We start from the raw sequence: 229755 nt of genomic DNA, 5'->3' as shown, positions 1-229755 counted from the left end.
GCACGGCGGGCTTGCTGTCGTGCAGCACCTTGGGGCGCTGCGCGTCGGCCAACCAGCTGGCCAGGGCGCCCTCGTCGGTCGCGTCGAGACCTGCCGGGTCGACCCAGGCCGCCGCGCCGCCGGCGGTGGCCAGCGCGAGACCGGTGATGGAGGCGGTGTGCCGGCGGTTGGGGCCGGTGTCGAGCTTGACCGCCAACCCGACCGGGGTGCCGGTCGGGACGTGCGTGGTCAGCCACCCGGCCAGCGCGCCGGGCTCGGTGAGCACCTCGCCGGTGAGGTCGAAGCCGGACTCGGCCTCCGGCTCGACAGCCTCCAGGTACTGGTAGAGACGGTCGCGCAGGATGCGGAACTCCAGGGTGTCGAAGACCTGGTGCACCGCCTCCCGGTCCCAACCCGTCCAGCGGGTCTCCTCCGGGCGCAGCGGCAGCTCCAGGTCGGAGACGAGCCGGTTGATCTCGTAGTTGCGGATCACGTCGGCGAGCCGCTCCCGCAGGCTGTCGCCGGCCTTGCCCTTGATCTCGTCGGCCCGGGCGATCACGCCGTCGACCCCGCCGTACGTGGTGATCCACTTGGCGGCGGTCTTCGGGCCGACGCCCGGAATGCCGGGCAGGTTGTCACTGGTCTCACCGACGAGCGCGGCGAGGTCCCGGTACTGCTGTGGCGGAACGCCGTACTTCGCCTCGATCGCCGCCGGGTCCATCCGGGCCAGGTCGGAGACGCCCTTGCGCGGGTAGAGGACGGTGATCTGGTCGTCGACCAACTGGAACGCGTCTCGGTCACCGCTGCTGATCAGCACCGACATGCCCTGGTCGCGGGCCTGGCAGGCGAGCGTGGCGATGACGTCGTCGGCCTCGAAGCCCTCCTTCTCCACCACCGGGATCTGCAGCGCCGCCAGGACCTCCTTGACCAGGCTGACCTGGCCCTTGAAGTCGGTCGGGGTCTCACTGCGGCCGGCCTTGTATTCCGCGTACCTGTCGGTGCGGAAGGAGTGGCGGGAGACGTCGAATGCCACGACGATGTGGGTGGGCTGCTCGTCGCGCAGCACGTTGATCAGCATCGAGGTGAAGCCGTACACCGCGTTGGTCGGCTGACCCGTCGTGGTGGAGAAGTTTTCCACAGGCAGAGCGAAGAACGCCCGGTATGCCATGGAATGTCCGTCGACGAGAAGCAGGCGCGGTGTCGTAGCTGTCACGGCAGCGACTCTAGTCCGTCGCACCGACATCCCTGGCGCTCGGCACGGGGTGCCGCGACGCCGGGCCGAACGCCGACGGCCGGCCACCCCCGCGAGGGGATGACCGGCCGCCGAACTGGGTGGCTCAGGCCACGCCGAGGTACGCCTCCTTGACCGACGGATCGTGCAGCAGGTCCTGACCGGACCCCTCCTTCACGATCCGGCCGGTCTCCAGCACGTAACCGCGGTGTGCCCGCGACAGCGCCTGCTGGGCGTTCTGCTCGACCAGCAGGATCGTGGTGCCCTGCTGGTTGATCTCGGTGATGATGTCGAAGATCTGCCGGATCACCAGAGGGGCCAGCCCCATCGACGGCTCGTCGAGCAGCAGCAGCTTCGGCCGGCTCATCAGCGCCCGACCGACAGCGAGCATCTGCTGCTCGCCGCCGGACAGGGTGCCACCGGCCTGCTTGCGCCGTTCGGCCAACCGCGGGAAGAGGGTCAGCACCCGTTCCAGGTCGGCGGCGATGCCGGCGGAGTCCCGCCGGGTGTACGCCCCCATGTCCAGGTTCTCCATGACCGTCATACCCGGGAAGATCTGGCGACCCTCGGGCGACTGACACAGCCCCCGGACCACCCGCAGGTCGGCCCGGAGCCTGCTGATGTCCTCGCCGTTGAACGTGATCTTGCCCTCGGCCAGCGACCGGGTCCCGGAGATGGCCCGCATGGTGGTGGTCTTACCGGCGCCGTTCGCGCCGATCAGGGCCACCACCTCACCCTCGTTGACGGTGAGGCTGATGCCGTGCAGCGCCTCGATCCGGCCGTACGCGACGGCGACGTTCTCCAGCTCAAGCAGCGTCATCTGCGGGCTCCCCCAGGTACGCGGCGATCACCCTCGGATCGCGGCTGACCTCCGCGGGCGCACCCTCGGCGATCTTGCGGCCGAACTCCAGCACCACGATCCGGTCGGTGACACCCATGACCAGCCGCATGTCGTGCTCGATGAGCAGCACGGTCAGCCCCATGTCACGGATGTTGCGGATCAGGGTGAGGAGTTCCTCCTTCTCCGCCGGGTTGAAGCCGGCGGCCGGCTCGTCCAGGCAGATCAGCTTCGGCTCGGTGGCCAACGCGCGGGCGATCTCCAACCGACGCTGGTAGCCGTACGGCAGGTTGCGCGCCTCGTCGTTGGCCCGGTCGGCGATCCCGACGAAGCGCAACAGCTCGAGCGCCTTGGCCTCGGCGGCCCGCTCCTCGAGGATGTGCCGGGACAACCCGAACGTCTTGGCGAACGTCCGGCGCACCTGCTGCCAGTTCCGGACGATCCCGGACGCGGCGGTGACCTGCGGCAACTCGTGCGGCTTCGGCTTGCGCCGAGGCAGCCGGAAGAGCGCCCCGGGCACGCTGGTCTTGTGCCGGGAGTCGGTGCCGACCATGACGTTCTCCAGCGCCGTCATCTCCGGGAAGAGACGGATGTTCTGGAACGTCCGGGAGATGCCCAACTGGCTGATCTGGTGCGGCTTACGGCCGGTCACCTTCTGGCCGCGGAACCGGACCGCTCCGGAGGTCGGCTTGTAGACCCCGGTCATCACGTTGAAGCTGGTGGTCTTGCCGGCACCGTTGGGACCGATGAGACCGAGGATCTCGCCCTCGTAGATCTGGAAATTGATCTTGTCGAGGGCGACCACGCCACCGAAGCGGAGCGTGACATCGTCGACTTCGAGCAGTACCGACCGGGGCCCCGGCTGGGCCGGGATCTTCGGCGCGGACGTGCTGGTGGTCTGGTCAGACATGAGCGGGCGCCTCCTCTGCCTCTGCCGCGCGGTCCTTCAACTCGCGGGCCCGCCGCCGGCTCGGGATCAGGCCCTGCGGACGCAGGATCATCACCAGCACCATGGCCAGCCCGAAGACCAGCCACCGGTAGTCGGCGAAGTCGCGGAACCGCTCCGGCAGGTACGCCAGCAGGACCGCGCCGAGCGAGACGCCGATCATGTTGCCGGACCCGCCGACCACGACCATGGCGACGAAGAGGATCGAGAGGTTCGCGTTGAACTGGGTCGGGTCGATGAACGCGTTCCGGCTGCCGAAGAGGAAGCCCGACAGGCCACCGAGCGCCGCGCCCATGGCGAACGCCCACAGCTTGAACTTGAACGGGTACACGCCCATCACCGCGGCGGCGTCCTCGTCCTCACGGACCGCGAGCCAGGCGCGACCGACCCGGCTGTGCTCCAGCCGGCGAACCAGCACCACCATCAACAGCACGAAGGTGATCGCCAGCCAGTACCAGGGCTTCGCGTCGATCAGACCGAAGACCTTGTTGTCCGCCGACGGCGGACCCTCCGGACCCGGAATGGCCGAGATACCGACCGGACCGTTGGTGACACCTGTGGCGTTGCGGGCGACGATGCGGATGATCTCACCGAAGCCGAGCGTCACGATGGCCAGGTAGTCACCGCGCAACCGAAGCGTCGGCCAACCCAGCAGCACACCGGAGATCATCGTCAGCACGATCGCGAGCAGGAGGCAGATGCCCCAGGTCACCGCCCAGGTCGGCGGCAGGTTGAACTCCTGCTGGATCCACTTCACCACCGGCGAGTTCACCGAGCCGAACAGCGCCACGCTGTACGCCCCGATGGCGAAGAAGCCGATGTAGCCCAGGTCGAGCAGGCCGGCGAGACCGACCACCACGTTCAGCCCGATGGCGACCAGCACGTAGATGGCGCAGACGAAGAGCACGCCCGCCCAGTTGTTGCCGCCCTCGATCGAGTCGGTACGCAGGTTGTTCAGACCGGGGATCATGAGACCGCCGGGCAGCTTGCCCAGGTACGGCAGGTGGTAGAGGAAGACGAGCAGAGCCACCACACCGATGGCCTTCTGCCACTTCGGCAGGGCCCGCCAACGGTCGCCGACCGAGGTCAGGATGCCGACCCGGCGGCGGTCTGCGGAGCGAATCTTGTCGATCATGCGCGGGCCCTCCCGAGCGACTCACCCAACAGGCCGGTGGGCCGGAACATCAGCACCACGATCAGCACCACGAAGGCGATGACGTCCTCCCAGTTGGACGCGAAGAGCGTGGCGCCGTAGACCTCGACGACGCCGAGGAAGAGACCACCCAGCAGAGCACCGCGCAGGTTGCCGATGCCACCCAGCACGGCGGCGGTGAACGCCTTCAGGCCGAGCACGAAGCCGATGCTGTTCTGGGTGAAGCCGAACCGCATGCTCCACAACAGCGCGGCGGCGCCGGCCATGATGCCACCGAGCACGAAGATCAGCATGATCACGCGCTCCTGGTTGACGCCCATCAGCGCGGCGGTCTCCGGGTTCTGGGCCACCGCTCGCACGCCCCGGCCGTACCGGGTGCGGTTGATGAACCAGTCCAGCAGGGCCATCATCGCCACGGCCGCCACGAAGACGATCAGCTGAATGTTCGTGATCGCGGTGTTGCCGATGGTGAACAGGGTTTCCTGCTGAATGATCGTCGGCATACCGACGATCTGCCGGGGCCGGCCGAACGCCTCCGGCAGCACCGTACCGAGCAGCTTCGGCAGCACCTGCCCGAAGAGCTCCACGAAGACCAGCGACAGGCCGATAGCGGTGATCAGGAAGATCAGCGGCGGTGCGTTCTTGCGCCGCAACGGCCGGTACGCGATGCGCTCGAGCGCCAGGGCCGTACCGCCCGAGGCGACCGCCGCGACGACCAGACCGAGCACCAGGAACAGGATCGCCTGGCCGACAGGGGGGTTATTTTGCACCCCGAGCTGGGTCCACAGGATCAGCACCGCGAAGGTACCGACCATGAACACCTCGGAGTGCGCAAAGTTGATCAGACGAAGGACGCCGTAAACGAGGGTGTAACCAAGGGCGATCAGGGCGTAGATGGCGCCCTTGGACAGGCCATCGACCGTGTGCTGGCCGAGATGGCCGATCAGTTCATCGAAATGCACCGGGGGTCTCCTTGAATCGAGAGCGGCCGGGGTGAAACACCCCGGCCGCACTCCATTTCGTGGGCGTCAGCTGAGCTTGAGCTCCTGCAGCGCCTCGATAGCGTTGCCCTTGATCTGGTAGGCCCAGATGACAACCTTCGTCGGGTCGACGTCACCCTTGGCATCGAACTTGATGTACTTCGACACACCCTGCTTGTCGTACGACTTCACGAACGCCAGGATGTCCGCCCGGGTCTTCTTGCCAGCCTTGAAGGCGTCCAGGTAGATCGTGGCGCCGTCGAAGCCTTCCGCACCGTAGGAGCCCGGCGGGATGCCGAACTTCTTCTGGTAGTCGGCGGAGAAGGTGCCGCCAGCCTTGTCGGCCGGGAGGCACGGGCAGGTGATGATCGCGCCCTCGGCGCCACCGGAGGCACCCGACGGGAACGCGGTGTCGTAGAGACCGTCCGGGCCGACGAACTTGGCGTTGACGCCAGCGGCACGCATCTGCTTCACCAGCGGAGCAGCCTCACGGGTGTAGCCGCCGTAGAAGACGAAGTCGGCCTGCGACGACTTGATCTTGGAGACGGTGGCGTCGAACTGCGTCTGCCGCTCCTGGATCTTGTCCTTGTTCACGACCAGCGGGCCGAGCTGCTTGCCCAGCTCATCGGTGATGCCCGCGCCGTACGCGCTGGCGTCATCGACCATGAAGACCTTCTGCGCGTTCTGGGTCTTCAGGTAGCTGGCCACGGCACCGGCCTGCGTGCCGTCGTTACCGACCACCCGGTAGAAGGACGTGTTGCCCTTCTGGGTCAGGTCCGTGCGGGTCGCCGACGGGCTGACCATCGCCAGGCCGGCAGCCTGGTAGATCGGCATCGTCGCGTCCGACTCACCGGAGAAGTGACCACCGATGACACCGAGGAACGAGTTGTCCCCCGCGATCTGGTTCGCGAACGGGGTCGCCACCGCAGGGTCACCCTGGGTGTCGAACTGCTGCATGGTGACCTTGCAGTTCGGGTTCGCCGCGTTGAACTGCTCCACGGCGAGGTTCGCGCCGTTCAGCGACGGGATCACCAGACCCGCGTTGTCACCCGTGAACGCACCGAAGATCGCAATCTTGCCACCGCAGTCACCCGACGCGGTCCCACCTTCGCCGCCACCGGAATCCTGGCAACCAGCCGCAACCACCAGGGTCGCGGCGAGCGCCACGGTACCCAGCGCCCGTACATAGCTTCGCCTCACGGCTTCCTGACCTCCTCGAGATGCGGACGCGACTGACCCGAAGCGACGGCGACAGCAGCAAACCCGCAATTCCACCCACCTCGCAGGGACTCCCCCTGCGTTACGGCTCGTGATGGCGGAGCGTACCGACACGACATACCGTCCCGGAAGGCCTGAAGGCTGGGTCTGCGAAACCGTTACGAAGACGTGGGCAATCATGTCGATGTCCGTAACAGGTGAACCCGCCAGACGGTCCTTAAACCCACGCCCGGTCGCACTCCACCCGCAGCAACCCGGACCGCGCGCACCTGACAAAAAGTCGACTGACCTGCGGAAACGTCCGCACAGATCGCGCATCGGATGGAAGCGTCACCGCACCATCGACGATCAGGTGCCCGCGCCGGCCGCCCACCACAACCCGGCGCGGGTGCCGTCGTCCGCCGCCAACCACCACCGGTCACCCACCGCCACCAGCGTCACATCCCGGTCAACGCCCGCCGGCACATCGAGTGGCATCGTCGCCTCCCGCCACGAACCACCCCGGTCGGTCGACACCCACACCGAATTCCGAGCCCCATCCGTCACCGCGGCGAACAGACTGCCACCGGACGACACCAGCGACCCCACCCCCGGCACCCCGGCCCCAGCCCGCCGCCCGAACGTCCCGACGGCCACCCAACCCGCCGCCTCCTGGCGCCACGCGCCGAACGTCCCCCCGCGCAGCCCGACCGCCACCGGCACGCCGTCGGCCAACACCACCCGCTGCATCTCCTCGTACTCCGACCCACCCGGCAACACCGTGCGCCGCCACGACCGCCCGTCCGGCGACGACCACACCGCCGGATCGCGGTCGATCCGGCCAGCCGGCAACAAACCACCCACCGCCAGCCACCCCGACGACGTCGCCACCGCGTCGAACGCCCAGGTCACCCCCACCGCGTCACTGGCCAGCTCCGGCGCGCCCTCGACCAGCGCGAACTCCGCCGCCGCCGGCGACGCCACCCAGGACGCGGCACCCGCCGACCGGTTACCGACGATCAACCAACCCTGCGGGCCGGCCGCCAACCGGGACACGTTCACCGCCGTCGGCCCGCCGTACGTCTCGAACGACGCCTGCACCTCGATCAGCGCGCCATCGGCCACCTGCCGCCACGTGCTCACCCGCGGATAACCGTGCGCACCGCCGACCTTCGCGCCGATCAACGCCACCTGACCATCGCGGCAGGCCGCCGACAGGAACACGTTCTGCCGCCCGTAAAAGGAATCCGGACGCACCGGCAGCACCGTCCACGTCGTACCGTCCACGCTGGTCCAGCCGGCCGGACGCGTGCCACCGTCGGCGGCCAGGACACCACCGACCACGAACCACCGACCCGCGCACGACGTCGCGTCCCGCAGCAGGGGACGGCCCGGGCCACCCGGCGGCGCCGGAAGCGTCAACGGCTGCCAACCCGGCCGCAGCGCCGGCGCGGCGGCCGTCGTCGAACCCGCCCCGCTCGGCGCGGCCGACCCGTCGCACCCCGCGAGCAGCAGCGCGAAGAGGCCGAACACCGCGATCACCCGTCGGACGGACACCCGTCGATGCTAACCACCAGACCCCGCGCACGGTGGCCCGGCGCAGCCCGTTGTCACCAGGAGCGCTCAGACGGTCGGCTGCTGCGACACCTCGCCGCCGGCGGTCTCCGCGAGGATCCGCTCGGCGACCTCTTTCATGGTCATCCGGTGGTCCATCGCCGTGCGCTGGATCCACTTGAACGCCTGCGGCTCGGTCATCCCGTACGTGGTCATCAGCGCGCCCTTGGCGCGCTCCACCGACTTACGGATCTCCAGGCGGTCGGTCAGGCTCGCGACCTCCGCCTCCAGCGCCGCGACCTCCGAGTAACGCGACAGCGCAATCTCCACCGCCGGGACCAGGTCGCTCTTCTGGAAGGGCTTCACCAGGTACGCCATAGCGCCCGCCGCCCGCGCCCGCTCCACCAGGTCACGCTGGCTGAACGCGGTCAGAATGATCACCGGGGCGATCCGGGCACCGGCGATGCGCTCGGCGGCGGCCAGCCCATCCATGATCGGCATCTTGATGTCGAGGATGACGAGGTCGGGCTTCAACTCCTCGGCGAGGCGGACGGCTGTCTCGCCGTCACCGGCCTCCCCCACCACCTCGTAACCCTCTTCGACCAGCATCTCGGCGAGGTCCAGCCGGATCAGCGCCTCGTCCTCGGCGATCAGTACGCGCCTACGCTCGGCATCCGTCGGCGTCTCAGCCACCAGCCCTACCCCCACCAGTCGGAACCCGACACCCGCCCAGCCGGGTGTCACCGCCTTCAGCGTAGTGGGTATCCTGTCAGGGCTGAATCAGGGAAGCGCCCTCGTAGCCCAACTGGCAGCAGGCAATGGCTTCAAACTCCATACAGTGTGGGTTCGAATCCCACCGAGGGCACAAATTAATGTCGTACGGATGTTCGAGGATGACCTCGTGCATCCACCTGAGATCCGTGCCCGTGCACGACAGTTCTTCCTCGCGGGAGGTTCTGTCGCCGACACCGCTCGGGCTGTCGGTCTGCCCTATCGGACGGTCTGGCACTGGTGCAACGACCGGCCGGAGGCGAAGCTCCAGGGCACGCAGCTGCGGTGTTTCCGCTGCCGCGAAGGTGTCGAGAATCCGACCGACCCCGCCGCCTACGCCTACCTGCTCGGTCTCTACCTGGGCGACGGTCATCTCGCCGTCTCACCGAAGGTGCCGGTGCTTCGGGTCGCTTGCACGGAGAGCTATCCGGATCTCATCGACGCGTGTGAGGAAGCCATGCTCGCAGTGCTCGCCGCGCGTGTGCAGAGGATCCCCAAGCAAGGCTGCGTCTCGGTCGAGAGCAGTGGGACGCACTGGCCGTGCCTGTTCCCGCAGCATGGGCCCGGCAAGAAGCACGAGCGACCAATCGTCCTGGCCGACTGGCAGCGCGATCTCGTTGCCGCCCACCCGGGCGACTTCCTGCGCGGCTTGTTCCACTCCGACGGCTGTCGGTTCGCCAACCGGGTGACAGTGAGGGGCAAGGCGTACGTCTACCCGCGCTACATGTTCGTCAATGAGTCGGCGGACATCATGGGGCTCTGCCAGTGGAGCCTCGACCTGCTCGGCGTCGCTTGGCGGATGAACCGACGCAACTCGCTGTCGGTGGCGCGGCGCGACGCTGTCGCCACGCTGGACCGGCACGTCGGCCCCAAGTCCTGAGCTGGCGCTCAGGCGCGGGCCATGGCTGGCGCGCCGATGAAGTCCATGATCGCCTTGTTGACCTCGTCGGCGTGCGTCCACGGGATGCCGTGCGGGGCGCCCTTGAGGGTGACGAGCTTGCCGTTGGGCAGCATCGGGGCGAGCCGCTGGCCGGTGACCGGGTAGGGCAGCACCGCGTCCTGGTCGCCCTGGACGATGAGGATCGGCACGTCGATGCGGGGCACGTCGGCTCGGAAGTCGGTGGAGATGGCGTCGATGCACTGGTACGTGGCATTGGCGGAGGCGAGCCGCCCGATGGCCCAGTGCGCCTGGAAGGCTTCCTCGCTGACCTGCTTGCCCTTGGTCTGGTCGTAGTTGAAGAAGCTGGTGCAGAAGGCGGTGAGGTAGGCGAAGCGGTCTGCCGCGATGGCCTGCTTGAAGCCGTCGAAGACGCTTCCGTCGACCCCCTCGGGGTTGTCCGAGGTCTTGCGCAGGAACGGTGCCAGTGGGCTGAGCAGCACGCCTCGGCTGACCCGCTCGGAGCCATACCTGCTGAGGTAGCGGGTCACCTCACCGGTGCCCATGGAGTGACCGGCGAGGATGGTGTCGCGCAGGTCCAACTCCGTCATCAGGGTGTCGAGGTCGGCGGACAAGGTGTCGTAGTCGTACCCGGTGTCGGCTTGGCTGGAGGCGCCGAATCCCCGGCGATCGTAGGTGATCACCCGGTAGCCGGCGTTCAGCAGTGGGTTGGCCAGCTTCTCCATGGTGGCGCCGTTGAACGGGAAGCCGTGGATGAGCACGACCGGCTGGCCGGAGCCGTGGTCCTCGTAGTAGATGTCGATGGCGGTGTCGTTCTCGGTGCCAACGGTGATGAACGGCATGTTCGTCCTCCCCTGCCGGCTTGGTGGTGTCGGTCGGCGGGGCTTTCCCCAGCCGTCGGCGGTCATGCCGTCGTGGGAGCCTGCGAGGACGCGAGTGGCGAGGTTGACGACAGGGGTGGGTCTGATATGCGGGTGGTTGTCTTCGGTGCGACCGGGATGGTCGGTCAGGGCGTGTTGCGCGAGTGCCTGCTCGCCGATGACGTGCGGGAGGTGCTGACTGTCGGTCGGCGGCCGACCGGTGCGCAGGATCCGAAGCTGCGGGAGCTGACGGTCGCGGACGTGGGCGAGCTGGACGCGGTGCGGGCCGAGTTGACAGGTGTCGACGCGTGTTTCTACTGCCTGGGGGTGTCCTCGTTGGGCCTGGACGAGGCGGCGTACACGCGGGTCAGCTTCGACTACCCGATGGCGGCCGCGCGGTTGTTCGCGGAGGTGAGCCCGCAGGTCACGTTCGTCTACGTCTCGGGTCAGGGGACCGATTCGTCGGGTCGGGGTCGGGTGATGTGGGCGCGGGTCAAGGGGCGTGCCGAGAACGCGATCATGGATCTGCTGCCCAACGGTTACGCGGCGCGGCCGGGGTTCATCCAGCCGACGTACGGGGCGGTGTCGAAGACGCGGTGGTACCGGTTCGGGTACGCGGTCACCCGTCCGCTGTTTCCGCTGCTGCGTCGGTTGCTGCCGAACCAGGTCACCACGACCGACGGGATCGGTCGGGCGATGCTGCGGGTGGCTCGGCAGGGTTCGCCTGTGCGGGTGTTGGGCAACAGCGAGCTGCGCTGAGGGTCAGGCGATCGTGTCGAGGGCGTGGGCGAGGTCGGCGCGCAGGTCTTCGGGGTCTTCGAGGCCGACGGAGAGGCGCAGCAGGGCGGCGGCGGGTTTGGCGTCGCCTTCGACCGGTCGGTGGGTGAGTGAGGCGGGGTGCTGGATGAGGGTGTCCACGCCGCCGAGGGACACCGCGTGGGTGATGAGGCGGCAGGCGCTGGCGACGGCGGCCGCGGCGGGTGCGCCGCCGCGTACCTCGAAGGCGAGCAGGCTGCCGGGTCCGGACATCTGCCGCCCGACCAGTGCCGCCGGGTCGTCCACCGAGGGGTGGTGCACCCGGTGTACGGCGGGGTGGTCGGCGAGCCAGCCGGCGAGTTTCTCGGCGGTGGCCTGTTGGGCGCGGACCCGCAGCGGCAGGGTTTGCAGGCCGCGGTGCAGCAGGTAGCCGCCGAGGGGGTGCAGGATCGCGCCGGTGACCGCGCGGACCTGGCGTAGGCGTACGGCCCAGGTGTCGTCGCAGGCGACGACGCCGGCGAGGACGTCGCCGTGTCCGCCGATGCTCTTGGTGGCGCTGTGCAGGACGAGGGTGGCGCCGTGGCGGGCGGGTTGTTGCAGGACGGGGGTGGCGACGGTGTTGTCGACAAGGAGTGGGATGTCGCCGGCCGCGGCGGCGAGGGCGGCGATGTCGACCAAATCGAGGCTGGGGTTGGCGGGTGTCTCGACGATGACCAGTGCGGTGTCGGGGCGGATGGCGGCGGCGACCTCGTCGGGACGTGTCCAGGTGACTGTGGTGCCGAGCAGGCCGGTGGCGAGGATGTGGTCGGTGCCGCCGTAGAGGGGTCGGACGGCGACGACGTGTCGGCGGTCGTCGCGGGCGGCGGCGAGCAGCGTGGCGGTGAGGGCGGCCATTCCGCTGGCGAAGGCGACGGCCTGGGCGGTGCCTTCCAGTTCGGCGAGGGCGGTTTCGAAGCGGGCGACGGTGGGGTTCCAGAGCCGTTGGTAGACGGCGCCGCCTTGCGGGGGGAGGGTGCCGCCGGTGGCGAGCTGTTCGTACGCGGCGCCGCCGTCGTCGACGGAGGGCAGTGGGTTGGTGGTCGACAGGTCGATGGGTGGTACGTGCACGCCGAGGGTGCGGAGGTCGTCGCGGCCGGCGTGTACGGCCCGGGTGTCCATCGTTGTCATGGCTGAAGCGTCGAACATTTGGCGGCTGTTGGGCAACAGTTCGGCAGATCATTCTGCGATCTGGGTTGGTTTCGGTGTTGGGTTCGGGTGAGGATGGCGGAATGCCCTCTGAGCCGAATGATGTGCGGCCGTATCCGGCCCTGGATGAGGTGGATCGCGCGATCCTGACCGAGTTGGCGGCGGACGGTCGACTGCCGAACAACGCCCTCGCCGAGCGGGTGGGCGTGGCGCCGTCGACGTGTCTGACGCGTACCCGGGCGCTGCGCGAGCGCGGTGCGATCCGTGGTTTCCACGCCGAGGTTGATCCGGCGGCGCTCGGTCTGCCGTTGCAGGCGTTGGTGTCGGTGCGGTTGACGGCGCACGAGCGGGCGGCGGTGGACGCGTTCCGGGCCCGGTCGGTGCGGCTGCCGGGGGTGGTGTCGGTGTTCCACGTGGCCGGCGCGGAGGACTACGTGCTGCATGTGCGGGCGGCGTCGGGCGACGCGTTGCGGGACTTCGTGCTGGACCACCTGGCGGTGGACCCGGTGGTGCAGCACACGCAGACCAGTCTGATCTTCGAGCAGGCGCGCGGGATGGGCTGAGCGGCGGGTGAGGTGGCCGACGAAAACCCGTATGCCGGAACAAAGCCGGCCGGTGACGGGTTGGCTGACCGTGTGATCACCGTACCGTTGTCTGTTCTTGATCTTGCCCCGGTCGCCAAGGGCACCACCGCTGGCCAGGCGTTGCAGGCCACCACCGAGTTGGCCCGCCGCACCGAGGAGTTGGGCTACCACCGGTTCTGGGTGGCCGAGCACCACAACATGCCGGCGATCGCCAGTTCCGCCCCCGCGGTGCTGCTGGCGCACCTGGCGGCGAACACCTCGACGATCCGGCTGGGGTCGGGCGGGGTGATGCTGCCCAACCACGCGCCGCTGGTGGTGGCGGAGCAGTTCGGCACCCTGGAGGCGCTGCACCCCGGTCGGATCGACCTGGGCATCGGGCGGGCGCCGGGCACCGACCAGGTGACCGCGCTGGCGTTGCGGCGCACCATGGAGGGCCTGTCGGCGGAGGGTTTCCCGCGCGAGCTGACGGACCTGATGAACTACTTCAGCGGGGAGAAGCCGGGGCAGATCATCGCCACGCCGGGCCGCGGTGAGCAGCCGGCCGTGTGGCTGTTGGGCTCCAGCGGTTTCAGCGCTCAGCTCGCCGGTCTGCTCGGTCTGCCGTTCTCCTTCGCGCACCACTTCAGCTCGCAGAACACCCTGCCGGCGTTGGCCCTTTACCGGCAGAACTTCCGGCCGTCGCAGTGGCTGGACAAGCCGTACGCGATGGTGGCGGTCAACGCGGTGTGCGCGGAGACCGACGAGCGGGCCGAATGGTTGGCCGGGCCGAGCGCGCTGTCGTTTTTGAAGTTGCGCTCCGGGCGGCCGGAGCCACTGTCGACGCCGGACGAGGCGGCGGCGTACCCGTACTCGGAGATCGAGCGGGAGTTCGTCGTGGCGCGCCGTGACGGTCAGGCGATGGGCTCGCCGGAGACGGTGCGTCGACAGCTGAGCGAGCTGCTGGAGCGCACCGGCGCGGACGAGCTGATGCTGACCACGCTGGTGTACGACGTGCAGGACCGGGTGCGGTCGTACGAATTGATCGCCGAGCAGGTGGTGGGCGGTCTGCGCCGGAGCGCGTGAAACACGATCTTCACGTCAGCGTCACCCTGCCGACCCGGACGGTGCCTAATGTTGGTGCCGGTGGTGGTACGGCATTCCCGGTCGGGACGGGTTGGGAATGCCGCGGTGTGGCGCACCGGGCCGGAGCTGAGCGGATTCCGCGGCTGCGGCCCGGTGCCTGCCACCCTAGGCGACCCCGCTCGGGACCGCCAGGGTTTGCATCAACGTAGGTGGATGTCCGGCGTGGGTGGGGTGCCCATTCCACTGCCGATGAAGAACCCCGGGTGCGGCGGTTGGTTGTAGGCGGTGTTCTGCCACGCGATCGCCACCCGATACTGCGGGTCGTGCATCAGGGTGTAGATCCGGGTGCTGGTCGGCGTGGGTGTGCTGTAGATGCGCAACGCCCGGCTGTCGGTGGTCCGCCAGATCACCTCCTCGCGCCAGTCGCCCAGGATGTCGCCGGAGAGCGCCGGCGTGGACTTGGTGCCGTTGTTGGATCCCACCCCGCTGCCGTCGAGCAGCCGGGTCTCACCGCCGGTGCCGTACTTGTCGATCTTCGTCCCGTCCAGCAGTTCCCGCACCGGGTCGCCGTCCCACCAGGCGAGGAAGTTGGCCGAGGACGGCTTGCGGCCGACGTTCTGCCCCCTGGTGTTGGCCAGTCCGGCGACCGCTGACGACCACGACTCCGCGCCGGGGCTGCCCGCCCAGATGTCCGCGGAGACACCCCGGCCGTTGTCGCCGGACGCCGGCGTGGACCAGAGGACCTGACCGGTACGGGCGTCGGCGAAGTACGAGCTGGGCTTGCTGGCGTCCTCGTCGACCTTGAACACCTCCAGGCCGGCGCGGCCCGGGTCCAGGTCCCCCACGTGCATGGCGTCGCCGTGGCCGTTGCCCGTCGAGTGGAGCAGCCGGCCGTTGTCGTCAATGGTGGCGGCCCCGTACACGATCTCCTGGCGACCGTCGGCGTCGACGTCGGCCACGGAGAGCTGGTGGTTGCCCTGACCGGCGGCGGCGCCGTTGCCGGAGGAGTTCGAGTCGAACGTCCAGCGCTTGGTCAGCGTGCCGTTGCGGAAGTCCCAGGCGGCGATCACCGCGCGGGTGTAGTAACCCCGGGCCATGATCAGCGAGGGGCGCTGCCCGTCCAGGTACGCGGTGCCGGCGAGGAACCGGTCCACCCGGTTGCCGTACGAGTCACCCCAGGACGACACGGTGCCGCGCGGCGGGTCGTAGTTGACGGTGGAGGCGATCGCGCCGGTCTGCCCGTTGAACATGGTCAGGTACTCCGGGCCGGACAAGACGTAACCGCTGGAGTTGCGGTGGTCCGCCGACGAGGAACCGATGAGCTGACCGGTGCCGGAGCGGGTGCCGTCGGCGGTCTTCATGGCCACCTCGGCGCGGCCGTCGCCGTCGTAGTCGTACACCTGGAACTGGGTGTAGTGGGCCCCGGCCCGGATGTTGCGGCCCAGGTCGATCCGCCACAACCGGGTGCCGGTGAGTGTGTACGCGTCGACGTAGACGTTGCCGGTGTAGCCGGACTGGGAGTTGTCCTTGGCGTTCGACGGGTCCCACCTGAGCACGATCTCGTAGCTGCCGTCGCCGTTGAGGTCACCGACGGAGGCGTCGCTGGCGCTGTACGAGTAGCTCTCGCCGCTGGGGGTGGTGCCCCCGGCCGGGACCTGCAACGGCACGTCCAGGTAGCCCGCGCCGAACTGCAACGCCGGCGCCGACGCCGCCTGCTCGGCGCCACCCACCACGGCCCGCACCGTGTACGCCGAGCCGGCCGCCGCGCCGCTGTCGAGGTAGTTGGCGGCGCCGGTGATCGGGCTGGCGTTGACCCTTGTGGATCCTCGGTAGAGGTTGAACGCCACCCCGGAGGTCTCGGTGCCGAGCAGCCGCCAGGACACCAGGTTGCCGCTGCCGGAGCGGACGCTGATCAGCCCTCGGTCCAGGTCCTCCATCTGCACCACCCCGGCCGACGTCGGAGGCGGAGTGGTGGGTGGCGGAGTGGTGGGTGGCGGGGTGGTCGGCTCGTCGGTGGGTGGGGCGCCAGTGCAGGTGGTGCCGTTGAGCGCGAAGCTGCCCGGCACCGGGTTGCTGCCGGTCCACGAACCGTTGAAGCCGAACGAGGCGCTGCCGTTCGTGGCGATGGCGATGTTGTGGTCGACGTTTCGCGCGGTCACCTGGGCGCCGGACTGGGCGACGACGGCGTTCCACGCCTGGGTGACCTGCTGGCCCCCGGCGTACGACCAGGTGAGCGCCCACCCGTTGACCGGGTCGCCGAGGTTGGTGACCGTGACGTTGGCGCCGAAACCGCCCTGCCACTGGTTGGTGATCTGATAGTCGACCCGGCAGCCGACGGCGGCGGCCGAGGCGACGACCGTGCCGAGGGTGCCGGCCACGACGGTGGCCGCCGTCATGGCGGCGAGCAGGGTCAGCCGATGTCTGGACGGGTGCATGAACTGCCTCCGGGGATCCGGTGATGATCGCTACGACCCACCGGCCCTGCCCGGGAAGCACAGTGGACCGACCCCACCGCGACGGCGGCGGACGGCGATCTGATCGGGTGAAACGCCCTGGAACTCACGGATCCGACTCACCGCGCATCGTATGGCAAGCGCTTTCCACCACGCAACATCGACCATCATCGCTTGGTTGCGGATCCCGCTCTTGCCTCCGTGATCGATGCCTGATCAACTCGTCCGGGTGAGCGCTCACCACATGGACCCCGCCGAATTCCGTCGCGCCGGCCACGCCGTCGTCGACTGGATCGCCGACTACTGGGCGACAGTGGAACAACGACCCGTCGCCCCGGCCGACCCCCCGGGCACCGTGGCCGCCGCCCTGCCCACCGAACCGCCCACCACCGGCGGCGAACCGGTCGAGGCGATCCTCGCCGACCTGGACTCGATCGTCGTACCGGGGCTGACCCACTGGCAGCACCCGGGCTTCTTCGGCTACTTCCCCGGCAACACCTCCGGCCCGAGCGTGCTCGGCGACCTGGTCAGCTCCGGGCTCGGCGTCCAGGGCATGCTCTGGGCCTCCAGCCCGGCCTGCACCGAGCTGGAGACGGTCATGATGGACTGGCTGGCCCACCTGCTGGACCTGCCACAGCGGTTCCGCTCCACCAGCGCCGGCGGTGGGGTCATCCAGGACTCGGCGTCCTCGGCGACGCTGGTGGCCACCCTGACCGCACTGCACCGGGCCAGCGGCGGCCGCTGGCGGCACACCGGCATCGACCGGCGCTACCGCGCCTACACCTCCGTCCACGGGCACTCGTCCATCGAGAAGGCGGTGCGGATCGCCGGGCTGGGCGGCGACGGAATCCGGTCGATCGACGTGGACCCGGACACCCAGGCGATGCTGCCGGACGCGCTGCGCGCCGCCATCGAGGCCGACCTGGCCGCCGGTGACGTACCGGCCATCGTGGTGGCGACCGTCGGCACCACCTCCACCACCGCCGTCGACCCGCTGCCGGAGATCGGGGCCATCTGCGCCGAGTACGGGATCTGGCTGCACGTGGACGCCGCGTACGCGGGCGCCGCCGCCGTCTGCCCCGAGCTGCGGTGGACGCACGCCGGCCTGGAGTACGCCGACTCCTACTGCTTCGACCCGCACAAGTGGCTGCTCACCGGCTTCGACTGCGACGCGTTCTGGGTGGCCGACCGGGCCGAACTGATCGAGGCGCTGACCGTTCTGCCGGAGTTCCTCCGCAACGCGGCCTCCGAATCCGGCGCGGTGATCGACTACCGGGACTGGCAGGTGCCGCTGGGCCGGCGGTTCCGGTCCCTCAAGCTGTGGTTCGTGCTGCGCTGGTACGGCGCCGAAGGGCTGCGGGCGCACATCCGCTCCGGGGTGGCGCTGGCCGAACGGTTCGCCGAGCGGGTCCGCACCGACGACCGGTTCGAGGTGGCGGCGGCGCACCCGTTCTCACTGGTGTGCTTCCGACTTCGCGCCGACGACGACACCAACGCGGCGCTGCTGGCCTCGGCGAACGCCACCGGACGGGTGCACCTCACACACACCCGGGTCGCCGGCCGCTACACGCTGCGACTGGCGGTCGGCTCACCCCAGACCACCGAAGCGCACATCGACGAAGCCTGGGCCCTGCTCTCCAAAGCAGCCAACGCCCTGCTCACCCCCTGACCCGCCGTCGCCCCGCACCCCGACCTCTCCCCCACGCCGTCGCCCCCGCGCCCCGCAACACCGCGCGCCCGCGCCACCGCGCCACCGCGCCAAGATCTGCGCAACTTCCGGGATGTTGCTGCCTCCGGCGCGCGAGAGACGGCAACATCCCTGATATTGCGCGGATCTTGGCGACGACCACCGTGCCGACCGACCGGAAGTGGGATTCGGGTGTAACCGCCGTCAAGGTCACGCTCGAACCAGGATGTAGTGGCCACGAAACGCCGGGAAGCCACTACATCCAGGATGTTGCGCGATCTTGGGGTTTCAACCTCGGTGATGACGACGTTGACCGGGCATCGGCGGGCGGGACGGGCGGGCGGCGGGACGGGCGGCGGGATTCAGCGCGGGGTGGGCGTACCCGTTGTGGCCAGATCGGCAGGGACCTCGCCGGCGGATGCGACGTCGGATGCCTCGGCGGGCATACCGGCAGCGGCGGCGGGCGTAGCGGTCGCGGAGTCGGCGCGGGCGCGGCGGGCACGGCGTAGGGCACGCACGGCAAACACCAGGGCGGCCAGCCAGCCTGCGGCGAGCAGGGCGTACAGGGCGGGGCGGGCCGAGCCGTCCAGTTCTGCGGAACGCATCAGGGTGCGGGCGTTGGTCAGCACGATCACGCCGCCGACTGCCGCGCCGAGCAGTTGGGCGGGCACGATTCGCACCAGCCAGGCGGCCAGCGGGGCGGCGATGAGCCCGCCGATGAGCAGTGCGGCGACGGTGGGGAGCAGGAATCCCTCGGTGCCCAGCCCGATCAGGAAGCCGATGCTGGCCGCGCCGGCCACGACGAACTCGGCGGTGTCCACGGAGCCGATCACCTTGCGGGGCTCCATGCGGCCGGAGACCAGCAGCGCGGGGGTGGCCACCGGGCCCCATCCACCGCCGCCGGTCGCGTCGACGAAGCCGGCGACCAGGCCCAGGGGGCCGAGGAAACGACCGCGGAGACGTCCCCCGACCCGGTCGGTGCGCAGTGGCCGGGCGAAGCGGATCAGGAGGTACGCGCCGAGCGTGAAGAGAATGCCGGCCATCCACGGTGCGGCGGCCTCTGTGGAGATCGAGCTGAGCACTGTGGCGCCGGCGAAGGCGCCGATCGCGCCGGGCAGGGCGATACGGGTCACCACCCGCCAGTCGACGTTGCCGAACCGCCAGTGCGCGACCCCGGCTGCGAGGGTGGTGCCGATCTCGGCCAGGTGCACCGAGGCCGAGGCGGCGGCCGGGGCGACCCCGGCGACCAGCAGCAGAGTGGACGAGGTCAAGCCGTACGCCATGCCGAGCGAACCATCGATCAGTTGCGCGACGAGCCCGACCAGAGCGAGGACCAACAGCTTGCGCACGAGCGCCCCCAGACTTTTCGGCATCTCCTATCGACTTGGTCGACAATGCGGGATGGGGCAGCCAGGGTCAAGCCCCCGATCGGTGGATGGGACGCGCCCGGGCGGCACGCCGGGTCAACGACCCTGTGACAGGAAGCTGGAGGCGAGCCGGCGCTCAGATCCAGGCGCGTGGGTCGGCGGCCAGCTCGGTGACCCGTGCGGGCAGGGTGCCGGCGGCCACGTCGGCGACGCTGACCAGTTCCAGGATCTCCCGCTCGCTTGCCCGTAGCGCGATCCAGACCTCCTGGAGAGCGTGCGCCGGGCCGTGGTAGCCGAGCTGCTCGGGGCGTTGCCCGCGTACGTGGGCGAGGGGCCCGTCGATCACCCGGATGACCTCGGCGAGGGAGATCTCCTCGGCGGGGCGGGCCAGCCAGTAGCCGCCCTCCGGGCCGCGCTGGGCGTGCACGATGCCGCCGCGGCGCAGCTGGAGAAGGATGCTCTCCAGGAACTTCGGCGGGATCTCCTGGGCGCGGGCGATCTGGTCGGCCGTGACCGGCCGGCCGCGCCCGGGGCCGCTGGCCGTCGCGGCAAGCTCGACGGCCGCGCGGAGGGCATAGTCGACCCGGGCGGAGAGGCGCATGTCGGCAAGGTTAGTCGCCGGTCAACCGGGCGGGCGGGCGACCCTCGGCCGATCGGTCACGCATCGATGGAAAGTGGCGCCGCTGGCGCGCGCCCGGGCGGCCGGCCGGGACCGGGAAACGGCCGCCGGTAGGGACCGGTGAAGTACGCCATGATCCACCGTACGGTGGCGGCGGAAATGCCGGTCCGGAGCGTCCCTATGCTGGGCGGGGAGTACGAATGTCTGGCCGTTTACCCGGCCGCCAGCAACATATTGATAAACACCCGGGTGTGCTCGGGGGGAAGGCAACACGATGACCGATATCGCCACACGCACCTGGGACGGCATGACCATCCCGGTGGCCGGCACCTATCTTCTCGATCAGGCGCACAAGCGGATCGGTTTCCTGTCCCGGCACATGATGGTGAGCCCGGTGCGCGGCGAGTTCGCCGAGGCGACGGCGCAGATCTTCGTGGCGGAGGACCCGCTGCTCTCCTCGGTGACGGCCACCATCATGTCGGCCAGCATCACCACCGGGAGTGCCGATCGGGACACGCATCTGAAGAGTGCCGACTTCCTCGACGTGGAGCGTTTTCCCACCCTCGAATATCGAAGCACCGGCATTAAATGGCAGGGCAACGAGGACCCCATATTCCAGTGGGCGCGTCTGCGCAACCACCGGTTGGGCGGACGAGGCCGGAGTCACATTGTTCCGCCGCAGTCCGACGGCATTCCCGGACGATTCGTCCTCACCGGTGAGTTGACAGTGAAGGGGATCACCCGGGCCGTCGACCTTGAGGTGAATTTCGGTGGGGCTCGTCAGGATCCGTACGGGCAGAACATCTTCGGATTCAGCGCGACGGCCGAGATGAACCGTGAGGACTACGGCCTGCTGTGGAATGTCGTCCTGGAGAGCGGCGGGGTGCTGGTCGGCAAGACGGTGCAGATCGAGATCGCCGGCGAAGCCATCTACCAGGCCTGAACCACGTCATCCCCGCCAGTTGCCTGGCGGGGATGAGCGACAACAACTCGGCGGAATGAGCGACAGCGTCAGGCGCCGACGCGGCGCAGCAGACCCTCCTGGACGGCGCTGGCGATCTGCCGGCCGTCAGTGGTGAACATCCGGCCGGTAGCCAGCCCTCGCGCGCCGGACGCCGACGGGCTCAGGCAGTCGTAGAGGAACCACTCGTCGGCCCGGAACGGCCTGTGGAACCACAGCGCGTGGTCCAGGCTCGCGCCGACCAACCCGCCCGGCCCCCACACCTCGCCGTGCGCAGAGAGCACCGAGTCCAGCAGGGTGAGGTCCGAGGCGTAGGTGAGCGCGCAGGCGTGCAGCAGGGGGTCGTCGGGCAGTTTGCCGTCGATGCGCATCCAGACGCGCTGGTGCGGGTCGGCGGGCCGGTCGCCGGGGCGGACCCAGCCGGGCTCGCCCACGTAGCGCACGTCGATCGGTCGTGGGATCTGACCCCAGATGCCCAGCCGCTCCGGGTAGCGGGAGAGTCGGTCGGTCATCGTCGGCACGTCCTGCGGCGGGGGCACGTCCAGCGGGGCCGTGACCTGGTGGTCCAGCCCCTCCTCGGCCCGCTGGAACGACGCCGACATGAAGAAGATCGGCTTGCCGTGCTGGAGGGCGACCGCGCGGCGGACCGAGAAGGACCGGCCGTCGCGGATGTTCTCCACCTCGTACGCGATCGGCTCGACCGGGTCACCGGGGCGGACGAAGTAGCCGTGCAGCGAGTGCACGAACCGTTCCGGGTCGACGGTGCGGCCGGCGGCGACCAGGGCCTGACCGGCGACCTGGCCGCCGTACACCCGTTGTGGGCCGACCGGGGGGCTCATCCCCCGGAAGGTCATCTCCCCGGTCGGGTCGAGGTCGAGCACCTCCAGCAGCTGGTCCACCGCCGCCTGGCCGACCGCGACCCGACCGTCGCTCACTGCAGGGCCCGCGCCGACGCGGCGTCGACCAGCGAGCCGAGCTGGTGTACGCGCAGCGTGTTGGTCGAGCCGGGGGTGCCGGGCGGGCTACCGGCCACGATCACCACGTAGTCACCGGGGTTGGCCCGGTCGAGGCCGAGCAGCGCCTGGTCGACCTGGCGGAACATGTCGTCGGTGTGCTGCACGAACGGCATCAGGAAGGTCTCCACGCCCCAGGTGAGGGCGAGCTGGTCGCGCACCTCGGGGACGGGCGTGAAGGCCAGCAGCGGCAGGTCGCAGTGCAGGCGGGACAGCCGTCGCACGGTGTCGCCGGTCTGCGAGAACGCGACGAGCGCCTTGGCGTTGATGGCCCGGGCGATCGACGAGGCGGCGACGGTGAGCGCGCCACCGTGGGTACGCGGGTCGTGCTGCAACCGCGGCACCCCGATGGAACCGGCCTCGGTGGTCGTCACGATCTTGGCCATGGTGCTGACGGTGAGCACCGGATACTTGCCGACGCTGGTCTCGCCGGAGAGCATCACCGCGTCCGCGCCGTCGAGCACCGCGTTGGCGACGTCGGAGGCTTCCGCCCGGGTGGGGCGGGAATTCTCGATCATGGAGTCGAGCATCTGGGTGGCCACGATGACGGGCTTGGCGTTCTCCCGGCACAGCTGCACGGCGCGCTTCTGCACCAGCGGGACCTCGTCCAGCGGCATCTCGACACCGAGGTCACCGCGGGCGACCATGACGCCGTCGAAGGCCAGCACGATGGCCTCCAGGTGCTCCACCGCCTCCGGCTTCTCGACCTTGGCGAGCACCGGGCGGAACACGCCCTCCTCGGCCATGATGTTGTGGACGAGCTTGATGTCCTCGGCCGAGCGGACGAACGAGAGCGCCACCAGGTCGACACCGAGCCCCAGGGAGAAGCGCAGGTCCTCGGCGTCCTTGTCCGACATCGCGGGCACGCTGACCGCCACGTTGGGCAGCGACACGCCCTTGTTGTTGGAGACCGGGCCCCCCTCGGTGACGAGGCAGCGGATGTCGTTGCCGGTGACATCGGTGACCTCGACGGCGACTCGACCGTCGTCGATCAGCAGCCGGTCGCCGGGCTTCACCTCGTGGGGCAGCTTCGTGTAGGTGCAGGAGACCCGCTCCTTGGTGCCGATGACGTCGTCGCCGGTGATGACGACCGAGTCACCGGTGCGCCACTCGTGGGGGCCGTCGGCGAACCGACCGAGCCGGATCTTGGGACCTTGCAGGTCGGCGAGGACGGCGACCGGCTTACCCGTTGCCTCCGACGCCTCCCGGACCAGTCGGTAGACCGCCTCGTGGTCGGCGTGGCTGCCGTGGCTGAAGTTGAGCCTCGCCACGTTCATGCCGGCCTCGACAAGACCCCGGATGCGCTCCGGGGACGAGGTGGCGGGACCCAGAGTGCAGACGATCTTTACGCGGCGTGTCACGCCCATCAGGCTAGTCTCTCCTTCAGGTCGGACTCGGGGCCGACCCCTTGCAGGCAGCGGAACAGGTGTCCAACGACGCGCGGTGCACGTCGGGCCGGCGGGCGGAACCACACCGGGAACGTTGTGGCGACGGGCATCAGCGACCGCGCGCCGGGAATCGTACGCCTCTGGTGGCGTGCGCTGTCGGGGTGCTCCCGGCGGCGGCTCACAGCGGGTGCTCCGAGGGCGGCAGGCGGCGGCTCATTCCGTGTGCTCCGGGGGGCCGCCGGCGGCCTGTCATTCCGGGTGCCCGGAGGGCGGCAGGGTGGGCACCGCGTGCAGCAGGTCGCGGGGGTCGTAGCGGCGCTTGGCGTGGCGCAGCCGCGCCCAGTTCGCGCCGTAGGCGAGCCGGACCCGGTCGGTCTCCTCCGGGGCGAGCAGGTTGGGGTAACCACCGGGCAGGGCGTGCGGGGCGAGTGCCGCGGAGGTCCGCTCGGCCCACTCGCGGTGCGGGCCGGCCTGGTCACCGGGCGCCCACACCGCGATGATCTCGGCCATCAGGTGGTCGGTGCGCAGCCCGAACGCCGTGTCCACGGAGCGGACCCGGGTGGCCGCGCCGTGGAAGTGGTGCACGGCCAGCGCCGAGAACGGCGAGGTGACCTGCCGGGCGGCGTCGACGAGCGTGTCCACAGCACCGTCGGTGAGCGCTGGCAACCACCGGGTCCGCAGCAGGTAGTGGTTGCCGTCGACCATCCCGCCGTCGAACATCCGCAGCGCGTCCGCGTACGGCATCGGGCCGATCTGGTCGACCAGCGGGGTGCCCAGCGCGCGCAGCCGGTCCAGCCACGGTGCCCCGGCGGCCAGGTCCGGGCCGCTGTAGAACGGGCAGACGAAGATCACCGGCTCGCCGGCCGGGCCGGGCAGGAAACCGGCCATCACGGTCAGCTCGTCCGGGGCCTCGGCGACCAGCGCGCCGTAGCCGCGCAGCACGGCCGGCGCCTCGGAGAGCGCGAACATGATCATGCCGGCGAGGACGCCGGGAAGCCGGTGCGCGCGGAAGCGCAGCTCGGTGACGATGCCGAGGTTCCCACCGCCGCCGCGCAGCGCCCAGTACAGCTCGGCGTCGTGCCGGGGATCGGCGGTGACCCGGCGGCCGTCGGCGAGAACCACCTCAGCGCCGAGCAGGCTGTCCAGGGCCAGACCGAACCGGCCGCACAGCGGGCCGTACCCGCCGGCGAGGGTGAGCCCGGCCATTCCCACGGCGTCGACAACGCCGGTGGGGACCACCAGGTCGTACGGGCGGGCGGCGGCGAGCAGCTCGGCCGCCGTGGCGCCGCCGCCGATGGTCACCGTGGCCGCCTCCGGGTCGACCCGCACGACCCGCAGCCCGGTCAGGTCGAGCACCAGAGCGCCGTCGCGCAGCGCCCGGCCGGCCCAGTCGTGACCTCCGGAGCGGACCGACAGGGGCAGGTGGCACCGGGTGGCGACGCGGACCGCCTCGGCCACCTCGTCGGCGTCCTGACAGTGGGCCACCAGCGCGGGCGTGCGCGCCACAGCGCCGTTCCAGAGCCGGGTGGTGGCGGCGTAACCGGGATCGCCCGGCTCGTGCAGCCGGTCGCCGAGCAGGGCACGCAGTCGGGCGGTGGCCGACGCGACATCGGGGGTGGCGGCGGAGATCATGGCGACTCCTCGACCGGGGCCGACCCACGACACCGGGTACGCCCCGGCGGCGGCCCGCGCTGGGCGCGACCGTAGCACCGGCAGGCGGGCGAGCGCCGTCGCCATCACGACAGCCACCGATGGACGGGGCTCAGCTGCCCGCCTTGACCAGCGGGAACTCCAGGGAACCGGCCGGGCAGAGGAAGGTCAGCACCTCCACCCGGTAGAGCCCGGCCTGCACCGCCGGGTCGGCCTCCAGCACGCTGCGGACGTCGTCGACGCTGCCGGTGCGGGCCAGCCCGAAGCCGATCGGCGGATCCGGCTCACGCGCCGGCCCGTCCACTGAGCCGGCAACCAGGACGATGCCGCGTCGCTGCAACGCCTGCATGTGTTCGGCGTGCTCGGCCTGCAACCGCTGCACGGTCTCCGGGGGCAGGGCCCGCCCGGCCGCGCCGGGATAGATCACTATGCACTCGTACGTGTCGAGCGCGAAGTTGACCTGCGGCACTCCCATGGGTGCTCCCTCCGCCGTCGCGCCGGAACGCACCGGCTCCGGCCAGCGTCGCACGGACACCCCTGTCGTACCGGGCGCTTCCCGGCAACTCGGCTCGGCGCGCTGGCGGCGTGTCCGCGCCCACACTCGGCCGACCGCCGGCATGACGGCGGGGTTCCGGGGGATGATCCATCGGTGGCGGGTGGGCTCTTCATGCCCGTGCTGTCCACGCCCGCCACGACGAGACGATTGGGGATCGGGCAATGGCGACAAATATCAGTGAGCAGCCCGCGAAGGCGTCCGGCACGTACCGGATCGGTGGCGACGTCACAGTCAACCGGCTCGGCTACGGGGCCATGCAGATCACCGGCCCGGGTGTCTGGGGTGACCCGAAGGACCCGGCCGAGGCGGTTCGTGTGCTGCGCCGCGCGGTCGAGCTGGGCGTGACGTTCATCGACACCGCCGACTCGTACGGGCCGTTCGTCTCGGAGACGCTGATCAGGGAGGCGCTGCACCCGTACGCCGATGACCTGGTGATCGCGACCAAGGCCGGGCTGAGCCGCTCGGGCCCCGGCGACTGGCGTGCGCTGGGCCGCCCGGAGTACCTGCGCCAGCAGTGTGAGCTGAGCCTGCGTCACCTCGGCCTGGACAGCATCCCGCTGTACCAGCTGCACCGGATCGACCCGAAGGTGCCGCTCGCCGACCAGCTCGGTGAGCTGGCGCTGCTGCGGGAGGAAGGCAAGATCCAGCACATCGGGCTGTCCGAGGTGAGCGTCGCGCAGATCGAGGAGTCCCGGGCGATCACCACTGTCGCGTCCGTGCAGAACCTGTACAACCTCGCCAACCGCAGCGCCGAGGACGTGCTGGAGTTCTGCGAGCGCAACGACCTCGCGTTCATCCCGTGGTTCCCGATCGCGACCGGTGAGCTGGCCCGCCCGGGCGGCCCGCTGGACGCCATCTCCACAGCGCACGGCGCGTCGCCCGCGCAGCTCGCGCTGGCCTGGCTGCTGCGCCGCTCGCCGGTGATGCTGCCGATCCCCGGCACGTCCTCGGTGGCGCACCTGGAGGAGAACGTGGGCGCGGCCGACGTGCGGCTCACCGACGACGAGTTCGAGTCGCTCGCCAAGGCGAGCTGACCCACCGGTCCGGACGCCGTCGGTTCAGTCGGCGGCGTCCGGACCGGGCTCCCGGGCGGCGCGTAGCGCCTCGGTCGCCTGGGCCAGCAGCCGAGCGGAGTCGGTCCGCCCGCTCACCTGCAACTCCACTTCGGTGTCCCCGGCCTGGATCCGGATGCTGGCCTCGGTGCGCTGCTGGTCGACCCAGGACTGCAACAGGTTGAACAACCCCGGGAGCAGCCCCTGGGCCAGCACCGCGATGATCACCGCGTCGCTGAAGCCCGGCCGGCCCCCGCCACCTCCGGATGGACGGACCACCGGCCGGTACTCGGGGCGGCGGTGGATCCAGGTCAGCAGGTCGACCGACGGTGGCTGGCGCTGCCGGGGGTTGATGGTCAGCCGGACGGGCAGCCGGGCTGCGGCGTCGCTGTCGGTCACTGTCGGTCTCCCGGTCAGTTGGTGGCGGGTCGGAAGGCGACGTCGTCCCCGTCGGCGGTGGCAACGCCCGCGACGGTGAACGCGTCCTCGTCCTTGAACGGTGAGCTGGTGCCGAAGTAGGTGGTGGTGCCGCTGACCTCGACGGTGCCCTGGGTCTGGGTCGGGGTGGAGACCTGGGCGCTGGCCGGGCCGGTGAGTTCGACGGCGATCTTCGGATACTCCAGGATCTTCCAGGTGACCTTCTGGGGCGAGCTGGAGCCGCTGTAGTAGCTGAACGGGCAGCCCGGCGGGTTGGTCGCCGTCTGCTTGGCGCACTCGTCCAACCAGGCTCGTACCCGCGCCTCGACCGCCTCGATCGCCGCAGGCTTGAGCACCGGAGCCAGTTGCAGAACAGCGGCGGTCTCCCCCGGGCCCACCAGCACTGTCGCGCTCGGTGTCTCGCTGAGGGCGCTGGACGGGCCGGTCGCTGTGTAGCCGCCGGGCAACAGCACCACTGGCGGGCCCTCGGTGGCGACCGGCAGCTCCACCCCGTTGAGCCGTACCCCGGGGTCGGCGATCGCGGCGTTGAGCGGGGTCGGCCCGCCACTCAACCGCCAGCCGTGGAACAGCCCGGCGGTGGTCTCGTCCTCGCGGCGCAGGGTGAGGGTGGTGGTCTCCCGCGCGTCACCCAGCCGGTACGCCACTGTGGCGGTGGCGCTGTCGCCCTCGCGCTCCAACGAGCTGATCTCGACGTCGGTCGGTGGTCGGTAGCCCTTGCCGCGCAGCAGTTGGGCGAGCAGCTTGGTGTCGGCGCCGCTGCCCTGGTCGGTCAGGTAGCCGAGCGCGGCGTCGCTGTCCCGGTCGGCGAGCGCGGCGAAGTAGCCGTCGATCGCCGCCTGGGGGCGGAAGAACGCCCACTGCACCACGCCGAGCCCGCTGGTGCCGAGGCAGGCGACCAGTGTGAGGGCGCCGACCAGCAGCCAGGTGCGGCGGGTGCCGACCGGGCCGGCGGAGTTGAACAGCTGGTCGACGGTGACGGGCTCGGTCGCACCGGTGGGCGCACCGGCCAGCGACGCCCGCTCCAGCGCGTCGAGCCGCAGCTCGTGCGGCGGGTGGGTGGCGCAGACCGCCTCGTCCCAGCCGCTGCGCCCGGTCTCGAAGGACAGCCGGCGTTCCAGGATGCGCCGCAGCCCGTCGACGTGCCCGGTGAGCACCGCGCCGAGGTCGGCCCGGTACTCGGCGGCCCGCACGTCGCGGGCGTGCAGCGGCAGCACCACGTACCGCATGGTGAGCAGCACCGGCCAGAAGAACACGAAGACCACGAAGTTGGTGCCCGGGTGGGGGAACGTCCGCATCAGCCAGGTCGGCAGGGCGTGCGCGAGGGTCAGCGGCAGGCCGACGCCGCGGACGAAGGCGCTGGTGATCTCGTCCCCGGTGCGCCAGTGCACCAGCTCGTGGCTGAGCAGGGCGGCGACCTCGTCGTCCGGTTCGGTCAGCACGGCGGTGGTGACGACCACGTGCCGGGCGTACGTGCGGGCGTTGCTCAGGACCGGGTCGTCCTCCATGAGCAGCCGGGGCACGCTGGGCAGGCCGAGCCGCCGGGCGCAGTCGTCGAGCACGGGGCGCAGCCGCGCGTACTCGCGGCGGCTGGGCTGGCGCGCACCCGAGACGACCAGCAGACGTGGTTCGAGCAGCACCCGGTAGAGCGTGTAGAGGACCCCGATCAGCGCCGCCGCGATGACAGTGCCGATCAGGCCGGTGAGCAGCGCGAAGGGTTCGTCGGCGACGCCCAGCCAGGGCAGCGTCAGCACGACGAGGAAGCCGACCAGGAAGCCGATGGCGAAGCCGGCCACGCCGCCGAGCAACCCGCCGGAGCGGGTCAGGAACGCCTCGATCAGCGAGCCGATCAGCGGGGCGTCGCGCAACGCCTGGGGCACCTGGTCGTCGGCGCCCGACCCGATGGCGAGGAGCCCGGCGACGCCGAACACGAGACCGCCCCAGAACGCCAGGAGCAGCGCGACCGGCAGGTAGAACCAGGTGGCGACGAACGCGCCGAGCACACCGCGCCAGTCCCGCAGGATCCCGGCGCGCAGCCAGACCAGCGCGCTGGGGTAGCCCGGTGGGCGGTCGGCGAACCCGCCGGTGGGCGGCGGGGTGTCGGCCGACGGCGGTTGGGCGGCCCGGACGTCGAGCTGCGGCACTGTCGGCGGGGTGTTCTCCGGCGGCACTGTGGGCGGCTCGGTCATGAGCGCTGCTCCTTCTCGGAGGATGGCGTCCACTGTCGGGAATGGACAGCCGGAGCAGGCTATCGAGGACATCTGATGTCTGCCATACCGATTCGCGGGATCGTCGCGCACCCGACACTCACCGTCGCGGGTCCGGTGCGGCGGTCCCCTCCGGGACCGCCGCACCGGAACGGATCAGAGCGCGAGGCAGTTGGGTCGCACCGGGCCGTCGACCAGGGCGCCACGCACGATGGTGTACGCGGTGCCGTCGAGCACCAGACCCAGGTGCCCCACCACCCGAAGCGGGCAGTACGCCTGGACCAGCACGTTCGTCGCACCGTCGTTGACGGCGGCGTTGCCGGTCGGCCGGACCAGCTCGTCCTGCAAGGTGCGGATGGTGGTGTAGCGCACCGCACCCGGGGTGTCGTCGCCGGCGTTCAGGTCGGCGAGGAACGCCGAGCCGATGGTCATCTGCTGGCAGGCCACGACGCCGGCGCAGCTGCCCAGGCCCAGGAACGCCACGATGTTGGCGACGTACGTGCCGTACTGCGGTGTGCCCAGGCTGACGTACCGGCCGACGGTGGCGGTGCCGCCGAGCCGCTTGAGGTAGTACCGGCTGACCAGGCCCCCTTCGGAGTGGGCGACGACGTCGACAGTCGCCGCGCCGGTGCTGGCGCGTACCTGGTCGACGTAGCCGGCGAACGCGCGGGCCGAGGTGGGGATGTCGCCGAGGCCCAGCCCGGGCAGCTGGTAGATGAAGGTGCGGTAGCCGTCGGCGCGCAGGCGGGCGGCGATCGGCTCGTACGCGACGGCGACGCCGCTGAGCCCGCCGACCACGATGACGGGGTTGGCCGCCGCGGCGGCGAAGGGTGTCGTGGAGGCGGGGGCGGGATCGGCGGGGGCGGCGGTCGCCGTGGCGGCGGACGCGAGCAGCGCGGCGGTGGCGAGGGCCAGGACGAGGGCGGTCTTTCGGAGCAGCATCGCTGCACCTCCGGGGGGAGGCACCCGGCGAACCGGGCAGGTGGGTGGGGGTGTCCGGTCGACCGTGCGACGATCATCCCCGCAACAATTCAGAAACGTCAATGACTTGTTACGCGCCGGTAACCCGTTGTTCCGGCGGGGGCGTAAACGGTCATACCGCCACGCTCCATATCGGACGCCGATGGTGACTGGCATGCTGTGGCCGTGGCTGTCGACGAACCCACCGAGCGCGAGCTGCGGGTGATGCCGTGGTGGCTGGTCCTGGTCGGCCTGCTGGTCGCCATCGCCCTGGGCTGGCTGGTGCTGGACCTGCTGCTCACCGAGGCCGACCGGGCCAGCCAACCGGACACCCGCGCCACGCTGCGCATCGACGCGATCCGCACCGGCCTGACAGTCGTCGCCGGCACCGGCGGAGGGCTGGCACTGCTGCTCGCCGCCCGGCGCCAGTGGATCGCCGAACGCGCGCAGCGGCACCAGGAGGGCGTCGCCGCACGGGACCAGGTGCACCGCGACCGGGTGCAGGCGCACGCCGAGGCGGTGGCCGAGGTCGTGCAGCGCCACCAGGACCGGCAGTCCGGTGCCGCCGAGCACGACGCAGCGGAGCGTCGACTGACCGAGCTCTACACCAGGGCGGTCGAGCTGCTCGGCAACGACAGCGCGGCGGTACGACTCGGCGGCCTGCACGCGCTGGAGCGCCTCGGTCAGGACAACCCGGGGCAGCGCCCGACGATCGCGGCGGTGCTGTGCGCGTACCTGCGGATGCCGGCGCCGGACGGCGAGCCGCGCGAGACGGAGGTCCGGCGCAGCGCGCAGCGCGTGCTCACCCGGCACCTACGCGCGGACGACGCGGCCCACTGGCCGGAGCTGAGGCTCGACCTGGCCGGCGCCACGCTCGTCGACTTCGACGCCGCCGGCTGCATGCTCGTCGACGCGAACTTCACCGATGCGGTGTTCACCGGCACGACCACCTTCGCGGGCGCGACAGCCCAGGGGCGGCTTCTGCTCGGGGCGGCGGCGTTCGACGACGTGGTCTTCGGGGGGCTCACAGCCGAGGGCGAGGTCATGCTGGACGGCGTACGCGTCGGCGGTGAGGCCAGCTTCGACGGCGCCGCGTTTCCCGACGGCCTGTCCTGCCGGCGAGTCAGCTTCGCCGGCCCGACCTCGTTTCGCCGGGTGACCTTCGGCCAGCCGACCAGCTTCGACGCCACCCGCTTCGAGGAATCCGCCAAGTTCCGGGAAGCGGTATTCGACGGCGCGCTGTCGATGGAGCACACCGAGTTCGGCCGGTCGGCAGCCTTCCAGTCCGTCCGTTTCACGAAAATGGCGCTGTTCCGCTGGACGGTGTTCGGCGCGGAGGCGCTGTTCGACAGGGCCCGCTTTCTCGACGCCGCGAATTTCGGCCGGGCCCGGTTCCACGGCATGGCCAGCTTCCGCGACACGGAGTTCGGTCGGCCGCCGCAGGTCGAGCAGGCCCGGGCGGTGGCCGACCCGGGCCACCGTTGGCCGGCGGGCACGACTGTGGAACGCCTCGACGACGAGTGGCTGCTGCTGGTCGACCGCTGACCGGTCGGGTGGACGTCAGCGCGGGGCGGCCGGTGGGGGCGTCAGCGTGGCGTGACTGGAGGGCGCAGGCCGTCCAGGGCCACGCCGAGCACCCGGTCGCGCTGCTCGGGTGACGGGAACTGGGCCATGGTGAGGCCGCTGATCAGCCGCACCACGTCGTCGAAGCCGATGTCGTTGCGGACCACGCCGGCGGCCTGCGCGCGACGCATCAGCGGCTCACCAGCGGAGAAGATCTCCGCCCGGCAGCTGGTGAAGATCTCGGAGTCGTGCAGCAGTTGCTCGGCGAGCGCCCGCTTGGTGGCGACGTACGCGACGAAGCGGTGCAGCCAGGCGACGAGCGCGTCCCAGGGCGGCAGCTCGGCCAGGCCCTCGGCGGAGTGGCACAGCGCCCGGACCTCCTCGACGTAGACGGCCTCGAAGAGGTGCCGCCGGGTCGGGAAGTTGCGGTAGAGCGTGCCGATGCCCACGCCGGCCCGACGGGCCACGTCCTCCAGGGACGCGGCGGCGCCGTTCTCGGCGAACGCCTCACGCGCCGCAGTGATCAGGGCGTCGTAGTTACGCCGCGCGTCGGCCCGCTTGGGCCGCTGGGCGAAGACCTCGGGCGCCTGCCCTGCGCTGGTCATGACGTGCGTCACCTCACCCTGGTTGCATCCGGAGGAAACCCTCCGCTAGCTTAGTGGAGGCACCCCTCCGGAATCCCGGAGGCCTGCCTCCGGTTACTCTACCTCGGGACCCGCCCGATCGTCGCCTGGCCACCCCGATCGCCCGGACCCCGACAGACCTCCCGTCACAGACGACGGGCGACAAGCCTTCATTCCCGTACGTAATCAGGGAGTCTTCTCTCGTGGCAGTGACCTCCCGACGCGGCTCGCGTCGGCTCACCTTCACCGTGCTCGCGGCCGGCGCCGGGTTCTTCGCGATGCTCCAGTCGCTGATCACCCCGGTGCTGCCGACCATCCAGCAGGACCTGCACACCTCCCAGAACACAGTGACCTGGGTCCTGACCGCCTACCTTCTCAGCGCGTCGATCTTCACGCCGATCCTCGGACGCGTCGGCGACATGGTCGGCAAGGAGCGGATGCTCGTCGTCTCGCTCGCCGCCCTCGCCCTCGGCTGCCTGCTGGCCGCCATCGCACCGAACATCGGCGTCCTCATCCTCGCCCGGGTCGTGCAGGGCATCGGCGGAGCGGTCTTCCCGCTGTCGTTCGGCATCATCCGCGACGAGTTCCCGGCCGCACGGGTCTCCACAGCGGTGGCCGCCATCTCGGCGATCGTCGCCGTCGGCGGTGGCCTGGGCATCGTGCTGGCCGGCCCGATCGTCAGCACGCTGGACTACCGCTGGCTGTTCTGGATCCCGATGGTCGTGGTCGGGCTGACCGCCGTGGCCGCGCACCTGTTCGTGCCCGAGTCACCGGTCCGCACCCCCGGCCGCATCGACTGGCGCGCCACACTGCTGCTCTCCGGCTGGCTGGTCGCGTTGCTGCTGCCGATCAGCCAGGGCGTCACCTGGGGCTGGACCTCCCCCCGGGTGCTCGGTCTGCTGGCGCTGGCAGTGGTGCTGCTGGTCGGCTGGCTGGTCACCGAACTGCGGTCCAGCAACCCGCTGATCGACATGCGGATGATGCGCCTGCCCGGCGTCTGGACGACCAACCTGGTCGCCCTGCTCTACGGCGCGTCGATGTTCTCCGTGTACGCGTTCCTCCCCCAGTTCCTGCAGACCCCGACCGCCGCCGGTTACGGCTTCGGGGCGAGCATCAGCCAGGCCGGTCTGCTCATGCTCCCGATGGTCAGCGCGATGTTCGTCGCCGGCGTCATCGCCGGGCGACTCCAGGCCGTCTTCAGCGCCAAGGCGCAACTCGCCACCGGCGCCACGTTCAACGTGGCCGCCTCCGCGATGCTCGCCACCGCGCACGACACCCGCTGGGAGGTCGCCATCGCCGGTGGCCTGGTCGGCCTCGGCATCGGCCTGGCCTTCGCGTCGATGGCCAACCTGATCGTCGCCAGCGTGCCCGCCAGCCAGACCGGCGTGGCGACCGGCATGAACGCCAACATCCGCACCATCGGCGGCGCGATCGGCGCCGCAGTGGTCAGCGGCGTGATCACCGCCAACCCGCAGGCCAACGGCCTGCCCCGGGAAGCCGGCTTCACGATGGGGTTTCTCGTCCTCACGGCGATCGCCCTGGCCGCCGCGCTCGCGGCCCTCGCCGTCCCGTCCGCCCGGCGGGCGTCGGCCGGTCGCCGGCCGTCCGCCGCGACGATCGTCGAGTCGGAGCTAGCCGGCGAGTTCGCCACCATGCCGGCGACCCGCTGAGGGAACGTGTCGCAGCCCGGGCGGTTCGCCGCCCGGGCTGCCCCATGCTCAGGAGTACGCTGACCGCTCCCCCACCCACCGACCGTCGTCTTTCAGGATGAGCCCATGTCCGAGTTGCTGACCGCCGACCGCATCGACGAGATCGGCGTCCTGGGCCTCAAGAGCCCCGACCCGGCCGCGTTCGTCGCCGAACTGGTGGGCGCCGTCGACGAGGGGCGGGTCGCGGACCCCGACGACACCGGTTACGCCCTGCTGGTCGCCGCGGACATCCTGGGACAGGCCGGTGACCTGGCCGACGCGCTCGCCCTGGCCACCCGAGCCATCGCCGAGCAGCCGGACGACAACGCGCACGCCCGAGCGGTGCGCGGCGGTCTGCTGCTGCGCCTCGACCGCTCGGACGAGGGCATGGCCGAGCTGACCGCCCTGCGTCCGTTGCTGGAGACCGACCCGGCGGCCACCTATCTGATCGACGAGCTGGCCGAGTCCGGCCACACCGACACGGCGTTGGAATGGCTCACCGGGGCACTGGACGCCATCCTGGAACGGACCCGCGCCCAGCAGCACGAATCCGAGGACGCCCAGGACGAGGCCGCCGCCATGATCTACGGCCTGGCCCAGCGGCGGCACGACCTGCGCGAAGAGCAGGGCCTACAGCACGACGAGTACGACAACCTCGCCGACCGGCTGCGCGCCGCGAGCACCCACGCGCTCGACGCCCTCGACGACGGCCCGGCCACGCTGCTGTTCTGGCCCGAGGCGGAGTTCACCGCGCTGCTGCTGCGCTGGCCCACCCTCATCGACAGCTACCCCGCCACCTGGGACGAGCACCGCGCCCAGATCGAACGCGCCCTCGTCGACGCTTCCGGGATGGGCGGCGCCGACCTGGGCGTGGTCGTCGGCACCGTCGCCGATCTGGCGGCCTTCGCCGAACGCACCGGCAGCGACCCCACCAGCGAGGAAACCCTCGACGAGTACGCCGACAGCCTCGACGAGTCGGGCGTGACAGCCTGGCCACCCGGCCGCAACGACACCTGCTGGTGCGGGTCCGGCGCCAAGTACAAGAAGTGCTGCCTGCCGCGCTCGCGCGCCTGACCCTCCCCCGCCGGCTCGGTCCTTGCGGCCCCGGGAGGCCATGTCCCTGGAGAGCCTGATGTCTGTGAGTCATCACGATGACTCACAGACATCACGTTCGACCACAACCGCCGGCACCCTCTTGAGCGCCGGCCACCGCATAAGCCCCGCGTATGATCGACACCCCGCTCGACCGTCCGGGCTCGACGATGGAGGCGATGGCGTGACCACACACGAGCAGCGCGAGACGGTCGAGGACAGCCCGGTCGGCTGGGTCGCCAGCCACATCCGGCGCTACGTACGGACCGACGGCGCGGACGGCGGCACCTTCCACGGCGTACCCTCGCTGCTGCTCATCACCCGCGGACGCCGATCGGGCCAACTGCGTCGCACGGCCCTGATGTACGGGCGCGACGGCGACAACTACCTGCTGGTGGCGTCCAACGGCGGCGCGGCCAAGCACCCCGCCTGGTACCTCAACCTGAGCGCCGACCCGGCGGTCGAGATCCAGGTCGGCGCGGAACGAATCACGGGTCAGGCCCGGACCGCGACCGGCGAGGAGCGCGTCCGGCTGTGGCCGGTGATGACGAAGGTCTTCCCGACGTACGCCCGCTACGCGAAGGAGACCGACCGCGAGATCCCGGTCGTCGTCATCGAGCGTGATTGATATGACCCATCGCCGGCGAGGGCTAGGGTGACAGCAGGTAAGCACCCCACTCCGGCAAGGAGGACCGTCGTGCGCCGCATTGTCACCGCCATCGCACTGCTCGGGCTGTCACTCACCGTCATGCTGGTGCCGACGCCGGCCAGCGCGGCAAGCACCGTCGAGGTCACCTCCGCGACCCTGGTCGCCCGCGGCGTCGCCGTGGACATCACCCTCACCGTGACCTGCCCAGCCGGTCTGTCCGGCGCCACTGAGCTGATCGTCCGGCAGCGGTCGGGCGACCGGGTCGCCTACGCAGGCGGCTGGGCGCCTCTCAACAGCTGCACCGGCGAGCCGCAAGCCGTGACCGGGCGGGCGTGGGTGGAGGGCGGCGGGCTGGTCCTGCACAAGGGTGTCGCTCTGATCAGCGGAGGATTCGAGCTGTGCAACCAGGACGTCTGCGACTACCCGAACTTCGAGCAGACGTTCCGCATCACCCGCTGAGCGAGCGGCCGAACGGTCGTCGTCCGCCGCCGATCACTAGCGCCGCCCCGGGTGACCGGATCAGGCGCGCCCGTCACCCGGCCGCCTCAATAGCGGCCTCCACCTTGTCCAGGTAGTTGAACCACCACTCCCCCTCGTTGGGCTGAGAGGCTGCGGCGAGGAGATTGGCGGCGACCACGAACACCGCACTCACGCCGCCTGTGGTGCTCGGGACTCGTGGCGGATTGCCCGTCGCCACGGCGGCCAGGATGGCCTGCACGTCGTCTGCGGAGACCTCGGCCCATCGTTCCTGATGAGCGATGTTAGGCGAGAGTTGGTCTATCTCGTGGGTCGAAGGCAGGCCATCGTGGACCTCGAACAGAACGGCGGCGTTCACGGCCAGCGTCAGTTCTACTGCCTTGGTCAACGTCTCCTGACTGGCACTCAAGGCGTCCAAGGCGCTGTCGAACCTGTCAGAATCACGGTGCACAGCAGCGTCCAGGACAGCTCTGACCAGAGCCTCTACCTGCTCATTGATCTTCACGGCCCCGCCCTCCGTCTCGGTGCTTCGCTCTCCACGCCTTGAAAGATCCGGCTGCGGCAGCAGCAGCCAGCAGAGTACCTGCAAGCGCCTTGACGATCGTGGGCAAGAATTCTTGAAAGCTCGCGTACGCGGCAGCCGTGGCCGAGGTCCACCACCCGATCGACTCGCTGCTGAGATGCTGACGGCGCGGTGCCGGCGGCGCTGCTTGGTTCCGGTTCGCGCTGTCGAATCGTCGAGGGACCGCAGACCTGATGACTGGCTTCACCACAGCGGGTGGTTGGTGGATTGCGCTGCCACCACCCGTGGTCAGTTTCCCAGCGCTCGAACCTTGGCGATCGTCTCCTGCACGTGCTGCTTGGCCGGGTCGCCGCCCTGGGACGCCTGCGCGAGCGCCTGACGGTACGAATCGATCATGCCGACCAGCGGGCCGGCGGCCACACCCTCCAGCGCACCAGCGACGAGTGCCCGTGCCTCGGCTGCATCCTGTGCTGCCGCTGCGGTCTTGGCCTTCGCCTCGTCCAGCTTCTGCGAAGCCGCCGCCAGCCTCGCGATGATCTGTGCTGCGCTCACGCGCACCTCCCCGTGGTCGACCATCACCTCCACCACCGCACCGGCGGAGACCACATGGGAGCGTACGAGATCCGCGCACCCAGCGCGACCGGCCGCTTGCTCCCGGGTCATCTCGTGGACAGTGATCACCCCAGCGAGCGGCTTCGACGGACTCTGTTCCCTGAACCCTGACCGGGGATGCATGACGATCGAGATCTTGGACAGTTTCCGTTAGCTCGTAACGGAAACTGTCCAAGATCTGGAGTGACGCCACGAGATTGAGGCGGTTCAGCGCTCGGCGACGAACACGCCGACGCCACCGACACCTTCCACCAAGCCCTCGATCTTGAGCGCGTTAATGGCCTGACGAACGACGATGGCCGAGACGTCGTGCTGACGGCACAGCTCAGACGTCGAGGGCAACTTGTCACCCGGCGCAAGTTCGCCGGACTTGATCTGAGCGCGGATGCCGTCGGCGATCAGCGCCCACTTCGCTTTGGCGGGCATTGGTGTCTCCCAGGTCTGCCCTGCCATTCGATCACGAGGAACTTTGTATAGCAAGCAATGTGCGGTCCATGCTTGCGCTTACATGACCTGTTATATACGCTCTGCCTAGCCGGCTCCCAGGTCTGCAACCCGGAGCTGGTTCGTTCCCACCGCGCAGGAAGCGCCCGGTCGGTCGGTCCCCCCGTTCGACCGGGCGTGCCGGGGCATGCCCGCACGCCGCCCCTACGCAAGTGCCGTGAGCAGCTAGGAGACGACCCGACGGGAGCCCCCGATGCCCGATCGACCCGACGAATTCCCCACCGAACCACCAGCCCAAGCCGAGCAACGCCATCGCCTCGTGTCCGATCAGGACGTCGAGGACGCCGATGATGTCCTCTTCGCCCATCCGCCCCGGGTGGTACGTCGCTGGCTCTGCGGGTGCGGCGTCGACTACCCCTGTACCGATGTGCGCTTCGCCCTGTTGGTCAAGTCCAGTGCCGAGGCCGGCGAATGAGCGCCAATGCCGTGGACGATCTGCGTGCCGCCTGGCTGGCCACGATCTCCGCCGCCGACCGGGCCGGTGCGCAGTTGCACGGGGCGGGGCCGCCCGGCCGGCGGCTGCCCTGGCAGGACGCGGTCACGGAGTGCTGGCGGGCGTTGAGCCTGGTCTACGCCGGCTTGGCCGCCGATCGCGAGTCACCGGGAGGCTCGGTCGGGAACCTTCTCGCCGGTCTGCGCGCCGCCCAGGTCGACGCGGACCGGGCCGCCGCGCTGGCCGCCCGGGTCCGTCGGCGGTTGAGCGCAAGCGAGGACCGGCTACGGCGTACCCGGGAGGTGGCGGACATTGTTGCGGCCCGGCACCTCGCGGCGGCGATCACCCGGTTGGACCTGGTAGTTGCCCGGCTCGCGGTCGGCGGCCGGCGGATCGAACGTTCGGTGGCGGCACTGACCGAAGAGCCGGCGGCACTGACCGACCGTTCGCTGGCGGGATCGACCGAAGAGCCGGCACCACCGCCCGTGCCGCCCCGGCCCACCAGCCATGCCGAGCACGACAGCGAAACCAAGCACGACAGCAAGACCGAGCACGACAGCAAGACCAAGCACGACAGCGAGACCAAGCACGAGAACGGCAGGGCCAGCGACGCCGACAGCGCCGAAGTGATCGCCCGCGGCTGCCAGGCGGCGAGCGCCCTGGTGACCAGGCGGCAGCGACTGACCAGGCCACGCGCACACCGGAGAGCACTCACGATGATCAGGGGGCGACGATGGTGACCGATCCGCACGCGGCGCTACGCGGATTGCTGACCGGGCGGCTGCGCGGCCACGAACGCCGGCTGGTCCGGTTCGCCGAGCAGGACTGGCGACGGTACGCGGACCTGCTCGCCGGTGCGCTGCTGGTGGCGGTACGGCGGCGGTTCGTCGCGGGGCAGGATCGCGCGCCGGTGATCCGGTTCGTGGCGTCCGCCCGGGAACGCTACGACGCGACCGGGCGCGACGTGGACCCGGTGCTGGCCGAGGCGTTGGTGTGGGCGGCGCTCGGTGAGCGTCCGCCCGTGCCCCACGATGCGGCGGCGATCGTCGCGCGGACGGTGCTGCTGCTCGGCCTGCTCGAAGACGAGGGTCTCACCGACCGCGAGCTCGACGAAGTCCTCGTGGCCGCCGCACAGGCCGCCGACGACACGGAGCACGGCGCCGATCCCCAGCAGGCAGGCGCCACAGTCGAATCCGACCGGCAGTGAGCGCAACAGGGCCGAAGATCGACACGAGATAGCTGAAGTCGGGGCATCCCGTCGGCACGGATACCCCGACTTCAATGAAACCGAGTGGATCATGCCCGGTGGCGGACCGGGCCAATGGACGGCGATGCCGAGCTCGGGGACCACGCCCGAGCGCGAAGCCTCCTAGACTCGGTCGCAGCTGGCTGAGGGAGTGACGGAGCTTGACGGTTCAGAAGACAGACACGACATCGGCCGGTCGCGGTCGCCGGGCTCGCGTCATTGGGCTGTCCGGCGGTCTCATCGGGCTGCTCGCCCTCCTGCTCGCCGTCTCCGTGGCGACCGGTGACGGGCAGAGCATCCTCAGCAGCCTCCAGTCATCGTCCTCGGCACCGGGCCCGCCCAGTCCGACGCCGGAATCTCGGGCACCTCTCGACCGGGCCTGCATCGCCAAGACCAAGGGCCAGGAGGCGGTGGCGTACTTCCAACGGGACATCCCCGAGGGCCGGTGGGGGGAAGCGCTGCGGGGCACCGCCTCGACGACCAGTGAGCCGTACGTGCTGTGGCTCTTCGACGCTCAGTGTGAACCGCACCGGGCGATCGAGGTGCCACCGCGCACCAGCCGCACGTTCAAAGCCCAGCTGGGTCAGGTCTGGTACTACGCCGAAGCGTCAGCGGGGCGGCCTGCCGAGGGCTGCGCCTGCCGCGTCTTCAGCCCTTCGAACAGCGGCGCCGAGCAGAGGTTCAGCGACGCCGGCAGCATCACCTACCACCTGGATTAGCCGGGAGGACCGACCGCGAGTCGGTCAGCCCGCCGAAGATCGACACGAGTTTCAGAAAGTCGGGGTATCCCACCGGCCCGGACACCCCGATTTCCGGAAAGCCGAGTGGATCACCGCCGGGATGAGCCTCCCGAAGCCGAGCCAGTGTCAGCGCAGGCCGCGGACCATCAGCAGATACGCGCAGTAGGCCATCGGCACCACCAGGAAGCAGATCAGGAACCCGAGCGGCAGGTAGCGCGGCGGGGTGCCGGCGACCATCGCGGGTCGCCCCCACCGGCCCAGCACCAGGTACCCGCCGAAGAACGCCACCGCCGGCAACCCCGCGCAGATCCACGCGCCGAGGGTGAACCCGTCGACCAGGCCGACCCCGGAGGCGAGCACCAGCATCAGCACGAGCACCCCAGCCGCCGCGCCGCACCCGGTGTAGACGGCGACCGCCCGGGCCAGCGGCGACCACGTCGGCAGCAGCGCCGGTCGCTGGGCCAGCAACTCCGCCTGCTGCCCGTGCCGGTCGGCCTCGTCGGCCATCCGCCGGGCCAGCTCCAACTCGACCGCCGGGTCGGCCGCCGCCGCACGCTGCGCGGGCACCCCGCCGCCCGCCGGGCTCACCGCCGTCGGCAGCGCCAGCCGCGCCTCCCCCGCCGCCAGTTGGGGGTACGCCCCGACCTCCGCCCGCCCCGGCGCGCCGGCTGCGCCGGCGGTTTCCCCGTCCCCGGTTCCGGGTGCGGTGGGGGGAGGGGGCGGGGCAGGAGCTGGTTGGTCGACGCCGATGGCGCGGCCGAGCTGGTCGAGGCGCTGCCCCTGGGCGGTCAGCCGCTGCTGGAGGTAGTCGACGGCGGCGTGCAGGTCGCGGCGGCGGGCGGACTCCGCGGCGGCGTGTTGTTCCCCCGCACGGTGCTGGGCGGAGAGTTGTCGGGCCAGCGCCGCGTACTCCTCGAAGGACACTGTCACCGCTCCCCGTCGGGGTCGTGCCCGTCGCCGACGAACGGGACGATCAGCCGGGTGCGCTGGTCGTGCCGGTCGATCAGCAGCGCCCGGTCGGGGCGGGGCGTGTAGGTCAGGTCGTGCGCTCCGAGGTGCAGGGCCAGCTCGGCCCCGGGCACGTTGAGCGCGACCAGGCAGGCGACGTCGTCGCGGTTCTGGGTGCCGCCGAGGTCGTCGGCGAGCCGGCGCAGCCCCCGCCACCAGCCGAGCAGGTGCACACCCTGCCCGGGGCCCTGGCGCAGGACGGTGCGCAGGTCGTCCAGGCCGGAGCGGAAGGTGCCGGGGTCGGTGGCCCCGAGGACGGGCGCGGCGGCGTCCATGCCGAACACCACAAGGTATTCGCGGCCGGTGGGCTCGGCTGCCAGCGTGGCGATCCGGTCGCGCAGCCCGGCCGCGTCGAGGCGCCGCACCGGGTGCCCGGCGGCCCGCAGCAGCGTTTCGGTGTCGTCGGCGACCGGGTCGGCGACGGTGACCAGGCAGGCCAGGTGGAAGCGGGCGTCGCCGGGGGTGTGCTGGCGGGCGAGGCTGAGCGTCGCGGCGCGCAGCACGTCAGCGCCGGTCGGTGCGGTGCCCACCACGGCGAGGTGCCGGCCGGGGGTGGTGTCCATCAGGAACAGTGCTGTGGTGCCGTGCACGTCGACGGTTCGGCCGACAAGTGCCATCGGGCGTCGACCACCGGGGCGCAACCCGGCGAACGTGGGATCGTCCTCGATCCGCGCGGCTTCGTACCCCTTGAAGACCGCCGGGGCCCGCGAGCCCGGCGGGCGGGCCTGCCACAGGTCGTGGCGTAACGCGGCGAGGTCCGCCGCGGCGGCGTGCGCGTCGGGGAAGCGCAGCACTGTGTCGGCGCCGACCGCGCCGGCGGCGGTGTTGACCACTGCGGAGCCGATCGGCAGGGCCGCGGCGGCGTCGTTGAGCTGGTCGAGCACCCCACCGCCGCCGGGCAGGGCCACCCGCAACGCGAACTGCCCGAAGATCGCCTCGGCCCGCCCGTAGAGGGCTTCGATGCCGGTCATGCTCTGGCTGGCGAGCACCAGGTGGATGCCGTACGAGCGGCCCTTGCGGGCCAACTCCTCCAGCAGGTCGACGGACTCGCGGGCCAGCGCGTCGTTGCCGGCGAGCAGCACGTGGAACTCGTCGATGACAGTCACGATGCGCGGCAGCGGATTGTCAGGGGGCAGGTCGGCGAGCTTGGTGACGCCGTGCCGTTTGAGTGCTGTGGCCCGGCGCTGCGCCTCCCGGCGCAGCTCGCGCAGCACGGCGAGACCGTACTCGCGGTCGGATTCGATGCCGACGGCACGGGCGTGCGGCAGCCAGGACGGGTCCCGGCCGGTGGGCACGAACTCGGTGAAGCTCACGCCCTCCTTGAAGTCGAGCAGGTAGAGCTGCAACTCGGCCGGCGAGTAGCGGGCGGCCAACCCGTAGAGGACGTCGAGGAGGAAGACGGTCTTGCCGGCACCGGTGCGCCCGCCGACCAGCCAGTGCGGGGTGGCGTCGTCGAAGGCGAGCGTCATCGCGGCACCGCTGCCGGCCCGGCCGATCACCGTCCGCAGGCCGTTGCCGGCGGACTCGGCCCACCGCCGTTCGGGCAGCAGGTCGGTGAAGGGCAGCGCGTCGGCGCGACGGGTGGCGGTGCCGAGGTGCTCGGCGAGCGCGCGTACCGAGGTGGGCGGCGGGTCGCCGTCGAGCAGGACGGGTGCGGCGAGCCCGCTGCCGTCGGCGCTGAACGCGGCGCCGGGTGGGTCGCCGACGTGCGCGTACCCCTGGTTGAGCCGCACCGCTGTGGTGCCGCCCAGAGGCGGCGCGGTCTCGCCGGGCAGGCGGGACGGGTGGCCGGCGAGCAGCACACACACGGCGGCGGCCGGGCCGGCGTGGGTGAGCGCGGCGAGCCGGGCCAGCTCGCGCGGTGGCGGCGCGGCGGTGGCGACCACCACCAGCAGGCGGCGGGCGGCGGGCTGACCGTGCTGCGCGGCGCGGGCGTGCTGCTCGGCGGCGTCCAGCAGCGCTGCCACCTCGGCCTCGCCGGTGGCCGGCGGGTCGAGCACCCCGGCGTCGAGCAGTGGTCGCAGCGGGCCGAAGGTGGCGCCGAGCGCTGCGGTGTCGATGCCGGCGACGCGGACCTTGCCGGGTGGCGCGGTGGCGACCAGCCGCAGCACCAGCGCCCGCAGCAGCCCGGCGACCTGCGGGTCCCGGGCGTCGGTGTCCAGTGCGAGGTGGTGGCCACCGCCCAGCGGCACCAGCACCGGAAAGGTGCCGTCCGCTGTGGACGCCTCGCCGATCCGCACCGCGGCCGGTTCGTCGGTCAGCGGCGTGACGCCGGGGGCGGGAGTGGCCAGGGCGCCGCCGAGGCGGGCGAGGCGGGCCACCAGATCGTCCCCGGCCGCCGGCGCGACGGGGGTCGGCGCCGCCCCGAGGACGTTGCGGGCAGTGTCCAGATGCGCCCGAGCCGCCCGGTGGGAGTTGACCGCCTGCCCGTACGCCGACGCGAGCCTGCCCACCCTCTGCCCCCAACGCCACGGCCGCCTGGTCCCAGGAACCCTAACGGACACCGACGGCACCCGGACAGTCCTGCGAGGACGTGTCACGCCGGACCGGTCAGGCGGGGCCGCACGCCGCCGGGCCGGACGCGTCGGCCGCCCCGCAGCGGAACACCTCCACCGGCGCTGTCGCCACGTCGGGCACCTGCTCCACCCGCATCAGGGCCAGTCGCTTGTCGACCGGCTCGCCCGAGTCGGGCGTGAACCGGATCAGCCCGGCCACCCCCGGGTAGCCCTGCCCGGCGTTCTGCCGGAGCACCTCCGCGTGCACGCCCACCGGGTTGACCGAATCCGGTTCCCAGCGTTGCCGGGGATCGCCGTGGTGCAGCCGGGCGGCGAGGCTCTCCACCGCCCGGACCAGCATCATCGACGCGTCGTAGGCGAGACTGACCCGCTCGCCGACCTGTTCCTCCTCGGCACCCGGCCGGCAGCGCGGCGGGTCGAGCAGGTCGTCGGCCTGGATCCAGGACAGGAAGCTGGCCCGGGCGTCGTCGTCGCGCCGGTCCTGGGCGGCCCGCAGCGCCGCGCAGGTGGCCAGGGCCGCCTTGGAGACGTACGTGACGGGCAGGTTGCCGGGCGCGGCGGCGCGCAGCCCCGGGTTGGCCATGTACCGGTTGGCCGAGTCGTCGGCGACGAGGTGTCGTGGCGGGTTGCCGCCGCACTCGCGCAGCGCCCGCAGGAAACCGTCGAACTCCGACCATCGACCGGCGTAGAAGAGCATTCCGGGGTAGCCGCACTCGTCGGTAAGCCGCTGCCCGGTGCGCCACTGGTCGAGGCGGGTGATCCGGGGGCCGAACTGTTGTCGGAGCCCGTCGACGAGGGTGCCCACGTAGAGGTCCTCGGTGAGCGTACTGCCCTCCAGTGTGGTGTAGAAGACGTGCGCCTCGTTGACCTTCAGCACCTGCTTGGCGTACGCGTCGACCAGCTTCACCTGGTCCTTGTTCGGTGCGGAGATCTGGAGGTAGAGGCGGGAGTTGACGTCCATCTTGTCGGCGGAGAGGGTGGGCGCCAGCACCGGCAGCCCGACCCGGTTCAGTTCGCGCAGCGCGCGGGCGGTGCTGGTGCGGCTCTCCACCAGCCCCACCACCCCGAGCACCGTCGGGTCGTCCCGGGCCAGCTCGGCCAGCATCGCCACGGCCCGGTCGGCGTAGATCATCTGGCGGCCGCCGTTGGCCACCACGATCCGCAGCAGCGCGGCGCCGTCGGCGCCGGCCGACTCCTTCAGCAACGCGTACTGGGCGGTGGCCATCCCTTCGAGTTCCTCGCGCTCGGAGACGTACGACTCCTCGTCCGCGCGGGTCAGGTTGCCGGTGAGGGTGCCGAGGTAGACCAGGGTGAGGAAGGGCCGTCGTCGGTCGCTGCGCTGCCAGACCTCCTCGGCGGCGCGGTTCTGCGCGAAGATGCGCTCTTGAACGGTGCGCAGCCGGTCCTGGCCGGGGTCGTTGTTGAACACCTGGGCGGCGCTGTCGCTGTAGCCGACACACTCGCCTTTGCCGACCACCTCGACCGAGACCTGGCCGGTGAGCGAGGGGTGACATCCCGGTCCCCACAGGCTGGCCACCCACAGGCCGAGCACCGCCACCAGCACCAGGCAGAGCGCCGTCGGCAGGAAGCGCCGCGACCACCACGGCGGGTCGGGCGCGGAGAAGGGGCGCACCCCGGCACGGGAGGGTGGGCCGGTGTCGGTGTCGTCGGGGCCCAGCGCCACGAGCCAGGCGGCCGGACGGCGCAGGCGGCGCATCTCCGGCAGCGCCTCGACCCACTCGTCGAATGCCTCGTCGGCCTCGGTCAACGGGTGCGGCTCGGGCAGTTCCGGCGGGGGCTGCCCACCGGACGCGATGACGAGCAGCGGGTCGTTGCGGCCGGTCTCGGTGCGGACGTCGCCGATCAGGCGCACCAGTTCCCCGCCGACGTTGCCGGGGGCGACGTGGTCGATCAGCAGCGCCGGGTACGCGGTGCGCCGCCAGTCCGACGGGCGCCACGGCCGACGCCGGTACGCCTGCCGCAGGTCTTCCAGGAACGCGTGCAGCAGCAGCTTGTTGACCTGGTCGGGTTGCTCCCCGTCGCGCCAGCCCGCGGTGAGGCGCTCGGCGAAGCCGAGGAAGGTGACCGACTGCCGGGGCGCCAGGTACTGCTGGCGCATGAACCAGTTGTAGTGCCGTCCGAGCACCGGCACCCGACCGGAGACGGCGGCCCGGAAGACCACCCCCGGCACGGCGCGACGGACCAGCCAGAGCAGCACCTGGGAGACGATGCTGACAGCGTCGCCGCCGGAGGGCACCGCCTCCGGCGTACGTGGGCCCTTGCGGTCGCGCAGCCGGCGGACCAGGGCGGCGCGGCTGTCGTCGGCGTCGATGCCCAGGTTGAGGCTCTGCTGCATCAGCCAGTCGGCGAGCGGGTAGTGCCGGAAGCGCAGTCGGGCGGCGCCGAAGGCCTCCAGGGAGAGCTGCCGGTGCAGTTCACGCAGCAGCGCCGGCACGTCCCCGGCGCCGGGCGGCGCGTCGGCGTCCAGCACGGCGTGCGGGACCCGCCGCCGGGGGCCCTGGCCGAGGAACCGGCGCAGCGGCACCATCAGATCCGCGGCGTCGGAGCGGACCAGCCACAGCAGCGGCAGCCGGCGGTCGCCGCGACGGGGTCGCCGCAGCAGCCGGGCGAGCAGCGCGAACAGCTCCAGCCCGCCGGCCGGTAGCCGTTCCCGGCCCGCTGTCGACTGCCGTTGGCCGATCAGTTCCCGCTTGGGCAACTCCGAGCGCTGCACGTGTCACCTCCGATCAACACAGTGTGACCTTGCGGTGCAAGGCACGCCAGAGGGCGACGACCGCCGATGGGTGTGGCGGGCCGGCGACGTTCACAGTTGTCGATTAGGTTGACCTGGCGAACACCCGATGGAGGGAGTCCACCCCGTGCGACGAGTCCTCACGGCGGCCACCACCGCCCTGACCCTCACCACCGCCGGCACCATGCTCGCCGGCACCCCCGGCCAGGCCGCCCCGACGGGCTGGGGCCGTCCGGTCGTCTCCGCCGCGCCGCAACCCGGCGCGCCCGGACTGGGCGACAGTTACTTCCCCGACTACGGCAACGGCGGCTACGACGTCGAGCACTACGACGTCCGGCTGCGCTACGAACCGGCCACCGACCTGCTCACCGGCACCACCACCATCCTCGCCACCGCCACCGCGGACCTCTCGACGTTCAATCTGGACTTCCTGCTCGACGTCGAGTCGGTGCGGGTCAACGGTTGGGCGGCGAGCACCAGCACCGCGGGGGCGCACGAGTTGGTCGTCACCCCGGCCCGCACTGTGACCCGGGGGCAGCAGCTCACCATCGTCGTGCGCTACTCCGGTGTCCCGTCGGAGGCCCTGGTCAACGGTTACACCGGCTGGACGCGTACCGACGACGGCGCCCTCGCCGTCAACGAGCCCGAGTCGGCGTGGTGGTGGTTCCCGAGCAACGACCACCCACTGGACAAGGCCACCTACGACATCTCGGTGTCGGTGCCCACCGGCGTCGAGGTGATCAGCAACGGCGTGCAGCCGAGGCCGCCGCTGGCCGAGGCCGGCAACCGCTCCCGGTGGATCTGGCGGACCACCTCCCCCACCGCCACCTACCTGGCCTTCATGGCCATCGGCCAGTACGACATCGTCACCGACACCACGCCGAGTGGCCAGCCGGTGATCAACGCGTACAGCACCTCACTGGGCGCCCTCGGGCCGGCCGCGCGGGCCAGCATCGAGCGGACCGCCGAGATCGTCGACTGGGAGAGCGGGATCTTCGGCCCGTACCCGTTCGAGGCGCAGGGTGGCGTGGCCGGGCCGGTCGACGGCATCAGCTTCGCCCTGGAGACGCAGACCCGACCGGTGTACGGGCCGGGCTTCTGGCGACGCGGCGCCAACACCTACGTGGTGACGCACGAGCTGGCCCACCAGTGGTTCGGCGACTCGGTCTCGGTGGCCGACTGGCGCAACATCTGGCTCAACGAGGGCTTCGCCTCGTACGCCGAGTGGCTCTGGTCGGAGGAGCAGGGCGAGGGCACCGCCCAGGAGGTCTTCGACTTCACCTACGCCAGTTACCCGGCTGACGACGAGTTCTGGCAGGTGCTGCCGGGCGACCCGGGTGCCGCTCGGGTCTTCGACAACGCCGTCTACGACCGGGGCGCGATGACCCTGCACCAGCTGCGGCTGGCCGTCGGCGATGACGCGTTCTTCGAGATCCTGCCGACCTGGACCGCCGAACGCCGCTACGGCAACGGCACCATCGAGCAGTTCCAGGCCCTTTCCGAGCGGATTTCCGGGCTGGACCTGGACGACCTCTTCACCACCTGGCTGTTCACCGCCGGCCGACCCGATGTGGCCAGCGCCGCCCGTAAGGCCGCCCCGCCGGTCGAGCCCAGGTCCTGGGCCAAGATCCGCGAGTCGCACCACCTGATGTCGCACTAGGAGTCCGGAGTGGACCGCGAGCGCCCGCACGTGGCCGCGGGCGCTCGCGGCACGCCCGCCGCCTTTTGTCGGCGTCAGGCACGGCGTCAGGCGCGGGCCGTGCTCGCTTCGACGGCGCGGATGTGCCGGTAGGCGAACCACAGCGGCGGGAACGCCCCGACCGCGAAGGACAGGTCGATGAGCGTCCAGAACCAGGGGATGTCCCGGATCGGGCCGCAGATCAGCGCCAGCGGGACGATGCCCGCGCAGGCGATCATGCCGACCTGCACCACCCAGACGTTGCGCACCGGGTCGCGCAGCGGCCCCCAGAAGGCAACCGCCAGCACCAGGTGGGCGAAGGCCAACCAGTCGGTGCCGTAGAGCAGGAACGGGTAGTCCTCACCTGCCGTCACGAGCCCGGTGTGCACCCGCTCGATCCAGGCGACCAGCGCGGGCAGTTGGCCGGCGAGCGGGTCCAGTACGCGCAGCAGCCAGCGCACCTCGATCTCCAGCGGAAAGGCGGTGACACCGCTGAGGAAGAGCCCGATCAGCACGATCCACAGCCACCGGCGGGTTCGCCGTAGCCGCTCCTCAATGTCCATGATCGCAGCGTAACGATGATCTTCGTGTCGTCCTGTCCGGAAGCGGGCCGCCGGGGGTGACAGCAGTCTCAGCGGTTCGACACCGGCCCGGCGGTGGCCAACTCCCGGAGCCGGACCCCGCCCGAGCGCACCACACCGGCGTCGGCGGGCACGATGACACAGACCGCGCCGGTGGGCCGGACGATGCGGGCGGCCCGGAACGCCGCTCGTCGTACCGGATGGCGGGGTCGCGGAATGACCAGCGTGAGGGTCGCCGCGCGGCCGCGCTGCCGGTCCAGTGCGACGCCCGCCGCCGCCGTGGCGATCGCCGCGGCGGCTCCGGCGAGGACGAGCGTCTGCCGGGGGCCGGCGTGTTCGGCGAGCCAGCCGAGCAGCGGGGCGCCGACCGCGGCGGAGACCGAGCCGGTGACCGCCAGGGCGGCGAGCACCCGGCCCCGCATCGCGCCGTCGGTGTCGAGCTGGGCGCGGGTGCCGACGGTGGTGTCGATGACCACCGCGGCCGCGGCGATCGGCAGGATCACCGCGGCGAAACTCCAGGTGCCCGGTGCGAGGCCGGCGACGATCTGCAACCCGCTGGCGAACAGGCCCGCGACGACGAGCGTCCGGTAGCCCAGGGAACTCCGGCGGGCCGCGACGAGCGCACCCACCACCGTTCCGACAGCGAACACCGTCGACAGCAGGCCGTACCCGGAGGCGCCGGCGTCCAACGGCCCGTCGCTCATCGCGGCCATTGTCACCTGGTAGTTGCGACCCAGGCTGCCGAGCACGAACGACAGGGCGAGCGCGAGGAGCAGCACCGGCTGCCCGCGCAGGTAGGCGAACCCGACGCGCACACCGCCCCGGGCCCGGCCGGCGTCCGGGACCGGGAGGCCGGGCACGGCTTTCGGGCGTACGGCGAACAACGCCACCACCACTGCGGCGAAGCTGGCCGCGTTGATGCCGAACAGCAGGGCGGGGCCGACGGCGGCGACCACCACGGCACCGAGGCTCATGCCGAGGATGCGGCCGGCGGAGTTGGTGAGCGAACCGAGCGCCAGGGCGTTGCCCAGCGTCTCCCGGTCGACGAGGCTGGCGGCCCAGCGTCCCATCACCGGGCCTTCGATCGCCGAGACGGCACCGGTGGCCAGCGAGATCACGAAGATCAGCGGCAGGCCGCCGACCCCGGTCAGGGCGACCGCCGCGAGTCCGGCGGCGAGCATCGCGTGGGCGCCCTGGGCGGCGATCAGCAACGGGCGGGCCGGCAGCCGATCGGCCAGCACACCGCCCCAGACGCTGAGCAGCAACGTGGGTGCCGCCTGGAGCAGCACGGCGAAGCCCATTGACGTCGCCGAGCCGGTTTCCTTCAGGACGTACCAGTTGACCCCGAGGACCTGCATCCACGTGCCGATGACGGAGACGAAGCCGGCGAGCGCCCAGATCCGGTAGTTGCGGTGGCGCAACGCGGCGAAGGTGGCACCTCTGGCCACGACGAACCTCCAGCGATCGGCAGCATGATCATTCACACCGATCGCGGTGCGGTTCGGCAGCCGGCAAGTCTTGCCGGCTCAAACCTTTTCGCCCACCTTTGTGAGCGGCTTCACCAGCGGGAATGTCCGGCCGGTGCGGCGGCGGACCTGCCGCACCGACCGGACGCCCGCACCTCAGCGAGCGGCGAGAGCCTGCGCGGCCGGGCCCACCGGGGCCGGCAACGCACCGACACCACCCAGATAGCCGTGGATGGCGGCGGCCACCGCCCGCCCCTCGGCGATGGCCCAGACGATCAACGAGGCGCCCCGGTGCATGTCACCGGCCACGAACACCCCGTCGGCGTCGGTCTGCCAGTCGTCGCCAGCGTCGATGGCACCCCGAGGGTTGCGGGCCACACCGAACTGGGCCAGCAGCGGCTGCTGCTCGGTGCCCTCGAAGCCGATCGCCAACAGCACCAGATCGGCCGGCAGCTCCCGCTCGGAGCCCGGCACCACCGTGACGACCCGCCGGCCGTCGCGCTTCTCCACTGTCACCTCGGCGATCCGCACCGCCCGCACCTGGCCGGTGCCGTCGTCCACGAACTCCTGCACCGCCACGGCGAAGACCCGCGCGCCACCCTCCTCGTGCGCCGGGTAGCTGCGCAACACCCACGGCCAGGTCGGCCACGGGTCCCGGGCCTCGTCGCGCTCCTGCGGCGGCTGCGGGTACAGGTCGAGCTGGTGCACGCCAGCGGCGCCCTGACGGTGCGCGACGCCGAGACAGTCGGCCGCCGTGTCACCGCCACCGATGATCACCACGTGCTTGCCGGCCGCGTCGATCGGGGTGCCGTCGGGCAACACCGCCCGCGCCAGCCGACGCTCGCCGGTGGCCACCACGCCAGCCTGGTCGATGGCCGCCGTGGCAACCGCGCGATTCGCCGCGACCAGATGCGCCATCGCCTGGTGTACGCCCCGAAGCGCCCGCCCCGGGGTCTCCGGGGTGTCCCGGCCCTGCAACGCCCCACAGGCCAGCAGCACCGCGTCGTGCTCGGCGCGCAACTGCTCGGCGGTGACGTCCACCCCGACGTTCACGCCGGTGCGAAAGCGCACCCCCTCGGCGGTGAGCTGGGCCAACCGGGCGTCGATGTGCCGCTTCTCCAACTTGAAGTCGGGGATGCCGTACCGGAGCAGGCCACCGATCGCGTCGTCGCGTTCGTACACGGTCACCGCGTGACCGGCGCGGGCCAACTGCTGCGCGGCGGCGAGGCCGGCGGGCCCGGAGCCGACGACGGCGACCGACCGGCCCGACGGCGCCGGCACCGGGCGGGGGATGAACCCGCGCGCCGCGGCGGCGTCGGCGATCTCCACCTCGACCTGCTTGATGGTCACCGGTTGACCGCCGGAGATGCCGAGCACACAGGCCGCCTCGCAGGGCGCCGGGCAGAGCCGGCCGGTGAACTCCGGGAAGTTGTTCGTGGCGTGCAGGGACTCCACAGCGGCGTCCCAGTTGCCGGTACGCACCAGGTCGTTCCAGTCCGGGATGCGATTGCCCAGCGGACAGCCGTCGTGACAGAACGGGATGCCGCAGTCCATGCATCGGGTGGCCTGCTCACGGACCAACTCCTCGCCGGCCGGCGGGTACACCTCCCGCCAGTCGCTGATCCGCACCGGCACCGGGCGGCGGGCCGGCAGTCGCCGGTCGTAGCGCAGGAAACCGTTCGGGTCAGGCACGTGCCACCTCCTGGGCAGCCACCCGCGGAGCGGGCGGCACCGGCATCGCCGGCAGAGCGGGCGCGGTCAGTTCTGTCATGACCGCGTCGTCGACGTCGCGGCCGGCTGCTTCGGCGGCCCGCATGATCTCCAGCACCCGGCGGTAGTCGCGGGGTACCACAGCGGTGAACTCGGCCACTGCCTCCGGCCACCGCTTGAGCAGCTCCTCGGCGACCGCCGACCCGGTCTCGGCCACGTGCCGTTGGACCAGCTCGTGCAGGAGCGACTGCTCCTGCTCGCCCAGCGGCAACAGGTCGACCAGCTCCGCGTTGACCCGGGCCCGGTCCAGGTGGTGCACGTACGCGGTGCCGCCGGACATGCCGGCCGCGAAGTTCCGGCCGGTCGCGCCGAGCACCACCACAGTGCCGCCGGTCATGTACTCGCAGCCATGGTCACCGACGCCCTCGACCACGGCGATCGCGCCGGAGTTGCGCACCGCGAACCGCTCCCCCACCCGGCCGCGCAGGAAGACCTCGCCCGCCGTGGCCCCGTACAGGATGGTGTTGCCGGCGATGATCTGATCCTCGGCCCGCTGCCCCGGCTCGGCGTCCGGGTCGAGGAACGGCGCGGCGGCGTCCGGACGGACGATGAGCCGGCCCCCGGAGAGGCCCTTGCCCACGTAGTCGTTGGCGTCGCCGTGCAGGCGCAGGGTCACCCCGCGCGGCAGGAACGCGCCGAACGACTGCCCAGCCGTGCCGTGCAGCACGAACTCGATGGTGTCCTCGGGGAGGCCCGCGCCGCCGAAGCGACGGGTCACCTCACCGCCGAGCATCGCGCCGACGCTGCGGTGCTCGTTACGCACCGCCACCTCGACGCGCACCGGCGCCCCGTCCGTCAGCGCCGGACGGGCCAGCGCGATCAACTCATTGTCGAGCGCCTGCTCCAGGCCGTGATCCTGCGCGCGGACCCCGCGTCGGGCCGCACCGGCGGGCAGCTCCGGCAGGTGCAGGACGGGCGTCAGATCCAACCCGTGCGCCTTCCAGTGCGTCAGCGCCGGGGCCACGTCGAGCAGCTCGGACTGCCCGATCGCCTCCTCGATCGACCGGAAACCCAGCTCGGCCAGGTACCCCCGGACCTCCTCGGCGAGGAAGAGGAAGAAGTTCTCCACGAACTCCGGCTTGCCGGTGAAGCGCTCCCGCAGCACCGGGTTCTGGGTGGCGATGCCGACCGGGCAGGTGTCCAGGTGGCAGACCCGCATCATCACGCAGCCCTCGACGATCAGCGGCGCGGTCGCGAAGCCGAACTCCTCCGCGCCGAGCAGCGCCGCTACCAGCACGTCCCGGCCGGTCTTGAGCTGGCCGTCGACCTGCACGGTCACCCGGTCGCGCAGCTTGTTGAGCAACAGCGTCTGCTGCGCCTCGGCCAGCCCCAGCTCCCACGGGGTGCCGGCGTGCTTGAGCGAGTTCATCGGGGAGGCGCCGGTACCGCCGTCGTGGCCGGAGATCAGGATGACGTCCGCCTTGAGCTTCGCCACCCCGGCGGCGACGGTGCCGACGCCGACCTCGCTGACCAGCTTGACGTGCACCCGGGCCGCCGGGTTGACGCACTTCAGGTCGTGCACCAACTGGGCGAGGTCCTCGATCGAGTAGATGTCGTGGTGCGGCGGCGGGGAGATCAGACCCACGCCGGGGGTGGCGTGCCGCGTCCGGGCGATCCACGGCCACACCTTGTTGCCGGGCAGCTGACCGCCCTCGCCCGGCTTGGCGCCCTGGGCCATCTTGATCTGGAGATCGTCGGCGTTGACCAGGTATTCGCTTGTCACACCGAAACGGCCGCTGGCGATCTGCTTGACCGCCGAACGACGGGCCGGGTCGTACAGCCGCTCGACGTCCTCGCCGCCCTCACCGGTGTTGGACTTGCCGCCGAGCCGGTTCATGGCGATGGCGAGCGTCTCGTGCGCCTCCGCCGAGATCGACCCGTACGACATGGCACCGGTGGCGAACCGCTTGACGATCTCGGTGGCCGGCTCGACCTCCTCGATCGGCACCGCCGGACGGACCCCGGTGCGCAGGGTGAACAGCCCGCGCAGCGAGCCGGCCTGCGCGGCGAGCGCGTCGACCTTGGCGGTGTACTGCCGGAAGACGTCGTACTGCCGGCTGCGGGTGGCGTGTTGCAGCAGGAAGACCGTCTCCGGGTTGAACAGGTGCAGCTCACCCTCGCGGCGCCACTGGTACTCGCCACCGACCTCCAACCGGTCGGAGGTGGCGGTGCCGGCCGGCGGCCAGGCCAGCGCGTGCCGGGCGGCCACCTCGGTGTGCACGCCGGCGAGTCCCACCCCGCCGATACGGCTGGGAGTGCCCCGGAAGTAGCGCTCGACCAGCCGCCTGTCCAGGCCGACCGCCTCGAAGACCTGCGCACCGCAGTACGAGGAGACAGTCGAGATGCCCATCTTGGACATGATCTTCAGGACGCCCTTGCCGAGCGCCTTCGCGTAGTTGCGCACCGCGGCGGCGGGCTCCACCCCGGCCAACGTGCCCGTGGCGATCATGTCCTCGACCGACTCGAAAGCCAGGTACGGGTTGACCGCCGCCGCGCCGTAGCCGATCAGCACCGCCGCGTGGTGCACCTCCCGGCAGTCCCCGGACTCCACGATCAGCGCGGCCCGCGTACGGGTCTGCTCGCGGACCAGATGCTGGTGCACGGCGGCGGTGAGCAGCAGCGACGGGATCGGCGCCAGGTCGGCGTTGGAGTCCCGGTCGGAGAGCACCAGGATGCGCACGCCGTCCTCGATCGCCTCGGAGACGTGCCGGCAGATCTCGGTCAGTCGTGCCTTGATCCCGGCGGCGCCCTCCCGGATCCGGTACAGCCCGGAGACCCGGACCGCCTTGAAGCCGGGCAGGTCGCCGTCCTCGTCGATGGAGAGGATCTTCGCCAGCTCGTCGTTGTCGATGATCGGGTGCGGGAGCACGATCTGCCGGCAGCTCGCGGCACCCGGGTCGAGCAGGTTGCCCTCCGGCCCGATGGTCGACGCCAGGCTGGTCACCAACTCCTCGCGGATGGCGTCCAGCGGCGGGTTGGTCACCTGGGCGAAGAGCTGATGGAAGTAGTCGTAGAGCAGCCGCGGCCGGGTGGACAGCGGCGCGATCGGGGTGTCAGTACCCATCGAGCCGAGCGGCTCGGCGCCGGTGCGGGCCATCGGCCCGAGCAGGATCTTCAGCTCTTCCACCGTGTAGCCGAAGGTCTGCTGCCGGCGGCGCACCGAGTCGTGCGTGTAGACGGTGTGCTCGCGGGCCGGCAGGTCGTTCAGCTCGATCAGCCCGGCGTGCAGCCACTCGCCGTACGGCTGGGCGCCGGCCAACTCGGACTTGATCTCCTCGTCGTGCACGATACGCCCGGCCACTGTGTCGACCAGGAACATCCGGCCCGGCTGGAGACGCCCCTTGGCGACCACGTGAGCCGGGTCGAGGTCGAGGACGCCCGCCTCGGAGCCGAGCACCACGAGCCCGTCGTCGGTCTGCCACCAGCGCCCCGGGCGCAGCCCGTTGCGGTCCAGCACCGCGCCGACGATCTCGCCGTCGGTGAAGGCCACCGACGCCGGGCCGTCCCACGGCTCCATCAGGCTGGCGTGGAAGCGGTAGAAGGCGCGCTTGGCCGGGTCCATCCCCGGGTCGTTCTCCCACGCCTCGGGGATCATCATGAGCACCGCGTGCGGCAGGCTCCGCCCGGCCAGGTGCAGCAGCTCCAGGACCTCGTCGAAGTTCGCCGAGTCGGAGGCGGCGGGGGTGCAGACCGGGAAGACCCGCCGGATGTTGCCCGGCACGTTCGGCGAGCGCAGGAGCGCCTCGCGGGCCTGCATCCAGTTGCGGTTGCCCCGGATCGTGTTGATCTCGCCGTTGTGGGCGATGAACCGGTACGGGTGCGCCAGCGGCCAGGACGGGAAGGTGTTCGTGGAGAAGCGGGAGTGCACCAGCGCGATCGCGCTGTCCACCCGCTCGTCGCGCAGGTCCGGGTAGAACGCCGGCAACTGGTCGGGCGTGAGCATGCCCTTGTAGACCATGGTGCGGCTGGACAGCGACGGGAAGTACGCCGGGACGCCGCGCTCGGCGGTCTCCCGCTCGGCCTGCTTGCGCAGGCAGAACGCCACCCGGTCCAGCTCGATGCCGCGCAGCGGGGAGCCGGCCGGACCGTCGGGCGCGTCGGTGAGGCGGTGCGCGGCCAGGAAGAGCTGCCGGACCCGGGGCATCGCCGCCAGCGCGGTCTCGCCCAGGTCACTCGGGTCGATCGGCACGTCCCGCCAGCCGAGCAGGTCGGCGCCCTCGACCACTGCGTACTTCTCGACCACCCGACGGGCACGCGCCTCGGCGGCATCGTCGTCGGGAAGGAAGACCAGCCCCGTGGCGTACTCGCCCGCCGGGGGAAGCGCGACGTCGGCCACCGCGCGCAGGAACGCGTCGGGCACCTGGATCATGATGCCGGCGCCGTCGCCGGTGTTCGGCTCCGCGCCACGGGCGCCCCGGTGGTCCAGCCGACAGAGCGCGCCGAGCCCGTTGGCGACGACCGAGTGTGAACGCCGGCCGTGCAGGTCTGCCACGAAGGCCACGCCGCAGGCATCGTGCTCCTGCGCTGGGTCGTAGAGGCCCTGGGCGGACGGACGGGGGTGGGGCGTCGGGGACGCCTGCGGGCTGTGCGGCTGTTCTGTGTCCGCGTACGGCTGAGCCACCGGGCCTCCTGTCGTCACTCAGGTTGGATCATGGTGGGGACGACGTCGGCCCGTGGGTCTATTGAGTCTACGTTAGGGCCGGGGCCGCACGGCCACCCGAGATTGATCACACCGTCCACTGGCTGGGACGTGTAGTCTCGCGCGGTGGATCCGCTACACAAGCACGTCTTCGACCGGTTGGAACGCTTCTACGACGCGGTGCCCCGCGACGTCGCCGGTGCGGAGGATCATGGCGGGCTGGTGCTGTTCGTCCGCGAAGGCGACGGCTGGCCGTTCTACGCCCGTCCCCGCATCGACGCCACCGAGCCGCCGTCGCTGGCCGACGTGGCCTCGGTCCGCGAGCGCCAGCGGAAGCTGGGCCTGCCGGAGGCGTTCGAGTGGGTGCACGAGACGGCCCCCGAACTGCTGGCGGTGGCCCGCTCGGCGGGGCTCAGCGTGCTGGAGGCGCCGCTGATGGTGCTCGACCCGAGCGCGCTGCCCGACCCGGCGACGCTCACCGACGCGGCGGTGCGGGTGCTGGCAGCGGACTCCCCCGGCTTCGCCGCCGATGTCGCCGCCCGGCGTGCGGTGGCAGCTGTGGCGTTCGCCGCCGCCGGCACCGCGCCCGGTGGGGCCGGCCCGGCCGAACGCGACGCCGCCGTCACCGAACTCGAACTGGCAGCGCTCGACGAGGAGCGGGCCCGGATCGCCGACGGGCGACGGATCTCCGCGCTGGCCGGCACGCCGACCGAGGGCGCACTGGCCAGCGGCATGGCGATGCGGGTCGACGACGTCGCGGAGATCGCCGGGGTGGCCACCCTGCCGTCCGCCCGACGACGCGGGCTGGGCGCCGCGCTCACCGCCACCCTGGCCCGGGAACTGCTGGCGGCCGGCACCGAGCTGGTCTTCCTCTCCGCGGGCAGCGAAGAGATCGCGCGGGTCTACCTACGGGTCGGCTTCCGCCGAATCGGAACCGCCTGCATCGCCGAACCCGCCGCGCTCATCCCCTGACCGGCCCCCGCTGACCTGCCCCTCGGCCGAGGTCAGGTCGGTGGGCGCCACTGGGCGGCGGAGGCGACGGCGCTGGAGATCAGTCGGGAGTTGATGGTGCCCAGCGCGGCGTCCCGCGCGCGCAGCGCGAGCCGACCCCGGGTCTGGAGCACCGCCGACATCCGCCGGGTCTGCCGGACCACTGTCGCGGCCCGGGGGCGGCGCACCCTGTCGTACGCCTGGACGGCGTCGGGCAGTCGGGCCTCCCGCAGCAGCGACGCGAGCGTGGCGGCGTCCTCGAACGCGAGGCAGGCGCCCTGCCCGAGGTGCGGCGGCATGGCGTGCGCCGCGTCGCCGAGCAGCACCACCCCACCGGGCCCGACCGGAAAGCCGTACGCCCGGGGCAGCGGGCGCAGCTCGCGAACCTCCTGTTGGACCAGGTCGGCCGGCTCGGTGGCGTCCAGCAGCGCGCCGACCGGCTCGGGCCAGCCCGCGTACCAGCGGCGCAGCAGGGCGAGCTGGGTCTCCGGTGGTTCCGGGCGGGGCGCGCCGGCGGCCGTGGCCACCCAGTAGATGCCGCCCCGGCTGGACCCGCCCGAGGAGCCGCGCTCGCCCAGCGACGCGGCCACGAACCGGTAACCCGCGCCGAGAATCTCACCGGCCAACGGCTGATCGTCGGGGAGCCGAGGTGCCTGGTACCAGGGGATGACGGCCCGCCAGGCGGCGCACCCGGAGCTGACCACCCGGGACTCGGGCGCGAGTTGGCGGCGGATGCCGCTGTCCGTGCCGTCAGCGGCCACCACCAGGTCGGCCTCGATGGTCTGCCGCCCGTCGCTGACTCCCGGCCGCTCGCCCGGCTCGACCCGGACGTGGCGCACTGTCACCCCGGTCCGCAACTCGACCCGCTCGCCGAGGCCGGCGATCAGCGCGTCGTGCAGATCCTCCCGGTGCACCACCACCGGCATCCGGTCGGCCGGGATGGGCCGGGGCTGCACGAGCCAGTGCCCGTCCGGGCGACGGACGCCGCCGTCGGGCAACGGGGTGGCGATGGCGGCCAGGCCGGCGCCGAGGCCGAGGGCCTGGAGCGCGCGGACACCGTTGGGCCAGAGCACCACTGCGGTCGGCTCGGGGCGGACCCGTTCGGCGCGTTCCAACACTGTGACCTGCCAGCCGGAACGGGCCAGCGCGCCGGCCACGGCGAGGCCACCGACCCCTGCGCCGACCACCACCGCGCTTCGCATCGGTGCCGCTCAGCTGTCCCGGTCGGCGGGACGCGCGCCAGTGGCGTCGGCCCGGTCGGTGCGAGCGGCGGACGGATCGTCCGCCGGCTCGTCGTCGCTCGACGCGAGGTCGGCGGCTGCCGTGTCGTCGGACGGCTCGCTGTCATCCGGCCGGGAGTCGTCGTCGTTCGCCGGCGGTACGACGCCGGTGTCCTGCCAGGCGGCGTACTGCTCCTCGCTCACCACCCGGTAGCCCTCCGGCGCGGCGGCCCGCGTGGGGGTCTCCCGCTCGGAGAGGTCGACCTGGGACAGGTCCGACGTGGGGGGCGGGGTCGTCGTCGCCGCCGGGCCGAGCGGAATCAGGTAGTCCCGAGGGCCACGCACGCGTACGAAGTAGATGAGGGCGCCGAGGAAGACCAGGGCGGCGGTCCAGACGTTGAGCCGGACACCGAGGATCTGGTTGGCCTCGTCGGTGCGCATCAGCTCGATCCAGAACCGGCCGACGGTGTAACCCATCACGTAGAGCGCGAACGCCCGGCCCCGGCCCAGCTTCAGCCGGCGGTCGAGGATGAGGACCAGAGCCACGACGCCGAGGTTCCACAACGCCTCGTAGAGGAAGGTCGGCTGGTAGAGACCCGGTTCGAGGATCGGCTGGCCGGCATCGTCGCGCAGCGCGTGCCCGGGGTTGTCCGGGTCCATCCGGTGGATCTGCAGACCCCACGGCAGTGTGGTCCGGCCACCGAAGAGCTCGTTGTTGAACCAGTTGCCGATCCGGCCGACGGCCTGGGCCAGCGGCAGCCCGGGGGCCAGCGCGTCGGCCACCACACCGAACGGAATGCCGAGCTGTCGGGCCGCGATCCAGGCACCGACCGCCCCACCGGCGACGGCGCCCCAGATGCCGAGGCCGCCCTCCCAGATGGCGAACGCCTTCATCGGGTCCCCGCCGGCGCCGAAGTACTTCTCCGGTGAGGTGACCACGTGGTAGATCCGGGCGCCGATGATGCCTGCGGGCACCGCCCAGACGGCGATGTCGAGCACCGCGCCGGGCGCGACGCCGCGCTGCCGCAGCCGGCGCTCCGTCACCCAGCAGGCCAGCACGATGCCGGCGATGATGCAGAGCGCGTAGGCCCGGATCGGCACCGGCCCGAGCTGCCAGACCGCGGTGCTGGGGCTGGGCAGGGCCGCCTGGGGGGAGAGCGAGGCGAGGGTCACGGGTGCACACGCTACCGCTGCACACCCCCGCAGCGGCACCCCGGGCCGCCGGAGGGCGCATCCCGGTGACTTCTGGTTTGCGTCGCCGTAGGCTCTTTGTCCATGAGCGCGCTCACCTGGGCGGTCGCCGCGGTCGTCACCGACGACACCGGTCGGGTGCTGCTCTGCCAGCAGGGTCGGGGTGCCCGCCGCTACGCGTTGCCCGGCGGACGGCTGCGCCCGGCCGAGGGCCCGGTTCGGGCGGCGCTACGGGACATCCGCGCGGAGACCGGCTGGGACATCGAGCTGGTCGACCTGGTCGGGGTCTACCACCTGAGCGTCCCCTCGGGCGATGCCGCCGCCGGACGCGCCGGGCCGCTGCCGGACGTTCTCGTGCACGTGTTCCGGGCCCGCGCGGCCGGGGTCCGACCCGCCAGCGACCCACCGCCGGGCTGCCGGTTGTCGTGGCACTCCCCCGACGCGCTGCCCGAGGTGGTCACCCCGCTCACCCGGGCCGCCGTCACCGACGCGACGGCCGGCCGCTCCGGCGTGCTCCGCGACGTCCCCTGCGTGCCCGGCACCGTGCAGCCACCGGAGCAACGCGGCGAGGCAGCGACGGGCCCGCCGCCGTCCTGGAGCCGAGGGCCCGGTGGCCGTCACGCGATCGAGTCTGATGTCGGTGAGTCATCGTGATGACTCACCGACATCACGCTCACCAGGGAAGAGCTACCCGACCCGACGACGCGACAGCGATCAGCGGGTGGGGTTACGGACACCCTCGGCGAGTTCGGCGCTGAGCGTGCGCAGGGCGGCAAGCCCTTCGGCCTCGGTGGGCGCGTCGAGCACACACCGGACCAACGCGCTGCCCACGATCACCCCGTCGGCGTAACCGGCGACGGTGCCGGCCTGCGCGCCGGTGCCCACCCCCAGGCCGACACCGATCGGCAGGTCGGTGACCGCGCGGGCCCGGGAGACCAGCGTCGGGGCGGCGTCGGAGGTACGCGCCCGGGCGCCGGTCACGCCCATCACGGCGGTCGCGTAGACGAACCCGCGGCAGTGCTGCACAGTCATCGCCAGCCGGGCGTCGGTGGACGACGGCGAGACCAGGAACGTGCGGTCCAGCCCGTGCGCGTCCGAGGCGGCCAGCCACTCGTCGGCCTCGTCGGGGATGAGGTCCGGGGTGATCAGGCCGGTGCCGCCGGCGGAGGCGAGGTCACGGGCGAAGACGTCCACGCCGTACCGCTCGACCGGATTCCAGTAGGTCATGGTGACCACCGGGGCGCCGGTGGCCGCCACCGCCTCGATGATGCGCATCGTGTCCGCGGTGCGTACGCCCCCGGCCAGCGCGATGTCACTGGCCCGCTGGATCACCGGCCCGTCCATCACCGGGTCGGAGTAGGGGATCTCCACCTCGATCACGTCGACGCCGGCCTCGACCATGGCGGTCATCGCGGCGATGCTGCCCTCGACGGTGGGGAAACCGGCCGGCATGCAGCCGACCAGCAGTGCCCGTCCGTCGGCGCGGGCCTTGTCGAAGGCCACCCCGATCCGGCTCATCTCACCGCTCCTTGTCGAGGATGCCGAAGTAGTCGCCGGCGGTGTGCACGTCCTTGTCGCCCCGCCCGGAGAGGTTGACCACGATGGTGGGCTCCCGGCCCAGCTCCACGGCGAGCTTCGGGGCCAGCGCGACGGTGCCGGCGAGCGCGTGTGCGCTCTCGATCGCCGGGATGATGCCCTCGGTGCGGCAGAGCAGCTCGAACGCGGCCATCGCCTCGTCGTCGGTGACCGGCAGGTAGTTCGCCCGGCCGGTGTCGTGCAGCCACGCGTGCTCGGGCCCGACGCCCGGATAGTCCAGGCCGGCGGAGATCGAGTGCGACTCCAGGGTCTGCCCGTCGGCGTCCTGGAGCACGAACGTGCGGGTGCCGTGCAGCACCCCTGCGGATCCTCCGGTGATGCTCGCCGCGTGCCGGCCGGTGGCCACCCCGTCGCCGCCGGCTTCGAAGCCGTACAGCCGCACCGCCTCGTCGCCCACGAAGGCGTGGAAGATGCCGAGCGCGTTGGAGCCGCCGCCGACGCAGGCGGTGACGGCGTCCGGCAACCCGCCGGTGAGGTCCAGGCACTGCTGACGGGCCTCGTCACCGATGCCCCGCACGAAGTCGCGCACCATCGCCGGGAACGGGTGCGGGCCCGCGGCGGTGCCGATCAGGTAGTGCGTCTCGTCGACGTTGGCCACCCAGTCGCGCATCGCCTCGTTCATCGCGTCCTTGAGGGTGCGCGAACCGTTGGTGACCGGGACGACAGTGGCGCCGAGCATCCGCATCCGGGCCACGTTGAGGGCCTGCCGCTCGGTGTCGACCTGGCCCATGTAGACCACGCACTCCAGGTCGAACAGGGCGGCGGCGGTCGCGGTGGCGACACCATGCTGGCCGGCGCCGGTCTCCGCGATCACCCGGGTCTTGCCCATCCGCTTGGTGAGCAGCGCCTGGCCGAGCACGTTGCGCACCTTGTGCGCACCCGTGTGGTTGAGGTCCTCGCGCTTGAGCAGCACCCGCGCGCCGACCTTCGCGGAGAACCGCCGGGCCTCATAGAGCAGCGAGGGCGTGCCGGCGTAGTCGCGCAGCAGCGCGCCGAACTCGGCCCGGAAGGACTCGTCCGTCATCGCCGTACGCCACGCCCCGTCGAGCTCGTCCAGCGCGGCCACCAGGGCCTCGGGAACGAACCGACCGCCGAAGCGGCCGAAGTGGCCGGCGGAGTCGGGCTGCGGGCCGGCCACCGGGGCCAGCGCGTCGGCGCTCATCGGAAATCCTCTCGGTGGGACGTCAGACCGGCGCGGGGTCAGCGCACCGGCCGGGGCGTTGCCGGGTGGTTGCCGGCGTTGACCAACTCGGCGACCGCCTCGCGGGGGCTCTTCTGGGTGACCAGGCCCTCGCCCACGAGGACCGCGTCGGCGCCCGCGGAGGCGTACCGGATCAGGTCGTGCGGACCACGAACGCCGGACTCGGCGATCTTGACGACGCTGCTGGGCAGGCCCGGCGCGATCCGCTCGAACACCGACCGGTCGACCTCCAGGGTACGCAGGTCACGGGCGTTGACCCCGATCACCTGCGCGCCGGCCTCCAGCGCGCGGTCGGCCTCTTCCTCGTCGTGCACCTCGACCAGAGCGGTCATGCCCAGCGACTCGATGCGCTCCAGCAGGCCCATCAGGACGTTCTGCTCGAGTGCGGCGACGATCAGCAGGACCAGGTCGGCGCCGTGCGCGCGGGCCTCGTGGATCTGATAGCTGGAGACCACGAAGTCCTTACGCAGCACCGGCACTGTGACCGCGGCACGGACGGCCGCCAGGTCGTCCAGCGAACCGCCGAACCAGCGGCCCTCGGTCAGCACGCTGATCGCCCGCGCCCCACCGGCCGCGTAGTCGACAGCGAGGTCGGCCGGATCGGCGATCTCGGCCAGCCGGCCCTTGGACGGCGACGAGCGCTTCACCTCGGCGATCACGGCCACGCCGGGCTTGCGCAGCGCCGCGTACGCGTCCATGGGCGGCGGCGCCGCCGCTGCCAGTTCACGGATCCGCTCCAGCGGAACCTGCTCCTGGCGCCGGGCGACGTCTTCACGCACGCCAGCCAGAATCTCGTCGAGCACGCTTACGGACGCTGCCTGGCCGGCCTCGTCCCCCTCCGCGTGCGCATGCTCAGCAGTCACGAACGGACTCCCCTCTCCGGGCGTCATGGGCCGATGCTAGGGCCAGCCGACCGACACGGAATGCCGGGGGTATGGCGCTGCTCACGAAAAGGGCTGCGGCATAATGGCCGACTTGCCGTGAAGGGGTTGTCACGCAGCGCCACCTCCGGTATCGACCACCGTCACGCGGTATGGAGCCTGGCGGCCGCGGTCAGACCGGGCCGATCCATCGATCATGCCACCAGTTCCCCCTCCGCGCCCGACCACAGCGACATCGATCGATGCTGTGAGCAAGCTCAAGGCCGAACGGACGGTGCCTGCTCACGGCCGAGGCGAGACAGTTGACCGGGCGGTCACCGCGGCGAAACGTCGACCGGCGAGCATCGTCCTCGGGCAGACTCGATGGCGCGCCTGCCCCGACCGCAGCAACTCCTCGTGCGAGGTGACCATGAGCATTTCCGAGCCGCAACCGACCATCGGACTGACCACCATCTCGCGGACGGTGGCGTCGCTCGCCGTCGGAGTGGTGCACACCGTGGAACGCGCCGTGGTGGGCGAGGGACGGATGCGGACGGCCCGGGGCAACGCCTGGGAGGCGGTCTGCGCCGACCGGGCCCGCGCCGACCAACGCGCCGAGCTGAACCGCCTGGTCGCCGAGCTGACCGCCGCCCGCGCCGTCAGTAGCCGCACCCAGTGGGAGCGCCAGCCGGTCGGCTGACCGCCCGCCGGCCGCTGCGGCAACACGTCACTCGGCCACCGGCGTCAGTCGGCAGTGGGGTCCTCGCCCCGGTCCAGCGCGTCCCACGCCTCGGTGGTCCGCCGCCCCGCCAACGGCGTCGGCGGCCCGGCCGGGTCGCTCTGCGCCGACGCGGCCTCCGGAGCGGTCCGCGCCGGACGTTCGTACCGGGCACCCATCGCCGGCCACTCGCCACCACGCATCGCCGTCCACCAGCCGCCCACGGCGGCCAACAGGCCGCCGAGCAGGCAGAGCGCCGGCCACTGCCGGCTCACCGCGCCGCCCACGTCGGCCACCAGCCCGTACCCGCCGCCGGCCGCCACGGCCAGCCCGAGCAGGCCGAGCAGCACCCCGAGCACCCGACGCAGGCGGCCCCGGGTGGCCAGCACCGCGCCACCCCCGGCCAACGTCACCAGGGCCAACGCCGGCAACCAGGGCAGCATGCTCGCACCGCTGCGGGTGTCACGCACCGGCGGCAGCGGCGCCGGACGTACCGTCAGCTCGACCGACCAGCTGCGCGTCGCGGCCCACAGCGCCAGGCCGGCGCCGGCCAGGCAGAGCAGCACGGCGTACGTCAACGCGCGCCGGCCGTTCACCGTGCCGGCCGGAGGGTTTCGGCGGCCGCGATCGCTGCCAGCACGGCCGCGGCCTTGTTGCGCGTCTCCTGGTCCTCGGCGGCCGGGTCCGAGTCGGCGACGACCCCCGCCCCGGCCTGGACGTAGGCGCGGCCGTCGCGGATGAGCGCGGTCCGGATGGCGATCGCCATGTCCAGGTCGCCGCCGAAGCCGAAGTAGCCGACGGTGCCGCCGTAGAGGCCACGCCGGACCGGCTCCAACTCCTCGATGATCTCCATGGCGCGCACCTTGGGCGCCCCGGAGAGCGTGCCGGCCGGGAAGGTCGCCGCCAGCGCGTCGAAGGCGCTCTGGTCGTCACGCAGCGTGCCGGTGACTGTGGAGACGATGTGCATGACGTGGCTGTACCGCTCGATCGTGGCGAACTCGGGCACCTCCACGCTGCCGGGCTGACAGACCCGACCCAGGTCGTTGCGGCCGAGGTCGACAAGCATCACGTGCTCGGCCCGTTCCTTCGGGTCGGCGAGCAGCTCGGCGGCGAGCGCGGCGTCGGCGGCGGGGGTGCCGCCCCGCGGCCGGGTGCCGGCGATCGGGTGCAACAACGCCCGGCGCCGCCCGTCCGCGGCCCCGGTGACCTTCAGGTGCGCCTCCGGGGACGAGCCGACGATGTCGAACCCGTCGAAGCGCAGCAGGTACATGTACGGGCTGGGGTTGCTGGTACGCAGCACCCGGTAGACGTCCAGCGGGTCGGCATGGGTCGTCCGCTCGAAACGTTGGGAGAGCACGATCTGGAAGCACTCACCGGCCCGGATCGCCTCCTTGGCCGCCTCCACCGCCTTCGGGTAGCCACCGTCGGGCGTACGGCACTGCACCTCGCCGGCTGGCGGACGCTCGACCGTGGAGATCATCGGCGGGATGGGCCGGGACAGCGCCGAGGTCATCGCGTCCAACCGGCCCACCGCGTGGTGGTAGGCGGCGGCGACCTGCGGGGCGCGGTCCGGGGCGTCCAACGGCGGCAGCACCGCGTTGGCGACCAGGATCGCCGAGCCGTCGTAGTGGTCGAGCACCACCAGGTCGGTGGCGAGCATCATGCCCAGCTCCGGGACGCCGAGGTCGTCCTCGGTCAGCTCGGGCAACCGCTCGAAGCGCCGGATCAGGTCGTAGCCAAGGTAGCCGACCATGCCCCCGGTCAGCGGCGGCAGACCGTCGGACGGGTCCCCGACCGGGCCGGCCAGCGCGGCCACCGTCTCGCGCAGCATCCGCACCGGGTCGCCCTCGGTGCTCAGCCCGGCCGGCGGCTGACCCAGCCAGGTCGCCACCCCGTCGCGCTCGATCAGTGTCGCGCTGCTGCGGACGCCGATGAACGAGTAGCGCGACCAGGCCATGCCGGCCGAGCCGACGCCCTGCTCGGCCGATTCCAACAGGAACGTGCCCGGTCCACCGGCCAGCTTCCGGTAGACGCCGACCGGGGTCTCCGCGTCGGCCAGCAGTCGCCGGGTGACCGGCACCACCCGCCAGTCGGCGGCCAGCGCGGTGAAGGTGGCCAGGTCGGGGCTGAGGGTGCCGTCGGTCATTGGTGTGCCTCCGTCCCGGTGACGGGCAGCTCGGTGAAGAAGCACGTCCGGTGCCCGGTGTGGCAGGCCGCTCCGACCTGGTCAACGCTCACCAGCAGCGCGTCCCCGTCGCAGTCCAGGGCGACCGACCGCACGTACTGGTGGTGCCCGGAGGTGGCGCCCTTGACCCAGTATTCGCGGCGGCTGCGCGACCAGTAGGTGGCCCGGCCGGTGGTGAGGGTGCGGTGCAGCGCCTCGTCGTCCATCCAGGCGACCATCAGCACCTCACCGGAGTCGTGCGCGCGCACCACCGCGGCGACCAGACCGTCGGCGGTGCGGCGCAGCTGGGCCGCGATGGCCGGGTCGAGCCGGGACGGGCGCGCCGGCGCGGGCGCGGCCAGCTCGTTCGGATCGCTGGGTACGCCGGTCACCGGCGGGTCAGGTACGGGCACAGTCACCAATTCTCCCGCACGCGGCGCGGGCACCGCCGACCGCTCCCGCCGGGGCTGCGGCGGGGGCCCCGACAGCGGCGGAGGTCCGGACTGCGGCGGGGGCCCGGACTGCGGCGGAGGCCCGGCCGGCCGGGCCAGCTGGGCGACGTAGCGGTCCAGCCGGCCGTCGACCAGGGCGGCGGCCAGGTCCGCGCCGGCCGCATCGGCGATCTCTTCGGCGTACGGCCGGATCAGCGGCAGCGTGCCGGCGACCAGCCGTACGGCGGCGGCCCAGAGCTGCCCGGTGGCGCCCGGGCGCAGCCCGAGGCAGAGCAGCATGTCCGTCCGGTAGCCGGGTGGGGCCACCGGCAGTTCCAGGGCCGCCGCGAAGGCCGCCCGGCGGGAGTGGACCCGCACGGAGGGGTTGGCCGGCCGCAGCACCGAGGGACAGAGTCGCGCCAGGTCGGCGACGGCGAGCCGCACCCCGAGGCGGTCGCTGGCGGCGCGGGCGGCGGCGGCCTTACCCAGCGTGGCGATCATCTCTTCCAGTCGCGGTGGCTCGGCGGGCTGGCAGAGCACCGGCAGGTCGATCCGGGGCCGCCAGTGCGGGTCGGCCCAGAGCAGCCGCGCCGGCGCGGTGACCGGCAGCCCGAAGGCCCAGTCGGCCGGTTCGCCGAGTCGGTGCACCCAGGACCGGACGTCCCGGGCGGCCACCGAAACGTGAGTGACCTGGCCCGCGGACTCGGCCAGGTAGGCCCGGCGGGCAGCGTACGGGGCGCCGCCGACCAACACGTCGAGGTCGACGTCGCTGTGCGCGGTGGCGGCGCGGCGGGCGTGGCTGCCGCGCAACAGGATGCCGACGACCGGCCGCTCGGCGGCCTGCCGCAACCGCGCGGCCCAATCCTCAAGAAAACCGCTATCCGGTAACGGAGCGTGACCCACCGCGCCATCGTGCCGTACGTCCGATCGGCGCGCAATGCCCGTTGGCGGACTTCGTGTCCGGTCCGGAGCCTACTGCCCGTTCTCGCGCTCCGCGCGACGGTCGGCAGCCGGACACCGGTTCGGGCGTTGCGCCCGGCCCGGTATTTCATCTAGCGTTGAGTTCAACAGGTGATGAGTTTCTGTGGAGGTGCGTGATGGACGATGCGATAGCCGTCCGAGACCTGGTCGTGGACCGGGGTGGGCGGCGGGTGCTGGACGGCATCAGCTGCCGGGTCCCGCGCGGCGCGGTCACCGGGCTGCTCGGCCCCAGCGGCAGTGGCAAGACCACTTTCATGCGGGCGGTGGTCGGGGTGCAGCTGGTCAGTGGCGGGACGGTCACCGTGCTCGGTCAACCGGCGGGCACTCCCGCGCTGCGGCACCGGGTGGGCTACCTGACCCAGGCGCCGAGCGTCTACGCCGACCTGACCGTCCGGGAGAACGCCCGCTACTTCGCGGCCCTGTACGGGCGTGGGCGCGTCGAGGCCGACCGGGCGATCAGCGACGTCGGGCTGGCCGAGGCCGCCGGTCAACTGGTCGGCACCCTCTCCGGCGGTCAACGCAGCCGAGCCTCGCTGGCGTGTGCCCTGGTCGGGGAGCCGGAGCTGGTCATCCTCGACGAGCCGACAGTCGGCCAGGACCCGGTGCTGCGGGCCGACCTGTGGGCCCGGTTCCACGCGATGGCCGCCGCCGGCACCACCCTGCTGGTCTCCAGCCACGTGATGGACGAGGCGGCGCGCTGTGACCAACTGCTGCTGATCCGCCAGGGTCGGTTGATCGCCGACGACAGCCCGGCCGCGATCCGCGCCGCCGCCGGCGTGGATGACCTCGACGAGGCGTTCCTGCGGCTCATCCGGGCCGGCGAGACCGCCGCCACCAGCACCGACGCGACAGCTGCACGGGAGACAGCATGAACCCGCGAATCCTCGCCGCCACCACCGGCCGCATCCTGCGTCAACTCCGGCACGACCGGCGCACCATCGCGCTGCTCGTGGTGGTGCCGGCCGTCCTGCTCACCCTTGTCTACTTCATGTACGCCGACCAGCCGACCCCGCCCGGCCAGCCGACCACCTTCGACCGGATCGCGCTGGTGATGCTCGGCATCTTCCCCTTCGTGATCATGTTTCTGGTGACCAGCATCGCCATGCTGCGGGAACGCACCTCGGGCACGCTGGAACGGCTGCTCACCACACCGCTGGGCAAGCTCGATCTGCTCTTCGGGTACGGCATCGCGTTCGGGCTGGCCGCCGCCGTGCAGGCCGCCGTCGCCGCCGCGGTGGCGTACTGGATCTTCGATCTGGAGACCGCCGGCAGCATCGGGCTGGTGCTCGGGATCGCCGTGCTCGACGCCGTGCTCGGCGTCGCCCTCGGGCTGCTGTGCAGTGCCTTCGCGCGCACCGAGTTCCAGGCAGTACAGTTCCTGCCAGTCGTGGTGGTCCCCCAACTGCTGCTCTGCGGGCTGTTCGTGGCCCGCGACCAGATGGCCGGCTGGCTCCAGGCGCTCAGTGACGCCTTCCCCCTGTCGTACGCCATCGAGGCGTTGCAGGAGGTCGGCGCCCATGCCGAACCGACCGGCCGGATGTGGCGCGACGTCGCTGTGGTGTTCGGCGCGGTGGTGCTGGCGCTGGTGCTCGCGGCGGCCACCCTGCGCCGACGCAGCGGCTGACCGCCAGCGCCGGGGGCGGCGGCCAGCGCGGCAGCCGACCCCGGTGCGGGCCGGGCCGGCCCACGACGGGCCGAGGCGGACGAACGAAGGGCGGCGATGACGCGGCGGACCGGCCGGCGACCCGGCAACCCGGGCACCCGGGAGGCGATTCTCGACGCGGCGCGGACGGCGTTCGCCGAACGTGGCTACGACGCCGCCTCCATCCGGGGCATCGCCGGCACGGCGCAGGTCGACCCGGCGCTGGTGCACCACTACTTCGGCAGCAAGGACCAGCTCTTCCTGGCCGCCATGAACTTTCCGGTCGACCCCGGCCAGCTGGTGCCGAAGGTGCTCGCCGGCGACCGGGACGCCGTCGGTGAGCGGATGGTGCGCATCTTCCTCGGCGTCTGGGACTCTCCGACCGGCAGCGCCGCGCAGGCACTGCTGCGCTCGGCGGTGAGCAACGAGTGGACCGCTCGACTGCTGCGTGAGTTCGTCACCACCCAGGTGCTGCGCCGGGTGTTGGAGAACCTCGACGTCGATCCGGTCGAGCTACCGCTGCGGGGCTCATTGGTGGCCACCCAGATGATCGGCCTGGCCATGATGCGGCACGTGGTGCGCCTTGAGCCGGTCGCCTCGGCGGATCCGGAAACCCTGGTGGCCGCGATCGGCCCCACGATCCAGCGCTACCTCACCGGCCCCCTGCCGAGCTGACTCGGCGTTGAAGCCCGGTCAGCGTGGGGGCCGGGCGTCGGCAGTGAGTCGGAGCGGCGATAGTAGCCGGGGCAGCTCGGCCGGGTCGGCCACCGGGCCCGGGAAGGCCAGCCGGACCCGACGCCGGGCACCGGGTTGGCCGAGGGCCACCACCAGTCCGTAGCGGTCGATGCGCACCACCCGGGGCGGCCCGTCCGGCGTCTGCTCGGTCAAACCGAGCTGCCGGCGCAGATACTCCGTCACCTGGGCGCCGTGGCACTCGGCCAGGTCGGCGAGCAGGCGGGCCTCGACCGGGTGCACCGGGTCCGGCTCGGCCTCGGCGTACTCCACCGGGTCGATCCGCTGCACGACGCCGGCCCGCTCCCAGCGGACCTCGACCACCTCGAAGCGGAACAGCCGGAACCGGGTGCCCAGGTCGAGCAGGTCGCCGGTCGGCTCCACAGCGGCGAAGTCGACCGCCGCCTGGCGGGCCTCGTCGCCGCGCAGCTCGGCCGCCCAGCCGGACACCCAGGCGCGACCCAGGCCGGGCGCGCCGGCGGCGGGCGGCAGGTCGAGCACGTCGAGCACCACCGCCACGTCGCTGCCCCCGGCGGCCGGTTGCAGGGCGGCGGCCAGGTGGCTGGCCACCGGCACCAGCAGCAGCACCCGCCCGTCCGAGTCGGTGACATGCCGGGCGTGGTGCGGGCCCGGCCGGTGGGCCAGGTGCACGAGGCCGGGCAGGCGGCCGGCGACGAGGGTACGGACGATCTCGGCGGAGTTGGGCCGCATGGGCGCGACCTCCTTCAGAGGTTAGGCTTACCTAACCCGGAGCCTAGAGCACCCGCCCGTCGGCGTCCACCACACCGCGCACCTCACCGGGTCTGCTCCAACCAGGAGGCGTAGAGCAGGCCGTACACCGAGTCGGCGTCGCGGACCAGCTCGTCGTGCGGGCCGCGCTGCACCACCCGACCCCGGTCCACAACGATCACCTCGTCGGCGGCCTGCGCCGTGGAGAGCCGGTGTGCGATGGCCAGGGTGGTCCGACCACGGGTGACCGCGTCCAGCGTGCGTTGCAACCGCACCTCCGTCGCCGGGTCCACGGCGCTGGTCGCCTCGTCGAGCACCAGCAGGTCCGGATCGGCCACGTACGCGCGGGCCAACGCGACAAGCTGGCGCTCCCCGACGCTGAGCGCCTCGCCGCGCTCCCCGACCGGGGTGTTCAGGCCCGCCGGCAGGCCCTCCAGCCAGTCCGACAGGCCCAGCTCGGTGAAGGCGGCGCTCAACTGCTCGTCGGTCAGCTCCGGCCGGGCGAACCGGACGTTGTCCCCCACCGTCGCGTCGAAGAGGAACCCGTCCTGCGGCACCATCACCACGCGGGAGCGCAGCGAGTCGAACCGGACGTCGGTCAGCGGCACCCCGGACAGCAGCACCGCCCCGGCCGACGGGTCCATCAGCCGGGTCAGCAACTTGGCGAACGTGGTCTTGCCGCTGCCGGTCTCACCGACCACCGCCACCCGGCTCTTCGCCGGGATCTCCAGGTCGATGTCGTGCAGCACCGGCGGACCACCCGGATAGGCGAACCGCACACCGGAGAACCGGATGTCCAGTGGCCCGCCCGGCAGCTCCCGCCCCTGCTCCCCCGGGTCGGCCACGTCCGGGGCGACGTCCAGCACGTCCAGCACCCGACGCCAGCCGGCGATCGCGTTCTGCGCCTCGTTGAGCACCTCGGTGGCGATCTGCACCGGCTGGATGAAGAGCGTCACCAGGAACAGGAACGCGGTCAGCTGGCCGATCGACAGCGTGCCGTCGACCCCCAACAGCACGCCGAGCACCACCACGCCGGCCAGCGCCAACCCCGCCGCCAACTCCCCGACGGAGCTGCCCACGATGCTGATCCGGATCGCCCGCTGCTGCGCCAGCCGCTGCCGGTCGATCGCCTCGTCCAGCCGCCGCTCGGTGCGCCCGGCGATCCCGTACGCCCGGATCACCGGCGCGCCCACCACGCTCTCACCGATCGCGCCGAGCAACGTCCCGGTGCGTTGGCGCACCGTCGCGTACGCCGTGCCGAGGCGGCGTTGCAACTGCCGGATGACGAACACCGCCGGTGCGAACGCGGCCAACACCACAAGTGTCAACTGCCAGGAGTACGCCAGCATGACGGCGGTGGTGACCACCAGCTGACCGAGGTTGACCAGCAGGATCACCCCGCCCCACTGGAGGAACTGCGTGATCTGGTCGACGTCGCTGGTGACCCGCGAGACCAGCGAACCCCGCCGCTCCGACTGCTGGTGCAACATCGACAGGTCGTGCACGTGGCGGAACGCGCGCGTCCGCACGTTGGCCAGCGCCGTCTCGCTGACAGTGAACAGCCGGCGCATCATCAGGTAGCCGCAGATCGTGGTGACCGTCAGGATCGCCGCGGTGATCGCCACCACCGTCCAGACCACGTTCAGATTCAGACCACCGACGAGGCCCCGGTCGATGCCCTGCTGCACGGCGACCGGCACGGCGACCCGACCGACCATGTAGACCAACGCCAGGGCCAACGTGCCGGCCAGACCGATCCGCAGTTCCGGCGAGAGCGCCAGGCCCCGACGCAGGGTCTGCCAGGTCGTCTCCTGCCGGACCTCCTGCTCGTCACTAGTTTCGGTAGTCGCGCTCACCGGTCCACCTCGATTTCCAGGCCCGACGGCAGCGGCGCCACGTCGTCGCCGTACGAACTTTCCTGCGCCCGCTCCACCTCGGCCTGCTCGTAGGCGGTGACCAGGTCGACATAGCCGGGCACGGTGGCCAACAACTCGCTGTGGGTGCCCCGGGCGATCACCCGTCCCTGCTCCACGTAGATGACCTCGTCGGCGAGCGCGATGGTGGCCCGGCGGTACGCCACCACCAGGATCGACGCGGCCGGCACTCCCGCCTCCGTGGTCGACGACCGCAGCCCCGCCAGGATGGCCGCCTCCACTCGAGGATCGACAGCGCTGGTCGCGTCGTCGAGCACCAGCAGGCGCGGTCGACCGGCCAGCGCGCGGGCCAGGGTGAGCCGCTGACGCTGACCGCCGGAGAGCGAGGTGCCCCGCTCGCCGACCATGGTGTCCAGACCGTCGGGCAGCGCGGCGACGAAACCGTCCGCCTCGGCCAACCGCAGCGCCGCCCAGACCACCTCGTCGTCGACACCGGGCCGGTCGAGGGCGATGTTGGCGCGGACCGTGTCGTCGAAGATGAAGGGCACCTGGGCGACCAGGGCCACGGTGCCGGCCAACGACGCGGAGGTCAGCTCGCGCACGTCCACGCCGTCCAGGCTCACAGTGCCGGAGTCCGGGTCGACGAGGCGCACCGCCAGCGAGGTGATGGTGGACTTGCCGGCGCCGGTCGGCCCCACGAGGGCCACCGTCCGACCGGACGGCACGGTGAAGCCGACCTCGCCGAGGACCTGCGCGCCGGGCGGGTGCGCTTCGGCCGGCGGGTAGGAGTAGTGCACGTCGTTGAAGGTGAGGGTGGCCGGGCCGGCGCCGGCCGGGTCGAGCACCCGCTGCCCGTACGGCATCTCGCCGGTGGCGTCGAGCACCCGGCGCACCCGGTCCCAGCCGGCGACGCTGCGCGGCAGCTCGGCCAGCACCCAACCGATGGCCCGCACCGGGAACGCCAGCACTGTGAAGAGGAAGGCCACGCTGACCAGCTCGGTCACGCTGATCGCGCCCTGGCGCAGCCGAAACGCCCCGACCACCAGTACGGCGAGGGTGCCGAGGCTGGGCAGCGTCTCCAGCAGCGGGTCGAAGATGCCACGCAGCCGGCCGACAGCGATCAGCGAGTCGCGCAGCTCACCGGCGCGGCCCGCGAACCGGGCGGTCTCCTGGGCCTCGCGGCCCATCGTCTTGACCACCAGGGCCCCGTCGAAGCTCTCGTGGGCGATCCCGCTGACCTCGGCGCGAAGGCGCTGCGCCCGGGCCTGCCGGGGGGCCATCCGGCGGGAGTAGACGACGTTGAGCGCGAACAGCGCGGGGAAGACCGCGAGCCCGACCAGGGCGAGCGCCCAGTCGGTGGCGAAGAGCGACACGATCGCGCCGACCAGCATCACCAACGTTCCGACGGCGAACGGCAGCGGCGCGATCGGGTACCAGGCCGCCTCCACGTCGGAGTTGGCGTTGGACAGCAGGGTGCCGGTGGAGTTGCGGTGGTGCCAGGACAGCGGCAGCTCCAGGTACCGACGGGTCACCCGGCGGCGGTAGGAGGCCTGGAGGCGGTACTGCATGTAGCCGGCGCCGAGCCGGCGGCCGAAGATGCCCGCCACCCGCAGCACGCTGATCCCGAACAACGCTGCCGCGGCCAGCGCCAGGGTGCCGGCGCCCACCTCGCCGCGTTCGATGGCCGGGAGCGCCACCTCGCCGATGACCGACCCGACGACCCGTGCGCTGACAATGATCATCCCGCCGAAGAGCACGCTGCCGACGACCGCCACCGAGAAGATCCTCGGTTGCTCACGGATCGCCTGCCGCAGGACTCCCAGCCCTCGACTGAGAACGTCCCGACTTGTCTTGCTCGCCACGCTCTCCCCCGCCGTAAGCCGCAATTATCTCCCTCATCCTTACCGGTCGGGGCCAGTGCCGCCGACCCTGACTGGATATGTCGACCATCACGTACCGGACGGCGGCGTGCCGCAGGCGCCGACCCGCGTCCGCCGTCGCGCGCCGACGGGCCACCGGGCCTACGATCGGGCCATGCCGCGGTACGCCCGAGCCGAGCGCGAGGCGCTGGCCGATCTTCTACTGGCCCTCGGGCCGGACGCTCCGACCATCAACGAGGGCTGGGCGACCCGTGACCTCGCCGCGCATCTGGTGCTGCGGGAGCGCCGTCCGGACGCGGCGGGTGGGATCGTGTTGCCGCCGCTGCGCGGCTACGCCGAGCGGGTCCGTCTGCGACTCGCCGCACGGCCCTACCCCGAACTGGTGACACAGGTGCGCCGACCGCCGCTGTGGAGCCCGGTCAGCAACCCGCTGACCGACGAGTTGGCCAACACGATGGAGTTCTTCATCCATCACGAGGACGTCCGGCGGGCCGGCTCCGGGTGGCAGCCGCGCGATCTGTCCACCGGCCTGCAGAGCGCCCTCTGGAAACGGGCGGCCCCGATGGCCCGGCTGGCACTGCGTCGCTTTCCGGCGGACCTCTACGTGCAGGCGCCCGGTCACGGTGAGATCTCCCTCGGTCGCGGTGGTGAGCCACTGCGCCTGGTCGGCGCCCCGGCCGAGCTGGTGTTGTTCTTCTCCGGCCGGCAACGGGTGGCCCGGGTCCAACTGAACGGCTCGGCGGAGGCGGCTCGGCGGCTACGGGCCGCCAACCTCGGCATGTGACTATGTGTGCGTAAACGGTCACCGGATAGGTGTGGAATTTCCCACACCCAGCGAAACACGCTGATACCTCCTCCCGTACGCTTCACCGCGCCGCTCCGCGCCGGGCGGCACGGAGTGGGGGCACACTGTGCGGGACTTCGCGATTTCGGCGCTGCGGGAACCCCCGTTTCCCACGGGACGCCACGGGGCCACTGACCAGGTGGCGGGCGAGAGCATCGAGTGGGCGCGCACGTTCGGGCTGGTCGATTCCAGCCAACGAGTGCACCGCCTGGAACGGGCCGACGCCGCCGGACTGGCCGGCCGCGCCTGCCCGGACGGCTCGGTGGAGGGCCTGCGGCTGCTCACCGACCTGATCAGCTGGCTTTTCGTGATGGACGACGCCTGCGACGAGGACGGCCTCGGCGCCGATCCGGTCCGACTGGGCCCGGCGATCAGCACCCTGCTCGACGTGCTGGACCGCTGTGGTGACCCGTACGTCGTACCGCCCGCCGTCGGACCACTGGGCGACGCGTTGCACGACCTCTGCCGCCGGACCCGGCTGCACGATCACGCCGGACTGCTGCTGCGGTTCGTCAGCCAGATGCGCGAGTACCTGTTGGCGCTGCTCTGGGAGGCGGGCAACCGGGAACGTCGGCGCGTACCCGAGGTGGCGGAGTACGTGCAGCTGCGCCGGCACATCGGCGGCGTGCACCCCTGCCTCACACTGACCGACCTGGCGTCGACCCGGCCCTCCGGGCCAGCCCAGCGCGCCCACCCGGGGCTGGTCGCCCTGGACCTGCTGGCGGTGGACCTGGTCTGCTGGTGCAACGACCTCTTCTCCTACGGCAAGGAGAGCCAGGCCGACCCGGACGCGCACAACCTGGTCACTGTGATCGCCCAGGACAGCGACGCGGACGAGGTGACAGCGCTCCGGAGTGCGGCACACCGGTTCAACCAGGGGTTGGCGACGTACGTGGACGCGGAGGAGGCGCTGCGCGCCGCCGGCGACGACGCGATCCGCGACGCCCTGGCCGCCCGGCGCAACTGGGTCCGGGCCACCTACGACTGGTCAGTGGTGGCCGCCCGGTACGCCTGATCGGCCGTACCGGTTGGTGGGATGGGCCGGCCGGACGATCACCAGCACTAGCCGATGCACGGCGACAGGCAATACTCTTCGGTAACCATCATGACGTGACGACCGTCACGCCACCACCCCCGAAGGCGGCTACAGCGATGGCTCTCGATGTACCGTACCGCTCCATCCCGGACATGTTCCTCAAGCGCGTGGCGGCCACCCCCGACCGGTTCGCGTTCGCGTCCCCGAACCCCGACGACTCGGGGCCCGTCTGGCTGACCTGGGCGCAGGTCGGTCAGCGCGCCAAGGCGGTCGCCGCCGGCCTGCACGGTCTGGGCGTCGGCCAGGAGGACCCGGTCGCGATCCTCGCCAACACCCGGCTGGAATGGGTGATCGCCGACCTCGGCATCATGTGCGCCGGTGGCGCGACCACCACCGTCTACCCGACCACCGAGCCGGCCGACGCGACGTACATCATCGCTGACTCCGGGTCGAAGGTGCTGTTCGCGGAGAACCCGGCCCAGGCGGCGAAGATCGCCGGGGCGACACTGCCCGCGCTCACCCACGTGGTGCTCCTCGACGGCGCCGTCGATCCGAACGCGCCGATCGCGCAGTTGACGCTCGCCGACCTGGAGGAGCGCGGCACCCAGGCGCTGGCCGCCGAGCCGGAGCTGATCGACATGCTGGTGGCCGGCATCGGTCCGGACCACCTGGCCACCCTGATCTACACCTCCGGCACCACCGGCCAACCCAAGGGCGTCGAGCTGTTGCACGGCGGCTGGTGCTGGGAGGCCGTGGCGCAGGCGGAGGTCGGGCTGCTGCGCGACGACGACCTTCAGTACCTGTGGCTGCCGCTGGCCCACTCGTTCGGCAAGACCCTGCTCTGCGGCGCCATCCACGTCGGCCTGCCCACCTACGTCGACGGGCGGGTGGACAAGCTGGTCGACCTTCTCTCGGTCATCCGTCCGACGCTGATGTGCGGCGCTCCCCGGGTGTTCGAGAAGGTCTACAACAAGGCCGTCACCACCGCGCAGGGCGCTGGCGGTGCGAAGGCGAAGATCTTCGGCTGGGCCGTCGGCGTCGGCAAGGAGAAGGTCACCCTGGAGCAGGCCGGCAAGCCGGTGCCGGCCGGGCTGAAGCTGCGCTACGGGCTGGCCGAGAAGCTGGTGTTCAGCAAGCTCCAGGCCCGACTGGGCGGCCGGATGCGGGTGCTGGTGTCCGGTGCCGCGCCGCTCAGCCCGGAGATCGCCACCTTCTTCGCCGCCGCGAACCTGCCGATCTCCGAGGGCTACGGCCTGACCGAGACCAGCGCGGGCAACTTCGTCAACCCCCCGGCCGGGCTGCGGATCGGCACCGTGGGCCGGGCGATGGGCGACCTGGAGTGCAAGATCGACACCGACGGGGAGATCCTGGTGCGGGGTCGGCCGGTGATGCGCGGTTACCACAACCTGCCGGAGGAGACCGCCGCCTCGTTCACCGAGGACGGCTTCTTCCGTACCGGTGACATCGGCACCCTCGACGAGCAGGGCTACCTCCGCATCACCGACCGCAAGAAGGACCTGGTCAAGACCTCGGGCGGCAAGTACATCGCGCCGTCGCACATCGAGGGCATGTTCAAGGCCATCTGCCCGTACACCTCGCAGGCGGTCGTCGTCGGTCAGGCCCGCAACTTCTGCACGATGCTTGTCACCCTCGACCCGGACGCGATCCGGGGCTGGGTCGCCGGCGGTCCCCTCGAGGGGCGCAGCTACACCGAGATCGTCGCGTCGGCTGAGGCCCAGACGATGGTCGAGGAGTACGTCGCCCAGCTCAACGCCAAGCTCAACCGCTGGGAGACGATCAAGAAGGTGGCCATCCTGCCGCGCGACCTGACGATCGAGGACGGTGAGATCACCCCGTCGTTGAAGATCAAGCGGCGTGGGGTGGAGAGCAACTTCGCCGCCGAGATCGACAAGATGTACGCGGGCACCCTCGCCGAGCTCTGACGCGTCGCCGGTGGCCCCGCACCCGCTCGGGTGCGGGGCCACCGGCGTTCCTGGCAGCGGGGGCGCTCAGGCGATGACAGCCGGCTCGCTCCACCGCTGGCGGCCGGCGCGGTCCAGGTCGTAGCGGATCGCCGCGATCCGGCCGACGGCCTCCACGAGGTCCGCCGCGGGCAGGGTGAAGGGCAGCCGCAGGAAGCGCTCCAGGGTGCCGTCCAGACCGAACCGGGGGCCGGGGGCCAGCCGTACGCCGACCTCCTCGGCGGCCCGGGCCAGCGCGCTCGAGACCGGGCCGTCCAACTCGGCCCAGAGCGTCACGCCACCCCGTGGCACTGAGACCCGCCACTCCGGCAGTTGGTGCGCCAGCGCGCCGAGCAGGGCGTCCCGCTGGACGGCCAACTGGACGCGGCGGTCGGCGACGATGGCCTCGGCGTCGGCGAGCAGGTGCACAGCTACCAGTTGGTCCAGCACCGGGCTGGCCATGTCGACCCCGACCCGCACGGCGGCCAGCCGCTGCACCTGCGGCGCGGACGCGCGTATCCAGCCGATCCGCAGGCCACCCCAGTAGGGCTTGCTCATCCCGCCGATGCTGACCACCCGGCTGTGCCGGTCGTAGGTGGCGACCGGGGGTGGCACCTCGGTGCCGTCCATCGACAGGTCCACGAAGGACTCGTCGATGATCAGGTCGGTGCCGACCGCGTGCGCGGCGGCCACCACGCGCTCGCGCAGCGAGGCGGGCATCAGGTGCCCCGTCGGGTTCTGGAACTCCGGAATCAGGTAGGCCAGCATGGGCCGGGTCTGTCGGAGGCTGCCCAGCAGGAGGTCGGGCTCCCAGCCGCCGTCGGCGGCCAGACCGTGGGTGGTGATCCGGGCCCGCCGGCCGGCCAGCGCGGCGAGGGCGTTGGGGTAGGTCGGGGACTCGACCAGCACGGTGCCACCCGGGGCCAGGGCGAGCCGCAGCACCAGATCCAGTGCGTGCTGGGTGCCGCTGGTGACCATGATCTGGTCGGCCGAGGTGGGCAGACCCCGGGCGGTGTACGCGTCGGCCACCGCCTCGCGCAGCTCGATGATGCCGGTCGGGTGGTAACCGGCCCCGCTCAGGTAGCGGGGCAGGTCCTCGGTGGCGGCCCGCGCCGCCGACAGGAGTTGCGGCGGTGCGGCCAGCGCGGCGACGCCGAGGTCGAGCATCTCCCGGTCGTCCAGCGGGGTCCACAGGCCGGTGCTGGCCACCCGGTGGTTGCCGGGCAGCATCGTCCAGCTGCCGGCGCCCCGCCGGCTGGCCAGGTGCCCGGTCTCGCGCAGCTGCCGGTAGGCGGCGGTGACAGTGGTCCGGCTGATCCGCAGCGCCTCGGCCAGCTCCCGCTCCGCCGGGAGGCGGACGCCCAGCGGCAGTCGGCCGTCGGCGAGCAGCCCGCGCACCGAGCCGGCCAGCGCGGCGTAGTCGGGGCTGCGGCGGCGGCCCGGCAGGGCATGCCACTGCCCGAGCAGACGGGCCAATTGGACGCCGCGCACCTGCCCGGTCATAGCCACTCCTCGGATATTGGCTTCTTCCTCGATGAGGATTGGCACCTAGGGTGGCATGCATGGCACTGCTTGGCAATCTGCGGCACCGGCCGGTTCGACGGTTGGTCCAGCTCTACCTCGGGCTCACGGTCTACGGCGTCAGCATGGCCCTGATGATCCGCTCTGACCTGGGCCTCGACCCGTGGGACGTGTTCCACCAGGGGCTCTCCGAGCTGACCAAGCTCTCCTTCGGCACCGTCACCATCGGCGTGGGGGCGCTGGTCCTGCTGCTCTGGATCCCGCTGCGACAGCGGCCCGGCCTCGGCACCGTCAGCAACGTCGTGGTGATCGGCCTGGTCGTGGACGCCACACTGGCCCTGCTGCCCGCGGGTGGCCCGCTCAGCGTCCGGATCGCGATGCTGGTCACCGGGATCGTCGCCAACGGCGCCGCCACCGCTCTCTACCTCGGCGCCCGGTTGGGGCCCGGCCCCCGCGACGGTCTGATGACCGGGTACGTGGCCCGCCGGCCCGGCCGCTCGGTCCGGCTGGTGCGCACAGTCATCGAGGTCACAGTGCTGGCCCTGGGCGCGCTGCTCGGCGGCACTGTCGGCGTGGGCACCGTCGCGTACGCGCTGACCATCGGTCCGTTGGCCCAGTTCTTCATCCCGCTGTTCGCCGTGCCGGAGAGCACCGCGCCGGACAGCGCCGCACCCCCGCCGGGTAGCGCCGCACCGGCCACCCCCGTCGGCTGAACCCTCACCGACCGTCCGCGAACCGGTACGTGGCGGTGGTGCCACGTACCGGTTGGAGGGTGGGTGTTCCCTTCCGCGACGCGCGCCGTCATCATCTCTGCATGGGGGAGAACGGTTGGCGCTGGAACGACGCCTGGATCTTCGTGTCGCTCGTCATCGCGAGCGGGGCCGGACGGCACCGTCGGTCGGCGACAAGCCGCCGGCCGGAGGGCGTCCGCCTGACCGACGTGCTCTCCACCGCCGACCACCTCAACCACGCGATTCCGCAGCGACACGAGGTGGAGGCCGCGGTCCAGCGGCTGGTCGGCGCCGGGCTGGTCAGCGTCGCCGACGGCTGGTTCCGGATCACCCCCGAGGGTGAGCAGCTGTGGCGTACCCGCCCGCGCGCGGGTGTGGCGACAATGGTGGACACCGTTCAGGGTGTGTTGACCCGCCGACACGCGCCCGGCAGCGCGGACTGGATCCTGGACGAGGCCGACCACGCGGCTGCCGTCCAGGAGTACGCGGTCCGTTCGATCCCCAGCCCGCGCCGGTCACCCGAGGGGCACTCCGGCGAGCGCTGAACGGCTCAGCGCACCGGATGACCGCCGAGGCGCAACGCGTCCTTGACCTCGGCGACGGTCAGCTCGCCGAAGTGGAAGACGCTGGCGGCGAGCACCGCGTCCGCGCCGGCGCCGATCGCGGGCGGGAAGTGGGCCACCTCGCCGGCGCCCCCGCTGGCCACCACCGGCACGTCGACGACAGCGCGCACCGCGGCGATCAGCTCCAGGTCGAAGCCGGCCTTGGTGCCGTCGGCGTCCATCGAGTTGAGCAGGATCTCCCCCGCGCCCAACTCGGCGCCCCGGTGCGCCCACCACACGGCGTCGATGCCGGTGCCGCGCCGACCGCCGTGCGTGGTGACCTCGAAGCCGCTGGGCGTGCCGCCGTTGGGCGAGCGCCGCACGTCGAGGGAGAGCACGAGCACCTGCCGGCCGAACCGGTCGGCGATCTCGGCGATCAGCTCCGGACGGGCGATGGCGGCGGTGTTCACGCCGACCTTGTCCGCCCCGGCGCGCAGCAGTGTGTCCACGTCGGCGACCTGCCGGACCCCACCGCCGACGGTCAGCGGGATGAACACCGACTCGGCGGTGCGGCGCACCACGTCGAGCATGGTGCCCCGGTCGCTGGAGGACGCCGTGACGTCGAGAAAGGTCAACTCGTCCGCGCCGGCCCGGTCGTACGCGGCGGCCAGCTCCACCGGGTCGCCGGCGTCACGCAGGTCGAGGAAGTTGACCCCCTTGACCACCCGCCCGGCGTCCACGTCCAGACAGGGGATCACCCGTACCGCCACCGTCATGCCGCGAGCCTATCCTCCGCACGCGGCACGGCGGTCGACCCGATCGGTCGACCGCCGCGAGAGAGCTCTGCGTCACACCTTGACGAGCATCTTGCCGAGGTTGTCGCCGCGCAGCACGCCGATGAACGCCTCCGGAGCGTTCTCGATGCCGTCCACGATCGTCTCGTCGTAGGACAGCGTGCCGTCGCGCAGCCAGCCCGAGACGTCGCGCACGAACGCCGCCCGCACGTTGTTGTGGTCGTTGACCAGGAAGCCGCGCAGGGTGAGTCGCTTGCCGATGACCAGCGCCAGGTTGCGCGGGGCGGCCGGCGGCTCGGTGGCGTTGTACTGCGCGATCATGCCGCAGATGGCGGCCCGACCGTGCAGGTTCATGGCCGAGATCGCGGCCTCCAGGTGGTCACCGCCGACGTTGTCGAAGTAGACGTCGATGCCGTCCGGGGCGGCCGCCCGCAGCGACTCGCGGACCCCGTCGTGGTAGTCGAAGGCGGCGTCGAAGCCCAGCGCCCGCAGCCGCTCGACCTTGGCCGGCGAGCCGGCGCTGCCGATCACCCGGCCGGCGCCCTTGAGCTTGGCGATCTGGCCGACCAGGCTGCCCACCGCGCCGGCCGCGGCGGAGACGAAGACCGTCTCGCCGGGCTTCATCGCGGCCACCTCCAGCAGCCCGGCGTACGCCGTCAACCCGGTCATGCCGAGCACGCTCAGGTACGCGCTGACCGGGGCGATGCTCGGGTCGACCGGACGGGCCGCTGCGGCGTCGAGCAGCGCGTACTCCCGCCAGCCCAGCCCGTGCAGGACTGTGGTCCCGACGGCGATGTCCACCGCCTCGCTGGCCACCACCTCACCGATCGCGGCGCCGTCGAGCGGCGCGTCGAGCGCGAACGGCGCCACGTACGACTTGACGTCGTTCATCCGTCCGCGCATGTACGGGTCGACGGACATGTACTGGTTGCGGACCACGATCTGGCCCGGTCCGGGCGTCGGGACCTCGGTCTCGACGAGCCGGAAGGTGTCTTCGGTGGGCCAGCCCTGGGGGCGGCTGGCCAGGTGGATCTCGCGGTTGCTGGTCACTGGGTGGTAGTCCTCTCGTCCGCGGATGGGGGCCTGGGGCCGCGAGGTCACGCGGACAGGGTCTCGCGGACGGTCAGCGTGACGTCGACGTTGCCACGGGTGGCGTTGGAGTACGGGCAGACCTGGTGGGCCTGCTCGACGATCTGCTCGGCGACCTCGCGGGGCGCGGCGGGCAGGTCGACGACGAGCTGCACGGTGAGCCCGAAGCCGCCGCTGCCGTTCGGGCCGATGCCCACCTCGGCGCCGACCACGGAACCGGTCACGTCAGCCTTGGCCCGGCGGGCCACCAGGCGCAGCGCGCTGTGGAAGCAGGCCGCGTAACCGGCGGCGAAGAGCTGCTCGGGGTTGGCCGCCCCACCGGCGCCGCCCATCTCCTTCGGCACTGCCAGGTCGAGCGCGAACGTGCCGTCGGAGGTCTCGACGTGGCCGTCCCGGCCGTCGCCGGAGGCGGTCGCGGACGCGGTGTAGATAACCTGCATGAGAGTCACTGCTCCTTCTGTCGATGGATGGTGTCGGTGACCCGGGTGAGGGTGTCGCGCAGCGCGACGAGCTCGTCGAAGCCCAGCCCGGTGGCCAGCGCGATCCGCAGCGGGACGTCGCAGACCCGCTCGCGCAGCGCCCGGCCCTGCTCGGTGAGACCGACCTCGACCCGCCGCTCGTCGCGGGCCGACCGCCGCCGCACCACCAGGCCCGCCCCCTCCAGCCGCTTGAGCAGCGGGGAGAGCGTGCCGGAGTCCAGTCGCAGCTCGGCGCCCAACTCGGACACCGTGGGGGCGTCGTCGGGACGCTCCCAGAGCACCAGCAGCACCAGGTACTGCGGGTAGGTCAGCCCGACCTCGTCGAGGATCGGCCGGTAGACGTCGGTGAGGGCGCGCGACGCGGCGTAGAGCGCGAAACACACCTGCCGGCGCAGCACCAGGTCATCGGTCACCGCTGAACCGTAGCCCACAATTAAGTTGTGCACAACCTAATGGGCCGCAGGACGACCAGCAGGCCGTTCGGGCGGGTCACCTCAGCGATCGCCGAGGTACGCCTCCAACTCCACCTCGACCAGGTGCTCCGGGTTCAGCAGACCGGCCACCACCACCAGGGTGGCCGCCGGCCGGACCGCGCCGAAGACCGCGTTGTGCGCCCGGCCCACCTCGTCGGCGTGCAGCCGATCCGTCACGTACATCCTGGTCCGGACCACGTCGCCCGGCTCCGCACCCACCTCGGCGAGCGCGGCCAGCCCGATGTGCAGCGCCTGCGCGGTCTGCGCGGCCGCGTCACCGACGTGCACCACCCGGCCGTCCACAGTCGCCGTGCAACCGGCCGTCCAGGCCCGCTCACCGGCCCGGACCACCCGGGAGTACCCGTAACGCTGCTCCCACGGGCCACCCGACCCCAGCCGGGTCGTCGTCACGCCTCGGCCAGCGTCCGCAGCGCCTCGGCCACCGTGAAGGCACCCGCGTAGAGCGCCTTGCCGGCGATCACACCTTCCACCCCGGCCGACTCCAGAGTCGCCAACGCCCGCAGGTCGTCCAGCGTGGACACCCCACCCGAGGCGATCACCGGCCGGTCCGTACGGGCACACACCTCGCCCAGCAGATCCAGGTTCGGCCCGCGCATCGTGCCGTCCTTGGTGATGTCCGTGACCACGTACCGGCTCGCGCCCGCCTTGTCCAGCCGCTCCAGCACCTCGTACAGGTCACCACCGTCGCGGGTCCAACCCCGCGCCGACAGGGTGTGACCCCGCACGTCCAGCCCGATGGCCACCCGGTCGCCGTACTCCGCGACCACCCGGTCACACCAGACCGGGTCCTCCAGGGCGGCGGTCCCGATGTTCACCCGGGCCGCACCGGTGCCCAGCGCCGCGCGCAGTGACTCGTCATCCCGGATGCCCCCGGAGAGTTCCACCTTCACGTCCAACTGGCGCACCACCTCGGCGAGCAGGTGCGCGTTGGTGCCCCTACCGAACGCCGCGTCCAGGTCGACCAGGTGGATCCACTCCGCGCCGTCCTGCTGCCAGGCCAGCGCCGCGTCCAACGGGTCGCCGTAGATGCTCTCGCTACCGACGGCGCCCTGCACGAGCCGGACGGCCCGGCCGTCGGCGACATCCACGGCGGGTAACAGGGTGAGGCTCACGGTCTTCTCCTCGATCAGGTACGACGGTCCAGGGCGATCACGACGATCGCCGGCAGTACGAGCAGCAAGAGCACGATCAGCGCGATACGCAACGCCAGGTTGTCGACGAACGTCCAGATCAGGAGCAACGCCGCGCCGGTGAGCAGAACGATCGCGGCCCGCTCACCCCGAGTGTGCCGGGCCAGCCGCCCGGAGCGACCCCGCCGCAGCCGCGGCGTCAAACCGCGGACCACCGAGCGGCGGCGCTGCCGGCGGGCGACCTGGCGCTGCCGTACCACCCGCTCCCGGGCCTGCTCCGCCTCCCGCTCCGCGCGCCGGCGGGCGCGTTCCCGGCTCACCGCGACGCCCGCCGCTCGGGCACCGCGCGACGGCGCTCAGTCACCGCTGGGCAACGTGGCGAGCCAGTTGCGCAGCAGCGCGGCACCGGTGTCGGCGGACTTCTCCGGGTGGAACTGGGCCGCCGACAACGAGCCCCGCTCCACCGCCGCGACGAAATCCGTGTCGTGGTGGGCGGTGGTCACAGTGGCACCGGCAGCGGCCAGCGCCGCCGGGTCGCCCATCGCGTACGAGTGGACGAAGTAGAAGCGGCTCCGCTCCGTCAAGCCGGCGAACAGCACCGACTCCCGGGGTGCCCGGACCGTGTTCCAGCCCATGTGCGGCAACCGGGTGGCGGCCAGCCGGGTCACCCCGCCGGGCAGCAGCCCCAACCCCTTGGTCACCACGCCGTGCTCGTCGCCGTGCTCGAACAGCACCTGCATGCCCACGCAGATGCCGAGCACCGGCCGACCAGCAGCCACCCGTTCGGCGATCACCGGGCCGGCGCCCAGCGCTTCGATCCCGGCCATGCACGCCGCGTACGCGCCCACACCCGGCACCACCAGACCATCGGCGGCAGCCGCCGCGGCCAGGTCGTCGGTCACCCGGACGTCCGCTCCGGCGGCGGCCAGCGCCCGTTCCGCCGAGCGCAGGTTGCCCGAGCCGTAGTCGAGCACCACCACGCCACTCATGTCGTCACCCCGATCACCCGTTCTCCGGCAGCAGCCGCAGCACCCCGGCGACCGTGGCGAGCACCGCGAGCGCCGCGGTGATCAGCACGGCGGCCTTCGGCGCGCCCTGCCGGTAGAGCGACCAGGTGCCACCCACCAGCACCCCGGCCAGGATCAGCAGCAACGTCGGCAACGCGGCACCCATTAGAGAGCGCCCTTCGTGCTCGGGATCGACCCGGCCGAACGCGGGTCGATCGAGGTGGCCTCGCGCAACGCGCGGGAGACCGCCTTGAACTGCGCCTCCACCACGTGGTGCGCGTCCGGGTGACCACCCGGCCGGGCCGCCCGCAGCACGTCGACGTGCAGCGTGACCCGGGCCGCCTGGCCGAAGGACTCCCAGATGTGCCGGGTCATGCTGGTCGCGTACACCGGCCCGATGTAGGGGGCGAGCACCGGCTCGTCGTGCACCACGTACGGCCGACCGGAGAGGTCCACAGCGGCCCGGACCAGCACCTCGTCCATCGGCACCGTCGCCAAGCCGTACCGCCGGATGCCGGCCTTGTCGCCCAGCGCCTGGTCGAACGCCGCACCCAGGGCGAGCGCGGTGTCCTCGATCGTGTGGTGCGCGTCGATCTCCAGGTCACCCACTGTGCGCACGGTCAGGTCGAAACCGCCGTGCCGGGCGATCTGGTGCAGCATGTGGTCGTAGAAGCCGACGCCGGTGCTGATCTCGGCGGCGCCGGTGCCGTCGAGATCGATCTCGACGAGGACCTTGGTCTCCTTGGTGATGCGTTCCACCCGGGCGGTCCGACTCATTGCGAAGTCTCCATTGCAGAAAGGAAGGCGTCGGTCTCGGCGGCGGTGCCGGCGGTCACCCGCAGCCAGCCGGGCAGGCCGACGTCACGGACCAGCACCCCCTGCGCCAGCAGGGCGTTCCAGACGATGGTCTGGTCGCCGCCCACCTCGAAGAGCACGAAGTTGGCGTCGCTGTCGGCGACCCGCAACCCCCGCTCGCGCAACGTCGCCACGATCCGGTCCCGCTGCGCCATGATCGCGCTCACCGTACCGAGAAGGGCATCGCGGTGGGCCACCGCCGCGCGTGCGGCGGCCTGGGTGAGCGCGGAGAGATGGTACGGCAAACGGACGAGCTGCACCGCCCGCACCACCGCCGGGTCGGCGGCCAGGTAACCCAGCCGGCCGCCGGCGAAGCCGAACGCCTTGCTCATCGTCCGGGTGACCACCAGCCGCGGGTGGCCGGGCAGCACCGCGAGGGCGCTCACCGTCCCGGGCCGGGCGAACTCGGCGTACGCCTCGTCGACGACCACCATGCCGGGCGCGACGTCGAGCACCGCGGCGATCACCGCCGGGTCCAGTGCCGTGCCGGTGGGGTTGTTCGGCGAGCAGAGGAAGACCACGTCCGGGCTGTGCTCGCGGACCTGGGCGACCGCCTCCTCGGCGGTCAGCCCGAAGTCGACACCGCGCGCGGCGGGCACCCACCGGGTGCTGGTGCCGAGGGCCAGCAGCGGGTGCATCGAGTACGCCGGAACGAAGCCGAGCGCGGTGCGCCCCGGCCCGCCGAACGCCTGAAGCAGCTGCTGCTGGATCTCATTGGAGCCGTTTGCCGCCCACACCTGCTCGACGGTGAGCCCGTGCCCGAGGTATTCGGCCAGGTCGGCGCGGAGCGCCACCGCGTCCCGGTCCGGGTAGCGGTTCAACTCACGAAGCTCGGCAGCGAGCGCCTTGCCGATCGCCTCGACCACCGGCTCCGGCACCGGATGGGAGTTCTCGTTGGTGTTGAGCCGCACCGGCACATCCAGTTGCGGCGCCCCGTACGGCGACAACCCCCGCAGGTCGGCCCGGATCGGCAGGTCGTCCAGGTCGGTGCGCTCGCTCACGCCGATCCTCCCGGAAAACGGGCCTGGACCGCCTGGCCGTGCGCGGGCAGGTCCTCCACGTTGGCCAGGGTGACCACGTGCGGGGCCACCTCGCGCAGCGCGGCCTCGGTGTATTCGATCAGGTGCACGCCGCGCAGGAAGGACTGCACGGACAGGCCGGAGGAGTGCCGGGCGCAGCCGCCGGTGGGCAGCACGTGGTTGGAGCCGGCGCAGTAGTCGCCGAGCGACACCGGCGACCAGGCGCCCACGAAGATCGCCCCCGCGTTGCGGACCCGCAGCGCCCACTCCCGGGCGTCGACAGTCTGGATCTCCAGGTGCTCGGCCGCGTACGCGTCGACCACCCGCAGCCCCGCCTCAAGGTCGTCGACCAGGACCACGCCACTCTGCTCACCGGTCAGCGCCGTGGTGACCCGCTCGGTGTGCTTGGTCGCCGGCACCTGCCGGGCCAACTCCGCCTCGACCGCCTCGACCAGCGCCACCGACGGGGTGACCAGCACGCTCGCGGCCAGCGGGTCGTGCTCGGCCTGACTGATCAGGTCGGCGGCCACGTGCGCCGGGTCGGCCGTGTCGTCGGCCAGGATGGCGATCTCGGTCGGCCCGGCCTCGGCGTCGATGCCGACCACGCCGCGCAGCAGCCGCTTGGCGGCGGTCACCCAGATGTTGCCCGGGCCGGTGATCAGGTCGACGGGGTCGCACCGCAGCTCACCTGCCGGGTCCACCGCCGCGCCGTACGCCAGCATCGCCACCGCGTGGGCCCCGCCCACTGCGTACACCTCGTCGACGCCGAGCAGCGCGCACGCGGCGAGCACCCGGGGGTCGGGCAGGCCGCCGTTGTCCTTCTGCGGCGGGCTGACCACCACCAGCGAGCGCACCCCGGCCGCCTGGGCGGGCACCACGTTCATCACCACTGTCGACGGGTACATCGCCAGGCCACCGGGCACGTAGAGGCCGACCCGGTCGACCGGCAGCCACCGCTCGGTGACAGTGCCGCCGGGCACCACCTTCGTGGTGTGGTCGGTGCGCCGCTGGTCGGCGTGCACCCGACGGGCCCGGGCGATGGACTCCAGCAACGCGGCACGCACCGCCGGGTCGAGCACGCCCTCCGCCTCGGTGATCGCCTCGACCGGCACCCGCAGCACCTCCGGGCAGATGCCGTCGAAACGTTCGCTTGCCTCCCGGATCGCTGGGTACCCATGCTCGCGGACCGCCTCCACCAGTGGCCGGATGCGCTCGACGGCGACGGACACGTCGAGCTGGGCACGGGGCAGCAGGCGGCGCGGGTCACCGAGACCGTCGCGCAGGTCGATCCGATTCAGCACCCTTGCGAGTCTAGGCGGCCGGCCCGACGTCCACCCGAGCCGCCCGTCCGCCGGGACGGTGAGCCGGGCCACGCCTCCGGGGGCGAGATTGGTTAGGCTCGACCATGTGACCGCACGGCTGCCGGTTTTCCCGCTCGCAACGGTGCTCTTTCCCGGGTTGGTGCTGCCGCTGCACATCTTCGAGGAGCGCTACCGGGCGCTGGTCCGACACCTGGTCGACCTGCCCGAGGGTGCCCCGCGCGAGTTCGGTGTGGTGGCCATCCAGGCCGGCTGGGAGGTCGCGCCCGCCGGTCCCATCGGCGCGCCGGCCTCATCGAGCGTCGGCGACGTGACGCTGCACGAGGTGGGCTGCACCGCCGAGCTGCGTCAGGTGACCGAGCTGGCCGACGGTGGCTTCGACATCGTCACTGTCGGCCGCCGCCGGTTCCGGATCGCCGAGGTCGACGACAGCGCCGAGCCCTACCTGACCGCCGACGTCGAGTGGCTGCCCGACCCGGGCGGCCCGGACGAGGTGGCCGATCTGCTGGCCGCCCGGGTGATCGCGGTGTTCCGGCAGTACCTCGGCCTGATCCGCTCCGACCCGGAGGAGATCTCCGAGCAGTTGCCGGAGGACCCGACGGTGCTCTCGCACCTGGTGGCGGCGACCGCGGCGCTCACCGTCGACGACCGGCAACGGCTGCTCGCGATCGACGACACCGCCTCCCGGCTCCGCGCCGAGCTGCGGTTGCTCAACCGCGAGGCGGCTCTGCTGCGTCAGGTGCGGGCGGTTCCGGTGCCGCTGGCGGAGCTGGCGTCCCCGCCGACACCCAACTGAACTCCCCCGGCTCGGGCTCCGGGCGTAACCCCGGCCATCGCGACCAGCCGGCCAGCAGGGTGTACATGACCGCGGCCCCGAACGCCGGCAGCAGCAGGTTGCCGTGCGGCACCGGCAGCACGCCGAGCAGCCAGTCCACCCCACCGGCCCGCAGGTCGGCGGGTTTGCTGAAGGCCTGCCCGGCCGGGGCGGTCGCCAGCAGCCGGTCGAAGGTGGCCAGGCCGATCCGCCGCCCCACCTGCCAGGCCACCGGCGCGGCGACCAGCGCGCCGAGCACCGCGGCGAGCAACCCGACCGGGCCGCGCCGCCGACGCAGCACGAACCACAGGGCGAGCGCCACGAGCAGCCCGAAGGCGAGCCCGAGCAGGCTGAACCAGCCGTCGGCGGCGATCGGCTGCTCCGGTTGCGGCTCGGCGTAGATCGCCCCCTCGGCGGTCTTGAGCACCGGGGTGTCCGGCGCGAGCGCGGCCCACAGCAGCCCGAGCGGAACGCCCAGCGCGGCCAGCGCGAGCACGGCGCCCAGCACCGTCGCCAGGACACGCAGCGGACGACGCGGCTCGTCGTACCGCAGCTCCAGCGAGCTCTGGTACGCCGCCGAGGCCGGAAGGTGGCCCGGGCCGAACTCGCCCGGCGCCGTCGGGGTCGACGGGTCGACCTCCGGCGGTTTCGCGTCCGGCGTACGGGGTGGCGCGGGTTGGTCGGGCTCGTCGACGGGCCGCTCGCGGTCGGGGTTGTCCGGGCTCACCCGATGATCCTCTCAGGCCCGGCGTGCGGCCGGGGCTCCGGTGGCGGCAGACCAGCTCACCGGGCGAACGGCTCCACCATCATCGCCGCGGCCCGCAACCACGCCTGCCGGGTCTCCGGCTGGAGCTGGTGGTACTCGATCGACGACCCGGTCTCCAGAGCCGGGTCGTACGGCACGACGGCCACGCCCCGGGTACGGGTGGCGAAGTGCCGCTCCAGGTCGTCCTGGAGCGTCGAGCGGCCCGGGGTCGGGCAGGAGATGAGGGTGATGGCGTTGTCCGCCAACTCGCCCATGCCCTCCTCGTGCAGCAGGTCGAGCATCCAGTCCGCGCTGAACGCCGCGTCCTCCCGGGGAACTGTGGTCACCACCAGCTGGTCGGCGGCCTGCATCACAGTGCGCCAATTGGGGCTCTCCACGTTGTTGCCGGTGTCCACGCAGACCACGTCGTGGGTACGCCGCAGCAGCTCCAGCACCCGCCGGACGGTGAACTGGTCCAGTCGCTGGGCGAAGCGCGGGCTCTCCTCGCCGGCCAGCACGTCGTACGAGCCGTCGGAGGCGTGCCGCAGGTAGTCGTCCAGCCGGTCCAGGAGGGTCGCGTCCTCCAGGATCTCGATCTGGGCCAGGTCGCTGATCAGGTGCCGGATCGTCCGGGCGTGCCGGGCGCTGCCGGCGCGCAGGCCGAGGGTGCCGCGCAGCTCGTTGTCGTCCCAGGCCAGCACGCCCTTGCCGCGGACGCTGCCGACCGTCGCCGCGGCGAGCACCGTGGCGGTCGTCTTGTGCACCCCGCCCTTGGGGTTGGCGAAGGCGAACACCCGGGGCGTGCCCAGGTCCCGTTGGAGCACCCCGTTGGCGCGCTCCTGCTCCTGGTCGACGGCCGGTGGGCGCCATTCGATCCGGGCCGGGTAGGCACGTTCGGCGACCGCCGAGCCGACCGCCGGGGCGGGCGGCGGCGGGACTGGCGCGGCGACCGGCGGCGTGGGCGGCGGGGCGACCGGTGGGGGCGGTGGCGCGACGGCCGGGTAGCCGGTCTCCGGCTGGTAGCCGGTCTCCAGCAGGGCGTAGCGCGACTCCACCGGCGCGTCGCCCGGTCGGTAGCCGTTGTCCAGCAACGCGTAGCGCGACGGGACCGGATCGGGGCCGCGCGCCGGCGGCTCCGGCTCGGCCCGGTACGTCGGCTCGGCGCGGTAGTCCGGCTCGGCGCGGTAGCCGGGCGTGGCGCGGTAGTCAGGCTCGGCGCGGTAGTCCGGCTCGGCACGGTAGCCGGGCGTGGCACGGTAGTCAGGCTCGGCGCGGTAGTCCGGCTCGGCGCCGTAGCCGGGTTCGGCGCGGTAGTCAGGCTGCTCGGTCCGGTACGCCGGCTCCGCTCGATAGTCCGGCTCGGCCCGGTAACCAGGCTCCGTCCGGTACGCCGGCTCGGCCCGGTAGTCCGGCTCGGCCCGGTACGCGGGCTCGGCCCGGTAGGCGGGGTCGACCCGGTAGGTCGCCTCGGCCCGGTAAGCGGGCTCCGCGCCGTACGACAGGTCGGCCGGATGCCCGATGGCGGGTGCCCGCCCGGCGTAGCCGTTGGGGGCCGCACGCCGTGGCAGCGGGTCCGGCGGCGGCTCCTCGCCGTGCCGCTCAGGCTCGGTCTGCTCCGCGCCGCGACCGCCCAGCCGGGCACGGTCCAACAACGCGCGCCACCGCGGCGCTGGTTCGGCCGGCCGGCCCCAGCCGGTCTCACTGCCCTCCACGGCCCGCCCTCCCAGCGCCATCGATCTCTGTCTGACAGGCTACGAACCCAACCCTATTCGGACCACACCTCAGAGCGCACACCAGCCGGCGCAGATCACGACGGCGGCGACGACGGCGACGGCTCGGCGAGGGTGGCGTCCGGCGAGGTGGTGGCGCTCGGCGGCGCCGACTCGGTGGGCTCCGGCTCCGACGGTTCCGGTGACGGAATCGTCACGACTGGTGCGGGTTCCGACGATTCGCCCACGGGGGTCGAGGGGGCCGGTGCGCTGATCACCGGCGCTGGCCGCTCGGACTGGGTCGGTGTGGGGCTCGGCCCGGTGTCGGCCGGCGGGCGCACCACGTCGCGCTGCTCGGGCAGGGGCGGCGTGAAGACCGTCCGGTCCAGCCGGTACACCTCGGGGGCGGGGTCGACAGCCCGTACATCCGGGCGGGCCGCGACACCGCGCAACGCCACCGGGGTCGCGCGAACCACCGCCGCGTAGACGCAGGCGCAGCCCGTGCGGTACGCGGCCGCCTCGGCGGCGGCCACCTCGGCGCCGCCGGCGTACTGCTCCCGCAACTCCCGCTCGCCCACCCCGTCGCCGTCGACCGCGGCGGCCCTGGCCCGGTAGTCGGCGGCCTCGGTCTCCTTGCGGGCCGCCACCTGCTCCATCCCGGCGACCACGTCGTCAGGCACCCGCAGCGCGGGAATCTTGACGATCTCGGTCTGCCGGCCGGGCAGCGGAACCCGCCCGAAGACGGTCGAGACCCCGACGTCGCCGAGCACCGTCGCCAGCCGCTGCGGAGGCAGGTACGCGTCGAGGGTGACCAGCGCGTAGGTCCCACCCTCGGCGGCCTCGGCGGACGCGGGCAGCGCGGCCAGGTCGGCCGCGGCGGACCGCAGGTAGCCGGGGACGGAGTCGCCGTCGGCAACGCCGACCCGGGTCACCTCGCCCACCGTCCGGTCGCCGACCGGAGTGTCGTCGACGGCCCAGACGGCGGTGCCCAGCACCGCCGCCGCGGAGAGCACGGCGGCCCAACTGAGCACACCGGACCGCGACGACCGGTCGCCCAGCCGGGCCACGGCCCGGGTCAGCGGCGGCAGCAACCGCTGGTCCAGCTGCCGCAGCAGGTTGCCGGCGCGCACGGGCGGGATCCCCTCTGTGGAACGGTGTCGGGCGGTCGCCGCTCAGTCACGCAGGATCTGAAGCGCACGGTCCAGGTCGTCAGGGTAGTCGCTGACGAACCGGACCTCGTCCCCCGTTCGGGGGTGCAAGAAGCTCAGTTCGCGGGCGTGCAGCCACTGCCGGGCCAGGCCGAGACGGGCCGAGAGGGTGGGATCGGCGCCGTAGGTGAGGTCACCCACACAGGGGTGCCGCAGGGTGGAGAAGTGCACCCGGATCTGGTGGGTCCGGCCGGTCTCCAGCCGGACGTCGACCAGACTCGCCGCCGGGAACGCCTCCAGGGTGTCGTAGTGGGTGATGCTCGGCTTGCCGCCGGAGACCACCGCCCACCGGTAGTCGTGGGTGGGGTGCCTGTCGATCGGCGCGTCGACGGTGCCGCGCAGCGGGTCGAGGTGACCCTGCACCACCGCGTGGTAGCCCTTGTCGACCTCGCGGTACTTGAAGGCCCGCTTCAACGCCGTGTACGCCTGCTCGCTCTTGGCCACCACCATGATCCCGGTGGTGCCCACGTCGAGCCGGTGCACCACGCCCTGGCGCTCGGCGGCGCCGCTGGTGGAGATGCGGTGCCCGATCGCGGCGAGCGCGCCGATCACCGTCGGACCGGTCCACCCGGGGCTCGGGTGCGCGGCCACCCCGACCGGCTTGTCGACCACCACGATGTCGTCGTCGGCGTAGACGACCCGCAGGCCCGGCACCGCCTGCGGCACCACTGTCGGCGGCGCGACCGGGGCGGGCAGCGTGACGTCCAGCCAGGAGCCGGCCTTGACCTTGTGCGAGTTGGGCCGGGCGGAGCCGTCCACCAGCGCGTCTCCGGCATCGACAAGGGTCGCGGCGGCGGTGCGGGAGAGCCCGAACAGGCGCGACACGGCCTGGTCCAGGCGCATGCCGTCGAGGCCGTCGGGAACCGGAAGGGAACGGTGGTCGCCGCCAGCGGCGAACGCGGAGGTCATGCCCGCTCCCGCTGCTCGGCGCCCGACGCGGTGTCAGTCGTGGCCGGGTCGCCGTCGCGCCCCGCCCGCCGGCCGTCGCGCTGGCGGCCGGTCAGCTCCAACAGGACGGCCAGCAGCACGCCGCAGACCAACGAGCTGTCAGCCAGGTTGAACACCGGCCACACCTGACCGTACGGGTCGAAGAGGCTGATCATGTCGACCACGTGCCCGTGGAACGGGGAAGGCGCCCGGAAGATCCGGTCGACGAGGTTGCCCAACGCGCCACCGAGCACCAGGCCGAGCGAGACCGCCCAGGGCAACGAGCGCAGCCGCAGCGCCATCCAGACGATCCAGACGACCACACCGATGGTTATCAGCGGGAAGATCCAGGTGTGGTCCGCGCCGATGCTCCAGGCAGCGCCGCTGTTGCGGGTCAGGCTCAGGTAGACGAACCCGCCGAGCAGCCGGACGGGCTCCCGGTCGGTCAGCGCGGCCAGCGCCAGGTGCTTGGTGACCAGGTCGGCCAGCAGGGCCACCAGGGCGACCCCGGCGAGAATCGCGACGGCCCGGGGCCGGCGGGTGCCGCCGCCCGGGTCGGTGCGGCCGGGTTCGGCGGACGGTACTGCGGTCATGCGCTCCCCATCGACAGTCTTGGCGGTGATCGCTCACCGTCTCATCGCCGCCGGGGAACGGACCTCAGCGCCGCTCCTCCAGCTGCTTGCACGTCACACACAGGGTGGCCGACGGGAAGGCGGCGAGGCGCTCGACCGGGATCGGGTTGCCGCACCGCTCGCACCAGCCGTAACCACCCTCGTCGAGGCGCTCCAGAGCGCGCTCCACCTGCGTGATCCGTTCCAGAATGCTGTTGGCGAGAGAGATCTCCTGCTCCCGCTCGAGCGTCTTCGTGCCCGTGTCGGCCTGGTCGTCCCCGGCCGAGTCGGTCAGCCGATCGCGCTGCAGCTCGGTGATCTCACTCAGCGTCTGATCGTACTCGGCACGAAGCTCGTCCCGCCGCGCCGCCAGCGCCGCCCGGATCTTCTCGGTCTCCGCGGTGCTGCGGGTGGCCTTCGCCGCCGGCTTGCGCCCGGCGGTCCTGGTGTCGGATGGCTTCGCCATGGGTCGCTCCTCGGCCGGGGGGAACCGCGCGGTCCGCGGCGCCTGGTCAGGGGGCGCCGACCAGGGCGTCCCCTATGTACGAAAAGGGGCGCACGGCGACGATGGCCGCGCACTCCGGAGGTTGGCAAGAATACGGAACGTACAGGCGTCCGACAACGTGCCGCACCGTCGCACCGTTTAACAGCCCCTAGCCCTGCCTAACTGGGGCAAAGGGAACGCTAGCAGATCAATTGGGCACCTCATCCCCGTACTCACCAAACCATCGGGCCAGACGACCCCGCCGACTGACCGCCCGCAATCGCCGTTCCGCCGCGTCCCGTACCCCTGCGGTCGCCACGATCAGCAGACTGTCGCCGGTCTTCAACCGGGTGTCCGGTGCGGGCACGAAGCCGACGCCGTCGCGCAGCACCAGGGTCACCGACGCGCCCAGCGGAAGACGCAGCTCGTCGACGTGCACACCGGCCAGGCGCGAACCCGGTGGCACCTCCACCTGGAGCAGATCCGCTCGCATCCGCTCCAACGGCGCGGTCTCCACATGGATCTCGGCGGCCTCGGCCGGCGCGGTCACCCGCAACCGGCGGGCGAACGGCCCCAGCGTCCCGGTCTGCACCAGCGTGAAGATCACCACCAGTACGAAGACCACGTCGAAGAGCCGCTCCGCGCCCGGCACCCGCTCGGACAGCGGAATGGTGGCCAGCACGATCGGCACCGCCCCGCGCAGCCCGGCCCAGGACAGGAACGCCTGTTCTCGGAGGCCGACCCGGAACGGCAACGCCGACACGGCCACCGACAGCGGCCGGGCCAACAGCACCAGCGCCAGCCCGGCGACCACCGCGGGCAGCACCGCCGCGTCCAGCCGGCCCGGCGAGGCCAGCAACCCGAGTAGCACGAACAAGCCGATCTGGGCGAGCCAGGCCAGCCCGTCCGCGAAACCGAGAATCGCCTGCCGGTGCGACAGTCGGGCATTGCCCAGCAACACCCCTGCCACGTAGACGGCGAGGAAGCCCGAGGCGTGCAGAACCGCCCCCGCGGCGTACGCCAGCACTGTGATGCCCACCGCGGCGATCGGGTAGAGCCCGGCCGAGGGCAGCGCCGCCCGGCGCAGCGCCCAGGTGCCGGCGACGCCAGCGGCCACGCCCACCGCCGCGCCGACGCCCAGCTCGTAACAGACCAGCGCGACCTCGTACCACCACGGGTGCGCGAAGCCCCGGTGGGACAGCAGCACCACCAGCAGCACCACCGGGGCGTCGTTCATCCCCGACTCGGCCTCCAGTGTCGCCACCAGCCGGGGCGGCAGGCGCAGTCGGCGCAGGGTGGCGAAGACGGCCGCCGCGTCGGTGGACGAGAGCACCGCGCCGTAGAGCAGCGCCAACCGCCAGTCCAGCCCCAACAGCAGGTGCACTGCCACGCCGACCACCACGATGCTGACGATCACGCCGACAGTGGAGAGCGCGGAAGCCAGCCCGAGCACCGGGCGCAGTGTCGTCCACCGGGCGGTGAGGCCGCCCTCCGCGATGATCACGATCAGCGCGCAGAAGCCGAGGGTCCGGGTCAGCTCCACGTCGTCGAAACGGATGCCCAACCCGCTCTCGCCGATCGCCACGCCCAGAGCCAGGTAGACCAGGAGGCTGGGCACGCCGAGCCGGGTGGAGAGTCGCACCGCGCCGACAGCGACCAGCAGCACCGCCGCACCGAGCAGCAGCGCGATATCCAACCCGGGCGTCACGGCTGCCTTGCCTGGGCTGTCCTCACTCGGCGGATCCGTCGCGCAGGCGGCGCAGCACCTCGGGCAACCCCGGGCCGGGCCGATCGACGAGGAAGAGCTTGTCCCGGCTGGCCGCGCCGGCTCGCAGGGACACGGTGGCCGGTCGGACGCCCAACGCGCCAGCCAACGCCCGGCGGGCGGCCTCGGTGGCCCGACCGTCGACGGCCGGGTCGTGGACCGCGATCACGAGGGCGGGCCCGTGCGGGCCGTCGAAGCGGCCACCCACCCGGTCCCGGGAGGCGCCGGGCTTCACCCGTACCGCCACTGTGAGCGTGTCCTGAGCGGGCACCGGCGCCGCTTCAGATCGGCCGGGCGTCGGCGAGGAGAGCGGTCGCTGGCGCACAGTGCGCGCACGGAGTGAAGCCGAGTTCCACGGCCTCGGCGACCGGCACCGTCTCGGGCTGCCAGCCGATCAGGTGGGGGCAGCCGTCGAGGTGGTAACGGGGGCGGCCATCGACGACCTCGACGGCGTCCAGCAGACGGGCCACCCGGGCCGCCTCGGCGGCAGTGATCTGCTGGGCGGCCGGCTCGTCGACCGCCGCGACCGCGGGGTCGAACACATCGTCGCTCGATGCCGCGAACGGCGACGCCGGGCTGACCGGCCGGGCCCGCGAGGGGACGTCGTCCGCCGTACCCACGAACGGCGACGCGTCATCGACGTGCGGCGGGTCGACCGGCGACGGCTCATCGACCGGCGGCGTGTGGTCGACCGGCGGCGCGGGTGGTTGCCGCCACCCGGTGCCGCCGGTACCAAACGTCGTGGGCACGTGCTGGACCGGCACTTCCGGCTCGACCAGCGGTGGCCCGTACGCGACACCCGGTGTGGCCTGGCTGGCCGTGCGGGGCGTGTCGGCGTGCCGCCGGTCGGTCCGGCCGGGATCCGCCATGGCGCGGTTGGCGGCTGCCTGGCGGGCGCCCACCACCAACGCCACGGCGGCCAGCAGACTGGCCGCGATGGAGATGACCAACAAGAAGCTGGAACCACCGGCCAGGCCGAGCACCAGTAGCACCACCGCGACGAGGATGAGCACAAGACTTGCGACTATCACGGCTCACCCCCGCCGCGTCGAACCGTCCAGGCCGGGCCGGCGACCGTCACCATTGGCGGACAGCGATCGCCGGCCGGTGCTCAGCGTCCGGCTTCGAGGGCGCCGGAGCGCCCGCCGCCGCCGCCGTACGAACCAGCGAGACCCGCTGCGGCCAGCCCGTTGCCGCCAGCGACCCGGCCGGCTTCGGAGCGGGTCATCTCGGCCTCGAGGCCCTGGCCACGACCGTCGAGGTCACGCAGCTGGCTCTCCAGGTAGGCCTTGAGCCGGGTGCGGTACTCGCGCTCGAACTGCTTGAGCTCCTCGATGTGCTTCTGCAGCGCCGTGCGCTTGGCGTCCAGGCCGCCCATGGCCTCCTGGTGCCGCTGGCGGGCGTCCCGCTCAAGGGCGTCAGCCTTGGCGCGCGCCTCCCGGGTCACCTCCTCGGCCTTGCTGCGAGCCTCGGACAGCAGCTGGTCGGCCTCGCGGCGAGCGTCGGACACGTGGTCGTCGGCGGTGCGCTGGGCCATCATCAGCACGCGCAGGGCCTGCTGCTCACCGTCACCGGTGACGCCGCCGGCCGGACCGCCGGTCGAGCGGACCTGCTCCAGCTCGGCCTGCATCGCGCGGGCAGCCTGCTCGGCCGCCGACTTGTCGCGCTGCACCCGGTCCAGTTGGGCCTTGACATCGTTGAGCTCCGCCGCCAGTCGGGCGTCGCCGCCGGGGCCGGCGGGGGCACCGCCACGGCCGCCGCGCTCCACCTGGGCGCGCAGCTCGTTGTTCTCCTCGATGAGACGGGCGAGCTCGCGCTCGACCTCGTCAAGGAAGGCGTCGACCTCCTCCTCGTCATACCCCCGTTTGCCGATCGGCGGCTTTTTGAAGGCGACGTTGTGGACGTCGGCCGGGGTCAGCGGCATCGAAACTCCTCGGGTCAGTTGCGGCCGCGAAAGCGCGTCGGTCATCAGGCAGATGCCCTGATCGACGGCCCTAACACGAACTCCATCAGCACGAACAGGATAACCAGGAGCACAAGGGAGGCCAGGTCGATGCTCACGGTACCAATTCGCAGCGGAGGGATCACACGCCTCAACGCGTTGAGAGGGGGATCAGTGACGCTCCACACGGATTCCAATCCTGCCGATGCTCCACGCCCCGGTTGCCAGCGTCGACCGTACTGAAGGACGGCGCTCAACACGAACCGGGACAGAAGAAGGAGCAGGAAGACATAAAGGATCAGGTACAACACTTGCAGTAAGATCGACAACACGGTCAGCGACGTCCCTCGGGTCGGGCGGGGTCAACTCAGACTGAAAAAGCCGCCCTCAGCGATCTTGGCTTTGTCCTCTGCGGTGACCTGGACGTTAGCCGGTGAGAGCAGGAACACCCGATTGGTCACGCGCTCGATCGTACCGCGCAGGCCGAACGCCAGTCCGGCGGCGAAGTCCACCAGACGGCGGGCATCGGCCTCATCCATCTCGGTGAGATTGATGATCACCGGGACGCCGTCGCGGAAGTGCTCACCGATGGTGCGCGCCTCCCGGTAGGTGGTGGGGTGCAGCGTGGTGATCTGGTAACGCTGCTCCTCCTCGGGCAGGGCCCGCTCACGCGACGTGACCTGCGGCGCGAGGGCCAGGTTGTCCCGAGTGTGGTAGGTCAACGCACCGGAGGTCTCACCCGCCGACGACCGCGTGATCGACCGGACGCTGGACCGCTCGACCCGCTCCGGCCGCTCACCGTCACCGCGCTCGGACTCGCTCAACCGCCCGCTCGACCGCTCGGAGAGTCGACCCCGCCCAGTGTCGCGCGGCCGGGGAGCCGGTGGCTCCTCGGCGTCGTCCTCGTCGTCGTCGGCGAACTCCTCGGCGTACCGGCTCTGCCGGTAACGCGAGTCGCGGTAGCCACCCTTGTCATAGCCACCGTCGTCGTAGGCCCGCTCGTCGTCTTCTTCGACCAGACCGAGCCAGACCCCCGCCTTGCGCAGTGCACCCATCCCGCGCCCTTCCGTCCGCCGTGCGGCACGCGCCCCCGTGCCATGTCGCCCGTCGCGAGTGGACAACCATGCCCATCGGACCGGAACGGCAATCCCCCAGCGCGCGATTCGCGTCGCGCGCCACGACCCCCGACTAGGAGACGCCCGCCCCTGAAACAACACTGATGTAATTTGCTTGTCTCGCGGTCAGGCTACCGCAGCGTGGGACGCATTCCGAGCAACGCGCTACCGACGCGGACATGTGTCGCGCCGTAACGGATCGCGATTTCGAAATCTCCGCTCATACCGGCGGACAACGCGGTGGCTCCCGGATGGACAGCCCGAAACGCGTCGGCAACCTCCGCGAGCCGGGCGAAGGCACGCTCCGGCTCCCACCCCAGTGGAGCGACAGCCATGAGGCCGACCAGACGCATCCCCGTCGCGTCGGCCACCGCCTCGGCCACCGGCTCCAGACCGGCTGCCGGATCCGCCGAGCCGGGCAGGGCTCCGCCCCGGGCCGCGTCGCCGTCGATGCTCACCTGAACCAAAGCGTCGAGCGGCTCCTGCCGGTCGACGGTCGCGGTGGCCAACGCCCGGGCCAGCCGGACACTGTCGACGGAGTGCACCACGTCGGCGTAGCGAACCACCGAGCGGGCCTTGTTGCGCTGCAACTGGCCGATGAAGTGCCAGCGGGGACTCACCCCGGCGGCAGCCACCTCGGCGGCCTTACCGGCCGCCTCCTGGTCGCGGTTCTCCCCCATGTCGGTCACCCCGAGCCCGGCCAGCGCCAACACGTCGCTGGCCGGGTAGGTCTTCGTCACCGCGATCATCGTGACCTCGGCGCGGTCCCGGCCGGCCTGCGCGCAGGCGTCATCGACCCGGGACCGAACCTGGGCCAGACCGGCCGCGAGTTCGGCCTGCCGATCTGGTCGTACAGTGGCTGAGCTGTCGGTCATCGGCGGTGCTCAGGACCCGTTCTTGAGGAAGTCGGGAACGTCCACATCGTCGAAGAGCACGCGACGCGGCGACTGGGCCGGAGCCGGGTTGGTGGCCGGCGCCGGCGTCGGAGTGCTCTGCGGTGCCGGCTGGTTGGTGTTGGTCTTGCGGGTCGGCTCGGCCGCCTTGTACGCGGGCGTGCCGCCGTCGAAGCCCGCAGCAATGACCGTCACCCGCACCTCGTCACCGAGCGCGTCGTCGATGACCGCGCCGAAGATGATGTTGGCGTCCGGGTGGGCCGCGTCGGTGACCAGCTGGGCGGCATCGTTGATCTCGAACAGGCCCAGGTCGGAGCCGCCGGCGATGGAGAGCAGCACGCCCCGCGCGCCGTCCATGCTCTGCTCCAGCAGCGGGCTGGAGATGGCCGCCTCGGCAGCCTCGACCGCGCGGTTCTCGCCGCGGGCGCTGCCGATGCCCATCAACGCGCTGCCGGCGCCGCTCATCACGCTCTTGACGTCGGCGAAGTCCAGGTTGATCAGACCCGGGGTGGTGATCAGGTCGGTGATGCCCTGCACACCCGAGAGCAGCACCTGGTCGGCAGTGCGGAACGCGTCCATCATGCTGATGTTGCGGTCGCCCAGGGCCAGCAGCCGGTCGTTCGGGATGACGATGAGCGTGTCGCACTGGTTGCGGAGCTCGTCTATCCCCGTCTCGGCCTGCACCTGGCGGCGCTTGCCCTCGAAGGAGAACGGCCGGGTCACCACACCGATGGTCAGCGCACCGAGCTTGCGGGCGATGTTGGCCACCACCGGCGCGCCGCCGGTGCCGGTGCCGCCGCCCTCGCCGCAGGTCACGAAGACCATGTCGGCGCCCTTGAGCACCTCTTCGATCTCGTCGCGGTGGTCCTCGGCGGCGTTCTTCCCGACGTCCGGGTTGGCCCCGGCCCCCAGGCCACGGGTCAGTTCCCGGCCGACGTCGAGCTTGACGTCGGCGTCGCTCATCAGCAGCGCCTGCGCATCGGTGTTGATCGCGATGAACTCGACGCCCTTGAGCCCAACCTCGATCATCCGGTTGACGGCGTTGACGCCGCCACCCCCGATGCCGACGACCTTGATGACCGCCAGGTAGTTGTGCGGAGGTGTCATCTCCGGTCCTTTCCTTCGAGATTGGCTTCGGCCGACCGGTTACGGCGTGGCCAGACCAGCGGCCGACGACAGCTGTCACCAACGAGGATCAGGGGTGAACCCTAACCCTCTACTAGAGGCTTACAGTTATGTCAACCACTGAAGCTCTTCGAGGCAACGTAAGCGCCACCGCGCGATGAGCCAAGGACCCGGGCGGCGTGTCGCCGCGCGGAGCGCCACGGGTCACGTCCGCGCACGCTCACTGGTCAACGAAAGGTCACCACATCCGGCGCGCTCACGTCGATCCGGTCGGTGTCCTCGTCGAGCAGCGCGGTGGCCACCCGAGCCTTGTCCGTACCCCGGGTCGCGTCGCCCCAGACCACCGTCCGGTCCCCCCGTAGCCGCAGGCTGATCCGGGCCAGCCCCGCCACGTTCACGTCCACCAACTCCGCGCGCAGCTGCGGCGTCAGCGCGACGAGCACCTCCAGCGCGGCCCGGGTGCCCGGGTCGTCGGCGGCCGGCCGGGCCACAGTCACCTGTGGCAGGTCGGCGGGGCGTCGCTCCACCGTCCGGAACGCCACTCCGCTCCGGTCGATCAGGGCGAACGCCTCGCCCTGCGGCACCACCGCCACCGCGCTCCGCTCGGTCACCCGCACCACCAGCGCGCCGGGCCAGTCCCGGGAGACCGTGGCCCGCTCCACCGCCGGCAGCGCGCCGACCCGACGGGCGGCGGCGGCCAGGTCCACCCGGGCCAGCGGCACACCGTCCGGCACCCCGACCGCGTCGTGCACCTGCACCGGAGTGACCAGGTCGGCACCCTCCACGCGGACCTCGCGCACACCGAACAGCCCGGTGCCGAGCACCGTCCACGCGATCAGCCCGGCCAGGGCGAGCACCCCGGCGGCCACCGCCCACGGCAGCGCCGCACGCATGCGACGCTGCCGGGCACGGGCCATGAACCGGCGGGTCGAGGGCGGTACCGCGTCGCGGCCCGCCCGGACGAGCTGCCACCGCCGGGCCGGACCGCGGCGAGGGGCGCCACCGTCGGCGGCGCTGGTCCGCCCTCGGGCCGGGCCGGGACTCATCCGGCCGTGGGCGCCGAGCCGCCGGGCACGGCGGTGCCACCGAGAGCAGCGCCGTCGCCACCGGAGGTGGCGCCACCCGGCACCGGGTCACCGATCGCCGGTGTGGTGGCCACCGGGTCGACGGTCGCGCCCGGTGCCGAGCCGGCCGCACGCTCACCAAGGGCGGCCAGCAGCTCGTCGCCCATCAGCGAGATGGGCGGGGCGCCCATGGTCACCACCACGTCCCCCGCGCGGGCGCGACGGGCCACCTCGACCGGGGCCTGCTCCCACGACTCCACGAAGACCTTGCGGTCGGCGGGCAGATCCACCGCCGCGATCAGCGCCGCCGAGCCCTCGCCGGGCTGACGCAACTCACCGGGCCCGAAGACCTCCAGGAGCACCACCTCGTCGGCGATGGCCAGCGCCTCGGCGATCTCGGCCTGGTTGTCGCGGGTGCGGTACAGCCGGTACGGCTGGAAGACGACGATCAGCCGACCGTCCCCGGCGACCTCGCGCAACGTCTGGTTGGCGAGGGTCATCGAGGTCGGGTGGTAGGCGTACTCGTCGTAGACCAGCACGCCGTCCGCGACACCCTTGCGCTCGAAGCGCCGTCGCACCCCGGGAAAGACCGCCAGCGCGGCCTCCGCCGCCTCCAGCGGCAGTTCCAGCAGGTACGCGGCCAGCACCGCGGCGGCGCTGTTCAGCCCCATGTGCCGTCCCGGCACCGGCAGCCGGAACTCGCCCAGCGACCGGCCGTCGATCGCGGCCAGGTAGCGCACCCCCCGTGCGGAGGAGACCATCTCGGTCAACCGCAGGTCGGCGTCGGCGGCCTCGCCGTAGGTGAACACCCGTCGTCCCGCGGAGCGCAGGCTCTCGGCCAACCGCCGACCGCCCGGATCATCGGCGCAGGTGATGATGAACCCGTCCGGGTCGGTGAGGCGGGCGAACTCCACGAACGCCGCCTCCAGCGTCGCGTAGTCGCCGTAGGTGTTCAGGTGGTCCGCCTCGACGTTCGTGATGATCGAGACGTACGGGCGGTAGATGAGGAACGAGCGGTCGCTCTCGTCCGCCTCGACCACGAAGTGCTCGCCGGTGCCGTGGTGGGCACCCGAGCCGACCTCGGAGATCTCCCCGCCGATCACGAAGGACGGGTCCACACCGGCCTGCTGGAGCACCATCGTCACCATCGAGGTGGTGGTGGTCTTGCCGTGTGTGCCGGCGACGGCCACCGCCCGACGGCCGGTCATCGCCGCGGCGAGCGCCTCCGAGCGGTGCAGCACCCGCAGGCCGCGCCGACGCGCCTCGACCAGCTCCAGGTGGTCCTGGGGAATGGCCGAGGAGTAGACGACGGTGTCGACGCCGTCGAGGTTGGTCACCTCGTGGCTGAGGTGGATGGTGCCGCCGAGCGCCCGCAGGCCGGCCAGCGAAGGCCACTCCCGCAGGTCGCTGCCGGAGACCCGGATGCCCCGGGTGAGCAGCAGCCGGGCCACGCCGAGCATGCCCACCCCACCCACTCCGATCAGGTGCACGGCGCCCAGGTCCTCGGCGGTGAGCGTGCCGGCCGGGGTGAACTGCGCGGTCATCGGGCCACCGCCGCCAGCACGAAGGAACGCAGCGCCTCGTCACCGTCGCGCCGGCCGTACGACCCGGCGGCGGCACCCATGTTGTAGAGCCGCTGCGGGTCCCGGATGAGCGGGATCACGGTGCGCTCCAGCCAGTCCGGGGTGAGTTCCCCGTCGTCGACCAGCAGCCCACCGCCGGCCTCCACAACGGGCAGGGCGTTGCGCCGCTGCTCCTGGTTGCTGTGCGGGTACGGCACGTAGATCGTGGGCAGCCCGATAGCGGCCACCTCGGCGACGGTCATCGCCCCGCCCCGGGCCAGCATCAGGTCGGCGGCGGCGTAGCCCAGCTCCATCTCGGACAGGTACGGCAACGTCACGTACGGCACCGGCAGGTCGGTGGGGATCGGCACCGGCTCGTTGCGGGCGCCCATCACGTGCAGCACCTGCACGCCGTTGCGGGCCAGCTCCTTGGCCGCTCCGGAGACCGCCAGGTTGATCGAGCGGGCGCCGGACGAGCCGCCGGACACGAAGAGCACCGGCAGGTCCGGACGGAGCCCGAAGTGGGCGCGGGCGGCATTGCGCAGCGCGTACCGGTCCAGACCCGCGATGGCGCGGCGCAGCGGCACACCGACGACTGTGGCGTCCCGCAGCGACTCGGCCTGGCTCGGCTGGTTCGGAAAGCCGACGGCCACGTTCTTTGTGAACTTCATGCCCAGCTTGTTGGCCACGCCCGGTGGCACGTTCACCTCGTGGATCACCATGGGCAGCTCGCGGCGCCACGCGGCCAGGTAGGCCGGCACCGAGACGTACCCGCCGAAACCGACGACCACCTCGGCGCGCACCTCGTCGATCACCTTGCCCGCGGCGCGCGCCGCGGTCCACATCCGGCCCGGGGTACGGACCAGGTTCATGTTGACCGACCGGGGCAGCTGGTACGCCGGGATCTGCCGCAGGTCGTAGCCCTGGGGCGGGATCAGGTCGTTCTCCATGCCGCGGGGTGTGCCGAGGCAGGTGATCCGGACGCCAGGGTCGTGTCGGCGCAGGCAGTCGGCGAAGGCGAGCAGCGGGTAGACGTGCCCCCCGGTGCCACCTCCCGCGAGCACCACCGAACGCAGCGGACCCATCAGCGTCTCCTCTCGCTCGCCGTACCCTTGCGGCTGCGGTCCTGTCGGACCCCGCGCGGCGCGGCCTGATCGTCATGGCGCCGCTCGCGGGACCGGGGCACGGACCCTCGGCCAGCGGGCGGCGTCGCCGGTCGGCGACGCCGGCCGGGAAGCGGCGGCAACGGGGCCCAGAGTAGTCGGACCCACCGGGCCGGCGGACGGGCATGCAGTGCTCTGGCCGCATCGGGTTCGGCGCGGGCGAAGGACGCCAGCATGCCGATGCCGGCCAACGTCACCACCAGGGCACTTCCGCCGTCGGAGATGAACGGCAGCGGCAGACCGGTGATCGGCAACAGTCCCACCACACCACCGATGTTGATCACGGCTTGACTGACCAGCCAGGTCGTCACGGCGGTGGCGGCGAGCCGGCGGAACGGGTCGTCGACCCGCCGGGCGATCCGGAAACCGGTGTACGCGATGACCGCGAACAGGGTGAGCACCACGACGCACCCGATCACGCCCAGCTCCTCGGCGATGATCGCGAAGATGAAGTCGTTGTGTGCCTCGGGCAGCCAGTCCCACTTCAGGCTGCCCTTGCCCAGCCCGACGCCGAACCAGCCACCGTGCTCGATGGCCAGCCGACCCTGGTAGAACTGAAGGCAGTCGCCGAGTTTGCAGGTCTCCGGGTCCGGCGGATTGAAGAACATGGCCAGCCGGGCGAAGCGGTAGTTGTCCTCGCCACGCTCGCCGGAGCCGGCGCCCAGTGAGGCCACCGCGACGAGCAGCCCGATCCCGACCAGGCCGGCCGCCGCCAGGGCGCCGAAGACCCGCATCCGCACGCCGGCGGCCCAGAGCAGGCCCACGACCAGGGCCAGCAGACAGAGCATGGTGCCGGTGTCGTTGTAGCCGACCAGGACGAAGAGCAGGCCGACCACCGGGAAGAGCGGGGTGGCCAGCTCGCGCCACCAGCCCAACGCGGCGCCCTTGCGGGCGACCAGGTGGGCACCCCAGAGCACCATCGCGAACTTGGCCAACTCGGATGGCTGTAGCTGGATCCCGCCGACGAACAGCCAGTTCAGTCGCGCCTCGATCGGGCCGATCCGCCCTGAATCCTGGTCGGTCAGCCGGGCGTAGGCGAGCAGCAGGTTGAGCAGGAGCAGCAACCCGATCGAGGTGAACAGCAACGGCCGGCCCAGCGACCGGTAGGTGCTGGCCGGCAGACGCTGGCAGACCCAGAACGCGCCGATGCCGATCATCGCGAAGATGGCCTGCTTGGTCACCGAGGCCGAGGCGTTGCCGTCCTCGGCGTAGTCCTTCACGCTGGTCGCCGAGAAGACCATGGTCAGCCCGATCAGCAAGAGCAGGCCGGCGCAGGACAGCAGCAGGTAGTACGAGGTCAGTGGCCGGTCCAGCAGGCCGCGCAGCGCGGCGAGCCCGCCGGCCGCGTCGATGCCCCGCGGCGGGGTCGTCGCCACGGCCTCCGGCTCGCGTCCCGCCGGCCCGGGCTCCCGCGCCCCCGGCCCGGATTCGCGGGCCGCCGCGCCAGGCTCCGGGCCGCGCGCCCCGGTGGCCGACGGTGTACGCCCCGACGCGCCCGGCGACCGACGCGCCCGCCCGCCTGCCCTGCCCTCAGTGCCGATGTCCTCCCCCACCCCGACATCATCACCGCTGAACACGCCCCACCGCCCCACAACGCGCCACCGGGCGTGTCGAAGCCGCCCCCACGCCGCCCTCCCGGGTCGATCTTGCACTTTCTGTGCTGGCAAAACACCCACGAAAGGACGTTCCGCCCTCCGAAAGTGCAAGATCGACGGATGAGGGTGGGGCGCGGGACGCGGCCCGGCGGATCAGGTCATGTTGGCGAGGAACTCGCTGTAGAACAGGCCCAGGGCGATGGCCACGCCGATGCCGGCGATGATCCAGAAACGCACCACGATGTTGACCTCGCTCCAGCCGGCCAGCTCGAAGTGGTGCTGGAGCGGAGACATTCGGAACACCCGTTTACCTGTGGTCTTGAAGGAGATGATCTGGATCACCACGGACATCGTGATGATCACGAAGAGCCCGCCGATGATCGGCAGCAGCAGGATGGTGCGGGTGGACATCGCCATGCCGGCGATCAGACCGCCCAGCCCCAGCGCCCCGGTGTCGCCCATGAAGATCCGCGCCGGGGAGGTGTTCCACCAGAGGAAGCCCACACAGGCCCCGGCGGCGGCCCCGGCGATCAACGCGATCTCCAACGGGTCGCGGACCTCGTAGCAGTACGGCTGGGTGTAGTTCGGGTCGGCGCACCAGTGCCGGTACTGCCAGAACGCGATGAGCGCGTACGCGGCGAGGACCATGACCGACGCGCCGGTGGCCAGACCGTCCAGGCCGTCGGTGAGGTTGACGCCGTTCGTCGCGGCCATCACCACGAAGATGAAGATGATCACCGCGCCGACCTTGCTGACCTCCAGGAAGTCGATGTCCCGGATGAAGCTCAGCGTGGTGCTGCCCACCGTCTCGGTGTTGGTCGCCAGCCCCGAGCCGTTCGTCATCGTGCTCGGGAACCACAGCGCGATCACCCCGAAGACCGCACCGACCAGGATCTGGCCGAGCAACTTGCCGCGCTTGTTCAGCCCGGCGCTGTTGCGCTTGCGCACCTTGAGGAAGTCGTCGAGGAAGCCCACAGCGCCGGAGAAGACCATCAGCCCCAGCAGCACCAGCGCGGTGATGGTCGGCTCCACCTGGGCGATCTGCTGGTCCGGCAGCGTGGTCAGGGCGAGGTGCCCGGCCACGTACGCGATCACCGTGGCCAGGATGAAGACCACGCCACCCATCGTGGGCGTGCCCTTCTTGCCCTGGTGCATGGCGGGGCCATCGGACCGGATCGGCTGACCGGCCTTGAGCCGGGTGAACACCTTGATCGCGATCGGGGTGCAGAAGAGCGAGACGAGGAACGCCACCCCGATGGCGACGATGACCGCCCTCATCGGGTCGACTCCCCACCGGCGTCGGCGCGCAGGGCGTCGGCCACCTCCCAGGTGCGGTACCGGGAGCCCTTGACCAGGACGACGTCACCCGGTCGTAGCTCGCTCCGCAGCACCTCGACGGCCGCCGCCTGATCGGTGAGCAGCACCGACTCTCCTCCCCAGTTCGCTACAGCTGTCGCGCCTTCGTGGATCGGCGCGGCCGGCTCACCCACCACGAGCAGCCGGTCGACACCCAGCTCGGCCGCGAGTTGGCCGACCTCGGCGTGGCCGTCGTACTCGAACGGGCCCAGCTCGGCCATGTAACCAAGCACCGCGACGGTACGCCGCCCCTGGCCCATGCTGGCGAGCGCCCGCACCGCTACCGACATCGAGGCCGGGTTGGCGTTGTACGAGTCGTCGATCACGGTCACCCCGTCGGGGCGGTCGAAGACGTCCATCCGTCGGGTCGAGACCAGCCCCAGCTCGCCGAGGGCCGTGGCCAGCTCGGTCAGCGGCATGCCCAGTTCCCGGGCGACCGCCGCCGCCGCGAGGGTGTTGCCGACCTGGTGGCGGCCGGCCAGCCGGAGCCGCACCGGCGCGCGTCCCTCCGGGGTGACCAACGTGTACGACGGGTGCCCCCGCTCGTCGAGCGTGACGTCCTCGGCGCGCACGTCGGCGTCGGACGCCTCCCCGTAGCGGACCACCCGGGCCTGCGTGCGGCTCGCCATCGCGTCCACCCGGGGGTCGTCGGCGTTCAGCACCGCCAGCCCGTCCGGTGGCAGCGCCTCCACCAGCTCGCCCTTGGCCAGGGCGATGGCGTCCTGCGAGCCGAACTCGCCGATGTGCGAGGTGCCGACGTTGAGCACCACGGAGATCCGGGGCGGCACCAGCTCGCACAGGTACCGCACGTGCCCGACTCCGCGCGCGCCCTTCTCCATCACCAGGTAGCGGGTGTCCGGGTCGGCCTGCAGCGCGGTGTACGGGTGCCCCAGCTCGTTGTTGAACGAGCCGGGTGGCGCCACTGTGGCCCCGAGTCGGGTGGTGAGCTGCCCGATCAGGTCCTTCGTGGTGGTCTTGCCCGACGAGCCGGTCACGCCGATCACTGTCAGCCCGGGCAGCCGGTCCACAGCGGCGCGGGCCAGCCGGCCCATCGCGGTCAGCGCGTCGTCGACCAGCACCATCGGCACCCCGGGCACCTCGCGGCTGCCGAGCACCGCCACCGCGCCGGCCTGGATCGCCGTCGCCGCGTAGTCGTGCCCGTCGACCTTCTCGCCCGGGAAGGCCACGAAGAGTGAACCGGGCCCCACCTTGCGCGAGTCGAACTCCACCGATCCGGTGACGGTGGCGGCCGGGTCGGCGGCCACCAGCCGCCCGTCGACCGCCGCGGCCACCTCGGCCAGGCTCAGCGTGATCACCGCTGACCCGCCAGGTCCCCGAAGCGGGCCCGCAGCGCCTCGGCCAACTCGATGCTGTCGTCGAACGGAAGCACCTGGCCCGCCACCTCCTGGCCGCGCTCGTGGCCCTTGCCGAGCAGCGCGATCACGTCGCCCGGCTCGGCCAGCCGCACCGCCTCGTCGATCGCGGCGCGGCGGCCCGCCACCTCGATGATCCGAGCGGCAGTGCCGGCCCGGTACGCCCCGGCGAGCACCTCGGCGCGGATCTCCCCCGGCTCCTCGGTGCGCGGGTTGTCGTCGGTCACCAGCACCACGTCGGCTCCCTCCGCCGCGGCGGCGCCCATCACCGGCCGCTTGCCCCGGTCCCGGTCCCCACCGGCGCCGATCACACAGATCAGCCGGCCGGCGCTCAACTCGCGCAGCGCAGCCAGCGCGGCCACTATCGCGTCCGACTTGTGCGCGTAGTCGACCACCCCGCGCACCGGCGCGGCCACGTCGACCAGCTCCAGCCGGCCCGGAACACCCCCGCAGGCGGCCACACCGGTCGCCGCGGTCACCGGGTCCACCCCGGCGCCCACCAGTGCGGCGATGGCCAGCAGCGCGTTGGCCACGTTGTGCCGGCCGGGCAGCGCGACACCGGCGGACACTGCCACACCGTCCGGGCCGTGCGCGGTGAACCGCTGCGCGTACCCCTCACCGTCAACACCGTCGGCCCACCAGGTCGCGCCCTGCTCACCGGCCGCCGAGTAGGTGACAGTGGTCGGCTTGAGCAGCGGCTTCAACGCCGGGTCGTCGTGGTTGAGCACCTCGACAGCACAGCGCCCGTCGAAGAGCTGGGCCTTCGCGGCGAAGTAGTCGTCGCTGTCGGCGTGGAAGTCCAGGTGGTCGGAGCCGAAGTTGGTGTAACCGCCGACGGCGAACCGCACACCGCCCACCCGGCCCATGGCCAGCGCGTGGCTGGAGACCTCCATGACCACGGCGGTGACCCCACGCTCGCGGGCGGTGGCCAACATGGCGTGCAGGTCGGTCGCCTCGGGGGTGGTGCGGACACTGTCGATCACCAGATCACCGAGCCGGGTCTCCACCGTCCCGACCAGCCCGGTGGTGTGCCCGGCGGCCCGCAGCCCCGACTCGATCAGGTACGCGGTGGACGTCTTGCCCGCGGTGCCGGTCACCCCGATCACTGTGAGGTCGCCGGTCGGGTCGCCGTACACGGCCGAGGCCAGCTCGCCGAGCACGGCGCGCGGGTCGGGCACCACCAGGGCGGGCAGACCCGTTCCCGCCGCCAACTCCGCACCGGCACTGTCGGTCAGCAACGCCACGGCACCCGCCTCGACGGCACCGGCGGCGAACTCCGCACCGTGCCGACGGGCACCGGGCAGCGCCGCGTACAGGTCGCCGGGGCGAACCTCCTGGCTGGCGTGGGTGACCCCGGAGACGACCACCGCGGCGGCGTCCGCCGGAAGGTCGACGGCGAGCCGGACGGCGAGATCACCGAGCCGGACTCCGGTCACGGTACGTGGACGTGGATTGCCGGGCACGGCGTCAGACCCTACCCGGTCGTCCGGTTCCGGCCGCACAGCCGCCCCGGTGGTTCGTCGGCACTCACCGATGATGTCCCGCCGTTGCTGCTCAGCGCGGATAGACCACGAACTTGGGCGCGGATCCGCCGGTGGAGGGCGGCACCCGGTAGTGACGCAGAGTGAACTGCATCATGTCGCGGAACGCCGGATTGGCGATCGCCGCGCCCCCACCGTTGGGCGCGTAGACGAAGACGGCGATCACGTATCGGGGGTTCTCGGCGGGGGCCATCCCGATGAACGAGGACACCTCACCGGGCTGCTTCTTGCCGTTCACCAACCGCCACCCGGTGCCGGTCTTGCCGGCGACCCGGTATCCGGGAACCGCGGCGGTGGTGCCGGTGGCATGGTCGACGGTGGTGACCGCCTCCAGCATGGTGCGCAGCGCCGCGGCGTTCTGCGGGCTGAGCACCGACCGGGTCGCCGGGGCCGGCGCGGGGGTGCGCTTGCCGTCCGAGCCGATCACCTCCTTGACCAGGTGCGGCTGCACGTACGTGCCGTTGTTGGCGATGGCGGCGTACGCGGCGGCCATCTGCAACGGGGTGGCGTCGACGCTGTGCCCGATCGGCACCGACCCGTGCGACGACCCGCTCCACTCGTCGGCCGGCAGCAGTCGGCCGCTGGCCTCCCCGGGCATCCCCTCGCCGGTGGGCTTACCCAGCCCGAACCGCTTCTGGTAGTCGATCAGCCGGTCCCGGCCGAGCCGCTCGGCGATGGTGATGGTGCCGACGTTCGACGAGTAGGCGAGCATCCCGGGCACGCTCATCCGCTTGCCGTCGGCCGGGTGCGTGTCGGAGAACCAGGTGTCGCCCATCTTGATGCTGTTGGCGATGGGCAGCGTGGTGTCCGGCGTGATCACCCCCTCCTGCAACGCCGCGCCGTAGGTGATCGCCTTGTGCACGGAGCCGGGGTCGACCACGAAGCTGGTCGCGGCGTCCTCCCGGGCGACCGGGTCGCTGGGCGTCGGCTTCGCCGCGCTGTAGGTGGGGTTGCTGGCCTGGGCCAGCACCGCGCCGGAGGGAATCTCGATGATCACGGCCGCGCCGGTGCCGCCCGGCGCCTGGGCCATGCCCGCGCTGAGGATCTGCTGCGTCCGGAACTGCAGGTCGCGATTGAGGGTGAGGGCGAGCGAGCTGCCCGGTTTGGCGAGCGTGGTGCGGCTGTAGCCGCCCGGGATCGGTGCGCCGAGGTCGCCGAGGCCGGCCTCGTACACCCGCTTGCCGTCCTGACCGGCGAGCACGTCGTCGTAGCGGGCCTCCAGCCCCTCCAACCCGACCATGTCCTGGCTGGTGAAGCCGATCAGGTTGGCCGCCAGGTCACCGCCGGGCACCTCACGGCGCTCGTCGCGGTGCACCCCGATGCCGAGGAGGTCCAGCGCCTGCACCCGCTTGGCGGTGGAGATCTCGACCCCCCGCGCCAGGTACACGAACCGGGACGTCTTGCCGTCCTCCAGCTTGCGGGGCTTCATCAGCTCGACGAGCTTCGACACCGGGATGCCGAGCAGCGGGGAGAGCGCCTTGGCGACGGCGGCTGAGTCCTTCACCTCGGTCGGGTCGGCGTACACGTACCGCGCCTCGACACTGCGGGCCAGCGGCGCGCCGGTGCTGTCGTAGATCGCGCCCCGCGGCGCCGGCAGCTCGACAGTGCGGAGGCGGTCGCTGATGCCACCCCCGGCGTACGCCGGAGCGTCGACCGTCTGGAGGAAGATCAGCCGGATCCCGATGGTGGCGAAGAGCGTCAGGGCGAGAACGGTGCCCAGCCGCAGCCGCAGCCGCGAGTCGGCCAGCTTCGGCGGGCGTCGTGGCTTGCGGGACGGCCGGCGGGCCGCCGGTCGGTCGGTGCGCCGCGGCGCGCGTGGCGTGGTCCGGCGACGCGGCGGCGGCTCGTCCCCACCCGGGCCACGGGGGGTACGCGGCGCGACGGTGCGCACCACACCACCGCGGCCGGCGGCCGGAGCGTCGCGCCGGCCGGCCCGGGCGGCGGCCCGGCCGCCGTCGAGCACCTGCAACGCCGGCCGGAACGGGTCACCGGACCGGGTGCTGCGCGGAGTACGTCGCTGCTCGGCGCCCTGACCGCGCGCCGGCGTGCCACGCTCCTCGCGCACGGTCCGACCCCTCGGGGTGTACGCCCGGGCGCCGGAGATGCCCCCGATACCCGGCTCGCCGGTGCGCGGCTCGCCATCGGCTGGCCCGGCATCACGTGCAGAACCGCGCCGGGACCCCGTAGGGTCCCGGCGCGGCTCGTCCGACCTTGGTGGCACCGGTCAGCCTCCCGCACCCTGGCTGGTCACCGACGGCTGGCCGTTCGCCGGCTGCGGCACACCGATGGTCTTGCCGTCCGGCAGTCGGATGTAGCCCGGCTCGCCGGCGTCGACCAGGCCCAGCCGCCGCGCCTCGGCGGTCAGGTTGCCCGGCGCCTCGGCGTCGGCGATCTGCTTGTCCAGTTGCTGCTTCTCCAGGTCCAGTCGAGCCTGCTGCTGCTGCAACCGCTCCAGCCGGAACGCGTTCTCATTGATCTTGGTATTGACCGCCAGGATGCCCAGCACCCCACCGACCACCAGCACCACGATCAGCGCCGCGAAAGGCGCACGCGGCACCGAGATCGGCGGCGGCGGCGCCACCCGCAGTCGCGGTGGCCGGGCGCTGGTGGCGCTGGCGGCCTTCTCGACCGGCCGCAGCGCGGCGGTGCCCTGAGTCGGGAACTCGCGCGCCCCCCGGGCGCGAGTGTCCCCCTGCCGATTCGTTCGATCGATGCGTGGCGTACCGTTTCCGAGGCGCGGAGCCCGCTCCGCCGCGATCCGGCCCCCCGACCGCGGTGCGCGCTGCCCGCCGCCGGTGACGTCCCGGCGGTCGCGCTTGTCAATGCTCATGTCCCTCCCCCTCAACATCCGTCCCTCTAGCCGTCCCGGTGCCCCTGACCCCCCACGGATCAGGCGGACCCCGTGCCCGGTTGGTGCATTCCCTTCACCCGTCGGCGAGACCGTTCGCGGTCGGTCCGCCCCTGCTCTGTCGCGTTCGGGTCGAGTCGCTCCGCGGCCCGCAGCCGCACCGAGGCAGCCCGCGGGTTCGCGGCGACCTCCGCCTCCCCGGGCAGTTCGGCGCCCCGGCTGAGCAGCCGGAACGTCGGACCGGACCCGGGAAGCTCGACCGGGAGGTCAATCGGGCCCTTACTGCGGACCCGGTCCGTGAGGGCCGCCTTGGTGAGCCTGTCCTCCAGCGAGTGGTAGGACAGGACCACCATGCGACCGCCCACGGTCAGTGCGTCGAGTGCGAATGGCAACGCTGTCTCCAGCGCTGCCAGCTCTTTGTTTACCTCGATCCGTAAAGCCTGAAACGTTCTCTTTGCCGGGTGCCCGCCCGTTCGTCGGGCTGGTGCCGGAATGGAGTCCCGAACCAGCTCCGCCAGCAGCGCGGACGAGGTGATCCGGGCCCGTTCCCGCTGCCGGATGATCGCCGAGGCGATCCGACCGGCGAACTTCTCCTCGCCGTAGACCCGCAGCACCCGGGCCAGGTCCGGATGCGCGTACGTGTTGACCACCTCTTCGGCGGTCACCCCCCGGGTCTGGTCCATCCGCATGTCCAACGGCGCGTCCTGGGCGTACGCGAACCCCCGGTCGGGCGCGTCCAGCTGCAACGACGAGACACCCAGGTCGAACAGGACGCCGTCGATGGCCGGATAGCCCAGCCGGTCCAGTACGTCCGGCAACTCGTCGTAGACGGCGTGCTCCAGGTGCAGCCGATCGGCGAACCGGGCCAGCCGGACCCGCGCGTGAGCGAGCGCCTCGGTGTCCCGGTCGAGCCCGATCAGGACCGTCTCCGGATGTGCCTCGAGCACTGCCTCCGCATGCCCGGCCAGACCGAGCGTCGCGTCGACGTAGACCGTCCGGCCGCCTCGACCCAGCGCGGGGGCCAGCAGCTCGAGACACCGCTCGAGCAGCACCGGCACGTGCGTGCCGCGCAACTCCCCCATGATGACCCCCACTGGTTGAAACGTCCGTTCTTCTCGTGCGCCTGTCGTCGGACGGCGCTGCCGTCGTACCGCCAGATCCCCATCCGCTCCCGCCTGACACCGGACCGTCGCCCAATGTCTGGATCGTGCGCCTGGCACCGGGGAAGTGATGCCAGGAACTCGAAAGCGGCTGGAGATCTCGCAGTACGTCGGGCGCCGTTACCGCCCTACAGACCGCCGGGCAGCACCCCCTCCTCGATGTCGGCGAAGTCGTCTTCGCTCTCGGCGAGGTAGGTCTCCCAGGCGACCTTGTCCCAGATCTCCACCCGCGTGCTCGCGCCGATGACCACCAACTCGCGGTCCAGCGCGGCATAGGCCCGCAGGTGAGCCGGGATGGTCACCCGACCCTGCTTGTCCGGAACCTCGTCGTGCGCGCTGGCGAAGAAGACCCGGCTGTAGGCCCGGGCCGCCTTGTGGGTCATCGGCTGCGCGCGCAACTGCTCCGCGATCCGCTGGAACTCAGGGGTCGGGAAGACGTAGAGGCAGCGCTCCTGCCCTTTGGTGACCACGACACCCCCCGCCAGCTCATCCCGGAACTTGGCCGGAAGGATCAACCGGCCCTTTTCGTCCAGGCGCGGAGTGTGGGTGCCGAGAAACATCGGCCCAACCCCCTCGCCCTTGAGCGGCGTTCGCGGCGCCGCTGACCCCCCGGGCCGGTGAGCCCTCCCGGCCTCACCATTGGTCCCCACTCTACTCCACTTCCCTCCACCCGCAACCAAATTCGCCCGCGTGGCGCGGCCAACCCGGAGGCAAAACCGCACGTCACAAGGGGTGGAGCGCAGTGGAGGGCTCCGGCCGCCCCTCGGCGTGGTCCGCTTTCCGACATAGATCGACTCCGTCCGGGGGACGCCGACCCGGCCGCCCGCGCAGCCACCACGGCCGAACGGTTCACCGTCGGCGGCGATCTGGTGGGGCCGGCGGTCCGGTAACCTCGCTCGCGTGACGGACGCGAAAATGCCCCTACGGGCCAAGGTGGCCAGCTCCGTGTCACGGACCGCCGCGGCGCTCTCCCGGGCGGCCGGCCGTGGCGACGGTTCAGTGATCGGCGGGTGGATCGGCCTGAAGATCGACCCGGACCTGCTGGCTCACCTGTCGGCCGGGCGCGCCATCGCGCTCGTCTCCGGCACCAACGGCAAGACCACCACCACCCGGTTGACCTCCGCCGCGGTCGGCGTGCTCGGCCGGGTGGCCACCAACTCGTTCGGCGCCAACATGCCCAGCGGGCACACCTCCGCGCTGGCCAAGGCCGGCAGCACCCCGTACGCGGTGCTGGAGGTCGACGAGCACTACCTGGCGCAGGTCCTGGAGGCGACCGAGCCGCACGTGGTCGCGCTGCTCAACCTCTCCCGCGACCAGCTCGACCGCGCCAAGGAGGTCGCCATGATGGCGCAGCTCTGGCGCGCGGCGCTGGTCCGGCACACCGACGTACGGGTGGTGGCCAACGCCGACGACCCGCTGGTGGTGTGGGCCGCCACCCCACCGGGCGACCCCGCCCGGGGCATCAAGCCGCCGCACGTGACGTGGTTCAGTGCCGGCCAACGCTGGCACGACGACTCCTGGGTCTGCCCGGAGTGCGGCTCCACCATCCAGCGTTCCGGCGAGCAGTGGTGGTGCACCGGCTGCCCGCTGCGCCGACCGGAGCCGCACTGGGTCGTCGAGGACGAGGGCGTGCTCGACCCCACCGGCGCCTGGCACAAGGTCTCGCTCCAACTACCCGGCAAGGTCAACCTCGGCAACGCGGCGACCGCGCTGGCGGTGGCCGCCGAGTTCGGCGTCCGCCCGGTCGACGCGGTGTCCCGCCTCGGCATCGTCACCTCGGTGGCCGGCCGCTACGCGCAGGTCGACAAGGACGGGCGCAACATCCGGCTGCTGCTGGCCAAGAACCCGGCCAGCTGGCTGGAGGCGTTCGACATGGCCGACGACGCGCCGACCCTGCTCTCCATCAACGCGCGCGACCCCGACGGTCTGGACACCTCCTGGCTCTACGACGTCGACTTCGCCCCGCTCCGCGGCCGGCAGGTGTTGATCACTGGCGACCGGGCATACGACCTGGCGGTTCGACTCGACGTCAACGACGTGCCGTTCCAGCACGTCCGCACGTTCGACGACGCACTCCGGTCGGTCCCGCCCGGGCGGCTGGAGGTCATCGCGAACTACACCGCGTTCCAGGACATCCGAGCGGAGTTGGACCGTGTCATCTGAGAGTCTGCGCATCGTCTGGATCTACCCCGACCTGCTCTCCACCTACGGAGACCGGGGCAACGCCCTGATCCTCGCCCGGCGGGCCCGTCAGCGCGGGATGCCGGTCGAGGTGTTGGAGGTCCGCTCCGACCAGCGGCTGCCCGCGACCGCCGACATCTACCTGGTCGGTGGCGGCGAGGACGGCCCGCAGGCGCTCGGCGCCCAGCGGCTGCTCGCCGACGGCGGCCTGCACCGCGCCGTCGCGCAGGGCTCGGTCGTGTTCGGCGTCTGCGCCGGCTACCAACTGCTCGGCACCTCGTTCTTCGCCAAGGGTGTGCAGTGCCGCGGGCTGGAGCTGCTCGACCTGCAGTCCGACCGGGGCGAGAGCCGGGCCGTGGGCGAGCTGGCCGGTGAGATCGACCCCCGGCTGGGCCTGCCGCCGCTGACCGGTTTCGAGAACCACGGCGGCCGCACCCACCTCGGTCCGGAGGTCTCCCCGCTGGCCCGGGTCACCGCCGGGGTGGGCAACGACGGCGCCACCGAGGGCGCCTGGCGCGGCAAGCTGCTGGGCACCTACTCACACGGGCCGGCGCTGGCGCGCAACCCGGCCCTGGCCGACCTGCTGCTGCGCTGGGCCACCGGGGCACACCAGCTCCCGCCGTTGGACGACACCTGGTCGGACCGGCTCCGCAACGAGCGCCGCTCCGCGGTGGCCGCCGCCCGGGCATGATCCGTGCCGTCCGGCGGCTGCTCCGGCAGCCGTCGGCCGCCCGATTCGCCCTGCTCGTCCTGCTGATCGGCGCGTGCGGGTTACTGCTGCTGCTGGTGCCCCGGCCGGATCCGGCGCAGTTGCCGCTGATCGCCGACCGGCTGGGCGACCTCGCCCCGGTGGCGGCGATCCTCGGTGGTGCGCTGCTGCTGGTCGCGCTGGTGCCCCGGACCTTCATCACACTCGCCGCCGGGGCGATCTTCGGCCCGCTGGAGGGCGCCGCGTACGCCCTGGGCGCCGCGCTGGTGGCCGCGGCGATCGGGTTCACTGTCGGCCGGTTGCTCGGTCGGGAGTTCGTAGCCGAACGGGTTCGCGGTCGCCTGGCCCGCCTCGACGGTTGGTTCGCCCGGCAGAGCGTGCTCGGTGTGGTCACCGTCCGGCTGCTGCCGATCGCCGGCTTCGGCCTGGTCAGCTACGGCTACGGCACGACCGGCGCCCGAGTGCTGCCGTTCCTGGCCGGAAGCGTGATCGCGTCCGCGCCCACCGCCTTCGGCTACGCGGCGATCGGCGCGGCGGTCAGCTCCCCCGGCCACGTCAACTGGTACGCCGCCGCCCCGGCCAGCCTCGGCCTGATCGCCAGCCTGGTCCTCGTCCACCAGTGGTGGCGCGCCGAACGCCGCCGCCGCACCATGCCCGTCTGACCCGCGGCGGAAAGCCGAGCAGACCGGCCTGCTCGTGACCGCCGGAGCGCAACCGCCCGGCGGCTGGTCGAGCCGGTTGCGCGGTGACCGGCGGGGGATGCCCCGGAGAGCGTGATGACTCAGAGGCATATTGATGCCTCTGAGTCATCACGCTCAACGCGGTGCCCGCCTCCGTGGACGTCACGGTGCCCTGATCGACTGCGGGTCAGGCGACTACCGAGACCATTCGGCCCTTGACCACGATGACCTTGCGGGGCTCCTTGCCGGCCAGGGTCGCGGCCACCGCGTCCAGGGCCGCCGCGCGGACGGTCTCCTCGGCGGCGTCTGCGGGGACCTCGATGCGGCCACGGACCTTGCCGTTGACCTGCACCGGGTAGGTCACCGTGTCGGCCACCAGCAGCGCCGGGTCCGCGGTCGGAAAGTCCGCGTACGTCAGCGAGGTGTCGTGGCCCAGCTTGCGCCACAGCTCCTCGGCCAGGTGCGGGGCGAACGGCGCCACCATCAGCACCAGCGGCTCGGCCACCTCGCGGGGCGTGGCCGACAGTCGGGTCAGCCCGTTGGTCAGCTCGATCAGCTTGGCGATCGCCGTGTTGAACCGGATGTCGTCCATGTCGCCACGAACCCCGTCGATCACCTTGTGCAGCAACCGGCGGGTCGCCTCGTCGGCCGGGTCCTCGGTGACCCGCAGGGCGCCGGTCTGCTCGTCGACGACAGCCCGCCACACCCGCTGCAGGAACCGGTACGAGCCGACCACCGCCCGGGTCTCCCAGGGGCGGGAGACCTCCAGCGGGCCCATCGACATCTCGTACACCCGGAAGGTGTCCGCGCCGTAGGCGGCGCACATGTCGTCGGGGGTCACCACGTTCTTCAGCGACTTGCCCATCTTGCCGTACTCGCGGTTGACCGTCAGGTCGCCCAGGTAGTAGGCGCCGTCGCGCTCCATGACCTCCTCGGCCTGCACGTAGCTGCCGCGCGAGTCGGTGTACGCGTACGCCTGGATCATGCCCTGGTTGAACAGCTTGCGGAACGGCTCGAACGACGACACGTGCCCCAGGTCGAACAGCACCTTGTGCCAGAACCGCGCGTACAGCAGGTGCAGCACGGCGTGCTCGGCGCCACCGACGTACAGGTCGGTGCCCCCGCAGTCGCCGTCGGCGCGCGGGCCCATCCAGTACTGCTCGTTCTCCGCGTCGACGAACCGCTCGCTGTTGGTCGGGTCCAGGTAGCGCAGCTCGTACCAGCAGGAGCCGGCCCACTGCGGCATCACGTTGGTTTCCCGGGTGTAGCGCTTCGGCCCGTCACCCAGGTCCAGTTCGACCTCGACCCAGTCGCGCCGCCGCGACAGCGGGGTCTCCGGGTTGCTGTTGGCGTCGTCGGCGTCGAACGTCTTCGGGGAGAAGTCGTCGACCTCCGGCAGCTCGACCGGCAGCATCTCCTCCGGCAGGGCGATCGCCGCGCCGGTCTCGTCGTAGACGATCGGGAACGGTTCGCCCCAGTACCGCTGCCGGGAGAACAGCCAGTCGCGCAGCCGGTAGGTCACCGCGCCGGTGCCGTGCCCGTTCGCCTCCAGCCAGGCGATGGTCGCCGCCTTGGCGTCGGCGACCCCCAGGCCGTTCAGGTCCAGGCCGCGCTCGGGCGCGGCGCTGTTGATGGCCGGGCCGTCACCGGTGTACGCCTTGCCGTCGAAGCCCTCCGCCGGCTGCACGGTACGGACGATGGGCAGCTCGAAGACCTCGGCGAACGCCCAGTCCCGCTCGTCCTGCGCCGGCACCGCCATGATCGCGCCGGTGCCGTAGCCGGCCAGCACGTAGTCGGCGATGAAGATCGGGATCTGCCCGCCGGTGACCGGGTTGGTGGCGTACGCGCCGATGAAGACGCCGGTCTTCTCCTTGGTGTCGGACTGCCGCTCGACGTCGGTCTTGGCGGCCGCCGCCTTGCGGTACGCCTCGACGGCCTCCCGGGGGCTGGCGTGCCCGCCGGTCCAGGCGTCCCTCGTGCCGTCCGGCCAGTTGGCCGGCGCCAGCGTGTCGACCAGCTCGTGCTCGGGCGCCAGCACCATGTAGGTGGCGCCGAAGACGGTGTCCGGGCGGGTCGTGAACACCCGCACCGGCGCCGCGCTGGTCGGGAAGTCGATGTGGGCACCGGTGGAGCGGCCGATCCAGTTGCGCTGCATCAGCTTGATCGGCTCGGGCCAGTCCAGGCTGTCCAGGTCGTCCAGCAGCCGGTCACCGTAGGCGGTGATGCGCATCTTCCACTGCTTCAGGTTGCGCTTGAAGACCGGGAAGTTGCCCCGGTCGGAGCGGCCGTCGGCGGTGACCTCCTCGTTGGCCAGCACGGTGCCCAGCCCCGGGCACCAGTTCACCGGCGCCTGCGAGACGTACGCCAGACGGTGGTCGTCGACGACCTGGCGGCGCTCGGCGACGCTCAGCTCGGCCCAGGCGCGGCCGTCCGGTGTGGACCGGTTACCGCCCTCGAACTCGGCGATCAGCTCGGCGATCGGACGGGCCCGGTTGGCGTCGCGGTCGTACCAGGAGTTGAAGATCTGCAGGAAGATCCACTGGGTCCAGCGGTAGAAGTCGGTGTCGATGGTGGCCACCGAGCGGCGCTCGTCGTGCGCCAGCCCCAGCCGGCGCAGCTGCGCCTTGTACCGCTCGATGTTCGCGACGGTGGTGGTCCGGGGGTGGGTGCCGGTCTGCACCGCGTACTGCTCGGCGGGCAGTCCGAACGCGTCGAAGCCCATCGCGTGCAGCACGTTGCGGCCGGCCATCCGCTGGTAGCGGGCGTAGCAGTCGGTGCCGATGTAGCCCAGTGGGTGGCCGACGTGCAGGCCCGCTCCGGAGGGGTACGGGAACATGTCCAGCACGTACAGCTTCTCCGCGCCCGCGCGCGGGTGGGTCGGGTCGGCCAGCGGGCCGGTCGGGTTCGGTGCGTGGAAGGTGCCCTCGCGCGCCCAGGTGTCCTGCCAACGAATCTCGATCTCGTCGGCCAGGGCCGCGGTGTACCGGAACGGGGGAATGTCGCCCGCCGGTGCGGCTGCCTCACTCATCGTCTCTCCTCGCTTCGCTTCGCTTCGTCTCGGCGCCACCGGGCCGGGCCGGCGGCGGGCACAAAAAAGCCCCTCGCGCAGGAGGGGCCGCCGTGCTGTCGCTGGGTTCAGCGCATCAGCACGGCCCGGTAAGAAGCAGGAAGACTCCGGCCATGTCCCGCAGTGTACCTCTTCCGCGGTTCGCCCTGCCGGCCCCCGGGCCTGTCGAACCCCGTTCCCCCGAGCTGGCGAATATCGGTGCGTAACCGACGGACTACCTGCGGGGGTCGGCGATAACGACAAACATGGTTAGCCTGAGAGACTAGTGAGATTCCTGCGGCAAACGAGGCTCGACGTCGCGAACCCAACGGCGGGTCCAGGTGCTCTCTAGAGAGCTGCCGTGACGGCGACGAGGAGGAGGCCCGTGACACAACAGACCTGGGACGAGGTGGGCGGCTTGTTGCCGCACGACGAGTTCCGCGCCGCCAGCGAGGCCATCGTGGCCAACATCGAGCAGGTCATCGAGGGTAAGACCGCCACCGTGCGGCTCGCCCTGGCCGTCCTGCTCGCCGAGGGTCACCTCCTGATCGAAGACGTCCCGGGTGTCGGCAAGACCAAGCTTGCCAAGGCCCTCGCGCGGTCCATCGACTGCACCGTGCGGCGCATCCAGTTCACCCCCGACCTGCTGCCCAGCGACGTCACCGGGGTCAGCGTCTACAACCAGGAGACGCACGACTTCGAGTTCCGTCCCGGTGCCGTGTTCGCCAACCTGGTGGTCGGCGACGAGATCAACCGGGCCTCGCCGAAGACCCAGTCGGCGTTGCTGGAGTGCATGGAGGAGCGCCAGGTCACCGTCGACGGCGTGACGTACCAGCTCCAGACCCCGTTCATGGTGATCGCCACCCAGAACCCGATCGAGATGGAGGGGACCTATCCGCTGCCGGAGGCGCAGCGCGACCGGTTCACCGCCCGCATCGCGATGGGTTACCCGGACTCCAACGCCGAGCTGGCCATGCTCGACGGGCACGGCGCCACCGACCCGCTGCACGAGCTGCGCGCGGTCTCCGACGCGGCCATCGTCCGGCAGCTGATCGCCACCGTCCGGCAGGTGCACGTCGCCGACGCGGTCAAGCAGTACGCGATCGACCTGGTCACCGCCACCCGCGAGGCCCCCGACCTGCGGCTCGGCGCGTCCCCCCGGGCAACCCTGCAACTGTTGCGCACCGCCCGGGCGGTCGCCGCCCTGGAGGGCCGCGACTACGTCCTTCCCGACGACCTTCAGGCCCTGGCGGTGCCGGTGCTCGCCCACCGGATCATCCCGACCGCCGACGCGCAGCTCGCCCGGCGCACCACCGACGCGATCGTCTCCGAGCTGGTGCACCGCCTGCCGCTGCCACACGACCGGCAGCGCAACCCGTACGACACCCGACCCCCCGCCACCGGCAACGGTCGCGCACCCTACGAGCCGCGGAGGCCATGACGTGCGTGCCGGGCTACGCGGGCTGACCACCCGCGGGCGGTCCTTCCTCGCCGCCGCTGTCGCGGCGGCGATCTCGGCCGGCATCCTCGGCGAGAAGGACCTGCTCCGGGTGGCTGTGCTGTTGGCCATCCTGCCGTTGCTGGCCGCCGCCTACGTCGGGCGGAGCCGCTACAAGCTGGCCTGCAACCGTTCGCTGGACCCGCACCGGGTTCCGGTCGGCGCCAACTCCCGGGTGGTGCTGCGCCTACAGAACCTGTCCCGGCTGCCGACCGGCACCCTGCTCCTGGAGGACCGGCTGCCCTACGCGTTGGGCAGCCGGCCCCGGGTGGTGTTGGAGCGCCTCGGCGCGCACCAGGCCAGCTCCGTGGCGTACACGGTGCGGGCCGACGTGCGGGGTCGCTACGACGTGGGCCCGCTGGTCGTCCGGATGACCGACCCGTTCGGCCTGTGCGAGCTCACCCGCTCCTTCCCCAGCACCGACCACCTGACGGTCATCCCGCAGGTCACCCCACTGCCGTCGGTCCGGCTCCCCGGGGAGTACGCGGGCAGCGGGGACAGTCGGGCCCGCTCGGTGGCGGTGCACGGCGAGGACGACGCGGCGACCCGGGAGTACCGGCGCGGCGACGACCTGCGCCGGGTGCACTGGAAGTCCACAGCGCGCACCGGTGAGCTGATGGTGCGCCGCGAGGAGCAGCCGTGGGAGAGCCGGGCCACAGTCGTCCTGGACACCCGGGCGTACGGCCACCGGGGCGAGGGGCCGACGGCCAGTTTCGAGTGGTCCGTCTCGGCCGCCGCCAGCATCGCCGTCCACCTGCGGCAGGCCGGTTACAAGTTGCGCCTGGTCACCGGCTCGGGGGCAGATGTGGACGCCTCTGAGGCCGGCGGGGACGGCGCGCTGCTCGACCACCTCGCGGAGGTCCGACTGGATCAGCGCGCCGAGGTCACCGGTCTCGTGCAGCGGGTCCGCCAGCGCGCCGACGGCGGTCTGATCATCGGCCTGTTCGGCACTGTGAGCGTCGCCGAGGCGGAGCTGCTGGCCGGGCTGCGGGGCAACGGCGCCACCTGTGTCGGCTTCCTGCTGAACAGCTCCACCTGGCTCAGCCTGCCGGAGAAGGCGCGGGCCGAGGCGGAGCACGCCCACGCCGCCGCCGTCCTCGCCATGGTGCGGAGTGGCTGGCGGGTGGTCGGCGTCGACCACGGCGGCCGGCTGCCGGCGCTGTGGCCGCAGGTCGGTCGGGGCGCCCAGGGGTTCGCCCTGCGGGCCGCGCTGGCCGAGACGGTCGCCGGCGGTGTGCGATGAACGGAAGGCTCCCCTCATGATCAGCAGTCGGAACATCGGCATGGTGGCCGCCGCTGCCACGCTGCTGGCCGCCGCGCCGCTGTCGGCCATCTTCCAGGGCTGGACGTGGTTGATCGAGTCCATCATCGCGGTCGCCGTGGTGGCCGGGGTGGCCGCGCTGACCCGCCTAGCCCGGGCACCACTGTGGGGTCAGGTGCTGGGCATGCTGGCCGGCCTGATGCTCGCCCTGACCTGGTTGTTCCCCAGCGGCCAGGAGTTGCTCGCGATCCTGCCCACCCCGGGCACGTTCGCGTACTTCGGTGACCTGCTCGCCGGCTCCATGCAGGACATGCGCTCGTACGGGGTCGAGGTCCCGGACACTGACCCGCTGCTGTTCATCGCCGTGCTCGGCGTCGGCGGGGTCGCCGTGCTGGTCGACGTACTGGCCGTGGGGCTGCGCCGGCCCGCACTGGCCGGGCTGCCGATGCTCGCCATCTACTCGGTGCCGGTCGCCGTCTACGTGGACAGCGTTCCCGCGGTGCCGTTCGTGGTGGGCGCCGCCGGTTACCTCTGGCTGCTGGTCACCGACAACGTCGACCGGGTGCGCCGCTTCGGGCGCCGGTTCACCGGTGATGGCCGCGACGTCGACGTGTGGGAGGCCTCTCCGTTGGCGTCCGCCGGCCGCCGGCTCGCGGCGGTCGGGGTGGCCCTGGCGGTGGTGCTGCCGCTGGCGGTGCCCGGCATGACCGGCGGGCTGCTCGACTCGCTCAGCCGGGGGCCGGGCAACGGATCCGGCAACGGGTCCGGCTCGGGCGGCACGTCCGGTCGGATCGACCTGTTCGCCTCGCTCGCCGGTCAGCTCAACCAGTCCCAGGTGGCCGATCTGGTCAAGGTGAAGACGTCCGAGCAGAGCCCGTTCTACCTGCGCTACGCGGTCGCCGACGAGCTTCGCCCCGCTGGTTTCCAGGCGCGCAACCCCAGCGGCCGAACGGTCAACGGGGACCTGCCGAACCCGGCCGACCGGGCCGGTCCAGGCGTGCAGCAGACCACCTACCAGGCGACCGTCGAGGTCACCAAGAGCCTGAGCATGTCGCTGATGCCGGTGTACGCCGAGCCGACCAGCGCCGACGACCTCAGCGACAACTGGCTCTACGACGCCAACCAGCAGGTCGTCTTCTCCAACCGGGAGAACTCCCGCGGTCGGAAGTACTCCTTCGACTACGTCCGCTCGACCTTCACGCCCGACGCGTTGCGGACCACGAAGCCACTGCCGACCGAACACCCCATACGCCGACAGATGACCGCCACCCCCGGGCCGGTGCCCGAGGTGGAGGAGCTGGTCCAGGGGCTGATCGAGGGCAAGCGCACGGAGTACGACAGGGTGCTGTCGATCTACCGGCACTTCTCGGCGGACAACGGATTCAAGTACCAGCTGAGCACCGAGAGCGGCAGCAGCGGTCAGGACATCGTCAACTTTCTGACCAACAAGGTCGGCTACTGCCAGCAGTACGCCGCCGCGATGGCCTGGCTGGTCCGCGCGGCCGGCATCCCGGCCCGGGTGGCGTTCGGGTTCACCAACGGCAGCAAGCGCGACGGCGACACCATCACGCTGACCAACCTCAACCTGCACGCCTGGACCGAGGTCTACTTCGACAAGGCCGGTTGGGTGCCGTTCGACGCCACCCCGGCGTACGGGGTGCCTGGCTCCACGCGGTCGGCCTGGGCACCGGACATCGACGCGCCGGAGGCGACCAGCCCGAGCAGCGAAGCCCCGGGCGCGCCGACGGAGCCGGGAGCCTCGGCCGGGCCGTCCGACGTCGACAACGCCGACCGGGACACCGACGACGGGCTCGCTCTCGGCGGGACGACGCCGAACGAGCAACCGCCGGTCTGGCCCTGGTGGGCAGCGGGTGTGGTGGCCCTGCTGCTGCTGCTCGCGGTGCCCGCGCTGCGCCGCATGGCCCTGCGCCGCCGACGCGGTGGCAGCGCGGTGAGCCCGGCGATGGCTTCCGCCATTGTCGACGGCGACAGCGAGCCAGGGGCACGTCCGGTGGTGGTCAGCGTGGACGCCAACCGGGCCCGCGCCGACGCGCACGCCGCCTGGGCGGAGCTGCTCGACACGCTGGTGGACTTCCGGGTCCCGGTCGATCCGACCGAGACGCCCAGGGCGACAGCGGACCGGCTCGTCCGGGAGGCCCTCGACGATGAGGACGCGATCGGTTCGGCGCGGCTGCTCGGCCGGGCGGAGGAGCGGGCTCGCTACGCGCGGGATCCGCTGACCGGTGAGCTGTTGGTGCCGGCGCTACGCGCGGTCCGTGGGGCGCTCGCCACGCGGGCGGACCGACGGACCCGCCTGCTCGCCGCCGTGCTGCCGCCGTCGGTGCTGCTGCGTTGGCGCACCGCCATGGCCGACAGGTCCGGCCGAATGGTGGCGCTCACCGGGCAGGCCCGGTACCGACTGCTGCGGTGGAACCCTCGACGGCTGCTGGCCGACCGGGCCGCTCGCTGACCGACCAGTTCCAGGTCCGGGGCGGCGGCCACCACCGCCGCCCCACCCCGCCTCAGCCGCCGCCTTCCCAAGGTCGTGCTCGGTCCAGGAAAGAGAGGCCCCTCCCCTCGCGCACGAGGTCACTACTCCCAGGATCGAGCACGATCATGGGGGAGAGGGCGCAGCGGAGAAGGCGCGCATGGCAGAGGGCGCGCGGATACGACGGAGGTCGCCGGGGGCCTGGTGCCCGGCGACCGCTCGTCGCGGCGTACGGCCCGCCTCAGCGGCGGGACCGGCTCAGCGGTGCCCCTCCGGGCGCTGCCGCCACCTGTCCTCCATGCGGTCCAGGATTGACGACCGGCGACCGGATCGGCCACCGCGGGGACGACGACGACTCGTCGTGCCGCCCACCACGTGCAGGTCGGGTGACTGCGCCCGTCGGTGCGACTGCACCGCGAACGCGGCCGACGCCAGCATGACGACGAAGCCCGCCACCGCCAGTGGTGGAGTCTTGATCACCGCGCCATAGACCAGTAGAGCCAAGCCAGCGATGATGACGCCGGCGGCGACGAGCAGGCGACGCCGCGCATGGAAGCGCGGATCGCTGGCGCGCACGGCCGAGGCGAATTTGGGGTCCTCGGCAAGCGACCGCTCGATCTGCTCGAACAGCCGCTGCTCGTGCTCCGAGAGCGGCACGGCACTCCTCCCCGGTCACGTTGGTCGGGCCCACTCGGGCCGACAGACCGTGGCAGCCAACCGGCTGCTTACCCGCAAGTCTACGAGGGGGGTCGCGCGTCGGAAAGCGGGACGACCTATGGGCGGGGTGGATTTTCGTTTCGACGGGGATCACGGTCGCCCATCAGACTGGCCGGACCTATGACGGACCGCCCGAAACGGGCAGCGGCGGCGTCCGCGGCAGCTTCCGCTTCGCGCCAGCCACGCTCGGGCGCGCCGAGGGTGAGTTGCCGGGGAGCGCCCTGCGCCGGGGCGAGCCCTTCCACCCGGACACCGACGAGTCGGATCCGCTCGGCCGGGTCCAACGCGGTGTAGAGCGCCCAGACGGTGTCGAACATCTCGCGGGCGGTGTCGGTGGGAACGTCGAGGGTGCGAGATCGGCTGACGGTGCGGAAGTCGGCCAGCCGGACCTTGAGTGAGACGGTGCGCCCGACCTGGCCGGAGCCGCGCAACCGGACACCGACCTTCGCGCTGAGCGCGAGCAACGCACGGCGGATCTCCAACGGGTCGGCCACGTCGACGTCGAAGGTCACCTCGGCGCCGATCGACTTGTCGACGTGCTCGGGGCTGACCCCGCGCGGGTCGCGCCCCCAGGCCAACTCGTGCAGGTGCGACGCCGAGGCGGCACCGACGGCCCGGCGGAGCATGCCCACCGGAGCCTCGGCGAGGTCGCCGACGGTGGTGAGGCCGAGCCGGCGTAGCGCCTCGGCGGCGCGCTCCCCCACCCCCCACAGGGCGTCCACCGGCAGCGGGTGCAGGAAGTCGAGCACCTGCCCCGGGGGGACGACCAGCATGCCGTCCGGCTTGGCCCGGGTGGAACCCAGCTTGGCCACGAACTTGGTCGGTGCCACCCCGACCGAGCAGGTCAGCGCCTGCTCGTCGGCGACCCGGCGACGGATCAGCCGGGCGATGGTGGCCGGGGAGCCGAAGAGCCGACGGGCGCCGGTCACGTCGAGGAACGCCTCGTCGAGGGAGAGCGGCTCGACCAGCGGCGTGACGTCCCGGAAGATCTGCATGACGGCCCGGGAGGCGGCCGTGTAGGCGGAGAAATCCGGTGGCAGGTAGACCGCGTGGGGGCAGCGGGCCCGGGCCTGACTGGTCGGCATCGCGCTGCGGACGCCGTACCGGCGGGCCTCGTAGCTGGCCGAGCTGACCACCCCGCGCGGGCCGACGCCGCCGACGACCACCGGCCGGCCGCGCAGCTCGGGGCGACGGCGCACCTCGACGGCGGCGAAGAAGGCGTCCATGTCGACGTGCAGGATCGGGCTGGCGGAGTCGTCGGCGTCCGGCCCGAAGCGCGGATCGTCGCCCCGGGGCAACGATTGGCTGCGGCCCATCCCGGCAGGTTAACCCGGGGGTGCGACACCACCATCGGCCAGCGGGCCGAACCGTCCCCGGGTCAGCCCCGCACGACCAGCAGCGGCACTGTCAGCTCCGCGGCGGTGTCCGACCCGTGGTAGGCCACCAACTTCGACGCCATCGGCCGCTCGGTGCGGCTGGCCATGACCGCGTACGTGTCGTTGCAGATCACCACCACGTCGCCGATCCGGCCCAGGTGCTCCTCGGGCACCGGCCCGAACCAGCCGGAGGCCACCACCTCGTCGCGGGTTCGTACCCGGGCGGTGGCGCCCAGCACCTCCGACCAGGCGGCCCGCACGTCGTCGACAGCGCCCGGCTCGACGTGCAGGTAGCGCACCCGGGCCTCGCCGGCCACCAGCCGCACGCCGGTCCGCAGCCGCGGATCGGTGTCCAGGTCGAAGCGGTGCGCGGCAGGGATGTCGAGCTGCCCGTGGTCGGCGGTCACCAGCAGCGCCGCGTCCGGCGGCAGCCCGTCGACCAGTCGGGCGACCAGGGCGTCCACCTCGGCGGCGGCGGCCCGCCAGGGCGCCGAGTCGACGCCGCTGAGGTGGCCGTGCCGGTCCAGGTCGGCGTGGTAGCCGGAGACCAGTGTGGGCCCGGCCCCGGCGGCCAGCGCGGTCAGCATGGCGGTGGCCACAGCGTCCCCGCCGGCGGCGCCCCGGAAGTCGCCACCCCGGTTGGCGGCCACTGTCAACCCACTGCCGCCGAACTCCGGCCGGCTCACCACGCTCGTCGTCACCCCGGCGGCGCGGGCCCGCTCCAACTGGGTGGGCACCGGCTGCCAGCGCAACGGCGACGGATCGGCGGCCCAGTCGGTGTGGGTGAGCACCCGATCGGTGCCGGGCACCCGCACGGTGAAGCCGAGCACCCCGTGGGCGCCCGGCGCGACACCGGTGCCCAGTGACACCAGGCTGGTCGGGGTGGTGGACGGGAAACCGGCGATGAGCGGCCGGGCCACCGTCGCGGCGAGCCCGGCGACAGTCGGCGCGTACGGCGCCGCGGTCGGTAGCTGGTACCAGCCGAGCCCGTCGACGAGCAGCACGGCGATCCGGCGTACCCCGGTCAGCTCGGGCCGGAGCCCGAGCGGGTCGGTCGAGCCGGGCACCCCCAGCACGGCCAGCGCGCTGGGCAGCACATCGGCGAGACGCCCACCGCCGTGGTCCGGCCCGAGGATCTCCAGCGGCGCCGGCCGGCCACCGGGGCCGGCGATCATGCCGGCCGGCGGGCGAACAGGTGCAGTTGGGCGGCCAGGTCCCGGTACGGCGGTTGGGCGGCCAGCGCACGTTCCAGTTCGACCACGGCGGCGGACTGCCCGTCAGCGACCGCGGCCGGCAGCAGGTCGGCCAGCACGCGTACCCCGTGGATCTCCTCGACCACCAGCCCGGCGGCGCCGAGCAGCGCGGCGGCGCCGGGGGCGTCGTAGCGTCGGCGCAGCGTGTCACGCGGGCCGGCGGTGCCGGCCGGATCGGCGGCCAGGGTGGTCGCGACGTCCAGGTGCCCGTTCATCGCGCGGCCCAGCACGGCGGCGGCCCGGCCGGCCACCAGCACACTGGCCGCGCCGCCCGGGCGCAGCGCGGTGGCCAGCGCGGCCACCACCGGCGCCGGGTCGTCCACCACCTCCAGGACGGCGTGGCAGAGCACCAGGTCGACGCCGGCCGGCTCGACCAGCCCGGCGAGGGCGTCACCGTCGCCCTGCACGGCGGCGATCCGGTCGGCCACCCCGGCCTCGGCGGCACGGCGGGTGAGCGCGGCGAGCGCGTCGGGGCTGGCGTCGACGACTGTGACCCGATGCCCGGCACGGGCCAGCGGAACGGCGAAACCGCCGGTGCCGCCGCCCACGTCCAGCACTGTGAGCTCGGCGTCGCCGCGCCGGTCCAGCTCGGCGCGGAGCACCGACCAGATCACGGCGGTGCGGGGTGTCAGCGGCGGCTCGGCGAACCGGCCTCGGGTCTGCTCCACCCGGCCGAGCCTAGTCACCCGGCCCGGTGGTGGTGCGGGCGTGTGGTGGGCGCGCCCACCACACGCCCGATCGGTGCGTGGGGCGGCGGTCGGTCAGGCCTCGGCGCCCTCGGTCTCGTCCTCCGCCCGGGACCGGCGCTCGTTGGCCACCGGACCGTTCGTCACCTCGTACTCGCGGGGGTCGGCGAGGTGCGACGGCACCCAGCCCGTGCCCAGTCGGGTCCGCCGGGCGTTGGCGATTCCACCGGTGTACGCGTGATTTCCCGTCACTGTTGTTCCCCCTCACGGATCACGGGCCGCTCTGCCCGCTCGGGACGAGTCTCCCGCTCGACGGCTCGGGAAACCGTAATGTGGATCACTGAATCAGCGGAAGTCACGGGAGGCCGGACTCACTGGTGGCTCGATGGCGTCCAGCCGGTCGGCGACCAGGTTGGTCACCCCCTCGTGCCGCTGCAACCGACCCCGGACCACCAGCGCGGCGCTGGTCCGCGCCACCCGCCGGTAGCGCTGCCACAGCCCCGGCGAACAGGTGACGTTGAGCATCCCCGTCTCGTCCTCCAGGTTGAGGAAGGTGACCCCGCCCGCGGTCGCCGGGCGTTGCCGGTGGGTGACGATGCCACCGACCCGGATCCGTTGCCCCGGCTCCACCCGGCCGAGCCGGGCGATCGGCACCGCGCCGAGCACGTCGAGCTGCCCCCGGATGAACCGGGCGGGATGGCTCTCCGGCGACAACCCGGTGGCCCACACGTCGGCGACCAGCCGGTCCACCGCCTCCATCCCGGGCAGCGTGGGCGCCGCCGCGCCGGTCACCGTGCCGGGCAGCCGACCCGGTCGGTCCTGGGCCGCCGCACCGGCGGCCCACAGCGCCTGCCGCCGGCTCAGCCCGAAACAGGCGAAGGCGTCCGCGGTGGCCAACGCCTCCAGCTGCGCGGCGGTGACACCGAGCCGCCGGGCCACATCCGGCATGTCCCGGTACGGCCCACCGGCGACCCGTTCGGCCTCGATCCGTTCGGCCACGTCGGCGCCGAGGGTCCGCACACTGGACAGGCCGAGCCGGACGGCGGGGCCGCCCAGCCCCCAGGCGTGCGGCGGCTCCCCCGGCCCGCTGCCCCACCGGGTCTCCGGGGTGGACTCCAGCACCGCCAGAGCCCCGCTGGCGTTGATGTCCGGACGACGGACCTCCACCCCGTGCCGGCGGGCGTCGTCGACCAGGGTCTGCGGCGAGTAGAAACCCATCGGCTGGGCGTTGAGCAGCGCGGCCAGGAACGGCGCCGGGTGGTAACGCTTGAGCCAGGAGCTGGCGTAGACCAGGTAGGCGAAGCTCATCGCGTGGCTCTCCGGGAAGCCGTAGCTGGCGAACGCGGTGAGCTTGCGGTAGACGTCGTCGGCCAGCTCACCGGTGATGCCCCGCTCGGCCATCCCGGCGTAGAGCCGGTCGGCGATCCGGGTCATCCGCTCGACCGACCGTTTCGCGCCCATCGCCCGGCGCAACTGGTCGGCCTCGGCCGCGTCGAAGCCGGCCAGGTCGATGGCGAGCTGCATCAGCTGCTCCTGGAACAACGGCACGCCCAGGGTCTTCTCCAGGGCGTTGCGCATCAGTGGGTGCGCGAAGGTCACCGGCTCCTGGCCGTTCTTGCGGCGGATGAACGGGTGCACCGAACCACCCTGGATCGGGCCGGGGCGGATCAGCGCCACCTCGACCACCAGGTCGTAGAACTCGCGGGGCTTGAGCCGGGGCAGGGTGGCCATCTGGGCCCGGCTCTCCACCTGGAACACCCCGACCGAGTCGGCCCGGCAGAGCATGTCGTAGACCTCCGGGTCGTCCAGGGTCATGTCGCCCAGGTCCAGCCGGGACCCGATCATGTCGTAGCCGTAGTGCAGGGCGGAGAGCATGCCCAGGCCGAGCAGGTCGAACTTGACCAGGCCCACCGCGGCGCAGTCGTCCTTGTCCCATTGCAGGACGCTGCGCCCGGGCATCCGCCCCCACTCCACCGGGCAGACCTCGATCACCGGTCGGTCGCAGATCACCATGCCACCGGAGTGGATGCCCAGGTGCCGCGGGAACGTCTGCAACTCGTTGGCGTACTCCACCACCTGCTCGGGGATGTTCTCGACATCGACAGTGGCGACCGACCCCCACCTGTCGATCTGCTTGCTCCAGGCGTCCTGCTGCCCCGGCGAGTAGCCGAACGCCTTGGCCACGTCCCGCACGGCCGACCGGGGCCGGTAGGAGATGACGTTGGCGACCTGGGCGGCGTGCTCCCGGCCGTAGCGGGTGTAGACGTGCTGGATCACCTCCTCCCGACGGTCGGACTCGATGTCCACGTCGATGTCGGGTGGGCCGTCCCGTTCCGGAGCGAGGAACCGCTCGAAGAGCAGTTGGTGCCGGACCGCGTCCACATTGGTGATCCGCAACGCGTAACAGACCGCCGAGTTGGCCGCCGAACCCCGACCCTGGCAGTAGATGTCCTGGTCACGGCAGAACGTGACGATGTCGTAGACCACCAGGAAGTAGCCGGGGAAACCCAGCTCCTCGATCATGTTCAGTTCGTGGTCGAGTTGCGCGTACGCCGTCGGGTGCGCCTGCGGCGGCCCGTAGCGCTCGTGCGCCCCGTCAGCTGTCAGCTTCCGCAGCCAGCTCATCTCGGTGTGCCCCGGCGGCACCGGGTACGCCGGTAGCTGCGGCGCGACGAGCTGGAGGTCGAAGGCCAACTCGGCGCCGAACTCGGCGGCCCGCGCCACCGCACCCGGGTACGCGGCGAACCGGGCCGCCATCTCCGCGCCACTGCGCAGGTGGGCGGTGGCCGCCGCGGGCAACCAGCCGTCGATCTCGTCCAGGCTGCGTCGGGCCCGGACCGCGGCGACGGTGGTGGCCAGCCGACGCCGGCCGGGGCTGGCGTAGTGCACGTTGTTGCTGGCCACCGTCGGCAACCCGGCCGCGGCGGCCAGCTCGGCGAGCGCGTCGTTACGGTCGGCGTCGATGGGGTGACCGTGGTCGGTCAGCTCCACTGCCACCGTCTCCGCGCCGAAGAGCGCGGTCAGCCGGTCCAGCTCGCGGGCCGCCGCGTCCACCCCCTCGGTGAGCAGCGCCCCCGGCACGTGCCCCTTGCGGCAGCCGGTCAGCACCAGCACATGGTCACGCAACTCGGCGGCGACCTCCTCCAGGTCCCCGTAGTCAGGGCGGCCCTTCTCCCCGCCGCGTAGCTGGGCGCGGGCGATGGTGGTGGCCAGCCGGGCGTACCCCTCGTGGCCGTGCGCGAGCACCAGCAGGTGCGCGCCGTGCGGGTCGGGCTCGCCGTTCTGCGGGCCGGGCAGGCCGAGGGACAGCTCCGCGCCGAAAATGGTCGGCAGGCCCAACGTACGAGCCGCCTCGGCGAAGCGGACCACCCCGTAGAAACCGTCGTGGTCGGTGACGGCGAGCGCGGTGAGCCCCAGCCGGGCCGCCTCCTCGGCCAGCTCCTCCGGGTGGCTGGCGCCGTCGAGGAAGCTGAAGTTGGTGTGCGCGTGCAACTCCGCGTAGGGCACCACGCCGTCGGGGCGGGTCAGCTCCGGCGGCTGGTACTGCTCGCGGCGGCGACTCCAGGCCGGGGAGTCGCCGCCATCGGCGTCCACGGCGAGCGGGTCGACCACGTGCAGGTGCCGCTCCTCGCGCGACCGCCCGCCGCCCGACCGGCCGGAGCTTCCGCTGGCCCGCCCGGAGAGCACCCGTTCCAGCTCCGACCAGGGCATCTTCGGGTTGTGGAAGCTCATCGAGCATCCGCCTCCGACCTGGGGAACACCGGCTCAGTCATAGATCGCCTCCACCAGCCACTGCCCGGCCTCGACGGCCAGCAGCAGGGCGGCACCGTCGGCCAGGCTGACCTGGAACCGGGCCCGGCGGCGGGCCTCGACCGGCGCCCACCACCGCTCGTCCACCGGCCACGGGCCGGCCCAGCCCACGATCTCCGCCGGCTGGCCGGTGCCGACCACCAGCCGAGCCGGTGGGGCGCTCACCGCCAACCGCGCGCTGATCACCACCGGCTCGCCGGCGGCGTCGTGCACCGTCGCCGCGAGCGGGCTGGGCAGCACCACCGCCGGCGCGGGGGCCGGCAGCCGGCCCGGCCACGGCGGAGCCCCGCCTGCACCCCGGCCGGTGGCCGGGTCGGCGCCGGCATCGGCCGGCGGGCCAGGGCGGGCGGGGACGCGTTCGTCGCCCCACGGCACCAGTCGTACCTGGTCGGCCGGGGAGCGCCCACCACCGAGCACCGCGGTGACCACCGCTTCCGGGCCGAGGATGCCCTGCACCCGGCTCAACGCCCGGTGCGCGCGTTCCCGCTCCTCGCCGGTCTCCCCCCAGAGGCCGGCCTGGAGACCGGCCTGGGCGATCACCCCGTCCGGGATCAGTCGCAGCCGGATGATGCCGGCCGTCGGTCGGGCCGGTCGGGCACCGGCGCGGCCGTTGCTGCCGGAGAGCCACCCGTCGAGCTGCCAGCGCACCCGGTCGGCGATGGCCGCGGCGGTGAGCAGGCCATCGTGCCGCCACACCCGGTGCAGCTCCTGCCCGTGCTCGGTGACCGCCTCGATGCCGAGCCGGGTGCAGGCCAGCCCGTGCCCGGCCAGCCGTTCGTGCAGCCGCTCGGCCAACGCCCGGGCCACGAACGCCGCCGCGTCGACCCGGTCGATCGGCTCGTCGTGCTCGGCGGTCACCGTCAGGTCGGCCGGCGGCTGTCGGACGGCGAGTGGGCGGTGGTCCCGCCCGGCGGCCAGCCGGTGGGCCAGCGCACCGTCGAACCCGAACCGGGCCAGCACGTCGCCGGCCGGAAGAGCGGCGAAGTCGCCGAGGGTGCGCACCCCCAGCCGGCGCAGCAGGTCGGCCAGCGCCGACCGGCCGAGCGCCTCGACCGGCAACCCGGCCAGGAACTCCGGTGTCCCGCCCGGTGCCACCACCCGGCCGGCGCGAGCGGCCAACCCGGCCGCGAACACCCCGTCGGCGATGCCGACCTGGCTCTCCACCAGGCACGACTGGGCCACGTGCTCGATGATCCGCTCGGCGGCCGCCTCCTCGCCGCCGAGGTAACGGCCCGGCCCCCGGGCGGCCACCGCGCAGGCACCCGGACGGACCACCTCGACGCCGGCGACCAACTCCTCCACAGCGGCGACCACCGGCTCGAACGCCCGGGCGTCCCGGCCGGGGTCGTACTCCACGACGGTGAGCTGCGGGCAGCGCCCCTGCGCCTCCCGCTTGCGCAGCCCTCGACGCACCCCCTCGGCGCGGGCCCGCTCGGAGCAGGCGACCACCCGGTTGGCGTGCAGCACGGCGACCGGGCCGGTCGCCGGCACCCCGTCGACGATCTCGGCGGCGAGCACCGGCCAGTCCGGGCACCACAGCAGCAGCGTGCGCGCCGGCGCGCCGGTCACCCCCTACCGACCAGGGCGAGTGGCGCGGCGGATCGACCCACTGGCGACGGCAGCGTACGAGGGATCACCCGGGTCAGCTCGTCACCCGGGAGCCAGACCTTGATCTCCTTGGGCCGGGCGGCCGCCCCGCGCCCGCGCGCCGAGACGGTGATCTCCCGGCGGCGCAACCGCCCCCGGCCCAGTCCGAGCCCCTCCCAGACTCCCCGGACCACCTGCAACGTCACGTCCGCGCCGTCCCACCGGCCGTACGGGACGAGCACGCTGCCGCGCTGCCGGGCCCGGGCTGCCAACCGGGTGGCGACCGAGGCGGAGACCGAGGCCGGCACTGTGGTGACCACGACGTCCACCCCGTCGATCAGCGCGGCGACCACTGTGGCCCACTCGGGGCCGGGGTTCGGCACCAGGGCCAGCCGGTCCAGGGCGATGCCCAGCTCAGCGGCCGCGCCCGCGCCGAACGTCGGCACCCCGACCACGGCGCACCACGAGCCGGCCCGGGACGCCTCGGCGAGCAGGGCCAGCATCAGCGAGGTGCCACCGCTGCGGCGGGGCTGGCCGGCGGCGACAGCGATGGTGCTGCCCCGGCGCAGGCCCCGGTTGGGCAGCAGACCGGTCAGCTCGGGCACCACCGGCAGCACCCGGTGCCCACCGACCGGGTCGGGTGCGCTCGCCGGGCGCACCAGATCGGCCAGTGCGGCGGAACCGACCACCATGCGGCCCGCCATTGGACCAACTCCCCCGTCGTTGCTGTGGATCAGATCAGGACCGGCACGCCGTGCCACCGGCCGCCCGGCTCCCCCCACGGGGCGGCCGGTGGCACGGCGGGATCAGGCGGCGAGGCCGTCCAGGGCCGGTTGGTGGGCCACGCCGAGCGCGGTTTCCACCACAGTGACGAACTGTTCGGCAGCGCGGAGCAGGTCGTCGGCCTCCCGGGCGCTGACCACCCGGGGGATGCCGGCCTCGGCGGCGGCGCGCTTGCTGGCCCCCGCGGCGAAGAACCGGGACCACTCGTCGAGCTCCGGGGCGACGGCGCAGAGGAGGACCCAGACGCTGGTGATCCGGTTGCGTCGACTCGGCGCGGGTCGGGCGCGGGCGGCGAGAAGGGCCGCCGCCGCGCGCAGGGCGGCCAGGTGGGCAGCCGCGTAGCGCAGACCGTCAGGTCGGGTCTGGCCGGCCTCGACCAGCCCACGGCGGGCCAACGTGAGGAGTTGGGCGGGGGTGCGGTGCGGCAGCACGTGCGCCGGCACCGTCGGTGCCTGAGCCGGGTTGGTCGGCATGGATGTCTCTCCTCCACGTGGCCGAGACGTCACTGCGGCGGCTGATGCCGCCGACGAGACGCCGAGGTCGGGTGGTGCGGAGGAAGACGCACCGGGTATGGCCGGCCGGGTGTGGATGCTTCCCCACACCACACCCGGCCGGCGGACCGGCGGGTGCGTCGCCCGCCGCCCGGGGGTCGTGGGCGGCGGGCAACGCTCCTGCCTGTTGGGACCAGGCTCGCGACTGCCCGGAAACCCAGGTGCGGCCCGCGGAGCCGCACCGCCCGGAGGTGGCGCCGCGAAACGCCGCGCTCCGGCTGGTTGGAACGGGCGTTCGAGGCAATCGAACACTCGTTCTAACTGCTGCTGACAGTACACCTCCCCTCCGACGAAAATGCAACGTGTGACGCGCCGAGCGTGCCGGCCGACTGAACCGGCCACCAACGGACCGGGAAGAATGGCGGAATGCAGCCACACCCGAACGTACGGGCGGTGCAGGAAGCGCTCACCGCCGCCGGCACGCTCGACGGCGCCGGTGAGCCCAGCATGGTCCGTCTGCTGCCCGACGCGGTGCACACCGCCTCGGCGGCCGCCGAGGCGCTCGACGTCGAGGTCGGCCAGATCGCCAACTCGCTGATCTTCGACGCGGACGACACACCGCTGCTCGTCCTCACCTCCGGCGCGCACCGGGTCGACACCGCCGGCCTGGCGGCATCGATCGGCGTCACCCGACTGCGTCGGGCCACCCCGGAGTTCGTCCGGGCCCACACCGGGCAGCCGATCGGCGGGGTCGCCCCACTCGGGCACCCGCACCCGCTGCGCACCCTGGTGGACACGGCGCTGGCGGCGTACCCGGAGATCTGGGCCGCGGGTGGCGTCCCTCAGGCGGTCTTCCCGACCACCTACCCCGAGCTGCTACGGGTCACCGCCGGCACCCCGGCCGAGGTGGCGTGAGCGAGCGGAGCGAGCGAACCAACGGCGAGGCGAGTGCGGCTCCGGAGCTGGTCACGCTGCACGTGTGGCGGACCTCCCACGGCGCGCTGCCCCGGGCGCTGACCCGGATGGCGGTGGACCCCCGCCGGTTGCGGGCCCTCCCCGGCGTCCGGTTCGGCAAGCTGCTGGGCACCGGGACCGGCACCGACTTCGGACCACGGGACGCCGACCTGACCCGGTGGGCGGCGCTGACCGTCTGGGACTCCCCTGCCGCGGCGGCCGGCTTCGACGACTCGTCGGTCGGGCGGGCCTGGGCGCGCATCGCCCACGCCCGGGCGCGGATCGACCTCCGCCCACTGACCAGCCGGGGCGAGTGGTCCGGCCGGCGGCCGTTCGGCGACCCGTCGGGCGGTCGGGTCACCGGCCCGGTGCTGGCGCTGACCCGGGCCCGGTTGCGGGCCCGCCGGGCGGCCACGTTCTGGCGGGCGATCCCGCCGGTGGCCGCCGCCCTGCGCGACGCGCCCGGGCTGCTGGCCCGGTTCGGGGTCGGAGAGGCCCCGTTGGGGTGGCAGGGCACTGTGAGCGTGTGGCGCGACCCGACGGACCTGGTGGCGTTCGCGTACCGTCACCCGGAGCATCGGGCGGCGATCATGCGAACCCCCACCGCGGGCTGGTACGCCGAGGAGCTGTTCGCCCGGTTCGAGGTACGCGACGTGGTCGGCGACCGGTCAGTGCTCGGGTGGGTCGCCGACGGCGGCCCGGAAACGGTGAAGGGTGGACGGGCATGAGGTTGGTGCGCTGGACGCCGGACGATCTCGTCCGGCGGCTGGACGACGTGGTGGCCGTCTACGGCGAGGCGATGGGATACCGCACCGACCTGCTGGAGGCCCGGCGCGGTTACATCGCCACCCACGTCCGCCGGCCGGGTTTCCGGGCGGTCGCCAGCCTGACCAGCGAGGGCCACCTCGCCGGCTTCGGCTACGGCTACCTGGGCGCCTCCGGTCAGTGGTGGCACGACCAGGTGCACCGCGCGCTGGACGCCCCGACTCGCACGCGCTGGCTCACCCACTGCTTCGAGGTGGTCGAACTGCACGTCCGGCCACCGGCGCAGGGGCACGGCCTGGGGACCGGTCAGCTGCGCGCGCTGCTCGGCATGGCGGAGGGCGACACCACGCTGCTGTCCACCCCGGAGGCCGACGAGCAGACCTCGCGGGCCTGGCGGTTGTACCGACGGTTCGGCTTCGTCGACGTACTGCGCGACTTCCACTTCCCCGGCGACGAGCGACCGTTCGGCGTCCTCGGTCGGAATCTGCCGCTCGAGCCACCGGCGTCATGACCCGGCGGATCTCCTGGACGCTGTTGGCCGTCCTGGTGCTCGCCCAGATCTGCTACCCGCTGACCACCGGCGCCACCCGGGCCGGGCTCACAGTGGCCACCGTCGTCCTCGGTTGGCTGCTCTCGGTCGGCCACGCGCTGCTCAGCCGGGGTCCACGGGTGGCGGCGGCGCTGGTAGCGGTGGCCACCGGCGGCGGGTTCGCGATCGAGGCGATCGGGGTGGCCACCGGCGTGCCGTTCGGCAGCTACGACTACTCCGGAGAGTTGGGCCCCAAGCTGGCCGGCGTGCCACTGATCATTCCGCTGGCCTGGACGTGGATGGCCTGGCCGGCCTGGCTGGCAGCGGTCCGACTGACCGGCGGCACTGCCGCACCGGCCAACGGCGGCGGGCCGACAGCCGGCGGCAGTGGGCCGACGGTGGGTCGATGGGTGGGGCGGATCGCGCTGGCCACTGTGGGGCTGGCCGCCTGGGACCTCTTCCTCGACCCGCAGATGGTGGCCGAGGGCTACTGGGTCTGGCGCGACGCCACCCCGGCCCTGCCCGGCCTGGCCGGCATCCCGGTCAGCAACTACCTGGGCTGGCTGCTCTTCGCGGTGCTGATGATGAGCGCGCTGCGCCCGCTGGCCGGGCCGGCCGCCGAGCACACCGACCGGCGGGACCACCCGATGGTCGCGCTCTACCTGTGGACGTACTTCTCCAGCATCCTGGCCCACGCCGTCTTCCTCGACCTGCCCGCCTCCGCGCTCTGGGGCGCCGCCGGCATGTCGGTGACCGCCGTACCCCTGGCCGTGACCCTCCTGCGTGCCCGCCGGGGCGGTGACCCCGGCCGGGAGGCCCACCAGCCACACCGCCCCGGCGTCGACGCGACCCGATGACCGTCCTGCTCGTCCTGCTGATCGCCGTCGCCGCGTTGACCGGGCACACCTGGCTCAACGCCACCCGGTGGCTGCGCCGACCCACCGACCGGCCCGACGACGTCGACGAGCCGGTCACCGTGCTGCTGCCGCTGCGCGACGAGGCCACCCGGGTCACGCCCTGCCTGCGCGCCCTGCTGGCCCAGCGCGGCGTACGCGGGCTGCGCGTCGTGGTCCTCGACGACGGGTCCACCGACGGCACCGCCGACGTGGTCCGCGCGGTGGCCGGCGACGATCCCCGGGTCACGCTGCTCACCGGGGTCGCCCCGCCGCCGGGCTGGCTGGGCAAGCCGCACGCCTGCTGGCAACTGGCCACCCGGGCCGACCCGGACGCCACCGCGCTGGTCTTCGTCGACGCCGACGTGGTGCTCGCCCCGCACGCCGTGGCCGCCGCCGTCACCGAGTTGCGCGCCGCCCGGGTGACGCTGCTGTCGCCGTACCCCCGGATCGTGGTGGCGACGGCCGGCGACCGGTTGGTGCAGCCGCTGTTGCAGTGGCTCTGGCTGACCTTCCTGCCGCTGCGTGCGATGGAGCGCTCGCCGCGGCCGTCGCTGGCCGCGGCGGGCGGGCAGTTCCTGGTGGTGGACCGGGCCGGCTACACCGCCGCCGGCGGGCACGCCGCGGTCGCCGACAAGATCCTGGAGGACGTCGAGCTGGCCCGGGCGGTCAAGCGGGCCGGCGGGCGGATCGCCCTGGCCGACGGCTCCCGACTGGCCACCTGCCGGATGTACGACGACTGGCCGCAACTGCGCGACGGGTACTCGAAGTCGCTCTGGGCGTCGTTCGGGCACCCGGGCGCGGCGGCAGCCGTAGTGGCGGCGCTGCTGCTGCTCTACACCGCACCACCGCTGATCGCGCTGGCTGGTGCCGCGGCCGGCGCACCCGGGGTGGCCGCCGTCGGCCTGGCCGGCTACCTGCTCGGGGTGGCCGGACGGGTGCTCACCGCCCGCGCGACCGGTGGCCGGTGGTGGCCCGACGCGCTCGCACACCCCGTGTCGGTCGTGGTCCTCGGTTGGCTGACCCTGCGGTCGTACCATCTGCGAAAGCGACGCCGCCTGACCTGGCGGGGCCGCCCGGTCAGCTAGGGAGGACGCGGCATGGCGCGGATCGTGGTCGTCGGCGCCGGGGTGGGTGGCCTCGCCACCGCCGCCCGGCTGGCCGCTACCGGGCACCAGGTGACAGTCTTCGAGCGGGCCGACACGGTCGGCGGCAAGCTCGGCCGGTACGCGCACGACACCCCGGCCGGGTCGTTCCACTTCGACACCGGGCCGAGCCTGCTCACCCTGCCCGAGGTCTTCCACGACCTGTTCGAGGCGACCGGGGCGAAGCTCGACGAATACCTGGACCTGGTCCCGCTGGACCCGATCGTCCGGCACGTCTTCGCCGACGGTGGCCCGACACTGGACTCGTGCGCCGACCCGGTGGAGTTCACCGCCCGGATCGGGGCCGCGTTCGGTGACCGGGCGGCAGCCGACTGGCAGCGGCTGTGGCGCCGGGCGGCGCGGGTGTGGCAGGCCTCCTCGCGGGACATCCTGCGCCGTACCGTCGACTCTCCCCGCGACCTCGCGTCGCTGGCCTGGCGCGTCGGCGACCTGGCCGCCATCGCCCCGGGTCGCAGTCTGCGCGGCCTGGGTCGCCGGCACCTGTCCGACAGGCGGCTGCGGATGATGCTGGACCGGTACGCCACCTACACCGGCGCCGACCCACGTCGGGCGCCTGCGGCGCTGGTCGCGGTCCCCTACGCCGAGCTGGCCTTCGGCGGCTGGTACCTGCGCGGCGGGCTGGGCACGCTCGCCGACGCGCTGCTGACCCGCTGCCTGGACCTCGGCGTTGTCGTGCAGACCGACGCCACTGTCACACGGATCGACGCCACCGGCGGCCGGGTGCACGGGGTACGCCTCGCCGGCGTCGCCACCCCGGTGCCCGCCGACGTGGTGGTGGCCAACGTGGACGCGCTCACCGTCTACCGTGACCTGCTCCCGCACCCGCGTCGGCTGGCCGGGCTGACCGACCGCAGCCTCGCCGGCTTCGTGCTGCTGCTCGGCGTCTCCGGCAGCACCGGGCTGGCCCACCACAACGTCTTCTTCCCGGACGACTACGACGCCGAGTTCGACGCGGTCTTCGGTGACCCCGGGCGCGGCGTACGGGCCCGGCCGGCGGCCGACCCGGCGGTGTTCGTCACAGTGGCCGACGACCCGATGGTCCGCCCAGCCGGGCACGAGGCGTGGTTCGTCCTGGTCAACGCCGCTCGGCAGGGCACCGCGGCGGGCGCTGTCGACTGGCGACGCCCGGGGCTGGCCGACGCGTACGCCGACCGGATCCTGGACGTGCTGGCGCGGCGCGGCGTGGACGTGCGCGACCGGCTGCTGTTCCGCGAGATCCGCACCCCCGCCGACCTGGACGTGGCGACCGGCGCGCCAGGTGGCTCGATCTACGGCACCGCCGGTGGGCTGCTCCGCCCCGCGAACCGGGGCCCGGCGCACGGGCTGTGGCTGGTGGGCGGCTCCACCCACCCGGGCGGCGGGTTGCCGATGGTGACCCTCTCCGCGCAGATCGTCGCCGACGAGATCGGCCCCGCCTGGTAGGCCCGGCCTGCTCCAGCCGGTGTCTGTTCCGGTCGGCGCCGATTTCTATTTCGGTCGGCGTCGGGTTGGCCCGCTCAGTCGGCGTCGAGCAGGGCGCGTCGGATGCTGGAGAGCAGTTGCCCCAGGCCGAACCCGGCCAGCAGCACCCAGACCGCTGTCGCCATGGTGATGGTGCCGGCGGCCAGGTCCGGCTCGATCAGCCCGGCCAGCCCGGCGACCAGCAGACCGGCCAGCGCCACCGAGACCCGGGTGGGGCGTTCGCCCACTGTCACCGCGCCGATCTCCCGCATGCCGGCGGCGACCGCCCGCGCCCGGACGTACTCGTGCAACCAGGACAGCGCGCCACCCGCGACGACCAGCCCACCCGGCGCGCCCACCAGCCAGAACGCCAGCAGCCACGCCACCTCACCGAGCCGGTCGGCGACCGAGTCGTAGACGTAGCCGAGCCGGGTGGTGCGGCCGGTGGCAACCGCCACCGCACCGTCCACGCTGTCCGCCACGGCGGCGAGCAGCACGAACAGCGCGCCGAGGAACGGCCCGTCCCCCGGCCGGCCCACCAGCAACGGTACGCAGAAGCAGAGCAGCACCCCGGCCACTGTGACAGCGGTGGGGCTGACCCGCAGCCGACCCAGCACATATCCGACGTGGTACGCGAATCGCAGCCAGGCACGCACCACCGGCGCCGCGACCCGAGGGTCGAACCCGCCGTGCAACCGCGCCCACGCCGTGGCGTACTGATCCCAGTTCAGCTGTGTGCCCACCACGGATCAACCGTCGTGCCGGGCAACAGGTGTCGCAGGCGCAGCGTTCACACGCGGGCGCCGGCCTTCAGGTTCTGCCAGACCTCGCGGGTCGCTGTGGACCGGTTGAGGGTGATGAAGTGGATTCCGGGCACGCCCTCGTCCAGCAACCGGCGGCACATCTCGCTGGCCTGCTCGATGCCGAGCCGGCGGACGGCGTCCGGGTCGTCGGCGATGCGTTCGAAGCGGGCCGCCAACGCCGGTGGGAACGGCGCACCGGACAGCTGCGCGGACCGCTCGATGGTGCTGAACTGGGTCACCGGCATCACGCCGGCCAGGATCGGGGTGTCACAGCCGGCAGCGGCCACCCGGTCCCGTAGCCGCAGGTAGTCGTCGGCGTCGAAGAACATCTGCGTGACCGCGAACTCCGCGCCGGCCCGACACTTGCGGACGAACTGGGCGGTGTCGCTGGCCACGTCGGGCGAGCGGGGGTGCTTGTACGGGAACGCGGCCACGCCGACGCTGAAGTCGCCGGCGTCGCGCACCAGCCGGACCAGGTCCTCGGCGTAGTCCACGCCCTCGGGGTGGCGGATCCACTCACCGCCCGGGTTGCCCGGGGGGTCGCCGCGAACGGCCAGCACGTTGCGCACCCCCACCCCGGCGAGCCGGCCGACCACGTGCCGCAGCTCGGCGACGGAGTGGTTGACCGCGGTGAGGTGGGCCATCGGCAGCAGGGTGGTCTCGGTGGCGATCCGCTCGGTCACCGCCACCGTGGTGTCCCGGGTCGAGCCGCCGGCGCCATACGTGATCGACACGAACGACGGGCGCAGCGACTCCAACTCGCGAATGGCCTGCCAGAGCAGCTGCTCCCCCGCCTCGGTCTTGGGCGGGAAGAACTCGAACGAGAAGGTCGGCTGGTGCTCACGGATGAGCTCCCCGATCGCCGGCTGCGGATTGGGGAGTGTCGAGGGAAGACCGAGCGCCACGACCCGACTCTAGCGGTCGATGGCACCAGGACCCAGGCCCTTCCCACCCAGCGGCCGGTGCCGCCCGGTCTGCCCGACCCGGTGGGCGGTGTCACACCGCGCCCGCCGTGCGCCGGTGGGCGGTGTCGGTGCGCGCCCCTGGGCGGTGTCGCGGCGCGCGCACCGACCCGACGGGCGGAAAGGCGTCGTACCTCCGAGGTAGGAAGGGACGGTGCGGGAGGGGCGGCGGGGGTGGCCCGGGTCCCGCGCGGGGGTCAGCAACCGAGCGGTGACGCCGGTCCCGTCCGGTCGGGCGGGTGGGTCGTCACCGCACCGACGCCCGCCAGGAGGACACATGATCCCGCCCGCATCGCCGCGCCCCGCGCAGCTCGGGCCGCTGCTGGCCCGGTGCCGACTGGCCCGCGGCTGGAGCCAGCAGCGAGCCGCCGCCGAGTTGTGTGCCGCCGCCGGGGTGCCGACGTTGAGTCGGCACGAGGTTTCCCGGTGGGAACGACAGCGTCGCGTGCCCGGCGGGTTCTGGCTCGGCTGGCTCGCCGTCGTCCTGGACGTGCCGCTGGTGGTGCTCGCCGAGGCCGCCGCGGCCACCCGTCGGGCCGGCTCGACGCGGGCCACCGGGCCGGGTCGCGTCGCGGCGGCCGGCGCGCGACCGGCCGGGCGGACGGGCCCCGGCCGCACCGGCGGGACTACGCGTGGCGGTGGAGCACGGGCACTGGCGACCGGCTAGCGTCGGTGCGTGACCCACGCTGCTCCCGTGTCCCCCGTCGACCGCGCCGGCCTGCGGCAGCGGGTCGACAAGGCTCTCACCGAGTTCCTGGCCGGCCAACGGGTCCGGCTCGCCGCCGTGGACGACGCGCTGGGGCCGGTGGCCGAGGCGATCGAGGCGTTCGTGCTCGGCGGCGGCAAGCGGCTGCGTCCCGCATTCGCGTACTGGGGGTTCCGGGGGGCCGGCGGGCTGGACGCCGACCACGTGGTGACCGCCCTGGCCGCGTTGGAGTTCGTCCAGGCCAGCGCCCTGATCCACGACGACCTGATGGACCGTTCCGACACCCGTCGCGGCGAGCCCGCGGTACACCGACGGTTCGCCACCCGGCACCGGGATGCCGGCTGGGGCGGCGACCCGGACGGTTTCGGCGACGCCGCGGCCATCCTGCTCGGTGACCTGTGCCTGGTCTGGTCCGACGAGCTGCTGCACTCCGCCGGCCTGGACCTGTGGTCGTTGGCCCGGGCCCGGCCGGTCTTCGACGAGATGCGCACCGAGGTCACCGTCGGGCAGTACCTCGACGTGCTGACACAGGTCACCGGGGACACCTCGGTGGAACGGGCCAGCAAGGTCGCCCGGTACAAGTCCGCGAAGTACACCGTCGAACGTCCGATGCTGCTCGGCGCCGCGCTGGCCGACGCGCCGGAGGAGGTACGGACGACCTACTCGGCGTACGGGCTGCCGCTGGGCGAGGCGTTCCAGCTCCGCGACGACGTGCTGGGGGTCTTCGGCGACCCGGCGCTGACCGGCAAGCCGGCCGGGGACGACCTGCGCGAGGGCAAGCGCACCTATCTGGTGGCGGCAGCCGTGGAGGCCACCGACGACGCGGGCCGCGAGCTGCTGCTCGGCCGGCTCGGCGACCCGGAGTTGGACGAGCAGGGGGTGGCCCGGCTCCGCGAGGTGATCTCGGGGAGCGGGGCGCTGGCCCGTACCGAACAGCGGATCGTCGCACTCACCGACGCCGCCCTGGCCGCCCTGACCACCGTCGACCTAGAGACCGAGGCCCGCCAGGCCCTGGTAGACCTGGCCATAGCCGCAACCCGCCGATCCGACTAACCCCCACCCCCGGGGTTGATCATGAGGTTAGCGACCTTCGCCTCGGCGTGTCGCGCCGCCAACCTCATGATCAACGCGGGAAAGCGGGGGGGCGGGGGGCGGGGGCCGGGGCGGGGTTAGAAGCCTTGGGCTTGGGCTCGGCGTTTGACCTCGCGGGCCTGGTCGCCGGAGAGGGCGGCGGCTGGGGTGGCGCCGGGGAGGGTGTCGTCCGGCTCGTAGAGCCAGCGCAGGACAGCCTCGTCGTCGTAGCCGTTGTCGGCGAGCAGATTGAGCACGCCGGGTAGGTGCTTGAGCACCGTCTGGTTGGCAACCAGATCCACTGGGATCCGGCGGATGCCGTCGCGGCGGACCGCCAACAGCTCCCGGTCACGGATCATCTGGTGCACCTTGCTGATCGACACGTCGAGGCGTTCGGCGACGTCGGGCAGGGTCAACCAGCCGGCCGGGTCGGTGGGGCCGGCGAGCTCCAGGCCGGGCGCGGCCTGGTCGGGTACGGGTTCGGTCACCCGACCACCCTGCCACGCCGCCGCCGCGACGAACCACCGGCACCCCGGACGACCAATCGGTGCCCACTCTGTTGATCGCCGCTGACCAGCGAATAAGGGGCCGGGAGCGCGGCGGGACGGACCGGTTCGGCGTACCGCTGTAGCATCCTGTTCATCCTTCACCCCCTGGACACATAGACTGCCTGCCGATGGACACTCAGGTCGCCGACACGTTGCTGGGCTCGCTGATCGACGGGCGCTACCGCATTCGCGGTCGCGTGGCCCGTGGTGGCATGGCGACCGTGTACACCGCCACCGACGAACGCCTCGAGCGCACCGTCGCTGTCAAGATCATTCACCCGACCCAGGCGAGCGAGGCACGGGCCCGGATCGCCAACTTCGTGGCCCGGTTCACCGACGAGGCGAAGACCATCGCCCGGCTGACCCACCCGAACGTGGTGGCGGTCTACGACCAGGGCACGCACGCCGGCCTGCCGTACCTGGTGATGGAGTACGTCCGGGGCCGCACACTGCGTGACGTGCTGGCCGAGCGACGCCGGCTCAACCCGGACGAGGCACTGGCCATCGCCGAGCAGATGCTCGCCGCGATCGCCGCCGCGCACCGCGCCGGCCTCGTGCACCGCGACGTCAAACCGGAGAACGTGCTGGTCGCGGAAGCGCCTACCGGTGGCGTCGCCAACCTGGTCGACAGCGTGGTGAAGGTGGCCGACTTCGGGCTGGCCCGGGCGGTCGAGGCGAGCGCCGACGAGGAGCAGGGCAACCAGCTGATGGCCACCGTGGCGTACGTCGCCCCGGAGCTGGTCACCGAGGGCCGCGCCGATCCGCGTACCGACGTCTACTCGGCCGGCATCGTGCTGTTCGAGATGCTCACCGGCCGGGTGCCGTACGACGGGGACCGCCCGGTGGACGTCGCCTGGCAGCACGTCGACCGGGACGTACCGACGCCCTCGACGCTGGTGCCGGGCCTGCCGTCGGTCCTCGACGACCTGGTGCAGCGGGCCACCCGGCGTGATCCGGGCGCGCGGCCGGCGGACGCCGGCGCGTTGTTGGCCGAGGTGCAGGTGGCCCGGGACCGTCTGGGCGACGCCAACAGCCACACCGCCGTACTCCGCCCGATCAGTGACGCACCGTCGCTCTCCCAGCCGACCATGATGGTCGCGACGGTCCAGCCGCCCAACCGCCCGTCGTGGGCACGACTGCCCGAGGGGGCCAGCAGCCAGGGCCCGGGGCGACGTCGGGCCGCCCCGGAGCCGGCGGAGGGCCTGGGTGCCCGGCTCACCGCGCTGCGCAGCGCGGCGCTGAGCAACCCCCGTGGCCGGCTGGCCGTCGCTGCCGTGGTGGTGACGCTGGGCCTGGTGGCAGCGATCGGGGGTTGGTGGTTCGGCGTCGGTCGCTACACGGACGCTCCGCAGCTGGTGAGCCTGAGCAAGGCCGAGGCGCAGGCGCGGGCCGACCGCTCCGGGCTTCTCCTCACGTACGCTGAGCCGCGCTTCGACGAGAAGGCCCCGAAGGACAGCGTGCTGGAGCAGAGCCCGGCTTCCGCTGCCAAGATCGTCAAGGGTGGCACCGTCACCCTGACCCTCTCCCTCGGCCCGGAGCGTTTCCCCGTACCGGATGTGATCGGCAAGGAGTTCGAGCTCGCCGAGGCGGACCTGGTCAACGTGAAGCTGGTGGTGGCCAGGGGCACCGCCCGTTACGACGACAGCCTGCCGGCCGGGGTCGTGGTGGACACCTCCCCCAAGGTGGGCACCGAGGTCAAACCCGGTGCGAAGGTCACCCTCATTCTGAGCCGGGGCAGGGCGCCGGTGACGGTGCCGAACCTGGTCGGCAAGAGCCTCACCGACGCCCGCACGGCCCTGGCCCAGCTCAACCTGGTGCTGAAGGAGACCTACAAGGACTCCGACAAGCCGAGGGACGAGATCCTCGGCCAGAGCCCGGCCGATGGCGCCGGCGTGGAGAAGGGCACCGAGGTCAAGCTGGACGTCAGCAAGGGGCCACCGCTGGTCGCCATGCCGCGGGTGATCGACCTGCCCTGCCAGCAGGCCAAGCAGGCGTTGGAGGGCCAGGGCTTCCCGGTGACGCTGGCGATCAACCCGAACGCCGTGGTCCGGATCCAGATCCCGGGCGAGAATTCGCAGGTGGCGCCCGGCACCCCGGTCACCCTGACGTGCTTCTGATGCCGACGATCTCCGCGCGGCCGGTGGGCACGCACACTCCGACCTCGGGTGGGCTGGCGAAGGCTGCCCTGCCGTACGCCGACGCTACCGGTGCGCAGGTGGTGCAGGTCTACGTCTCCAACTCGCGAGGCTGGGCACTGCCCGCCGGCGACCCGGTGCAGGACGCGCTGTTCCGCGACGGTTGCGCCGAGCGGGGCATTCCCGCGTTCATCCACGCCGCGCTGCTGGTCAACCTGGGCTCGCCCACCCCGGCCACTGTCGAGAAGTCGGCCGAGACGCTGGCGCACGCGCTGCGCCGGGGCGTGGCGATCGGCGCACGCGGGGTGGTGTTCCACGCGGGCAGTTCGGTGGACGAGGGGCACGCCGAAGCGGCGATGCGACAGGTCCGCGAGGTGTTGTTGCCGCTGCTCGACTGGGCTGCCGACGCCGGCGGGCCGATGTTGCTGGTCGAGCCGAGCGCCGGCGGTGGCCGGTCACTGGCCTCCCGAGTGGAGCAGCTCGGGCCCTACCTGGACGCGGTGGACGGGCACCCCATGCTCGGGGTCTGCTTCGACACCTGCCACGCCTGGGCGGCCGGCCACGACCTGGCGGCCGAGGGCGGCATGACGGCGACCCTGGACACCCTGGTGGCCACCGTCGGTGCGGACCGGCTGCGGCTGGTTCACGCCAACGACTCGAAGGACCTGTGCGGCTCCACCCGGGATCGGCACGAGAACATCGGCAAGGGCAGCATCGGCGAGCCCGCCTTCGCCGAGCTGATGGCCCACCCGGCGACCGCCGGCGTCCCGGTCGTCGTGGAAACCCCGAGCGAGAAGCACGTGGGCCACGCCGCCGACATCACCACCCTCACCCGCCTGTCGCACCCCTGACCCCAACCTTGTTGATCAAGAGGTTTGCGTCACCCGGCGACCGGGATCTGACGCGAACCTCTTGATCACCGCGGCGAACGGGGGGTGGGGGTGGGGGTTTTAGGGGGCGGCGAGGATTCTCGGTAGGGCTGTCAGAGCGCGGTCGATGTCCGCGTCGCTGACGCCCAGGTGGGTGACCAGGCGGGCGGTACGGGGACCGAGCACCGAGATCAGTACACCCTCGGCCCGCGCCGCGGCGGCCAGGGCCCGCGCGTCCAGGGTGTGCTTGGTGAGATCCAGCGCGACCAGATTCGTACGGACCGTGGTGGCCAGCACACCGAACGGTGCGACCGCCTCGGCGAGTCGGGCCGCCTTCGCGTGGTCGTCGGCCAGCCGGTCGATGTGCTGCGCGAGCGCGTACCGACCGGCGGCGGCGAGAATGCCGGCCTGGCGCATGCCACCGCCCATCCGCTTGCGGATCAGCCGGGCACGTTCGATCTTCTCCGCGCTGCCCACCACCAGCGAACCGACCGGCGCGCCGAGACCCTTGGAGAGGCACACCGACAGCGTGTCGAAGAGCCGGCCGTACTCGATCAGCGGCACCCGGTCGGCGACGTGCGCGTGCCAGATCCGGGCACCGTCACAGTGCAGCGCGATACCCGCCTCGTCGGCGACCCCGCGTAGATCCCGCAGGGTCGCCAGCGGAATCACCCCGCCACCGCCGCGGTTGTGGGTCTGCTCGACGGCGATCGCGCGGGTGGGGACGGCGAAGTAGCCGTCCGGCCGGATCATCCCGGCCACCACCTCCGGGTCGATGTCCGCGCCCACCGCGGGCCAGGTCCGCGAGGAGATCCCGCCGTACGCGGCCGCGGCACCGATCTCGTACGTGACCACGTGCGCGTCGGCGTCGCAGAGCAGCTCGTCGCCGGGCGACACCAGCAGTTGCAGGGCGATCTGGTTCGCCATCGACCCACTCGGGGCGAACAGTGCCGCCTCGTGCCCGAACAACGCGGCGACCTCGGCCTCCAGCGCGTTGACGCTCGGGTCCTCGCCGTAGACGTCGTCGCCGACCTCGGCGGTGGCCATCGCCTCCCGCATCCCGGCGGTGGGTCGGGTCACCGTGTCGGACCGCAGGTCCACGAACAGATCAGGCACTGTCATCCTCTCGGCTGGCGACTGCGGGGCTCGCAAGCTCAGCCACGCAGCATCTCCGCTACGAGGAACGCCAACTCCAGCGACTGCTGAGTGTTCAGTCGCGGGTCGCAGGCGGTCTCGTACCGGTCGGGCAGGTCGAGGTCCTCGATCCCCTGGGCGCCGCCGAGGCACTCGGTGACGTCCTCGCCGGTCAACTCGACGTGCAGACCACCGGGGTGGGTGTCCAGCCCCCGGTGCACCTCGAAGTAGCCGAGCACCTCGTCGACGATGCGGTCGAAGTGCCGGGTCTTGTAGCCGTTTGACGACTCGTGCGTGTTGCCGTGCATCGGGTCGCACTGCCAGACCACCTTGGCGCCGGCGGCGGTGACCTTGGCGACGATCGGCGGCAGCGCGTCGCGTACCCGGTGGTTGCCCATCCGGCTGATCAGGGTGAGCCGGCCGGGGATGTTGTCCGGGTTGAGCTTCTCGCACAACTCGATCGCCTCGTCCGGGGAGGTGGTCGGGCCGAGCTTGACCCCGATCGGGTTGGCGATCCGGGAGATGAAGTCGATGTGCGCCCCGCTGATCTGCCGGGTGCGCTCGCCGATCCAGAGGAAGTGCCCGGAGAGCCCGTACGCCCGACGGTCGGAGACCCGGGTGAGCGCCCGGTCGTACTCCAGGGCGAGGGCCTCGTGGGAGCAGTAGAGCGTGACGGTGCGCAGCGCCTCGTCGTCGGTCATGCCGCAGGCCCGGATGAAGGCCAGCGCCCGGTCGATCTCCCGGGCGATCGCCTCGTACCGCTCCCCCGCCGGGGAGTTCTTCACGAAGCCCTTGTTCCAGTCGTGCACGGCGTGCAGGTCGGCGAGTCCGCCGGCGAGGTACGCCCGGAGCATGTTCATCGCCGCCGCCGAGTTGGCGTACGCGCGGATCATGCGCTGCGGGTCGGCGACCCGGGCGGCCGGGTCGGCCTCCAGCGAGTTGATCATGTCGCCGCGGTACGCGGGCAGGCCGCGGGCGTCGGTCGGCAGCGAGCGGGGCTTCGTGTACTGCCCGGCGACCCGGGCGACCTTGACCACCGGCAGCGACGCGCCGTAGGTGAGCACGATCGCCATCTGGAGCAGGGTGCGGGCGTTGGCCAAGAGGTGGCTCTCGGTGTTGTCCACGAACGTCTCGGCGCAGTCACCGCCCTGCAACAGGAACGCCTTGCCCTCGCAGACCAGGGCGAGCTTCTGCCGGAGCTGGTCCACCTCGTAGGGCGCGACGACCGACGGCACGGTGTCGAGGACCTTGCAGACCGCTGCCACGGCAGCCGGGTCGGACCACGGCGGGACCTGCTCGCGGGGCAGCTCCCGCCAACGGTCCAGACCGAGTGCGGCGTCCTCGGCGGAGTCGACGGTCGGTCGGCTGGTCTGTAGGCCCGGGCTGCCCACCGCGGGATGGCTCAGCTGATGCCACTCATGGCGCATGACAGAAAGCGTACGGCGACGGTCGGGGTGGCCGGGCGGCGAGGGGGACGGTTCCGGCAGATGGGAGATCAATCTGCCGGGCGCTGGTCAGGACGCGCGGGTGGGGGCGACGCCGGTCGGCGTCGGGGCGACCGGCGCGCCCGGCGCTTCGGCGGCGATGCACCAGTCGCCGCCGTCCCGGGTGACGGTGAAGACCAGCGGTCGGATGACGGTCCGCTTGCCGACAGTGACCGAGACCGAGACGCGGACCTCCTGCCCGAGCGGACCGGACCGGACGTCGGTGATGGCCGCCTCCGGCACCTGGAAGTGGTCGGCGAAGTCGCCGTTGGGGCCGGTGGCACCCAGGTCGAAGCCGTCGTGCAGCAGCGCGCAGAGCTGGCTGCGGCCGGCGGCGACGTCCTTGGCCGCCATCGCGTCGAGGTACGCCTGCACGCGCTCACGGGAGCGGGTGGCGGCCTCCTCGGCGGGGGCTCGGGCCGGCTTGGGGGCGGACTTCTCCTCGTCCTTGTCGCCGATTCCGCAGCCGACCAGGGCAACCGGCAGCAGCACCAGCCCGGCGGCGGTCGCCGCCAGCCTGCGGTGGGTCGGGCGCATGATCACCTCCGTCGGCGGTGAGATCGAGACGTGCCGAGCCGCGAGTCTGCCACATCCAACTGACCGAGCCCAACGGCGGCGGCCCGGCCGACGCTGGGCGTCGACCGGGCCGCTGTGTCACGGGCGGGAAGGGACGGTGCGGGCCCCTTCCCGCCGTGTGGGTGGTGCGTCGGCCCTCGGCTCAGCCGAGACCGCCCTTGATGGCGCCGATGAGCTCGCCGTTGCTCGTGTCACCGGAGAGCTCCCAGAAGAACGCGCCACCGAGGCCCTGGTTGTTCGCGTACGTCATCTTGCCGTTGATGGTCGACGGGGTGTCGTAGCTCCACCAGTTGCTGCCGCACTTGGCGTACGCGGTACCGGCGATCGTGCCGGTGGCCGGGCAGGTGTTCTTGAGGACCTTGTAGTCCTCGATGCCGGCCTCGTAGGTGCCCGGCGCCGCGCCGGTGGCGCTGCCACCCGGAGCGGCCTGGGTGACACCGGTCCAGCCCCGACCGTAGAAGCCGATGCCGAGCAGCAGCTTGTTGGCCGGGACGCCCTTGCTCTTGAGCTTCTGGATCGCCGCGTCGGAGTTGAAGCCCTGCTGCGGGATGCCGGTGTACGAGGTCAGCGGTGAGTGCGGTGCCGTCGGACCCTGGGCGGCGAAGGCGCCGAAGTAGTCGTAGGTCATCGGCATCAACCAGTTGAGGTTGCCGATCGCACCGGCGTAGTCGGTGGCGTCGATCTTGCCGCCGTTGCTGCCGTCCGCGGTGATGGCGGCGGTGACCAGGGCGCTGGACCCGAACTTCGACCGCAGCGCGCTGATCACGTTCTTGAACGCGTTCGGGCCGCTGGTGTCACAGCTCAGACCGCAGGCGTTGGGGTACTCCCAGTCGACGTCGATGCCGTCGAAGACGTCCGCCCAGCGCGGGTCCTCGACCAGGTTGTAGCAGCTCTCGGCGAACGCGGCCGGGTTCTGCGCGGCCTGCGTGAAGCCGCCGGACCAGGTCCAGCCACCGAACGACCAGATCACCTTGAGGTGCGGGTTCAGCTGCTTGAGCTTGCGCAGCTGGTTGAAGCTGCCGCGCAGCGGCTGGTCCCACGTGTCGGCGACGCCGTCCACGCTCTCCGCAGCGGTGTAGGCCTTCTCGTAGTCGGCGTAGCTGTCACCGATGGCGCAACGACCGCCGGTGGTGTTGCCGAAGGCGTACAGGATGTGGGTCAGCTTGGCGGCCGAGCCGCTGGTCTGGATGTTCTTGACGTGGTAGTTGCGCCCGTAGACGCCCCACTCGGCGAAGTAGCCGACGATCTTCTTCCCACCCGGGTTCGGCGGGTTGGTGGTCGGCGGTGGCGTGGTGGGCGGAGGGGTGGTGGGCGGCGTCGTCGTCGGTGGGGTGGTGGTCGGCGGAGTGGTGGTCGGCGGGGTCGTTCCGCCGCCGCACGCGGCGCCGTTGATGGTGCAGTTCAGCGGTGCCTTGTAGGCGCCACTGCCGTTGTAGCCCCAGCTGAACGAGGCGCCGGGGGCGATGCCGCCGGCCCAGCTCTTCTTGACCGCGACGTAGTGGTTGCCGCTGCTGGTGACGTCGGCGTCCCACGCGCTGCTGATGGTGGTGCCCGACGGCAGGTCGAACTCGATGCGCCAGGTGGTGACAGTGGCGCTGGAACCGTTGGTGACGGTCACCCTCGTCTCGTGACCGGTCCCCCAGTCCTGCGCCTTGGTGAAGGTGGTGGTGACGGTGCCGGCGCCGAACGCGGTGGTCACCGGCACCGCTGCGACGGTCACGGCGACCACGGCACCGGCCCAGAGGGCCCGGCGGAGCGATCTTTTCATGAGGCGTCTCCCGAACTGTTAGGAAACTTTCCAAAAGAGATGGTGAGACGGTACTCACGGCGTCATCAGTTCGTCAAGATGCGCATGTTTCGATTTCTTCTGGTGCACGGAGTGCTCACGCTGCGCCCACCCCGGATGGAAGCCCGGCCGGCGCGTAGCCTCGGCCCATGACCGTCTTCGACATCCCGATCGACGCCCTCAACGGCGGCCCCGCCGACCTGGCCCGCTACCGCGGCAAGGCGCTGCTGGTCGTCAACGTGGCCTCGCGCTGTGGCCTCACCCCGCAGTACGCCGGCCTCCAGACGCTCGCCGACTCCTACGCCGACCGAGGCCTGGTGGTGCTCGGGGTGCCGTGCAACCAGTTCGCCGGGCAGGAGCCGGGCAGCGCCGCCGAGATCAGCGACTTCTGCCAGGTCAACTACGGCGTCACCTTCCCGCTGACCGAGAAGGTCGACGTCAACGGCCCCGACCGGCACCCGCTCTACGCCGCGCTCGTGGGCACCCCCGACGCCGACGGGCACACCGGAGACGTGCGCTGGAACTTCGAGAAGTTCCTGGTGGCCCCGGACGGCTCGGTCGCCGCCCGCTTCGCCCCCACTGTCGAGCCCGACTCCGACGACCTGCGCGTAGCAGTCGAGAAGGCCCTCCCCACCTCCTGACGCCCCGGGCGCCGCACCGCACCGCCTTGATCACGCTCGAACATGGATGTAGTGGCCTGCCAACTCTCGGATGCCACTACATCCCGGATCAAGCGCGATCTTGCCGGGCCGGCGCCGCAGGAGGACCGGCGGTCCACCGCGACCACCCGCCCGAACCGCTCGTCACCGGAGAGTGGCAGGTCCCCGGAGAGCCGGTCGGTGACCGGCGTGAGCAGTACGTTGTGCAGGGCGGCTCGCGCGCGTCCAGGCGCCCGCCGCGAGCAGCCTGCGCAGCTGCCGGCAGCGAGCAATCGAAATAACCCACCAGTCTGGTCGGGAATGCGTCGTGGGTGGACGGAGTTGGGAACGAGCATGACAACTGTGGGACTGATCGGCAGTGGCAACATCGGCGGCACCGTGGCCCGGCTGGCCGTCGACGCCGGCTACGACGTGGTGCTGAGCAACTCGCGGGGCCCGGAGACCCTCACCGACCTGGTCGAGACCCTGGGCGCGCACGCCAGCGCCGGCACGACGCAGGACGCGGCGCAGGTCGGCGACCTGGTGGTGGTCAGTGTGCCGCTGAAGGCGTACCGCGCGGTGCCCGTGGAACCGCTGGCCGGCAAGGTCGTCATCGACACCAACAACTACTACCCGCAGCGCGACGGCACCTTCCCGGAGCTGGACTCCGGCGAGACCACCAGCAGCGAGCTGCTCCAGCGGCACCTGCCGGACTCGCGGGTGGTCAAGGTCTTCAACAACATCTACTTCAAGGGCCTGGCCGCGCTCCCCCGGCCGTCCGGCGCGGCCGACCGCAGCGCCCTCGCGATCGCCGGTGACGACGCCGCCGCGAAGGCTGAGGTGACCGCCTTCCTGGACCGGATCGGCTACGACGCGGTGGACGCCGGCCAGTTGGCCGAGGGGTGGCGCTACCAGCCGGACACCCCGGCGTACGGCACGCTCTACTCCGCCAGCCCGACCGACTGGGAGCACCCGGCCCCGGGCGACGCCGCGAAGCTACGCGCCGCCCTAGCCGCCGCCACCCGCTGAGCTAGGCCCGCCACCCTCCCCACGATCGCCTAGCGGGTGGTCGTGCGGAGGGCGGCGGGGCGACGGGTCGTCGGCGACGCGGGACATCCGGTGCGCCAGTTCGGCCCGTAGTCGGTGGACGTTCGGCGTGGTGGCGACAAGCGACACGTGGATCTCCTGCGGGCTCCGCCCGCGGGCCCTGCTCCACAGGCCCACCCGGCCCCATTCCCAGCGGTCCAGCACCGGCCGGGAGCGGGCCCGATCGGCGATGTCGACGACCAGGGTCGGGCTGAACCCGCCCCGCACCTCGGCTCGGGTCAGGTCGGGCCAGTCGACCTGTACCGTCCCACCGCCAGGCACTGTCAGTTCGAGGAAGTCGCGGGTCAGCCGGAGCGGCAGCCCGCCCTGACGCCGTAGGTGTATCGGGAAGCGGATCGCCGCCAGCAGAAGTATCGGCCCGTGCGGAAGCGGGTTGTACCAGGCATTGCCGAACGCGACGCCGAGCAAGGCGAAGGCCGGCAGGACCACCAGCGCTGCGCAGGCCACCCGGCCCAGCACCCGCCTGCGGGACCGCCGGAACCGAATCTCCCCCGCATCGACCTCCGTCACCATTGCTGTCCAGTAGCCACTCGTGGGCGAACCCAAACAGCTCGTCCCCCTGCGTCGAATCGGTAGCGACAGCCGACAAAAACATCGCTGTGGCAACTTGCGCCACAGTCCTGTTCACGGGACCCTGTTCTCTGGGTTGCCGCCCGCTCACCGAACGTGCCCCCGGAGGCGACATGCACACGCTCCGTACCGTGCCCCGCCGGCTGCTGGCCGGCTCCGGCGCGCTCCTGCTCGGCACCGCCCTCGCCACCGCCGCCATTCCGATTCCGGCCAACGCCGCGACCGGCGCGGACACCGTCGGATACGTCCGGCTCGCGCACCTCTCCCCGGACACCCCGGCGGTGGACGTCTACCTGGCCGCGCCGGGCGCGGCGAAGCCGCAGGTCTTTCCCGGGGTCGGTTACGGCGTGGTATCCGACTACCTCGAACTCGCGCCGGGCCGCTACGCGGTGGCGATGCGCGAGGCCGGTGCCCCCGCCACCGACCCCCCGGTGCTGACCACCGAGGTCGCGGTGACCAGCGGCGACGCCTTCACTGTGGCCGGTGTCGGCCGGCACGCCGACCTCGGCCTGCGGGTGCTCAACGACGATCTCAGCGCCCCCACCGACGGCCGCGCGAAGGTGCGGGTCGTGCAGGCGTCGGTGCGGACCCCGGTGCTCGACGTGGCCGCCGCCGACGGCCCGATGATCGCCGACGGGGTGCAGTTCGCCACCACTACCGACTACCAGCAGGTCGAGCCGGGCAGTTGGCGGCTGAAGCTGACGGGTGCCGGCGGGCCGAGCACCGACGCCGAGGTGCGGCTCACCGGCGGCGCGGTCTACTCGCTGCTGGTGCTCGACGCGAAACAGGGCGGGCTCACCGCCGAGCTGCGCCGCGACGCCGAGGGCGGCACCGTCGTCCCGGCCGGCGGGGTGGACACCGGCGCCGGTGGCACCGCCGGGGCCGGGTTCGACGCGTACCCAGTGGTGGCCGGCGGTCTGGCCGCGGCGGCCGGCGCGGTGGCCCTGCTGCTCTGGCGTCGGCGGCGGCGCACCACCTGGTGAGCGCCGAGCCGGACCCGTCGATCCGGCGGCACCGTGACCGCCGGATCCCGCTGGCCGCGCTGGTCGCGGCCGGCGCGGCGGTCTGCCTGGCCGTTGGCACCGGGGTCGGGCTGGCCACCACCGGCTCGCCGCCGCCGGTGGCGAGCTGGCACCCCGGCTGCGGCGACGACTGCCCGTCGGTGGCCGCCGCGCCCACGCCACACGGTCCACCCACGCGGGTACGCGTACCGCGCATCGACGTCGACTCACCGCTCACCGTGCTGGGTCTGGACCGCGCCGGCGCGCTGATTCCGCCGACCGACTTCCACGCCGCCGGCTGGTACGGCGGCGGCCCGGCCCCGGGCGACACCGGTCCGGCCGTACTCGCCGGGCACCTGGACTCACGACGCGGCCCGGCGGTCTTCGCCCGGCTCGGCGAGCTACGGCCCGGCGACCTCGTGGAGGTGTGGCGCGGCGGGCAGCGGTTGTCGTTCCGGGTGACCGGGTCGCTGCGTACCCGCAAGGACCAGTTTCCGACGGCAGTGGTCTACGGTCCGACGCCCGGGGCGGAGCTGCGCCTGGTCACCTGCGGGGGCGACTTCGACCGGCGGCGGGGTCACTACGTCGACAACGTGGTGGTGTTCGCGGTGACCGAGGCCCCCGACCCGGTCCTGCCGACGTCCGCGGCAGGCTGAGTCGTACGCCCTTGATCCACTCGGGTTCCCGGAAGTCGGGGCGTCCGCCGCGCTCCAATACCGCGATTTCCATGAACCCGAGTGGATCAAGCGGATGGGAGCTGGAGGGCGCGGAGGCGCGAGGCGCGAGGGGGTCAGAGGGGGCGGCGGCCGGCGAAGCCGCACTCGGCGCGGTGGTACCAGCGCACGTCGGAGTCGCCCTCCAGCCAGCACCAGAGCACGGCGCGGCCGGCCCGCTCGCCGGGGAAGTCGAGCAGCACCGGGGCGATGCCCTTGACCTGGATGTCGTGCTGGTGCAGCTCGTCGACGACGGCGTGCAGCCGCGCCTCCAGCGCCTTGACCTCGGCCAGCCCGCCGAGCGCGCTCATGCCGTGGTCGGCCAGGTCCGCGCGCAACTCGGCCAGGTCGGCCCGGACCCGGATCAACTCGTCGACGCGCGGTTGCAGGGTGGCCACCAGGTGCCGGGCCTGGGCAAGTGTGAACACCGGGCCAGTATGCGGCACGCACGGCCCCGCGACGCGCCCCGACCGCTCAGTCGGCCTGTGCCGCCAGTTCGCGGGCCCGATCCCGGGCGGCCTCCAGCGCGGCGAGCAGCGCCGCGCGTACGCCGTGCTTCTCCAGCTCACGAATCGCGGAGATGGTGGTACCGGCCGGCGAGGTGACCGCCTCGCGCAGCTTGACCGGGTGCTCGCCGGAGTCGCGCAGCATCACTGCCGACCCGATCGCGGTCTGCACGATCAGCTCGTGCGCCACCTGGCGGGGCAGCCCGAGCAGGATCCCCGCGTCGATCATGGCCTCGACCAGCAGGTAGAAGTAGGCCGGGCCGGAGCCGGAGAGCGCGGTGACAGCGTCCTGCTGCGACTCGGGCACGCGGATCGTCTGGCCGAGCGGCTTGAACATCTCCTCGGCCAACGTCAGGTGCGCCCCGGTGGCGTGCGCGCCGGCGGAGATCGCTGTCATCGCCTCGTCGACCAGCGCCGGGGTGTTGGTCATGACCCGCACCACAGGGGTGCCGTCGGGTAACCGGCGGCTGAAGAAGCTGGTGGGCAGACCGGCGCAGAGCGAGATGACGAGCTTGTCGGCCGGCACCTTGGGGCCGATCTCGTCGAGGAGCGCGGCGGCGTCCTGCGGCTTCACCGAGACCGCGAGCACCGCCGCCTCGTCCACAGCTGTCAGGTTGTCGACCACCCGTACGCCGTACCGGGCGGTCAGCTCCTCGGCGCGAGCGGGCCGGCGGGCGGTGGCCAACAGCCGGTCCACCGGCCATCCCGAGCGCAGCAGCCCGGAGAGCATCAGCTCACCGATCTTGCCCGCGCCGATCACCGCGACCGTGTGCACTCCGGCTGACATGTCGGCCCGTACCCCCTCGCATTGGGTCGCGGCGCGGCGGACCCGTGGGCCCGCCGCGCCGCCGACGATCGATCAGCTGCCGAAGAAGACCTCGGCCTCGGCGTACCGCTCCAGCGGCACCGTCTTCAGCTCGCGGGTGGCCTCGGCGAGGGGCACCCGGACGATGTCGGTGCTCTGCATCGCGACCATCTTGCCCCAGTCGCCGTCGTTGACGGCGTCGATGGCCTGCAGGCCGAGGCGGGTGGCGAGCACCCGGTCGAAGGCGGTCGGGGTGCCACCGCGCTGGATGTGGCCCAGCACCACGGTGCGGGCCTCCTTGCCGGTCTTGGCCTCCAGCTGCTCGGCGAGCCACTGGCCGATGCCGCCGAGGCGGACGTGGCCGAACGAGTCGAGCTCCTGGTTGGCGAGGACCATCTGGCCGTCGAGCGGCTGGGCGCCCTCGGCGACCACGACGATCGGGGCGTACTGGTGCTGGAAGCGCTTCTCGACGTAGCCGGCCACCTGCTCGACGTCGAACTGGCGCTCGGGCAGCAGGATCACGTTGGCGCCGCCGGCCAGGCCGGCGTGCAGGGCGATCCAGCCGGCGTGCCGGCCCATCACCTCGACGACCAGGGTGCGGTGGTGGCTCTCCGCGGTGGTGTGCAGCCGGTCGATGGCCTCCATCGCGATGTTGACAGCGGTGTCGAAGCCGAAGGTGTAGTCGGTGGCGCCGAGGTCGTTGTCGATCGTCTTCGGCACGCCGACGACGTGCACGCCCAGCTCGTAGAGCTTGGTGGCCACGCCGAGGGTGTCCTCGCCGCCGATCGCGATCAGCGCGTCCACGCCCTGGGCGGCGAGGTTGTCCTTGATCCGCTCGACGCCGTTCTCGATCTTGAACGGGTTGGTCCGGGACGAGCCGAGGATGGTGCCGCCGCGGGGCAGGATGCCGCGAACGTCGGCGATACCCAGGGGGCGGGACAGACCCTCCAGCGGGCCCTTCCAGCCGTCCCGGAAGCCCACGAACTCGTGACCGTAAGTGGCGACGCCCTTGCGGACCACCGCCCGGATGACCGCGTTGAGACCGGGGCAGTCGCCGCCGCCGGTGAGCACGCCGATACGCATGATCCGCTCATCCTCCTGGAGCATCAGGTAAAGCCCGATATGCCCCAGGGTATGTGTCAGGTCAGACCATCGGCGCCGTTGCCGGCCCGGGGCGGGCCGTCACTGCGAACTGTAGTCGGCCCGCCAGTACGACGACAGCGCGCCCCGGGCACCAGCCACCGGTCAATAGGTCACCTCGTGGTTCTCGCCGGCCTTCGGTGGCTGGCCGGTGACCGCGGCCTTCGCGTAGTCGAGCAGGTTTACCACTGTGCTGTTCGGCGAGTCCCAGTACTCGGCGGAGCTGGCGTGCACCTTGATCAACGTGAGGCCGGAGGTGTCCAGCCCGTCGGGAAACCACGCCTTGAGCAGCGGGTTCCACAGCCGCTCGGCCCGGGGCCGGTCGAACCCCTCGGTGGCGGTGCCGGAGATCGACACCCACGCGTTGTGCTTCTGGTCGGAGAAGGCGACGTTGACCTCCGGGTTCACCCGGATCTGGCGGACCTTGGGCGAGTCGGCGTAGGCGAAGAACCACAACTCGCCGTCGAACTCGGCCTCCTGGAGCCCCATCGGTCGACTCACCTGCCGCCCGTCCAGAGCAGTAGTGGTGAGCATGCAGATCCGCGCGGCCCGGGCCAGGCCGGTGACCCGGGCGCGTGCCTCCGCGGCGCTGCTCGGCTGGTCGCTCATGGCAATCTCCCTCGGCTCGGCTGGTCGAACCGTTGCCCGGGACAGAACCGGTCAAACCTAGGGCGGCGCGGCCACCATTCAGCGGGCGGTCATCGCCCGCCAGCGGGCCAGATTGTGTCGGGCATCGACCAGTGCGTCGTGCCGGGCCGCGTCCGCGTCCGGCAGGGGCGGCCGACCCCGGTCGTCCCAGAGCTGCCGCAGCTCCTTGGTGTAGCGGGGAATTTCCCGGGGCAGCGCCGGCATCGCACCCCAGAGCTGGGCGAGCACCACGTGGTCGTACGCGGCGAACCAGGCCCACAGCTCCAGCTGCTCCCCCGGCCGGTCTCGGATCGGCTCGACCAGGAAGTCGAACAGGTCGTCGCGGATGCGCTCACGCGAGCGCCAGGCCCGGTCCGCCGGGGAGGGCAGCTTGTCCAGCACGTTGCGTCGGACCCAGGGCACGGCGCGGGAGTCGTCGAACTCGGTGGAGACCGCGTAGAACTCGCGGCCGTACTCGTCGACGACACCGATCGAGACGAGGTCGACGGTCGTGCCGTCCTCGATGAACTCGCAGTCGTAGAAGTAGCGGTAGACCATTCCGGGCATCCTCGCCCACCGCCGCACGTCCGCGCCAGGCGGGGGCCGCCCCGAGGTCGACCGAGGCACGGCGACACCTCGTGAACGGCACGTCGCAGCTCGTGACGGTCACGGAAGTGCTTCGAGGGGTGTACAGCAAGCGACCGGACCGTCATGATCTGATGTGTACCGCTACCGGACGCCGAATCGGTGTCAGTTCACCTTGTCGGGGCCCATCAGGTTCGCCCGGTGAGCGAGTTGTGGTCCATGACCGGGGGAGGGGTTGGGCCGTGGAGGTTCGCCTGCCGGAGCCGGGTGACGCGCTCACGGGTGTCGAGATGTTCGCCGGGCTGGAGCCCGAGGTGCGGCAGCGTGTCATCGCCGCCGCCGTTCCGCGGACCTACCGCAAGGGCCAACTGCTCTTCGTGGAGAACGACCCAGGTGAGTCGCTGATCGTGCTGCGCCGCGGCGCGGTGGCGGTCTTTCGCACCGCACCCACCGGCGAGCGGGCCGTGCTGTCGGTTATCCGTCCACCGGACGTGCTCGGTGAGGTTTCCCTGCTCGACGCGTCCACCCGGTCCGCATCGGCCGAGGCCATCGAGGACTGCGCGGCGCTCGCGCTCTCGCGGGGCGCGTTCATGGAGTTGGTGCACTCCAACCCACGCATCCTGGACGCGGTGATGCGCTCACTGGGAGGGCTGATCCGCCGGCTCACCGAGCAGAACGCCGACCACGTCTTCCTCGACCTGCCCGGTCGGGTGGCGAAGACGCTGGTCCGGTTGGCCGGCGAGAGCCAGGCTCCGATGATCACGATCGAGCTCAACCAGAGCCAACTGGCCGAGATGGCCGGTGGTTCCCGGCAGAGCGTCAACCAGGCGATCGGTTCGTTCGCCAGCCGAGGCTGGCTGCGTACCGAGGGCCGCCGGATCGTGGTGACCGACGTGGCCGCGCTGCGCCGCCGCGCCGGCATGGCCGACCGCTGACCGACCGGCCCGCCCGGTTCGTCGTCGGTCGGGTATCCGATCTGGACGCGCGCCTTCCCTCGCTGCCCACTTCCCCATCCGTACGCACGGCTGCGCCGGCTGCCAGTGGCAGCCGGCGTCACCGTTCTCGCGGTTCAGCGGAGCGGGCTCAGCGGGTCGCGCCCGGCCAACGGGTCGCGGCCGACTGGTAGCCGGGGCCCGCCCAGAAGCCCGGTCCAGCCCAGAAGCCCGGTCCGGCCCAGATACCCGGTCCGGCCCAGCCACTCGCGGTCGTGGTGGTCGTCGTCGTGGTCGCCATGTCGTCCCCCTGGTCGATGTGTGGTGCCTGTCGTGCCTGTCTTGCCAAGGAACGCTATGGCGTAGAGCGTTGGGACGAAATAGGACAAATCGACATGAATCACTGGCTGAAGAGCGGTTGTTGGCCCCCACACCGCGCTGACAAGGTTGCCGCGCCCGCCCCTGTTCCAGGGCCCGTGCCGACATACCCGCAGCAGTGAGGAGCCACCGGTCATGTCATTACTCCGCGGCAATGTCGCATTTCGTCGGTACTGGTCGGCGCGCCTGGTGTCGTACACCGGTGACCAGCTGGCCCGGACGGCGCTGCTGATCGCCGTCTACGACCGACACGGTGGCGGCGCGGTCGCCCTGCTGCTGCTGGCGTCGACGGTGCCCCGCCTGCTCGGACCGTTGCTCGGTGCCCTGGCCGACCGGTTCGACCAGCGCCGGCTGATGATCGGTTGCGACACCGCCCAGGCGTTGACGTACCTCGCCGTCGCGCTGCTCGCGCCGCCGCTGCCCGTCCTGCTGGCGCTGATCACCGCTGCTACCACGGCCGCCACCGCGTTCACTCCCGCCGGACGCAGCCTGCTCCCCCGCCTTGTCGAACGCGAGCAACTGCCGGCGGCGAACGCGCAACTCGCGACCGGTGTCAACATCGGGCTCGCTGCCGGGCCAGCCGTCGGTGGCCTCCTGCTGGCGACCCTCGGGCTGACCGCAACGCTGCTGGTGGACGCGGCGACCTTCGTCCTCTCCGCGTTGCTGATCGGCGGAGTCCGGACACTCTCGACGACCGGCGCGACCCGCCGGTCCGAGCCACTGCACACGGTGCTGCGCGAAGGGCTGCGGGTGGTCCGAGGGCACAGCGTCGTCCGTGCGGTCTCGGTCGGCTTCCTGGTGATGGTGATGTTCGCCGCGCTGGACAACCTCGCCATCGTCCCCCTCGGACGCGCCGAACTGGGCGCCACCGAGGTCACTATCGGTTTGCTGGGCACCGCCTACGGCGTCGGCATGGTGCTCGGTCCGATGTGCCTGGCGAGAACCGGTGTACGCATCCGGATGGACCTGGTCCTCTACGGCGCGCTGCTCGCGCTCGGCGCCGGAACGCTGGTCACCGGTCTCAGCCCGGTGATCGCGCTCGCCATCGCCGGTCAGGCGGTCGCCGGTGTCGGAGCGGGCTGGCACAACGTCGCCGCCGACACCCTCATCCAGCAGAACGTGCCGGCCGAACGGCTCGGCGTGGTGTTCGGCACCGTCTACATGTTCCCGTACGCGGCGGAGGCACTGGCCTACGCCGTCGGCGCACCGCTGTTGGCGGTGGTCGGGCCACGATGGGTGCTGGTCATCTCGGGGCTGGGTGTGCTGGCCACCCTGGGGCTGATCGCTCCCCTGCTCACCCGGGCCCTGGGGCTACGGCTGCCGACAGCGGGCAGGTTCGCGGCGGCCAACGGGTGAGGCTCGACGACGGGTGCGGCCGGCGGACCGATGGCCCGCCGACCGCACCCGGACGATCAGTTCTCCTTGCCGTCGGCCGGCGGCGCACCCGGCCCCGGACCGATCTTCTTCGGATCGGTCGGCTTACCAGCCGTGGACGTGCTCGACGAGGTGGTCGTGGTCTCCCCCGACCCGCCCGACTGACCCTCAGGCTCTTCCACCATGCCCTGCTCCTCCAGTTCGGCGAGAGTGACCGCATCGACGTCGATCGTGTCGCCCGGCGCCCACTGCGTGCCACCCGGATCGGTCCACGAGGCGGACAGTCGTACCTGCACGGCACTCTCCCTGACATGAAACTTCCTGGTACGGAACACTAACCCCGACCGATCGACGCCGTTGCCCGTCCGCACGTCGGGTACCCGACTTGGCCGCCCGGCCGCGATACTGACCTCTTTCGCCCACGGAGCTGAACATCGACCTCAAGTGTGGACACTGCGCACGCGCGGCCGGGCCGGACGACCGCTTCTGCGGCGGGTGTGGCCAGCCGCTCGGGGTCAACTGTGCGCACTGCGGGCACGCCAACAGCACCGAGGTCAACTTCTGCACCAGCTGCGGCCAACCGCTGCGGGACCACGTCGTCACCGTGCAGGAGGACCGGCGTCAGGTCAGCGTGCTCTTCGTCGACATCGTGGACTTCACCAGCTACGCGGAGCGGGCCGACCCGGAGCAGGCCCGCGGTCTGCAACAGACCTACTTCGCCACCGTGCGCCGGATCGTGCACCAGTACGGCGGGGTGGTCGAGAAGTACATCGGCGACGCGGCGATGGCGCTGTTCGGCGCACCGGTGGCCACCGACAACGACGCGTTGCGGTGCGTCCGCGCCGGCCTGGAGCTGCAACGGAACCTGGCCCGCCAGCCCGCCGGCCCGCAGCCGCCGCTGGGCTTCCGGGTCGGCATCGCGACCGGAGAGGCCCTGGTCGACCTCTCCGCCACCCGCGACGGTGGGCAGGCCTTCGTGACCGGAGACGTCGTCAACACGGCCTCCCGCCTCCAGGGGTTCGCCCCGCCGGGCGGTGTCGTCGTCGACGAGAGCACCTGGTCGGCCACCCGACACGAGATGGAGTACGCCGACCAACCACCGGTCACCCTGCGCGGCCGGTCCGCTGTGAGCCGGATCTGGCTGGCCGTCCAGGTGCGACCACACCGGGACCCGCGCGGCGCCGAGCTGACCCCGATGGTGGACCGGGAACACGAGCGCGGTCTGCTGGTCAACGCGCTGCACCGGATGGTGACCGAGCGGACCTCCCAGTTGGTGACGGTGTTCGGCCCGGCCGGGGTGGGCAAGAGCCGGCTGCTGCGCGAACTGGCCCGGCACGCCGGCAGCCTGCCCGGCCCGCCGATCACCTGGCTCGTCGGGCAGTGCCCGCCGTTCGGCGAGAACGTCACCTGGGCCGCCCTGTCGGACATCGTGAAGACCTGGGTGGGAATGCCGGAGGTCGACGACCCGGTCGCGCTGCGCGAACGGCTGCGGTCCCGGCTGGGGCAACTCGCCGACCCGCACGCGACCCGGCTGGCCGAGGCGCTCGGGCCGCTGATCGGCGTACCCGGCGAACGACTCACCCCCGGCGAGACCGAGGCCGCGTGGCGGCGGTTCCTGCTCGCCCTGGCGACCACCGGCCCGACAGTGCTGGTCTTCGAGGACATGCACTGGGCCGACCAGGCGATGCTCGCCTTCGTCGAGCAGCTGGGCGCGTCGGCGCGCGGCGTACCGCTGCTGGTCGTCGCGACCGCCCGGCCGGAGCTGCGGGAACGGAACCCGGCCTGGACCGGCACGATCAGCGGCGCGATGTCCATCTCGGTGCCGCCGATGCACGACACCGACATCGACGCGCTCTACTCGCTGCTCCTCGGGCAGGCGACGCTGCCCTCCAGCTCGCGTACCCCGTTGATCGAGTTCGCCGACGGCAACCCGCTCTACGCCCAGGAGTACGCCCGGATGCTGCTGGACGGCGGCCTGCTCGACGCTGTCGGTCCGACCCCCCGCCTCGACCTCGACGGTGGCGCGGAGATGCCCCGCACCGTGCAGGCGGTCATCGCCAACCGGCTCGACCTGCTGGACCCTGCCGACCGGGCGGTGCTCCAGGCCGCCGCCGTGGTCGGCGTGGTGTTCTGGGCCCCGCCGGTGGCGATGGCGTTGGGGCGGCCGGTGGAGTGGGTGGAGCGTGCGCTGGACCGCCTGCAACGTCGCGACCTGGTGTACGAGCAGAGCACGTCGACGATGCCCGGCCAGCCCGAGTACCGGTTCCGGCACATCCTGGTGCGCGACGTCTGCTACCAGCGGCTGCCCAGGGCCGAGCGGGTGGTGCGTCACCAACGCACCGCCGACTGGATGGCGCAGCTCACCGACGGCCGGCAGTACGACCTGGCCGAGGTGCTGGCCAACCATCGCTGGGCGGCGCACGAGATCGCCCGGACGGTCGGGCTGGACACCGCCCCCTACGCCCCGTCGGCGCGGGCCGCGCTGCACCGGGCGGCCCGCCGGGCGTACGAGCTGCACGCGCTGGACACCGCCGCCGCGCTGGTCGGCCGGGCGCTGGCCCTGGACGTCGGGCCGGACCCGGCGCTGGAGCTGTTCGACGCCGAGCTGGCGTTCTATCGGGACGGGGACGCCTTCCTGGTGGCGGGGGGCACTGACACTCTCACCCGGCTGGCCGAGCGGCTCACCACGAGCGGCGACCGGACGGGAGCGGCGCGCGCCTGGACGCTGCTCGCCACCGCCGCCTGGAGTCGGGCCGACCGGTCGGCGACCCTGCACTGCCTGGACCAGGCGATCGGCATCTACGGCGACCTACCGGACACTCAGGAGAAGGCGGGCGCCCTGCTGGAGCTGGCCCGGGTGCACATGCTCAACGCGGAGACCGAGCCGGCGTGCACCGCCGCACGGGCGGCAGCGTCCCTCGCCGAGCGGCTCCAGCTGCGCGAGGTCCAGGCCAACGCGCGGATCACCCTGGCCGTGGCGCGCTACCTGGCCGGCTCCGCCTCGGCGTTCCCGGAGCTGGCGGAGGTGACCGAGCACTGCCGGGTGGAGCGGCTGACCAGTCGACGCCGGGCCGTGCAGAACCTGGCCTGGGCGTTGCAGGAGGAGGGCGACCTGGCCGGCTCGGCCCGGTTGGTCGACGAGCAGCTCACCCTCGACCTGGGCGGCGAGCACAGTCTGGCCACCAGCTTCGCCGACGAGTGGGCGCGGTCGTACTACGCGGGTGACTGGACGGCGGCACTGGCGATGGCGGCGGAGTCGACCCGACGGCCGACCGCGGAGTGGGATCTGCACATCGTGGCGGTCTCGGGTTGGATGCGCGGGCTGGCCGGAGCCGAGCTGGTCGGGCCCGACGAAGCCGCGGGGCCGGACGGGCCGGGTGGGGATCTGGTCGAGCAGGCGCTGGTCGCGGCTCGGCGCACCGGTTTCCACAGGGTGCTGCGTTCCACCCTGGCGCACGCCGCCCTCTGCCGGGCGGTGCAGGGCCGCCGCGACGAGGCGATGGCGCTGCTCACCGAGCTGGACGAGGACTGGCAACGGACCCGGATGATTCCGTTCGCGGAGTGGGTGCCGGCCGTCGGGCACGTCGCCGGGGTGCTCGGCGCGGACGCGGCCCGGCTGGTCCGGCAGCTGCTCGACCGGGCGCCCCGGATGACACCGTGGGCTGACGCCGCCGGTCAGGTCGCCGACGCCACGCTGGCCCGGCACGCCGGGGACGCCTCGACAGCGGCGAACCTGCTGCGCTCGGCGGCGGCGAGCTACGCCCGGATGACCGACGTGACCGACGAGGTCATCACGCTGGCGCTGGCCATCGGCCCGCTCGCCGAGACCGACCCACCCGCCGCCGTGGCGACCCGCGCCCGCCTGCACGACTTCGCCACCCGTCACCAAGCCCCCGCCCTGCTCCACCTGCCCTGACCGCAGGGCGGGCCGGCAGGGCGGTGGCTCAGGCGGCCAGCGGCGCCGGGACGGGCTCCTTGAGCTTCTGGGCGTAGACGTCGACGTACTCCCGACCGGAGAGCTCCATCAACTCGTACATGATCTCGTCGGTGACCGCGCGCTCGACGAACCGGTCGCCGGCCAGCCCGGCGTAGCGGGAGAAGTCCAGCGGCGCCCCGAACCGGATCTTCACCCGATCGATCTTGGGGATGAGCTTGCCCGGCGGCTGGATCTCGTCGGCGTTGAGCATCGCCACCGGCACCACCACCGCGCCGCTCTCCAGGGCCAGCCGGGCCACCCCGGTCTTGCCCCGGTAGAGCCGCCCGTCCGGAGAGCGGGTGCCCTCGGGGTAGATGCCGGCCACTCCCCCGGCGCGCAGCACCTGCAACTGGGTGTCCAGGGCGGCACGCGCGGCCCGGCCGCCGGAACGGTCCACCGGAATCGTGCCGGTGCCGACGAAGAACATCTTGGTCAGCCAGCCCTTGATCCCCTTGCCGGTGAAGTACTCGGCCTTGGCGACGAAGGTGACCTTCCGGGCGGTGATCAACGGAGTGAAGATCGAGTCGGAGAAGGAGAGGTGGTTGCTCGCCAGGATCACCGGGCCGGTCGCCGGCACGTTACGCAGGCCCTCCACCTGCGGGCGGAAGATCAGCTTGAGCAGCGGACCGAGGATGACGTACTTCAGCAGCCAGTAGAGCACCGGCGTCCTTTCCCGTGGTGTGCCCGCGACAGCGCCAGCCGTCGTCGCCGCCGAGCCTACGAAGCGAGCGCTCTCACCACAACGGACGAGAACAGGGCCGAGGCATCGAGCCGCCAGCGATCACCGAGATCGCACTTGTCGCGCAAGAACGGACAAAGAAGCCCCGCCGCGACCTGCGGGAGCAGCCGTGACTTTGGAAGACGCGACACAACGCACTCCCGGAACCATGCCCTGACGTGTCACGATTCAGAGCACGGCGTGCGCACGGGCGCCGAAGGGCAGCGGTGGCCGCGCCGGAAGGCGCGTTAAGGGGGATGTCCGGGTGTCAGCGGGTGGGGCCCGCCGGGGACGGCGGGACAACGGGCTCGACGCGAACGAGTACGCCGTCGTCGGCGACGTCGATCCGCGCGTCGGTGAGCACCTGCTCGACGTGCTGGCCGCCGGTGGGATCGCCGCCTACCTCCAGCCCTCCGCCGACCTCAACCCGGTCACCCGCACCACCACGGTGCCGGCCCGGCCGGTCGACCGGCTCTACGTCGACCGCTCGCACCTGACCACCGCACGGGACTACCTGACCCAGCTCGCCGACGAGACCGCTCCGGAGCAGCCACCGGCCCGCGACGAACCGGACATCGACGCCGAGTGGGCACGGATCGTGGCAGGCTTCCACACCACCTCCACGCCCGGTGACCACCCGTGGCCGGCTTCGGAGGACGTGGACGAACGGGACACCCGTGACGAGTCGACCTCCGGGCCGCTGACCCGCTCCGGCACCGACGAACCCGGTCCGACCGCCACCGACGTTCGCCGGCTACCGTCCGCGACGGACATCTCCGGGATCTCCGTGGGGCGCGGCACCCGACCGGACGAGCCGTCGCTGCTCGACGGGTTGGACACCTTCGGCGCCGACCTGCCCGACGACGAGGACGACGAGGGTTACCACCCGCCGCCACCGCCGCCGCTGCCGCGGGTCAGCAAGTACGCGGTGATCGGCGTGCTCGGGGTGGTCGTCGGGTTCGTGCTGTTCCTCTTCCCGTGGCTGCTCCCGATCGACCGCTCGGCGGTCACCCTGTTCGGGTTCACCGGCATCCTGGCCGGTTTCGTCACGCTGATCTGGCGGTTGCGCCCCGGCGACGAGGACGAGGACGACCCGGACAACGGCGCCGTCGTCTGAGGTCGGCCCGCATCCCGGGACGGCAGCGCCCCGCCGGGCGCGTAACAGTGGTGTAACTTACTGTCAGTAGGAATACCGCTGTACGTCACTTCCCCCGCTGACTGACCGGTTTTTCCTTGCTCGCGGCGGTCAGTCCTCTGCTGATCGGAATGCCCGAGATGCGACAGAGTTCTCTCGTGGTGGTCGCCAACCGCCTCCCCATCGACGACAATCAGGCCCCCGACGGGGCCTGCGAGTGGCGGCGCAGCCCGGGTGGGTTGGTCAGCGCGCTGCACCCGCTCCTGCGGCACACCCCGGCGACCTGGGTCGGCTGGGCCGGTGGCACCGGGCCGGCCCCCGCCCTGCCGGACGTGGACGGCGTGCGGATGCACACCGTCGCGCTCAGCCCGGAAGACCTGCGCGATCACTACGAGGGGTTCGCCAACGCCACCCTCTGGCCCCTCTACCACGACTCCGTGGAGCAGCCGCAGCACCACCGCCGCTGGTGGGAGGCGTACCAGCGGGTCAACCAGCGCTTCGCCGAGGCGACAGCGGAGGTGGCCGAGCCGGGCGGGGTGGTCTGGGTGCAGGATTACCACCTGCAACTGGTCCCCGGTCTGCTGCGCGCGCTCCGGCCGGACCTGCGCATCGGGTTCTTCCTGCACGTGCCGTTCCCACCGCCGGAGCTGTTCATGCAACTGCCCCGCCGGGCCGAACTGCTGCGCGGCATGCTCGGAGCCGACCTGGTCGGCTTCCAGCGGGTGCAGGCGGCACACAACTTCGCCCAGTTGGTGACCCGGGTGCTGGAGCTGCCGGCCACCGACCGGCGGATCGGCATCGACGACCGGGTCGTCCGCATCGGCGCATTCCCGGTCTCCATCGACACCGCCGAGATGGCAGCGCTCGCCGACCGCCCGGACGTGGCCGCCCGGGCCCACCGACTCCGCCAGGACCTCGGCGATCCCCGGCAGGTCATCCTCAGCGTGGACCGGATGGACTACACCAAGGGCATCGAGCAGCGCCTCAAGGCGTACAGCGAGTTGCTCGCCAGCGGCGACGTCAAGGTCCGCGACACGGTGCTGGTGCAGGTCGCCATGCCGAGCCGGGAACGCGTCGGCCAGTACCAGATCCTGCGCGAGCGCATCGAGCGCGAGGTCGGCCGGATCAACGGCGAGTTCGGCCGGGTCGGCGAGCCGGCGATCCACTACCTCACCCAGCCCTTCGACCGGGCCGAACTGGCCGCGCTCTACCGGGTCGCCGACGTGATGGCGGTGACCCCGTTGCGCGACGGAATGAACCTGGTCGCCAAGGAGTACGTTGCCGCGCGGGTCGACGACACTGGCGCACTGCTGCTCAGCGAGTTCGCCGGCACCGCCGCCGAACTGTCCCAGGCGTACCTGGTCAACCCGCACGACCTGGAAGGACTCAAGCAGGGCCTGCGCGCGGCGCTGCGGGCCGACCCGGCCGACAGCACCCAGCGGATGCTTGCCATGCGCGCCCACCTGCACCAGCACGACATCCGGGCCTGGGCCCGCTCCTACCTGCACGCCCTGGACGAGGGCGGCGCCCTGGTCAGTCGCCTGACCAGCACCGACGCCGGTTCCGACGGCACCGCTCGGGTGCCCCGACCAACCACCCCGACCGGCAGCCCGGCCGTCCACCAGGCCGGCGGCTGACCGGCGGCGGCCCGGCTGCTCAGTGCGCCGCCGGCTCCTTCTCCAGCCAGTCCAGGATCGCGTCGATCGGCTCCGCCCACCGCGCGTCCAGCATCAGGTCGTGGCCCATCCCGGGGAAGAGCAACGGGGCCGACCCGTAGCGGCGGGCCACCCGGGTCAACGTCGACGCCGGCACCACCCGGTCGTCCGGGCTGCCCAGCACCAACACCGGAGGCGCGCCCACGGCCGGCTCGGCCACCGGCTCACCCAGCAGCGCCCACTGCGCCCGCCGACCCGCCCGACCGAGGCGTCCGACGTACCGCCGGGCCTCCTCGTCGGGCAACTCACGGCTGAACAACTGCCCCCGGTTGAGCCGCAACGGCCCGCCGAACACCGCCGGCAACGTGCCCGCCGGGTTGCGGCGCAACGCCGCGCCCAGCACTCCCCAGCCGCCGAAGACCGGCGCCACCAGCACCGCGCCCCGCGCCGGGTAGCGGGCCAACGCGTGCGCCACCACCAGGGCCCCGGCGCCGTGCCCCACCAGCACCGCCTGCCGCGGCAGGCTCGCGGCCACCTGGACCACATCGTGGGCGTACGCCCGCAGCGTCGCCTCCGGCGCCGGCTCGCTGCCACCGTGCCCGCGCAGGCTCACCGCGTACGCCGAGAACCCCCGCGACGCCGCGTGACCCAACCAGTGCTCGGCGAACGCCCACGCGCCGTGCCCGAACCCGGGTACGAAGAGCAGCGGCGGGCGCCCCTCCTCCAGCTCGGGGACCGCGCTGAGCACCTCCCGCCGGGCCGGCCGGACCGGCCGGGACCACTCCCGACCCCGCATGATCCGCAGTTCACTGTTCGCGCTCACCGTGCCAGCCTTTCGTTCGCGACTGCGGGGCTCGCAAGCTCACTCCTCGCGCTCACTTGCCCTCCAGCTCGCTTAGGGCGCTTTGGATGGCGCGCAGGTAGTCGGCGTGCCCGACCTCGAACCAGTGCCGGCTGCTGTCCTTGACCGGCCCGGAGTACCGCTCCCCGGCCCGGTCCCGCACCCGCTGGGCGAACGCCGTGGCCCGTTCCGGCCGGTCCCGGCGGGCCTGTAGCAGCCGGGCGAAGAGCACCGTCTGCCAGTGCGACAGGGTGAACAGCCCGGAGTCCGGTTGCAGCAGGCCGGCGACGGCCAACGTCGGGTGCCCCGGGGTGAACGCGTTGAGCCACAGCGTGGGCCGGCCCGCTCCCGCGCTGTCACCGAACACCGACGCGTCGAGGAACTCGAAGCGCGGCAGGTAACCGGTGGCGAAGACGACCACCTCGGGGTCGATCTCGCGACCGTCGGCCAACTCCACGGCGTACGGGTGGAACCGGGCGACGTCCGGCACCGGGCCGATCCCGCCGTGACCCACGTAGTAGACGAGCTGACTGTTCGCGATCGGGTGCGTCTCGTACACCCGGTGGTCGGGCTTGGGCAGGCCGAAGCGGGTCAGGTCGCCGACGGTCAGCCGCAGCGTCCAGTGGTAGAGCCACTGCCGCACCCGCAGCGGCACCCGCAGCGCCAACAGGCTGTCGTTGACCTGGTCGGCGGGGCGACCGAGCACGTACTTCGGCGCGTACCAGTAGCCGCGCCGGGTGGAGTGCCAGCAGCGCGACGCCTGCTGGGCGGCCTCGACGGCGATGTCGCAGCCGGTGTTGCCGGCACCGACCACCAGCACGCGCTTGCCGCGCAGCTGCGCCGGGTCCTTGTAGGACGAGGCGTGCATGATCTCGCCGCGGAACTGTTCGAGGCCCTCGTAGCGGGGCAGCTTCGGCGACCAGTTGTGGCCGTTGGCGATCACCACGGCGGCGTACCGGGCGGTGCGCTCCGGGCCGTACCCGCCGGTGGAGCGGGTGGTCACGTCCCACCGATCGCCCTCGACGGGCTCGACGCGGATCACCTCGGTGCCGAACCAGATGTGCGAGCGCAGGTCGAAGTGGTCGGCGTACCGCTCGAAGTAGGACAGCAGCTGACCGTGGTGCGGGTAGTCCGGCCAGGAGTCCGGCATCGGGAAGTCGGGAAACTGGGTGAACGGCTTCGACGAGATCAGGTGGGTGCTGGCGTACACCGGGCTGCGGTCGTGCCGCCAGTTCCAGGCGCCACCGACGCCCGTCTCCCGCTCGTAGCAGTCCACGCCGAACCCGTGTTCGCGCAGGTTCTTGATGGCCGTCAGGCCGCTGGCCCCGGCCCCGATGACGCAGACCGTGTCGCCCCGGTCGGAGACCGGGCGGCCGTCGCTGTTCGACGCGGGCGAGGTCGCCTCCGGGTCGGGCCGGCCGTGGTCGGTGGAGGTGGACACCGGGGACATCTCCTTTTGGTACGGCAGGCGTGCCGGTCGCCGCGAAATCCTCTCCACAACCGGGCCGGATGTCCAGTCCTGAGCCGGACCCGCCGACTTGTCGAGCCGGGGTCGGGGGTCAGCCGGTGGTGGGCAGCAGCAGGTCGACCAGGACCGGGAAGTGGTCGCTGGCCCGGCGGGTCTGCGGGGTGTCCACCACGTCGTAGTCGACCACTGTGATCCGCGGGTCGACGAAGAGCGCGTCGATGCGCCGGCGCGGGTCGGCGCAGGAGTAGGTGAGCCGCTCGGCCCGGTCGGCCGCCACCGCCGCGTCGGTCAACCCGCGCGACACGGTGGCCCAGGCGGGCCCGTCCGGACCCTCGTTGAGGTCCGCCCCGGCCAACACCGGGCTGGTCGCCGCGTCCAGGCCACGCTTGAACTCGGTGGCCTGGGAGGGCCGCTCGGCCGGGTCGGTGGACAGGTGCGAGCCGGCGAGGGTGAACCGGGCGTCACCGACCCGGCAGTCGGCGTACGCGGCGCCGCGCAGGTGCCGGCCGGGGGTCAGCGGAAAGCGCTGGCAGCGGGTGTCCAGCACCTGGACCCGCAGGCTGGTCAGGAGCAGGTTGCCCAGGGCGGGCAGCCCGCCGGCGGCCACCACCAGACCGAACGACTCGGCCAACGTGGCGGACTTCTGCCGCCACCGGAACCGGCGCGGCCCCTCCTGCACGATCACCACGTCCGGCGTCGCGGCCCGGACCACCGCCGCCAGGGCGGCGGTGTCGTCGCGCTGGCTGTGGATGTTGTACGACACCACGCGCAGCGGCACGCCCATCCCGGACCGCCTCAGATCCGGCGGGCCAGGTCAGCGGCGCCGATCACCCCGGCGCTGTTGCCCAGCTCCGCCGGGAGCACCTCGGCCACCGGCAGGCGACCCCGCTGGGCGAGCGCGTCGAGGTACGAGCGACGGGTGGGGCCGAGCAGCAGGTCACCGGCGTCGATCACCCCACCGCCGACCACCAGGGTCTGCGGGTCGAGGATCTGCGCCATGTCGGCGAGGCTGGTGCCCAGCCACCGGCCGATCTGGGCGAACGCCTCGGCGGAGACCGGGTCGCCGCCCTGCGCGGCGGCGGTCACCATCGGGCCGGTGATCGCCTCGGCCTCGCCGCCGGCCAGCTTCAGCAGGGCGGCGGCCCGGTTGGGCTCCTGCCGGGCGCCGGCCCGGGCGAACCGGACCAGGGCGCTGCCGCTGGCGTACTGCTCGATGCAGCCCAGCCGGCCGCAACCGCACTGGTGCCCGTCCGGCACGGCCAGCATGTGGCCCAACTCCGCGGCGATGCCGTGCGCGCCACGCATCAGGTCGCCACCGAGGACGATGCCGCCGCCCACACCGGTGCCGATGGTGAACATGATCATCGAGTCGTCGGCGTCGCGGGCCGCGCCGTAGCGGAACTCGGCCCACGCGGCGACGTTCCCGTCGTTCTCCACGATCACGGGCAGCCCGACGGCCTCGCTGACGTACTCGCGCAGCGGTTCGTCACGCCAGGCCAGGTTGGGAGCGAAGAGCACCGTCGAACGGCTGGCGTCGATCCAACCGGCCGCGCCGATGCCGACGGCCTCGATGGTCCGCCCGGCAGCCAGCTCGCCGACCAACTCGATGATGACGTCGCGGGTCTTGGCCACGTCATCGGCGGGAGTGTCCCGTCGGGTCTGCACGAGGACCGCGCCGGTGTCGTCCACGACACCGCCGGCCACCTTCGTGCCACCGACGTCGACTCCGATGGTCAGCGTCACCGCTACCGCCCCCCTCTGCTGTGCTGTCCGGCCCGGTCCCGGCCCAGTGCCGGTCGGGGTCGGAAGGTCCCGCGTTCAGGCGCCGTCGCCCGATGCTTCCGCGTCGGCGTCATCGGGCACCCGCGAGGCGGGCACCACGGGACGGGTGGTCGGTGCCGGTACGGTCGCCGTCCCGGCCTCGTCGACGGGTGGTACGGCGGCCGGGGCGAGTGGGTCCGCCGTCCGGGTGGCGACCGACCAGACATCCCGCTCCGGCGCCGGCTGAGAATCATGCCCGGTACGGGTGGCATCGCGCCACACGTGGTCGTCGACCGTCGCGGTGGGCGGGGCGCCCGGTGCCGGCGCGGGGAACACGTCGTCGGTGCTCGCGGTGGGTGCCGGCGAGGCCGGGGCGGTCGGCTCCGCGGCCGGCTCGGCGGAGCTCGGCGCGGACGGTTCCGCCGGGGAGAACGCGCGGAGCAGGCTGGCGACGCCCGCGGCGAGGTCACCGGCGCCGGTCGCGAGCCGTTCGGCGAATTCCGGACTCGGGTCCCGCAACGCGGCGATGCCCCGACAGACCGGGCAGACGCAACATTCGGCCGAACCGGTGGCGAAAGCACCACCGGTGCCAGGGCTGGCGTCCGGGCCCGCGCTGTGACCGAGGACACCGGACAACATCCCGCCCAACGAACCGAACGCGCCGCCCGCCGAGCCCGCGGAGGCCAGTCGTGCCCCCGCCAGCAGTGTGGCGACCAGTCGCTCCGCCTCTTCCCGGGCCGAACCCGGATCCGTTCCGCCCACCGTCGGCTCCTCTACCGTGCCACCGGACACGTCACTGCGCCGCACCGGTTGCTTCTACCCGGCGCTTGAGCTGCTTCAACGCGGTGTCCATGATCATCTTCTCGGCTTTGCGCCGAAACATTCCGAGCATGCCGACCGACAGGTCGACCTCCAGCGTGTAGGTCACAGTGGTGCTGCCGTCCGGGTTACCCACCAGGTCGTACGAACCACGCTGGGCCTTCTGCATCTTCGAGGGGGCGACCAGGTGCCACTCGATCCGGGACAGATCCTCGGCGTACTCGTAGGCGAGCACGTACTCGTCGGCCATCACCCCGGCGTCGATGGTGAAACGCACCTGACTGGCGTAACCGTCCTCGTACTCCTCGATCACCTCGGCACGACGCACCGCGTCGGTCCACTCCGGGTAGCGCGCGAAGTCGCAGATGACCGCCGTCACCCGATCCGGTGCGGCGCCGATGATGATCGACTGGGTGGAGGAGTCCGCCATGGGGGGAGGCTACCCGCCTCCTGGATGTCTCACCCCGACCGCCCGCCGGGTAGGTTTCGTCACATGCCGACGCCACGGCGGCGGCCGGCCCAGCCAGTGCGAGCACGAAGGAGTGCAGGTGCGCGAGTTCTCCGTCCCGCCGATCGTCACAGTTGGCGACGCGGCCAACCTCACCGATCCGGTCTGGGACAACGCCGAAGTCGCGCCCGACACCGTCCAGTTCGCCCGACCCACCGCGAGCGCCGACGGCGCCGTCACCGCCTGGGCCGAGGTGACCTGCCTCCAGTTCCGCGACGAGGTGGCCGCCGTGGCCCGCGGGCTGATCGCCGCCGGCATCGAGCCCGGTGTCCGGGTCGGGCTGATGAGCCGCACCCGCTACGAGTGGACACTGCTGGACTACGCCATCTGGGCCGTCGGCGCGGTGACCGTGCCGATCTACGAGACGTCCAGCGCCGAGCAGGCCGCGTGGATCCTCGAGGACTCCAACGCGGTCGCCGTCGTGGTGGAGAGCGAGGCGCACGCCGCCCTGATCGCCGGTGTCCGGCACCGGCTGCCCGAGCTGGGCCAGGTCTGGCAGATCGACAGCGGCGGGGTCGACGAGCTGGTCACCACCGGCGCCACTGTCGAGCTGGCCGAGGTCGAGCGGCGGCGCAAGGCCGTCCGCGCCGGCGACCTGGCCACGATCATCTACACCAGCGGCACCACCGGCCGGCCCAAGGGCTGCGTGCTCACCCACCGCAACATGTACGCCGACATCGCCAACGCGGTGCCGGTGCTGCCGAACCTGTTCAACGCCGGCGCGACCACCCTGCTCTTCCTCCCGCTGGCGCACGCCTTCGCCCGACTCATCCAGATCGGCGTCGTGCAGGCGCGAGCCACCATGGCGCACTGCGCCGACACCAAGAACCTGGTCGCCGAGCTGCAGGCGTTCCGGCCGACCTTCGTGCTCTCCGTACCCCGGGTGTTCGAGAAGGTCTACAACGCCGCCAAGCAGAAGGCCGAGGCGGACGGCAAGGGCGGCATCTTCGCCCGCGCCGAGCAGGTCGCCATCGCGTACAGCGAGGCGCTGGAGACCCCCGGCGGACCGGGCCTGGCGCTGCGCGCCCAGCACGCGGTCTTCGACCGGCTGGTCTACCGCAAGCTGCGCGCCGCGCTCGGCGGACGGTGCCGGGACGCGATCTCCGGCGGCGCGCCACTCGGCGCCCGGCTGGGCCACTTCTTCCGGGGCATCGGCGTGACGGTCCTGGAGGGCTACGGCCTCACCGAGACCTCGCCCGCCGCCGCCGCGAACCTGCCCAGCGGCACCCGGATGGGCACGGTCGGCCGTCCGCTGCCCGGCGTGACAGTGCGGATCGAGGACGACGGCGAGATCCTGATCTCCGGCGAGCTGGTCTTCCAGGGCTACTGGCGCAACGAGACCGCAACCGCCGAGACGATCAGCGACGACGGCTGGTTCCGCACCGGCGACCTGGGCCAGCTCGACTCCGACGGCTACCTGAGCATCACCGGCCGCAAGAAGGAGCTGATCGTCACCGCCGGCGGCAAGAACGTCGCCCCGGCGGTGCTGGAGGACCTGGTCCGGGCGCACCCGCTGATCAGCCAGTGTGTCGTGGTCGGTGACCGGAAGCCGTTCATCGCGGCGCTGGTCACCGTCGACGAGGAGGCGCTGCCGACCTGGCTGGAGAACGCCGGGATGCCCCTCGACACCACCCTCGAGCAGCTGCGCGAGCACGAGGGCCTCCGCAAGGAGATCCAGACCGCGATCGACACCGCGAACCAGGCCGTGTCGAAGGCCGAAGCGATCAAGGTGTTCCGGGTCCTGCCCCACGACTTCACCGAGGCGACCGGCGAGCTGACCCCGTCGCTCAAGGTCAAGCGTCAGGTTGTCCACAAGACGTACGCGGCGGAGATCGCCGATATCTACCGAGGCTGACTACCATCCGTCACGTGCCCGCATCCACAGCCACCGCACCGCACCCTCATCCCCTCGCCGCGGCCGCCCGCCTGGTGATGCTGGCGCTGGTCGCCGTCCTGACCCTGTTCGCCACCCGCGACGTCACCCAGCTGTGGTGGATCGCGCTGCTGGCGGTGGCCGGGCTGCCGTCGCTGCTCGCACCGCAGCACCGGCTGGTCGGCTCGCTGGGCCGGGTGGCCGAGGTGGTGGTACTGGGGCTGGCCGCGAGCCACGTCGCCGCGGTGGCGTCCATCGGCGGCACTGTCGACGGCCTGGGCGCGTCGGCGGTGCTGCCCTACCTGGCGGTGCCGGTGACCGTCACCGCGCTGCGCCGCCGCTTCCCGGAGGGCGCCGCGCTGCTCGTGGCCACCGCCGCCACCCTGCTGCTCAGCGGCGCGCTGACCCGGGTCGACGGTGAGCCCCAGCTCGGTCAGCTGGGTTACCTCGCGGTCTGCGCGCAGTGGCTGATCCTGGCCGCGCTGGGGCTCTACGCCGCCGGCACGCTGCACCGGGTGATGGCGGTCCGCGGTGAGGGCAAACCCCAGCCGTACGCCGAGGCCACCCGGCTGCTGACCCAGCTGCGCACTGTGGCCCGGCAACTGCCCGGGGCGACCCTGGACCCGGGCGGCATCTCCGAGCACCTGATCGAGGAGCTGCGCACAGTGGCCCGCGCGGACCGGGGCGCGGTGCTGTCGGCCAGCGGCGGAGGTCGGCTCGTGGTGCTCGCCCAGGCCGGCGTCGACCGGGTGGACTGGGAGACGACGCTGGACGCGGACTCGGCGATCGCCGACGCCTGGGCCACCCAGCAGGCCACCACTGCCGCCCGGTCACAGTCCCGTTCGCACCGCGGCGGCGACGTGTCCGCGCTGATCATTCCGCTGGTCGCCGGGGTGCGCACCGTGGGCCTGGTGGTGCTGGAGGCCGACGTCGCGCAGGCGTACCCGCCACCGGTGGTGTCCCGGGTGACAGCGCTGACCCGCCCGGCCGCGCTGCGGCTGGAGGCGGCGCTGCTCTTCGACGAGGTGCGCTCGCTGGCCACCAACGAGGAGCGGCAGCGGCTGGCCCGGGAGATCCACGACGGGGTGGCCCAGGAGCTGGTGATGGTCGGCTACGGCATCGACAACGCCCTGGCCACCGTCTTCGACGACGCCGACGAGACCGCTGAGGCCCTGCGTACGCTGCGCGCCGAGGTGACCCGGGTGATCCAGGAGCTGCGGCTGAGCCTCTTCGAGCTGCGCAGCGAGGTGGACCGGCAGGGTGGGTTGGCCGCGGCGATCGCCGAGTACGCCCGCACAGTGGGCGCGTCCGGCGGGCTGCGGGTGCACCTCTCGCTGGACGAGTCCACCGCCCGGCTGCCGGCCGCCACCGAGGCCGAGTTGCTGCGCATCGCGCAGGAGGCGGTGACCAACGCGCGCAAGCACGCCGGGGCGTCGAATTTGTGGGTCACGTGTGAGATCGACCCCCCGTACGCGCAAATAGAAGTGTCGGATGACGGTCAGGGGATGGCTGACCAGCGCCCGGACGGGCGGTACGGTCTTGCGATCATGGCCGAGAGGGCGGAACGTATCCGGGGCCGGTTGGAGATCAGGCCGCGGCAACCCAGCGGCACGACTGTGGCGGTGGTTCTCGGCACCTCGGCCCGGCGCGATAACGTGCGCGGCAGCGCAGCACCAGAAGGGGAGTAACCCGAGGATGACCACAAGTCCGATACCGGCCACCCGTACCAAGGTCCTCCTTGTCGACGATCATGACCTGATTCGCAAGGGTTTGCGGCACGCCTTCGAGCGCGACCGCCAGTTCGAGGTCGTCGGTGAGGCGGCCACGGCGGCGGAGGGGGTACGCCAGGCCGGCGCCTTGCAGCCGGACGTGGTGATCATGGATCTGCGGCTGCCCGACGGCAGCGGCCTGGAGGCCACCCGCGCACTGCGCAAGTCCAGCGCGTCGATGGGCATCGTGGTGCTGACCATGTACGCCGGTGACGACCAGCTCTTCGGGGCCCTGGAGGCCGGCGCCAGCGCCTTCGTGCCGAAGACCGCCCCGGCCGACGAGGTGGTGGCCGCCGCACGGCACGCCGCCTCCTCCCCCAGCGCGTTCACCGCCGCTGACCTGGCCGAGGCGATGAAGCGTCGGCTCGCCCCGTCCGGTCCGCAGTTGTCCCCCCGGGAGGGGCAGGTGCTGCGGCTGCTCGCCGACGGCATGAGCGTGGCGGGCATCGCCAAGCAGCTGTTCGTCAGCGAGTCCACGGCGAAGACGCACATCTCGAAGCTCTACGAGAAGCTCGGCGCGGCCAACCGGGCTCAGGCCCTGATGACCGCACTCCGGCTCGGCCTGCTCGAGGCACCGGACGCGCCGAAGTTCTGACAGGTCTCCCGCTCGTCGAGCGGGACGATGCGACCGACGTCGGCGGGCAACCTTCGGCGCGCTATGGTCTGGCGTGCGTGGCGGGTGCACAATACCCGCGCGGGCGACGATGCTCGCATCGCGGATTCGAGGGGTGAAACGCATGCAGCGGCCGGACTGGGCACCCGACACCATCGACATCGAGCGCCCGAGCGTCGCGCGGATGTACGACTACTACCTCGGCGGCTCGCACAACTTCGCGGCCGACCGGGCAGCGGCGCAGGCGATGGTCGCCGCAGTGCCCGAGGCGCCGTTGATGGCCCAGGCCAACAGGGCTTTCCTGCGCCGGGCCGTGCACCACCTCGCCGACGCCGGGATCCGGCAGTTCCTGGACATCGGTTCGGGCATCCCCACCGTCGGCAACGTGCACGAGATCGCCCAGCAGCTCGACCCGCAGTCGCGAGTGGTCTATGTAGACGTCGACCCGGTGGCGGTGGCGCACAGCCGCGAGATCCTCGCCGGCAACGAGCAGGCCGTGGTCGTGCAGGAGGACCTGCGCAACCCGGAGGCGATCCTGGCCCATCCGGACGTCCGCAAGCTGCTCGACCTGAGCCAACCGGTGGCCGTGATGGTGGTGGCTGTCCTGCACTTCGTCTCCGACGACGACCGGCCGGCGGAGCTGCTGCGGACCCTGCGGGACGCGTTGGCGCCCGGCAGCTTCCTGGTGCTGTCGCAGGCCAGCGACGACGGTCGCAGCGAGGACGAACGCGCCGAGGCGGAGCGGGTCTACCGGCGCACCGACAACCCGCTGTCAGTGCGCAGCCGCGCCGAGCTGACCGCGCTCTTCGACGGCTTCGAGCTGCTCGACCCCGGCGTGGTCTGGGTACCTCAGTGGCGGCCCGACACCCCGGAGAGCGCGGAGGACGCCGAGCGCGCGGTCTTCATGGGCGGCGTCGGGCGCCTCGGTGGCTGAGTCGCCCGGGGCGACCCCCTACCCGGGGACGTTCGCCCGGGCCTGGGCGAAGGCGGTCTCCGGCACCAGCTACCTACCGATGACCCAGGCCCAGTTGGAGTCCCTGCTGGACCGGCTCACCGGGCAACTGGCCGGGGCCTTGCTCACCGAGCCGTTCGACCTGCGGGCCGGGCACCGGGTCGGCGCCGAACTGGTCGCCGCGCACATCGCGTCCGCCGAGGGGCTGGGTCGTACCGTCGAGGTCATCCAGCTCCGCCTGGTGCGCGACCTGGGGTTGGTGGCCGAGGACGTCGAGGACCGGATGGCCCGGCTGCTGGCGGCCGTGGCGACCGGTTACGCCCGGGCGTTGCGCGACCGGACGCTCGACGAGCAGGAATCGATCCGCCGCGCCGCCATGCGCGCCCGCACCCAGGCCGAGCGGGCGCTGCGGGCCAGCGAGGCCCGGTTCCGGCATCAGGCCACCCACGACCCGCTCACCGGCCTACCCAACCGGACGCTGTTCACCGAACGCCTCGCCGCCGCGCTCAACGAGCCGGGCCGGGGCGCGCAGCGGGTCGGGGTGTGTTTCCTGGACCTGGACCGCTTCAAGGTGGTCAATGACACACTGGGGCACCAGATCGGTGACCTGCTGCTGGCCATTGTGGCCGAACGGCTGCGCAAGGCCATGGGCGAGCACCTGGTGGCCCGGCTCGGCGGCGACGAGTTCGTCATCCTGGTGGAACGCACCGGGGGCACCGACGACATGGTGGCGGTGGCCGAGACCGCGCTCGCCGCGGTACGCACGCCGGCACTGGTCGACGGGCACGAGCTGCAGATCTCGGCGAGCATCGGCATCGTCGAGCGCCAGGTGGCCGGGGCCAACCCCACTGACCTGATGCGGGCCGCCGACAGCACCCTGCACTGGGCGAAGTCCGCCGGTGGGGCGCGCTGGGCGCTCTACGACGCCGAGCGCAACCAACGTGAACTGGCCCGCTACGCGCTCTCCGCGGCCATTCCGGCGGCGTTGGAGCGGGGCGAGTTCTACCTCGACTACCAGCCGCTGACCTCACTGCGCGACGGCAGCCTGGTCGGCGTGGAGGCGCTGGTCCGTTGGCGGCATCCCGAGTTGGGGGTGCTGCGCCCGGACAGCTTCATCGGGTTGGCCGAGGAGACCGGCCTGATCGTCCAGTTGGGCGGTTGGGTGCTGGCCGAGGCGTGCCGCGAGGCCGAGGCGTGGTCGGCAGGGGGTGCCGCCGCGCCGTTCGTCAGCGTCAACCTGGCCGTACGACAGGTGCACCGGCCCGGGTTGGTGCAGGAGGTCCGCGCGCTGCTGCGGCAGACCGGCCTGCCACCGGAACGGCTCCAACTGGAGATCACCGAGAGCACGATGATGAGCACCGCCGAGGAGCCGGTCCGCGCCCTGCGGGTCCTAGCCGACCTCGGGGTACGCATCGCCATCGACGACTTCGGCACCGGCTACAGCAACCTGGCGTACCTGCGGGACCTGCCGGTGACCGAACTGAAGGTGGCCGGGGAGTTCGTGGCCGGGCTGCGGTCGCCCTCCGTCGGCCGCACCGACGAGCGGATCCTCGCCTCGCTGGTCTCGCTGGCGCACGCGCTGGACCTGACAGTCACCGCCGAAGGGGTGGAGACCGCCGGGCAGGCCGAGCGGCTACGCGCGATCGGCTGCGACGCAGCCCAGGGCTGGCACTTCGGCCGCCCGGCCCCCGCCGATCGCATCCTGGCCCGCATCCGCTGAACCGCCCAGGCCCACTTCACGGCACCTCCCCCGGTTACCCCCGGCGCCACCTCGGCTCGGCGGGTTGCGGGTCGAGCGGGCTGATCGAAGACATCCGGCGGCGCGGGGTGGGTTCGGGTCGGTCCCTCCGTTGAGCGTGATGCCTGTGAGTCATCACGATGCCGTACAGGCATCACGCTGATCACGGCGTGCCCGGCAAACCGCGACAGGATGGTCGGCGGTTGAGCCGGTAGACACCGTCTACGGGCGTCTGGTAGACACTGTCTATGGACGCGGACGAGACCGGGCTGCGGGCGCGGCTGGTGGCCACCGGGGTGGACCTGGTGCTGCGCGAGGGCCAGTCCGCGGTGTCGCTGCGGGAGATCGCCCGTCGTGCCGGGGTCTCGCACGGCGCGCCGCGCCGCTACTTCCCCACCCACGTCGACCTGCTCTCCGCCATCGCCCGGGAGGGCTTCGCCGACCTCACCACACAGGTCGAGCGGACGTTGCGTGACGTCGATCCGGACCCGCGTACCCGATTGACCGCGCTGGCCCGGACGTACCTGGACTTCGCGGCGGCCCACCGCGGCATGTTCGAGCTGATGTTCCGCCACGACCTGCTGGACAGCGGCCGGCTGCGGCTGCGCGAGACGAGCCTGCCGCTGTTCGCCGTCGTGGCCGACCTGGTGGCGCAGGCACGCCGGCCCACCGACGCGCCGGCGGCGGTGCTGGCCGGCGCGCTCTGGGCGAACCTGCACGGCATCGCCCAACTCTGGGCCTGGGGCAGCCTGCCGCTGGCCACCGGCGCCACCGACGACGACGCCCTGCTGCGCGCCGCGTTGGAGGCCCACCTCGGCCCCGCGCCCGCCTGAAACTCGACCCCGGAGGACACGTGCCCCTGCTGTACGACGTCACCAAGCTGACCGTCCGCACCGCGCTGCGGTTTGGCTGGCGACCCCGGGTGGAAGGGCTGGAGCATCTGCCCCGACACGGCGGCGCGATCCTCGCCGGCAATCACCTGTCCGTCGCCGACGAGTTGTTCCTCGTCGCCTCGACGCCCCGACACGTCACCTTCTGGGCGAAGGTCGAGTACTTCAACGGGCGGGGTCCGGGCGGCTGGCTCAACCGGCGGATCGTCGCCGGCATGGGCGCCATCCCGGTCGACCGCGCCGACGGCCGGGCCGCCCTGCGCGCCCTCGACGCCGCCATACCGGTGCTGCGCGCCGGCGGCCTGGTCGCCGTCTACCCGGAGGGCACCCGCTCCCCGGACGGGCGGCTCTACCGGGGCCGGGTCGGGATGACCCGGCTGGCCCGCGACGCCGAGGTGCCGATCATCCCGGTCGGCGTGCTCGGCACCGCCGAGGTGCTGCCGGTCGACGCGCGGCTGCCCCGTCGACACCCGGTCACCCTGCGGTTCGGCCCGCCGATCCCGGTCGCCGACCGGATCGACGGGCCGCGTGATATCCGGACGGTCACCGACGAGGTGATGGCGGCGATCCAGCAGCTCACGGGCCAGGAGTACGTGCCGCGTTACGCGCCCGCCCGGGAGAGCTGAACGCGGGCGGCGATCAGCCGGCGAGCAGTGCCGCCATGCGTTCCGCCTGCGCCTCCCAGCGCCACTCCCGTTCCACCCACGCCCGGCCGGCAGCGCCCAGCTGACGGGCCAGGTCCCGGTCGGCGAGCAGCTGGGCGACCCGGTCGGCGAGTTGGGCGACGTCCCGGCCGCGCACGACGTAGCCGGTCTCCCCCTCCCGGACCGCGTCCGGTGCGCCCCCGGAGTCACCGGCCACCACCGGCAGGCCGGTCGCGGATGCCTCCAGGTAGACGATGCCCAGCCCTTCGACGTCGAGGCCACGGTTGCGGGTGCGGCACGGCATCGCGTAGACGTCGCCCGCCGCGTAGTGCGCCGGCAACTCGACCGACGGCACCGTACCGGTGAACACCACGTCCCGTTCCACGCCGGTCTGGCGGGCCAGCTTTTCCAGGGTCGCCCGGTACGGCCCGCCACCGACGATCAGCAGCGCCGCGTCGGGCACCCGGCGACGGATCTCCGGCAGGGCCCGGATCAGGGTGTCCTGGCCCTTACGCGGCACCAGCCGGGACACACAGACGACCACCGGACGGTCGGTCAACCCGAGCCGGGCCCGGACCTGTTCACCGTCCACGCTCGGGTGGTAGGTGTCCACGTCGACCCCGGGCGCGAGACGACGTAGATCGGTCACGCCGTCCAGCACTCGGGCCAACCGGGTACGGGTGTACTCGCCGAGATAGGTGGTCACGTCGACACCCCGACCGATGCGCCGCAGCGCCGGCCGGGCGGCCGGCACCGCCGCCCAACCGACCTCGTGGCCGTGGGTCTGCGCCACCACCCGACGAATGCCGGCCCGACGTCGCAGACCGGCCGCGAGCAGACCCAACGGGGCCGCCGCGCCGAACCACACGGTGTCGCAGTCGTACGCGCGCGCCAACCGGGCCGCCCTGCGGGCGATCAACGGGGTGGGCAACAGCACCCGGGTGCGCTCCCGGATCACCTCGAACGGCTGGTCGGCGTCGAACTTCGCGGCCCCCCGCCAGCTCGACGCGTAGACGACAACCGAGCCGGCCGGTTGACGGACCGCGAGGTTGTGCACGAACGACTGGATGCCACCCGGGCGGGGCGGAAAGTCATTGGTGATCAGCAGGGTACGGCTCATCGGCCGACCTCCCGGGCGTACGCGCGGGCGGCGGCCATCCGCTCCACTGTGGACGGGTGTGAGGCCGAATAGAGGTATTCCCAGCGGGGCGGGTCGGGGTCGCCGAGGTTGACCGAGCCGAGCCGACGCTGCATCGACTCGAAGGACTCCGGGTCGTTGGTGAGCGCGAGCGCGTGCGCGTCGGCCCGCGCCTCCACCCGTCGGGACATCAACGCCTGCACCGGCGCGGCAACAAGCCCTGCCACAGTGACCAGGGCGACCAGCAGCGGGAACGCGCGCGGTTGGGCCACCGAGTCGACACCGGCCAGCCGCAGCAGAGGCCCCCACGAGCCGAGCAGGTAGAGCGCCACCACCGCCGCCGCGGCGCCCAGCGCCCCGGTCAGCGTGCCGGCCGCCACGTCGGAGTCCTTCGCGTGCCCCAACTCGTGCGCCACGACGGCTGTCACCTCGGCCGGGGTCGCCTCGCTCAGCAGCGTGTCGTAGACGACCACCCGTCGGGTCGGCCCGAGACCCGAGACGTACGCGTTGACCGCCCTGGTGCGCCGGGAGGCGTCGGCGACCAGCACGTCACGCACCGGCACCCCGTCACGGGCGGCCATGCTCATCAGCTCGGTGCGCAACGGGCCCTGCTCCATCGGGGTGAACCGGTTGAACACCGGCTCCACCAGCACCGGCAGCACGAACGACAGCAGCACCACCAGCACCGCGGCGCCGGCTGCGCCGAACGCCCACCACCAGCGCGGCGCGAGCCGGATGACCGCGTAGAAGCCGAACAGCGCCACCGCGCCGATCACCGCACTGACCGCGTACGACTTGAGCAGGTCGACCGCCCAGCCGCTCCAACCGTTGGTGCTCAACCCGTAGCGGGTGAGCACGCTCTGCCGCCAGGCGGCGAACGGGAGCGTCACCAGGTCGGCGACGAGCACCACCGCCAGCCCGCCGAGCACCGCCTGCGCGGCCCAGTGCCCACCGAACGGCCTGCCCACCAGCTCGACCAGGCGACTGCCCAGCGGGGTCAACCCGAGCGCGAGGGCGATCAGCAGCCCCACGGCGAGCGCGGAGTAGCTGCCGGGGCGCAGCGCGGCCCGGAACTCCCGACCCTTTGCCACCTGCTCGGCCGGCAGGTCACCCAGCGCGGCGAGCTGGTCGGCCCGGGGTGCCGGCGGGCGGTGCCACGGGATCAGCAGCGCGGCCAGCAGGACCAACGCGATGGTCAGCCCGGCCAGGGTCAGCAGCGCCCAGCCGCGCGGGGTCACCGCGTCACCACCCGTTGGTCCCCGTTCATCGCGCCGCTCCTCCCGCCGTGACCGCTCATCCTATGGCCCGCGAGAAGCCCGCTTCCGGGCACGGTGTCGCGCTCAGGCGACGCGGCGGGTGGCACGAGGGCGAGCCGCCTCCGGGCGGGTGGGCGCGGCCAGAACCTCCACGTCGAAGCCGGCCCGGGCGAACACCTCGATGGCCTCGACCTCGGCGCCGACCAACCCGGCCGCCGGGGACGTCTCGTCGAACAGGGCGGTCAGCGGGCAGCCGGGACAGCCGTCGGCCCGCCTCGCGCACCCGTCGCAGTCGATGAGCATCACACCTCCTGATCGGCTCGCGGTGCCCGGGGCGACTCTTGCCGTCGCCGACCGGGCACCGTCGGTGACATCGACACTAACCACCGGGTACGACAGGAACCCCGTCCGACCGCCCGTTTCAGGGCTAGATCCACTCCAGGTCAGCGAAATCGGGGTATCCCACCCGGCCGGAACCCCGACATCAAGGAACTCGTGTCGACCAAGCGAGGGAGAGGCGTCGTTTGGTCGATCGGTCACCCGGGCACTGAGCGACGATGGCCGATCTCGGTGCGTCGTCCGTCATGGACTTCCGGTACTCCCCGCGCCGACACCGCCGCGCCATGGTCCTCGCTGTGCTGGGCGCCGCGGCTCTCCTGGCCTTCTACACAACGGTGTTCGACGAGGTGTGGTGGCAGGTGCTGCTGCGATTCGGCATGATCGGCGCCATCGTCGCGCTGACCACCAACTGGCAGCTGCGCCGTCAGCCTCGTCTGCCGCTGCGGTTGACCGACGAGACGCTGCACCTGAGCGGACCGAACGGGACCGGACTCAGCATCGACTGGGTCAACATTGCCAGCGCCCAGGTGCGAGGCCGCCTGGACCCACGGCTGGTGGTCAGGCCACTCGACCCGGAGCAGACCCGGCCCCCCATGCGACCCGGGCAGTGGTCGACTCCCGGACGCGGCCCCCACGAGTTGGTCGTCCGGCTCACCTGGATGACGCCGGGCCCCGACGCACTGCGTCGTGAGCTGGCCCGGCGACTACCGAGCACCTGACCGACCACGGCCCGAGCGGCCGTCGGGGGCGAGATCTCAGCCCTGTGCGTCGAGGTCACGCACGGCGAAGCGGAGGTGCTGCCACTCCTCGTCGAAGATCACGTGAAGGCAGTGCAGGACGGACACCTGCTTCTCGGGCCACCATGCGGCCGGCCGTGTCTCGGCGAGCAGGGCCGGCGTGACTGCTGCGAGAAAGTCGCGCACCATCGCCTGCCGCTCGGCCCGCAGCTCCAGGGTCGCGGCGAACGTCGGCTGCTCGACGGCGAAGATCGACATGTCGAAGCCCTCCGTCTCGTACTCGGCGTGTGGTTGCCCGAGCGGATGGAAGGGTTGCGGCAGGCGCAGGATCGCCTTGCCCAGCCAGGTGTCGGCGGCGAACGCGAGGTGGCGCAGTGTCTGCGCGAACGACCACTCCCCGTCGATCGAGACGTCGACAGCACCCTCGGGCATGGACACAGCCCGCTCGACCGCCGCCGCCCAGGCCCGTTCGAGTGCCGCCCACGCCACGCGGAGGTCGTCCGGATCCTTGGCCTGTCGGAGATCGCGCCCCGGAAATCGTCTGTTGAGCTCGGCCTCGACCAGCGGCACGACATCGACGCCGTTGATCAGGAACGTGCCCTCGGCCAGCCACGGCGCGTCGATGTCCAGAGCATCCACATCGACGCCGCGCATCACCGCACCAGCCAGCGTCGACCTGTTGAACCGGGCACCCCGCAGGTCCCGGTCGACGAAGACCTTGACGTCGTCCTGTGCCATGGCGACTCCCTCCCGACAGCGACAGCGACAGCGACAGCGACAGCGACGACGCTAGCGCTCGGGTACGACAGCCGGACAGACCAGGTCGGCTCAGGATCGGGCGAGCCGCCGTAGCAGCGAGTCCGCGCCCAGCGGGTACGCCCCGTGCCGGCGTACCCCGTCGGCGACCTCGCGGTCCGACGAGACCACCACCACCGGCCGGCCCCCCGGCTCGGCGCGCACCAGTCGCCGGATCAGCTCGTCGGCGGTCTCACCCTTGCGGGAGAAGAGCACCCGTACGCCGCGCGGCGCTGGCGGCAGCCCGTGCATCCGCTCGGCGCCGTCGAAGACCACAGTGACCTCGTCGCCGGTCTGCGCGGCGATCCCGCCCAGCCCGGTGATCAGGCGTTTGCGCTGTTGCTCCAGGGACATCTCGCCGAAGCCACGCTTGGTGACGTTGTAGCCGTCCACCACGAGGTGCGCCCGGGGCAGGGCGAGCAGTTGGTCGAGCCGGGCCGGGTCGTCGGTGTCCCGGGCGCGGGCGGCGGGGCCGGCCGGGGCGGTGCCCGGCTGCTCGGCGAAGGCGTCGGCGACGAAGTCGGCGGGGAGCTTGTCCACCGGGTCGAGCGCCAGCTCCCGGCGCAGCCCGACGGCGGCCTGGCCGATGGTCTCCAGGAGCAGCCAGAGCCGGGCGTCGTCGACCGAGCGCGCCTCCTTGGCGCTGGCCCGGGCAACCCCGGCGGTGGCCTCGGCCTCGGCCAGCCGGGCCCGGGCGCGGCGGAGTTCGGCGTCCACGTCGGCGCTGGCGCGGGCGGCCCGGCCGCGCTCGGTGGCCAGCAGCTCGGTGGCCTTCCGCTCGCGGGCCTGGGTCTCCCGCAGGGTGCGGGCCACCTGTCGGGACTCCTCGCGCAGCTGGCCCAGCTCCTCGCGGACGCGGGCCAGCTCGTCGCGGAGCTTCTCGGCCTCGACCCGGGCCACCGCCCGGTCGTGCTCGGCCCGGGTGGCCCGCTGCTCGGCCTCGCGGACCAACTCGGCGACGACGGCGCTGTCCGCTTCGGCGCGCACTGCCGCGCCGCTGGCGTCGATCAGCTCCCGCCAACCACGGGGCCGGGCCAGGTAGGCCAGCGCGGCCACCTCGACCGGGTCGGCGGCGGCCGGCGCGGTGCCCTCGACCACTGCCGCGCCGAGGTCACCGGCGTCGGTCAGGACCCGCGCGGTGACCCGCTGCCGGAACAGCGGGTCGGCGGTGAGCTGAGCGGCGATGACGGGCGCGCCGAGCCGGGCGCGCCGGTTGGGGGCGAACTTGGCCACCCGGCGCAACGGCACCGGGACCTCGTCGGTGGGGAGGGTGGGCAGCACCGCGGCGGTCAGCGTCACGATCCGCTGCCGAACCGGCTCGGGCAGGGTCGGCTCCGGCTCGGCGGCGGGGCCGTCGCCCGTCGGGCCCGATGCGCCAGATGTGTCGTTGACTACGTTGTCGTCCGGGTTGCCCAGGGCCCCGTCGAGCGCGACCGGATCCTCCTGCGGGAGGTGGTCGTCGTACGGCTCGGTGAGGGGCATGTGGCAAGTCTCCCACCGCGACCGGGCCCACCGCCCTGTGAGTGAGCCGATCTCTCATCCTAGCCCCATGGTGACGGATGGGACCGCTGCGACGGGAGTGTCGGACCGTGGCGCTAGCGTGCCGCCGATGGCACAGGCGGAGTACGTCCAGGAGTCACTGGCCGGTCTCGACCCGGCGGTGGGTGGGGTGGACCCGGCGCTGCCGCTCTACGCGACCACCTTCGTGGTGGTCGACCTGGAGACCACCGGCGGCGCGCCGGACGGCGGCGGCATCACCGAGATCGGCGCGGTCAAGGTTCGCGGCGGCGAGCAGTTGGGGGTGCTCGCGACACTGGTCAACCCGGGCCAGCCGATTCCGCCGTTCATCACAGTGCTGACCGGCATCACCCAGGCCATGCTGGTGCCGGCGCCACCGATCGAGCAGGTGCTGCCGAGCTTCCTGGAATTCATCGACGACGCGGTGCTGGTGGCCCACAACGCCCCGTACGACGTGGGCTTCCTCAAGGCCGCCTGCGCCAAGCACGGCTACCGCTGGCCCAACCCCCGGGTGCTGGACACTGCGGCGCTCGCCCGCCGGGTGCTGACCCGCGACGAGGTGCCCAACCGCAAGCTGGGCACCCTGGCCGCCTACTTCCGCACGGCCACCCAGCCGACCCACCGGGCGTTGGACGACGCGAAGGCCACCGTCGACGTGCTGCACGGGCTGATCGGCCGCCTGGGCGGGCACCGGGTGGACACGATCGGCGACGCCATCGAGTTCGCCCGCGCGGTCACCCCGACCCAGCGCCGCAAACGGCACCTGGCCGAGGGGTTGCCCAAGGTCCCGGGGGTCTACATCTTCCGGGCCGCCGACGACCGGCCGCTCTACGTGGGCACCTCCGTCGACATCGCCACCCGGGTGCGCAGCTACTTCACCGCGGGCGAGAAGCGTGCCCGGATCTCCGAGATGCTGGGCGCGGCCGAGCGGGTCGAGGCGGTGGAGTGCGCCCACTCGTTGGAGGCGGAGGTCCGTGAGCTGCGGTTGATCGCCGCGCACGCCCCGCCGTACAACCGCCGGTCCAAATACCCGGAACGCATGGTCTGGCTCAAGCTGACCGACGGTCCGTACCCTCGGCTGTCGATCGTCCGCGACCTCTCCCCCACCGACACCGCGTACCTCGGGCCGTTCACCTCCCGGCGGGCCGCCGAGCTGGCCGCCGCCGGTTTCCACGACGCGGTGCCGCTGCGCCAGTGCACGCACCGGCTCTCGCTGCGTACCGTCACGCCGGCCTGCGCGCTGGCCGAGTTGGGTCGCTGCCCGGCGCCCTGCGAACACAAGATCACCCCCGAGGAGTACGACGACAGCGCCGCCGCGCCGTTCCGCACCGCGACGGCCAGCGACCCCCAGCCGGTGGTGGACGCGCTGCTCGCGCGGATCGACGTGCTCTCCCGTGACCAGCGCTACGAGGAGGCCGCAGTGGTGCGGTCCCGGCTGGCCGCCGTGCTGCGGGCCACAGTGCGGATGCAGCGGCTGGCCGCGCTGACCGGGATCGTCGAGTTGGCAGCGGCCCGGCCGGCCGCCCGGGGCGGCTGGGAGTTGGCGCTGGTCCGGCACGGCCGGCTGGCCGGCGCGGGGGTGTCCCCGCCGGGCGTGCACCCGCGACCCACCTTGACCACGATCCGGGCCACCGCCGAGACGGTGTCGGGCGGGCACGGCCCGGTGCCGGCCGCCACCGCCGAGGAGTCCGAGCGGATCCTGTCCTGGTTGGAGCGACCGGAGACCCGACTCGTCGAGATGTCCTCCGGTTGGTCCTCTCCGGCGAGTGGCGCGGCGCGGTTCCGTGACCTGCTGGCGAAGGCCGAGGGCGGCGCGTCCCACCAACTCTCGACCGAACGCTCATGACCAACTGACCGATCGGACTACGTCGACTCGCTTAGGCTGTTAGAGAAGTGCAGTCCTGCCCGATTCGTGGGCCTGCTCCCCCGCCGGGGTCCGGCGATGCGGAGCCGGGGTGAGGAGGTGTCCCTCGTGGACGTCGACGCCGGACACGGCGCCGCCCTGGGGGGCGCCCTGCCGACACAGCCGGGTGAGCTGCCGCTCGCCCGCCGGCTGCGGTCGCTGCTCAGCTGGCCAACCACCGACTCGGACCCGGTCACCCAACTGGTCCGCACCCACCGGGGCATCCACGCCGGCACCGACCCCGCTGTGCTGCGCCGTGCCTACACGATCGCGGAGAACATGCACCGCGGGCAGTTCCGCAAGAGCGGGGAACCGTACATCACCCATCCCCTCGCGGTGGCGCAGATCTGTGCCGAGCTGGGGATGGACACCACCACCCTGGTCGCGGCGCTGCTGCACGACACCGTGGAGGACACCCGCTACACCCTCCAGGCGCTCTCCGAGGACTTCGGCGGCGAGGTGGCCCACCTGGTCGACGGGGTGACCAAGTTCGACAAGGCGTTCTACGGCAAGGCCGCCGAGGCGGAGACGGTCCGCAAGATGATCGTCGCGGCCGCCAAGGACGTCCGGGTGCTGATCATCAAGCTGGCCGACCGGCTGCACAACATGCGCACGCTCGGGGTGCGCTCGGCGTCGTCGCGGGAACGGATCGCCCGCAAGACGCAGGAGGTGCTGGTCCCGCTCTGTGACCGGCTGGGCATCCAGACCCTCAAACGCGAGCTGGACGACGTTGTGCTGCTGCACCTTGAGCCCGACGAGCACGCCCGGCTGGCCCGGCACGTGCACGATCGGCCGGGCTGGGATTCGTACCTCGACTCGGTGGTCACCCGGACGAGGGTGGCGCTGCGCCGCAGCCGGGTCGACGCCGAGGTGAGCCCCCGTCCCCGGCACCTCTACTCGATCTGGAAGGACACCATCGCCGGCGGCCACACCGCCCCGTACGACCTGCCCCGCATCGTGGTGGTGGTCGACGGCCCGGCCACCGACTGTTACGCCGCGCTGGGCGCCATCCACGGCACCTGGCGACCGGTGGCCGGCCGTTTCAAGGACTTCATCGCCTCACCGAAGAACAACCTCTACCGTTCGCTGCACACCAGCGTCTGCGGCCCCCAGGACCGCACTGTGGAGGTGCTGATCCGCACCGAGGAGATGCACCGCTCGGCCGAGTACGGCATCGCCGCCGACTTCCGTTTCCCCCAATCGGGGCGTGGCAGCGCGGCGGCCCGTGCCGAGCAGTTGGACTGGCTGCGCCGGGTGCTCGACTGGGAGCCGGACGCCGCCGACCCGGCACAGTTCTACGAGTCGCTGCGCTGCGACCTGGCCGAGGGGCAGATCCAGGTCTTCGCCGACGGACGGCAGGTGGTGCTGCCGGCCGGTGCCACGCCCGTCGACCTCGCGTACGAGCTGGGCAACGACCGGGGCGACCACTGCCTCGCCACACGCATCAACGGTCGGCTCGCCCCGCTCAGTTCGGAGCTGGACGAGGGCGACGTGGTGGAGATCTTCACCGAGAACGACGGCGACAACGGCTTCGAGGCCGGTGTGGCGCCGCGCGGCCCCCGGCGGGAGTGGCTGACCTTCGTCAAGTCACCGCACGCGCAGATGCAGATCAACCGGTGGTTCGCCGAGCACACCGAACCGGGCATCACGATCAGTGACAAGGTGCGCCTCGGTCGGGCCACCATCGGGCTCGCCCTGCGCCAGCACAACCGGGGCCTCGCCAGTGACCTGCCGCTGCTGCGCCTCTCCGAGGAGTTGGGCTATCCCGACCTGGAGACCCTCCTGGTCGCGGTCTTCGACCGGGTGATCGAACCGGACACCGTGGTTCGCCAGCTCATCGACCTGGTCGACCATCGACAGTGACCCGGCGGGCCCCAGCGCGTCCGAAGGACATTCGTGACCACTAGCCTGGAGTCATGATCCCCCGCTCCCGCGCCACCGGTCGGGCCCTCTTCTACCAGGCCTTCTACCGGCTGCCGCTGCCGGTGCGTCGGCGTCTGGTCCGGCTGGTCGTGCCCAAGTACATCGTCGGCGCGGTGACCCTGGTCCGGGACAGCGAGGCGACGGGCGCGGGTCGGTTGCTCATGCTGCGCCAGCCTCCCGGCAAGGGTTGGTCACTCCCCGCCGGCCTGCTCAACCGGGGCGAGGCCCCGGTGGTGGGCGCGGCCCGTGAGCTGTTCGAGGAGTCCGGCGTCCGGCTCCCACCGTCCCGACTCCGCCCGGCGATGCCGAACGCGATCGTGCACGCCAAGGGCTGGGTGGACATGGTCTTCGAGGCCGAGGTGCCGGCGTCCAGCACCGAGCTGACCGTCGACGGCGGGGAGGTCTTCGAGGCGGCCTGGCATCCCCTGGACGATTTGCCCAAGCTGACCTGGCCGACGGCCCGGCTGCTCGCCTACTACGACATCGGGCCGCTGGCCGGGCAGTTCCCGCCGCCGGTGCCCGACGACACTCCGTGACCGTCGCGGCCGGTGTGCCGGCGGAGCTGTGCGCTGTGGTGCTGGCCGCCGGCGAGGGCACGCGGCTGCGCCCGCTCACCGAACGGGTGCCCAAGGCGCTCTGCCCGGTGGGCAACGTACCCCTGCTGGACCGGGCGTTGGCGCGGCTGGCCGGCCTGGGCCTGACCGGTCCCGACCGGGTCGCGGTGAACGCCTGCTACCTCGGCGACCAGGTGGTGGCGCACGTCGGCGACAGCGCCCACCTGTCGGTGGAGCCGGGCGACCCACTGGGTACCGCAGGCGGGGTGGCCAACCTGCGGGACTGGATCGACGGGCGGCCGGTTCTGGTCGGCAACGCCGACGCGTACCTCGCCGATCCGGCCGCTCCCCCGGGCCCGGACGTCGCCGCCCTGCTCGACGGCTGGGACGGGCGCACCGTTCGCCTGCTCGGCCAGCCCGCCGCGGACCCGGCGGCGCCGGGCACCTTCGCCGGGCACTGCTTCACCGGTTTCTCGCTGCTGCCCTGGCGGCTGGTCCGGGACCTGCCGGTCGTCTTCTCCGACCTGGTCCGCGCCGTCTGGCGTCCGGCCGAGGCGGAGGGCGCCCTGGCCGTGGTGCCCTACCCGGGCATCTTCTTCGACACCGGCACCCCGGCCGACTACCTGGCGGCCAACCTGCACGCCGCGGCCGGCGGCGTTCTCGTCGAGGAGTCCGCGACGGTGACCGGCCGCTGCGTGGAGTCGGTCGTCGGCGCGGGCGCCCGGGTGGACGGCGACGTGTCCCGCACCGTGGTGTGGCCGGGCGCGACGGTACGGGCCGACGAGCGGCTGCGGAACGTGATCCGGGCCGGGAGCGACCTGACAGTGCCGTGCCCCGCCCAGGGCTGAGCCCCGACGGCTCCCGCCTCCGGTCCCGGGCCGGAACATCTAGCATGGGCGACGACGCCGACGAACGGAGAAATGCCCCGTGATCACCGCGATCGTGCTGATCGACTGCGCCACCGATGCGATCCCCGAGGTGGCGGAGAACCTGGCCAACCTTCCCGGTGTCAGCGAGGTCTACTCGGTGGCCGGGCACGTCGACCTCATCGCCATCGTCCGGGTCCGCGAGTTCGACCAGATCGCCCAGGTCATCGCGGGCAGCATCTCCAAGGTCGAAGGCGTGCTCAACACCGAGTCGCACATCGCCTTCCGGGCGTACTCCCAGCACGACCTGGAGGAGGCGTTCGCGATCGGTCTGGCCAGCGCCGACTGACCCCCTCGCCGTTCCGGGCCCGCGTCGGCCGCACGGCGGCGCGTAGCGCGCACAGGGCGGCCGGCCCACCCCGTTGGGTGGACCGGCCGTCTGCTGTGGCTACGTCAGCTCTCGCTGGGAGCCGGTACCTCGGTGCTGCCGCCGCCCGGAGCCGGCGACTCGGTGCCGGTGCCGCCCGGAGCCGGCGACTCGGTGACAGTGCCGCCCGGAGCCGGCGACTCAGTGCCGGTGCCGCCCGGGCTGGGCGTACCGCTGGCGCTGGTCTGCGGAACCGGGATGCCGAGCTTGTTGGCGAGCGCCACCAACTCGTCGTAGTGCGTCTGCAGCGTCGGAAGCGCCGTCTGCGCCAACTGGACCACCGACTGCTCGGAGCCCTGCGAGATCTCCGTCTGGGTGGCCTGGATGGCCTGGACGTGGCCGGCCAGCTCACTGGTCACCCAGAGCCGGTCGAACTCCGCACCGCTGGCGTTGTTCAGCTTGTCGATGACCGCCTGCTGATCGGCGCTGGGCTCGTTCGGCAGTTCCACCCCGAGCTGCGACGCGGTCTGCTGCACCGTCTGGTCCAGCTGGGTGTGGTCGGTCTTCAGCATTGCGCCCAGGTCCTTGACCCCCTGGTCCTGACCCTTCTGCTGAGCCAGGTCACCAGCGGTGATCTCGAACAGGTTGACCTGGTGTACCGCCTGCAGGTACTGGGTGTCCTGCGTTGACGGCTGTGCCGCGGCCTGCGCGGCCGCAGCCGGCGCGACACCGACCAGTACCAGCGCGGCCAACAGGCCGAGGCGTTTGATACCCAACATGCTTCCCCCCCTTGAGACGTTGGACCGCACGGATACCCGGCTCACCGGGGTTATTCCTGCGATCGCCTGTCGCGCGGGGTCGACCGGTCCCATCAGGGCCGTCCGACTCCTGGTCGGATGGGTCGTCGGGTGTGAATACGACGGGGCGCCCACCGGAATCCGGCGGGCGCCCCGTAACTGTGCGATTGGGCGGTCAGCGGCGGCTCTCGCCGCTGCCGATCTCCTCGCGCTCGGGTCGGGCCTCGACCGGCGGGTGCCCCGGCGAGACCGGCGCCTCGACCGGCTTCTCGATCGGGTAGAAGAAACCCCGGATGGCCGGGCCGAGGGCCCCCAGCCGGTTCATCTTCTTGGGCACCACCCAGCCGACGTAGTCGAGCTGACCGTGACCGTCCGCGTGCCCGTTGGACGCGCTGAGCGGCTGGTGCACCTCGACGAACCGGCCGTCGGGCAGGCGCCGGATGATGCCGGTCTCCACGCCGTGCGCGAGCACCTCCCGGTCGTGCTGCTGCAGACCCAGGCAGAGCCGGTACGTGACGTAGTACGCCAGCGGCGGGACCACCAGCAGGCCGATCCGGCCCGCCCAGGTCATCGCGTTCAAGCTGATCTGGAACTTGTCAGCGATCACGTCGTTGGCGCCGGAGAGCGTCAGCACGATGTAGAACGAGACGGCCATGGCGCCGACGGCGGTCCGGGCCGGGGCGTCCCGCGGACGCTCGAGCAGGTTGTGGCTCTTGCGGTCCTTGAGGTGCCGGGCTTCCAGGAACGGGTACATCGTCGACAGGCCCACCAGGATGCCGGGCAGCACGACCGTCGGCCAGAACAGCGGCGGGATGACGTACCCGTCGCCGAGCGGGATGTTGATTTCCCAGGCCGGCATGAGTCGGGTCGACCCGTCGAGGAACATGACGTACCAGTCGGGCTGGCTGGCGGCCGAGACCACCCACGCCTCGTACGGGCCGAACAACCAGATCGGGTTGATCTGGAACAGACCGCCCATCAGCGCGATGACGCCGAAGACGACCATGAAGAAGCCGCCCTGCTTCAGCGCGTACCGCGGGAACATCCGCTCGCCGACCACGTTGTTGTTGGTCCGGCCGGGGCCGGGCCACTGGGTGTGCTTCTGCTTGAAGACCAGACCCAGGTGGACGCTGATCAGCGCGACCAGCAGACCCGGGATGAGCAGCACGTGGGCGATGAAGAACCGGCTGATGATGATCGTGCCCGGGAACTCGCCGCCGAAGATCGACGAGGTGACCCAGGAGCCGATCACCGGGATGGACAACATGATCGCCGAGGCGATCCGCAGGCCGGTGCCGGACAGGCCGTCGTCCGGCAGCGAGTAGCCGGTGAAGCCGGCCAGGAAGCCGACCCAGAACAGCAGCGAGCCGATGATCCAGTTGGTCTCGCGCGGCTTGCGGAAGGCGCCGGTGAAGAAGACGCGCAGCATGTGCACGACGATCGCGGCCATGAACAGCAGCGCCGCCCAGTGGTGCATCTGCCGCATCACCAGACCGCCGCGGACGTCGAACGAGATGTCCAGGCTGGAGGCGTACGCGGCGGACATCGGGGTGCCCTGCAACGGCGCGAAGCTGCCGTCGTAGACCACCTCGGTCATCGCCGGCTCGTAGAAGAAGGTGAGGAACACACCTGTCAACAGCAGCACGACGAACGAGAACAGCGCGATCTCGCCGAGCAGGAAGGACCAGTGGTCCGGGAAGACCTTGTTCAGCAGCTTGCGCAGCGGGGTGGCCACCTGGAAGCGGTCGTCCACTCCCACCGCGGCCTTGCCCGGCGTCGCCGCAAGGTCAAACTTTCGACGCTTCATGGCCGCTCCCAGAAATCAGGCCCGACGGTCTCGGTGTAGTCGGACTTCGCCACGAAGAAGCCCTCGGAGTCCACCTCGATCGGCAGCTGCGGCAGCCGCCGGCTGGCGGGGCCGAAGACTGGCCGGGCGTTGTCGGTGATCAGGAACTGGGACTGGTGGCACGGGCAGAGCAGCCGGTTGGTCTGCTGCTCGTACAGGCTGGCCGGGCATCCCGCGTGCGTGCAGATCTTGGAGAACGCCGCGTAGTTGCCCCACATGTAGTCGCCGTGGCCGATCTTCTCGTTGGCTCGGCGCGATTCCTGCGCGTCCGAGTCACGGAGGTGGATCAGCAGCGTCGGCGAGTCGGCGTGCTTGTTGCTCACACCGTGGTCGATGCCGGGGAACACGGTGAGCTGGCCACCGGTGCTGATGTCCGCCGGGCGGACCGGACGGCCGTCCTCGCGGACCAGGCGGATCCGCTCGCCGCCCTCGGCCGTGGCGAACCCGGTGGTGAACATCTGGTTGTTCTTGTGCGGCTGCGAGATCAGGCCGCCGACCAGCGGGGCCGCGGCGACCGCGGCGACCGGCGCGAGACCGGCCAGCAGCGAGATGCCGAGCAGGGGGCGACGCTTCACGCCCAGCTCGTCAGCCATGTAGAGCATGGTCTGGCCGGTGATGGTGCGGCCTTCGGAGTCGACCTGGCCCTCGTGCCGGTCCTGGATCGAGACCTCCTTGGGCAGCAACTTCTTGCCCCAGGTCAGGATGCCGAAGCCGACGGCGAGCAGCGCCACGCCGAGGGTGAAGCCGAGCAGCGGGGTGTAGAACTTGTCGCCGCCCCGGCCCGCCTCGTACTTCCACGGCCACGCGATGTAGATGACCATGAAGGCGGTCGCGGCCAGGCCGGTGAGCAGGAAGAAGCCGGCGACCACCCGGGTCAGCCGACGCTCCGCCTTGGTGCCCGGCAGCACCTGCGGCTCGTAGTGGACGATCTCGATGTCGTCGCGGCGTGCGCCCTCACGAACGATGTCGAACCGGGTCAGCTTGGGGTCGTTCACGTCGAGCGGCTCCCGGCCCTCCGGGGCCTGGTGCTCGGGGTGGGTGCTCATGCCGTCACCTCGCTACGGGTGGCGCCGAGCGGCACCACAGCACTGAATCGGATGGCCTGCTCGATCACGACTTACCCGCAATCCACAGGCTAGCGAAGACGAGCGCCACGATGCCAACCAGGAAGATCGCCAGGCCCTCGGTGGACGGGCCGTACCGCCCGAGGTTGAACCCACCCGGGTCCTGGTCGTGCTTCAGCGTCTCCTGGATGTAGGCGATGATGTCGGCCTTCTGCTCCGGCCGGAGCTGGTTGTCGCCGAACACCGGCATGTTCTGCGGGCCGCTCAACATCGCCGCGTAGATCTGGCGGTCGGTGGCGGGGTGCAGGCTCGGGGCGAACTTGCCCGACGAGAGCGCACCGCCGCCGCCACCGAAGGCGTGGCACTGCGAGCAGTTGATCCGGAACAGCTCACCGCCGGAGGCGATGTTGCCGTCCTCGCGGAGGTCGTCGCCCTCGGGCACGACCGGGCCGCCGCCAAGCTCCTGGATGTACTGGGCCAGCTGACGGGTCTGCTCGTCGGTGAAGACCGGGGGCTTGCGGTGCGCCTGGGCCTCCTGGCGGGCCAGCGGCATCCGCCCGGAGCTGACCTGGAACTCGACAGATGCCGCGCCGACGCCGATCAGGCTCGGCCCGCGGCCCTCGACGCCCTGGGCGTTGCGGCCGTGGCAGGTCACGCAGCTCACGTCGAACAGCGCCTTGCCCTCGGCGGCGGCGCCGGTCAGCTGCGGGTTGTCCTGCGCCTGCGCGCCCGGGGCGAAGACGGTGTATGCGCCGCCGGCGAGCATCAGCGCGGCGATCAGCCGGACCGCGGCGCCCAGCCGGCGGCGGCCCCTGCTGCGCGCGGCGGGCCGCTCACGCAACCGCGCGAGCAGACCGCGTCGGCGGTCGTTGTCAGAAGTCATGAGCGGTGTCCTTAACCGGTTGGACCTGTCTCAGGGGACGGAGCAGCAGCGCGGAATGTGACGCGCAAGATCACTGGAGCCAGTAGATCATGGCGTACAGCCCGATCCACACGACGTCGACGAAGTGCCAGTAGTACGACACGACGATCGCCGACGTCGCCTGCGCCGGAGTGAACCGGCCCATGGTCGTGCGGACCATGAAGATGATGAAGGCGATCAGACCACCGGTCACGTGCAGGCCGTGGAAGCCGGTGGTCAGGTAGAACACCGACCCGTACCCGTCTTCGTTGATCTTGATGCCGTCGGCGACCAGGTGCCGGTACTCGTTCAGCTGGCCGAGGACGAAGATCAGGCCCATCACGAAGGTGACGGTGAACCAGCGCCGCAGCGCGTGCACGTCACCCTTCTCCGCCGCGAAGACGCCGAGCTGGCACGTCACCGAGGACAGCACCAGGATCACCGTGAAGGTGGTCGCGTACGGGATATTCAGCGCCTCGGTGTGCTTCTCCCACTGCTCCGGCGCAGCCGCGCGGATGGAGAAGTACATCGCGAACAGCGCCGCGAAGAACATGAGTTCGCTGGAGAGCCACACGATCGTCCCGACGCTGACCATGTTCGGTCGGGTCAGAGAGTGGATCCGGCTCTTGTCAATGGCTGGGGCCGCAGTCACGCCGTCATTATTGCCCCTGACCGGGGCCGCCGATCAGCGGGGTGGCAAACCTGCGCCTTCCGTGGCCCGAGCGTCAGGGTCCGGTTCGCCTGGCCTAGCCTGAAAAGCGTGCTGCACGTCGATCCGATCTTCGCCGCCACCTCGGCCCCGCCGCCGTTCACCGTCGGCGCGGTGCTGACCGAGACCCGGCTGGACAGCTGGCTGGCCCTCGGCCTGGTGCTCGCCGCCGGCCTGTACCTCTACGGGGTGTACCGGCTGCGCCTGCGGGGCGACCGCTGGTCGATCGCCCGCACCGTGTTCTTCCTCGGCCCTGGCCTGGGCGGCATCGCGCTCGTCACGGTCAGCGGGTTGCACGCGTACGACACCGCGCTGCTGTCCGTACACATGATCCAGCACATGGTGCTCTCCATGGTGGCGCCGATCTTCCTGGCGCTCGGCGCGCCGATGACCCTGGCCCTGCGGACCCTGCCGGTCGGGCCGCGCAAGCGCCTGCTCGCGATCGTGCACAGCCGCGTCGCCCGGGTCTACAGCTTCCCGCTGGTGGCGTTCGCCATCTTCGTGGTCAACCCGTTCGCGCTGTACTTCAGTGACCTGTACCGCTTCACCCTCGAACACGCCTGGGCGCACGAGCTGGTGCACGCGCACTTCATCATGACCGGCTGCGTGTTCTTCTGGCCGCTGCTCGGCCTCGACCCGCTGCCCGGCCGCTGGCCGTACCCGGCGCGCGCGCTGCTGATGCTGCTCTCCGTGCCGTTCCACACAGTGCTCGGCCTCACCATCATGCAGAGCAGCACACTCTTCGGCGGCGACTGGTACCCGTCGCTCAATCTGAGCTGGTCCGACCCCTGGAATGACCAGGTGGTCGCCGGTGGCATCCTCTGGGCCGGTGGCGAGTTCGTCAGTGTGACCATGCTCGCGGTGCTGGTGGTGCAGTGGGTCAAACAGTCCGAGCGGGAGGCCCGCCGGGTGGACCGCGAACTGGACCGCCAGGAGGCCCGCGACCGCGCCGCCGACGCCGCGCCCGCCTGAGCTGCCCGGACGGTACGCCCCGACGCGCGACGCCGGGCGGGATGTCGGCTACGTCACGCCGACCGGTACGATCTGCGGGCAGCTACGAGGTGGGAGTCAGGCCAGCCATGAGCGATCGTCTTTGCACCGTCTTGCTCTACAGCGACGACCCGCAGGTCCGTGACCGGATGCGGATGGCCGTCGGCACCCGGCCCGCTCCCGGTCTGCAGATCGAGTTCGTCGAGGCGTCGACCTACGCGGAGACGATCCGGCTGGTCGACGACTACGAGATCGACCTGCTGCTGCTCGACGGTGAGGCGAGCCCGGGCGGCGGCATCGGCATCGCGCGGCAGGTCAAGGACGACCGGGACGACTCTCCCCCGACCTGCCTGGTGATCGCCCGCGCCGCCGACCGATGGCTCGCCGCGTACGCCGAGGTCGACGCGACGCTGGTGCACCCGCTCGACCCGGTGACCACCGGCGGCACGGTGGCCGAGCTGCTGCGGACGCACGCACCCGCCTGACGTCCCACGCTCCTCCGGCACCCTCACGGCGCCGGATCTCACTCGGCGCCGGTTCCAGCCCACCCGCACTTCGCATGCTCGGGAGGCCCGCCATGGGCGATCGGACCTGGCCGCACCTGCTCAACGCGCTGCTGCGCGGTGACGAGCTTTCCACCGCCGACACCGCCTGGGCGATGGACGAGATCATGACCGGCTCGGCGAGCGCGGCGCAGATCGCCGCCTTCGCCGTGGCGCTGCGGGCCAAGGGGGAGACCCCCGCGGAGCTGGCCGGCCTGGTCGAGGCGATGCTGGGTCGGGCGGTCCCGGTGACGCTCCCCGAGGAACTGCGCCGTACCGCGCTCGACGTGGTCGGCACCGGCGGAGACCTCGCCCACACTGTCAACATCTCCACGATGACGGCGCTGGTGGTCGCCGGCGCGGGCGTCCGCGTCGTCAAGCACGGCAACCGGGCCGCCTCCTCGCTGTGCGGCACCGCCGACCTGCTGGAGTTCCTCGGCATCCCGCTGGATCTCGGCCCGGAGCAGGTCGCCCGCTGTGTGGAGGAGGCCGGCATCGGGTTCTGCTTCGCGGCCCGCTTCCACCCCGGGATGCGGCACGCCGGCCCGGTCCGTCGCGAGGTGGGCGTGCCCACCTTCTTCAACTTCCTCGGCCCGCTGACCAACCCGGCCCGGCCCCGGGCCGGTGCGGTCGGCTGCTTCGACCTGCGGATGGCCCCGGTGATGGCCAGCGTGTTCGCGGGCCGTGGCGACTCGGCGATCGTGATGCGCGGCGAGGACGGGCTGGACGAGTTCACCACCGCCGCGCCGACCCGGATCTGGGCGGCGCAGGGCGGCACCGTACGTGAGGCTGTGCTGGACGCGACGGACCTGGGGGTACCCCGGGCCACCCTCGCGGACCTGCGGGGCGGTGACGCCGCGTACAACGCGGGCGTGGCCCGTCGCCTGCTGGCCGGCGAGACGGGCCCGGTCCGGGACGCGGTGCTGGTCAACGCGGCGGCGGCGCTGGCCACCCAGGGTCCACTGGACGGCGACCTGACCGAGGCGCTGCGCGCCGGCCTGGCCCGCGCGGCCGAGTCGATCGACTCCGGCGCGGCTGCCGCGACCCTGGACCGCTGGATCGAGACCGCCACCGCCGCCTGACCTCACCACCACCCGACCCGCCGGTGCCGTCCGCGGGCGGTGTCCCGGCGGGTGATCAACTCGGGTTCCTTGAATCCGCGGTGTCTGGGCAGCTCGGATGCCCCGACTTCAATGAAGTCGAGTGGATCACGCGCGGATGCCGAGCGGCGGGTGACGTGCGCGGAGATTTGTCGGACCCGTCTGGGAAACTACAGCTGAGTAGTTCTCTGCTGCCGTCGGTGCGTCGTTGTCGCATCCGAGGGCGGTCCGCCTGGTATCCGAGAGGAGACGCCCGTGTCGCACCGCGAGCTCTACTGCGACGTCTGCGAGGGCGTGGCGCTGTTCGAGGCGCCGCCCTGCGTCGACAGCCACGGCACCGACTGTCCGGAGCTGATCTGCACCGACTGCGGCGCCGCTGTGGTGGTCGGCACGTTCGCCTTCCCGGTCACCCGGCTGCCCGCCCGCCGACGCCAGCCCGCCCGCCGCGCCGCCTGACCGCAACGCCGCCTGACCGCAACGCCACCCGAGGCGGGTGGCGCATGACCGAAGGCCCGCTCCCCCACTCGGGGAACGGGCCTTCGTCGTGCCGGGTCGGTCGCGACGGCGACCGGGTGGGTCAGTGCTCGGCGGTACGCCGGGTGCCGCTGTAGTACTCGAACAGGAGCCCGCAGGCGGAGAAGACGACGGCCAGCAGGCCGGCGCCGATCAGCCAGTACTGCCAGAACACCATGCCGAGCGCGGCGATCGCGGCGGCCAGCGCCAGACCGAACGGCCAGTAGCTGCCCGGGCTGAAGAAGCCGACCTCACCAGCGCCGTCGGCGATCTCAGCGTCCGGGCGGTCCTCCGGGCGCAGGTCGATGCGGCGGGAGACGAACCAGAAGAAGCCACCGCACATCGAGCACAGCAGGAACGACAGCAGCAGGGCGACGGTGCCGACCCACTCGACGCCGCCCGACTCCCCGTGCGTCCAGGCGCCGTAGAGGATGGTGGCACCGAAGAGGAACCCGGCGATGATCAGGAAGATACGCCACTCGGTCTTCATGCGGCTGCCTCAGCTTCCCGTGCGGGCCGGAACGTCGTCCGGGTTGAAGTTGTCCTGCGTCCGCCGCGTGTCGAACGGCTGCGTGGTCGTCGCGTACGGCTGCTCACCGATCGCGGACAGCGCATCCTGGGTGGACTTGCCGCTCTGCTTGGCCGCGAGGAACTGGTCGTACTTCTCCGGCGAGACCACCCGCAGCTCGAAGTTCATGAACGCGTGGTAGCTGCCGCACAGTTCGGCACAACGCCCGACGTAGGCACCCTCGGCGTCCAGGCTCGAGACCTCGAACACGTTGCGGATCTTGCCCGGCATGACGTCGCGCTTGAAGAGCAGCTCCGGCACCCAGAACGAGTGGATGACGTCGCGGCTGGTCTCCTCGAACCGGATGGACCGGTTGGTCGGCAGCACCAGCACCGGGATGACCTCACTGGTGCCGAGCGTCGACGCGGTGGTGCTGGCTTCCGTGCCCTGGCCGTCCCGGTAGTTGAACTGCCAGTTCCACTTGAACGCGACGACCTCGACGGTGACGTCCGGGTTCTTCGACAGCTTGTCGACGTCGGTCTGCACGATCGCCGTGTAGTAGAAGAGCACGGAGACGATCAGGATCGGCGCGATGGTGTAGAGGAACTCCATCGGCATGTTGTAGCGGGTCTGCACCGGCAGCGCGTTGCCACGCTTGCGGTAGCGCACGACGCACCAGAAGATCAGGCCCCACACGAAGACGCCGACCGCGAGCGCGGCGATGCAGGAGGCGATCCACAGGTCGTACATCCGCTTGGACTCCGGCGAGATGCCGCCCTGCGGCCAGCCGAAGCCGTGGAACGTCTGACCCACGTCACAGCCCGTGAGCAGAACGAGCAACGCCACGCCACCGAGACCGAGCCCGGCCAGGCGACCAGCACCACGCCCCCGGCGTCCACCAACCCCTGGGGAAGCGCTGTGCCGTACGGCCGACGGCCGTACCTCCGAACTCCTTGCGACCACCTGGTCCTGCCTCCCTAGCGCGCCGCGGTGCGTCTTTCCTCAGCACCCGCGGCAAAGGCGTCACCGACGGTCGCAGATTACTCGACCATGACGGACTCGGCCGTGGTGGGGTCACTGTCCGACCCCCATCGGGGGGATCCTAGGCATACCGCCGCGATACCGTAATGATCTGTGAGCGCGAGGAGTGAGCCGGGGTTGCGAGCCCCGCAGTCGCGAACGAAGGCGGGTCTGTGAGCGCATCCCCGGTCTACCTGGACGCGGCGACCGCCGCGCCGATGCATCCGGTCGCGCGGCAGGCGCTGCTGGCCGCGCTGGACGACGGCTGGGCCGACCCGGGCAAGCTGTACACGCAGGCCCGCCGGGCCCGGCAACTGCTCGACGCCGCCCGCGAGGCCACCGCGCTGACGCTCGGCGTCCGCGCCGATGAGGTCTCCTTCACACCCAGTGGTACGACAGCAGCCCACGGCGCGGTGCTCGGCGGCCTGGCGGGGCGACGTCGGGTCGGGTCGACGCTGGTGCACTCGGCGATCGAGCACTCGGCGGTGCTGCACGCGGCGGAGCGGCACGTCGACGCGGGCGGGATTGCCACCGCGGTGCCTGTCGACCGGTTGGGCCGGCTGGACCTGACGGCGTGGTCGACAGCCGTTCGGGCGCCGGGGGTCGCGCTGGCCGCGTTGATTACCGCCAGTCACGAGGTGGGGACGGTGCAGCCGGTCGCCGAGGCGGCGGCGGCGTGCGCCGACGTGGGTGTGCCGCTGTACGTGGACGCGGCGCAGTCGGTGGGCCGGGTGCCCCTGCCGGCCGGCTGGTCGGTGCTCACGGCGAGCGCCCACAAGTGGGGTGGGCCACCGGGCGTGGGGGTTCTGGCGGTCCGGAAGGGCGTTCGCTGGGAGTCACCCTGGCCGGCCGACGAGCGGGAGAGCGGACGTACCCCCGGGGTGGTGAACCTGCCCGCGGTCGTGGCGGCGGCGGCGAGTCTGCGCGCGGCGGCGGCCGACGCGGCGGCCGAGGCGACCCGGCTGGCCGCCCTGGTGGATCGGGTCCGGGAGCGGGTCGCTGCGGAGGTGCCCGACGTGGAGGTGGTCGGCGACCCGGTGCTCCGGCTACCCCACCTGGTCACCTTCTCCTGCCTGTACGTCGACGGGGAGGCGCTGTTGCACGCACTGGACCGGCGGGGCTTCGCCGTGTCGTCCGGCTCGTCCTGCACCTCGTCCACGTTGCGCCCGTCGCACGTGCTGGAGGCGATGGGGGTGCTCTCGCACGGCAACGTGCGGGTCAGCCTGCACCGGGAGACGACCGAGGCGGACGTGGAGCGGTTCCTGACCGAGCTGCCGGGGATCGTCACCGGGCTGCGCGCCGAGGCCGGGGTGGTGGGGCTGTGACGATGCCGGACGAGGTGATTGACTGCCGGGGGCAACGCTGCCCGCTGCCGGTGATCGCGGCGGCGCGACGGATGCCCGAGGTGTCGGTCGGCACTGTGGTCCGGGTGCTGGCCGACGACCCGGCGGCGGCTGTCGACATTCCCGCCTGGTGCCGGATGCGCGGCCAGGAGTTCCTCGGGTCCGTCAACGGCCCCGAAGGCCCCGCCTACGACGTCCGCCGCACCCACTGACCAACCCGACATCGCCCCACCCGGCGTCGATCATGGAGTTGTGGTGGGGGACAAAGGCCGCAAACGGCTGCCATTCGGCCACCACAACTCCATGATCAACCCGACTGGAGGGGTTACGGGAGGAGGTGGGGGCGGACTTCTTCCGCCGCGGTGTCGCCGTAGGACTCGGCGAGCCGCTTGACGAACAGGTCGCGGCGAACGTCGTACTCCTGGGTGCCGACGGTCTCCAGGACCAGCGTGGCCAGCAGCGAGCCGACCTGGGCGGCGCGCTCCAGGCCGAGGCCCCAGGAGAGCGCGGTGAAGAAGCCGGCCCGGAAGCCGTCGCCGACGCCGGTCGGGTCGACCGCCCGGATCTCCCGCGCGATCGGTACGTGGATCGGGTCGATGTGGCGCCCGGCGATCTCCACACCGTGCTTGCCCAACGTGGTGACCCGCACCTTGACCAGGTCCAGCAGTTGGTCGTCGCTGAGCTGCGCCTTGCTCTGCAGCAGCGACTTCTCGTAGTCGTTGGTCATCAGGTACTCGGCGCCTTCGATCAGCGCCACCACGTCCTCGCCGGGCATCCGGGCGAGCTGCTGGGACGGGTCGGCGGCGAAGGCGTACCCGCGGGTGCGGCACTCGGCCGAGTGGCGCAGCATCGCCTCGGGGTCGTTCGCGCCGACCAGCACCAGGTCCAGACCGCCGAGGCGGTCGGCGACCGGGGCCAGCTCGATGTTGCGGGCCTCGCTCATCGCACCGGCGTAGAACGACGCGATCTGGCACATGTCGGTGTCGGTGGTGCAGACGAAGCGGGCGGTGTGCGCCACCTCGCTGATGTGCACCGAGTCGCAGTCCACACCGTGGCGCTCCAGCCAGGAGCGGTAGTCGGCGAAGTCGGCGCCGACCGCGCCGAGCAGCACCGGGCGCAGCCCGAGCTGACCCATCCCGAAGGAGATGTTCGCCGCCACTCCGCCGCGGCGGAGCACCAGGTCGTCCACCAGGAAGGAGAGGGACACCTTGTGCAGTTGATCGGCGATGAGCTGGTCGGCGAAGCGACCGGGGAAGCTCATCAGGTGATCCGTGGCGATCGAGCCGGTGACGGCGATCTTCATGTCAACCCTCGGGGTCGGGAGCAGGGCGCGGTCAGCCTACCGGGACGGCAACCCGGTGGTCACCGCTCGGTCGGACAACGGCAACCAGCCCGCCACGGCCCCCTTCGGGATCGCTCCCAGACCGGCGCGACCGCCGACCGGCACGACGATGGGGCCGTCCCGAAGAACGGCCCCATCGTCGCTGGTGCGGGGTGTGACTCAGTTGAACGAGTCACCGCAGGCGCAGGAGCTGCCCGCGTTGGGGTTGTCGATGGTGAAGCCCTGGGCGTCGATCCGGTCGGCGAAGTCGATCGTCGCGCCGGAAAGGTACGGGGCGCTCATCCGGTCGACGACGACCTCGACGCCACCGAAGTCGGTCACGACGTCACCGTCGAGCGAACGCTCGTCGAAGAAGAGCTGGTACCGCAGGCCGGAGCAGCCGCCCGGCTGCACGGCGACGCGGAGCCGCAGGTCGTCGCGGCCCTCCTGCTCGATCAGGGCCTTGACCTTCTGCGCCGCGACGTCGGTGAGGACGACGGAAGTAGGGGCCTTGGCCTCGGTCGACTCGGTCTGCGCTGGCGTGGTCACGTGGAAGTCTCCCTGCGCGGTTTGGGTCCGGACGCACTGGCCAACGTCGCGCGCCGTCCAGTGATTCCCGGTTGTGGTCCTCAACCGATCGTACGCCGCCTTGGCCGGGCTCACCCGCGTGGCGTGACCCCCGCCGCAGGTCGGCCCTCGGTCGGGGCGGGCGCACGGGCGGTCGGGACGCTCAGCGGCTCCACTGCCGGGCCAGCCGGGCGCCCAACTCGCGCAGCCCCTCGGCGGGCCGGCTGAGCGCCGCGTCGAGCCCGCCGCCCTCCTCGCCGCCGAAGTGCTCCACCAGGCTGTACGCGTCGGTCACCCCGGCCGAGGCGGCCTCCCGCCGGCCGGTGCTCACCTGCCCGGCCACCACCACGCAGGGAACTCCCCGGTCGCGGGCGGCGCCGGCCACCCCGGCGACGACCTTCCCGCGCAGCGACTGGTGGTCGAACGACCCCTCACCGGTGATCACCAGGTCGGCGGTGTCCAGCGCGGCGTCGAGTCGGGTGGCCCCGGTGACCAGGCCGATTCCCGACTCGCAGTCGCCGCCCAGGGCGAGGAGGGCCGCGCCGATGCCACCGGCGGCCCCGCCCCCGGGCAGCACGCCGAGCCCCGCCGGGCAGCCGGCCAGGTCCCGTTCCAGCACCGCCGCGAAACGCTCCAGGGCCGCGTCGAGCAGCAGCACGTCGGCGCGGTCGGCGCCCTTCTGCGGGCCGAAAACGTTGCTCGCGCCGTGCAGGCCGAGCAGGGGGTTGTCCACGTCGGTGGCAGCGACCAGCCGGACGCCGCGCAGCCGGGGCGCGCCGTCCAGCGCGTCGACCGCGGCGAGCGCCGCCCCGCCGTACGGCAGCGCGGCGCCGCCCTGGTCGAGGGCTGTCACGCCCAGCGCGGCGAGCATTCCGGCGCCGCCGTCGTTGGTGCCGGAACCGCCCAGCCCGATCACCACGGTGCGGGCACCACTCTCCACAGCGGCGGCCACCAACAGACCCAACCCGTACGAGGTGGTGGTCTTCGGGTCGCGCTCGGCTGCGGAGAGCAGGTGCAGGCCGCACGCCTGCGCGCTCTCCAGGTAGGCGGTCGCGCCGTCGGCGGTGAGCAGGATCTCACCGGCCGCCGGCCGACCCAGCGGGTCGACCGTCGACACCGGCACCCGCCGGCCACCGAGGGCTTCGGCGAGCACCTCCACGAAGCCCGGCCCCCCGTCGGCGAGGGGCCGGATCAGCAGGTCGTCTCCGTCGGTGACGGTGCGCCAACCGGCGGCGACGGCGGTGGCCACCTCCGGTGCGGACAGGGTGCCGGCGAACTTGTCCGGGCAGAGCAGCACGCGCATGCCGAGCAGTGTGGCAGCCCACACCGAGCGGAGCTGCGTCGCGCTCGCGCTGTGGGACCATGGGCTACGTGACTTCGACCTGGGTGGAACCCTCCAACACGGCGACGGCTCTGCTGCTGCTCGGCCGGGGCAGCGACCCCGACACCGAGCGCGGCGTCGAGTGTCCGGGCGACCTGCCGGCGCCCAGCGATCCGGATCTGGTGGCCCGCGCCACCGCCGCCAAGGCGAAGCTGGGCAGCAAGGTCTTCGTGCTGGGGCACCACTACCAGCGCGACGAGGTGATCCAGTTCGCCGACGTGACGGGCGACTCGTTCAAGCTGGCCCGGGAGGCCGCGGCCCGCCCGGACGCGGAGTACATCCTCTTCTGCGGCGTGCACTTCATGGCCGAGAGCGCCGACATCCTCACCACCGACACCCAGCGGGTGATCCTGCCCGACCTCGCGGCGGGTTGCTCGATGGCGGACATGGCGGTGCTGGGCCAGGTCGAGACGGCCTGGGACACCCTGACCGAGCTGGGCATCGCCGGCGACACGGTGCCGGTGACGTACATGAACTCCTCGGCCGACATCAAGGGCTTCGTGGGCCGCAACGGCGGCGTGGTCTGCACCTCGTCCAACGCCAAGCGCGCCCTGGACTGGGCCTTCGAGCAGGGGTCGAAGGTGTTCTTCCTGCCGGATCAGCACCTGGGCCGCAACACCGCGGTGTTGGAGATGGGCCTGTCGCTGGACGACTGCGTGCTCTACGACCCGCACAAGCCCGGTGGCGGGCTCACAGCGCAGCAGCTGCGCGACGCCAAGATGATTCTGTGGCGGGGGCACTGCTCGGTGCACGGCCGGTTCACGCTGGACAGCGTCAACGACGTACGGGAGCGGGTGCCCGGGGTCAACGTCCTGGTCCACCCGGAGTGCCGGCACGAGGTGGTCACGGCCTCCGACTACGTCGGGTCCACCGAATACATCATCAAGACGATCGAGGCGGCTCCGGCCGGCTCGGCGTGGGCGCTCGGCACCGAGCTGAACCTGGTCCGCCGGCTCGCGCTGGCCCACCCGGACAAGCAGATCATGTTCCTGGACAAGGCCGTCTGCTACTGCTCGACGATGAACCGGATCGATCTGCCGCACCTGGTCTGGGCCCTGGAGGAGCTGGTCGCGGGCCGGGTCGTCAACCAGATCACGGTGGACGCCGACACCGCGCACCACGCCCGGGTGGCGCTGGATCAGATGCTCGCGCTGCCCGGCGCGGACACTCCGCCGCCGGCGGTGTCCTGATCACGATCCGTAGCGCTCTTGGTACGCAAAAGTGCCGGATCACCGATTAATGCCACACACGCCGATGTGACGGAGTCCTTTTTCGTCACCGAGGGCTATGCTGCCCAAGCGACGACACACGCGGGCCGTTTCGACATGGCCGCATCCGGGGTAGCGATGACGTTCAGGCGCCCCACCATCAACACGGCAGCACCGACGCGCTGGAGGTTGCGTTGACCGACGACGTCCTGGTTGTGCACGGAGGTACTCCGCTCGAAGGGCGGATCCGCGTGCGCGGCGCGAAGAACCTGGTATCGAAGGCGATGGTCGCCGCGCTGCTCGGCGACAGCCCGAGCCGACTGTTCGACGTGCCCAAGATCCGCGATGTCGAGGTGGTGCGAGGTCTGCTCGGCCTGCACGGCGTCAAGGTCACCGACGGCACCGAGGACGGCGAGCTCGTCTTCGACCCGGCGAACGTGGAGAGCGCCAGCACCGACCAGATCAACGTGCACGCCGGTTCCAGCCGGATCCCGATCCTGTTCTGCGGCCCGCTGCTGCACCGCCTCGGGCACGCGTTCATCCCGGATCTGGGCGGCTGCCACATCGGCCCGCGCCCGATCGACTTCCACCTCCAGGCACTGCGCGAGTTCGGCGCCACCGTCGACAAGCGGCCCGAGGGTCTGCACCTGTCCGCGCCGAACGGGCTGCACGGCACCAAGTTCGCCCTGCCGTACCCGAGCGTCGGCGCCACCGAGCAGGTGCTGCTGACCGCCGTGATGGCCGAGGGCGTCACCGAGCTGCGCAACGCCGCGGTGGAGCCGGAGATCATCGACCTGATCTGCATCCTGCAGAAGATGGGCGCGATCATCAAGGTCCACACCGACCGGGTGATCGAGATTCAGGGTGTGCCCAAGCTGCACGGCTACACCCACCGGCCGATCCCGGACCGGATCGAGGCGGCGAGCTGGGCGGCCGCCGCCCTGGCGACCCGTGGTCACGTCGAGGTGCTGGGCGCGCAGCAGGCCGACATGATGACCTTCCTGAACATCTTCCGCTCGGTCGGCGGCGAGTACGAGGTCACCGACGCCCGTGCCCCGAAGCTGGGCGACCCCGGCCAGGAGGGCGGCATCCGCTTCTGGCACCCGGGTGGCGAGCTGAACGCGGTCGCGTTGGAGACCGACGTGCACCCCGGCTTCATGACCGACTGGCAGCAGCCGCTGGTCGTGGCGCTGACCCAGGCCCGCGGCCTGTCGATCGTGCACGAGACGGTCTACGAGCAGCGGCTGGGCTACACCGAGGCCCTCAACTCGATGGGCGCCAACATCCAGGTCTACCGGGACTGCCTCGGCGGCACCCCGTGCCGCTTCGGCCGGCGTAACTTCAAGCACTCCGCGGTGATCGCCGGGCCGAGCAAGCTGCACGCCGCCGACCTGGTCATCCCGGACCTGCGGGCCGGGTTCAGCCACCTGATCGCGGCGCTCGCGGCCGAGGGCACCTCCCGGGTGTACGGCGTGGACCTGATCAACCGGGGCTACGAGGACTTCGAGGCGAAGCTCGCCGACCTGGGCGCGCACGCCGAGCGTCCGTAACCTCGGTCACCAATCGTTCGGCTACGACGGCTCCAGGTCGCACTGCGACCTGGAGCCGTCGGCCGCCGTACCGCGATGTGCACCGGTCGCGGACCGTTGGCTACCCTTGCCGCGTGCCGTCGCTCTTTCGCCGCAAGTCCACCGACCTCGTCGACGAGGCCGTCTCCTCGGTGACCCCCGAGGAGACCGCTGAGCGTCCCCGGGGTTACACCCCGACCAAGGGTCGGGAGACGCCCAAGCGGCCGACCGCCGGCCGTCGCCCGGCCGGCCCCACTCGCCCCCTCACCAAGGAGGAGGAGCGGGAGCGCCGCCGTCAACTGCGTGCCGAGGCGGCGTCGGAGTTCCGCCGCGAGGGTGGCCCCCGCGACCGTGGCCCGGAGCGGCTGCTGGCCCGCAATGTGGTCGACTCCCGGCGTACCGTCGGCACCTGGTTCTTCGGCGGCGCGCTGATCGTGCTGGTCGGGTCGAACGCGGCCATGCCGCCGCTGGTCCGGCTGATCTCCAACGTGCTCTGGGGCGCGCTGGCGCTGGGTGTGGTCGTCGACTCGGTGCTGATCTGCCGCAAGATCAGCAAGCTGGTCCGGGAGCGCTTCCCGAAGACCGGCCAGCGGATGGGCTCGCTCTTCCTCTACGCGGTCATGCGGTCGATCACCTTCCGGCGGATGCGCGCCCCGGCGCCCCAGGTCAAGCTGGGCGACAAGGTCTGACCCTCGGGCTCCCACACCTCCATGATCCGCGCGACATCCGCGAAACTGCTGCCTCAGAGATCTCCGAGGCAGCAGTTTCGCCGTAACTGCGCGGATCTTGTCGTGCGTTCATCATGCTGAACGGGTTGCCGTTGTTCGCCAGACCGAACGTTCGACCCAATGGAGCGAAGGCATGCCTTCGGAACCGGCTGCCCCGCTGGCCACCATCGCCGCCGCCCTGCGCCGGGAGCGGGAACGGGTCGGCATCTCGCTGACCGAGCTGGCCCGCCGGGCGGGGGTGGCCAAGTCCACCCTCTCCCAACTGGAGTCGGGCACCGGCAACCCGAGTGTGGAGACGCTCTGGGCGCTGGGCGTCGCACTCGGTGTGCCGTTCAGCCGGTTGGTGGAGCCCGTCGACGACGGCGTACGGGTCATCCGGGCCGGGCACGGGCCGCAGGTCCGCTCCGAGCAGGCCGACTTCAGCGGAACGCTGCTCAGCGCCGGCGCCGCGCACCTGCGCCGGGACGTCTACCTGATCAGGCTGGAACCCGGCGCGGTCCGGGCCGGGCACGGACACACCCCGCGCAGCATCGAACACGTGGTGGTCGCGGCCGGCCGGCTGCGGGTGGGGCCCGAGGCGGCGCCGGTCGAACTCGACCCCGGCGACTACGCCACGTTCCCCGGTGACGCACCGCACCGTTACGAGGCGCTCGCTCCCGGTACGTTCGCCGTCCTCATCATGGAGCATCCCTGAACGAGGACGGCGATCCCGCCGCAGCCGGGGGGTTCTCGCGTGCGGTAGGGTCGGAGTTCAGATTCGCTTATAGGACCAAATGTCCGAAACCAATGGGATAACGTTTGCGCCGGTGGGCGGCACCACAGTGGCGGTGAGCGAGCCCACGCCGTTACCCTCCAACCGCAGCCACGGCCTGCCGGAGCGGCGATCTGACCGGCACGTGCGGCCCCAGCGCGACAATTTGCAACGAGGTGACAACGCGTGAGCGAGCGGACGCGAGCCGGCCACCGGGGCGTGGCAGGCGGCGACCGGACGCCCAGCGGTCACCCGACAGCGGCTGCGGACACCTCACCGCTGGCGAGAATCGGCCCAGCGGCCGGGTGTGGCGACGGGCTCGACGGATGAACGGCCGCTACACCGACCGGTGGCCAGACCCGAACGAACCGTCCTGGGTGGGCGAGCCGACCACCGAGTGGGACCCCCAGTTCCCCGGCCAGCGCTACCCCGGCGACATCGGCATGCCGCACCAGCCGCCACCGCGCGGGCGCGCGACAGTGTCCGGCCGCGCCGAGGTACCGCCGCTCGCGCCCACCCGCCCGGACGGCACCTACCTCGGCCGGTCCTGGTCCGACGAACCACCAGCGGACCAGGCCCCTCACGGCCGATCCTGGGTGGACGACGAGCCGGGCGAGGCATCGGCCTACAGCCGACTGCGCGACGACGAGCTTTCGGCGGACAGCTCCGCCTACGCCCGGCCCGACAACGCCGACTCCCGCCACTACGACCACGAGCCGTACCGTCGTCCGCTGCCCGAGCCGCCCCGCCGCGACGAACGCCGCTCGCCCGAGTCGGACCGACGTACCGCCTGGTCCGACCGACGCCCCGACGAGCGAGGGCCCGCGCGGGAAGCCGCCTGGCACCGGGACCAGCCCACCACCGAGCGGTACGACAGCCGCCGGCCCCGGCAGGAGCCCACCGAACGGGATCGGGGTTACCGGGGCTCTCCTCCGGTCTCCCCCGCGCCCCGGCCCGAACCCGGCTGGGTGCCCGAGCCGGACGACGCACCGCGTCGGCGCGGCACACCGGAACGACAGGCAGCAGGTTACGAACGGCACCCCGGCGACGGGTACGGCGTCCGACCCACCCGCGACCACGACGGCCGCATCGCCGACGGGGTCGACCCGTGGGCGCCCGTGGACGGCCGCGCGCGATACCGCTCCGACGGGTACCCGGACCGGGCCACCGACGACCCGCGCCGCCCGGAACCGCGCTACCGCGCGGACGAGGGAATCGGCGCTGCACCCGCACCCAACGGTGGACGACGCCGACGCCCCGAGCCGGACCTGCCCGATCAGCCCCGCCTCGACGACGACCGGCGGCGGCCCGACACCGACCCGCACCGGCAGCAGCCCCGTGAGGCGGCGGCCCGCGCCGAGGCGTACCCGGACCGCCGACCCCGCGAGCAGGCCCGCCCGGACGCGTACCGCGACAACGGGTACCGCGAGGACAGCTACCGCGAGGACGCGTACCGCGAGCCCCGGCCGCAGCCGGGCCAACGGCCGGACGGCAGCCTGCCCTGGCCAGCACCGGGTCCGGTGCGCCAGGACCGCACCTCGGACCGCACCCGGGAGCCCGGCCACCGCACCGACCCGCACCGCAGCCCCGACCCGCACCGCAGCGCCGAGCCGCACCGCACCACGGACCCGTACCGCAGCGCCGAGCCGGGCGTCGCGCCGCGGCCGGCCGCCCGGCCCGAGCGGCCGGCGGCCACGCCGTCGCGGCCCGACGAGCGCCCGGCTGCCACCCCGGCCCGGTACGACGAGCGCCAGGCTGCCACTCCGGCGCGGTACGACGAGCGACCGGTGCGCCCAGCCGCGACGGCACCACCCGCCTCCGGCCGTGCCATGCCGGTCCCGCCGGTCACCCCGGAGCGACAGGTGTCGCCGGCACCCGTCTCCCCCGGTTGGGACCGACCGGTGTCAGGCGCACCGGCCTCCCCGGAACGGCCGGTGTCGCCAGCACCCGACTCACCCACCAACCGCGGCTGGGACCGACCGGTGTCAGGCGCACCGGCCTCCCCGGAACGGCCGGTGTCGCCGGCGCCTGTCTCCCCCGGTTGGGACCGACCGGTGTCAGGCGCCCCGGCCTCCCCGGAACGGCCGGTGTCGCCAGCACCCGACTCACCCACCAACCGCGGCTGGGACCGACCGGTGTCGGGCGCCCCCGTCTCCCCTGCCGCGCCCGACTGGGACCGGCCGGTGTCGGCCGCCCCGGTTTCCCCCGCCTCGGACCGGCCCGTCTCGGGCCCACCCGCCGCGCGCCTGCGGCTGGAGTACCTGCCCGCGCCGGTGGACCCGCCCGTCGCCGACGAACGCCCGGATGCCCCGCCAGCATCGGGACGCCGGCCGCTGGCCGAACCGCCACCGGCATCCGGCGCGCATCCCGCACCGCCGCCGCGTTACCCCGGCCCGGACACCAGGGACCGTCCGGCGGACCAGCGGCGCGGCGAGGAGCCGGGCCCGGACCGCCGTCGGGTCGGCGACCCGTCGGCCGGCACCCCAGCGACCGACCGCCGCCCGGTCTCCCCCGACCGCTCGTCCCCCGCGGAGCGGCAGCACCCCGCCGATCGACAGGCCGCGCCGCAGCGTCCGGCCGCGCCGCAGCGCCCGTACTCGCCGGAGCGACAGGTCCCGACGGCGGACGCCCGCCCGTCGGTGGCCCCGCCACCCACCTGGCAGGCACCGCCGCCACCGGCGACCCGACCCGACCCGAACCCGGCCGACCCGACCCGCGCGGTTCCGGCTCCGGCGGCCTCGCAGCCGCCTGCGGCGGAGGTCCAGCCGCCTGCGGCGGAGGTCCAGCCGCCTGCGGCGGAGGTCGCGCCGCCGCTCCCGCCGGCCCCCGGTACGCCACGCCGCTACGTACCCCCACCGCCCTCGAAAGAGCCGGTGGCGGCCGTTCACGAGCCGGACGACGTCCCGGGCACCCGCGGGCCGGATGCGTGGTTCAGCCCCGCTCAGCCCGCCGAATCCGACCAGGGCGAGCCGACGACGGACGAGCGGTCGTTCGACCCGGTCGACGACGAGCCGACGGCCGGCGACCCCGACCTCTCCGCGACACCTGTCGCACCGGACGCGCAGACGTCGACGCCGGCGGCCGACACCCACGTCGACGTGGCCGACGAGCACGCCGGCGGGTCGACATCGGACGACGCCTCCGACCCGGTCTCCGCGCCGCCCGCCCATCCCGTCTCCGGTGCCCCCCGGCTCTGGGCGGACGACCTGGACGACGCCCCGCAGCCCGCTCTCGACACGGGAATGCTGGACGGCGACCAGCCCGTCTCCGGCGCACCTGTCATCGCAGTCCCCCACCAGCCGGTCGAGGCCGACCTCGAAGCCGAGGTCGACCGGCAGCCCTTCACCGCTTCGCCCGACGACGACACCGATCCGGTCGAGCACGACCCGACGGACGAACTCGCGCCACCCGACGAGCCTGCGGACGCGATCGTCGATCCGACTACCAGCCCGGCGGACGATCCGCGAACCGACGAGTGGCCGGGCGAGGCGGCGCCATCCGTGACGTCTGCGGACGACACGAGCCCTCCCGTCTCGGCACCGCCGTTCTCGGCACCGCCCGCCTCGGTCACGCCGGTCTCCGCTCCCCCGGCGCCGCCGGTATCGGCTCCGCCCGCGGCACCCGTCTCGGCGCCACCAGCGTCCGCGACAGCGCCCATCTCCGCGCCACCAGCGCCGACGGCAGCGCCCGTCTCCGCGCCGCCCCTCTCCACCGCGCCCGTCTCCGCGCCACCAACGCCGACCGCGGCCCCGGTGTCCGCACCGCCCGCCTCGGCGCAGCCGCACTCCGAAGCACCCGTCTCCGCACCGCCAGCACCCGTCTCCGCACCACCGGCCTCGACACCACCGCCCGCCGCGGCGCCCGTCTCCGGGCCGCCGGCGTCGGTGGTGCCGACGTCCGGGCCACCCGCCTCGGCCGTACCCGGCCCGAGGAGCGGCTCGGACGGGGGGAACGAGCCGGTGTCCGCGCCACCCGACGACGCACCGCCGGTGGTGACCCGCCCGTCGCTGGCCGACCCGGGCGACCCGGAGCAGGTGCTGGCCGCGTACCGGTGGCGGTTGGACCCGGTGACCCTGCGCGAGGAACTGACGGAGCCGGACGACCTGCGGGCCATCCGGCGGCGGCTGACCGAGAAGTTGGGCTCGGCGGTCGACAACCGTGCCCGGGCCCGGCTGCTCAGCCTGCGGGCGGTCGCCTCGCGGATTCTCGGCGACCTGGACGACGCGCTGGCCGATGGTCGGCTCGCCCTCACCTACGCCGAGGCCACCGGTGAGCTGCGCCGGACCGCGCTGGCCCAGGCCCGGCTGGCCCACGTGCTGCGCTGGCGCGGCCACTTCGCCGAAGCCGACCAGCTCTTCACCCAGGCCAACTCGGTGGAGTTGCCCGACCGGTTGCGGGCCGCGCTGCACGAGCACGCCGGGCGGTCGTGTTACGACCAGGGGCGGCTCATGGAGGCCTGCGAGCACTTCGAGAAGGCGCTCGACCTGCGCGGCGCTGGCGACGCCGAACTGCTCGACCGGGTCCGGGTGGCCCTCGACGCGGTCACCGTCCGGGCCGAGGCGGATGGCTTCGGGCCGTACCCCAGGGGTCGGGACGAGGTGCTCGACCGGGACCGACCCCCGTTGCCGGACCGGGACGGGCCGCTGTGGGGTTACACCAGCCAGGACGGCGACGTGGTCATCCCCGCCCGGTACGCCGAGGCGCAGCCCTTCCACGACGGGTTGGCCTGGGTCCGCCGGCCGGACACCGACCGCTGGTCGCTGATCAACCTGCTCGGTACGACGGTGATCCCGCCGTCCTTCCGGGCCGCGCATCCGTTCAGCGACGGCCTGGCCTGGGTGGTCGGCGAGGGCGGTTGGACGGCGATCGACGCGACCGGGGCGGTGCAGGTAGCGCCGAACTTCGCCGAGGTACGGCCGTTCCGGCGCGGGCTGGCCGCGGTGCGGCGCGAGGGGTGGGGGGCTGTCGACCGGACCGGTCGGGTCATCGTGCCCACCCGCTACCACGGCTTCGTCACCGAGTTGGCCGACGGCCAGCAGATCGACGGTTTCACCGACGAGGGGCTCGCCGTGGTCGACGTGGCGGGTCGGCGGGGCGTGGTGGACCGCACCGGCACGGTGCTGGTGCCGCCGGCGCACCCGATGCTGGTCATCCACCCGGTGGCGTTCCTGGTCGAGAACGACAACGGGCGGTGGGGCGCACTGGACCGGCGCGGCGTGCCACTCATCGACCCGGTGCACCGCGATCGCGCCGAGGTGCTGGAGGAGATCGACCGGCTACTCACCGACGCCAACCCGGTTCTCTGAGTCAGCGGTCGCCACCGTTGATCCACTAGAGCTAGGGTCGGTACATGGAATTCCGACACCTGGGCCGTTCCGGCCTGATGGTCAGCGAGATCTCGTACGGCAACTGGATCACCCACGGTTCGCAGGTCGAGGAGGACGCCGCCTTCGCCTGCGTCCGGGCCGCTCTCGACGCGGGGATCACCACCTTCGACACCGCCGACGTGTACGCCGGCACCCGGGCCGAGGACGTGCTCGGCCGAGCGCTGGAGAACGAGCGCCGGGAGGGCCTGGAGATCTTCACCAAGGTCTACTGGCCGACCGGGCCCGGCCGCAACGACCGTGGCCTGTCCCGCAAGCACATCATGGAGTCGATCAACGGCTCGCTGCGCCGGCTGCGCACCGACTACGTGGACCTCTACCAGGCCCACCGCTACGACTACAACACGCCGCTGGAGGAGACGATGGAGGCGTTCGCCGACGTCGTCCACTCCGGCAAGGCGCACTACATCGGGGTCTCCGAGTGGACCGCCGAGCAGCTGCGCGCCGCCCACCCGCTCGCCCGGGAGCTGCACATCCCGCTGGTCTCCAACCAGCCGCAGTACTCGCTGCTCTGGCGGGTCATCGAGACCGAGGTCGTGCCGGCCAGCGAGGAGCTGGGCATCGGGCAGATCGTCTGGTCGCCGATGGCGCAGGGCGTGCTCTCCGGCAAGTACCTGCCGGGCCAGCCGCCGCCGGCCGGTTCCCGCGCCACCGACGAGAAGTCGGGTGCGGGCTTCATCTCCCGGTTCATGAACGACGACGTGCTGACCCGGGTTCAGCAGCTCAAGCCCCTCGCCGAGCAGGCCGGGCTCAGCATGGCCCAGCTCGCCGTGGCGTGGGTGCTGCAGAACCCGAACGTCTCGTCGGCGATCATCGGCGCGTCCCGCCCCGAGCAGGTGCACGACAACGTGAAGGCGGCCGGGGTGAAGCTCGACGCCGACCTGCTCCAGGCGATCGACGACATCGTCGGGCCGATCGTCGAGCGGGACCCGGCGAAGACCGAGTCCCCCGCGCAGCGTCCCTGACGCCGTTGCGGCCCGGTCGGCGCGAAACCCTCGCGCCGACCGGGCCGGGTCAGCTCTGCCCGCCGCTGGGCCGCGGTCAGCTCTGCCAGAAGCGGATCAGCTCCAGGCCGGTGGCGTAGAGCCACGACGGCAGACCGAGCAGGTCACCGACAGCGAAGACCGCGTCGAAGAACCAGCCGCCGATGCGCGGGTTCCACAGCAGCGCGAAGAGCAGGATGAAGCCGTACGGCGCGAACAGGTCGTACATCTTGCGCCACTGCGGGTTGAGCCACGGCTGGATCATGTTGCCGCCGTCCAGGCCGGGCACCGGCAGCAGGTTCAGCACGCTGGCGGTGAGCTGGAGGAAGGCGAGCAACGCCACCCCGGCCCAGAACTCCACCGGCCCATCCGACTGGGCGCCGAGCCGCACCACCGCCACCAACACCAACGTGAACAGCACGTTGGTCGCCGGGCCGGCGAGGCTGACCAGGGTGTGCCGTAGCCGACCCGGAATGGAGTGCCGGTCCACCCAGACCGCGCCACCCGGCAGGCCGATGCCGCCGAGCAGCACCACCACGACCGGCAGCACGATCGACAGCAGCGGGTGGGTGTACTTGAACGGGTTGAGCGTCAGATAGCCGCGGTGGGCGATGTCCCGGTCGCCGGCCCGGTAGGCGACCACCGCGTGGGCGTACTCGTGCAGGCAGAGCGACACCAGCCAGCCGGACACCACGAAGAGGAACACGTTGAACCGGACGTTGCCGTACCCGTTCCAGGTCAGCACCCCGCTGACCGCGAAGAGCGCGACCAGGCCGAGGAAGACCGGGCTGGGCCGGAACGCCGCCTTGGGTACGCCGAGGACCAGCCCGTCACCGCCCGGGCGGTCGTAGGCCATCACTCGGCCGTGGGCAGCAGGCTCATCCGGTAGTCCACCCGGTCGTCCTCCATGAGCGCGACCGAGGTGACGCCGGACGCCGCGAGCTCCCGCCAGGTCTGACCGATCCAGGATTCGGCGTCGGCCTGGCTGCCGAACGACTCCGCCGGTCCCTCGACCGTCTGGCCGTCCGTGCCCTCGTACCGCCAGCTCCACGCCATGCCGCGTCTCCCCTCGCCGCTGAAGTCCCCGTGGGACGAACCCTCGCCAGCGTAGTCGGCCCGGCGCGCAACGGCCGCTCGCTCGCCCCGGCGGGGCCGACGGGGTGGATCAATCCGATCGACGCCGGCCGGTACGGTGGCTCGGTGCTGACACGGGGAGTGCTGCTTGGCGACCGGTACCGGCTGGGCGAGCGGGTGGCGACGGGGGGAATGGGGGCGGTCTGGCGCGGCACTGACGTGCTGCTGGAACGCGAGGTCGCAGTGAAGGTGCTGCTGCCGTCGCTGGTGGCCGATCCGGAGTTCACCGCCCGGTTCCGGGCCGAGGCGCGGATGCTGGCAGCGCTGCGGCACCCCGGCGTAGTTCCGGTGCACGACGTGGGGCAGGCCGCGCTCGACGACGGCAGCCAGGTCGACTACCTGGTGATGGAGTACGTCGAGGGCGAGCCGTTGTCCGCCCGGGTGCGCGCGGTCGGGCGGCTGGATCCGGCCACCACCATGTCGGTGCTGGCCCAGGCCGCCGACGCGCTGCACACCGCCCACCTCGCCGGCATCGTGCACCGGGACGTGAAGCCGGGCAACCTGCTGGTCAAGGCCGACGGCACTGTGGTGCTCGTCGACTTCGGCATCGCCCGGTCCCGCGACATGGCCGGGCTCACCGCCGCGAACATGGTGCTCGGCACCGCGTCGTACATGTCTCCCGAGCAGGCCACCGGGCAGCCGGTCTCGGCCGCCACCGACATCTACGCGCTCGGCGCGGTGGCGTACTTCTGCCTTGCCGGGCAGCCGCCCTTCCACGGTGACAACCCCCTCGCGGTGGCGCTGCGGCACGCCCAGGAGGATCCGGCGGCGATGCCGGCGGACACCCCACCGGCGGTTGCCGCAGTGGTGGCCCGCGCGCTGGCCAAGCGTCCGGAGGACAGGTTCGGCAGCGCGGCTGAGTTGGCCGCTGCCGCCGCAGATGCCCGCGACGCGACCCTGGCGAGCATTCCGGTGTCGGCCCGCCCACCGTGGGCGCTGGCCGCCCCCAACCCGGGCGCCGCAGCTCCCCCCACGCCGCCGGCCGGCCCGGCTGCCGTTCCGCCGTCCGCCGCGCCGGTGTCGGCTGGGCCCGCCGTGCCGCGCCCACCGGCGAGCGTCGCGACCGAACCGACGACCGAGCCGAAGCCGACCCGGGAGGACGCGCTCGGAAGCGGGCCGTCGAGCCGACGCCGGGCACTGCTGGTCGGGGCCGGCGCGGTCGTCCTCGTCGCGGTGGCCGTGGTGGCCGTGGTCGCGTTGCGACCCAAAGCCAACCCGGATGCGGCGGACCGGCCACCCGCGCTGGCCGGCGAGTCGGCGGCGGTCGCCGACGCTCCGCTGCCGCCCGCAGAAGCGACCACCACCGGGCCCCGGCCCAGCGCGACGCCGGGCGCCAGCCGCACCGCGACGGCCGACCCGACCGGGTCCCCCGCCGACGCGACGACCAGCAGCGACCCCGCCCCCACCGGGGCACCGGGCGGCACGCCGACCGGTACGGCCAGCAGCCGACCGACGCCCAGCCGCACCCCGTCCAGCCGGCCCAACCCGTACACGGCGGCACAGGCGTGCGGCAGCGGCTACCAGGTGATCGACTCGGCGACGCTGACCGGCGGAGACGGGCAGCGCAAGGGCCGGGTCTTCCTGCTCTTCCACGCCGGCACCGGCACCAACTGCGTCGTCACCCTCAAGGACACAGCGGTCGGCGCGAAGTCAGCGGCCTCGGCGTACCTGGAGGTGCAGGGGCGGGCGCGCGGAACCGACAGCGGGTCCTTCGACTACTACGCCGGGCCGGTGCGGGCCAGCGCCGCCGGGACGTGCGTCAAGTGGGGCGGCTCCACCGGCGGGGTGAGTTACGGCAGCGGGTTCGAACACTGCGACTGAACGGCGGCGAGCACCGGGCCGGCAGGCACCGCGACCCTGGGCGGCCTTAAGGTACGGGCATGTCCGTAGACGGGTGGAACACGGTCCTGGTGCTCGGCGGTATCCGGTCCGGCAAGTCCGAGTTCGCCGAGTCCCTGGTCACCGACGCGCCGGTGGTCCGCTACGTCGCCACCGCTCCCGAGGGCGACCCGGAGGACACCGAGTGGGCGACCCGGCTGGCGGCGCACCGCGCCCGACGGCCGGGCAGCTGGACCACCGAGGAGACCACCGAGGACCCGCGCCGGCTGGCCGACGTGCTCGAGTCCGCCGAGCCCAACGAGATGGTGCTCGTCGACGACCTCGGCGGCTGGGTGACGGTGCTGCTCGACCCGGACCACCAGCCCGCCGACGACGTGGCGACCATCGCCGAGCTGGCCGAGGCGATCCGCGGGTGTGCCGCCCGGGTGGTGCTGGTGAGCCCCGAGGTGGGGCTGTCGCTGGTGCCGACCACCCCGCTGGGCCGGGCGTTCACCGACGCGTTGGGCGCTGCCAACCGCGCCGTCGCCGACGCCTGCGACGCGGTGGTGCTGGTCGTCGCCGGTCAGCCGGTCTGGCTCAAGTCAGTCGCCAGCGCGACCGAATCGCCCGCTCCCTCCACCGTGACCGAGCCGACGGCCGCTGCCAGCGCAGCGGTGGTGGCGAGCCTGGCCGACAGCGAGCCGACCCCCGAGGTGCAGCTGCCCGACGTGCTGACCCATACGCCGCCGGCCACCCCGACCGCGGAGCCCAGCACCCCGTGGGCCGCACCGACAATGGCGCTGCCGATGGTGGCCACCGGGCTGGTCATCCAGCCCGGCATGGAACTGCCGATGCCCGACGAGTACGCCGGCCCGCAGGCGGTGGACCGGCTGGCCACGCTGGACGTACCGGGCGCCGGACTGGGCGTGCTGGACCGGGTGGTGGGCTTCGCCGCCGCCACCCAGGGCACCTCGACCCCCGCCGCCTGGGGCTCGGTGCGGGTGCTGCTGCTGCACGGCGATCACGCCGGCGGCGCGGCGGCCGGCACCGTCGCCGGTGAGTCGGCGCGCCGTGCCGCGCAGGCCCGCGCCGGCCAGGGCGCGTTGGCACGGCTGGCCGCCGAGGGCG

General features: G+C 72.3%; 208 protein-coding genes, 1 tRNA gene and 2 pseudogenes (1 of these 211 only partly in view). 82 read left to right on the top strand and 129 right to left on the bottom strand.

Annotation, left to right across the window (positions count from 1 at the left end):
• From polA to NIE79_RS21290, 8 genes are all read right to left on the bottom strand, one after another.
• On the bottom strand, positions 1-1192 hold the start of the coding sequence (polA, locus tag NIE79_RS21325) for a DNA polymerase I (protein ID WP_238680229.1). Its footprint begins 1508 nt before the window's first position; the window shows 1192 of its 2700 coding nt (coding positions 1-1192); it begins with the start codon at positions 1190-1192; its stop codon lies off the left edge, out of view.
• Positions 1193-1316: 124 nt separating this feature from the next.
• Complete coding sequence (locus tag NIE79_RS21320) at positions 1317-2030, bottom strand: ABC transporter ATP-binding protein (protein ID WP_238680228.1); 714 nt, start codon at positions 2028-2030, stop codon at positions 1317-1319.
• Positions 2017-2958, bottom strand: a complete 942-nt coding sequence (locus NIE79_RS21315) for an ABC transporter ATP-binding protein (RefSeq protein WP_238680227.1) — start codon at positions 2956-2958, stop codon at positions 2017-2019. The genes NIE79_RS21320 and NIE79_RS21315 overlap by 14 nt, the downstream gene beginning before the upstream one ends.
• Positions 2951-4129: a branched-chain amino acid ABC transporter permease gene (locus NIE79_RS21310; protein WP_238680226.1), complete on the bottom strand. Its 1179-nt coding sequence runs from the start codon at positions 4127-4129 to the stop codon at positions 2951-2953. Before NIE79_RS21310 ends, NIE79_RS21315 begins: the two co-directional genes overlap by 8 nt.
• The gene (locus NIE79_RS21305; RefSeq protein WP_238680225.1) at positions 4126-5109 is read right to left on the bottom strand and encodes a branched-chain amino acid ABC transporter permease; all 984 of its coding nucleotides are present in this window, start codon (positions 5107-5109) and stop codon (positions 4126-4128) included. The genes NIE79_RS21310 and NIE79_RS21305 overlap by 4 nt, the downstream gene beginning before the upstream one ends.
• A 66-nt stretch (positions 5110-5175) precedes the next feature.
• Complete coding sequence (locus tag NIE79_RS21300) at positions 5176-6327, bottom strand: branched-chain amino acid ABC transporter substrate-binding protein (protein ID WP_238680224.1); 1152 nt, start codon at positions 6325-6327, stop codon at positions 5176-5178.
• 366 nt (positions 6328-6693) lie between these two features.
• Complete coding sequence (locus tag NIE79_RS21295; protein WP_238680223.1) at positions 6694-7881, bottom strand: hypothetical protein; 1188 nt, start codon at positions 7879-7881, stop codon at positions 6694-6696.
• Between the two features lie 66 nt (positions 7882-7947).
• Entirely contained in the window at positions 7948-8571 is a 624-nt protein-coding gene (locus tag NIE79_RS21290; protein ID WP_238680276.1) for an ANTAR domain-containing response regulator, read from the bottom strand.
• A 97-nt stretch (positions 8572-8668) separates the two neighbouring features.
• On the opposite strand from NIE79_RS21290, the gene NIE79_RS21285 reads away from it, so the two are divergent.
• A tRNA-Leu gene (locus tag NIE79_RS21285) sits at positions 8669-8743 on the top strand.
• 18 nt (positions 8744-8761) lie between these two features.
• The gene (locus NIE79_RS21280; protein WP_238680222.1) at positions 8762-9529 is read left to right on the top strand and encodes a helix-turn-helix domain-containing protein; all 768 of its coding nucleotides are present in this window, start codon (positions 8762-8764) and stop codon (positions 9527-9529) included.
• An 8-nt stretch (positions 9530-9537) separates the two neighbouring features.
• Here NIE79_RS21280 and NIE79_RS21275 read toward each other — a convergent pair whose 3' ends face one another.
• Positions 9538-10389 carry an alpha/beta fold hydrolase gene (locus NIE79_RS21275; protein ID WP_238680221.1) on the bottom strand — a complete coding sequence of 284 codons (852 nt, stop codon included), beginning with the start codon at positions 10387-10389 and terminating at the stop codon, positions 9538-9540.
• Between the two features lie 126 nt (positions 10390-10515).
• Between NIE79_RS21275 and NIE79_RS21270 the strand changes: the two genes are divergently transcribed.
• On the top strand, positions 10516-11166 hold the full coding sequence (locus NIE79_RS21270) for an NAD-dependent epimerase/dehydratase family protein (RefSeq protein ID WP_238680220.1): 651 nt from the start codon (positions 10516-10518) through the stop codon (positions 11164-11166).
• A 3-nt stretch (positions 11167-11169) separates the two neighbouring features.
• Here NIE79_RS21270 and NIE79_RS21265 read toward each other — a convergent pair whose 3' ends face one another.
• Positions 11170-12348 carry a trans-sulfuration enzyme family protein gene (locus tag NIE79_RS21265; protein ID WP_238680219.1) on the bottom strand — a complete coding sequence of 393 codons (1179 nt, stop codon included), beginning with the start codon at positions 12346-12348 and terminating at the stop codon, positions 11170-11172.
• Between the two features lie 83 nt (positions 12349-12431).
• Here NIE79_RS21265 and NIE79_RS21260 point away from each other — a divergent pair, with 83 nt between their 5' ends.
• Together NIE79_RS21260 and NIE79_RS21255 are read left to right on the top strand one after the other, a co-directional pair.
• Positions 12432-12911: an Lrp/AsnC family transcriptional regulator gene (locus tag NIE79_RS21260; protein ID WP_238680218.1), complete on the top strand. Its 480-nt coding sequence runs from the start codon at positions 12432-12434 to the stop codon at positions 12909-12911.
• Between the two features lie 60 nt (positions 12912-12971).
• Positions 12972-13994: an LLM class flavin-dependent oxidoreductase gene (locus NIE79_RS21255; protein WP_238680217.1), complete on the top strand. Its 1023-nt coding sequence runs from the start codon at positions 12972-12974 to the stop codon at positions 13992-13994.
• A gap of 200 nt (positions 13995-14194) precedes the next feature.
• Here NIE79_RS21255 and NIE79_RS21250 read toward each other — a convergent pair whose 3' ends face one another.
• The gene (locus tag NIE79_RS21250; protein ID WP_274524394.1) at positions 14195-16429 is read right to left on the bottom strand and encodes a rhamnogalacturonan lyase family protein; all 2235 of its coding nucleotides are present in this window, start codon (positions 16427-16429) and stop codon (positions 14195-14197) included.
• 247 nt (positions 16430-16676) lie between these two features.
• Between NIE79_RS21250 and NIE79_RS21245 the strand changes: the two genes are divergently transcribed.
• Positions 16677-18116 carry a pyridoxal-dependent decarboxylase gene (locus NIE79_RS21245; protein ID WP_238680216.1) on the top strand — a complete coding sequence of 480 codons (1440 nt, stop codon included), beginning with the start codon at positions 16677-16679 and terminating at the stop codon, positions 18114-18116.
• Between the two features lie 380 nt (positions 18117-18496).
• Here the strand turns inward: NIE79_RS21245 and NIE79_RS21240 are convergent, their stop codons facing one another.
• The gene (locus NIE79_RS21240; RefSeq protein ID WP_238680274.1) at positions 18497-19483 is read right to left on the bottom strand and encodes a sulfite exporter TauE/SafE family protein; all 987 of its coding nucleotides are present in this window, start codon (positions 19481-19483) and stop codon (positions 18497-18499) included.
• Between the two features lie 154 nt (positions 19484-19637).
• Positions 19638-20102 (bottom strand): RrF2 family transcriptional regulator, encoded by a 465-nt coding sequence (locus NIE79_RS21235; protein ID WP_238680215.1) that lies wholly within the window; start codon positions 20100-20102, stop codon positions 19638-19640.
• A gap of 292 nt (positions 20103-20394) precedes the next feature.
• Here NIE79_RS21235 and NIE79_RS21230 point away from each other — a divergent pair, with 292 nt between their 5' ends.
• The gene (locus NIE79_RS21230) at positions 20395-21063 is read left to right on the top strand and encodes a YceI family protein (protein WP_238680214.1); all 669 of its coding nucleotides are present in this window, start codon (positions 20395-20397) and stop codon (positions 21061-21063) included.
• 68 nt (positions 21064-21131) lie between these two features.
• Here NIE79_RS21230 and NIE79_RS21225 read toward each other — a convergent pair whose 3' ends face one another.
• The 4 genes from NIE79_RS21225 to NIE79_RS21210 form a co-directional block, all read right to left on the bottom strand.
• Positions 21132-22016 carry an acyl-CoA thioesterase gene (locus NIE79_RS21225; RefSeq protein ID WP_238680213.1) on the bottom strand — a complete coding sequence of 295 codons (885 nt, stop codon included), beginning with the start codon at positions 22014-22016 and terminating at the stop codon, positions 21132-21134.
• A complete protein-coding gene (pyk, locus tag NIE79_RS21220) occupies positions 22013-23461 on the bottom strand; it encodes a pyruvate kinase (RefSeq protein ID WP_238680212.1) in 1449 nt (482 codons plus the stop codon). Before pyk ends, NIE79_RS21225 begins: the two co-directional genes overlap by 4 nt.
• A gap of 270 nt (positions 23462-23731) precedes the next feature.
• Entirely contained in the window at positions 23732-25114 is a 1383-nt protein-coding gene (locus tag NIE79_RS21215) for an FAD-binding oxidoreductase (protein WP_238680211.1), read from the bottom strand.
• A 130-nt stretch (positions 25115-25244) separates the two neighbouring features.
• Positions 25245-25607, bottom strand: coding sequence for a YciI family protein (locus tag NIE79_RS21210; protein ID WP_196925445.1), 363 nt, complete (start codon positions 25605-25607; stop codon positions 25245-25247).
• Between the two features lie 242 nt (positions 25608-25849).
• On the opposite strand from NIE79_RS21210, the gene NIE79_RS21205 reads away from it, so the two are divergent.
• Complete coding sequence (locus NIE79_RS21205) at positions 25850-26722, top strand: aldo/keto reductase (RefSeq protein WP_238680210.1); 873 nt, start codon at positions 25850-25852, stop codon at positions 26720-26722.
• 24 nt (positions 26723-26746) lie between these two features.
• On the opposite strand, the gene NIE79_RS21200 is transcribed toward NIE79_RS21205, so the two are convergent.
• From NIE79_RS21200 to NIE79_RS21190, 3 genes are all read right to left on the bottom strand, one after another.
• The gene (locus NIE79_RS21200) at positions 26747-27139 is read right to left on the bottom strand and encodes an effector-associated constant component EACC1 (protein ID WP_238680209.1); all 393 of its coding nucleotides are present in this window, start codon (positions 27137-27139) and stop codon (positions 26747-26749) included.
• Positions 27140-27153: 14 nt separating this feature from the next.
• A complete protein-coding gene (locus NIE79_RS21195; RefSeq protein ID WP_238680208.1) occupies positions 27154-29364 on the bottom strand; it encodes a M48 family metalloprotease in 2211 nt (736 codons plus the stop codon).
• 174 nt (positions 29365-29538) lie between these two features.
• Complete coding sequence (locus NIE79_RS21190) at positions 29539-30324, bottom strand: esterase/lipase family protein (RefSeq protein ID WP_238680207.1); 786 nt, start codon at positions 30322-30324, stop codon at positions 29539-29541.
• A 204-nt stretch (positions 30325-30528) separates the two neighbouring features.
• Here NIE79_RS21190 and NIE79_RS34050 point away from each other — a divergent pair, with 204 nt between their 5' ends.
• Entirely contained in the window at positions 30529-31887 is a 1359-nt protein-coding gene (locus NIE79_RS34050) for a pentapeptide repeat-containing protein (RefSeq protein WP_238680206.1), read from the top strand.
• A 41-nt stretch (positions 31888-31928) separates the two neighbouring features.
• Here the strand turns inward: NIE79_RS34050 and NIE79_RS21180 are convergent, their stop codons facing one another.
• Positions 31929-32510 (bottom strand): TetR/AcrR family transcriptional regulator, encoded by a 582-nt coding sequence (locus tag NIE79_RS21180; RefSeq protein ID WP_238680205.1) that lies wholly within the window; start codon positions 32508-32510, stop codon positions 31929-31931.
• A gap of 221 nt (positions 32511-32731) precedes the next feature.
• Here NIE79_RS21180 and NIE79_RS21175 point away from each other — a divergent pair, with 221 nt between their 5' ends.
• The 4 genes from NIE79_RS21175 (at position 32732) to NIE79_RS21160 (ending at position 36416) form a co-directional block, all read left to right on the top strand.
• Positions 32732-34198: an MFS transporter gene (locus NIE79_RS21175; RefSeq protein ID WP_238680204.1), complete on the top strand. Its 1467-nt coding sequence runs from the start codon at positions 32732-32734 to the stop codon at positions 34196-34198.
• A 105-nt stretch (positions 34199-34303) separates the two neighbouring features.
• Complete coding sequence (locus tag NIE79_RS21170; RefSeq protein ID WP_238680203.1) at positions 34304-35290, top strand: SEC-C domain-containing protein; 987 nt, start codon at positions 34304-34306, stop codon at positions 35288-35290.
• Positions 35291-35492: 202 nt separating this feature from the next.
• Positions 35493-35936, top strand: coding sequence for a nitroreductase family deazaflavin-dependent oxidoreductase (locus NIE79_RS21165; RefSeq protein ID WP_238680202.1), 444 nt, complete (start codon positions 35493-35495; stop codon positions 35934-35936).
• A 69-nt stretch (positions 35937-36005) separates the two neighbouring features.
• Positions 36006-36416 carry a hypothetical protein gene (locus NIE79_RS21160; RefSeq protein WP_238680201.1) on the top strand — a complete coding sequence of 137 codons (411 nt, stop codon included), beginning with the start codon at positions 36006-36008 and terminating at the stop codon, positions 36414-36416.
• Between the two features lie 73 nt (positions 36417-36489).
• Here NIE79_RS21160 and NIE79_RS21155 read toward each other — a convergent pair whose 3' ends face one another.
• The 3 genes from NIE79_RS21155 to NIE79_RS21145 all read right to left on the bottom strand — a co-directional run bounded on the left by NIE79_RS21155 (position 36490) and on the right by NIE79_RS21145 (position 38022).
• Entirely contained in the window at positions 36490-36939 is a 450-nt protein-coding gene (locus NIE79_RS21155) for a hypothetical protein (RefSeq protein WP_238680200.1), read from the bottom strand.
• Between the two features lie 306 nt (positions 36940-37245).
• Positions 37246-37620: a DUF6244 family protein gene (locus NIE79_RS21150; protein WP_238680199.1), complete on the bottom strand. Its 375-nt coding sequence runs from the start codon at positions 37618-37620 to the stop codon at positions 37246-37248.
• A 156-nt stretch (positions 37621-37776) separates the two neighbouring features.
• Positions 37777-38022, bottom strand: a complete 246-nt coding sequence (locus NIE79_RS21145) for a winged helix-turn-helix domain-containing protein (RefSeq protein ID WP_088949319.1) — start codon at positions 38020-38022, stop codon at positions 37777-37779.
• A 244-nt stretch (positions 38023-38266) separates the two neighbouring features.
• Between NIE79_RS21145 and NIE79_RS21140 the strand changes: the two genes are divergently transcribed.
• The 4 genes from NIE79_RS21140 to NIE79_RS21125 all read left to right on the top strand — a co-directional run bounded on the left by NIE79_RS21140 (position 38267) and on the right by NIE79_RS21125 (position 40471).
• On the top strand, positions 38267-38488 hold the full coding sequence (locus NIE79_RS21140) for a hypothetical protein (protein ID WP_238680198.1): 222 nt from the start codon (positions 38267-38269) through the stop codon (positions 38486-38488).
• Positions 38485-39246 (top strand): hypothetical protein, encoded by a 762-nt coding sequence (locus tag NIE79_RS21135; protein WP_238680197.1) that lies wholly within the window; start codon positions 38485-38487, stop codon positions 39244-39246. Before NIE79_RS21140 ends, NIE79_RS21135 begins: the two co-directional genes overlap by 4 nt.
• Positions 39240-39713 (top strand): hypothetical protein, encoded by a 474-nt coding sequence (locus tag NIE79_RS21130; protein WP_238680196.1) that lies wholly within the window; start codon positions 39240-39242, stop codon positions 39711-39713. Before NIE79_RS21135 ends, NIE79_RS21130 begins: the two co-directional genes overlap by 7 nt.
• Before the next feature lie 200 nt (positions 39714-39913).
• Positions 39914-40471: a hypothetical protein gene (locus NIE79_RS21125; protein ID WP_238680195.1), complete on the top strand. Its 558-nt coding sequence runs from the start codon at positions 39914-39916 to the stop codon at positions 40469-40471.
• A 147-nt stretch (positions 40472-40618) separates the two neighbouring features.
• Here the strand turns inward: NIE79_RS21125 and NIE79_RS21120 are convergent, their stop codons facing one another.
• The 3 genes from NIE79_RS21120 to NIE79_RS21110 all read right to left on the bottom strand — a co-directional run bounded on the left by NIE79_RS21120 (position 40619) and on the right by NIE79_RS21110 (position 46750).
• The gene (locus tag NIE79_RS21120) at positions 40619-41422 is read right to left on the bottom strand and encodes a hypothetical protein (RefSeq protein ID WP_238680194.1); all 804 of its coding nucleotides are present in this window, start codon (positions 41420-41422) and stop codon (positions 40619-40621) included.
• Positions 41419-43953, bottom strand: coding sequence for an FtsK/SpoIIIE domain-containing protein (locus tag NIE79_RS21115; RefSeq protein WP_238680193.1), 2535 nt, complete (start codon positions 43951-43953; stop codon positions 41419-41421). Before NIE79_RS21115 ends, NIE79_RS21120 begins: the two co-directional genes overlap by 4 nt.
• Before the next feature lie 97 nt (positions 43954-44050).
• Entirely contained in the window at positions 44051-46750 is a 2700-nt protein-coding gene (locus tag NIE79_RS21110; protein ID WP_238680192.1) for a type 1 periplasmic-binding domain-containing protein, read from the bottom strand.
• A gap of 145 nt (positions 46751-46895) precedes the next feature.
• On the opposite strand from NIE79_RS21110, the gene NIE79_RS21105 reads away from it, so the two are divergent.
• Positions 46896-48428, top strand: a complete 1533-nt coding sequence (locus NIE79_RS21105) for a M1 family metallopeptidase (protein WP_238680191.1) — start codon at positions 46896-46898, stop codon at positions 48426-48428.
• A gap of 86 nt (positions 48429-48514) precedes the next feature.
• Here the strand turns inward: NIE79_RS21105 and NIE79_RS21100 are convergent, their stop codons facing one another.
• The 4 genes from NIE79_RS21100 to gltB form a co-directional block, all read right to left on the bottom strand.
• Complete coding sequence (locus NIE79_RS21100) at positions 48515-49009, bottom strand: hypothetical protein (protein WP_238680190.1); 495 nt, start codon at positions 49007-49009, stop codon at positions 48515-48517.
• 68 nt (positions 49010-49077) lie between these two features.
• Positions 49078-50475 (bottom strand): MFS transporter, encoded by a 1398-nt coding sequence (locus NIE79_RS21095; RefSeq protein ID WP_238680189.1) that lies wholly within the window; start codon positions 50473-50475, stop codon positions 49078-49080.
• A gap of 174 nt (positions 50476-50649) precedes the next feature.
• Positions 50650-52185 (bottom strand): glutamate synthase subunit beta, encoded by a 1536-nt coding sequence (locus NIE79_RS21090; RefSeq protein ID WP_238680188.1) that lies wholly within the window; start codon positions 52183-52185, stop codon positions 50650-50652.
• Positions 52178-56884, bottom strand: a complete 4707-nt coding sequence (gene gltB / locus NIE79_RS21085) for a glutamate synthase large subunit (protein WP_238680187.1) — start codon at positions 56882-56884, stop codon at positions 52178-52180. Before gltB ends, NIE79_RS21090 begins: the two co-directional genes overlap by 8 nt.
• A 144-nt stretch (positions 56885-57028) precedes the next feature.
• Here gltB and NIE79_RS21080 point away from each other — a divergent pair, with 144 nt between their 5' ends.
• A complete protein-coding gene (locus NIE79_RS21080; protein WP_238680186.1) occupies positions 57029-57874 on the top strand; it encodes a GNAT family N-acetyltransferase in 846 nt (281 codons plus the stop codon).
• A gap of 32 nt (positions 57875-57906) precedes the next feature.
• On the opposite strand, the gene NIE79_RS21075 is transcribed toward NIE79_RS21080, so the two are convergent.
• Together NIE79_RS21075 and lgt are read right to left on the bottom strand one after the other, a co-directional pair.
• Positions 57907-59094 carry an FAD-dependent oxidoreductase gene (locus NIE79_RS21075; RefSeq protein ID WP_238680185.1) on the bottom strand — a complete coding sequence of 396 codons (1188 nt, stop codon included), beginning with the start codon at positions 59092-59094 and terminating at the stop codon, positions 57907-57909.
• Positions 59095-59103: 9 nt separating this feature from the next.
• A complete protein-coding gene (lgt, locus tag NIE79_RS21070; protein ID WP_238680184.1) occupies positions 59104-60285 on the bottom strand; it encodes a prolipoprotein diacylglyceryl transferase in 1182 nt (393 codons plus the stop codon).
• A gap of 102 nt (positions 60286-60387) precedes the next feature.
• Between lgt and NIE79_RS21065 the strand changes: the two genes are divergently transcribed.
• Positions 60388-60957, top strand: coding sequence for an NUDIX hydrolase (locus NIE79_RS21065; protein WP_238680183.1), 570 nt, complete (start codon positions 60388-60390; stop codon positions 60955-60957).
• A 60-nt stretch (positions 60958-61017) separates the two neighbouring features.
• On the opposite strand, the gene trpA is transcribed toward NIE79_RS21065, so the two are convergent.
• The 3 genes from trpA to trpC are packed head-to-tail and all read right to left on the bottom strand — an operon-like array spanning position 61018 to position 63903.
• Positions 61018-61821: a tryptophan synthase subunit alpha gene (gene trpA / locus NIE79_RS21060; RefSeq protein WP_238680182.1), complete on the bottom strand. Its 804-nt coding sequence runs from the start codon at positions 61819-61821 to the stop codon at positions 61018-61020.
• Between the two features lies 1 nt (position 61822).
• Positions 61823-63061, bottom strand: a complete 1239-nt coding sequence (trpB, locus tag NIE79_RS21055) for a tryptophan synthase subunit beta (protein WP_238680181.1) — start codon at positions 63059-63061, stop codon at positions 61823-61825.
• Between the two features lie 38 nt (positions 63062-63099).
• Complete coding sequence (gene trpC / locus NIE79_RS21050) at positions 63100-63903, bottom strand: indole-3-glycerol phosphate synthase TrpC (protein WP_030334428.1); 804 nt, start codon at positions 63901-63903, stop codon at positions 63100-63102.
• Between the two features lie 487 nt (positions 63904-64390).
• Between trpC and NIE79_RS21045 the strand changes: the two genes are divergently transcribed.
• Positions 64391-64660 (top strand): hypothetical protein, encoded by a 270-nt coding sequence (locus tag NIE79_RS21045; protein WP_238680180.1) that lies wholly within the window; start codon positions 64391-64393, stop codon positions 64658-64660.
• Between the two features lie 44 nt (positions 64661-64704).
• On the opposite strand, the gene NIE79_RS21040 is transcribed toward NIE79_RS21045, so the two are convergent.
• From NIE79_RS21040 to NIE79_RS21025, 4 genes and pseudogenes are all read right to left on the bottom strand, one after another.
• On the bottom strand, positions 64705-65274 hold the full coding sequence (locus NIE79_RS21040; RefSeq protein WP_238680179.1) for a Trp biosynthesis-associated membrane protein: 570 nt from the start codon (positions 65272-65274) through the stop codon (positions 64705-64707).
• A complete protein-coding gene (locus NIE79_RS21035; RefSeq protein ID WP_238680178.1) occupies positions 65271-66824 on the bottom strand; it encodes an anthranilate synthase component I in 1554 nt (517 codons plus the stop codon). The genes NIE79_RS21040 and NIE79_RS21035 overlap by 4 nt, the downstream gene beginning before the upstream one ends.
• Positions 66821-67255: a phosphoribosyl-AMP cyclohydrolase gene (hisI, locus tag NIE79_RS21030; RefSeq protein ID WP_238680273.1), complete on the bottom strand. Its 435-nt coding sequence runs from the start codon at positions 67253-67255 to the stop codon at positions 66821-66823. The genes NIE79_RS21035 and hisI overlap by 4 nt, the downstream gene beginning before the upstream one ends.
• A gap of 288 nt (positions 67256-67543) precedes the next feature.
• Positions 67544-67774, bottom strand: a pseudogene (locus tag NIE79_RS21025) (phosphoribosyl-AMP cyclohydrolase); the annotation flags it as partial.
• Between the two features lie 596 nt (positions 67775-68370).
• Between NIE79_RS21025 and NIE79_RS21020 the strand changes: the two are divergent.
• The 3 genes from NIE79_RS21020 (at position 68371) to NIE79_RS21010 (ending at position 70571) form a co-directional block, all read left to right on the top strand.
• Positions 68371-69126 (top strand): ABC transporter ATP-binding protein, encoded by a 756-nt coding sequence (locus NIE79_RS21020; RefSeq protein ID WP_238680177.1) that lies wholly within the window; start codon positions 68371-68373, stop codon positions 69124-69126.
• Positions 69123-69878 carry an ABC transporter permease gene (locus NIE79_RS21015; protein ID WP_238680176.1) on the top strand — a complete coding sequence of 252 codons (756 nt, stop codon included), beginning with the start codon at positions 69123-69125 and terminating at the stop codon, positions 69876-69878. The genes NIE79_RS21020 and NIE79_RS21015 overlap by 4 nt, the downstream gene beginning before the upstream one ends.
• 96 nt (positions 69879-69974) lie before the next feature.
• The gene (locus NIE79_RS21010; protein ID WP_238680175.1) at positions 69975-70571 is read left to right on the top strand and encodes a TetR/AcrR family transcriptional regulator; all 597 of its coding nucleotides are present in this window, start codon (positions 69975-69977) and stop codon (positions 70569-70571) included.
• Between the two features lie 18 nt (positions 70572-70589).
• Here the strand turns inward: NIE79_RS21010 and NIE79_RS21005 are convergent, their stop codons facing one another.
• From NIE79_RS21005 to NIE79_RS20995, 3 genes are all read right to left on the bottom strand, one after another.
• Positions 70590-71339 (bottom strand): DUF2470 domain-containing protein, encoded by a 750-nt coding sequence (locus tag NIE79_RS21005; RefSeq protein ID WP_238680174.1) that lies wholly within the window; start codon positions 71337-71339, stop codon positions 70590-70592.
• Between the two features lie 83 nt (positions 71340-71422).
• Entirely contained in the window at positions 71423-73213 is a 1791-nt protein-coding gene (locus tag NIE79_RS21000; protein WP_238680173.1) for an ABC transporter ATP-binding protein, read from the bottom strand.
• Complete coding sequence (locus tag NIE79_RS20995; protein ID WP_238680172.1) at positions 73210-75093, bottom strand: ABC transporter ATP-binding protein; 1884 nt, start codon at positions 75091-75093, stop codon at positions 73210-73212. Before NIE79_RS20995 ends, NIE79_RS21000 begins: the two co-directional genes overlap by 4 nt.
• 172 nt (positions 75094-75265) lie before the next feature.
• Between NIE79_RS20995 and NIE79_RS20990 the strand changes: the two genes are divergently transcribed.
• The 3 genes from NIE79_RS20990 to NIE79_RS20980 all read left to right on the top strand — a co-directional run bounded on the left by NIE79_RS20990 (position 75266) and on the right by NIE79_RS20980 (position 78934).
• On the top strand, positions 75266-75895 hold the full coding sequence (locus NIE79_RS20990; protein ID WP_238680171.1) for a TIGR03085 family metal-binding protein: 630 nt from the start codon (positions 75266-75268) through the stop codon (positions 75893-75895).
• 199 nt (positions 75896-76094) lie between these two features.
• Entirely contained in the window at positions 76095-76970 is an 876-nt protein-coding gene (locus NIE79_RS20985) for a terpene synthase family protein (protein WP_238680170.1), read from the top strand.
• Between the two features lie 137 nt (positions 76971-77107).
• Positions 77108-78934: an AMP-dependent synthetase/ligase gene (locus NIE79_RS20980; protein ID WP_238680169.1), complete on the top strand. Its 1827-nt coding sequence runs from the start codon at positions 77108-77110 to the stop codon at positions 78932-78934.
• A gap of 66 nt (positions 78935-79000) precedes the next feature.
• On the opposite strand, the gene yczR is transcribed toward NIE79_RS20980, so the two are convergent.
• Positions 79001-80455 carry a MocR-like transcription factor YczR gene (gene yczR / locus NIE79_RS20975; RefSeq protein WP_238680168.1) on the bottom strand — a complete coding sequence of 485 codons (1455 nt, stop codon included), beginning with the start codon at positions 80453-80455 and terminating at the stop codon, positions 79001-79003.
• Between the two features lie 59 nt (positions 80456-80514).
• Here yczR and yczE point away from each other — a divergent pair, with 59 nt between their 5' ends.
• Together yczE and NIE79_RS20965 are read left to right on the top strand one after the other, a co-directional pair.
• Positions 80515-81186 (top strand): membrane protein YczE, encoded by a 672-nt coding sequence (gene yczE, locus NIE79_RS20970; protein ID WP_238680167.1) that lies wholly within the window; start codon positions 80515-80517, stop codon positions 81184-81186.
• Positions 81187-81287: 101 nt separating this feature from the next.
• A complete protein-coding gene (locus NIE79_RS20965) occupies positions 81288-81749 on the top strand; it encodes a hypothetical protein (RefSeq protein ID WP_238680166.1) in 462 nt (153 codons plus the stop codon).
• Positions 81750-81754: 5 nt separating this feature from the next.
• Here NIE79_RS20965 and hisF read toward each other — a convergent pair whose 3' ends face one another.
• From hisF to hisD, 12 genes are all read right to left on the bottom strand, one after another.
• Positions 81755-82522: an imidazole glycerol phosphate synthase subunit HisF gene (gene hisF, locus NIE79_RS20960; RefSeq protein WP_112582731.1), complete on the bottom strand. Its 768-nt coding sequence runs from the start codon at positions 82520-82522 to the stop codon at positions 81755-81757.
• A gap of 72 nt (positions 82523-82594) precedes the next feature.
• Positions 82595-83590 (bottom strand): NADP-dependent oxidoreductase, encoded by a 996-nt coding sequence (locus NIE79_RS20955; protein ID WP_238680165.1) that lies wholly within the window; start codon positions 83588-83590, stop codon positions 82595-82597.
• A gap of 47 nt (positions 83591-83637) precedes the next feature.
• Complete coding sequence (locus NIE79_RS20950) at positions 83638-84069, bottom strand: organic hydroperoxide resistance protein (RefSeq protein ID WP_274524390.1); 432 nt, start codon at positions 84067-84069, stop codon at positions 83638-83640.
• Between the two features lie 5 nt (positions 84070-84074).
• A complete protein-coding gene (locus tag NIE79_RS20945) occupies positions 84075-84521 on the bottom strand; it encodes a MarR family winged helix-turn-helix transcriptional regulator (protein ID WP_238680163.1) in 447 nt (148 codons plus the stop codon).
• 81 nt (positions 84522-84602) lie between these two features.
• Positions 84603-84992 carry a RidA family protein gene (locus tag NIE79_RS20940; protein WP_238680162.1) on the bottom strand — a complete coding sequence of 130 codons (390 nt, stop codon included), beginning with the start codon at positions 84990-84992 and terminating at the stop codon, positions 84603-84605.
• Positions 84989-85714, bottom strand: coding sequence for a bifunctional 1-(5-phosphoribosyl)-5-((5-phosphoribosylamino)methylideneamino)imidazole-4-carboxamide isomerase/phosphoribosylanthranilate isomerase PriA (gene priA, locus NIE79_RS20935; RefSeq protein WP_238680161.1), 726 nt, complete (start codon positions 85712-85714; stop codon positions 84989-84991). Before priA ends, NIE79_RS20940 begins: the two co-directional genes overlap by 4 nt.
• A 14-nt stretch (positions 85715-85728) precedes the next feature.
• Entirely contained in the window at positions 85729-86052 is a 324-nt protein-coding gene (locus tag NIE79_RS20930; protein WP_238680160.1) for a hypothetical protein, read from the bottom strand.
• Positions 86053-86088: 36 nt separating this feature from the next.
• On the bottom strand, positions 86089-86721 hold the full coding sequence (hisH, locus tag NIE79_RS20925; RefSeq protein WP_238680159.1) for an imidazole glycerol phosphate synthase subunit HisH: 633 nt from the start codon (positions 86719-86721) through the stop codon (positions 86089-86091).
• Between the two features lie 13 nt (positions 86722-86734).
• Positions 86735-86905 (bottom strand): CG2302 family histidine operon protein, encoded by a 171-nt coding sequence (locus NIE79_RS20920; protein WP_167362522.1) that lies wholly within the window; start codon positions 86903-86905, stop codon positions 86735-86737.
• Positions 86905-87516, bottom strand: coding sequence for an imidazoleglycerol-phosphate dehydratase HisB (hisB, locus tag NIE79_RS20915; RefSeq protein WP_238680158.1), 612 nt, complete (start codon positions 87514-87516; stop codon positions 86905-86907). Before hisB ends, NIE79_RS20920 begins: the two co-directional genes overlap by 1 nt.
• Positions 87513-88595: a histidinol-phosphate transaminase gene (locus tag NIE79_RS20910; protein WP_238680157.1), complete on the bottom strand. Its 1083-nt coding sequence runs from the start codon at positions 88593-88595 to the stop codon at positions 87513-87515. The genes hisB and NIE79_RS20910 overlap by 4 nt, the downstream gene beginning before the upstream one ends.
• Entirely contained in the window at positions 88592-89914 is a 1323-nt protein-coding gene (gene hisD / locus NIE79_RS20905; RefSeq protein WP_238680156.1) for a histidinol dehydrogenase, read from the bottom strand. The genes NIE79_RS20910 and hisD overlap by 4 nt, the downstream gene beginning before the upstream one ends.
• Positions 89915-90020: 106 nt before the next feature.
• Between hisD and NIE79_RS20900 the strand changes: the two genes are divergently transcribed.
• On the top strand, positions 90021-90728 hold the full coding sequence (locus NIE79_RS20900; protein ID WP_238680155.1) for an LON peptidase substrate-binding domain-containing protein: 708 nt from the start codon (positions 90021-90023) through the stop codon (positions 90726-90728).
• Here the strand turns inward: NIE79_RS20900 and NIE79_RS20895 are convergent.
• From NIE79_RS20895 to mraZ, 25 genes and pseudogenes are all read right to left on the bottom strand, one after another.
• The gene (locus NIE79_RS20895) at positions 90643-91473 is read right to left on the bottom strand and encodes a DUF2567 domain-containing protein (protein WP_238680154.1); all 831 of its coding nucleotides are present in this window, start codon (positions 91471-91473) and stop codon (positions 90643-90645) included. The two genes, NIE79_RS20900 and NIE79_RS20895, sit on opposite strands and share 86 nt — an antisense overlap.
• A 56-nt stretch (positions 91474-91529) precedes the next feature.
• A complete protein-coding gene (locus NIE79_RS20890) occupies positions 91530-93224 on the bottom strand; it encodes a MinD/ParA family ATP-binding protein (RefSeq protein WP_238680153.1) in 1695 nt (564 codons plus the stop codon).
• Between the two features lie 74 nt (positions 93225-93298).
• Positions 93299-94330 (bottom strand): hypothetical protein, encoded by a 1032-nt coding sequence (locus tag NIE79_RS20885; protein ID WP_238680152.1) that lies wholly within the window; start codon positions 94328-94330, stop codon positions 93299-93301.
• A gap of 42 nt (positions 94331-94372) precedes the next feature.
• Complete coding sequence (locus NIE79_RS20880; protein WP_238680151.1) at positions 94373-95317, bottom strand: RluA family pseudouridine synthase; 945 nt, start codon at positions 95315-95317, stop codon at positions 94373-94375.
• Positions 95314-95928, bottom strand: a complete 615-nt coding sequence (lspA, locus tag NIE79_RS20875) for a signal peptidase II (protein WP_238680150.1) — start codon at positions 95926-95928, stop codon at positions 95314-95316. The genes NIE79_RS20880 and lspA overlap by 4 nt, the downstream gene beginning before the upstream one ends.
• Before the next feature lie 64 nt (positions 95929-95992).
• Positions 95993-96412 carry a TraR/DksA family transcriptional regulator gene (locus tag NIE79_RS20870; protein WP_124854350.1) on the bottom strand — a complete coding sequence of 140 codons (420 nt, stop codon included), beginning with the start codon at positions 96410-96412 and terminating at the stop codon, positions 95993-95995.
• A 226-nt stretch (positions 96413-96638) separates the two neighbouring features.
• A complete protein-coding gene (locus tag NIE79_RS20865) occupies positions 96639-98138 on the bottom strand; it encodes a potassium/proton antiporter (protein WP_238680149.1) in 1500 nt (499 codons plus the stop codon).
• A 22-nt stretch (positions 98139-98160) separates the two neighbouring features.
• On the bottom strand, positions 98161-98466 hold the full coding sequence (locus NIE79_RS20860; protein WP_238680148.1) for a DUF167 domain-containing protein: 306 nt from the start codon (positions 98464-98466) through the stop codon (positions 98161-98163).
• 10 nt (positions 98467-98476) lie between these two features.
• Positions 98477-99226, bottom strand: a complete 750-nt coding sequence (locus NIE79_RS20855; protein ID WP_238680147.1) for a hypothetical protein — start codon at positions 99224-99226, stop codon at positions 98477-98479.
• Positions 99227-99306: 80 nt separating this feature from the next.
• The gene (locus tag NIE79_RS20850; protein WP_238680146.1) at positions 99307-100119 is read right to left on the bottom strand and encodes a DivIVA domain-containing protein; all 813 of its coding nucleotides are present in this window, start codon (positions 100117-100119) and stop codon (positions 99307-99309) included.
• Between the two features lie 44 nt (positions 100120-100163).
• Entirely contained in the window at positions 100164-100469 is a 306-nt protein-coding gene (locus tag NIE79_RS20845) for a YggT family protein (RefSeq protein WP_030334503.1), read from the bottom strand.
• A gap of 30 nt (positions 100470-100499) precedes the next feature.
• The gene (locus NIE79_RS20840) at positions 100500-101192 is read right to left on the bottom strand and encodes a cell division protein SepF (RefSeq protein ID WP_238680145.1); all 693 of its coding nucleotides are present in this window, start codon (positions 101190-101192) and stop codon (positions 100500-100502) included.
• 191 nt (positions 101193-101383) lie between these two features.
• Positions 101384-102127, bottom strand: coding sequence for a YggS family pyridoxal phosphate-dependent enzyme (locus NIE79_RS20835; RefSeq protein ID WP_238680144.1), 744 nt, complete (start codon positions 102125-102127; stop codon positions 101384-101386).
• Positions 102128-102136: 9 nt separating this feature from the next.
• The gene (ftsZ, locus tag NIE79_RS20830; protein ID WP_238680143.1) at positions 102137-103252 is read right to left on the bottom strand and encodes a cell division protein FtsZ; all 1116 of its coding nucleotides are present in this window, start codon (positions 103250-103252) and stop codon (positions 102137-102139) included.
• Between the two features lie 245 nt (positions 103253-103497).
• Positions 103498-104316, bottom strand: a complete 819-nt coding sequence (locus NIE79_RS20825; protein WP_238680142.1) for a cell division protein FtsQ/DivIB — start codon at positions 104314-104316, stop codon at positions 103498-103500.
• Entirely contained in the window at positions 104313-105878 is a 1566-nt protein-coding gene (gene murC / locus NIE79_RS20820) for a UDP-N-acetylmuramate--L-alanine ligase (RefSeq protein WP_238680141.1), read from the bottom strand. Before murC ends, NIE79_RS20825 begins: the two co-directional genes overlap by 4 nt.
• On the bottom strand, positions 105875-106981 hold the full coding sequence (gene murG, locus NIE79_RS20815; RefSeq protein WP_238680140.1) for an undecaprenyldiphospho-muramoylpentapeptide beta-N-acetylglucosaminyltransferase: 1107 nt from the start codon (positions 106979-106981) through the stop codon (positions 105875-105877). The genes murC and murG overlap by 4 nt, the downstream gene beginning before the upstream one ends.
• Positions 106981-108435 carry an FtsW/RodA/SpoVE family cell cycle protein gene (locus tag NIE79_RS20810; RefSeq protein WP_238680139.1) on the bottom strand — a complete coding sequence of 485 codons (1455 nt, stop codon included), beginning with the start codon at positions 108433-108435 and terminating at the stop codon, positions 106981-106983. Before NIE79_RS20810 ends, murG begins: the two co-directional genes overlap by 1 nt.
• 372 nt (positions 108436-108807) lie before the next feature.
• The gene (gene mraY, locus NIE79_RS20805) at positions 108808-109932 is read right to left on the bottom strand and encodes a phospho-N-acetylmuramoyl-pentapeptide-transferase (protein WP_030334519.1); all 1125 of its coding nucleotides are present in this window, start codon (positions 109930-109932) and stop codon (positions 108808-108810) included.
• The gene (locus NIE79_RS20800; RefSeq protein WP_238680138.1) at positions 109929-111326 is read right to left on the bottom strand and encodes a UDP-N-acetylmuramoyl-tripeptide--D-alanyl-D-alanine ligase; all 1398 of its coding nucleotides are present in this window, start codon (positions 111324-111326) and stop codon (positions 109929-109931) included. Before NIE79_RS20800 ends, mraY begins: the two co-directional genes overlap by 4 nt.
• Positions 111323-112885, bottom strand: a complete 1563-nt coding sequence (locus NIE79_RS20795; protein ID WP_238680137.1) for a UDP-N-acetylmuramoyl-L-alanyl-D-glutamate--2,6-diaminopimelate ligase — start codon at positions 112883-112885, stop codon at positions 111323-111325. Before NIE79_RS20795 ends, NIE79_RS20800 begins: the two co-directional genes overlap by 4 nt.
• A 52-nt stretch (positions 112886-112937) precedes the next feature.
• Positions 112938-115145, bottom strand: a complete 2208-nt coding sequence (locus NIE79_RS20790) for a peptidoglycan D,D-transpeptidase FtsI family protein (RefSeq protein WP_238680136.1) — start codon at positions 115143-115145, stop codon at positions 112938-112940.
• A gap of 3 nt (positions 115146-115148) precedes the next feature.
• The gene (ftsL, locus tag NIE79_RS20785) at positions 115149-115754 is read right to left on the bottom strand and encodes a cell division protein FtsL (RefSeq protein WP_238680135.1); all 606 of its coding nucleotides are present in this window, start codon (positions 115752-115754) and stop codon (positions 115149-115151) included.
• Positions 115744-116854, bottom strand: a pseudogene (gene rsmH, locus NIE79_RS20780) (16S rRNA (cytosine(1402)-N(4))-methyltransferase RsmH). Before rsmH ends, ftsL begins: the two are co-directional and overlap by 11 nt.
• 206 nt (positions 116855-117060) lie before the next feature.
• A complete protein-coding gene (gene mraZ / locus NIE79_RS20775; protein WP_030488958.1) occupies positions 117061-117492 on the bottom strand; it encodes a division/cell wall cluster transcriptional repressor MraZ in 432 nt (143 codons plus the stop codon).
• A gap of 355 nt (positions 117493-117847) precedes the next feature.
• Here mraZ and NIE79_RS20770 point away from each other — a divergent pair, with 355 nt between their 5' ends.
• Genes NIE79_RS20770 through NIE79_RS20760 form a run of 3 tightly spaced genes read left to right on the top strand, consistent with a single transcriptional unit; the run spans position 117848 to position 120484 of the window.
• Positions 117848-119095 carry a MurT ligase domain-containing protein gene (locus NIE79_RS20770; protein ID WP_196929998.1) on the top strand — a complete coding sequence of 416 codons (1248 nt, stop codon included), beginning with the start codon at positions 117848-117850 and terminating at the stop codon, positions 119093-119095.
• Positions 119085-119804: a type 1 glutamine amidotransferase gene (locus tag NIE79_RS20765; RefSeq protein ID WP_196925380.1), complete on the top strand. Its 720-nt coding sequence runs from the start codon at positions 119085-119087 to the stop codon at positions 119802-119804. Before NIE79_RS20770 ends, NIE79_RS20765 begins: the two co-directional genes overlap by 11 nt.
• Entirely contained in the window at positions 119801-120484 is a 684-nt protein-coding gene (locus tag NIE79_RS20760) for a TVP38/TMEM64 family protein (RefSeq protein ID WP_238680134.1), read from the top strand. Before NIE79_RS20765 ends, NIE79_RS20760 begins: the two co-directional genes overlap by 4 nt.
• A 205-nt stretch (positions 120485-120689) precedes the next feature.
• On the opposite strand, the gene leuS is transcribed toward NIE79_RS20760, so the two are convergent.
• On the bottom strand, positions 120690-123530 hold the full coding sequence (gene leuS / locus NIE79_RS20755; RefSeq protein WP_238680133.1) for a leucine--tRNA ligase: 2841 nt from the start codon (positions 123528-123530) through the stop codon (positions 120690-120692).
• Positions 123531-123933: 403 nt separating this feature from the next.
• On the opposite strand from leuS, the gene NIE79_RS20750 reads away from it, so the two are divergent.
• The 3 genes from NIE79_RS20750 to NIE79_RS20740 are packed head-to-tail and all read left to right on the top strand — an operon-like array spanning position 123934 to position 128777.
• On the top strand, positions 123934-124989 hold the full coding sequence (locus tag NIE79_RS20750; RefSeq protein WP_091407670.1) for an AAA family ATPase: 1056 nt from the start codon (positions 123934-123936) through the stop codon (positions 124987-124989).
• A gap of 1 nt (position 124990) precedes the next feature.
• Positions 124991-126289, top strand: coding sequence for a DUF58 domain-containing protein (locus tag NIE79_RS20745; protein ID WP_238680132.1), 1299 nt, complete (start codon positions 124991-124993; stop codon positions 126287-126289).
• A gap of 16 nt (positions 126290-126305) precedes the next feature.
• A complete protein-coding gene (locus tag NIE79_RS20740; protein ID WP_238680131.1) occupies positions 126306-128777 on the top strand; it encodes a transglutaminase TgpA family protein in 2472 nt (823 codons plus the stop codon).
• 276 nt (positions 128778-129053) lie between these two features.
• On the opposite strand, the gene NIE79_RS20735 is transcribed toward NIE79_RS20740, so the two are convergent.
• The 9 genes from NIE79_RS20735 to NIE79_RS20695 form a co-directional block, all read right to left on the bottom strand.
• On the bottom strand, positions 129054-129452 hold the full coding sequence (locus NIE79_RS20735) for an SCO2097 family morphological protein (RefSeq protein WP_030334542.1): 399 nt from the start codon (positions 129450-129452) through the stop codon (positions 129054-129056).
• Between the two features lie 116 nt (positions 129453-129568).
• Positions 129569-130828, bottom strand: a complete 1260-nt coding sequence (locus tag NIE79_RS20730; protein WP_238680130.1) for a DNA polymerase IV — start codon at positions 130826-130828, stop codon at positions 129569-129571.
• 62 nt (positions 130829-130890) lie between these two features.
• Positions 130891-132063, bottom strand: a complete 1173-nt coding sequence (locus NIE79_RS20725; RefSeq protein ID WP_238680129.1) for an alkaline phosphatase family protein — start codon at positions 132061-132063, stop codon at positions 130891-130893.
• Positions 132060-132827, bottom strand: coding sequence for a methyltransferase domain-containing protein (locus NIE79_RS20720; protein ID WP_238680128.1), 768 nt, complete (start codon positions 132825-132827; stop codon positions 132060-132062). The genes NIE79_RS20725 and NIE79_RS20720 overlap by 4 nt, the downstream gene beginning before the upstream one ends.
• Before the next feature lie 75 nt (positions 132828-132902).
• Complete coding sequence (locus tag NIE79_RS20715; RefSeq protein WP_238680127.1) at positions 132903-133079, bottom strand: hypothetical protein; 177 nt, start codon at positions 133077-133079, stop codon at positions 132903-132905.
• A 93-nt stretch (positions 133080-133172) separates the two neighbouring features.
• Entirely contained in the window at positions 133173-136559 is a 3387-nt protein-coding gene (locus NIE79_RS20710) for an error-prone DNA polymerase (protein ID WP_238680126.1), read from the bottom strand.
• A 33-nt stretch (positions 136560-136592) separates the two neighbouring features.
• The gene (locus NIE79_RS20705; RefSeq protein WP_238680125.1) at positions 136593-138206 is read right to left on the bottom strand and encodes a DNA polymerase Y family protein; all 1614 of its coding nucleotides are present in this window, start codon (positions 138204-138206) and stop codon (positions 136593-136595) included.
• Positions 138203-138928 (bottom strand): DnaE2-dependent mutagenesis accessory factor ImuA', encoded by a 726-nt coding sequence (gene imuA', locus NIE79_RS20700; RefSeq protein WP_196918923.1) that lies wholly within the window; start codon positions 138926-138928, stop codon positions 138203-138205. The genes NIE79_RS20705 and imuA' overlap by 4 nt, the downstream gene beginning before the upstream one ends.
• A 102-nt stretch (positions 138929-139030) precedes the next feature.
• Positions 139031-139480, bottom strand: coding sequence for an SAV_6107 family HEPN domain-containing protein (locus NIE79_RS20695; protein WP_007463070.1), 450 nt, complete (start codon positions 139478-139480; stop codon positions 139031-139033).
• Between the two features lie 444 nt (positions 139481-139924).
• On the opposite strand from NIE79_RS20695, the gene NIE79_RS20690 reads away from it, so the two are divergent.
• Genes NIE79_RS20690 through NIE79_RS20665 form a run of 6 tightly spaced genes read left to right on the top strand, consistent with a single transcriptional unit; the run spans position 139925 to position 145227 of the window.
• Positions 139925-140413, top strand: a complete 489-nt coding sequence (locus NIE79_RS20690) for a YbaK/EbsC family protein (protein ID WP_238680124.1) — start codon at positions 139925-139927, stop codon at positions 140411-140413.
• Positions 140410-141180: a monooxygenase gene (locus NIE79_RS20685; protein ID WP_238680123.1), complete on the top strand. Its 771-nt coding sequence runs from the start codon at positions 140410-140412 to the stop codon at positions 141178-141180. The genes NIE79_RS20690 and NIE79_RS20685 overlap by 4 nt, the downstream gene beginning before the upstream one ends.
• Positions 141177-141728 (top strand): GNAT family N-acetyltransferase, encoded by a 552-nt coding sequence (locus NIE79_RS20680; protein WP_238680122.1) that lies wholly within the window; start codon positions 141177-141179, stop codon positions 141726-141728. The genes NIE79_RS20685 and NIE79_RS20680 overlap by 4 nt, the downstream gene beginning before the upstream one ends.
• Positions 141725-142603 (top strand): carotenoid biosynthesis protein, encoded by an 879-nt coding sequence (locus NIE79_RS20675; protein WP_238680121.1) that lies wholly within the window; start codon positions 141725-141727, stop codon positions 142601-142603. Before NIE79_RS20680 ends, NIE79_RS20675 begins: the two co-directional genes overlap by 4 nt.
• A complete protein-coding gene (locus NIE79_RS20670) occupies positions 142600-143727 on the top strand; it encodes a glycosyltransferase family 2 protein (protein WP_238680120.1) in 1128 nt (375 codons plus the stop codon). Before NIE79_RS20675 ends, NIE79_RS20670 begins: the two co-directional genes overlap by 4 nt.
• A gap of 12 nt (positions 143728-143739) precedes the next feature.
• Positions 143740-145227 (top strand): phytoene desaturase family protein, encoded by a 1488-nt coding sequence (locus NIE79_RS20665; protein WP_238680119.1) that lies wholly within the window; start codon positions 143740-143742, stop codon positions 145225-145227.
• A 74-nt stretch (positions 145228-145301) separates the two neighbouring features.
• Here NIE79_RS20665 and NIE79_RS20660 read toward each other — a convergent pair whose 3' ends face one another.
• Entirely contained in the window at positions 145302-145991 is a 690-nt protein-coding gene (locus tag NIE79_RS20660; RefSeq protein WP_112582773.1) for a CDP-alcohol phosphatidyltransferase family protein, read from the bottom strand.
• A 44-nt stretch (positions 145992-146035) separates the two neighbouring features.
• On the bottom strand, positions 146036-146953 hold the full coding sequence (metF, locus tag NIE79_RS20655; protein ID WP_238680118.1) for a methylenetetrahydrofolate reductase [NAD(P)H]: 918 nt from the start codon (positions 146951-146953) through the stop codon (positions 146036-146038).
• 334 nt (positions 146954-147287) lie between these two features.
• On the opposite strand from metF, the gene NIE79_RS20650 reads away from it, so the two are divergent.
• Positions 147288-147677, top strand: a complete 390-nt coding sequence (locus NIE79_RS20650) for a helix-turn-helix domain-containing protein (protein ID WP_238680117.1) — start codon at positions 147288-147290, stop codon at positions 147675-147677.
• A 9-nt stretch (positions 147678-147686) separates the two neighbouring features.
• A complete protein-coding gene (locus tag NIE79_RS20645; RefSeq protein WP_238680116.1) occupies positions 147687-148769 on the top strand; it encodes a polyprenyl synthetase family protein in 1083 nt (360 codons plus the stop codon).
• A 116-nt stretch (positions 148770-148885) separates the two neighbouring features.
• Here the strand turns inward: NIE79_RS20645 and NIE79_RS20640 are convergent, their stop codons facing one another.
• Complete coding sequence (locus tag NIE79_RS20640; protein WP_238680115.1) at positions 148886-149275, bottom strand: Rv2175c family DNA-binding protein; 390 nt, start codon at positions 149273-149275, stop codon at positions 148886-148888.
• Positions 149276-149463: 188 nt separating this feature from the next.
• Between NIE79_RS20640 and pknB the strand changes: the two genes are divergently transcribed.
• Both pknB and NIE79_RS20630 read left to right on the top strand, forming a co-directional pair.
• Complete coding sequence (gene pknB / locus NIE79_RS20635; RefSeq protein ID WP_238680114.1) at positions 149464-151452, top strand: Stk1 family PASTA domain-containing Ser/Thr kinase; 1989 nt, start codon at positions 149464-149466, stop codon at positions 151450-151452.
• Positions 151452-152321 (top strand): deoxyribonuclease IV, encoded by an 870-nt coding sequence (locus tag NIE79_RS20630; protein ID WP_238680113.1) that lies wholly within the window; start codon positions 151452-151454, stop codon positions 152319-152321. The genes pknB and NIE79_RS20630 overlap by 1 nt, the downstream gene beginning before the upstream one ends.
• A gap of 99 nt (positions 152322-152420) precedes the next feature.
• On the opposite strand, the gene NIE79_RS20625 is transcribed toward NIE79_RS20630, so the two are convergent.
• The 4 genes from NIE79_RS20625 to NIE79_RS20610 form a co-directional block, all read right to left on the bottom strand.
• Entirely contained in the window at positions 152421-153455 is a 1035-nt protein-coding gene (locus NIE79_RS20625) for a threonine aldolase family protein (RefSeq protein WP_238680112.1), read from the bottom strand.
• 38 nt (positions 153456-153493) lie between these two features.
• Entirely contained in the window at positions 153494-154900 is a 1407-nt protein-coding gene (locus NIE79_RS20620; RefSeq protein ID WP_112725193.1) for a class II 3-deoxy-7-phosphoheptulonate synthase, read from the bottom strand.
• An 87-nt stretch (positions 154901-154987) separates the two neighbouring features.
• Positions 154988-155494: a nuclear transport factor 2 family protein gene (locus NIE79_RS20615; protein WP_238680111.1), complete on the bottom strand. Its 507-nt coding sequence runs from the start codon at positions 155492-155494 to the stop codon at positions 154988-154990.
• 181 nt (positions 155495-155675) lie between these two features.
• Positions 155676-157301 (bottom strand): glycosyl hydrolase family 18 protein, encoded by a 1626-nt coding sequence (locus NIE79_RS20610; RefSeq protein WP_238680110.1) that lies wholly within the window; start codon positions 157299-157301, stop codon positions 155676-155678.
• A 167-nt stretch (positions 157302-157468) separates the two neighbouring features.
• On the opposite strand from NIE79_RS20610, the gene NIE79_RS20605 reads away from it, so the two are divergent.
• Both NIE79_RS20605 and NIE79_RS20600 read left to right on the top strand, forming a co-directional pair.
• Positions 157469-157960 carry a glutathione peroxidase gene (locus NIE79_RS20605; protein WP_238680109.1) on the top strand — a complete coding sequence of 164 codons (492 nt, stop codon included), beginning with the start codon at positions 157469-157471 and terminating at the stop codon, positions 157958-157960.
• Between the two features lie 351 nt (positions 157961-158311).
• Complete coding sequence (locus tag NIE79_RS20600) at positions 158312-158986, top strand: NADPH-dependent F420 reductase (protein WP_238680108.1); 675 nt, start codon at positions 158312-158314, stop codon at positions 158984-158986.
• Here the strand turns inward: NIE79_RS20600 and NIE79_RS20595 are convergent.
• Complete coding sequence (locus tag NIE79_RS20595; protein ID WP_238680107.1) at positions 158966-159577, bottom strand: hypothetical protein; 612 nt, start codon at positions 159575-159577, stop codon at positions 158966-158968. The two genes, NIE79_RS20600 and NIE79_RS20595, sit on opposite strands and share 21 nt — an antisense overlap.
• 170 nt (positions 159578-159747) lie before the next feature.
• Between NIE79_RS20595 and NIE79_RS20590 the strand changes: the two genes are divergently transcribed.
• Both NIE79_RS20590 and NIE79_RS20585 read left to right on the top strand, forming a co-directional pair.
• Positions 159748-160617 carry a DUF4397 domain-containing protein gene (locus NIE79_RS20590; RefSeq protein ID WP_238680106.1) on the top strand — a complete coding sequence of 290 codons (870 nt, stop codon included), beginning with the start codon at positions 159748-159750 and terminating at the stop codon, positions 160615-160617.
• Positions 160614-161291: a class F sortase gene (locus NIE79_RS20585; protein ID WP_238680105.1), complete on the top strand. Its 678-nt coding sequence runs from the start codon at positions 160614-160616 to the stop codon at positions 161289-161291. The genes NIE79_RS20590 and NIE79_RS20585 overlap by 4 nt, the downstream gene beginning before the upstream one ends.
• Positions 161292-161425: 134 nt before the next feature.
• Here NIE79_RS20585 and NIE79_RS20580 read toward each other — a convergent pair whose 3' ends face one another.
• From NIE79_RS20580 to NIE79_RS20560, 5 genes are all read right to left on the bottom strand, one after another.
• A complete protein-coding gene (locus tag NIE79_RS20580) occupies positions 161426-161776 on the bottom strand; it encodes a DUF2203 domain-containing protein (RefSeq protein ID WP_238680104.1) in 351 nt (116 codons plus the stop codon).
• Positions 161777-161822: 46 nt separating this feature from the next.
• A complete protein-coding gene (gene proC / locus NIE79_RS20575; RefSeq protein ID WP_203121894.1) occupies positions 161823-162641 on the bottom strand; it encodes a pyrroline-5-carboxylate reductase in 819 nt (272 codons plus the stop codon).
• A gap of 72 nt (positions 162642-162713) precedes the next feature.
• A complete protein-coding gene (locus NIE79_RS20570) occupies positions 162714-163742 on the bottom strand; it encodes a 6-phosphofructokinase (RefSeq protein WP_124821156.1) in 1029 nt (342 codons plus the stop codon).
• 162 nt (positions 163743-163904) lie between these two features.
• Positions 163905-164408: a pyridoxamine 5'-phosphate oxidase family protein gene (locus NIE79_RS20565; RefSeq protein ID WP_238680103.1), complete on the bottom strand. Its 504-nt coding sequence runs from the start codon at positions 164406-164408 to the stop codon at positions 163905-163907.
• A 78-nt stretch (positions 164409-164486) separates the two neighbouring features.
• Positions 164487-164984 carry a polyadenylate-specific 3'-exoribonuclease AS gene (locus tag NIE79_RS20560; protein ID WP_238680272.1) on the bottom strand — a complete coding sequence of 166 codons (498 nt, stop codon included), beginning with the start codon at positions 164982-164984 and terminating at the stop codon, positions 164487-164489.
• Positions 164985-165253: 269 nt separating this feature from the next.
• Between NIE79_RS20560 and NIE79_RS20555 the strand changes: the two genes are divergently transcribed.
• Together NIE79_RS20555 and NIE79_RS20550 are read left to right on the top strand one after the other, a co-directional pair.
• Positions 165254-165946, top strand: a complete 693-nt coding sequence (locus tag NIE79_RS20555) for a Crp/Fnr family transcriptional regulator (protein ID WP_091407574.1) — start codon at positions 165254-165256, stop codon at positions 165944-165946.
• Positions 165947-166456: 510 nt separating this feature from the next.
• Positions 166457-167677, top strand: coding sequence for an MFS transporter (locus tag NIE79_RS20550; RefSeq protein ID WP_238680102.1), 1221 nt, complete (start codon positions 166457-166459; stop codon positions 167675-167677).
• A gap of 56 nt (positions 167678-167733) precedes the next feature.
• Here NIE79_RS20550 and NIE79_RS20545 read toward each other — a convergent pair whose 3' ends face one another.
• A complete protein-coding gene (locus NIE79_RS20545) occupies positions 167734-167991 on the bottom strand; it encodes a hypothetical protein (protein WP_196918950.1) in 258 nt (85 codons plus the stop codon).
• Between the two features lie 131 nt (positions 167992-168122).
• Between NIE79_RS20545 and NIE79_RS20540 the strand changes: the two genes are divergently transcribed.
• Entirely contained in the window at positions 168123-171611 is a 3489-nt protein-coding gene (locus NIE79_RS20540; RefSeq protein ID WP_274524409.1) for an AAA family ATPase, read from the top strand.
• A gap of 28 nt (positions 171612-171639) precedes the next feature.
• On the opposite strand, the gene NIE79_RS20535 is transcribed toward NIE79_RS20540, so the two are convergent.
• Positions 171640-172332 (bottom strand): lysophospholipid acyltransferase family protein, encoded by a 693-nt coding sequence (locus tag NIE79_RS20535; protein WP_238680101.1) that lies wholly within the window; start codon positions 172330-172332, stop codon positions 171640-171642.
• A 322-nt stretch (positions 172333-172654) separates the two neighbouring features.
• On the opposite strand from NIE79_RS20535, the gene NIE79_RS20530 reads away from it, so the two are divergent.
• Together NIE79_RS20530 and NIE79_RS20525 are read left to right on the top strand one after the other, a co-directional pair.
• Positions 172655-173506 (top strand): DUF308 domain-containing protein, encoded by an 852-nt coding sequence (locus tag NIE79_RS20530; protein WP_238680100.1) that lies wholly within the window; start codon positions 172655-172657, stop codon positions 173504-173506.
• Positions 173507-173664: 158 nt separating this feature from the next.
• Positions 173665-175161, top strand: a complete 1497-nt coding sequence (locus NIE79_RS20525; RefSeq protein ID WP_238680099.1) for an alpha,alpha-trehalose-phosphate synthase (UDP-forming) — start codon at positions 173665-173667, stop codon at positions 175159-175161.
• A 19-nt stretch (positions 175162-175180) separates the two neighbouring features.
• Here the strand turns inward: NIE79_RS20525 and NIE79_RS20520 are convergent, their stop codons facing one another.
• The 6 genes from NIE79_RS20520 to NIE79_RS20495 all read right to left on the bottom strand — a co-directional run bounded on the left by NIE79_RS20520 (position 175181) and on the right by NIE79_RS20495 (position 180498).
• Entirely contained in the window at positions 175181-175975 is a 795-nt protein-coding gene (locus tag NIE79_RS20520; protein ID WP_238680270.1) for an alpha/beta hydrolase, read from the bottom strand.
• Between the two features lie 79 nt (positions 175976-176054).
• Positions 176055-177461 (bottom strand): flavin-containing monooxygenase, encoded by a 1407-nt coding sequence (locus tag NIE79_RS20515; protein WP_238680098.1) that lies wholly within the window; start codon positions 177459-177461, stop codon positions 176055-176057.
• A 118-nt stretch (positions 177462-177579) separates the two neighbouring features.
• Positions 177580-178272, bottom strand: coding sequence for an endonuclease/exonuclease/phosphatase family protein (locus NIE79_RS20510; RefSeq protein WP_372471695.1), 693 nt, complete (start codon positions 178270-178272; stop codon positions 177580-177582).
• Between the two features lie 11 nt (positions 178273-178283).
• Positions 178284-179231, bottom strand: a complete 948-nt coding sequence (locus NIE79_RS20505; RefSeq protein WP_238680097.1) for an ROK family glucokinase — start codon at positions 179229-179231, stop codon at positions 178284-178286.
• A 75-nt stretch (positions 179232-179306) separates the two neighbouring features.
• On the bottom strand, positions 179307-180011 hold the full coding sequence (locus tag NIE79_RS20500) for a hypothetical protein (RefSeq protein ID WP_238680096.1): 705 nt from the start codon (positions 180009-180011) through the stop codon (positions 179307-179309).
• A gap of 31 nt (positions 180012-180042) precedes the next feature.
• Positions 180043-180498, bottom strand: coding sequence for an SRPBCC family protein (locus NIE79_RS20495; protein WP_238680095.1), 456 nt, complete (start codon positions 180496-180498; stop codon positions 180043-180045).
• Between the two features lie 118 nt (positions 180499-180616).
• Between NIE79_RS20495 and NIE79_RS20490 the strand changes: the two genes are divergently transcribed.
• The 7 genes from NIE79_RS20490 (at position 180617) to NIE79_RS20460 (ending at position 189037) form a co-directional block, all read left to right on the top strand.
• On the top strand, positions 180617-182431 hold the full coding sequence (locus tag NIE79_RS20490) for an AMP-dependent synthetase/ligase (RefSeq protein ID WP_238680094.1): 1815 nt from the start codon (positions 180617-180619) through the stop codon (positions 182429-182431).
• Positions 182432-182445: 14 nt separating this feature from the next.
• On the top strand, positions 182446-184137 hold the full coding sequence (locus NIE79_RS20485; RefSeq protein WP_238680093.1) for a sensor histidine kinase: 1692 nt from the start codon (positions 182446-182448) through the stop codon (positions 184135-184137).
• Between the two features lie 7 nt (positions 184138-184144).
• Positions 184145-184813, top strand: a complete 669-nt coding sequence (locus NIE79_RS20480; protein WP_030337723.1) for a response regulator transcription factor — start codon at positions 184145-184147, stop codon at positions 184811-184813.
• A 142-nt stretch (positions 184814-184955) separates the two neighbouring features.
• A complete protein-coding gene (locus tag NIE79_RS20475) occupies positions 184956-185765 on the top strand; it encodes an SAM-dependent methyltransferase (protein ID WP_238680268.1) in 810 nt (269 codons plus the stop codon).
• Positions 185766-185844: 79 nt separating this feature from the next.
• The gene (locus NIE79_RS20470) at positions 185845-187503 is read left to right on the top strand and encodes a putative bifunctional diguanylate cyclase/phosphodiesterase (RefSeq protein WP_238680267.1); all 1659 of its coding nucleotides are present in this window, start codon (positions 185845-185847) and stop codon (positions 187501-187503) included.
• Positions 187504-187769: 266 nt separating this feature from the next.
• A complete protein-coding gene (locus tag NIE79_RS20465) occupies positions 187770-188354 on the top strand; it encodes a TetR/AcrR family transcriptional regulator (RefSeq protein ID WP_238680092.1) in 585 nt (194 codons plus the stop codon).
• Between the two features lie 20 nt (positions 188355-188374).
• Positions 188375-189037 (top strand): lysophospholipid acyltransferase family protein, encoded by a 663-nt coding sequence (locus NIE79_RS20460; RefSeq protein WP_238680091.1) that lies wholly within the window; start codon positions 188375-188377, stop codon positions 189035-189037.
• Between the two features lie 13 nt (positions 189038-189050).
• On the opposite strand, the gene NIE79_RS20455 is transcribed toward NIE79_RS20460, so the two are convergent.
• The 3 genes from NIE79_RS20455 to NIE79_RS20445 form a co-directional block, all read right to left on the bottom strand.
• A complete protein-coding gene (locus NIE79_RS20455; protein WP_238680090.1) occupies positions 189051-190175 on the bottom strand; it encodes a glycosyltransferase family 4 protein in 1125 nt (374 codons plus the stop codon).
• Positions 190172-191431, bottom strand: a complete 1260-nt coding sequence (locus tag NIE79_RS20450; RefSeq protein ID WP_238680089.1) for a M48 family metalloprotease — start codon at positions 191429-191431, stop codon at positions 190172-190174. Before NIE79_RS20450 ends, NIE79_RS20455 begins: the two co-directional genes overlap by 4 nt.
• A 102-nt stretch (positions 191432-191533) precedes the next feature.
• Positions 191534-191752, bottom strand: coding sequence for a hypothetical protein (locus NIE79_RS20445; RefSeq protein ID WP_238680088.1), 219 nt, complete (start codon positions 191750-191752; stop codon positions 191534-191536).
• 254 nt (positions 191753-192006) lie between these two features.
• Between NIE79_RS20445 and NIE79_RS20440 the strand changes: the two genes are divergently transcribed.
• Positions 192007-192507, top strand: coding sequence for a hypothetical protein (locus tag NIE79_RS20440; RefSeq protein WP_238680087.1), 501 nt, complete (start codon positions 192007-192009; stop codon positions 192505-192507).
• Between the two features lie 36 nt (positions 192508-192543).
• Here the strand turns inward: NIE79_RS20440 and NIE79_RS20435 are convergent, their stop codons facing one another.
• Positions 192544-193263, bottom strand: coding sequence for a DinB family protein (locus NIE79_RS20435; protein WP_238680086.1), 720 nt, complete (start codon positions 193261-193263; stop codon positions 192544-192546).
• 90 nt (positions 193264-193353) lie between these two features.
• On the bottom strand, positions 193354-194802 hold the full coding sequence (locus tag NIE79_RS20430; RefSeq protein ID WP_238680085.1) for an NYN domain-containing protein: 1449 nt from the start codon (positions 194800-194802) through the stop codon (positions 193354-193356).
• Between the two features lie 127 nt (positions 194803-194929).
• Here NIE79_RS20430 and NIE79_RS20425 point away from each other — a divergent pair, with 127 nt between their 5' ends.
• The 5 genes from NIE79_RS20425 to NIE79_RS20405 all read left to right on the top strand — a co-directional run bounded on the left by NIE79_RS20425 (position 194930) and on the right by NIE79_RS20405 (position 200433).
• Positions 194930-196684, top strand: coding sequence for a DEDD exonuclease domain-containing protein (locus NIE79_RS20425; protein ID WP_238680084.1), 1755 nt, complete (start codon positions 194930-194932; stop codon positions 196682-196684).
• Positions 196685-196810: 126 nt separating this feature from the next.
• On the top strand, positions 196811-198604 hold the full coding sequence (locus tag NIE79_RS20420; RefSeq protein WP_238680266.1) for a RelA/SpoT family protein: 1794 nt from the start codon (positions 196811-196813) through the stop codon (positions 198602-198604).
• Between the two features lie 53 nt (positions 198605-198657).
• On the top strand, positions 198658-199200 hold the full coding sequence (locus NIE79_RS20415) for an NUDIX hydrolase (RefSeq protein ID WP_238680083.1): 543 nt from the start codon (positions 198658-198660) through the stop codon (positions 199198-199200).
• Complete coding sequence (locus tag NIE79_RS20410) at positions 199197-200066, top strand: nucleotidyltransferase family protein (protein WP_238680082.1); 870 nt, start codon at positions 199197-199199, stop codon at positions 200064-200066. The genes NIE79_RS20415 and NIE79_RS20410 overlap by 4 nt, the downstream gene beginning before the upstream one ends.
• Positions 200067-200145: 79 nt before the next feature.
• Positions 200146-200433, top strand: coding sequence for an Lrp/AsnC family transcriptional regulator (locus NIE79_RS20405; protein WP_238680081.1), 288 nt, complete (start codon positions 200146-200148; stop codon positions 200431-200433).
• 104 nt (positions 200434-200537) lie between these two features.
• On the opposite strand, the gene NIE79_RS20400 is transcribed toward NIE79_RS20405, so the two are convergent.
• From NIE79_RS20400 to ctaE, 5 genes are all read right to left on the bottom strand, one after another.
• Positions 200538-201230, bottom strand: coding sequence for a DUF4142 domain-containing protein (locus tag NIE79_RS20400; protein WP_238680080.1), 693 nt, complete (start codon positions 201228-201230; stop codon positions 200538-200540).
• A gap of 193 nt (positions 201231-201423) precedes the next feature.
• On the bottom strand, positions 201424-203055 hold the full coding sequence (qcrB, locus tag NIE79_RS20395) for a cytochrome bc1 complex cytochrome b subunit (RefSeq protein WP_238680079.1): 1632 nt from the start codon (positions 203053-203055) through the stop codon (positions 201424-201426).
• On the bottom strand, positions 203052-204140 hold the full coding sequence (gene qcrA / locus NIE79_RS20390) for a cytochrome bc1 complex Rieske iron-sulfur subunit (protein ID WP_238680078.1): 1089 nt from the start codon (positions 204138-204140) through the stop codon (positions 203052-203054). Before qcrA ends, qcrB begins: the two co-directional genes overlap by 4 nt.
• 64 nt (positions 204141-204204) lie before the next feature.
• Complete coding sequence (gene qcrC / locus NIE79_RS20385; protein ID WP_238680077.1) at positions 204205-205041, bottom strand: cytochrome bc1 complex diheme cytochrome c subunit; 837 nt, start codon at positions 205039-205041, stop codon at positions 204205-204207.
• Between the two features lie 70 nt (positions 205042-205111).
• The gene (ctaE, locus tag NIE79_RS20380) at positions 205112-205711 is read right to left on the bottom strand and encodes an aa3-type cytochrome oxidase subunit III (protein WP_112582810.1); all 600 of its coding nucleotides are present in this window, start codon (positions 205709-205711) and stop codon (positions 205112-205114) included.
• 108 nt (positions 205712-205819) lie between these two features.
• Between ctaE and NIE79_RS20375 the strand changes: the two genes are divergently transcribed.
• The 4 genes from NIE79_RS20375 (at position 205820) to NIE79_RS20360 (ending at position 208856) form a co-directional block, all read left to right on the top strand.
• Positions 205820-206740 carry a cytochrome c oxidase assembly protein gene (locus tag NIE79_RS20375; protein ID WP_372471694.1) on the top strand — a complete coding sequence of 307 codons (921 nt, stop codon included), beginning with the start codon at positions 205820-205822 and terminating at the stop codon, positions 206738-206740.
• Positions 206741-206847: 107 nt separating this feature from the next.
• On the top strand, positions 206848-207243 hold the full coding sequence (locus NIE79_RS20370; protein WP_238680076.1) for a helix-turn-helix domain-containing protein: 396 nt from the start codon (positions 206848-206850) through the stop codon (positions 207241-207243).
• A 92-nt stretch (positions 207244-207335) separates the two neighbouring features.
• Positions 207336-208382 (top strand): anthranilate phosphoribosyltransferase, encoded by a 1047-nt coding sequence (gene trpD, locus NIE79_RS20365; protein ID WP_238680075.1) that lies wholly within the window; start codon positions 207336-207338, stop codon positions 208380-208382.
• Positions 208383-208655: 273 nt separating this feature from the next.
• Positions 208656-208856: a hypothetical protein gene (locus tag NIE79_RS20360; protein WP_238680074.1), complete on the top strand. Its 201-nt coding sequence runs from the start codon at positions 208656-208658 to the stop codon at positions 208854-208856.
• Positions 208857-208977: 121 nt separating this feature from the next.
• On the opposite strand, the gene NIE79_RS20355 is transcribed toward NIE79_RS20360, so the two are convergent.
• Together NIE79_RS20355 and ctaC are read right to left on the bottom strand one after the other, a co-directional pair.
• Positions 208978-209403, bottom strand: a complete 426-nt coding sequence (locus NIE79_RS20355) for a cytochrome c oxidase subunit 4 (RefSeq protein WP_196918976.1) — start codon at positions 209401-209403, stop codon at positions 208978-208980.
• A gap of 9 nt (positions 209404-209412) precedes the next feature.
• On the bottom strand, positions 209413-210384 hold the full coding sequence (gene ctaC / locus NIE79_RS20350; protein WP_238680073.1) for an aa3-type cytochrome oxidase subunit II: 972 nt from the start codon (positions 210382-210384) through the stop codon (positions 209413-209415).
• 230 nt (positions 210385-210614) lie between these two features.
• Between ctaC and NIE79_RS20345 the strand changes: the two genes are divergently transcribed.
• Both NIE79_RS20345 and NIE79_RS20340 read left to right on the top strand, forming a co-directional pair.
• Entirely contained in the window at positions 210615-211766 is a 1152-nt protein-coding gene (locus NIE79_RS20345; RefSeq protein ID WP_238680072.1) for a cysteine desulfurase family protein, read from the top strand.
• Positions 211763-211996, top strand: a complete 234-nt coding sequence (locus NIE79_RS20340; RefSeq protein ID WP_238680071.1) for a sulfurtransferase TusA family protein — start codon at positions 211763-211765, stop codon at positions 211994-211996. The genes NIE79_RS20345 and NIE79_RS20340 overlap by 4 nt, the downstream gene beginning before the upstream one ends.
• 113 nt (positions 211997-212109) lie before the next feature.
• On the opposite strand, the gene NIE79_RS20335 is transcribed toward NIE79_RS20340, so the two are convergent.
• The 3 genes from NIE79_RS20335 to NIE79_RS20325 all read right to left on the bottom strand — a co-directional run bounded on the left by NIE79_RS20335 (position 212110) and on the right by NIE79_RS20325 (position 214975).
• Positions 212110-213087, bottom strand: coding sequence for a carbohydrate kinase family protein (locus tag NIE79_RS20335; protein WP_238680070.1), 978 nt, complete (start codon positions 213085-213087; stop codon positions 212110-212112).
• 198 nt (positions 213088-213285) lie between these two features.
• Complete coding sequence (gene erpA / locus NIE79_RS20330) at positions 213286-213654, bottom strand: iron-sulfur cluster insertion protein ErpA (protein WP_091407494.1); 369 nt, start codon at positions 213652-213654, stop codon at positions 213286-213288.
• A gap of 181 nt (positions 213655-213835) precedes the next feature.
• The gene (locus NIE79_RS20325) at positions 213836-214975 is read right to left on the bottom strand and encodes a glycerate kinase family protein (RefSeq protein ID WP_238680069.1); all 1140 of its coding nucleotides are present in this window, start codon (positions 214973-214975) and stop codon (positions 213836-213838) included.
• Positions 214976-215043: 68 nt separating this feature from the next.
• Between NIE79_RS20325 and nadA the strand changes: the two genes are divergently transcribed.
• From nadA to NIE79_RS20295, 6 genes are all read left to right on the top strand, one after another.
• Positions 215044-216243, top strand: a complete 1200-nt coding sequence (nadA, locus tag NIE79_RS20320; protein WP_238680068.1) for a quinolinate synthase NadA — start codon at positions 215044-215046, stop codon at positions 216241-216243.
• A 200-nt stretch (positions 216244-216443) separates the two neighbouring features.
• Positions 216444-217811 (top strand): UDP-N-acetylglucosamine 1-carboxyvinyltransferase, encoded by a 1368-nt coding sequence (gene murA / locus NIE79_RS20315; protein WP_231392814.1) that lies wholly within the window; start codon positions 216444-216446, stop codon positions 217809-217811.
• A 113-nt stretch (positions 217812-217924) separates the two neighbouring features.
• Complete coding sequence (locus NIE79_RS20310; RefSeq protein ID WP_238680067.1) at positions 217925-218518, top strand: DUF3043 domain-containing protein; 594 nt, start codon at positions 217925-217927, stop codon at positions 218516-218518.
• Positions 218519-218690: 172 nt separating this feature from the next.
• Entirely contained in the window at positions 218691-219251 is a 561-nt protein-coding gene (locus tag NIE79_RS20305; protein ID WP_238680066.1) for a helix-turn-helix domain-containing protein, read from the top strand.
• 383 nt (positions 219252-219634) lie between these two features.
• Positions 219635-224614, top strand: coding sequence for a WG repeat-containing protein (locus NIE79_RS20300; protein WP_238680065.1), 4980 nt, complete (start codon positions 219635-219637; stop codon positions 224612-224614).
• A 44-nt stretch (positions 224615-224658) separates the two neighbouring features.
• On the top strand, positions 224659-225657 hold the full coding sequence (locus tag NIE79_RS20295; RefSeq protein WP_238680064.1) for an aldo/keto reductase family protein: 999 nt from the start codon (positions 224659-224661) through the stop codon (positions 225655-225657).
• Positions 225658-225733: 76 nt separating this feature from the next.
• Here the strand turns inward: NIE79_RS20295 and NIE79_RS20290 are convergent, their stop codons facing one another.
• Together NIE79_RS20290 and NIE79_RS20285 are read right to left on the bottom strand one after the other, a co-directional pair.
• Complete coding sequence (locus NIE79_RS20290) at positions 225734-226531, bottom strand: site-2 protease family protein (protein ID WP_238680063.1); 798 nt, start codon at positions 226529-226531, stop codon at positions 225734-225736.
• Positions 226531-226731, bottom strand: a complete 201-nt coding sequence (locus NIE79_RS20285; protein WP_088949470.1) for a hypothetical protein — start codon at positions 226729-226731, stop codon at positions 226531-226533. The genes NIE79_RS20290 and NIE79_RS20285 overlap by 1 nt, the downstream gene beginning before the upstream one ends.
• Before the next feature lie 144 nt (positions 226732-226875).
• On the opposite strand from NIE79_RS20285, the gene NIE79_RS34275 reads away from it, so the two are divergent.
• Together NIE79_RS34275 and cobU are read left to right on the top strand one after the other, a co-directional pair.
• On the top strand, positions 226876-228630 hold the full coding sequence (locus tag NIE79_RS34275) for a serine/threonine-protein kinase (RefSeq protein ID WP_238680062.1): 1755 nt from the start codon (positions 226876-226878) through the stop codon (positions 228628-228630).
• Between the two features lie 59 nt (positions 228631-228689).
• The coding region (cobU, locus tag NIE79_RS20275; protein WP_238680061.1) for a bifunctional adenosylcobinamide kinase/adenosylcobinamide-phosphate guanylyltransferase at positions 228690-229755 on the top strand (1066 nt) is incomplete at its 3' end.

Source organism: Micromonospora trifolii (assembly GCF_022229005.1).
Classification (GTDB): domain Bacteria; phylum Actinomycetota; class Actinomycetes; order Mycobacteriales; family Micromonosporaceae; genus Micromonospora; species Micromonospora trifolii.
Note: the sequence above shows the minus strand (reverse complement) of the source record. Positions and strands in the feature narration are given on the sequence as shown.

Bases quoted from the DNA above. Each gene is read 5' to 3' on its own strand.
- NIE79_RS21320 (WP_238680228.1), bottom strand. From the start codon at position 2,030: ATGACGCTGCTTGAGCTGGAGAACGTCGCCGTCGCGTACGGCCGGATC.
- NIE79_RS21315 (WP_238680227.1), bottom strand. From the start codon at position 2,958: ATGTCTGACCAGACCACCAGCACGTCCGCGCCGAAGATCCCGGCCCAG.
- NIE79_RS21310 (WP_238680226.1), bottom strand. From the start codon at position 4,129: ATGATCGACAAGATTCGCTCCGCAGACCGCCGCCGGGTCGGCATCCTG.
- NIE79_RS21280 (WP_238680222.1), top strand. From the start codon at position 8,762: ATGTTCGAGGATGACCTCGTGCATCCACCTGAGATCCGTGCCCGTGCA.
- NIE79_RS21275 (WP_238680221.1), bottom strand. From the start codon at position 10,389: ATGCCGTTCATCACCGTTGGCACCGAGAACGACACCGCCATCGACATC.
- NIE79_RS21270 (WP_238680220.1), top strand. From the start codon at position 10,516: ATGCGGGTGGTTGTCTTCGGTGCGACCGGGATGGTCGGTCAGGGCGTG.
- NIE79_RS21265 (WP_238680219.1), bottom strand. From the start codon at position 12,348: ATGTTCGACGCTTCAGCCATGACAACGATGGACACCCGGGCCGTACAC.
- NIE79_RS21260 (WP_238680218.1), top strand. From the start codon at position 12,432: ATGCCCTCTGAGCCGAATGATGTGCGGCCGTATCCGGCCCTGGATGAG.
- NIE79_RS21250 (WP_274524394.1), bottom strand. From the start codon at position 16,429: ATGCACCCGTCCAGACATCGGCTGACCCTGCTCGCCGCCATGACGGCG.
- NIE79_RS21235 (WP_238680215.1), bottom strand. From the start codon at position 20,102: ATGCGCCTCTCCGCCCGGGTCGACTATGCCCTCCGCGCGGCCGTCGAG.
- NIE79_RS21230 (WP_238680214.1), top strand. From the start codon at position 20,395: ATGACCGATATCGCCACACGCACCTGGGACGGCATGACCATCCCGGTG.
- pyk (WP_238680212.1), bottom strand. From the start codon at position 23,461: ATGGGCGTGACACGCCGCGTAAAGATCGTCTGCACTCTGGGTCCCGCC.
- NIE79_RS21215 (WP_238680211.1), bottom strand. From the start codon at position 25,114: ATGATCTCCGCCGCCACCCCCGATGTCGCGTCGGCCACCGCCCGACTG.
- NIE79_RS21210 (WP_196925445.1), bottom strand. From the start codon at position 25,607: ATGGGAGTGCCGCAGGTCAACTTCGCGCTCGACACGTACGAGTGCATA.
- NIE79_RS21205 (WP_238680210.1), top strand. From the start codon at position 25,850: ATGGCGACAAATATCAGTGAGCAGCCCGCGAAGGCGTCCGGCACGTAC.
- NIE79_RS21195 (WP_238680208.1), bottom strand. From the start codon at position 29,364: ATGACCGAGCCGCCCACAGTGCCGCCGGAGAACACCCCGCCGACAGTG.
- NIE79_RS21190 (WP_238680207.1), bottom strand. From the start codon at position 30,324: ATGCTGCTCCGAAAGACCGCCCTCGTCCTGGCCCTCGCCACCGCCGCG.
- NIE79_RS21180 (WP_238680205.1), bottom strand. From the start codon at position 32,510: ATGACCAGCGCAGGGCAGGCGCCCGAGGTCTTCGCCCAGCGGCCCAAG.
- NIE79_RS21170 (WP_238680203.1), top strand. From the start codon at position 34,304: ATGTCCGAGTTGCTGACCGCCGACCGCATCGACGAGATCGGCGTCCTG.
- NIE79_RS21150 (WP_238680199.1), bottom strand. From the start codon at position 37,620: ATGACCCGGGAGCAAGCGGCCGGTCGCGCTGGGTGCGCGGATCTCGTA.
- NIE79_RS21145 (WP_088949319.1), bottom strand. From the start codon at position 38,022: ATGGCAGGGCAGACCTGGGAGACACCAATGCCCGCCAAAGCGAAGTGG.
- NIE79_RS21140 (WP_238680198.1), top strand. From the start codon at position 38,267: ATGCCCGATCGACCCGACGAATTCCCCACCGAACCACCAGCCCAAGCC.
- NIE79_RS21135 (WP_238680197.1), top strand. From the start codon at position 38,485: ATGAGCGCCAATGCCGTGGACGATCTGCGTGCCGCCTGGCTGGCCACG.
- NIE79_RS21130 (WP_238680196.1), top strand. From the start codon at position 39,240: ATGGTGACCGATCCGCACGCGGCGCTACGCGGATTGCTGACCGGGCGG.
- NIE79_RS21100 (WP_238680190.1), bottom strand. From the start codon at position 49,009: ATGGACATTGAGGAGCGGCTACGGCGAACCCGCCGGTGGCTGTGGATC.
- NIE79_RS21075 (WP_238680185.1), bottom strand. From the start codon at position 59,094: ATGCGAAGCGCGGTGGTGGTCGGCGCAGGGGTCGGTGGCCTCGCCGTG.
- NIE79_RS21065 (WP_238680183.1), top strand. From the start codon at position 60,388: ATGAGCGCGCTCACCTGGGCGGTCGCCGCGGTCGTCACCGACGACACC.
- trpA (WP_238680182.1), bottom strand. From the start codon at position 61,821: ATGAGCCGGATCGGGGTGGCCTTCGACAAGGCCCGCGCCGACGGACGG.
- trpB (WP_238680181.1), bottom strand. From the start codon at position 63,061: ATGAGCGCCGACGCGCTGGCCCCGGTGGCCGGCCCGCAGCCCGACTCC.
- NIE79_RS21045 (WP_238680180.1), top strand. From the start codon at position 64,391: ATGAGCATTTCCGAGCCGCAACCGACCATCGGACTGACCACCATCTCG.
- NIE79_RS21035 (WP_238680178.1), bottom strand. From the start codon at position 66,824: ATGACCGACGGCACCCTCAGCCCCGACCTGGCCACCTTCACCGCGCTG.
- NIE79_RS21020 (WP_238680177.1), top strand. From the start codon at position 68,371: ATGGACGATGCGATAGCCGTCCGAGACCTGGTCGTGGACCGGGGTGGG.
- NIE79_RS21015 (WP_238680176.1), top strand. From the start codon at position 69,123: ATGAACCCGCGAATCCTCGCCGCCACCACCGGCCGCATCCTGCGTCAA.
- NIE79_RS21010 (WP_238680175.1), top strand. From the start codon at position 69,975: ATGACGCGGCGGACCGGCCGGCGACCCGGCAACCCGGGCACCCGGGAG.
- NIE79_RS21005 (WP_238680174.1), bottom strand. From the start codon at position 71,339: ATGCGGCCCAACTCCGCCGAGATCGTCCGTACCCTCGTCGCCGGCCGC.
- NIE79_RS20990 (WP_238680171.1), top strand. From the start codon at position 75,266: ATGCCGCGGTACGCCCGAGCCGAGCGCGAGGCGCTGGCCGATCTTCTA.
- NIE79_RS20980 (WP_238680169.1), top strand. From the start codon at position 77,108: ATGGCTCTCGATGTACCGTACCGCTCCATCCCGGACATGTTCCTCAAG.
- yczR (WP_238680168.1), bottom strand. From the start codon at position 80,455: ATGACCGGGCAGGTGCGCGGCGTCCAATTGGCCCGTCTGCTCGGGCAG.
- yczE (WP_238680167.1), top strand. From the start codon at position 80,515: ATGGCACTGCTTGGCAATCTGCGGCACCGGCCGGTTCGACGGTTGGTC.
- NIE79_RS20965 (WP_238680166.1), top strand. From the start codon at position 81,288: ATGGGGGAGAACGGTTGGCGCTGGAACGACGCCTGGATCTTCGTGTCG.
- hisF (WP_112582731.1), bottom strand. From the start codon at position 82,522: ATGACGGTGGCGGTACGGGTGATCCCCTGTCTGGACGTGGACGCCGGG.
- NIE79_RS20950 (WP_274524390.1), bottom strand. From the start codon at position 84,069: ATGCAGGTTATCTACACCGCGTCCGCGACCGCCTCCGGCGACGGCCGG.
- hisH (WP_238680159.1), bottom strand. From the start codon at position 86,721: ATGAGTGGCGTGGTGGTGCTCGACTACGGCTCGGGCAACCTGCGCTCG.
- NIE79_RS20920 (WP_167362522.1), bottom strand. From the start codon at position 86,905: ATGGGTGCCGCGTTGCCGACGTTGCTGCTGATCCTGGCCGGGGTGCTG.
- hisB (WP_238680158.1), bottom strand. From the start codon at position 87,516: ATGAGTCGGACCGCCCGGGTGGAACGCATCACCAAGGAGACCAAGGTC.
- NIE79_RS20890 (WP_238680153.1), bottom strand. From the start codon at position 93,224: ATGGCGCTGGGAGGGCGGGCCGTGGAGGGCAGTGAGACCGGCTGGGGC.
- NIE79_RS20880 (WP_238680151.1), bottom strand. From the start codon at position 95,317: ATGACCTCCGCGTTCGCCGCTGGCGGCGACCACCGTTCCCTTCCGGTT.
- lspA (WP_238680150.1), bottom strand. From the start codon at position 95,928: ATGACCGCAGTACCGTCCGCCGAACCCGGCCGCACCGACCCGGGCGGC.
- NIE79_RS20870 (WP_124854350.1), bottom strand. From the start codon at position 96,412: ATGGCGAAGCCATCCGACACCAGGACCGCCGGGCGCAAGCCGGCGGCG.
- NIE79_RS20850 (WP_238680146.1), bottom strand. From the start codon at position 100,119: ATGCCGCTGACCCCGGCCGACGTCCACAACGTCGCCTTCAAAAAGCCG.
- NIE79_RS20840 (WP_238680145.1), bottom strand. From the start codon at position 101,192: ATGGGTGCACTGCGCAAGGCGGGGGTCTGGCTCGGTCTGGTCGAAGAA.
- NIE79_RS20835 (WP_238680144.1), bottom strand. From the start codon at position 102,127: ATGACCGACAGCTCAGCCACTGTACGACCAGATCGGCAGGCCGAACTC.
- ftsZ (WP_238680143.1), bottom strand. From the start codon at position 103,252: ATGACACCTCCGCACAACTACCTGGCGGTCATCAAGGTCGTCGGCATC.
- NIE79_RS20825 (WP_238680142.1), bottom strand. From the start codon at position 104,316: ATGAGTCCCGGCCCGGCCCGAGGGCGGACCAGCGCCGCCGACGGTGGC.
- murC (WP_238680141.1), bottom strand. From the start codon at position 105,878: ATGACCGCGCAGTTCACCCCGGCCGGCACGCTCACCGCCGAGGACCTG.
- murG (WP_238680140.1), bottom strand. From the start codon at position 106,981: ATGGGTCCGCTGCGTTCGGTGGTGCTCGCGGGAGGTGGCACCGGGGGG.
- mraY (WP_030334519.1), bottom strand. From the start codon at position 109,932: ATGAGGGCGGTCATCGTCGCCATCGGGGTGGCGTTCCTCGTCTCGCTC.
- ftsL (WP_238680135.1), bottom strand. From the start codon at position 115,754: ATGAGCATTGACAAGCGCGACCGCCGGGACGTCACCGGCGGCGGGCAG.
- mraZ (WP_030488958.1), bottom strand. From the start codon at position 117,492: ATGTTTCTCGGCACCCACACTCCGCGCCTGGACGAAAAGGGCCGGTTG.
- NIE79_RS20770 (WP_196929998.1), top strand. From the start codon at position 117,848: ATGCCCCTACGGGCCAAGGTGGCCAGCTCCGTGTCACGGACCGCCGCG.
- NIE79_RS20760 (WP_238680134.1), top strand. From the start codon at position 119,801: ATGATCCGTGCCGTCCGGCGGCTGCTCCGGCAGCCGTCGGCCGCCCGA.
- leuS (WP_238680133.1), bottom strand. From the start codon at position 123,530: ATGAGTGAGGCAGCCGCACCGGCGGGCGACATTCCCCCGTTCCGGTAC.
- NIE79_RS20740 (WP_238680131.1), top strand. From the start codon at position 126,306: ATGATCAGCAGTCGGAACATCGGCATGGTGGCCGCCGCTGCCACGCTG.
- NIE79_RS20730 (WP_238680130.1), bottom strand. From the start codon at position 130,828: ATGGGCCGCAGCCAATCGTTGCCCCGGGGCGACGATCCGCGCTTCGGG.
- NIE79_RS20725 (WP_238680129.1), bottom strand. From the start codon at position 132,063: ATGATCGCCGGCCCCGGTGGCCGGCCGGCGCCGCTGGAGATCCTCGGG.
- NIE79_RS20710 (WP_238680126.1), bottom strand. From the start codon at position 136,559: ATGAGCTTCCACAACCCGAAGATGCCCTGGTCGGAGCTGGAACGGGTG.
- imuA' (WP_196918923.1), bottom strand. From the start codon at position 138,928: ATGGCGGGCCGCATGGTGGTCGGTTCCGCCGCACTGGCCGATCTGGTG.
- NIE79_RS20695 (WP_007463070.1), bottom strand. From the start codon at position 139,480: ATGCCGACCAACCCGGCTCAGGCACCGACGGTGCCGGCGCACGTGCTG.
- NIE79_RS20690 (WP_238680124.1), top strand. From the start codon at position 139,925: ATGCAGCCACACCCGAACGTACGGGCGGTGCAGGAAGCGCTCACCGCC.
- NIE79_RS20680 (WP_238680122.1), top strand. From the start codon at position 141,177: ATGAGGTTGGTGCGCTGGACGCCGGACGATCTCGTCCGGCGGCTGGAC.
- NIE79_RS20675 (WP_238680121.1), top strand. From the start codon at position 141,725: ATGACCCGGCGGATCTCCTGGACGCTGTTGGCCGTCCTGGTGCTCGCC.
- NIE79_RS20670 (WP_238680120.1), top strand. From the start codon at position 142,600: ATGACCGTCCTGCTCGTCCTGCTGATCGCCGTCGCCGCGTTGACCGGG.
- NIE79_RS20665 (WP_238680119.1), top strand. From the start codon at position 143,740: ATGGCGCGGATCGTGGTCGTCGGCGCCGGGGTGGGTGGCCTCGCCACC.
- NIE79_RS20650 (WP_238680117.1), top strand. From the start codon at position 147,288: ATGATCCCGCCCGCATCGCCGCGCCCCGCGCAGCTCGGGCCGCTGCTG.
- pknB (WP_238680114.1), top strand. From the start codon at position 149,464: ATGGACACTCAGGTCGCCGACACGTTGCTGGGCTCGCTGATCGACGGG.
- NIE79_RS20630 (WP_238680113.1), top strand. From the start codon at position 151,452: ATGCCGACGATCTCCGCGCGGCCGGTGGGCACGCACACTCCGACCTCG.
- NIE79_RS20620 (WP_112725193.1), bottom strand. From the start codon at position 154,900: ATGCGCCATGAGTGGCATCAGCTGAGCCATCCCGCGGTGGGCAGCCCG.
- NIE79_RS20615 (WP_238680111.1), bottom strand. From the start codon at position 155,494: ATGCGCCCGACCCACCGCAGGCTGGCGGCGACCGCCGCCGGGCTGGTG.
- NIE79_RS20610 (WP_238680110.1), bottom strand. From the start codon at position 157,301: ATGAAAAGATCGCTCCGCCGGGCCCTCTGGGCCGGTGCCGTGGTCGCC.
- NIE79_RS20605 (WP_238680109.1), top strand. From the start codon at position 157,469: ATGACCGTCTTCGACATCCCGATCGACGCCCTCAACGGCGGCCCCGCC.
- NIE79_RS20600 (WP_238680108.1), top strand. From the start codon at position 158,312: ATGACAACTGTGGGACTGATCGGCAGTGGCAACATCGGCGGCACCGTG.
- NIE79_RS20595 (WP_238680107.1), bottom strand. From the start codon at position 159,577: ATGGTGACGGAGGTCGATGCGGGGGAGATTCGGTTCCGGCGGTCCCGC.
- NIE79_RS20590 (WP_238680106.1), top strand. From the start codon at position 159,748: ATGCACACGCTCCGTACCGTGCCCCGCCGGCTGCTGGCCGGCTCCGGC.
- proC (WP_203121894.1), bottom strand. From the start codon at position 162,641: ATGTCAGCCGGAGTGCACACGGTCGCGGTGATCGGCGCGGGCAAGATC.
- NIE79_RS20570 (WP_124821156.1), bottom strand. From the start codon at position 163,742: ATGCGTATCGGCGTGCTCACCGGCGGCGGCGACTGCCCCGGTCTCAAC.
- NIE79_RS20565 (WP_238680103.1), bottom strand. From the start codon at position 164,408: ATGAGCGACCAGCCGAGCAGCGCCGCGGAGGCACGCGCCCGGGTCACC.
- NIE79_RS20560 (WP_238680272.1), bottom strand. From the start codon at position 164,984: ATGGTCTACCGCTACTTCTACGACTGCGAGTTCATCGAGGACGGCACG.
- NIE79_RS20550 (WP_238680102.1), top strand. From the start codon at position 166,457: ATGTCATTACTCCGCGGCAATGTCGCATTTCGTCGGTACTGGTCGGCG.
- NIE79_RS20525 (WP_238680099.1), top strand. From the start codon at position 173,665: ATGCGACAGAGTTCTCTCGTGGTGGTCGCCAACCGCCTCCCCATCGAC.
- NIE79_RS20520 (WP_238680270.1), bottom strand. From the start codon at position 175,975: ATGCGGGGTCGGGAGTGGTCCCGGCCGGTCCGGCCGGCCCGGCGGGAG.
- NIE79_RS20510 (WP_372471695.1), bottom strand. From the start codon at position 178,272: ATGGGCGTGCCGCTGCGCGTGGTGTCGTACAACATCCACAGCCAGCGC.
- NIE79_RS20495 (WP_238680095.1), bottom strand. From the start codon at position 180,498: ATGGCGGACTCCTCCACCCAGTCGATCATCATCGGCGCCGCACCGGAT.
- NIE79_RS20480 (WP_030337723.1), top strand. From the start codon at position 184,145: ATGACCACAAGTCCGATACCGGCCACCCGTACCAAGGTCCTCCTTGTC.
- NIE79_RS20475 (WP_238680268.1), top strand. From the start codon at position 184,956: ATGCAGCGGCCGGACTGGGCACCCGACACCATCGACATCGAGCGCCCG.
- NIE79_RS20470 (WP_238680267.1), top strand. From the start codon at position 185,845: ATGACCCAGGCCCAGTTGGAGTCCCTGCTGGACCGGCTCACCGGGCAA.
- NIE79_RS20465 (WP_238680092.1), top strand. From the start codon at position 187,770: ATGGACGCGGACGAGACCGGGCTGCGGGCGCGGCTGGTGGCCACCGGG.
- NIE79_RS20455 (WP_238680090.1), bottom strand. From the start codon at position 190,175: ATGAGCCGTACCCTGCTGATCACCAATGACTTTCCGCCCCGCCCGGGT.
- NIE79_RS20445 (WP_238680088.1), bottom strand. From the start codon at position 191,752: ATGCTCATCGACTGCGACGGGTGCGCGAGGCGGGCCGACGGCTGTCCC.
- NIE79_RS20440 (WP_238680087.1), top strand. From the start codon at position 192,007: ATGGCCGATCTCGGTGCGTCGTCCGTCATGGACTTCCGGTACTCCCCG.
- NIE79_RS20435 (WP_238680086.1), bottom strand. From the start codon at position 193,263: ATGGCACAGGACGACGTCAAGGTCTTCGTCGACCGGGACCTGCGGGGT.
- NIE79_RS20430 (WP_238680085.1), bottom strand. From the start codon at position 194,802: ATGCCCCTCACCGAGCCGTACGACGACCACCTCCCGCAGGAGGATCCG.
- NIE79_RS20425 (WP_238680084.1), top strand. From the start codon at position 194,930: ATGGCACAGGCGGAGTACGTCCAGGAGTCACTGGCCGGTCTCGACCCG.
- NIE79_RS20415 (WP_238680083.1), top strand. From the start codon at position 198,658: ATGATCCCCCGCTCCCGCGCCACCGGTCGGGCCCTCTTCTACCAGGCC.
- NIE79_RS20400 (WP_238680080.1), bottom strand. From the start codon at position 201,230: ATGTTGGGTATCAAACGCCTCGGCCTGTTGGCCGCGCTGGTACTGGTC.
- qcrB (WP_238680079.1), bottom strand. From the start codon at position 203,055: ATGAAGCGTCGAAAGTTTGACCTTGCGGCGACGCCGGGCAAGGCCGCG.
- qcrA (WP_238680078.1), bottom strand. From the start codon at position 204,140: ATGAGCACCCACCCCGAGCACCAGGCCCCGGAGGGCCGGGAGCCGCTC.
- qcrC (WP_238680077.1), bottom strand. From the start codon at position 205,041: ATGACTTCTGACAACGACCGCCGACGCGGTCTGCTCGCGCGGTTGCGT.
- NIE79_RS20370 (WP_238680076.1), top strand. From the start codon at position 206,848: ATGAGCGATCGTCTTTGCACCGTCTTGCTCTACAGCGACGACCCGCAG.
- trpD (WP_238680075.1), top strand. From the start codon at position 207,336: ATGGGCGATCGGACCTGGCCGCACCTGCTCAACGCGCTGCTGCGCGGT.
- NIE79_RS20355 (WP_196918976.1), bottom strand. From the start codon at position 209,403: ATGAAGACCGAGTGGCGTATCTTCCTGATCATCGCCGGGTTCCTCTTC.
- NIE79_RS20335 (WP_238680070.1), bottom strand. From the start codon at position 213,087: ATGAAGATCGCCGTCACCGGCTCGATCGCCACGGATCACCTGATGAGC.
- NIE79_RS20325 (WP_238680069.1), bottom strand. From the start codon at position 214,975: ATGCGCGTGCTGCTCTGCCCGGACAAGTTCGCCGGCACCCTGTCCGCA.
- NIE79_RS20305 (WP_238680066.1), top strand. From the start codon at position 218,691: ATGCCTTCGGAACCGGCTGCCCCGCTGGCCACCATCGCCGCCGCCCTG.
- NIE79_RS20300 (WP_238680065.1), top strand. From the start codon at position 219,635: ATGAACGGCCGCTACACCGACCGGTGGCCAGACCCGAACGAACCGTCC.
- NIE79_RS20295 (WP_238680064.1), top strand. From the start codon at position 224,659: ATGGAATTCCGACACCTGGGCCGTTCCGGCCTGATGGTCAGCGAGATC.
- NIE79_RS20290 (WP_238680063.1), bottom strand. From the start codon at position 226,531: ATGGCCTACGACCGCCCGGGCGGTGACGGGCTGGTCCTCGGCGTACCC.
- NIE79_RS20285 (WP_088949470.1), bottom strand. From the start codon at position 226,731: ATGGCGTGGAGCTGGCGGTACGAGGGCACGGACGGCCAGACGGTCGAG.